203 protein-coding genes, 3 tRNA genes, 1 pseudogene and 1 other annotated feature (2 of these 208 only partly in view) are annotated in these 230686 nt (G+C 56.3%); of the genes and pseudogenes, 133 read left to right on the top strand and 74 right to left on the bottom strand.

Going from position 1 to position 230686, the window contains the following annotated elements; translation table 11 throughout:
• Nucleotides 1-8 carry the 3' end of a 3-hydroxybutyrate dehydrogenase gene (locus tag F8R23_RS14810; protein WP_112349045.1) on the top strand. 763 nt of this gene lie to the left of the window's left edge, so only the last 8 of its 771 coding nucleotides appear in the window; its start codon lies off the left edge, out of view; the stop codon is at nt 6-8.
• Between the two features lie 27 nt (nt 9-35).
• Here the strand turns inward: F8R23_RS14810 and F8R23_RS14805 are convergent, their stop codons facing one another.
• On the bottom strand, nt 36-854 hold the full coding sequence (locus F8R23_RS14805; RefSeq protein WP_176979919.1) for an AraC family transcriptional regulator: 819 nt from the start codon (nt 852-854) through the stop codon (nt 36-38).
• 114 nt (nt 855-968) lie between these two features.
• Between F8R23_RS14805 and F8R23_RS14800 the strand changes: the two genes are divergently transcribed.
• The 8 genes and pseudogenes from F8R23_RS14800 to F8R23_RS14765 all read left to right on the top strand — a co-directional run bounded on the left by F8R23_RS14800 (nt 969) and on the right by F8R23_RS14765 (nt 9393).
• A complete protein-coding gene (locus F8R23_RS14800; protein ID WP_129934139.1) occupies nt 969-1847 on the top strand; it encodes a helix-turn-helix domain-containing protein in 879 nt (292 codons plus the stop codon).
• 289 nt (nt 1848-2136) lie between these two features.
• Entirely contained in the window at nt 2137-3057 is a 921-nt protein-coding gene (locus F8R23_RS14795; protein WP_112349048.1) for a L,D-transpeptidase family protein, read from the top strand.
• Between the two features lie 458 nt (nt 3058-3515).
• Nucleotides 3516-3725 (top strand): annotated as a pseudogene (locus F8R23_RS14790) (Rpn family recombination-promoting nuclease/putative transposase); the annotation flags it as partial.
• Between the two features lie 296 nt (nt 3726-4021).
• Complete coding sequence (locus F8R23_RS14785) at nt 4022-4429, top strand: ExbD/TolR family protein (RefSeq protein ID WP_012005055.1); 408 nt, start codon at nt 4022-4024, stop codon at nt 4427-4429.
• 1 nt (nt 4430) lies between these two features.
• Nucleotides 4431-5171 (top strand): energy transducer TonB family protein, encoded by a 741-nt coding sequence (locus F8R23_RS14780; RefSeq protein ID WP_129937929.1) that lies wholly within the window; start codon nt 4431-4433, stop codon nt 5169-5171.
• A gap of 39 nt (nt 5172-5210) precedes the next feature.
• Nucleotides 5211-7451, top strand: a complete 2241-nt coding sequence (locus F8R23_RS14775; protein WP_129934141.1) for a TonB-dependent receptor family protein — start codon at nt 5211-5213, stop codon at nt 7449-7451.
• A 48-nt stretch (nt 7452-7499) separates the two neighbouring features.
• Entirely contained in the window at nt 7500-8150 is a 651-nt protein-coding gene (locus F8R23_RS14770; RefSeq protein ID WP_112349051.1) for a MotA/TolQ/ExbB proton channel family protein, read from the top strand.
• A complete protein-coding gene (locus tag F8R23_RS14765) occupies nt 8143-9393 on the top strand; it encodes a phospholipase D-like domain-containing protein (protein ID WP_151415753.1) in 1251 nt (416 codons plus the stop codon). Before F8R23_RS14770 ends, F8R23_RS14765 begins: the two co-directional genes overlap by 8 nt.
• Nucleotides 9394-9426: 33 nt before the next feature.
• Here the strand turns inward: F8R23_RS14765 and F8R23_RS14760 are convergent, their stop codons facing one another.
• Genes F8R23_RS14760 through aptA form a run of 4 tightly spaced genes read right to left on the bottom strand, consistent with a single transcriptional unit; the run spans nt 9427 to nt 14770 of the window.
• Nucleotides 9427-10536, bottom strand: a complete 1110-nt coding sequence (locus F8R23_RS14760) for a DmpA family aminopeptidase (protein WP_129934143.1) — start codon at nt 10534-10536, stop codon at nt 9427-9429.
• Between the two features lie 2 nt (nt 10537-10538).
• A complete protein-coding gene (locus tag F8R23_RS14755; protein WP_129934144.1) occupies nt 10539-11903 on the bottom strand; it encodes an APC family permease in 1365 nt (454 codons plus the stop codon).
• Nucleotides 11904-11906: 3 nt separating this feature from the next.
• Nucleotides 11907-13415: a CoA-acylating methylmalonate-semialdehyde dehydrogenase gene (locus F8R23_RS14750; RefSeq protein ID WP_151415752.1), complete on the bottom strand. Its 1509-nt coding sequence runs from the start codon at nt 13413-13415 to the stop codon at nt 11907-11909.
• A gap of 14 nt (nt 13416-13429) precedes the next feature.
• Nucleotides 13430-14770, bottom strand: a complete 1341-nt coding sequence (gene aptA / locus F8R23_RS14745; RefSeq protein ID WP_129934145.1) for an omega-aminotransferase AptA — start codon at nt 14768-14770, stop codon at nt 13430-13432.
• 130 nt (nt 14771-14900) lie between these two features.
• Here aptA and F8R23_RS14740 point away from each other — a divergent pair, with 130 nt between their 5' ends.
• Complete coding sequence (locus F8R23_RS14740; RefSeq protein WP_129934146.1) at nt 14901-15830, top strand: LysR family transcriptional regulator; 930 nt, start codon at nt 14901-14903, stop codon at nt 15828-15830.
• A gap of 134 nt (nt 15831-15964) precedes the next feature.
• Here the strand turns inward: F8R23_RS14740 and F8R23_RS14735 are convergent, their stop codons facing one another.
• Nucleotides 15965-17092: an iron-containing alcohol dehydrogenase gene (locus tag F8R23_RS14735; protein WP_151415751.1), complete on the bottom strand. Its 1128-nt coding sequence runs from the start codon at nt 17090-17092 to the stop codon at nt 15965-15967.
• A gap of 265 nt (nt 17093-17357) precedes the next feature.
• On the opposite strand from F8R23_RS14735, the gene F8R23_RS14730 reads away from it, so the two are divergent.
• The 3 genes from F8R23_RS14730 to F8R23_RS14720 all read left to right on the top strand — a co-directional run bounded on the left by F8R23_RS14730 (nt 17358) and on the right by F8R23_RS14720 (nt 19906).
• The gene (locus F8R23_RS14730; RefSeq protein ID WP_129934148.1) at nt 17358-18116 is read left to right on the top strand and encodes a response regulator transcription factor; all 759 of its coding nucleotides are present in this window, start codon (nt 17358-17360) and stop codon (nt 18114-18116) included.
• A 101-nt stretch (nt 18117-18217) separates the two neighbouring features.
• Nucleotides 18218-19519 (top strand): NAD(P)/FAD-dependent oxidoreductase, encoded by a 1302-nt coding sequence (locus F8R23_RS14725; protein ID WP_129934149.1) that lies wholly within the window; start codon nt 18218-18220, stop codon nt 19517-19519.
• A 21-nt stretch (nt 19520-19540) separates the two neighbouring features.
• Nucleotides 19541-19906: a cupin domain-containing protein gene (locus tag F8R23_RS14720; RefSeq protein WP_112349061.1), complete on the top strand. Its 366-nt coding sequence runs from the start codon at nt 19541-19543 to the stop codon at nt 19904-19906.
• A gap of 41 nt (nt 19907-19947) precedes the next feature.
• Here F8R23_RS14720 and F8R23_RS14715 read toward each other — a convergent pair whose 3' ends face one another.
• The 4 genes from F8R23_RS14715 to F8R23_RS14700 all read right to left on the bottom strand — a co-directional run bounded on the left by F8R23_RS14715 (nt 19948) and on the right by F8R23_RS14700 (nt 23940).
• A complete protein-coding gene (locus tag F8R23_RS14715) occupies nt 19948-20754 on the bottom strand; it encodes an alpha/beta hydrolase (protein WP_129937923.1) in 807 nt (268 codons plus the stop codon).
• A 96-nt stretch (nt 20755-20850) separates the two neighbouring features.
• Nucleotides 20851-21963 carry a class II histone deacetylase gene (locus F8R23_RS14710; protein ID WP_151415750.1) on the bottom strand — a complete coding sequence of 371 codons (1113 nt, stop codon included), beginning with the start codon at nt 21961-21963 and terminating at the stop codon, nt 20851-20853.
• A 13-nt stretch (nt 21964-21976) separates the two neighbouring features.
• Entirely contained in the window at nt 21977-23149 is a 1173-nt protein-coding gene (locus tag F8R23_RS14705; RefSeq protein ID WP_129934152.1) for an MFS transporter, read from the bottom strand.
• Between the two features lie 140 nt (nt 23150-23289).
• Nucleotides 23290-23940, bottom strand: a complete 651-nt coding sequence (locus F8R23_RS14700) for a helix-turn-helix transcriptional regulator (RefSeq protein WP_112349064.1) — start codon at nt 23938-23940, stop codon at nt 23290-23292.
• A 610-nt stretch (nt 23941-24550) separates the two neighbouring features.
• On the opposite strand from F8R23_RS14700, the gene F8R23_RS14695 reads away from it, so the two are divergent.
• From F8R23_RS14695 to F8R23_RS14675, 5 genes are read left to right on the top strand one after another with little or no spacing between them, the layout of a single operon-like run.
• Nucleotides 24551-26044 carry an APC family permease gene (locus F8R23_RS14695; RefSeq protein ID WP_151415749.1) on the top strand — a complete coding sequence of 498 codons (1494 nt, stop codon included), beginning with the start codon at nt 24551-24553 and terminating at the stop codon, nt 26042-26044.
• Nucleotides 26019-26606, top strand: a complete 588-nt coding sequence (locus tag F8R23_RS14690) for a DUF3156 family protein (protein WP_151415748.1) — start codon at nt 26019-26021, stop codon at nt 26604-26606. Before F8R23_RS14695 ends, F8R23_RS14690 begins: the two co-directional genes overlap by 26 nt.
• Nucleotides 26599-27381 carry an SDR family NAD(P)-dependent oxidoreductase gene (locus tag F8R23_RS14685; protein ID WP_151415747.1) on the top strand — a complete coding sequence of 261 codons (783 nt, stop codon included), beginning with the start codon at nt 26599-26601 and terminating at the stop codon, nt 27379-27381. Before F8R23_RS14690 ends, F8R23_RS14685 begins: the two co-directional genes overlap by 8 nt.
• A 10-nt stretch (nt 27382-27391) precedes the next feature.
• Entirely contained in the window at nt 27392-28189 is a 798-nt protein-coding gene (locus F8R23_RS14680) for a MoaF C-terminal domain-containing protein (protein ID WP_151415746.1), read from the top strand.
• A 4-nt stretch (nt 28190-28193) separates the two neighbouring features.
• Nucleotides 28194-28985: an SDR family oxidoreductase gene (locus F8R23_RS14675; protein ID WP_112349069.1), complete on the top strand. Its 792-nt coding sequence runs from the start codon at nt 28194-28196 to the stop codon at nt 28983-28985.
• Nucleotides 28986-29040: 55 nt separating this feature from the next.
• Here F8R23_RS14675 and hpaR read toward each other — a convergent pair whose 3' ends face one another.
• On the bottom strand, nt 29041-29493 hold the full coding sequence (gene hpaR / locus F8R23_RS14670; RefSeq protein WP_129934158.1) for a homoprotocatechuate degradation operon regulator HpaR: 453 nt from the start codon (nt 29491-29493) through the stop codon (nt 29041-29043).
• 324 nt (nt 29494-29817) lie between these two features.
• Between hpaR and F8R23_RS14665 the strand changes: the two genes are divergently transcribed.
• The 11 genes from F8R23_RS14665 to hpaC all read left to right on the top strand — a co-directional run bounded on the left by F8R23_RS14665 (nt 29818) and on the right by hpaC (nt 40273).
• Nucleotides 29818-30450, top strand: coding sequence for a fumarylacetoacetate hydrolase family protein (locus F8R23_RS14665; protein WP_099063182.1), 633 nt, complete (start codon nt 29818-29820; stop codon nt 30448-30450).
• Entirely contained in the window at nt 30447-31211 is a 765-nt protein-coding gene (locus F8R23_RS14660) for a fumarylacetoacetate hydrolase family protein (protein ID WP_112348524.1), read from the top strand. The genes F8R23_RS14665 and F8R23_RS14660 overlap by 4 nt, the downstream gene beginning before the upstream one ends.
• Nucleotides 31208-32662: a 5-carboxymethyl-2-hydroxymuconate semialdehyde dehydrogenase gene (gene hpaE / locus F8R23_RS14655; RefSeq protein ID WP_129934159.1), complete on the top strand. Its 1455-nt coding sequence runs from the start codon at nt 31208-31210 to the stop codon at nt 32660-32662. Before F8R23_RS14660 ends, hpaE begins: the two co-directional genes overlap by 4 nt.
• Before the next feature lie 52 nt (nt 32663-32714).
• Complete coding sequence (hpaD, locus tag F8R23_RS14650; RefSeq protein ID WP_085119592.1) at nt 32715-33572, top strand: 3,4-dihydroxyphenylacetate 2,3-dioxygenase; 858 nt, start codon at nt 32715-32717, stop codon at nt 33570-33572.
• A gap of 9 nt (nt 33573-33581) precedes the next feature.
• Nucleotides 33582-33968, top strand: coding sequence for a 5-carboxymethyl-2-hydroxymuconate Delta-isomerase (locus F8R23_RS14645; RefSeq protein WP_129934160.1), 387 nt, complete (start codon nt 33582-33584; stop codon nt 33966-33968).
• 10 nt (nt 33969-33978) lie between these two features.
• The gene (gene hpaH, locus F8R23_RS14640; RefSeq protein ID WP_085119594.1) at nt 33979-34782 is read left to right on the top strand and encodes a 2-oxo-hept-4-ene-1,7-dioate hydratase; all 804 of its coding nucleotides are present in this window, start codon (nt 33979-33981) and stop codon (nt 34780-34782) included.
• A 64-nt stretch (nt 34783-34846) separates the two neighbouring features.
• A complete protein-coding gene (gene hpaI / locus F8R23_RS14635; RefSeq protein ID WP_129934161.1) occupies nt 34847-35641 on the top strand; it encodes a 4-hydroxy-2-oxoheptanedioate aldolase in 795 nt (264 codons plus the stop codon).
• Between the two features lie 30 nt (nt 35642-35671).
• Nucleotides 35672-37042, top strand: a complete 1371-nt coding sequence (hpaX, locus tag F8R23_RS14630) for a 4-hydroxyphenylacetate permease (RefSeq protein WP_151415745.1) — start codon at nt 35672-35674, stop codon at nt 37040-37042.
• A 59-nt stretch (nt 37043-37101) separates the two neighbouring features.
• Nucleotides 37102-37998, top strand: coding sequence for a 4-hydroxyphenylacetate catabolism regulatory protein HpaA (hpaA, locus tag F8R23_RS14625; RefSeq protein ID WP_151415744.1), 897 nt, complete (start codon nt 37102-37104; stop codon nt 37996-37998).
• Nucleotides 37999-38177: 179 nt separating this feature from the next.
• Nucleotides 38178-39740: a 4-hydroxyphenylacetate 3-monooxygenase, oxygenase component gene (gene hpaB / locus F8R23_RS14620; RefSeq protein ID WP_129934163.1), complete on the top strand. Its 1563-nt coding sequence runs from the start codon at nt 38178-38180 to the stop codon at nt 39738-39740.
• 17 nt (nt 39741-39757) lie between these two features.
• The gene (hpaC, locus tag F8R23_RS14615; RefSeq protein WP_129934164.1) at nt 39758-40273 is read left to right on the top strand and encodes a 4-hydroxyphenylacetate 3-monooxygenase, reductase component; all 516 of its coding nucleotides are present in this window, start codon (nt 39758-39760) and stop codon (nt 40271-40273) included.
• Nucleotides 40274-40310: 37 nt separating this feature from the next.
• On the opposite strand, the gene ampH is transcribed toward hpaC, so the two are convergent.
• Nucleotides 40311-41453 carry a D-alanyl-D-alanine-carboxypeptidase/endopeptidase AmpH gene (gene ampH / locus F8R23_RS14610; RefSeq protein ID WP_129937917.1) on the bottom strand — a complete coding sequence of 381 codons (1143 nt, stop codon included), beginning with the start codon at nt 41451-41453 and terminating at the stop codon, nt 40311-40313.
• A 160-nt stretch (nt 41454-41613) separates the two neighbouring features.
• Nucleotides 41614-42372 (bottom strand): FadR/GntR family transcriptional regulator, encoded by a 759-nt coding sequence (locus F8R23_RS14605; RefSeq protein ID WP_129934166.1) that lies wholly within the window; start codon nt 42370-42372, stop codon nt 41614-41616.
• Between the two features lie 235 nt (nt 42373-42607).
• Between F8R23_RS14605 and F8R23_RS14600 the strand changes: the two genes are divergently transcribed.
• Genes F8R23_RS14600 through fucP form a run of 7 tightly spaced genes read left to right on the top strand, consistent with a single transcriptional unit; the run spans nt 42608 to nt 48791 of the window.
• Nucleotides 42608-43348 carry an SDR family oxidoreductase gene (locus F8R23_RS14600; RefSeq protein WP_151415743.1) on the top strand — a complete coding sequence of 247 codons (741 nt, stop codon included), beginning with the start codon at nt 42608-42610 and terminating at the stop codon, nt 43346-43348.
• Nucleotides 43349-43402: 54 nt separating this feature from the next.
• Nucleotides 43403-44248: a fumarylacetoacetate hydrolase family protein gene (locus F8R23_RS14595; protein WP_129934168.1), complete on the top strand. Its 846-nt coding sequence runs from the start codon at nt 43403-43405 to the stop codon at nt 44246-44248.
• Between the two features lie 14 nt (nt 44249-44262).
• On the top strand, nt 44263-45540 hold the full coding sequence (locus F8R23_RS14590; RefSeq protein ID WP_151415742.1) for an L-fuconate dehydratase: 1278 nt from the start codon (nt 44263-44265) through the stop codon (nt 45538-45540).
• A 14-nt stretch (nt 45541-45554) separates the two neighbouring features.
• Nucleotides 45555-46418 (top strand): amidohydrolase family protein, encoded by an 864-nt coding sequence (locus F8R23_RS14585; protein ID WP_129934318.1) that lies wholly within the window; start codon nt 45555-45557, stop codon nt 46416-46418.
• The gene (locus F8R23_RS14580; protein ID WP_129934170.1) at nt 46396-47172 is read left to right on the top strand and encodes an L-fucose dehydrogenase; all 777 of its coding nucleotides are present in this window, start codon (nt 46396-46398) and stop codon (nt 47170-47172) included. Before F8R23_RS14585 ends, F8R23_RS14580 begins: the two co-directional genes overlap by 23 nt.
• The gene (locus tag F8R23_RS14575; protein WP_112348488.1) at nt 47169-47528 is read left to right on the top strand and encodes an L-rhamnose mutarotase; all 360 of its coding nucleotides are present in this window, start codon (nt 47169-47171) and stop codon (nt 47526-47528) included. Before F8R23_RS14580 ends, F8R23_RS14575 begins: the two co-directional genes overlap by 4 nt.
• A gap of 33 nt (nt 47529-47561) precedes the next feature.
• Nucleotides 47562-48791: an L-fucose:H+ symporter permease gene (gene fucP / locus F8R23_RS14570; protein ID WP_112348489.1), complete on the top strand. Its 1230-nt coding sequence runs from the start codon at nt 47562-47564 to the stop codon at nt 48789-48791.
• 17 nt (nt 48792-48808) lie between these two features.
• Here fucP and F8R23_RS14565 read toward each other — a convergent pair whose 3' ends face one another.
• Nucleotides 48809-49882: a diguanylate cyclase gene (locus tag F8R23_RS14565; RefSeq protein ID WP_129934172.1), complete on the bottom strand. Its 1074-nt coding sequence runs from the start codon at nt 49880-49882 to the stop codon at nt 48809-48811.
• A gap of 263 nt (nt 49883-50145) precedes the next feature.
• On the opposite strand from F8R23_RS14565, the gene F8R23_RS14560 reads away from it, so the two are divergent.
• A complete protein-coding gene (locus F8R23_RS14560; RefSeq protein ID WP_037424165.1) occupies nt 50146-50430 on the top strand; it encodes a DUF1435 domain-containing protein in 285 nt (94 codons plus the stop codon).
• Nucleotides 50431-50513: 83 nt separating this feature from the next.
• Here F8R23_RS14560 and F8R23_RS14555 read toward each other — a convergent pair.
• The 4 genes from F8R23_RS14555 to F8R23_RS14540 all read right to left on the bottom strand — a co-directional run bounded on the left by F8R23_RS14555 (nt 50514) and on the right by F8R23_RS14540 (nt 51869).
• Nucleotides 50514-50600: transfer RNA gene (locus F8R23_RS14555), tRNA-Leu, on the bottom strand.
• Nucleotides 50601-50643: 43 nt separating this feature from the next.
• Nucleotides 50644-50730, bottom strand: a tRNA-Leu gene (locus tag F8R23_RS14550).
• Between the two features lie 34 nt (nt 50731-50764).
• Nucleotides 50765-50851 (bottom strand) — tRNA-Leu (locus F8R23_RS14545).
• A gap of 73 nt (nt 50852-50924) precedes the next feature.
• Nucleotides 50925-51869 (bottom strand): LysR family transcriptional regulator, encoded by a 945-nt coding sequence (locus F8R23_RS14540; RefSeq protein WP_129934174.1) that lies wholly within the window; start codon nt 51867-51869, stop codon nt 50925-50927.
• A 130-nt stretch (nt 51870-51999) separates the two neighbouring features.
• Between F8R23_RS14540 and F8R23_RS14535 the strand changes: the two genes are divergently transcribed.
• A complete protein-coding gene (locus tag F8R23_RS14535; RefSeq protein WP_151415741.1) occupies nt 52000-52992 on the top strand; it encodes an aldo/keto reductase in 993 nt (330 codons plus the stop codon).
• Between the two features lie 61 nt (nt 52993-53053).
• Here F8R23_RS14535 and rsmC read toward each other — a convergent pair whose 3' ends face one another.
• Nucleotides 53054-54097 carry a 16S rRNA (guanine(1207)-N(2))-methyltransferase RsmC gene (rsmC, locus tag F8R23_RS14530; protein ID WP_112348493.1) on the bottom strand — a complete coding sequence of 348 codons (1044 nt, stop codon included), beginning with the start codon at nt 54095-54097 and terminating at the stop codon, nt 53054-53056.
• A gap of 156 nt (nt 54098-54253) precedes the next feature.
• Between rsmC and F8R23_RS14525 the strand changes: the two genes are divergently transcribed.
• The 13 genes from F8R23_RS14525 (at nt 54254) to deoD (ending at nt 66740) form a co-directional block, all read left to right on the top strand.
• The gene (locus F8R23_RS14525) at nt 54254-54691 is read left to right on the top strand and encodes a DNA polymerase III subunit psi (protein WP_085119608.1); all 438 of its coding nucleotides are present in this window, start codon (nt 54254-54256) and stop codon (nt 54689-54691) included.
• Nucleotides 54636-55079 (top strand): ribosomal protein S18-alanine N-acetyltransferase, encoded by a 444-nt coding sequence (rimI, locus tag F8R23_RS14520; RefSeq protein ID WP_129937912.1) that lies wholly within the window; start codon nt 54636-54638, stop codon nt 55077-55079. The genes F8R23_RS14525 and rimI overlap by 56 nt, the downstream gene beginning before the upstream one ends.
• A gap of 168 nt (nt 55080-55247) precedes the next feature.
• Complete coding sequence (prfC, locus tag F8R23_RS14515) at nt 55248-56837, top strand: peptide chain release factor 3 (protein WP_112348496.1); 1590 nt, start codon at nt 55248-55250, stop codon at nt 56835-56837.
• A gap of 529 nt (nt 56838-57366) precedes the next feature.
• Nucleotides 57367-57981, top strand: coding sequence for a molecular chaperone OsmY (gene osmY / locus F8R23_RS14510; RefSeq protein WP_099063158.1), 615 nt, complete (start codon nt 57367-57369; stop codon nt 57979-57981).
• Between the two features lie 156 nt (nt 57982-58137).
• Entirely contained in the window at nt 58138-58299 is a 162-nt protein-coding gene (locus F8R23_RS14505) for a DUF1328 domain-containing protein (protein WP_004955572.1), read from the top strand.
• A 58-nt stretch (nt 58300-58357) separates the two neighbouring features.
• Entirely contained in the window at nt 58358-58543 is a 186-nt protein-coding gene (locus tag F8R23_RS14500) for a CsbD family protein (RefSeq protein WP_099063157.1), read from the top strand.
• 10 nt (nt 58544-58553) lie between these two features.
• Nucleotides 58554-59675, top strand: a complete 1122-nt coding sequence (locus F8R23_RS14495) for a patatin-like phospholipase family protein (RefSeq protein ID WP_151415740.1) — start codon at nt 58554-58556, stop codon at nt 59673-59675.
• Nucleotides 59672-60454, top strand: coding sequence for a TatD family hydrolase (locus tag F8R23_RS14490; protein WP_176979941.1), 783 nt, complete (start codon nt 59672-59674; stop codon nt 60452-60454). The genes F8R23_RS14495 and F8R23_RS14490 overlap by 4 nt, the downstream gene beginning before the upstream one ends.
• 190 nt (nt 60455-60644) lie before the next feature.
• The gene (locus F8R23_RS14485; RefSeq protein WP_099063154.1) at nt 60645-61922 is read left to right on the top strand and encodes a NupC/NupG family nucleoside CNT transporter; all 1278 of its coding nucleotides are present in this window, start codon (nt 60645-60647) and stop codon (nt 61920-61922) included.
• 373 nt (nt 61923-62295) lie between these two features.
• Complete coding sequence (gene deoC / locus F8R23_RS14480) at nt 62296-63075, top strand: deoxyribose-phosphate aldolase (protein ID WP_151415739.1); 780 nt, start codon at nt 62296-62298, stop codon at nt 63073-63075.
• Between the two features lie 69 nt (nt 63076-63144).
• Entirely contained in the window at nt 63145-64467 is a 1323-nt protein-coding gene (deoA, locus tag F8R23_RS14475) for a thymidine phosphorylase (protein ID WP_151415738.1), read from the top strand.
• A gap of 151 nt (nt 64468-64618) precedes the next feature.
• Entirely contained in the window at nt 64619-65842 is a 1224-nt protein-coding gene (gene deoB / locus F8R23_RS14470) for a phosphopentomutase (RefSeq protein ID WP_112348501.1), read from the top strand.
• Nucleotides 65843-66008: 166 nt separating this feature from the next.
• Entirely contained in the window at nt 66009-66740 is a 732-nt protein-coding gene (gene deoD / locus F8R23_RS14465; RefSeq protein ID WP_129934181.1) for a purine-nucleoside phosphorylase, read from the top strand.
• A gap of 151 nt (nt 66741-66891) precedes the next feature.
• Here the strand turns inward: deoD and F8R23_RS14460 are convergent, their stop codons facing one another.
• Nucleotides 66892-67584, bottom strand: coding sequence for a YtjB family periplasmic protein (locus F8R23_RS14460; protein ID WP_112348502.1), 693 nt, complete (start codon nt 67582-67584; stop codon nt 66892-66894).
• A gap of 104 nt (nt 67585-67688) precedes the next feature.
• On the opposite strand from F8R23_RS14460, the gene serB reads away from it, so the two are divergent.
• From serB to nadR, 3 genes are all read left to right on the top strand, one after another.
• Nucleotides 67689-68666: a phosphoserine phosphatase gene (gene serB / locus F8R23_RS14455; RefSeq protein WP_085120140.1), complete on the top strand. Its 978-nt coding sequence runs from the start codon at nt 67689-67691 to the stop codon at nt 68664-68666.
• 63 nt (nt 68667-68729) lie between these two features.
• On the top strand, nt 68730-70115 hold the full coding sequence (radA, locus tag F8R23_RS14450; protein WP_012005120.1) for a DNA repair protein RadA: 1386 nt from the start codon (nt 68730-68732) through the stop codon (nt 70113-70115).
• Between the two features lie 56 nt (nt 70116-70171).
• Nucleotides 70172-71431: a multifunctional transcriptional regulator/nicotinamide-nucleotide adenylyltransferase/ribosylnicotinamide kinase NadR gene (nadR, locus tag F8R23_RS14445; RefSeq protein ID WP_085120142.1), complete on the top strand. Its 1260-nt coding sequence runs from the start codon at nt 70172-70174 to the stop codon at nt 71429-71431.
• A gap of 39 nt (nt 71432-71470) precedes the next feature.
• Here the strand turns inward: nadR and F8R23_RS14440 are convergent, their stop codons facing one another.
• The gene (locus F8R23_RS14440) at nt 71471-72472 is read right to left on the bottom strand and encodes a zinc-binding alcohol dehydrogenase family protein (protein ID WP_151415737.1); all 1002 of its coding nucleotides are present in this window, start codon (nt 72470-72472) and stop codon (nt 71471-71473) included.
• A 98-nt stretch (nt 72473-72570) separates the two neighbouring features.
• On the opposite strand from F8R23_RS14440, the gene F8R23_RS14435 reads away from it, so the two are divergent.
• Nucleotides 72571-73482: a LysR family transcriptional regulator gene (locus tag F8R23_RS14435; RefSeq protein WP_129934183.1), complete on the top strand. Its 912-nt coding sequence runs from the start codon at nt 72571-72573 to the stop codon at nt 73480-73482.
• Nucleotides 73483-73514: 32 nt separating this feature from the next.
• Here the strand turns inward: F8R23_RS14435 and ettA are convergent, their stop codons facing one another.
• The 4 genes from ettA to yfiR all read right to left on the bottom strand — a co-directional run bounded on the left by ettA (nt 73515) and on the right by yfiR (nt 77714).
• Nucleotides 73515-75182, bottom strand: coding sequence for an energy-dependent translational throttle protein EttA (ettA, locus tag F8R23_RS14430; RefSeq protein WP_129934186.1), 1668 nt, complete (start codon nt 75180-75182; stop codon nt 73515-73517).
• Nucleotides 75183-75322: 140 nt separating this feature from the next.
• A complete protein-coding gene (gene yfiB, locus F8R23_RS14425; protein ID WP_099063146.1) occupies nt 75323-75820 on the bottom strand; it encodes an outer membrane lipoprotein YfiB in 498 nt (165 codons plus the stop codon).
• A 35-nt stretch (nt 75821-75855) separates the two neighbouring features.
• Entirely contained in the window at nt 75856-77103 is a 1248-nt protein-coding gene (gene dgcN, locus F8R23_RS14420) for a diguanylate cyclase DgcN/YfiN (protein ID WP_099063145.1), read from the bottom strand.
• Nucleotides 77100-77714 carry a regulatory sequestration protein YfiR gene (gene yfiR, locus F8R23_RS14415; protein WP_112348508.1) on the bottom strand — a complete coding sequence of 205 codons (615 nt, stop codon included), beginning with the start codon at nt 77712-77714 and terminating at the stop codon, nt 77100-77102. The genes dgcN and yfiR overlap by 4 nt, the downstream gene beginning before the upstream one ends.
• Nucleotides 77715-78456: 742 nt before the next feature.
• Between yfiR and sltY the strand changes: the two genes are divergently transcribed.
• Together sltY and trpR are read left to right on the top strand one after the other, a co-directional pair.
• On the top strand, nt 78457-80385 hold the full coding sequence (sltY, locus tag F8R23_RS14410) for a murein transglycosylase (protein ID WP_129934190.1): 1929 nt from the start codon (nt 78457-78459) through the stop codon (nt 80383-80385).
• 55 nt (nt 80386-80440) lie between these two features.
• Entirely contained in the window at nt 80441-80770 is a 330-nt protein-coding gene (gene trpR, locus F8R23_RS14405; protein WP_012005129.1) for a trp operon repressor, read from the top strand.
• An 18-nt stretch (nt 80771-80788) separates the two neighbouring features.
• On the opposite strand, the gene yjjX is transcribed toward trpR, so the two are convergent.
• Complete coding sequence (gene yjjX / locus F8R23_RS14400; protein ID WP_129934191.1) at nt 80789-81328, bottom strand: inosine/xanthosine triphosphatase; 540 nt, start codon at nt 81326-81328, stop codon at nt 80789-80791.
• Nucleotides 81329-81439: 111 nt separating this feature from the next.
• On the opposite strand from yjjX, the gene gpmB reads away from it, so the two are divergent.
• Entirely contained in the window at nt 81440-82087 is a 648-nt protein-coding gene (gene gpmB, locus F8R23_RS14395) for a 2,3-diphosphoglycerate-dependent phosphoglycerate mutase GpmB (protein WP_129934193.1), read from the top strand.
• On the opposite strand, the gene robA is transcribed toward gpmB, so the two are convergent.
• Nucleotides 82084-82953, bottom strand: coding sequence for an MDR efflux pump AcrAB transcriptional activator RobA (gene robA, locus F8R23_RS14390; protein ID WP_112348512.1), 870 nt, complete (start codon nt 82951-82953; stop codon nt 82084-82086). The genes gpmB and robA overlap by 4 nt on opposite strands.
• 342 nt (nt 82954-83295) lie before the next feature.
• Between robA and creA the strand changes: the two genes are divergently transcribed.
• A complete protein-coding gene (gene creA, locus F8R23_RS14385; protein WP_129934195.1) occupies nt 83296-83775 on the top strand; it encodes a protein CreA in 480 nt (159 codons plus the stop codon).
• A 44-nt stretch (nt 83776-83819) separates the two neighbouring features.
• Here creA and arcA read toward each other — a convergent pair whose 3' ends face one another.
• Nucleotides 83820-84536 (bottom strand): two-component system response regulator ArcA, encoded by a 717-nt coding sequence (gene arcA / locus F8R23_RS14380; RefSeq protein WP_004949989.1) that lies wholly within the window; start codon nt 84534-84536, stop codon nt 83820-83822.
• Nucleotides 84537-85169: 633 nt separating this feature from the next.
• On the opposite strand from arcA, the gene F8R23_RS14375 reads away from it, so the two are divergent.
• From F8R23_RS14375 to thrC, 5 genes are all read left to right on the top strand, one after another.
• The gene (locus tag F8R23_RS14375; RefSeq protein WP_129937906.1) at nt 85170-85856 is read left to right on the top strand and encodes a tRNA/rRNA methyltransferase; all 687 of its coding nucleotides are present in this window, start codon (nt 85170-85172) and stop codon (nt 85854-85856) included.
• A 194-nt stretch (nt 85857-86050) separates the two neighbouring features.
• Nucleotides 86051-86137, top strand: coding sequence for a thr operon leader peptide (gene thrL, locus F8R23_RS14370; RefSeq protein ID WP_071592991.1), 87 nt, complete (start codon nt 86051-86053; stop codon nt 86135-86137).
• Nucleotides 86076-86194: a sequence feature (Thr leader region), on the top strand. Its footprint overlaps the gene before it by 62 nt.
• Before the next feature lie 25 nt (nt 86195-86219).
• Nucleotides 86220-88679: a bifunctional aspartate kinase/homoserine dehydrogenase I gene (thrA, locus tag F8R23_RS14365; protein WP_129934199.1), complete on the top strand. Its 2460-nt coding sequence runs from the start codon at nt 86220-86222 to the stop codon at nt 88677-88679.
• A gap of 1 nt (nt 88680) precedes the next feature.
• Complete coding sequence (gene thrB / locus F8R23_RS14360) at nt 88681-89610, top strand: homoserine kinase (RefSeq protein WP_112348515.1); 930 nt, start codon at nt 88681-88683, stop codon at nt 89608-89610.
• Nucleotides 89611-89613: 3 nt separating this feature from the next.
• On the top strand, nt 89614-90903 hold the full coding sequence (thrC, locus tag F8R23_RS14355) for a threonine synthase (RefSeq protein ID WP_129937905.1): 1290 nt from the start codon (nt 89614-89616) through the stop codon (nt 90901-90903).
• Nucleotides 90904-90975: 72 nt separating this feature from the next.
• On the opposite strand, the gene yaaA is transcribed toward thrC, so the two are convergent.
• Nucleotides 90976-91749, bottom strand: a complete 774-nt coding sequence (yaaA, locus tag F8R23_RS14350) for a peroxide stress protein YaaA (RefSeq protein WP_112348517.1) — start codon at nt 91747-91749, stop codon at nt 90976-90978.
• 104 nt (nt 91750-91853) lie between these two features.
• Entirely contained in the window at nt 91854-93278 is a 1425-nt protein-coding gene (locus tag F8R23_RS14345) for an alanine/glycine:cation symporter family protein (RefSeq protein ID WP_129934203.1), read from the bottom strand.
• Nucleotides 93279-93659: 381 nt separating this feature from the next.
• On the opposite strand from F8R23_RS14345, the gene tal reads away from it, so the two are divergent.
• The 3 genes from tal to F8R23_RS14330 all read left to right on the top strand — a co-directional run bounded on the left by tal (nt 93660) and on the right by F8R23_RS14330 (nt 96783).
• Entirely contained in the window at nt 93660-94613 is a 954-nt protein-coding gene (gene tal / locus F8R23_RS14340) for a transaldolase (protein WP_085120165.1), read from the top strand.
• 150 nt (nt 94614-94763) lie between these two features.
• Entirely contained in the window at nt 94764-95351 is a 588-nt protein-coding gene (gene mog, locus F8R23_RS14335; protein ID WP_129934205.1) for a molybdopterin adenylyltransferase, read from the top strand.
• 124 nt (nt 95352-95475) lie between these two features.
• On the top strand, nt 95476-96783 hold the full coding sequence (locus F8R23_RS14330; protein ID WP_129937904.1) for an MFS transporter: 1308 nt from the start codon (nt 95476-95478) through the stop codon (nt 96781-96783).
• 46 nt (nt 96784-96829) lie between these two features.
• On the opposite strand, the gene satP is transcribed toward F8R23_RS14330, so the two are convergent.
• Nucleotides 96830-97429, bottom strand: coding sequence for an acetate uptake transporter (satP, locus tag F8R23_RS14325; RefSeq protein WP_112348063.1), 600 nt, complete (start codon nt 97427-97429; stop codon nt 96830-96832).
• 324 nt (nt 97430-97753) lie between these two features.
• Between satP and dnaK the strand changes: the two genes are divergently transcribed.
• The 4 genes from dnaK (at nt 97754) to nhaR (ending at nt 103401) form a co-directional block, all read left to right on the top strand.
• Nucleotides 97754-99667, top strand: a complete 1914-nt coding sequence (gene dnaK, locus F8R23_RS14320; RefSeq protein ID WP_085120168.1) for a molecular chaperone DnaK — start codon at nt 97754-97756, stop codon at nt 99665-99667.
• Nucleotides 99668-99773: 106 nt separating this feature from the next.
• Nucleotides 99774-100904 carry a molecular chaperone DnaJ gene (gene dnaJ, locus F8R23_RS14315; protein ID WP_099063131.1) on the top strand — a complete coding sequence of 377 codons (1131 nt, stop codon included), beginning with the start codon at nt 99774-99776 and terminating at the stop codon, nt 100902-100904.
• A 237-nt stretch (nt 100905-101141) separates the two neighbouring features.
• A complete protein-coding gene (gene nhaA / locus F8R23_RS14310) occupies nt 101142-102308 on the top strand; it encodes a Na+/H+ antiporter NhaA (RefSeq protein WP_129937903.1) in 1167 nt (388 codons plus the stop codon).
• 193 nt (nt 102309-102501) lie between these two features.
• Nucleotides 102502-103401: a transcriptional activator NhaR gene (gene nhaR / locus F8R23_RS14305; protein WP_004950031.1), complete on the top strand. Its 900-nt coding sequence runs from the start codon at nt 102502-102504 to the stop codon at nt 103399-103401.
• Nucleotides 103402-103468: 67 nt separating this feature from the next.
• Here the strand turns inward: nhaR and rpsT are convergent, their stop codons facing one another.
• Complete coding sequence (rpsT, locus tag F8R23_RS14300; protein ID WP_037420676.1) at nt 103469-103732, bottom strand: 30S ribosomal protein S20; 264 nt, start codon at nt 103730-103732, stop codon at nt 103469-103471.
• A gap of 390 nt (nt 103733-104122) precedes the next feature.
• Here rpsT and ribF point away from each other — a divergent pair, with 390 nt between their 5' ends.
• The 5 genes from ribF to ispH are packed head-to-tail and all read left to right on the top strand — an operon-like array spanning nt 104123 to nt 109825.
• Nucleotides 104123-105061 (top strand): bifunctional riboflavin kinase/FAD synthetase, encoded by a 939-nt coding sequence (gene ribF / locus F8R23_RS14285; protein ID WP_099063128.1) that lies wholly within the window; start codon nt 104123-104125, stop codon nt 105059-105061.
• 32 nt (nt 105062-105093) lie between these two features.
• A complete protein-coding gene (gene ileS, locus F8R23_RS14280) occupies nt 105094-107910 on the top strand; it encodes an isoleucine--tRNA ligase (RefSeq protein WP_151415736.1) in 2817 nt (938 codons plus the stop codon).
• Nucleotides 107910-108419 (top strand): signal peptidase II, encoded by a 510-nt coding sequence (lspA, locus tag F8R23_RS14275; protein WP_099063126.1) that lies wholly within the window; start codon nt 107910-107912, stop codon nt 108417-108419. The genes ileS and lspA overlap by 1 nt, the downstream gene beginning before the upstream one ends.
• A 1-nt stretch (nt 108420) precedes the next feature.
• Nucleotides 108421-108891: an FKBP-type peptidyl-prolyl cis-trans isomerase gene (gene fkpB, locus F8R23_RS14270; RefSeq protein ID WP_085120175.1), complete on the top strand. Its 471-nt coding sequence runs from the start codon at nt 108421-108423 to the stop codon at nt 108889-108891.
• Entirely contained in the window at nt 108872-109825 is a 954-nt protein-coding gene (ispH, locus tag F8R23_RS14265; protein ID WP_099063125.1) for a 4-hydroxy-3-methylbut-2-enyl diphosphate reductase, read from the top strand. The genes fkpB and ispH overlap by 20 nt, the downstream gene beginning before the upstream one ends.
• A 303-nt stretch (nt 109826-110128) precedes the next feature.
• On the opposite strand, the gene F8R23_RS14260 is transcribed toward ispH, so the two are convergent.
• Nucleotides 110129-111031, bottom strand: coding sequence for a LysR family transcriptional regulator (locus F8R23_RS14260; protein WP_261102882.1), 903 nt, complete (start codon nt 111029-111031; stop codon nt 110129-110131).
• A gap of 212 nt (nt 111032-111243) precedes the next feature.
• On the opposite strand from F8R23_RS14260, the gene pvcA reads away from it, so the two are divergent.
• From pvcA to F8R23_RS14245, 3 genes are all read left to right on the top strand, one after another.
• Nucleotides 111244-112209, top strand: a complete 966-nt coding sequence (pvcA, locus tag F8R23_RS14255) for an L-tyrosine isonitrile synthase (RefSeq protein ID WP_099063123.1) — start codon at nt 111244-111246, stop codon at nt 112207-112209.
• A 90-nt stretch (nt 112210-112299) separates the two neighbouring features.
• Complete coding sequence (locus tag F8R23_RS14250; RefSeq protein ID WP_129934211.1) at nt 112300-113163, top strand: TauD/TfdA dioxygenase family protein; 864 nt, start codon at nt 112300-112302, stop codon at nt 113161-113163.
• A 21-nt stretch (nt 113164-113184) separates the two neighbouring features.
• On the top strand, nt 113185-114444 hold the full coding sequence (locus tag F8R23_RS14245) for a glycosyltransferase (protein WP_151415802.1): 1260 nt from the start codon (nt 113185-113187) through the stop codon (nt 114442-114444).
• 84 nt (nt 114445-114528) lie between these two features.
• On the opposite strand, the gene F8R23_RS24170 is transcribed toward F8R23_RS14245, so the two are convergent.
• Nucleotides 114529-114843 carry a dihydroxy-acid dehydratase domain-containing protein gene (locus F8R23_RS24170; protein WP_390900937.1) on the bottom strand — a complete coding sequence of 105 codons (315 nt, stop codon included), beginning with the start codon at nt 114841-114843 and terminating at the stop codon, nt 114529-114531.
• 316 nt (nt 114844-115159) lie between these two features.
• Between F8R23_RS24170 and dapB the strand changes: the two genes are divergently transcribed.
• From dapB to kefC, 5 genes are all read left to right on the top strand, one after another.
• Nucleotides 115160-115981, top strand: coding sequence for a 4-hydroxy-tetrahydrodipicolinate reductase (dapB, locus tag F8R23_RS14235; protein ID WP_151415734.1), 822 nt, complete (start codon nt 115160-115162; stop codon nt 115979-115981).
• A 470-nt stretch (nt 115982-116451) separates the two neighbouring features.
• Nucleotides 116452-117600, top strand: a complete 1149-nt coding sequence (gene carA, locus F8R23_RS14230; RefSeq protein ID WP_099063244.1) for a glutamine-hydrolyzing carbamoyl-phosphate synthase small subunit — start codon at nt 116452-116454, stop codon at nt 117598-117600.
• 16 nt (nt 117601-117616) lie between these two features.
• Nucleotides 117617-120841: a carbamoyl-phosphate synthase large subunit gene (carB, locus tag F8R23_RS14225; RefSeq protein WP_112347990.1), complete on the top strand. Its 3225-nt coding sequence runs from the start codon at nt 117617-117619 to the stop codon at nt 120839-120841.
• Between the two features lie 180 nt (nt 120842-121021).
• Complete coding sequence (gene kefF, locus F8R23_RS14220; RefSeq protein ID WP_112347991.1) at nt 121022-121579, top strand: glutathione-regulated potassium-efflux system oxidoreductase KefF; 558 nt, start codon at nt 121022-121024, stop codon at nt 121577-121579.
• Nucleotides 121572-123425: a glutathione-regulated potassium-efflux system protein KefC gene (kefC, locus tag F8R23_RS14215; protein WP_112347992.1), complete on the top strand. Its 1854-nt coding sequence runs from the start codon at nt 121572-121574 to the stop codon at nt 123423-123425. The genes kefF and kefC overlap by 8 nt, the downstream gene beginning before the upstream one ends.
• A 44-nt stretch (nt 123426-123469) precedes the next feature.
• On the opposite strand, the gene F8R23_RS14210 is transcribed toward kefC, so the two are convergent.
• Nucleotides 123470-124084, bottom strand: coding sequence for a LysE family translocator (locus F8R23_RS14210; RefSeq protein WP_129934213.1), 615 nt, complete (start codon nt 124082-124084; stop codon nt 123470-123472).
• 129 nt (nt 124085-124213) lie between these two features.
• Between F8R23_RS14210 and F8R23_RS14205 the strand changes: the two genes are divergently transcribed.
• The 4 genes from F8R23_RS14205 (at nt 124214) to F8R23_RS14190 (ending at nt 128181) form a co-directional block, all read left to right on the top strand.
• Nucleotides 124214-125014, top strand: coding sequence for a threonine/serine exporter family protein (locus F8R23_RS14205; RefSeq protein ID WP_099063110.1), 801 nt, complete (start codon nt 124214-124216; stop codon nt 125012-125014).
• Nucleotides 125011-125475, top strand: a complete 465-nt coding sequence (locus F8R23_RS14200) for a threonine/serine exporter (protein WP_165366336.1) — start codon at nt 125011-125013, stop codon at nt 125473-125475. Before F8R23_RS14205 ends, F8R23_RS14200 begins: the two co-directional genes overlap by 4 nt.
• A 141-nt stretch (nt 125476-125616) precedes the next feature.
• Nucleotides 125617-126099: a type 3 dihydrofolate reductase gene (gene folA / locus F8R23_RS14195; protein ID WP_099063108.1), complete on the top strand. Its 483-nt coding sequence runs from the start codon at nt 125617-125619 to the stop codon at nt 126097-126099.
• Between the two features lie 192 nt (nt 126100-126291).
• Entirely contained in the window at nt 126292-128181 is a 1890-nt protein-coding gene (locus F8R23_RS14190) for a PhoX family protein (protein ID WP_129934215.1), read from the top strand.
• Between the two features lie 39 nt (nt 128182-128220).
• Here the strand turns inward: F8R23_RS14190 and apaH are convergent, their stop codons facing one another.
• The 6 genes from apaH to lptD form a co-directional block, all read right to left on the bottom strand.
• A complete protein-coding gene (apaH, locus tag F8R23_RS14185) occupies nt 128221-129072 on the bottom strand; it encodes a bis(5'-nucleosyl)-tetraphosphatase (symmetrical) ApaH (protein ID WP_129934217.1) in 852 nt (283 codons plus the stop codon).
• Nucleotides 129073-129074: 2 nt separating this feature from the next.
• The gene (gene apaG / locus F8R23_RS14180) at nt 129075-129452 is read right to left on the bottom strand and encodes a Co2+/Mg2+ efflux protein ApaG (protein WP_012005174.1); all 378 of its coding nucleotides are present in this window, start codon (nt 129450-129452) and stop codon (nt 129075-129077) included.
• A gap of 12 nt (nt 129453-129464) precedes the next feature.
• Complete coding sequence (gene rsmA / locus F8R23_RS14175) at nt 129465-130283, bottom strand: 16S rRNA (adenine(1518)-N(6)/adenine(1519)-N(6))-dimethyltransferase RsmA (protein WP_085120197.1); 819 nt, start codon at nt 130281-130283, stop codon at nt 129465-129467.
• Nucleotides 130276-131268 (bottom strand): 4-hydroxythreonine-4-phosphate dehydrogenase PdxA, encoded by a 993-nt coding sequence (pdxA, locus tag F8R23_RS14170; protein WP_129934219.1) that lies wholly within the window; start codon nt 131266-131268, stop codon nt 130276-130278. Before pdxA ends, rsmA begins: the two co-directional genes overlap by 8 nt.
• Nucleotides 131255-132553 (bottom strand): peptidylprolyl isomerase SurA, encoded by a 1299-nt coding sequence (surA, locus tag F8R23_RS14165; protein WP_112347997.1) that lies wholly within the window; start codon nt 132551-132553, stop codon nt 131255-131257. Before surA ends, pdxA begins: the two co-directional genes overlap by 14 nt.
• Nucleotides 132554-132618: 65 nt before the next feature.
• The gene (gene lptD / locus F8R23_RS14160; protein WP_099063103.1) at nt 132619-134982 is read right to left on the bottom strand and encodes an LPS assembly protein LptD; all 2364 of its coding nucleotides are present in this window, start codon (nt 134980-134982) and stop codon (nt 132619-132621) included.
• 228 nt (nt 134983-135210) lie between these two features.
• Here lptD and djlA point away from each other — a divergent pair, with 228 nt between their 5' ends.
• Nucleotides 135211-136032 (top strand): co-chaperone DjlA, encoded by an 822-nt coding sequence (gene djlA, locus F8R23_RS14155; RefSeq protein WP_085120201.1) that lies wholly within the window; start codon nt 135211-135213, stop codon nt 136030-136032.
• 59 nt (nt 136033-136091) lie between these two features.
• Here djlA and rluA read toward each other — a convergent pair whose 3' ends face one another.
• The 3 genes from rluA to F8R23_RS14140 form a co-directional block, all read right to left on the bottom strand.
• Nucleotides 136092-136742, bottom strand: coding sequence for a bifunctional tRNA pseudouridine(32) synthase/23S rRNA pseudouridine(746) synthase RluA (rluA, locus tag F8R23_RS14150; protein ID WP_099063102.1), 651 nt, complete (start codon nt 136740-136742; stop codon nt 136092-136094).
• A gap of 57 nt (nt 136743-136799) precedes the next feature.
• Nucleotides 136800-139706 carry an RNA polymerase-associated protein RapA gene (gene rapA, locus F8R23_RS14145; RefSeq protein ID WP_151415733.1) on the bottom strand — a complete coding sequence of 969 codons (2907 nt, stop codon included), beginning with the start codon at nt 139704-139706 and terminating at the stop codon, nt 136800-136802.
• 265 nt (nt 139707-139971) lie between these two features.
• Nucleotides 139972-142335 carry a DNA polymerase II gene (locus tag F8R23_RS14140; RefSeq protein WP_165366335.1) on the bottom strand — a complete coding sequence of 788 codons (2364 nt, stop codon included), beginning with the start codon at nt 142333-142335 and terminating at the stop codon, nt 139972-139974.
• 183 nt (nt 142336-142518) lie between these two features.
• Here F8R23_RS14140 and F8R23_RS14135 point away from each other — a divergent pair, with 183 nt between their 5' ends.
• The gene (locus F8R23_RS14135) at nt 142519-143286 is read left to right on the top strand and encodes a DedA family protein (RefSeq protein WP_151415732.1); all 768 of its coding nucleotides are present in this window, start codon (nt 142519-142521) and stop codon (nt 143284-143286) included.
• Between the two features lie 146 nt (nt 143287-143432).
• Here the strand turns inward: F8R23_RS14135 and ilvN (F8R23_RS14130) are convergent, their stop codons facing one another.
• From ilvN (F8R23_RS14130) to sgrR, 7 genes are all read right to left on the bottom strand, one after another.
• Complete coding sequence (ilvN, locus tag F8R23_RS14130) at nt 143433-143726, bottom strand: acetolactate synthase small subunit (RefSeq protein ID WP_099063098.1); 294 nt, start codon at nt 143724-143726, stop codon at nt 143433-143435.
• A 3-nt stretch (nt 143727-143729) separates the two neighbouring features.
• The gene (gene ilvB / locus F8R23_RS14125) at nt 143730-145424 is read right to left on the bottom strand and encodes an acetolactate synthase large subunit (protein ID WP_129934227.1); all 1695 of its coding nucleotides are present in this window, start codon (nt 145422-145424) and stop codon (nt 143730-143732) included.
• A 111-nt stretch (nt 145425-145535) separates the two neighbouring features.
• Nucleotides 145536-145652 (bottom strand): ilvB operon leader peptide IvbL, encoded by a 117-nt coding sequence (gene ivbL, locus F8R23_RS14120; protein ID WP_208295193.1) that lies wholly within the window; start codon nt 145650-145652, stop codon nt 145536-145538.
• Between the two features lie 88 nt (nt 145653-145740).
• Complete coding sequence (thiQ, locus tag F8R23_RS14115; protein ID WP_151415731.1) at nt 145741-146445, bottom strand: thiamine ABC transporter ATP-binding protein ThiQ; 705 nt, start codon at nt 146443-146445, stop codon at nt 145741-145743.
• A complete protein-coding gene (gene thiP, locus F8R23_RS14110; RefSeq protein WP_112348006.1) occupies nt 146432-148039 on the bottom strand; it encodes a thiamine/thiamine pyrophosphate ABC transporter permease ThiP in 1608 nt (535 codons plus the stop codon). Before thiP ends, thiQ begins: the two co-directional genes overlap by 14 nt.
• On the bottom strand, nt 148015-149001 hold the full coding sequence (gene thiB, locus F8R23_RS14105) for a thiamine ABC transporter substrate binding subunit (RefSeq protein WP_151415730.1): 987 nt from the start codon (nt 148999-149001) through the stop codon (nt 148015-148017). The genes thiP and thiB overlap by 25 nt, the downstream gene beginning before the upstream one ends.
• Nucleotides 149002-149321: 320 nt before the next feature.
• A complete protein-coding gene (gene sgrR, locus F8R23_RS14100; RefSeq protein WP_129934231.1) occupies nt 149322-150983 on the bottom strand; it encodes an HTH-type transcriptional regulator SgrR in 1662 nt (553 codons plus the stop codon).
• A gap of 90 nt (nt 150984-151073) precedes the next feature.
• On the opposite strand from sgrR, the gene sgrT reads away from it, so the two are divergent.
• From sgrT to F8R23_RS14085, 3 genes are all read left to right on the top strand, one after another.
• The gene (gene sgrT, locus F8R23_RS14095; RefSeq protein ID WP_112348008.1) at nt 151074-151247 is read left to right on the top strand and encodes a glucose uptake inhibitor SgrT; all 174 of its coding nucleotides are present in this window, start codon (nt 151074-151076) and stop codon (nt 151245-151247) included.
• 156 nt (nt 151248-151403) lie between these two features.
• Nucleotides 151404-152609, top strand: a complete 1206-nt coding sequence (locus tag F8R23_RS14090) for a sugar efflux transporter (RefSeq protein WP_151415729.1) — start codon at nt 151404-151406, stop codon at nt 152607-152609.
• A gap of 141 nt (nt 152610-152750) precedes the next feature.
• A complete protein-coding gene (locus F8R23_RS14085) occupies nt 152751-154223 on the top strand; it encodes a DASS family sodium-coupled anion symporter (RefSeq protein ID WP_129934235.1) in 1473 nt (490 codons plus the stop codon).
• A gap of 48 nt (nt 154224-154271) precedes the next feature.
• Here the strand turns inward: F8R23_RS14085 and leuD are convergent, their stop codons facing one another.
• Genes leuD through leuA form a run of 4 tightly spaced genes read right to left on the bottom strand, consistent with a single transcriptional unit; the run spans nt 154272 to nt 158956 of the window.
• The gene (gene leuD / locus F8R23_RS14080; protein WP_085120215.1) at nt 154272-154874 is read right to left on the bottom strand and encodes a 3-isopropylmalate dehydratase small subunit; all 603 of its coding nucleotides are present in this window, start codon (nt 154872-154874) and stop codon (nt 154272-154274) included.
• 11 nt (nt 154875-154885) lie between these two features.
• Nucleotides 154886-156286 (bottom strand): 3-isopropylmalate dehydratase large subunit, encoded by a 1401-nt coding sequence (gene leuC, locus F8R23_RS14075; protein ID WP_129937893.1) that lies wholly within the window; start codon nt 156284-156286, stop codon nt 154886-154888.
• Nucleotide 156287: 1 nt separating this feature from the next.
• Nucleotides 156288-157379, bottom strand: a complete 1092-nt coding sequence (leuB, locus tag F8R23_RS14070; RefSeq protein WP_129934238.1) for a 3-isopropylmalate dehydrogenase — start codon at nt 157377-157379, stop codon at nt 156288-156290.
• A 2-nt stretch (nt 157380-157381) separates the two neighbouring features.
• The gene (leuA, locus tag F8R23_RS14065) at nt 157382-158956 is read right to left on the bottom strand and encodes a 2-isopropylmalate synthase (protein ID WP_017891594.1); all 1575 of its coding nucleotides are present in this window, start codon (nt 158954-158956) and stop codon (nt 157382-157384) included.
• A gap of 889 nt (nt 158957-159845) precedes the next feature.
• Between leuA and leuO the strand changes: the two genes are divergently transcribed.
• The 5 genes from leuO (at nt 159846) to cra (ending at nt 166815) form a co-directional block, all read left to right on the top strand.
• On the top strand, nt 159846-160793 hold the full coding sequence (gene leuO, locus F8R23_RS14055) for a transcriptional regulator LeuO (protein ID WP_151415728.1): 948 nt from the start codon (nt 159846-159848) through the stop codon (nt 160791-160793).
• A gap of 463 nt (nt 160794-161256) precedes the next feature.
• Complete coding sequence (locus F8R23_RS14050; RefSeq protein ID WP_129934242.1) at nt 161257-163065, top strand: AMP-dependent synthetase/ligase; 1809 nt, start codon at nt 161257-161259, stop codon at nt 163063-163065.
• A gap of 316 nt (nt 163066-163381) precedes the next feature.
• Nucleotides 163382-165100 carry an acetolactate synthase 3 large subunit gene (ilvI, locus tag F8R23_RS14045; RefSeq protein WP_129934244.1) on the top strand — a complete coding sequence of 573 codons (1719 nt, stop codon included), beginning with the start codon at nt 163382-163384 and terminating at the stop codon, nt 165098-165100.
• Between the two features lie 2 nt (nt 165101-165102).
• Entirely contained in the window at nt 165103-165594 is a 492-nt protein-coding gene (gene ilvN / locus F8R23_RS14040) for an acetolactate synthase small subunit (RefSeq protein WP_170287991.1), read from the top strand.
• Between the two features lie 216 nt (nt 165595-165810).
• Complete coding sequence (gene cra / locus F8R23_RS14035) at nt 165811-166815, top strand: catabolite repressor/activator (protein ID WP_085120221.1); 1005 nt, start codon at nt 165811-165813, stop codon at nt 166813-166815.
• Between the two features lie 40 nt (nt 166816-166855).
• On the opposite strand, the gene F8R23_RS14030 is transcribed toward cra, so the two are convergent.
• On the bottom strand, nt 166856-167296 hold the full coding sequence (locus F8R23_RS14030; RefSeq protein WP_085120222.1) for an L-alanine exporter AlaE: 441 nt from the start codon (nt 167294-167296) through the stop codon (nt 166856-166858).
• An 871-nt stretch (nt 167297-168167) separates the two neighbouring features.
• Here F8R23_RS14030 and mraZ point away from each other — a divergent pair.
• The 16 genes from mraZ (at nt 168168) to lpxC (ending at nt 186018) form a co-directional block, all read left to right on the top strand.
• A complete protein-coding gene (gene mraZ / locus F8R23_RS14025) occupies nt 168168-168626 on the top strand; it encodes a division/cell wall cluster transcriptional repressor MraZ (RefSeq protein ID WP_085120223.1) in 459 nt (152 codons plus the stop codon).
• A 2-nt stretch (nt 168627-168628) separates the two neighbouring features.
• Nucleotides 168629-169570, top strand: a complete 942-nt coding sequence (rsmH, locus tag F8R23_RS14020) for a 16S rRNA (cytosine(1402)-N(4))-methyltransferase RsmH (protein ID WP_085120224.1) — start codon at nt 168629-168631, stop codon at nt 169568-169570.
• Nucleotides 169567-169887: a cell division protein FtsL gene (gene ftsL / locus F8R23_RS14015; protein WP_012005204.1), complete on the top strand. Its 321-nt coding sequence runs from the start codon at nt 169567-169569 to the stop codon at nt 169885-169887. The genes rsmH and ftsL overlap by 4 nt, the downstream gene beginning before the upstream one ends.
• Nucleotides 169888-169929: 42 nt before the next feature.
• Nucleotides 169930-171693: a peptidoglycan glycosyltransferase FtsI gene (locus F8R23_RS14010; protein WP_099063083.1), complete on the top strand. Its 1764-nt coding sequence runs from the start codon at nt 169930-169932 to the stop codon at nt 171691-171693.
• On the top strand, nt 171680-173167 hold the full coding sequence (gene murE, locus F8R23_RS14005) for a UDP-N-acetylmuramoyl-L-alanyl-D-glutamate--2,6-diaminopimelate ligase (RefSeq protein WP_129937891.1): 1488 nt from the start codon (nt 171680-171682) through the stop codon (nt 173165-173167). Before F8R23_RS14010 ends, murE begins: the two co-directional genes overlap by 14 nt.
• Nucleotides 173164-174525, top strand: a complete 1362-nt coding sequence (gene murF / locus F8R23_RS14000) for a UDP-N-acetylmuramoyl-tripeptide--D-alanyl-D-alanine ligase (protein WP_112348017.1) — start codon at nt 173164-173166, stop codon at nt 174523-174525. Before murE ends, murF begins: the two co-directional genes overlap by 4 nt.
• A complete protein-coding gene (mraY, locus tag F8R23_RS13995) occupies nt 174519-175601 on the top strand; it encodes a phospho-N-acetylmuramoyl-pentapeptide-transferase (protein WP_012005208.1) in 1083 nt (360 codons plus the stop codon). The genes murF and mraY overlap by 7 nt, the downstream gene beginning before the upstream one ends.
• Nucleotides 175602-175603: 2 nt before the next feature.
• Nucleotides 175604-176923: a UDP-N-acetylmuramoyl-L-alanine--D-glutamate ligase gene (murD, locus tag F8R23_RS13990; protein ID WP_129934248.1), complete on the top strand. Its 1320-nt coding sequence runs from the start codon at nt 175604-175606 to the stop codon at nt 176921-176923.
• Nucleotides 176920-178122, top strand: coding sequence for a cell division protein FtsW (gene ftsW / locus F8R23_RS13985; protein WP_085120229.1), 1203 nt, complete (start codon nt 176920-176922; stop codon nt 178120-178122). Before murD ends, ftsW begins: the two co-directional genes overlap by 4 nt.
• A 3-nt stretch (nt 178123-178125) precedes the next feature.
• Entirely contained in the window at nt 178126-179190 is a 1065-nt protein-coding gene (gene murG / locus F8R23_RS13980; RefSeq protein ID WP_151415727.1) for an undecaprenyldiphospho-muramoylpentapeptide beta-N-acetylglucosaminyltransferase, read from the top strand.
• A gap of 83 nt (nt 179191-179273) precedes the next feature.
• Nucleotides 179274-180752, top strand: coding sequence for a UDP-N-acetylmuramate--L-alanine ligase (murC, locus tag F8R23_RS13975; RefSeq protein ID WP_085120231.1), 1479 nt, complete (start codon nt 179274-179276; stop codon nt 180750-180752).
• Nucleotides 180742-181662: a D-alanine--D-alanine ligase gene (locus F8R23_RS13970; protein ID WP_085120232.1), complete on the top strand. Its 921-nt coding sequence runs from the start codon at nt 180742-180744 to the stop codon at nt 181660-181662. Before murC ends, F8R23_RS13970 begins: the two co-directional genes overlap by 11 nt.
• A 1-nt stretch (nt 181663) precedes the next feature.
• Nucleotides 181664-182515 carry a cell division protein FtsQ gene (gene ftsQ / locus F8R23_RS13965; RefSeq protein ID WP_129937888.1) on the top strand — a complete coding sequence of 284 codons (852 nt, stop codon included), beginning with the start codon at nt 181664-181666 and terminating at the stop codon, nt 182513-182515.
• A complete protein-coding gene (ftsA, locus tag F8R23_RS13960) occupies nt 182512-183768 on the top strand; it encodes a cell division protein FtsA (protein ID WP_004950148.1) in 1257 nt (418 codons plus the stop codon). The genes ftsQ and ftsA overlap by 4 nt, the downstream gene beginning before the upstream one ends.
• 74 nt (nt 183769-183842) lie before the next feature.
• Nucleotides 183843-184997 (top strand): cell division protein FtsZ, encoded by a 1155-nt coding sequence (gene ftsZ, locus F8R23_RS13955; protein ID WP_004950150.1) that lies wholly within the window; start codon nt 183843-183845, stop codon nt 184995-184997.
• A gap of 103 nt (nt 184998-185100) precedes the next feature.
• Nucleotides 185101-186018 (top strand): UDP-3-O-acyl-N-acetylglucosamine deacetylase, encoded by a 918-nt coding sequence (gene lpxC, locus F8R23_RS13950; protein WP_017891607.1) that lies wholly within the window; start codon nt 185101-185103, stop codon nt 186016-186018.
• Nucleotides 186019-186032: 14 nt separating this feature from the next.
• Here the strand turns inward: lpxC and F8R23_RS13945 are convergent, their stop codons facing one another.
• Nucleotides 186033-186557 carry a DUF721 domain-containing protein gene (locus F8R23_RS13945; protein ID WP_129934254.1) on the bottom strand — a complete coding sequence of 175 codons (525 nt, stop codon included), beginning with the start codon at nt 186555-186557 and terminating at the stop codon, nt 186033-186035.
• A 26-nt stretch (nt 186558-186583) separates the two neighbouring features.
• Here F8R23_RS13945 and secM point away from each other — a divergent pair, with 26 nt between their 5' ends.
• The 3 genes from secM (at nt 186584) to mutT (ending at nt 190421) form a co-directional block, all read left to right on the top strand.
• On the top strand, nt 186584-187117 hold the full coding sequence (gene secM, locus F8R23_RS13940; protein ID WP_112348021.1) for a secA translation cis-regulator SecM: 534 nt from the start codon (nt 186584-186586) through the stop codon (nt 187115-187117).
• 88 nt (nt 187118-187205) lie between these two features.
• Nucleotides 187206-189917: a preprotein translocase subunit SecA gene (secA, locus tag F8R23_RS13935; RefSeq protein ID WP_112348022.1), complete on the top strand. Its 2712-nt coding sequence runs from the start codon at nt 187206-187208 to the stop codon at nt 189915-189917.
• A gap of 99 nt (nt 189918-190016) precedes the next feature.
• Entirely contained in the window at nt 190017-190421 is a 405-nt protein-coding gene (gene mutT / locus F8R23_RS13930; protein ID WP_085120238.1) for an 8-oxo-dGTP diphosphatase MutT, read from the top strand.
• A 107-nt stretch (nt 190422-190528) separates the two neighbouring features.
• Here the strand turns inward: mutT and yacG are convergent, their stop codons facing one another.
• Genes yacG through coaE form a run of 3 tightly spaced genes read right to left on the bottom strand, consistent with a single transcriptional unit; the run spans nt 190529 to nt 192155 of the window.
• Complete coding sequence (gene yacG, locus F8R23_RS13925; RefSeq protein ID WP_112348023.1) at nt 190529-190732, bottom strand: DNA gyrase inhibitor YacG; 204 nt, start codon at nt 190730-190732, stop codon at nt 190529-190531.
• 50 nt (nt 190733-190782) lie between these two features.
• Nucleotides 190783-191535, bottom strand: a complete 753-nt coding sequence (gene zapD / locus F8R23_RS13920) for a cell division protein ZapD (RefSeq protein WP_085120239.1) — start codon at nt 191533-191535, stop codon at nt 190783-190785.
• Nucleotides 191536-191540: 5 nt separating this feature from the next.
• Nucleotides 191541-192155 (bottom strand): dephospho-CoA kinase, encoded by a 615-nt coding sequence (gene coaE, locus F8R23_RS13915; protein ID WP_112348024.1) that lies wholly within the window; start codon nt 192153-192155, stop codon nt 191541-191543.
• A 443-nt stretch (nt 192156-192598) separates the two neighbouring features.
• On the opposite strand from coaE, the gene F8R23_RS13910 reads away from it, so the two are divergent.
• Nucleotides 192599-193642 (top strand): GMP reductase, encoded by a 1044-nt coding sequence (locus F8R23_RS13910; RefSeq protein ID WP_012005223.1) that lies wholly within the window; start codon nt 192599-192601, stop codon nt 193640-193642.
• Nucleotides 193643-193699: 57 nt separating this feature from the next.
• On the opposite strand, the gene hofC is transcribed toward F8R23_RS13910, so the two are convergent.
• The 4 genes from hofC to nadC all read right to left on the bottom strand — a co-directional run bounded on the left by hofC (nt 193700) and on the right by nadC (nt 197877).
• Nucleotides 193700-194899: a protein transport protein HofC gene (gene hofC / locus F8R23_RS13905; RefSeq protein WP_129934258.1), complete on the bottom strand. Its 1200-nt coding sequence runs from the start codon at nt 194897-194899 to the stop codon at nt 193700-193702.
• On the bottom strand, nt 194896-196341 hold the full coding sequence (gspE, locus tag F8R23_RS13900; RefSeq protein WP_129934259.1) for a type II secretion system protein GspE: 1446 nt from the start codon (nt 196339-196341) through the stop codon (nt 194896-194898). The genes hofC and gspE overlap by 4 nt, the downstream gene beginning before the upstream one ends.
• Nucleotides 196338-196787, bottom strand: a complete 450-nt coding sequence (gene ppdD, locus F8R23_RS13895; protein WP_112348027.1) for a prepilin peptidase-dependent pilin — start codon at nt 196785-196787, stop codon at nt 196338-196340. Before ppdD ends, gspE begins: the two co-directional genes overlap by 4 nt.
• A gap of 199 nt (nt 196788-196986) precedes the next feature.
• Nucleotides 196987-197877 carry a carboxylating nicotinate-nucleotide diphosphorylase gene (gene nadC, locus F8R23_RS13890; protein ID WP_151415726.1) on the bottom strand — a complete coding sequence of 297 codons (891 nt, stop codon included), beginning with the start codon at nt 197875-197877 and terminating at the stop codon, nt 196987-196989.
• A gap of 215 nt (nt 197878-198092) precedes the next feature.
• On the opposite strand from nadC, the gene ampE reads away from it, so the two are divergent.
• The gene (gene ampE, locus F8R23_RS13880; RefSeq protein ID WP_129934262.1) at nt 198093-198947 is read left to right on the top strand and encodes a beta-lactamase regulator AmpE; all 855 of its coding nucleotides are present in this window, start codon (nt 198093-198095) and stop codon (nt 198945-198947) included.
• A gap of 60 nt (nt 198948-199007) precedes the next feature.
• On the opposite strand, the gene hemL is transcribed toward ampE, so the two are convergent.
• On the bottom strand, nt 199008-200297 hold the full coding sequence (gene hemL, locus F8R23_RS13875) for a glutamate-1-semialdehyde 2,1-aminomutase (RefSeq protein ID WP_112348029.1): 1290 nt from the start codon (nt 200295-200297) through the stop codon (nt 199008-199010).
• A 179-nt stretch (nt 200298-200476) separates the two neighbouring features.
• Between hemL and clcA the strand changes: the two genes are divergently transcribed.
• Together clcA and erpA are read left to right on the top strand one after the other, a co-directional pair.
• Nucleotides 200477-201916, top strand: a complete 1440-nt coding sequence (gene clcA / locus F8R23_RS13870) for a H(+)/Cl(-) exchange transporter ClcA (protein ID WP_151415725.1) — start codon at nt 200477-200479, stop codon at nt 201914-201916.
• A gap of 89 nt (nt 201917-202005) precedes the next feature.
• Nucleotides 202006-202350 (top strand): iron-sulfur cluster insertion protein ErpA, encoded by a 345-nt coding sequence (gene erpA, locus F8R23_RS13865; protein ID WP_062791309.1) that lies wholly within the window; start codon nt 202006-202008, stop codon nt 202348-202350.
• A 98-nt stretch (nt 202351-202448) separates the two neighbouring features.
• Here erpA and F8R23_RS13860 read toward each other — a convergent pair whose 3' ends face one another.
• Genes F8R23_RS13860 through mtnN form a run of 3 tightly spaced genes read right to left on the bottom strand, consistent with a single transcriptional unit; the run spans nt 202449 to nt 204572 of the window.
• On the bottom strand, nt 202449-203063 hold the full coding sequence (locus tag F8R23_RS13860; protein WP_112348031.1) for a TRIC cation channel family protein: 615 nt from the start codon (nt 203061-203063) through the stop codon (nt 202449-202451).
• Nucleotides 203063-203869: a vitamin B12 ABC transporter substrate-binding protein BtuF gene (gene btuF / locus F8R23_RS13855; protein ID WP_129934266.1), complete on the bottom strand. Its 807-nt coding sequence runs from the start codon at nt 203867-203869 to the stop codon at nt 203063-203065. The genes F8R23_RS13860 and btuF overlap by 1 nt, the downstream gene beginning before the upstream one ends.
• Before the next feature lies 1 nt (nt 203870).
• Nucleotides 203871-204572 (bottom strand): 5'-methylthioadenosine/S-adenosylhomocysteine nucleosidase, encoded by a 702-nt coding sequence (gene mtnN / locus F8R23_RS13850; protein WP_112348033.1) that lies wholly within the window; start codon nt 204570-204572, stop codon nt 203871-203873.
• 128 nt (nt 204573-204700) lie between these two features.
• Between mtnN and dgt the strand changes: the two genes are divergently transcribed.
• Together dgt and degP are read left to right on the top strand one after the other, a co-directional pair.
• Nucleotides 204701-206218: a dGTPase gene (gene dgt / locus F8R23_RS13845; protein WP_151415724.1), complete on the top strand. Its 1518-nt coding sequence runs from the start codon at nt 204701-204703 to the stop codon at nt 206216-206218.
• A 191-nt stretch (nt 206219-206409) separates the two neighbouring features.
• A complete protein-coding gene (gene degP / locus F8R23_RS13840) occupies nt 206410-207840 on the top strand; it encodes a serine endoprotease DegP (RefSeq protein ID WP_129934269.1) in 1431 nt (476 codons plus the stop codon).
• A gap of 218 nt (nt 207841-208058) precedes the next feature.
• Here the strand turns inward: degP and barA are convergent, their stop codons facing one another.
• Nucleotides 208059-210779: a two-component sensor histidine kinase BarA gene (barA, locus tag F8R23_RS13835; protein ID WP_129934271.1), complete on the bottom strand. Its 2721-nt coding sequence runs from the start codon at nt 210777-210779 to the stop codon at nt 208059-208061.
• Between the two features lie 116 nt (nt 210780-210895).
• Here barA and F8R23_RS13830 point away from each other — a divergent pair, with 116 nt between their 5' ends.
• The 8 genes from F8R23_RS13830 (at nt 210896) to F8R23_RS13795 (ending at nt 220890) form a co-directional block, all read left to right on the top strand.
• Nucleotides 210896-211243: a class I SAM-dependent RNA methyltransferase family protein gene (locus F8R23_RS13830; protein ID WP_369804755.1), complete on the top strand. Its 348-nt coding sequence runs from the start codon at nt 210896-210898 to the stop codon at nt 211241-211243.
• Nucleotides 211244-211303: 60 nt separating this feature from the next.
• Complete coding sequence (gene relA / locus F8R23_RS13825; protein ID WP_099063059.1) at nt 211304-213535, top strand: GTP diphosphokinase; 2232 nt, start codon at nt 211304-211306, stop codon at nt 213533-213535.
• Between the two features lie 57 nt (nt 213536-213592).
• Nucleotides 213593-214387 (top strand): nucleoside triphosphate pyrophosphohydrolase, encoded by a 795-nt coding sequence (mazG, locus tag F8R23_RS13820; RefSeq protein ID WP_129934273.1) that lies wholly within the window; start codon nt 213593-213595, stop codon nt 214385-214387.
• A 367-nt stretch (nt 214388-214754) separates the two neighbouring features.
• Nucleotides 214755-216392 (top strand): glutamine hydrolyzing CTP synthase, encoded by a 1638-nt coding sequence (gene pyrG / locus F8R23_RS13815; protein ID WP_099063058.1) that lies wholly within the window; start codon nt 214755-214757, stop codon nt 216390-216392.
• Nucleotides 216393-216473: 81 nt separating this feature from the next.
• Entirely contained in the window at nt 216474-217769 is a 1296-nt protein-coding gene (eno, locus tag F8R23_RS13810) for a phosphopyruvate hydratase (RefSeq protein ID WP_099063057.1), read from the top strand.
• A 311-nt stretch (nt 217770-218080) separates the two neighbouring features.
• A complete protein-coding gene (locus tag F8R23_RS13805) occupies nt 218081-219271 on the top strand; it encodes an NAD(P)/FAD-dependent oxidoreductase (RefSeq protein WP_129937885.1) in 1191 nt (396 codons plus the stop codon).
• Between the two features lie 10 nt (nt 219272-219281).
• Nucleotides 219282-219653: a hypothetical protein gene (locus F8R23_RS13800; RefSeq protein WP_085120259.1), complete on the top strand. Its 372-nt coding sequence runs from the start codon at nt 219282-219284 to the stop codon at nt 219651-219653.
• A 46-nt stretch (nt 219654-219699) separates the two neighbouring features.
• Entirely contained in the window at nt 219700-220890 is a 1191-nt protein-coding gene (locus F8R23_RS13795; RefSeq protein WP_129937884.1) for a methionine gamma-lyase, read from the top strand.
• A gap of 129 nt (nt 220891-221019) precedes the next feature.
• Here the strand turns inward: F8R23_RS13795 and F8R23_RS13790 are convergent, their stop codons facing one another.
• From F8R23_RS13790 to F8R23_RS13775, 4 genes are all read right to left on the bottom strand, one after another.
• Nucleotides 221020-222411, bottom strand: coding sequence for an amino acid permease (locus F8R23_RS13790; RefSeq protein ID WP_129937883.1), 1392 nt, complete (start codon nt 222409-222411; stop codon nt 221020-221022).
• A gap of 100 nt (nt 222412-222511) precedes the next feature.
• Entirely contained in the window at nt 222512-224047 is a 1536-nt protein-coding gene (gene hutH, locus F8R23_RS13785) for a histidine ammonia-lyase (RefSeq protein WP_099063053.1), read from the bottom strand.
• Complete coding sequence (gene hutU / locus F8R23_RS13780; RefSeq protein WP_129934279.1) at nt 224044-225735, bottom strand: urocanate hydratase; 1692 nt, start codon at nt 225733-225735, stop codon at nt 224044-224046. Before hutU ends, hutH begins: the two co-directional genes overlap by 4 nt.
• A 375-nt stretch (nt 225736-226110) precedes the next feature.
• The gene (locus tag F8R23_RS13775) at nt 226111-227448 is read right to left on the bottom strand and encodes an MFS transporter (protein WP_151415723.1); all 1338 of its coding nucleotides are present in this window, start codon (nt 227446-227448) and stop codon (nt 226111-226113) included.
• Nucleotides 227449-227771: 323 nt separating this feature from the next.
• On the opposite strand from F8R23_RS13775, the gene queE reads away from it, so the two are divergent.
• The gene (gene queE / locus F8R23_RS13770; RefSeq protein ID WP_129934282.1) at nt 227772-228443 is read left to right on the top strand and encodes a 7-carboxy-7-deazaguanine synthase QueE; all 672 of its coding nucleotides are present in this window, start codon (nt 227772-227774) and stop codon (nt 228441-228443) included.
• A gap of 28 nt (nt 228444-228471) precedes the next feature.
• Here the strand turns inward: queE and queD are convergent, their stop codons facing one another.
• Entirely contained in the window at nt 228472-228831 is a 360-nt protein-coding gene (gene queD, locus F8R23_RS13765) for a 6-carboxytetrahydropterin synthase QueD (RefSeq protein ID WP_012005257.1), read from the bottom strand.
• A 437-nt stretch (nt 228832-229268) separates the two neighbouring features.
• On the opposite strand from queD, the gene cysJ reads away from it, so the two are divergent.
• Nucleotides 229269-230686: the 5' portion of an NADPH-dependent assimilatory sulfite reductase flavoprotein subunit gene (gene cysJ / locus F8R23_RS13760; protein ID WP_151415722.1), read on the top strand. It continues 382 nt past the right edge of the window; the window shows 1418 of its 1800 coding nt (coding positions 1-1418); its start codon is at nt 229269-229271; the stop codon falls past the right edge of the window.

Genomic DNA, 230686 nt, shown 5'->3' with positions numbered 1-230686 from the left:
CGCAGTAACTCTTTTATCTGAGTCAACGGTGAGCATTACATGACGATCCCGGCCCCCTGTGCCCGATCCGCCGCGTTTTTCTCCGCCAGATAACGCGCCGGGGGCTTGCCCACCGCTTTTCTGAACATGGTGACAAAGCCGCTGGCACTCTCGTAACCCAAATCCAACGCCACGCGCTGCACGCTATCGCCCTGGGTCAGCCGTTGCAGCGCCAATACCACGTGTAATTGTCGCCGCCAGTGGCCAAAACTCATGCCCATTTGCTGTTGCAGCGTACGGTTGAGCGAGCGTTCGCTCATGCCGATACGCTGCGCCCATTGGTTGAGCGTCGCCTTGTCTGCCGGGTTGGCCAACAGGCGCTCGGTTAACTGACGAATGCGTGCATCATTGGAGACCGGCAGGTGCAGGTTCTCAACCGGCGCTTTAACCAATTGATCCAGCAGCACGCTGGCCAGGCGTCCTTCGGGCCCCTGTTGATCGTACAGCTGTTCGAACCCGCTGGCCTGGAACAGCAGCTCACGCAGCAGTGGGGATACCGCCAGTGTGCAGCATTGGGTTGGTAACCCGGCGATAGCATCCTGATCGACAAACAGGCAGTAGCATTCGCTGGCGCTGGCCCCTTGTGCGTTATGCAGCACATTGCTGGGCATCCACAGCGCACACTGAGGCGGCACCAGCCACAGACCGTTTTCCACCTCGCAACGGACCATACCGCGCACCGTATAAATCAGCTGTGCCTTGCGGTGTCGGTGATGGGTGATCTCCCAATCTTTATCAATGGTGGAACCCTGCACGGCAAAAATGGCGCGCGGCACCTGATCGATATCGAAACGCGGCTCGGTGATAAAGGTCATGAGAATAATTCTCAGTTTGGCGTAATTGAAAAACATTATGTCCTGATTGTGCAATGTGGTCTAGTGCAGCGACCGATACAGTGAACACTGGTTTTCGCACTCTGAGGAAGCGGTATGTATCAGCAACAGGTGATTACGGCACTGCTGGCCTGGATCGAGCAAAACCTCGACCAGCCGCTGACGCTCGATGATATTGCGGCTAAATCAGGTTATTCCAAATGGCACCTGCAGCGGCTGTTTAAAGAGTTAACCGGTGAGATCCTGGGAACTTACGCCCGGCGCAGAAGGCTGACTGCCGCCGCACGTGAACTGCGGCTCACCAACCACGGCGTGGCTTTTATCGCCGACAAATATCAGTTTGACTCTCAGCAGACGTTCACCCGCTGTTTCAAAAAGCAGTTCGGTATGCCGCCGGCCGGTTATCGCCGCAGTACCGACTGGTCAGGGCAAGGGATGCAGCCTCCGCTGCGGCTGATGGATGCGCCATTACCGCAGGCGGAGATCATTACACTGCCGGCAATGCAATTGATTGGCCACACCCAGCACCGCAGTTGTACGCTGGGGCAGCTGCTGCATTCGAAAAACGAGCTGCGTCAGCATGCCTGGCGGCAGATGATGCCGAAGGAAGCCGAAACCTTGGCGGTGGTCTATGGCCTCACCAGTCTGGAGGCAGACAGCAGGCTACGCGGTAGACAACGGATGGCTTATACCTTGGCGTTGGCGGACGAGCGGGCAGAAGGCGAACGGGTACTGATCGAGCAGGGCGACTACGCCAGCTTTACCTATCAGGGGCAGGTTGAAGAGTTACAAAACTTTATCGCCCGCCTGTATGACACCGCGATACCCATGATGAAAGCAATACGGCGGCCGGGCAAGGATATCGAGCGTTTTTATCCCGCATTGGGTGGCGTTTGCAGTGCAGGCGGTAAGGCGATCCGCTGCGAATATCTGATCCCTATCCGCCTGATGTCACCGCCAATCGCCGCGTTTTAGCGGCGGTTTTCACAGTTACTCCTCTTCGTGCCGCACCAGGTTACAAAAAAGTTCGATATTGCGCCGGTAATGTTTCACACTTAGGTCGATGTGCACATATAATGCGCATCCGGTCATACCCTTCGCCTTTCAAGCTGCTGCGTTGTTGGCTGCGTGCGGTCACCTTGGTCACTTACCTGAGTAAGCTCCCAAGGATTCGCGCACTAGCCGCCTAGCCGCAACCTGAAATTCTTTGGGTAGAGAGGGCCGAAATAACCTATAACTGCCAGTGGCCATAACCTACACGAAGATGAAAATGAGCATTCGCGCGTTAATAACCCTGTTTACGGCACTGGTGGTCTTCAGCCAAGCTGCCTTCGCCGTTGTCTATCCTTTACCTGCCAAAGACAGCCGTCTGGTGGGTGAGAACATCCAAATTACCGTACCGGAAGACAGCAAGCTGCCGCTGGAGAGCTTTGCCGCTCAATACCAGATGGGCCTGAGCAATATGCTGGAAGCCAACCCGGGAGTGGATCCGTTCCTGCCGAAGGCCGGCAGCACCCTGACCATTCCTCAGCAGCTGATCCTGCCTGACGCTCCGCGTGAAGGCATCATCATCAACAGCGCCGAGATGCGTCTGTACTACTACCCGAAAGGCACCAACACGGTGATCGTGCTGCCAATCGGTATCGGCCAGTTGGGCAAAGACACCCCGCTGAACTGGACCACTACCGTGCAACGTAAGAAAGACGGCCCAACCTGGACGCCAACCGCCAAGATGCGCGCAGAATATGCCGCTGACGGTGAGATCCTGCCTGCGGTATTCCCGGCCGGTCCGGACAACCCTATGGGTCTGTATGCACTGTACGTCGGTCGTCTGTACGCGATCCACGGCACCAACGCCAACTTCGGTATCGGTCTGCGCGTAAGCCACGGCTGTGTGCGTCTGCGTGCTGACGACATCAAGTTCCTGTTCGACAACGTGCCGGTCGGTACCCGCGTGCAGTTCATCAACGAGCCGATCAAAGCCAGCGTTGAGCCGGACGGTTCCCGTTACCTGGAGGTGCACAACCCACTTTCCGCTAACGAAGAACAGCTGAAGTCGAAAGATCCGGTACCATTGACCATCTCTGCGCCAGTGGGCAAAGTGATGATGGATGCTGCCGTTAACCAGAGTGAAGTGGACGCGGCAATGAAAGCCCGCTCCGGTATGCCGGTTAAAGTGAACTGATTAAATCAGTGCTGCAAACAAGACGCCTGCGGGCGTCTTTTTTTATGGTGGTTATTTTAAATAAAAATATTTATCTCTCAAGAAAGTGAATTATCGTCCTGTGGATAGGATAGTTATAATTTAAATATTCCGTAGTTATATTTTAAAGGTGTCTTACCGTTATGAGATATATGTAGGTTAATGCTGGGTGGCCATGGTTAACCTGCTCTTAAATAATATAAACGCTCTGAATTAGTTCAGGTTGATATATTTTTTCAGAGTTTTGTTTTAAGTTTTATTTATTATTTCATTTTAATTCATGGTGTTATGGCGAATTTATCTATGTGTTGCGCGTTCATCTTACCACGGTCACTAATATAATCAGCCAGTTGCTTGTGATAGTGTGGAATTAAATAACACGCAAAGGCTATCAGGGAATGAAAAAGAAAAACAAAACGCCAACGCCACACGATGCGGCGGTACCGCAACATGAGGATGAACTAATGACTATTGCACAACAGCTTGAACAGAAGGGCATCGAAAAGGGCATCGAGAAAGGGCGTCAAGAAGGCGTGCTTGAAGGAAAGCTTACCGTTGCCCGCGCCATGCTGGCGAACGGCATCGACCACGACTCGGTAATGAACATGACCGGTTTGACGGCTGAAGACCTGGCGCAAATCCGCCATTAATTGTGTGAACCCCTCCTCCTAAATCCTGATGTAAAAGCAGGGTCTGAAGATCTTGCTATAAAGTGTCAGGATAATCACAAACTCCCTTCCTATGCATTAACCGCTATAAGTTCCCCTTCGTCATTATTCCATTAAAAATCATAACCAATTAATGAGTTATGAAACCCCTCTGACCCGTTACCCGCTGGGAATATTCTCTCAAATAATGTGCGTTGTGAAAATAAGATCACACAAGCGTAACAAAAGGTAAACATAGGCTCTCTATATTGGCTGCTTTGCTTTTGGGAGGGAGTGCCATGCGTAACTGGAACGAGCCGAAAAAGAACAAAGCGCACATCGAACTGATCCCGATGATCGACGTGATGATGTTTTTGCTGGTGTTTTTTGTGTTGATTAGCCTGAACGTGATCCCAGCCCTTGGGCTGAAAACCCAGTTGCCGTCCGCCGGCAGCGCCCAGCAGTTGAAACCGCAGAAGAAGGCGATCATTACGCTGGGTGCCGAGGATCAACTGCAACTCGACGGTCAACCGCTGGCGCTGAGCGCACTGGTCAGCACGCTGAAGCAACAGCAACAGGAAAACCAGACCACCACCATTATCGTCAACAGCGACAAAGGCGTCGCGGTAGAGCGGCTGGTGGCGGTGATGGATAACCTGCGCCAGGGCGGTTTCTACTCCGTCTCTATCGCCACACGGAAGCTGTGACATGTATCTGCTCTATCGTTCACGTCACCTTTTCAGCTGGTTACCGGCGTTGATCGTCGTGGGCTGCGTGCTGTTTGCCAGTCAACAGGCGGCGCTGAAAATTCAGCCACGCTATGACGAAACCACCATGGAGCTGGCGCTGGTCGAACCGGATCCTGAACCTCAGTTGGCACCACCGGTGGAAACCCCGCCACAACCCGAACCCCCGCCGCCGGAGCCGGAAGCTATTCCTGAGCCGGTCGTACCGGCCCCGGAGCCGATTATCGAAGCCAAGCCTGTGCCCAAGCCGAAACCCAAGCCGAAACCGGTGAAAGAAAAAGCCAAGCCGATGGAAAAGGCCAAACCCGTCGCGGCCCCAAGCGCCCCCAGAGCATTGGTCAGCAAGCCGGCGACACAGCCTACTCCGGCAGCCCCGTCGGCGCCGAAAGTGAATACGCAGGCGATCGAAAACGGTTATCTGCAGGCGTTGCGTCGTGAGCTGGAGCAGCGCAAGCGCTACCCCAGCGGTCGGCAGGCATCGCTTGAACGGCCCCAGGGCAACGTCGAAGTCTGGCTGGAGGTCGATCGCAGCGGTCGGGTGCTCTCGTCCGGCATCGCCAATAAGGCCACCAGCATGCTGCTTAACCGCGCGGCGCTGAGCAGTCTGCAAAGTATCAGCCAGGTGAGGCCGTTCCCAAGCGAGGCTTTCAACGGGCAAACAACAAAACGATTTTCAGCCACGTTCAATTATCAGGCTCCTTGATGCCTGGCATAACAGTTTGATTTTTATGGGATGGAAACAATGAAATCTTTCAATCGATCTGGGATTTATCTGGCAGTGATGTCGGCGATATTGCCGGGTACGGCACTGGCGGCGGACTCGACCGACGTCGGTACCATCAATGTCAAAGGGCAGTCGCTGGGTGGTGGCATGATGGTGCAGGACGACAGCGCCAAGTCGCGCTCTACCGTCACCAAAGAGGCGATGGATAAAATGCCGGCGGCGGCCAACGCCATCGACAAACTGAAATACACTCCGGGCCTGAACGTCAACAGTAACGACGCCAGCGGCCTGAGCGGTGTCGATTACACCATGCGCGGCATGAACTCCGACCAAATCGGTCTGTCGATGGACGGTATTCCGATCAATGACTCCGGCAACTATGCGGTGTACCCGAACCTGCTGGGCGATTCGGAGAACCTGGAAGAGATATTCGTTACTCAGGGTTCCTCTGAGGTGGACGGCCCGCATATCGGTTCCAGCGGCGGCAACATTGGGATGGTGACGCGCCGTCCCGCAAAAGATTTCGGCGGCTTCGTCAAACAGACGCTAGGCAGCAACAACCTGAGCAAAACTTTTGCGCGTCTGGAGACCGGTGAGTACAACGGTTTCAGCAACTGGATCTCCTACTCACACACCGAGGCGAAAAAGTGGCGCGGGGAAGGGCGTGAGTACTCCAACAAGTTCGAAATGAACTCGTTGTATGAGGACGGTAACGGCAACAGCAGCAACCTGATCATGAAGTACAACCAGCAGAATAACGTCAACTACAGCACTCTGAGTAAGGCGCAGTTTGAAAATGACGGCCGTGATACCGACTACGCCACCTCGCCGGAATACAACAGCAAGGGCCAGTTGAACAAGTACTACAAACTTAACCGTAATCCGTTTGACACCTTCACCCTGTCGTTCACCCAGAAGCTGCAACTGCGAGACAACCTGGCGTTGACCCTGCAGCCGTATTACTACTGGGGTAACGGTGGTAGCTATACGGGGCAAACGGCTTCGGTGTTGTCCAATACTTCGGATAAGGCCGGTCAGTACGATCTCAGTAATTTGAAGTCCAACACCTATTACCGCCCATCCTGGACCCAGACCTGGCGGCCGGGTATCACCACCAAGCTGAAGTGGGATATCAACGACCAGCACAGCCTGGATATTGGTTATTGGTATGAACGCGCGCGTCAGTCGCAGACCCAGCCGTTTATCGGCATCAAGGACGACGGTAACCCTGAACAACTCTCGGGCAAACCGGGCGGTTCCGATCAGGTGAAGGACGCTAATGGCAACACCGTGCAAGGGCGTAATCAATACACCATCACTCCGGCGCAAAAAGTGTGGCTGCAGGATACCTGGTTTGCCACGCCGGACTGGACTTTCGTCGGCGGACTGGCCTATCAGTACGTTGAACGAAAAGGGGATAACAAGGGCAGCCTGTATAACGTGCCGGAAAAGCGTGATGCCAAATACCATGAATTCCTGCCGAACTTCAGCGCCAGCTACAAGCTGAACCCGGAAAACCAGGTGTTCTACAACCTGACGCGTAACATGCGTACCCCGCCAAATTACGTGCTGTACAACGTGGGTGATTCGATCAGCACCAAACCGGAACTGAGCTGGAACCATGAACTGGGCTGGCGTTTCCAGCAGGAAGACATGCTGATGAGCGCCACGCTGTTCTACATGCGCTACAGCGATCGTCAAATCTCCACCACCAACCCGGCCGGTGACTACGAGATGATGAACATCGGCAACGTCGAGAATAAAGGGCTGGAGCTGGAGTGGAGCGGTCAGTTGCCGCATAACTTCAACTACTACACCTCGTATACCTACACCCAATCCAAGCAGAAGAGCGACATTGTCAGCAATGGTCTGCCGTTACCGACTAGCGGTAAAGAGGTGCCGAACGTCCCGAAAAACCTGCTCAACATGACGCTGGGCTATGACGATAGCCGTTACTACGGCAGCGTCAGCGGTAAATACGTCAGTTCGTTCTACGGTGACCTGACCAACGACGAGAAGATCGGTGGCCGCACGGTGGTCGATCTGGCGGCGGGGGTGTATTTGCCGGTGGACAAGAAGATCGTCAAGAGTGCGGCGCTGCGCTTTGGTATCAGCAATCTGTTCGACAAGGAGTACCTGACCTCGGTACGTACCACCACCTTCAACGCAGTGCCTTATGACGGCGTGAAGGCCAGTACGCCGTACTACAACGTCGGGGAAGAACGTACCTTCAGCGTGTCGCTGGAAGCCACCTTTTAACTATTTATAGCCTGCGGCTTGAAAGCCGCAGGGTTGGAGGATTGAATGATGAATGCCAATCTGTTGCACGACATTATTTTCTACGTGATGTACGCCGCGCTGGCGATAGCGCTGGTGATTATTATCGAACGTGCGCTGTATTTCGCTTATACCCAACGTCAGGCTCGCAAACTGGAGCAGGCGCTGACGCTGGATGTGCGTCGCACCGCCGATCTGCCGGATGAGCTGACCCAGCGCAACAGCCTGCCGCTGGCGGTGATCTCACCGGTGTTGGAGCAAAAACACCGCGCCGGTGATCGCGAAGCGATAGGCGATCTGATCGACGCCCAGTATCTGCTGAGTAAACCTCTGATGGCTCGTGGCCTGTGGCTGCTGGAAACCATCGTTACCGCTGCGCCGCTGTTGGGGCTGTTGGGTACGGTGATGGGGATTATCGAAACCTTTAAGGCGCTGGCCGCTTCCGGGGTCTCCGAGCCGAGCCTGGTCTCTGCCGGCATGGGTACCGCGTTGTACGCTACCGGGCTGGGTATCGCCATTGCGTTGCTGTGCCTGGTGGGCAACAACTATCTGCAAAGCCGCATGGAGCGGATTAACGAATTGCTGAAGGTGCTGCTGATCCGTGCCGGTGCGCCAACCAGCCGTCCGGAAAACGGCAACCGTGAGCAATGGGTTGACAGTGAGGCGCCGCGCTATGCCTAATGGCCGTCAACCACGGCGGTCGTTGGGCCGCCTTTACACTGCTTTATGGGGTAGCTGTCTGTTGATGTTGAGCCAGAGTGCGACGGCACGTTTTGATATTCCCGGCTATGAATTGGTGTATACCGCGCCGGTGGAAACCGCGTTGCAGGCGGATGACCTGCGCAACACCGCCGAAGTGTGGCAGCAAATGTTTGATGCGGCGAAAACCCGCATCGATCTGGGCCAGTTCTACGTGGCGAACCAACAGGGTTCGCTGCTGGACGGCGTGCTGCAACACCTGAAGGCGGCGGGCGAGCGCGGGGTGAAAATCCGTTTTCTGATGGAAGAGAAGGGCATCAGCATCTCTACCCCTGAAACCCTGGAACAGCTAAAAGCGATCCCCAATCTGGAACTGCGCATTATTCCTTACCAGCGGCTGAGCGGCGGGATTTTGCATGCCAAATATCTGCTGGTGGACGGTGAGCAGGCGTTTGTCGGCAGCCAGAACTTTGACTGGCGTGCGCTGGCGCATATCCATGAAACCGGGCTGCGCATCAGCGATGCCGGGGTGGTCGGGCAGATCCAGGCGATTTTCGAGCAGGACTGGCAAGCGCAGGCGTTGCTGGTGGCGGATAAGCCGGTGCCGCAGCTGCCTTACCAGCCAAAGGCCGAAACGCCGCAGGGTAATTATTTGGTCGCCAGTCCACGCGCCTATAATCCGGCGGGGGTGATTGACTCGCAGGTGGAGTTGCCGCGCCTGTTGGCAAGCGCCAAACAACGCGTGCGGGTGCAGGTGATGGACTACGCGCCGTTGTCTTATGGCCCGGAACACAGCCGACCTTACTACGCGACGATCGACAATGCCCTGCGCAGCGCTGCCGCACGCGGCGTGAAGATCGAGCTGATGGTGGCCAACTGGAACACCAAAAAGCCGGATATCGCCTGGCTGAAAAGCCTGGCGGTGGTGCCGAACGTGCAGATAAAGATCGTCACTGTCCCTCCGGCCAGCAGCGGTTTTATCCCGTTTGCCCGGGTGATCCACAGCAAAATGATGATTATCGACGGCGAAACGGCGTGGATTGGCACCAGCAACTGGACCGGCGGTTATCTGGATAACTCGCGCAATCTGGAACTGGTGCTACACAGCCCGGTGATGAGCCAGCGGGTGGATAAGCTCTACAGCCAGCTATGGGACAGCGTTTACGCCGAACCGATCAAGCTCGATTATGACTACCCGGCACCCAAGCCGGGCGGCGAGTCCTGATCAACTTGGGGCGCGAGATGCCGCGCGCCCCCCTTAAGCTCGCCAGCCGGCTTGTTCCAGCGCGGTCAGCAACTGATCCGCGTTTAACCCTTCTGCCCGATGACCGTTGCCGGAAACGGTATTGGCCGCCAGCAGGGCATTGATAATCGCCTCTTCCACCGCCTCGACCGCCGCCGCAAACAGATCGGAGATGTAGTCGTTATTCACCATCTGCAATGGGGTGGTGAAGGCCCCTTTGTTGGCGTAATCGGCAGGCGGCAGCCCGTCGTTGCCGGTGGCGAAAGCGATAAAAATATCGCCGCTCGAGTCTTCGGTGCCGCCGCCGGTGCGGGCGATGCCAATGCTGGCGCGTTGGGCCAGGCGGGTGCATTGGTGCGGCAATAGCGGCGCGTCGGTGGCCAGGGTGACGACAATCGACCCCATACCCGGATGCGGCAGTTGTGGGGTGAATGGCGAATGAATATGCCCCAGATGACGGCCCACCGGGTAGCCACCGATCAGCAGCGAGGCACGTTTGCCGTGGTTGGCCTGTACGATGGCGCCGACCGTCCAACCGCCGCGATCGGCAGGCAGGCGGCGGGAAGCGGTACCGCTGCCCCCCTTGAATTCATGGCAGATCATGCCACTCCCCCCGCCGACCGCGCCCTCCTGTGGCAAGCCGTTATGCGCCGCCTGCAACGCCTGTCGTACATGTTCTGGCTTGACGTGAAAGCCGTTGATGTCGTTGAGCAGGCCATCGAAGGTTTCCATCACCACCGGCATGTTCCAGTACAGCGCCTTATCGTCGGCGGGCAGCGCTTCGCGTTCCAGGGCGATCAAAGCGTCGCGCACCACGCCGACGCTGTGGGTGTTGGTAAAGGCAATGGGACTGGTGAGCAGGCCGGCTTCGCGGATCCACTCCAGTCCGGTGGCGTCGCCGTTGCCGTTGAGCACGTGCACCCCGGCAAAGCAGGGAGACTGCCGGGCCTGACCGGCACGCGGTTCGATCACCGTGACGCCGGTGCGTACGCTGCGGCCATCGGCCAGATCGGCGTGGATGCTGGCATGACCAACCCGGACGCCGGGCACGTCGGTGATGGCGTTCAGCGGACCGGCAACGCCGTGGCCGATTTTAATGCCCAAATCCTGAGCGCGCTGCGACATGGTTATTCTCCTTCAACTGAGGGTTCAACGAGCGGGATGGCCTGCCGGTTGCGCAGGTAGCTCAGCACCAGACCAAAACAGAAGATGCCGGCAATGATAATAAAGTCTTTCAGGCTGCTGGCGATCAAAATTGTCCACAACACGTACAGACAACCGATCAGCGCGATCGCCACCGGCAACGGCCACAAGGGCATCAGATACGGATGGTGAAAGTGCACACGGCGGCGACTGATCAGCGCGGCGATGGCCATGATGATGTACACCAGCAGCAGCAGGATCACGGTAAAGGAGGTCAGGTCGCCAAGGTTGGAACAGAAGGCCAGCAGCGCCGAAGGAATGCCGAACAGCAGGGTGGCGATCCACGGTGTGCCGAAGCGCGGGTGGATTTTTTTCAGCGCTCGGTTCACCTGTGGCAGCCAGAAACCGTCACGTCCACTGGAGAACATCATTCGGCTGAACTGCGCCACGATGGCGATAATGGCGTTGAATACCGACAGGTAAATCGCGCCGCTGACCACCCGTGCCAGCGTCGGCCCGCCCAGTTGGCTGACCACGTAACCGACCGGGTCGGCCTGTTTGGCCATTTCAACCAAAGACGGCGCACCGATCAGCAGCGCGGTGAAGGGCAACAGCTCGACCAGTACCACAATCACCAGCGTCAGCATGATGGCGGTGGCCATGGGTTTACCCTGTTCACGCATATCTTCCGCCATATACACCGCCGCGCCGTAGCCGTTATAGGAAAACAGCGCCACGCCGACCATGGCGACAATCAAAGGGACGGAAACCGGGGCCAACAGCCCTTCGGGGTTGAGCATCACCGGCGAGGTGAGTATCTCCGCGCTCTGGTGCGGGTTGCTGAACCCCAGCCAGGCGATGAGGCCCAACACCGCGACCTCCACCACCAGGAAGGTGCCGGTCAACAGCGCGTTGGCCTTGATGTTGAAGATAGCGCAGGCGCCGCCGATCAAAATGGTGATCATACCGGCGGTGGAGGCGTCGAAGTGAGTGCCCAGCGCAGTATTTAAGTAGGGCACCGCACCGGTGGCTAATACTGCCGGTACAAACAGCGCGGCGCTGAGGATAAACAGGTAGGTCTGCAACCCGCACAGGGTGCCGAACAGCCGTTTGATAATGCTGTATTCGCCGCCGGCGCTGGGGTGCGCGGCCCCCAGTTCGGCGTAGCATAAAGCGATGGTGGCGGCGATAAAGGCGGCGATCAGAAACGAGATAAAGGCGCCACTGCCGGCGCTGGCGATGGCCAGTGGGGCAATGACGAAGATCGAACTGGCCGGCGTGACGCCGGAGGCGGTAATCATCACCACGTCGAGGACGCTGAGATTGCCTTTGAATTTATGTTCTGTCATGGCTTAACCCTGCCCGGATGGGAAACTGAAGCTGGCATATTGGGCATCGCTGGATGAAGGCCAGCGCTGGGTGATGGTTTTGCGTTTGGTGTAAAACCGGACGGCATCCGGGCCGTAGGCGTGCAGGTCGCCAAACAGCGAGCGTTTCCAGCCGCCAAAGGAGTGGTAGGCTACCGGGACCGGCAGGGCGACGTTAATCCCTACCATGCCGACCTGAATATGGCTGGAAAAGTAGCGTGCGGCCTCGCCGTCGCGGGTGAACAGGCAGGTGCCGTTGCCGTATTCATGGGCATCAATCATTGCCATCGCCTCCTTCAGCGAAGCAACCCGTACCACGCCCAGCACCGGGCCGAAGATCTCTTCCTGATAAATCCGCATGCCGGGTTTTACGTGGTCAAACAGCGTCGGGCCGATGAAGTACCCCTGGCTGATTTGTCCGCTGGCATCCCGTACCGCCAACACTCGGCCGTCGACCACCAGGCTGGCACCTTCGTCAACGCCCTGATCGATATAGCCTTTCACCTTCTGATAATGATCGTGAGTGACCAGCGGCCCCATGTCGTTGCGGTTGTCGCTACCGGCACCCACCCGCATATTGGCCATTTGCTGCCGTAGCCCGGCGATCAGCGCGTCGGCGGTGTCATTGCCCACGGCCACCACCAGCGGGATTGCCATACAGCGCTGCCCGCAGGAACCGAAGGCGGCGCCCATCAGCGCGCTGACGCTACCGGCGATGTCGGCGTCCGGCAGCACTACGGCGTGGTTTTTTGCCCCGCCCAGGGCCTGCACCCGTTTGTTCTGACCGCAGCCGGTGTGATAGATATGCTCTGCCACCGGCGTTGAGCCGACAAAGCTCACGGCTTTAACGCGTGGGTCGTGCAACAGGGTTTCCACCGCCTCGCGGTCACCGTTAACCAGGTTCAGCACCCCGGCCGGCAGCCCGGCCTCTGACGCTAACTGGGCAATATACAGGGTTGAGGAGGGGACGCGTTCGGAGGGTTTCAGCACAAAGGTATTGCCGCAAACGACCGCCATCGGCCACATCCACAACGGCACCATCGCCGGGAAGTTAAACGGCGTGATGCCCGCCACCACCCCCAGTGGCTGGAACTCACTCCAGCTGTCGATACCCGGCCCGGCATCCTTGCTGTGCTCGCCTTTCAGCAGCTCCGGCGCATAGCTGGCGTACTCAATATTTTCGATGCCGCGCTGCAATTCGCCCATAGCATCGCTGAGCACCTTGCCGTGTTCGGCGGTAATCAACTGACAGATGTGGTCAGCGTGCTGCTCCAGCAGGGCTTTAAGATGAATCATGATCCTGGCCCGCTTCAGCGGCGGGGTATCGCGCCAGGCCGGATAGGCCCGTTCGGCAGCGTCGATGGCGCTTGCTACCGTGGCAGAGTCGGCCAGCAACACCTCCTGCTGTGACAACCCGGTCGCCGGATCGAATACCGGCTGGCTGCGGCTGCCGCCGGTGGCGGACTGACCGTTGATCCAATGTGCAATGGGCATGGTATTCGCTCCTGTTATTCGGTTGCGTTGATGGCGTCGCCCAGGGCGTTGATTAACGAATCGATCTGCGCCTCGCTGCTGATAAACGGCGGGGCCAGTTGCAGAGTGTCGCCGCCGTAGCGGACATAAAATCCTTTTTCCCAGCAGCGCATCGCCACCTCATATGGCCTGCGCGCCGCTTCCCCCGGTCGCGCCGCCAGCGTGATACCGGCCGCCAGACCAAAGTTACGAATGTCGGTCACGTGACGGCAGCCCTGCAAACCGTGCACAGCCTGCTCGAAATACGGCGCCAGTGCCTGCACCCGTTCGATCATCTGCTCGCGCTCAATGATATCCAGCGTTGCCAGCCCCACCGCACAACTGACCGGGTGGGCGGAATAGGTGTAACCGTGTGGGAATTCGAGCAAATACTCCGGTTCATCGGTGGCCATAAAGGCCTGGTAAATCTCTGGCCGCACCACCACCGCACCCATGGGTTGTGCGCCATTGGTAACCTGTTTGGCGATATTCATGATGTCGGGCGTGACGCCAAAGGCTTCGGCACCGGTCAGGGCACCGCAGCGGCCAAAGGCGGTGATCACTTCATCAAAAATCAGCAGGATATTGTGTTGAGTGCAGATCTCGCGGATGCGTTGCAGATAACCGACCGGCGGTACGATCACCCCGGCGGAACCGGAGAAGGGTTCGATAATCACGGCGGCAATGGTCGAGGCATCACGCAGGGTGATGATCCTGTTCAGCTCCTCCGCCAGTTCCGCACCCTGTTCCGGCATACCGCGTGAAAAGGCGTTACCCGCCAGCAGGGTATGGGGCAGATGGTCGGCTTCGGCACTGGCACCAAAGGCTTTACGGTTGCCGGCGATCCCGCCCACCGCAATGCCGCCGAAGTTAACGCCGTGGTAACCCTTTTCGCGGCCGATAAAGCAGGTTTTGCCCGCCTGGCCTTTGGCTCGCCAGTAGGCACGGGCCATTTTTAACGAGGTGTCTGCCGCTTCGGAGCCGGAGCCGGTGAAAAACACATAGTCCAACCCGGCCGGTGTCATGGCCTTAATTTTATTCGCCAGCTCAAAAGACAATGCATGGCCAAACTGAAACGCCGGGGAATAATCCAATTGAGAAAGTTGCCGATAAGCCGCTTCCGCTATTTCCGTGCGGCCATGGCCCAAGCCGCAGCACCATAACCCAGATAAACCGTCAAAAACTTTGCGTCCATCCTGACTGGTATAATAAACGCCTTCAGCGTGGCTTATCATTCTCGGGTTGGTTTTAAAATTACGGTTACCGGTAAACGGCATCCAATGAGCTTCTAACCATTCACGTTCGGGTTTATTTTCAGAGTGATTTAAATCAGCCATTTTTCCCTCCGGGGGGGAGAATAGGTAGGGTTAATAATCTGACGTGTTAATGAATTGTTTCTTCAAATTGACTATGTTCCGCTTCTTCACTAATGTGAATAATCATATATCGAAACTTACTTAAGGTTTTATGCAAGTAAAAAAGCGCGCAATTTTGGGGCAGCTGTCGGATATGGACCTGCGGTTGCTGCGGGTATTTAAGGCGGTGGTCGACTGCGGTGGCATGAGTGCGGCCGAACTGGAGCTGAATATCAGCCTGTCGACCATCAGCAAACATATCAAGGATCTGGAGCAACGCTTGGGGCTGACGCTTTGCCAGCGCGGGCGTGAGGGGTTTGCGGTCACTGACGAAGGGCTGCTGATTTACCAGGAAACCACCAAGCTGCTGGCGGCCACCGAGGCATTTCGCCGTGGGGTAGATGATGTGCACCAGCGCCTGGGTGGGCAACTGCACGTGGCGATATTTGACCATACCGTCAGCAACCCACAGGCACACATCGGCCGGGCAATTGCCTTATTTAGTGAGCAGGCACCGGAGGTGTCTTTGCAAATGTATGTGGAGCCAATAAATACCATTGAACGTGGCGTTATTGACGGCCAATTTCAGATTGGCATTATTCCCATGCACCGCAGTGCGGAAAGTTTATCTTATAGTTCATTATTTAATGAGAGGATGTTCTTATATTGCGGCGCGCAACATGAATTATTTTTCGCTAATCACGACGCGCTGAATTGGGATCTCCTGCACAATTATGCTTTTGCCGGACTAGGTTATCACTCGCCGAATATGGAGCTGAGTTTACAGCAGCATTTGCAGCGCAAGGCGACGGGTTTTGCTCAGGAGTCTATCGCCACCTTAATCCTTTCCGGCAAGTACGTGGGTTTTCTTCCCGACCACTATGCGGCGTTTTTTGTCGCACAGAATATGATGCGGGCGATCAAGCCGGCGCTGTTCCGCTATCACTGTGAATATTCCAGCGTACTGCGGCGCTCACCCAGCCCACAGCGGGTGGTGAAGCTGTTCCACGAATGCCTGCTGACGACTCATGGAACAGCGTGATGTTTACTGGTCTTTTTTCTTGCCAAAAATCTTGATCAGCACGCCGACCAGGATACCAATGGCGATGCCGGTAAAAATCCAACTGACGATACCCATTTCCAATCTCCCGCTATTACTTTGAGCGAATTATATAATCATTCGACGCGGAAAGCGCCTTCGATCATCAGCTGTCGCTGGGGCGCGCTGTAGTCGATCAATGAGTTCTTGCTGTTGGATTTTGCCAGCGTCACCGCCAATTCGTCGGCAGAAATCGGCAGGTCGTCCTGCCAGAAGGTGGCGATGGCATGGCGGGTAATAAAGTCGATCAGATAGCGCTCCGGGCTGTCCTGTTGCTCGGGGAACAGACGCGCGGCGAGTTCGGCCATCAGCGCCCGTTGCTGCGGTTGTTCGCTTTGTGCCAGCAGTTCGAGGAACGGCAACAGCAGGCGGCCGCAAACCTGGCCGTGGTGATAGTCACGCAATGCGCCAATCTCACCGGCAATGCCGTGGATCACCCCCAGTCCAGCGGCGCTCAGCGTCAGCCCGCCAAGGTACGAGGCCTGCATAATATCCTCGCGGGCCTGGGCGCTGCGGTTGAGTGCCGGCCAGGCGAGCAGGAAGTGGCGAATGCCGGTCAGCGACATCTCGCGGGTCATGGCGTTGGCGGTTTTAGACAAATAGGCTTCGAACAAATGGGTGAAGGCATCGATGGCACAATAGGCCAGCACCTTGTCCGGTGCGCCCTCCAGCAGTTGAGGATCCAGAATGGCGGTATGCGGCACAAAGTTGTTATGGCGCAGCGAGGCTTTCACCTTACTGAAGTGGGTGTCGGTGATCACCGCGTTCTGGGTCACTTCGCTGCCGGTACCGGCGGTGGTCGGAATGGCGATCAGCGGCAGGGTGGCACCGCTGATTTTCGTATCACCGACCTTTTCCATATAGCGCAGGGTTGGCAGCGGATGCTCCACCAGGGCGGCAAACGCTTTGGCGGCATCCAGCACGCTGCCACCGCCGATGGCCACCACTCGCTGGGCTTTACCGCGCCAGCGTGCCACCCAGGCGTCGATCTCCTGCGGCGAAGCCTCGTGGCTGACGATCTCCGTGCCGATCAACAGCGGTGTCAGCGCGTCGGCCAGAGAGGAATATACCGCACCATTGAGGAATGAGCGGCAGCTAAACAACAGCGTCGGCTGTGGTTCGGCGGTCAGTAGCGGGAGCAGTTGGCTGATACTGCCGTGGCCGAACCAGGTATGGCGGTTGGCGATCGTCAGGCTGGGGGTCATGGTCTCTCCTTGGCGCGCGAAAACCACAGCATAAGCCAGCCTCTGCGGCTGAACCACTGCTTTTCGCTGCCTGAAAGGCATCCGTTAATATATTAACCCAGCATCTCTGAGCCTGACGGCGATAATCGGGCGAAGGTGTGATTTGTTTAACATGTAAACAATTGTGCTGTTGCATTTGCTGCTATTGAGTGTTTTCTATAACAAGCAGGCCACGGTACAGCCGGAATAAGGTGATTGTTAATTTGTTAATGATGGCGAGGCGGAGATGAATATTCAGGTCGAAAGATTATCAGCGGTGATCGACACAGTGGCGACCCCGCGTTTCTATCCCAGCCTGCTGGCCTGGCTGGAAGGTTATTTCGCCTTTGATAACGCCATTGTTTATGCCTTCGACCGTGGTCAGCCACCATGCTGCCTGATCAAAACCGAGAAAGAAAACAGTGACGCGGTAAATCAGCTCTACCAGCAGGGCGCTTATCTGCAGGATCCGTTTTATCAGGCGCTGAACGGCGGTGGGGGTAGCGAGGTCTTGACCCTGCGTCAACTGGCCCCCAGCGGCTTTTATCACACTGAGTATTATCGTAATTTTTATCGCATGACCGGCTGGCATGACGAAGCCGGTGTGCTGCTGCCGCTGACGCCGGAACGCGGGTTGGGGGTGTTTTTTGGCTCGGTGCGCCAGTCGGTGGGTGTGCGTTCCCCGCAGCTGGCAGACCTGAGTGACGCGCTGACACTGCTGAAAAGCGTCGCTCGCCTGCATGGCGAAGTGAGGGTTGCGCCCGCCATGCCAGACCGGGTAACGGACAGTGCCGTGCAGGCGCGTTATTTGCTGACTCCGCGGGAGCGAGAGATTGTGGATCTGATCCTCGACGGCTGCGGTTCGCAACAGATCGCCGACCGGCTGTTTATCAGCCTGGGCACGGTGAAAAACCACCGCAAAAACATCTACAGCAAGCTGGATATCGGCTCACAGGCCGAATTGTTCAGCCTGCTGCTGGCCACACCGCTGCGTCGCAGCGCCTGAGTGTTAATTATTTGTTGCGAATGTCCCTAAGGGGACATGGTGGCCGTCGGGCCGCTTGCCGATAATCCGTTGACAGAGCCAGGGTCATCGGGAGTGCGGCAGTGAATAATAATATCGAATCCTTAACCTACTACGCGGCAACCAAAAAGTACGATCTGCGCTTCCCCACGCTGGAAGAGGATCTGGATGTTGACGTGGTGATCATCGGCGGCGGCTTCTCCGGCATCAACACCGCGCTGGAGCTGGCGGAGCAGGGCATCACCAATATCGCCATTCTGGAAGGCCGTCATTTGGGTTACGGCGGTACCGGGCGTAACGGCGGGCAGGTGATGGCCGGTATCGGCCACGATCTGGAAAAGATCAAACGCCACGTTGGCCCGGCCGGGCTGGAAACCATCTTTAAAATCAGTAATCTCGGCGCCGGGATTATTCGCGAGCGCATCAAAAAATACCAAATCGATGCCGATTTCTGCTTTGGCTATGGCTACCTGGGCAGCAACGCGCGGCAGGAGAAAACCCTGCGCAGCTGGCTGAAGGAGTTCAAGGCGGTCTCGCCAGACGAAGAGATCGAACTCTATACCGGATCCGAGGTGAAGCAGGTGGTGGGATCGGACGCCTACACCTGTGCATTGAAACACATGGGCGGCGGCCACGTGCATTCGCTCAACCTGTTGCTGGGCGAGGCACAGGCGTTGAGCGGCTACGGCGTGAAGATCTTCGAAAACAGCAGCGTGCTCGACGTGGAGTATGGCCCGCGCATAAAGGTGCGTACCGCCATGGGGTCGGTACGTGCCAACAAAATGCTGTGGGCGTGCAACGGTTTTCTCAACGGCATGGAGCCGTTCATCTACAACAAAACCATCAATACCTACGCTTTCCAACTGGCGACCGAACCGCTGTCTGACGAACTGATCCGCCAGATCAGCCCGATCCGCGGTGCCTACAGCGATATCCGCCCGGTGATCGACTATTACCGGGTGACCAACGAAAATCGCCTGCTGTTCGGCAGCGCCACCCGCTTGATCGAATACATTCCGGCAGATCTCAAAGCCTGGAACCGTCATTTGATGTTGAAGGTGTTTCCGTACCTGCATAACGTCAAGATCGACCTGGCCTGGGGTGGGCCGCTGTGCTGCAGCGCCAACCTGTTCCCGCAGATTGGCACCTTGCCGCAGCACGATAACGTGTTCTATGTGCAGGGCTATTCCGGTTTTGGCGTAACCCCGAGCCATATCGTTTGCAAGGTGCTGGCGGAGGGCATGGGTGAAGGATCCGATCGTTACGATCTGATGAGTTCGATCCCACACGTCAATATCTTCGGCAAGGACAAACTGCGGCGGGTGATGACCACCGCCGGCAAGGTGTGGCACCAGACATCCGGCTACTGGAAAGGCCGCCGCTAATTCTTATCACAGGAGAGAAAAATGAAACCATTACTGCTTAAACAACCGCTGCCTGAACTGCTGGAGATTGGCAGCGTCAGTAATCTGGGCGCCAAAGTGATCGCCGGTGAACCAACCGTCGGCGTGGCGGGTATTTTCGGTGAGCCGACCGACAACCTGAGCTGCGGAATTTTTAGCTGTACCCGTGGCACCTTTGTGATGGAGTATCCGTTTGCCGAACATGCCACGGTGTGGGAAGGCACGGCAACGCTGACCGATGAGAACACCGGCCAATCCGTGCAGTATCAGGCCGGGGATTCGTGGTTTGTTGAGAAAGGCACGCCGGTGCGCTGGGAGATCACCTCCGATCGCTTTGTGAAACACTATCTGGCGATTGTCGAAGGTTGATCTCGGCGCCAGCCCCTCTCCAGCGGGAGAGGGGCAATCCGCTATCCCAGCACCCGCTTAATAAAGTCGCCGATCCGCCGCAATATCTGATCCTTGTTGGTTTCGTTAAAACTCTCATGCCGTCCGCCGGGGTTAATCATGACCTCAAAATCACTGCCCTTCAGTAGATTGATGGTGGTTTGTGATTGCGCCATCAGCACCAGCCGGTCGTCGTCACCGTGTATCCACAGCGTGGGCAGTGCGCCGAAGCCCGGCCCGTTGTTGATTTTGGCCAGTATCTGCTGCATGGCGTGCAACGTCGGGCGTTTGAAGGGCCCATGCCACACCAGCGGATCGGCCTGATAAGCCACGCCGACTGCCGGATCGCGCGACAGGGTGGCGGTATCGAGAGGTTCATCAGGGATCTTCGACAGGCCAAGCAGATCGGAGATCTGGGTTCTTTCGCCGATCAACGGGCCGGAGAGCACCAGCGCGCGCACGTCATCGCCATAACGCTGAACGTAGCGAGTGGCGATCATGCCGCCCATCGAATGGCCGATGACCACCAGTGGGGCGTCAAGGTGTAATGCCTTAAAATGCTCGACTACGCGGTGAACGTCGTCGACTACGGCATCATAATCCTCAATCAATACGCGTTCACCCTGTGACAACCCATGGCCGAGATGGTCAGGTCCGAACACCCGCGCACCCTGTGCTTCTAACGTTCGCGCCACGTACTGATAGCGACCGAGATGCTCGCCATAACCGTGCACCAGCAGCGCCAGAAAGCGTGGCCGCTCATGGCCCCAATCGTGGACCGCAATGTCGCCCTGACTGCCTTTGATAAAGCTGATTTTCTGTTCAGACATATTATTTTTCTCATCGGTAGGGATTTAGAAAGTCCTATTCAGCGTAGCGGCAAAGCGGGGAATGGGTAGGGGCGCGGAGTGCGCGCCCCGTAGTGATTAGCGAATGAACTGTTGCGCCAGCGTATCGATGGCCTGGCGTTGGAACTGATTGAAGGCCTCGCGCGGCTGCTGCTGTTGGATGAACTCCAGCAGCGGATCCTGGGCTTCGGTGCGGATGCCACTGAGTTGTTCCATCACCGCCAGGCCGCAGAACGGCACGTAGGATTCGGCATAACCGCCCTCATGCACCATCACCAATTTTCCTCCACACAGACGGTCGGCCGCGTCCTGCACCAAAGCCGTCATGTTGCGGAAACTGTCGCTGTGCAACTGCATGCGTGCCAGCGGATCCAGGGCGTTGGCGTCGTAGCCGCAGGCGACTATGATCAACTCCGGCTGGAATTGCTCCAGCGCCGGAATGACAATCTGCTGCATGGCATACAGATAACCGTCGTCACCGGCCCCGGCCAGCAGCGGAATATTGATGTTATAGCCTTCGCCTGGCCCGGCCCCGCAGTCTTGTTCACCGGAGTACCCGGCGGGGAAGCAGCCGTCCTGATGCAGCGACAGCGTCAACACGTCGTCACGCTGCCAGTAGATATGCTGGGTACCATTGCCGTGATGCACGTCCCAGTCGAGTACCGCCACTTTGCCCAAACCGTATTTCTGTTTAGCGCGCTCGATGGCGATCGGGATATTGGCCAAAAAACAAAAGCCCATCGATTGGTCAGGCAGGCAGTGGTGTCCCGGCGGGTGTGACAGCGCATAGGCGTTATCCAGCTCACCCAGCAGCACGGCCTCGACCGCCGCGCAGGCTAACCCGGCGGACAGTTTGGCAATCTCATAGCTGCCCGGTCCCAGCGGGGCTTCTTCCCCCAGCATGCCGCCGCCGTTGTCGCTCAGCTGTTTAAAACGTTGCAAATAATCGGCCGGGTGAATGCGCAGCAGGTCTTCATCCGTCGCCAGTTCGGCGCTCAGCAGTGTGAGCTGACGCGACAGGCCGGACACATCCATCAGGTTCTTCATCCGCCGTTTGGTTTCCGGCGACTCCGCATGGCCGGCCCCCGAAGGCGGTTGCACCCAGCCGCCAACCGGCAGCGTGGTAGTGTGCAGGCCGGTGCTATGCCAGAAACAGCGTTCATCAAACAAAAAACCGGTTTTTCTTTTCACCTTTTTACTCCTGTTAAACGGCGCGGCGAGCGCGCGGTGAAGCCAACACAATCAACAGTAACGACAGCAGTGAGCAGCCCAATGCGCCAACCAGCAGCGCGTCAAAACCGCCTGAAGATTCAATCAGGTAGCCGGCCAGCGTCGGGCCAATCGCCATACCGCCGCCAATCACCAGATTGATGTTGTTCATCAGCTTGCCGTTGTTATCCAGCCCGGCGACGCGGGCCAGAATAAACGGCAGTACAAAGGTCCAGGTAAATTTGAATAACACCGCCGCCATTGCGAAGCGCAGCAACAGGGGCTCGCGGATCAGCAGCGCGATACCGGCGAGCAGCAAACCGTAACCCAGCCAAATCAGCCGGTTGCCGCCACGACCGGCACTGATCAAAGCGGCAGCGCCGGCACCGACGATGCCGAACAGCGTGGCGGTGGCCAGTACCTGACCACTGTGTACCGGTGAAAGACCGGCCGCGGCGGCGATGCTGCCGATAAAGGTCCAGACCGCGCTCAGGCTGATATAAAAGGTCAGTACCGACAGTACGGCGATGATTTTGCGCAGCCGGGGTGCGGCGGCGGAATGAGCGGCGGATTGCACCGGGTGAAACCCGCTGGGGAAGGAGCCGATCAGCGGCAGGCAGCACAGCATGATAGCCGCCAGGATCAGATAGACCGCCATCAACCCAAAATGGGCGAACAGCGGCGGTAGCACCAGCAGCCCGACCGCGCCCAACACCAGTTGGCCGAGAACCCACAGGGCGTAAACCCGGCTGGGGTTGGCGGTGCCCGCCGCGCAGGTGATACACAGGATCATCAAGGTACCGCCCGCCAGCGAGGCGACAAAGCGTAGCCCCAGCAGCAGGCTGAAATCGCTGACCCACACCGAGGCCAGGTTACCGGCGATAAACACGGCCGCTGCCAGTGCTGCCACCCGGCGCCAGTTAACGCGGCTAATCCACCACCAGGCGGGCAGCGTGGCCAGGCTCATTGCCCCCAGTTCGGTAGAAAACAGATGGCCGATTTGCGCCGGCGTCAGCAGCCATTGGCTGGCCAACTGCGCGGCTATGGCCGGTGCGGTCATCAGGATGCCCGGCGCAATGGCGGCAAAGAGGATAATGGCGGTCAACAGCCGTGGCGGGCAGGGAAGCGCCGCCCCGACGGTGGGCACAGAAACAGAATCACTGGACATAATAATGATCTCCACGGGGTAAGCCTGAGTCAGATATACCCGCGATGCCATGTTTTAGGCAGGCGGAAACCGCGCCATTGATGACGAATAATTAACGCGTTTAATTTATCGGTCATAAGCCATTGCTATGGCTTAATTTATCATCCGTGTGCAATAAAACTGTTGGCGACCAATTCGGTGCGGTTTACGACTTCGGTTTTGGCAAATATATTGCGCATATGGGTTTTCACCGTCGAAAGGGAAATACCCAACTTCAGCGCGATGCGTTTATTACTGGCCCCTTCGCGCACCATATTAACGATCTCTTGCTCCTTGGCCGTCAGCAATTGGGCTTCACCGCCGGGCAGCAGATCGCGGGTCGCCAGCTCGATCAGCGGCATCACCGCCCGCAGGCGACCGCGCTCCAGCTCGGTAAACGGCGTATCGCGAATCAATGACACTCCGGCGACAATGCGTTTACGCTGGCGGATAAATATCTCCGTCATATCGCGCATGTGATTGGGCAACATAAAGTCATGATAATAATGGCGGTTATTGGCGATCGCCGCCGGGCTCATGCCGACCATATTAATATCCTGCTGGTGGAAGTTGGCCGGTTTAAGCGGATCAATCTGCTGGAAATGATTCAAATACTGCTGGTGGGTGTTATCGGAAATGCCATGCAAAATATAATGGTCTGGCCGCAGATCCGGATTAACCAAATAAAATACCCCGGCGGACACCGGGATAAGATGAGCGATGGTGTTCAGACAGCTCGTGATAAAGGCATCGGATGGTGCAGTGGTGTGCATGATTCATTTCCTCCCCTTATCATTCTGTCTGGAGAACTATTGCGGTCAATATATGAACGATACAAGCATAGCGGTAGCAATTTTGCAACACAATTAAAACATATTAACAACGTGAGCCGGATTGCAATAAAATACATAAATAACAAGGTGGCGATTGGGAGGTGATGGCTCCTGTGGCCTTTTGGTGTTCTTGTTTCGTTAACATATTAACGAAATAATTGTACCCTTCCCGCTGAATTTACAGTGATTTCCCTTTTACCGTGGTGCCACCTGCCGCGGATCACCCTTTTGTAACCCCGCAGGGCCGTCATCGACAGCTCGTTCTTAAGAACGATAGACAAACACAGCAGCGCTTATTCTTCTCTGGAAATCCTTTCACGCCGGCTAAAACCATAACGGCTGGCCGGACTAAAAAGGTAAGACGAAAAAGCTATGGCTCGGCCCGGGTATCTAAGGCTAAATAGCAGCTTTGCGATCAAATCCTCTCGTTCTTAAGGACGATAGTCAGCATTTTCTTTTCCTCTCTATAGTGATATTGCCGCCACTGGTGACGCCAAACCTGCAAATGCAACATCAGGGCAAAACGATAAAACTATAAGAGGAAATAACCATGAACCTGTCGTCGCGGCTTCACGCCCATCTTGAGCGGGGCAAGGTCGGATTCCCCACCACGCTGGCCAGTTCGGTCGGGGTGATTATGGCCAGCCCGGTGATCCTTACCGTCACCAGCGGTTTTGGCATCGGCGGCGACACCTTCGCACTGGCGATGCTGATCGCCTTTATCATGATGCAGGCGCAGCTCACGACTTTCTCGGAAGCGGCGGCGATCCTGCCGACCTCAGGCTCGGTCTATGACTACATTGCCTGCGGCATGGGGCGCTTTTTTGCCATTACCGGCGCGCTGTCGGCCTACCTGATTGTGCATATCTTTGCCGGTACCGCCGAAACCATACTCTCCGGCATCATGGCGCTGGTGAATTTCGAGCACCTCAACACCCTGATGGAAACCCACAATGCCTCCTGGATGGTCGGGGTTGGGCTGGTGATCGTGTTCGGCATACTCAACGCCTTCGGCATTGAGGCGTTCGGTAAAGCGGAGATTGTGCTGACCTTCGCCATGTGGAGCACGCTGGTGATCTTCGGCATTGCCGGGCTGTTGTCACCGCATGCGGTACCGCTGGAAGGCTGGTTCGGCAGCACGCTGAGCCTGAACGATCCGTTTGCGGTATTCAGCCTGATCGGTATGGCGATGTTTATGTTCGTCGGCTGCGAACTGGTCACGCCAATGGCACCGGAGATCAAACGCTCCGCCAGCGTGATCCCGCGAGCCATGTCGCTGGGGTTATGTGGCGTAGCGGTCTGCATGGCGTTATACGGCGCAGCGCTCAGCCACCAGGTGGAAAACGTGCTGGTGGATGCCGCCAATGGCGTTCATCTGCTGGACACGCCGATGGCCATTCCGGCCTTTGCCGGCCAGGTGATGGGGGAATTCGGCAAATACTGGCTGGGCATCGGGCTGCTGCTGGCCGGGGCCGCGACCATCAATACGCTGATGGCGGCGGTGCCGCGTATTCTCTACGGCATGGCGCTGGATGGCGCGCTGCCGCGCATCTTCGCTTATCTGCATCCGCGTTTTAAAACCCCGGTGGTGGGGATCCTGGTGGCGGTGTTGATCCCCTGTGTGCACGCCTTCGCCATCCAGGGCGATCTCGATCGCATTATCCCGCTGGTGCTGGCGGCGGTGTGCGCCTGGGGCGTGGCCTACCTGCTGGTGACCTGCTCAGTGGTGATCCTGCGGATCCGCCGTCCGGATCTGCCGCGTGCCTACAAATCGCCCTGGTTCCCGCTGCCGCAAATCGTCTCCAGCGTCGGTATCGTGCTGGCGATTATCTATATCACTCCGCCAGGCATGAACCCGCGCGCGGTGTACATCCCTTTTAGCATCATGATTGGCCTGACAGCCGCTTACGCGCTGTTTTGGACCCTGTGCGTACAGAAGGTCAACCCGTTCAAACCGGTGCCGGTTGAGCAGGTGCTGGAAACCGCTTTTGCCAAGGGAGAAAACGAGGAGGCGCAGTTTGATCGGCTTACTTCCCTCACTTAACCGCCTCTGGCAGCGTTCCCCGACAGGCTATCAGCCGGGAGTGACCCTCAGCCGCCTGGCGAACAACCTGCAGCCCTATGCCTGCGAGCGCGTTACGCCGTGCCTGCTGCGGCTGACGTTGCCACAGGGGCCGGTTATTGACATCAGCGAACAGGTTAGCGCGCTGTTTATGGCACATATCGTCACTCAGCGTTTTCAACGGCAGGGGGACTGTCGGCTGACAGAGCCGCTGACGCTGCGTATTACCGCCGGGGGATGGTTACGGCGAAGCGGTGTGGTTTATCGCGCCAGCCGGAATGACGCAACGGCGCAACGGGTGATCGCCGCCCTGCAGCGTTATCCGCAGATCGGCCAAACGCTGGAGCAACTTGATTTTCACCGTATTCAACTGACGGTGGTTGCCGGTCGTTGGCGGTTGGAGATCGAACATTTTGCCGCGTCGGAAGTGGTCAGCCGTTTGCCCGCCGGTCGTCGCTATCTGCGGCTGGAGCCGGAGCAACGGCGGTTGCTGCTCAGCAGCCTGCTGATGATCGGCCAATTGATGGAGAAAATCGATGAGTAGAGTGGTGGTGATTACCGGTGGCGGCACCGGCGTGGGGGCCGCCTGCGCCCGGTTACTGGCAGCCCACGGCGATCGGGTGTTTATCATCGGGCGCCGCCGTGAACCGCTGGCCGCGCTGGCCGATGAGATTGGCGCTCAGGCGTTGGTCGGCGATGCCGCCAGCGGGGAGTGTTGGCGAAACCTGCTGCTGCCGGCCATTTTGCAACAGGCCGGGCGCATCGACTGCCTGATCGGCTGCGCCGGCGGCATGGGGTTGGGGCGTATTACCGAGATTGGTGACGATGACTGGCGTCAGGCGCTGGACAGCAACCTCAACAGCGCCTTTGCCAGCGCCCGTGCCTGCCTGCCGGAGCTGGTGAAAAGCGGTGGCAACCTGCTGTTTGTCGCCTCTATTGCTTCATTGGCAGCCGGGCCGGAAGTCTGCGGCTATGTGACTGCCAAACATGCGCTGATCGGGCTGATGCGATCTATCGCCCGTGACTACGGCCCGCTGGGGGTGCGCGCCAACGCGGTGTGCCCTGGTTGGGTGACGACGCCGATGGCGGATGAAGAGATGCAGCCGTTGATGGCCGCGCACCAACTGACGCTGGAACAAGCCTACCAGCGGGTGTGCCGCGACGTGCCGTTACGCCGCCCGGCCAGTGCCGAAGAAATCGCCGGCATCTGCCGTTTTCTCTGTTCGCCAGAGGCATCAATTATTACCGGCGCGGCGCTGGTGGCCGACGGCGGCTCAACCATCGTCGACGTGCCGACATTGGCTTTCACTTCCCTTTAAGGAGCATCAAATGAGTTCAGAAGCGGTATTTATTCAGGTGGGCGCGCTGGCGGAAGGCTTTGCGCCGCACAGCAATACGCTGGAACAACAACACGGCCTGAGCGGCACCACGCTGGCACTGCGCTTTGCCGACGGGGAAACGCTGTGCTGTCATTTCGTCGATCAGCAGACGCTGAGCTGGGGTGAGTACCGGGGCATCGCTTATCGTGCCACCAGCATTCGCCCCGGGATTCTGTTTATCGATTTTCTCGATCCTGCGCAGGACAACGCCAGTATTACGCTAGTGTGCGATCGTAATCAGGGCAATTTCACTGCAGTCTACGGCCAGTTGCCGGATGAGCAGCAGACACGACTGGATGCCTTCAGCCGGGTTGAGCAGGGACTGCCGCTGACGGCGGTCAATGCGGAGTTCCACTTTGGCACGCTGGATGATGCCACCGTTGCGCCGCCACAGTTCACCGATGAGTTAATCGGCATGCGCAATATGTACACCTACAGCCCGACCGAACGCTATGAACACATTTACCTGAACGACAATTTCTATGCCTGGCAGTGCCTGGACGGGGTAGAGAAAGGGCTGGCGGATGTCGATCGCTGTCATTACGTGAGGGTGGCCGAACAGCTCTACCTGTTCGTGTGGCGCGAGAAGATCGTGCCGACGCTGGGCGTGGTGATGATCGATCTGCAGGGCATGCGTACCGACGGCAAGATCCTCGGTTATCAGGGCAGTGACTTCAGTGCGCTGAGCAATTTTGCCGTCGGTGCCCACGCCCAGGTGCTGAATACCACGCGTCATCCACGGGGATAGGCCGATGAAGACACCATATGCGGCCGATGCCTTTAGCGGCCAGGTGGTGCTGGTGACCGGCGGCGCGCAGGGCATCGGGTTGGCGATTGTCAGCGCCTTTGCCCGGCTGGGGGCCACGGTGGTACTGGCGGATCTGCAACTGCAGAAGGCGCAGGATGAGGCGGAAATTCTGCAACAACAAGGTTGGCGGGTACAGGCAATGGCCTGTGATCTGGCCGATCCGGGGCAGGTTGCCGAACGGGTGGCAGAGGTAGGCCAAGGGTATAAGCGGCTGGACGTGGTCGTCCACAACGCGGCCTACTTCCCGCTGACTCCCTTCGCCGAGATTGACGCGGTGCTGTTGCAACGCACGCTGAGCGTCAATCTGATGGCACCGTTTTTTCTGGCACAGGCGGCGTTGCCGTGGATGCAGCGTCAGGGCGGTGGCAGCATTCTGGTGACCTCGTCGGTCACCGGGCCGCGGGTGGCTTATCCGGGGCTGGCACACTATGCCGCCTCGAAAGCCGGGGTGAACGGTTTTATTCGCGCGGCGGCGCTGGAGTTGGCGGGGGCGGGGATACGGGTCAACGGCGTGGAGCCGGGGATGATCCGCACACCGGCGATGGCTAATCTGGGGGGCGCTGCGGTCAATCAGGCGATTGCCGCAGCGGTACCGCTAGGGCGGCTGGGAGAGCCGGAAGACATTGCGGCGGCGATGGTGTTTCTCGCCTCACCGGCGGCGGCCTATATCACCGGCCAAACGCTGGTGGTGGACGGCGGCGCATTACTCCCCGAGGCGCATCCTCTTCTTTCTTGACATCGCAGCGTTGTTGGCTGCAACGCCAATTAATTAGAGGAGATAGTCGGAAGGATCATTTCTTTGTTGGATGGGCGGTCACGTTGGCGGGCAGTTTGTCGCCAAGCCGGATCAGTTCGTCCAGCAGCGTCATCAGTTGTTCCATCTTCTGCTGCGAAAACGCGGCTTCAATCTCACCGTAGCCCTGCTCCACCTGATGCCGCGCCACCTCATACAGCTCTTGGCCTTGCTGGGTCAGCGAAACGTAAAGCTTGCGCTGATCGTTAACCGGCTTCAGGCGGAAAATCAGCTTGTCGCGTTCCATGCGCGACAAGATGCCGGTCAGGCTGGGGCGCAGAATGCAGGTTTCTGCCGCCAACTCGTGGAACTCAATTGAACGGCTGTTGGCCAACACGCGAATGATGCGCCACTGCTGCTCGGTCAGATTATGGCTTTTCAGGATCGGGCGGAAAAAGCCCATGGCGGTTTCACGCGCCTGCAGCAGGGCAATGGTTAAGGATTCATGCATAGATTTGGCCTTAGCTATCAAGGTGTTCGTTATTCCGGTGCCGAACGCAGGGATGCAATGAACGGCCTGGATTTATTAATAACTTAATAGTAGCCAAGTTTACCCCGACGGATAAAGCGAAAATGTAGATACGGGTGAAAAAATCGCCTTAAATTGATTAATGCGTTGAATAATCACGCTAATGTTCGCAATTTGTGAATATTTTGTTATCACGATCACAAATCAATCCTCCCGCGTTGCGTAAAAGCTGAACAGCGTATAAAAGTAATCATTAACATATTAATGAATGCCGGTTGTCATGTTCTGTCATTGAAAGGAGTTTGCATGAAAGGCACTGTATTTTCCGTCGCGTTGAATCACCGCAGCCAGATGGATGCCTGGGATCAGGCGTTCCATCAGCCACCTTATAAAACCCCACCCAAGACCCCGGTGTGGTTTATCAAACCGCGTAATACCTACCTCGCTAACGGCGGGGCGATCCCGTTTCCTGCCGGTGAGCAAGTGCAGAGCGGCGCGACGCTGGCGGTGGTGATTGGTAATACCGCGCGCAAGGTGCCGGCCGAACGGGTGGCCGACTATCTGGCCGGTTATGCGCTGGCCAATGACATCAGCCTGCCGGAAAGCAGCTTTTACCGCCCGGCGATCAAAGCGAAATGCCGCGACGGTTTCTGTCCGCTGGGGGATCTCGGCCAGTTGGCGACCACCGGTAAGCTGGAAATCATCACCGAAATCAACGGCGTGGAACAAGATCGTTGGTCGACGGCCGATCTGCTGCGTTCGGTGCCGGAACTGATCGCCGCCATCAGCGATTTTATTACCCTGCAGCCGGGTGATGCGGTGCTGATCGGCACGCCGCACCAGCGGGTTGAGATCAAACCCGGGGACGAAGTGACGGTGCGTGCCGCCGGTCTGCCGACCCTGACCAACCGCGTGACGCAGGCAGGAGAAGCATCATGAAACACGCCCGTATTCGCCATCATGGCCAAATTGTTAACGTCAACGTCGACGATCAACTGCGTGTCACTTTGCCGGACGGCAGCGTTGTCGATGAGTTGGACGTCGAGTGGTTGCCACCGGCGCAAGGCACGGTGTTTGCCCTGGGCCTGAATTATGCCGACCACGCCAGCGAGCTGGAATTTAAGGCACCGGAAGAACCGCTGGTGTTCCTGAAGGCACCGAACACCCTAACCGGGCATCGTCAGGTGTCGGTACGTCCGGCCGACGTCGAGTATATGCACTACGAAGCCGAGTTGGTGGCGGTGATCGGCAAGACTGCGCGCAATGTCAGCCGCGAAAACGCCATGGACTATGTGGCGGGTTACACCCTGTGTAACGACTACGCCATCCGCGACTATCTGGAAAATTACTATCGCCCGAATCTGCGGGTGAAAAGCCGCGACACCCTGACGCCAATCGGCCCGTACATTGTCGATCGCGATGATATTGCCGACCCGCACAGCTTGGCACTCAGCACTTACGTCAACGGTGAACTGCGTCAGCGCGGCAGCACCGGCGACATGATTTTTGATATCCCCTATTTGATCAGCTACCTGAGTGAATTTATGACGCTGCAGCCGGGCGACATGATCGCCACCGGCACCCCGAAAGGCTTGGCAGACGTACAGCCGGGTGACGAAGTGGTGGTGGAAATCGAGGGTATCGGCCGTCTGGTTAACCACATCATCAGTGAAAAAGATTACGAGGAAAGCCTGCGATGAAAACCATCAACCATTGGATTAACGGTAAAAACGTAGCCAGCAAAGAGTACTTCACTACCAGCAACCCGGCCAACGGCGAGGTGCTGGCGGAAGTGGCGTCCGGCGGACAGTTGGAGATCGACCAGGCGGTGGCCGCCGCCAAGGCCGCCTTCCCGAAATGGGCCAATACGCCAATGAAAGAGCGTGCGCGTCTGATGCGGCGTCTGGGTGAACTGATCGACGAGAACGTACCGCAGATCGCCGAGATGGAAACTGCCGACACCGGTCTGCCGATCCACCAGACCAAAAACGTGCTGATCCCACGCGCCTCGCACAACTTTGAGTTCTTCGCCGAGATCTGCCAGCAGATGAACGGCCGCACCTACCCGGTGGACGACAAGATGCTCAATTACACGCTGATCCAGCCGGTCGGGGTGTGTGCGCTGGTGTCGCCGTGGAACGTGCCATTCATGACCGCCACCTGGAAAACTGCGCCTTGCCTGGCATTGGGCAACACCGCGGTGCTGAAAATGTCCGAGCTGTCACCGTTGACCGCCGATCGTCTGGGCGAACTGGCGCTGGAAGCCGGTATTCCTGCCGGGGTGCTCAACGTGGTGCAGGGTTACGGCTCTACCGCCGGGGATGCGTTGGTGCGCCATAAAGACGTGCGCGCCGTCTCCTTTACCGGCGGTACCGCCACCGGTCGCCGGATTATTGAAAGCGCCGGGCTGAAGAAGTTTTCCATGGAGCTGGGTGGTAAATCGCCGGTGCTGATTTTTGAGGATGCCGACATTGAACGTGCGCTGGACGCGGCGTTGTTCACCATTTTCTCAATCAACGGCGAACGTTGCACCGCCGGTTCTCGCATCTTTATTCAGGAGAGCATTTACCCGGAATTCGTCAAACGCTTCGCCGAGCGCGCCAACCGCCTGCGAGTGGGAGATCCACAAGATCCCAACACCCAGGTCGGAGCGTTGATCAGCCCGCAGCACTGGGAAAAAGTTTCCGGCTATATCCGCCTTGGCATCGAAGAAGGGGCAACTCTGCTGGCCGGCGGCCCGGATAAACCGGCCGGTCTGAGCCACGGCAACTTCCTGCGCCCAACGGTGCTGGCGGATGTCGACAACCGGATGCGTATCGCGCAGGAGGAAATTTTCGGGCCGGTGGCCTGCCTGCTGCCGTTCAAATCAGAAGAAGACGGCCTGCGCATGGCCAACGACGTGGAATACGGCCTGGCGTCGTATATCTGGACGCAGGATGTGAGCAAGGTGCTGCGTCTGGCCCGCAATATTGAAGCGGGCATGGTTTTCGTTAACACCCAAAACGTACGCGATCTGCGCCAGCCGTTTGGCGGCGTGAAATCCTCCGGCACCGGCCGCGAAGGCGGGGAATACAGCTTCGAAGTGTTTGCCGAGATGAAGAACGTGTGTATTTCCATGGGTGATCACCCGATCCCACGCTGGGGCGTTTAAGTCTGCCTCGGCACTGTTTCACGGAATCATTTTTTGTTTCATGTGAGGTTGTATGGGTAAGTTAGCTTTGGCCGCCAAGATTACGCATGTTCCATCGATGTATCTGTCGGAAATGCCAGGAAAAAACCACGGTTGCCGTCAGTCGGCGATCGACGGTCATAAAGAGATCAGCGCGCGCTGCCGTGAAATGGGCGTCGACACCATTATCGTATTCGACACCCACTGGCTGGTGAACAGTGCCTATCACATCAACTGCAGCCCGCATTTCGAAGGGCTGTATACCAGTAACGAACTACCGCACTTCATCCGCGACATGACCTACGAATACGAAGGTAACCCGGCGCTGGGGCAGTTGATCGCCGCGGAAGCCTGCAAACTCGGGGTGCGTGCCAAGGCGCATGAGATCCCAAGTTTGAAGCTGGAATATGGCACGCTGGTACCGATGCGCTACATGAACAGCGACCAGCATTTCAAGGTGATTTCGATTTCGGCGTTTTGCACCGTACATGACTTTGCCGACAGCCGTCGGCTGGGTGAGGCGATCAAAACCGCGATTGAGAAATACGACGGCACGGTGGCGGTATTGGCCAGCGGTTCGCTTTCACACCGCTTTATCGACGACCAGCGTGCTGAAGAAGGCATGAACAGCTATACCCGCCAATTTGACCAGCAGATGGACGAACGGGTGGTCAAGCTGTGGGAAGAGGGGCGCTTTCGCGAGTTTTGCGAAATGCTGCCGGAGTACGCCGACTACTGCTACGGCGAAGGCAACATGCATGACACCGTGATGCTGCTCGGCCTGCTGGGGTGGGATAAATATGACGGCAAGGTGGAGTTCATTACCCCGCTGTTTGCCAGTTCCGGCACCGGGCAGGTTAACGCCGTGTTCCCGCTGCCGGCCGAAGCCTGAGGAGCCTCCATGCCCCATTTTTACGCTGAATGTACCGACAACATCCGCCGTGAGGCGGATTTACCCGCGCTGTTCGCCAAGGTCAATCAGGCGCTGGCGGATACCGGGATTTTCCCACTGGCCGGGGTGCGCAGCCGTGCTATCTGGCTGGATACCTGGCAGATGGCCGACGGCCGGCGGGATTATGCTTTCGTGCATATGACGCTGAAGATTGGCCACGGCCGCAGCCTGGAAAGCCGTGAACAAGTGGGGGCGATGCTGTTCACGCTGATCACCGAGCACTTCGCCGAGCTGATGGCCAACCGCTTTCTGGCGCTGTCGTTCGCCATGGAAGAGCTGGATCCGGTGCTGAACTACAAGCAAAACAATGTCCACGCGCTATTCCGTAAAGAGTAAGGGGCCGTCAATGTTGGATAAAGAGCTGGTTAGCCGTGCCGTGCAACGTTTGCATCAGGCGGAGCAGAACCGTGAGCAGATCCGCGCGCTGTCGTTGGATCATCCCGAGATCTCCATCGAAGACGCCTATGCCATTCAGCGGCAGTGGGTGGCGCTGAAAATCGCCGAAGGCCGCACCTTGAAGGGCCATAAAATCGGCCTGACGTCGCGCGCTATGCAGGTCAGTTCGCAGATCACTGAACCGGATTTTGGTGCGTTGCTGGATGACATGTTTTTCAACGACGGTAGCGATATTCCGATCGATCGCTTTATCGTGCCGCGCGTGGAGGTCGAGCTGGCGTTTGTGCTGGCCAAGCCATTGCGTGGGCCGAACTGCACGCTGTTTGACGTCTACAACGCCACCGATTACATCATTCCGGCACTGGAAATCATCGATGCACGCAGCCATAACGTCGATCCTGAAACTCAGCGCCCGCGCAAAGTGTTCGACACCATTTCCGATAACGCCGCTAACGCCGGTGTGGTGATGGGCGGTCGGCCGATCAAACCGGACGCGTTGGATCTGCGTTGGATCAGTGCGTTGCTGTACCGCAACGGGGTGATCGAAGAATCCGGTGTCGCAGCGGCGGTGTTGAACCATCCGGCCAACGGCGTGGCCTGGCTGGCCAACAAGCTGTTCCCGTATGACGTGGAACTGGAAGCTGGACAGGTGATCCTTGGCGGCTCCTTTACCCGACCGGTAGCCGCACGACGTGGCGATACCTTCCATGCCGATTACGGCCCGATGGGCTGCATTAGCTGCCGGTTTGTTTGATTTCCCCCCTAACCACCCCCTCTCCCAGAGGGGGTGGTTAGGGGACAACACCATGGAGAACACAATGTTAACCAACGTTTTTAAGCAGGCGCTGCAGGAAAAACGCCCGCAGATTGGCCTGTGGCTGGGGTTGTGCAGCAGCTACAGCGCCGAACTGCTGGCCGGTTCCGGTTTTGACTGGTTGTTGATCGACGGCGAACACGCGCCCAACAACGTGCAAACGGTGCTGGGGCAGTTACAGGCGATTGCGCCTTACCCGAGTCAGTCAGTGGTGCGCCCGGCATGGAATGACGCGGTGATGATCAAGCAACTGCTGGATATCGGCGTGCAGACACTGCTGATCCCGATGATCCAAAATGCCGAGCAGGCGCGTGATGCGGTGCGTGCTACCCGTTATCCGCCGCACGGCATACGCGGTGTTGGCAGCGCGCTGGCGCGTGCCTCACGTTGGAACCGGGTGCCGGATTATTTGCAACAGGCCGACGCGCAGATGTGCGTATTGGTGCAGATCGAAACCCGTGAGGCCGTGAAAAACCTGGATGAGATCCTGCAGGTGGAAGGGGTCGATGGGGTGTTTATCGGTCCGGCAGATCTGAGTGCCGATATGGGGTATGCCGGCAATCCGCAGCAACCGGAGGTGCAACGCACCATCGACGATGCCATTGCGCGCATCAGTGCTGCCGGCAAGGCACCGGGCATTCTGACCGCTAACCCGGAGCTGGCGGAGCATTACCTGGCGTCCGGCGCGCTGTTTGTCGCGGTCGGGGTAGATACCACCCTACTGGCGCGGGCGGCAGAATCCCTGGCCGGTCGCTTTAAGCAGCAACAGCCCCCCGTGCAATCCCCTAGCGTTTATTAGGTTGCAGGACGCAATCTTACTGGAGACACCATGAGCAACGTCGATTCGCTGCCGCCGGTTAACCCGGCGCAGCAACATAAAGCGTTAACCGCCACCGAGCAATCGGTGATTAAAAAGTTATTTCGGCGACTGATTATTTTCCTGTTTGTGCTGTTTGTTTTCTCTTTCCTCGACCGTATCAATATCGGTTTCGCCGGGTTAACGATGGGCAAGGATCTCGGCCTCAGCTCGACCATGTTCGGTCTGGCGGCGACCCTGTTCTACGTCACCTATGTGATCTTCGGTATCCCGAGCAATATCATGCTGGGGATCGTCGGGGCACGACGTTGGATCGCCACCATTATGGTGCTCTGGGGCATCGCCTCGACCTGTACTCTGTTCGCCACCGGGCCGACCAGCCTGTATGTGCTGCGGATGGTCGTCGGTATTACCGAAGCCGGTTTTCTGCCGGGTATTCTGGTGTATCTCACCTACTGGTTCCCGGCGTTTTACCGCGCTCGCGCCAATGCGCTGTTTATGATCGCCATGCCGGTGACCATGGCGATTGGGTCACTGGTGTCCGGCTATATACTGGCGCTGGACGGGCTGATGAACCTCAAGGGCTGGCAATGGCTGTTCCTGGTGGAGGGAATACCTTCGGTGCTGTTGGGCGTGGTGGTGTGGTTCTACCTGGACGATACTCCGGCCAAGGCCAAATGGCTGACCGACGAAGAAAAAACCAGTCTGAAAGCCATGATGGACGCCGACAAGTTGCAACTGGTGCAGCCCAATGGGCCGGGTAGCCATCGGGCTATGCAGCAGCGCAATCTGTGGCGAGAGATCTTCACCCCGATTGTGCTGATGTACACGTTGGCTTATTTCTGCCTGACCAACACCCTGAGCGCCATCAACATCTGGACACCGCAGATCCTGCAGAGCTTCAACCAGGGCAGCAGCAATATTGTGATCGGTATTTTGGCGGCGATCCCGCAGATCTGTACCATTGCCGGGATGATTTGGTGGAGTAAAAGATCGGATCGACTACAGGAGCGCAAGCACCATACCGCGCTGCCGTATCTGTTTGCCGCCGCGGGTTGGTTGCTGGCTTCGGCTACCGATCACAGCCTGATCCAACTGCTGGGGATCGTCATGGCTTCTGTCGGCTCGTTCACCGCCATGGCAATATTCTGGACCACGCCGGATCAGTCGATCAGCCTGGAGGCGCGGGCGATCGGGATCGCGGTGATCAACGCCACCGGCAATATAGGATCGGCGGTCAGCCCGCTATTGATCGGCTGGTTTAAGGATCTGACCGGTAGCTTTAACTCCGGGCTGTACTTTGTTTCGGCGCTGCTGATCATCGGCGCGTTGATCGTCTGGCGTATCCCGATGCAAAGTTCACGTCCACGGGCCACGCCTTAGTGAGGACAGTTTGCGGGCGCGGTATGCGGCGCCCCTTACCGGGGGAATGAGGTCATTACATGCAGAAAAGTACCGGTTTTATCGCCAACATCGATATCTGCAAAGAGTACGATGCGCGTTACGCCACGGATGAAGTGCATTATGAAACCTTTGCCGGGCTGGCGGCCTTTTTTGGCCGCGATATGCAGGTGCACTGGCACGACCGCTTCTTCCAGGTGCATTTTCTGGAGACCGGCAAGATTGAGCTGCAGTTGGACGATCAGCACTATTCGGTGCAGGCACCGCTGTTTATCCTGACACCGCCCTCGGTGCCGCATGCCTTCTTCACCGAGCCGGACAGCGACGGTCACGTGCTGACGGTGCGCCAGGAATTGATCTGGCCCATGCTGGAGCGGCTGTACCCCGGCAGCAATCTGGCAATGGATATGCCGGGTATTTGTCTGTCGATGGCCGACGCGCCGCAGGAACTGACAGCGCTCAGCCATTATTGGGCGTTGATCCGGCGTGAGTTCGGCCAGCGCTTGGCCGGTCGCGAACAGACGCTGGCGTTGCTGGCACAGGCGGTGTTGACCCTGCTGTTGCGCAATGCATCGCTGGAAGATTCTGCCACCTGTGGGGTGCGCGGCGAGCTGAAATTGTTCCAGCGTTTCAACCGGATGGTGGACGAACGCTTCCGCGATCACCTACCGGTACCGGACTATGCCCAGGCGCTGGGCGTCACCGAATCAAGACTCAACGACCTGTGTCGGCGTTTCGCCAATCAGCCGCCCAAACGACTGATATTCGATCGCCTGCTGCGTGAGGCCAAACGCATGCTGCTGTTCAGTGCCTGCACGGTGCATGAAACCGCTTATAGCCTGGGTTTTAAAGATCCGGCCTATTTCGCCCGCTTTTTCAATCGGCTGGAAGGCTGCTCCCCCTCGACCTACCGTGCTGCACAACATTCCCTTTCGTAAGCTGGATCACAGTTTGCCGCTAAAGCGGCAAACCTGCCTGAAAAGTACCGGCGATTGCTGCAAAAGTCTCTTCTCGAAACCGGCGTTGGGGGCTTCAATTAAGCAACCAAAAGAAAACATTATTTTAACAAGTGGCCGAGCCCACGGCCCCTAAAATACCGATTACGAGGAAGACTAAAATGAAACCTGAAGACTTTCGTGCTGACAACAAACGCCCGTTCACCGGTGACGAATACCTGAAGAGCTTGCAGGACGGCCGTGAAATTTATATCTATGGCGAGCGGGTGAAAGACGTGACTACCCATCCGGCATTCCGTAATGCGGCGGCCTCGGTCGGTCAACTGTACGACGCACTGCATGACCCGGTTAGCCAGGACCGCCTGTGCTGGGGGACCGATACCGGCAACGGCGGCTACACCCACAAATTCTTCCGCTATGCCCGCAGCCCGGAGGAGCTGCGTCAACAGCGTGACGCCATCGCCGACTGGTCGCGTCAGAGCTACGGCTGGATGGGGCGCACCCCGGACTACAAAGCGGCCTTCGGCTCCGCGCTGGGCGCTAATCCCGAGTTTTACGGCCAGTTCGCCGACAACGCCCGCCACTGGTACAAACGCATTCAGGAAACCGGGCTGTACTTTAACCACGCTATCGTCAACCCGCCGATTGACCGCCACAAGCCGGTCAACGAAGTAAAAGACGTGTTTATTCAGGTGGAAAAAGAGACCGACGCCGGCATTATCGTCAGTGGTGCCAAGGTGGTAGCGACCAACTCGGCGCTGACCCACTACAACTTTATCGGCTTCGGTTCGGCTCAGGTGATGGGTGATAACCCGGATTTCGCGCTGATGTTTGTCGCACCCATGGATGCCGAAGGGGTGAAACTGATCTCCCGCGCCTCCTATGAACTGGTGGCCGGTGCCACCGGATCGCCGTTCGATTACCCGCTCTCGAGCCGTTTTGATGAGAACGATGCGATCCTGATTATGGATCATGTGTTGATCCCGTGGGAAAACGTGCTGATCTACCGCGATTTCGACCGTTGTCGTCGCTGGAGCACCGAAGGGGGGTTTGCCCGCTTGTTCCCGTTACAGGCCTGTGTTCGCCTGGCGGTGAAGATGGACTTTATCACTGCGCTGCTGCAAAAGAGCCTGTCCTGTACCGGGGTGCTGGAGTTCCGGGGCGTGCAGGCCGATCTGGGCGAAGTGGTAGCCTGGCGCAATCTGTTCTGGTCGCTGACCGATGCGATGTGTGCCGAAGCCACCAAGTGGGAAAATGGCGCTTATCTGCCGGATTCCGCTGCGCTACAGACTTACCGCGTGATGGCACCAATGGCCTACGCCAAGGTGAAGAACATCATCGAAAAGAACGTCACCAGCGGCCTGATTTACCTACCGTCCAGCGTGCGTGACATGAATAACCCGGAGATCGACAAGTACCTGTCCCGCTATGTGCGCGGATCCGACGGTATGGATCACGTCGAGCGCATCAAGATCCTCAAGCTGATGTGGGATGCGATCGGCAGTGAGTTCGGTGGTCGTCACGAACTGTACGAGATCAACTATGCCGGCAGCCAGGATGAGATCCGCCTGCAGTGCCTGCGTCAGGCGCAGGGATCCGGCACCATGGGCAAGATGATGGAGATGGTCGACAAATGCCTGTCCGACTACGACCAGCACGGTTGGAAAGTGCCGCATCTGCATAACAACGACGATATTAATCAGTTGGATAGACTGCTTAAGTGATCCGCAAGGAGGTTTGTATGTCTCAGGAAAATGAACACCGTCTGCTGTTTCGCGACGCCATGGCCAGCCTGTCCGCAGCGGTGAATATCGTCACAACCGACGGCCCGGCAGGGCGCTGTGGTATCACTGCCACCGCGGTGTGCTCGGTGACCGATACACCACCGACGCTGCTGGTGTGCATAAACCGCAACAGCGCGATGAACCCGGTATTTCAGGCCAATCAGCGGCTGTGCGTCAACGTGTTGAACCATGAGCAGGAGCTGATGGCACGCCACTTTGCCGGTATGACCGAGGTCAGCATGGAAGAGCGTTTTCGTCTGGATGACTGGCAGAACGGCACACTGGGGCAGCCGGTGCTGCGTAACACGCTGGCCAGCCTGGAAGGGGAGATCGAGCAGATCCAGAGCATCGGCACCCATCAGGTGTATCTGGTGCAGATCCGCCAGATCGTGGTAAGCGCTGCCGGCAACGGGCTGATCTACTTCAAGCGCAACTTCCATCCGGTGATGCACGAAAGACTGGCTCTGGCCTGACTATAATGGGCGCAGCTCACCGCTGCGCCCCATGGCGTTAACTTTTATTCGCCGCCAAATCACTTACCAGCCGGTTCACCGGATCGCTCATGTTGGTGAATTTGCTTAGTTCCGAGCGGGTCACCACCACAAATACCCCGACGTTTTTTTGCGGGATCATCGCCATATAGGTAATAAAGCCGCCACCCCCGCCGGTTTTCTGAATAATCCCCGGCAACTCACCGTTCGGTGCCATATACACCCAGCCCAGCCCCAGCGCGCTGGCTTCACCCGGGACGTCCATGCCTTTTAGCGACACCAGATCGTTACGCTGGAAATACATGGTCTGTTCGCTGGCGGCGGTCGATTTACGTGAGCCGGAAACATTGGAGGTCAGGAACTGCTGCATCCAGCGCTGCATGTCGCGCGGCGTGGAGTAAACGCCGCCGCTGCCGGCCGCGGCAGTGGTATCACGGCAGGCGCTGGGGCCGGCTGAAGCCACCATCAGGCGTGAGCACTGTTCGGCACTTGGGGTGAGAGTGGTGTCGACCATGCCGAGCGGTGCGGTGATCTTTTCTTTCAGCAGGGCGCTGTAGGGTTTGCCCGCCGCACGCGACAGCGCGTCGGCCAGCAGGTCATACGCCAGGTTGGAATAAGAGGCACGTACGCCCGGTGGCACCGCGACGTTGGCATGTTCCAGCCACTGCCAGCGCTGTGCCTTGGTCGGCCAGGTAAAAACCGGTGTTTTCGGCGGCTTCTTGCCCGGTTGTTCACGCGGCAGTGCGCTGGTGTGGGTTGCCAGGTTCAGTAACGTGATCGGTTGGCGAGTGTTATAAGCCGGGACGTAAGCGCCTTGCGGGGCATATTTGCGCAGCGGATCGCTGAGCTTGACCCGGCCTTCTGCCGCCATCTTGACCATCACTTCGCTGGTCATTAGCTTGGTGATAGAGGCGATGCGGATCAGGGAATCCGGGCGCGGGCGCAGATTATTGCCGGGTTTGGTGTCGCCAAAACTGCGGTTAACCACCTGATTACCGTCGATCACCACCAGTGCCATCCCGGTGGCACCGCTGTTGTAGAAAATATGTTCGGCATACTGGTCGACAATTTGCGAGGCCAGCTGCGGTGCGGCGGCCTGTGCGGCCAGCGGGGCGGCACACAGGCTCAGCGCCAGCAATGAAGCGGAGAAAGAGTTCTTCAACGGTCGTTATCCATTTTAAAAGGCAACAGGGAGAGGCCGTGGCCGCAGTATGACCCGGTCTTATCTGTTGTCAGTGTAATGTGCCTCGGCCCTGGCTGCATGTGGAAAAAAGAGCGGTTTGATAAATAATTTTTCGCCGCCCTGATGATGCCGAATCGACTTACTGTGCGCGGGTGAAAATGGCGATCACCTGATCCAGATGGGCTTTCATCGCCTTGCGCGCACCGCGCACGTCACGCGCTTCGATCGCCGTTAAAATGGCCTGATGTTCCTGCTCAGAACGGTGCGACATATCGTCCGGCGTATAGTTGCGCTGCAGTACGCGGAACATGCTGCCATAGCGGTGGCCGAGCAGGTGGCCGATGATAAAGGCGTAGGCCGGGTTGCCGCTGGCCTGGGCGATGCGGATATGGAACAGCCGGTCGCCGGGGTGGGTGGCCGATCCTTCACGGTTATCACGGCAGTTTTGTTCGTAGGCGGCACGGATGCCTGCCAGCTCCTGGTCAGTAGCATGGCGGGCGGCCAGCGCGGCGGTTTCCGGTTCGATCAACAGGCGGGTTTGCAGCAGTGAGAAGGGCGGCAGCTCGGCATTAAAATCCAGCTCGATATTCAGCTCATCGTCGATTTCCGACCACTGACCGCGCCCGGCCTGTGCCATCACCGGTTCCTGCGAAATCATTACCGGCGTCTGCGCCCGGACGATCACCCCATTGCCGACTTTGACATCCACCAGACCAATCACTTCGAGTGCGATCAGCGCCTCACGCACGGAGGCCCGGCTGACCTGTAACTGCTGGGCCAGATCCCGCTCAGACGGCAGGCGACTGCCTGGTGGAAATTCATTATTATCGATGAGCCGTTTCAGTTGATCAGCTATCTGCCTGTAAATACGAGGGTTTTCCAGTCTGGTGATCGGCATTTTTTACCTTAGGCTGTTCGAAGTTAAGTGATGCTGCGCACAAATATTGCTCAAGCCGCTTGAGTAATCGTTATTCAAGTGTAAAAAATTGGTTAATCAAAATGCTGTTTTAAGTGTGTCTCATAACATTCTCACCAAACCATAACGCGTAAAGCGTATTTTGTCATGTTAAAGGTCCGACCTTTAAACGCCGTTAATGGCCTGACCATTAGGCCTTTAGGCCAAGGGAGCGAAAATGAATTTAACTGGAAAACGCGTGCTGATCACCGCCGCTGGACAGGGGATTGGCTTCAGTACCGCCAGGCTGTTTGCCGATGCGGGCGCCGAGGTGATCGCCACCGATATCAACACCGAACAACTGCAGGGGCTGCCCGGTATTCGACCGATGACGCTGAACGTGACCGATACCGCGGCAATCGCCGCGGCGGCGGAAACCCTGGGGCCGATAGACGTGCTGTTCAACTGCGCCGGTGTGGTACACAGCGGCTCGATCCTCGAGTGTAGCGAAGAGCAGTGGGCGTTTGCCCTCGATCTTAATGTGACGGCGATGTTCCACATGATCCGTGCCTTCTTGCCCGGCATGCTGGCGCGCAAAAACGGTTCGATTATCAACATGTCGTCGGTCGCTTCCAGCGTGAAAGGGGTGCCGAACCGCTTCGCTTACAGCGCCAGCAAGGCGGCGGTGATTGGCCTGACGCGTTCAGTGGCGGCGGATTACGTCACTCAGGGTATCCGGTGTAACGCCATTTGTCCCGGCACGGTGGAATCACCGTCGCTGCGCCAGCGTATTGCCGAACAGGCGCGTGAGCAGGGCTGCAGCGAAGAAGAGGTGTATCAGGCGTTTGTGGCCCGCCAGCCGATTGGCCGCATCGGTACCACCGGTGAGATTGCCCAGTTGGCGCTCTATCTGGCGTCCGACGCCAGTTCCTATACCACAGGTACGGTGCAGATTATTGACGGTGGCTGGAGCAACTGAGGCCCGGAACTCCAGGCAGTGACGCCCGACACATTTTTCTACAGTGAGGACAGGATGAAACTTTTACGCTATGGCGCACCGGGGCAGGAACGTCCGGGAATATTAGACAGTCAGGGGCAGATCCGTGACCTTTCACAGCATATCGCCGATCTGCGCGGTGAGGCACTGTTGCCCGACGCTTTGGACAAGCTGCGCGTGCTGGACATCAACCAACTGCCGACGGTGGCCGGACAGCCGCGTTTGGGGCCATGCGTGGGCCACATCGGCAAATTTATCTGCATTGGTCTGAATTATGCCGATCATGCGGCGGAAACCGGCGCGGCGATCCCTTCTGAGCCGGTGGTGTTCAGCAAGTGGACCAGCGCGGTGGTGGGGCCTAACGATCAGGTGCAAATTCCGCGTGACTCGCTCAAGACCGACTGGGAGGTGGAGCTGGGCGTGATCATTGGTCAGGGCGGACGCTATATCAGCGAGCAGGACGCGATGCAGCACGTCGCCGGCTACTGCGTGATTAACGACGTCTCGGAGCGTGAATTCCAGATCGAACGCGGCGGCACCTGGGACAAGGGCAAGGGGTGCGACACCTTTGGCCCCACCGGCCCCTGGTTGGTGACCGCCGATGAAATTGCCGATCCCCATAGCCTGAATCTGTGGCTGGAGGTGGACGGCAAGCGCTATCAAGACGGCAACACCAGCACCATGATCTTCCGCATTCCCCAAATCATCAGCTATCTGAGCCGCTTTATGAGCCTGCAGCCGGGCGATGTGATCTCTACCGGCACGCCACCGGGTGTCGGCATGGGGCAGAAGCCAACGCCGGTCTACCTGAAGGCCGGGCAGACGATGCGCCTGGGGATTGAAGGTTTGGGTGAACAGCATCAAACAACCGTACAAGCCTGATGGGGAGCACTGCCATGACGAAGATTACCGCACTGCGGGTTGAAGATATCCGCTTCCCCACCTCGCTGGCGCTGGACGGATCCGACGCGATGAATCCGGATCCGGATTACTCCGCTGCCTACGTGATCCTGGAGACCGATCGCGACGATCTGAGTGGACACGGGCTGACCTTTACCATTGGCCGCGGCAATGAGATCTGCTGCGCGGCGATCCGCGCGCTGGAGCATCAGATCGTCGGGGTGTCGCTGGAAGAGATCGCCGCCGATATGGGCGCTTTCTGGCGGTGTTTTACCAGTGACAGCCAGTTGCGCTGGATCGGCCCGGACAAGGGAGCGATCCACCTGGCGACCGGGGCGGTGATCAATGCGGTTTGGGATCTATGGGCCAAAGCCGAGGGCAAGCCGGTGTGGCGGCTGGTGGCCGAGATGACTCCCGAGGAGCTGGTGCGTTGCATTGATTTTCGCTACATCACCGACTGCATTACTCCGCAGGAAGCGCTCACCCTGCTCAGACAACGGGCGCAGGGCAAAGAACAGCGCCTGGAGCGGCTGCTGCAGGAGGGTTACCCCTGCTATACCACTTCCGCCGGCTGGCTGGGCTATCCGGACGACAAGCTGCGCCGGCTGTGTCAGGAAGCGGTCGATGCCGGTTTCTCTTACCTGAAGCTGAAGGTGGGACGCGATCTGGAAGATGATATCCGCCGGGTGCGCATTGCCCGCGAGGTAATCGGCCCCGATCGTCAACTGATGATCGATGCCAATCAGGTGTGGGAAGTCAACGACGCCATTCCCTGGGTGAAGCATCTGGCATTCGCCAAACCCTGGTTTATCGAAGAACCGACCAGCCCGGACGACGTGGAAGGGCATCGCCGTATCCGCGAAGGGGTGCATCCGGTCAAGGTGGCCACCGGTGAGATGTGTCAAAACCGCATCATGTTCAAGCAGTTCATCATGCGCGAGGCGATTGACGTGGTGCAGATAGATGCCTGCCGTCTTGGTGGCGTCAACGAAGTACTGGCGGTGATGCTGATGGCGGCCAAATACCAGCTGCCGGTGTGCCCGCATGCCGGGGGAGTGGGATTGTGCGAATACGTTCAGCATCTGTCGATGATCGACTATCTGTGCATTGCCGGTACCCACGACGGCCGGGTGATCGAATACGTCGATCATCTGCATGAACATTTTGTCCACCCTTGTGAGGTCAAGGGAGCGGCCTACATGCCGCCGCTCAATCCCGGTTATTCGATTGAGATGCATGCGGCGTCGCTCGAACAATACCGGTTCCGCGGTTGAACGGGCAACAGGCCATGCTGCGCATCGATGCCCATCAACATTACTGGCATTTCCATCCGCAACGTTATCCGTGGATCAACGAGCAGATGGCGGTGTTGCGACAGGATTTTGGCCCGAAACAGCTTGAACCCCTGCTGCAACAGCACGGTTTTGACGGTGCGCTGGTGGTGCAGGCCCGCCAGTGTGAGCAGGAAACCCAGACGTTGCTGGCGCAGGTGCAGCAAAGCCAAGGCGTATGCGGTGTCGTGGGCTGGCTGGACATCACCGCTCCCCGGTTGTCGCAAAAGCTGGAGGAACTGCAGCAACAGCCTTTGCTGCGCGGCTTGCGTCATCTGGTGCAGGACGAACCGCAGCCGGACGCCTGGCTGACACGGCCGGAAGTGCGGCGTGGTATGCAGGCGGTGCAGCGACAGGGGTATGTTTACGACATTTTGGTCACTCACCGGCATTTGTCGGCGGCGATGCAGTTTGCCGCCGAACATGACGATTACTGGCTGGTGCTGGACCATTTCGGCAAACCGGATATCGCCCGGGGTGCAGAACACTGGGCGCGGCAAATCAAACCCTTAGCGGCGTTGCCGCACGTGGTCTGCAAGCTGTCCGGGTTAATCACCGAAGCCCCCAACGGGCATTGGCAAGCCTCGCAGTTACTGCCGTTTTTTGAGGCGGCGCTGGAGGCGTTCGGTCCGCAGCGACTGATGTTCGGATCCGACTGGCCGGTGTGCCTGCTGGCCGGTGATTACGGCCAGGTTTATCAACTGAGTGAGCAGGCCATCGCCATGCTGAGTCCTTCGCAACAGGCGGAGATTTGGGGGGGGACGGCCTGCCGAATTTATGGGTTAACGGAGTCTGGTTATGGATCTGTATCTGAAAGATAAGGTGGTGATGGTGACCGGTGGCGGCTCCGGCATCGGTGCGGCTGTCTCCCAACTGCTGGCGGAAGAGGGGGCGATCCCGGTGATTGTCACTAATGCCGTGCCGGAGGCAGAGTTTTTGGCGCAGCTGCGTCGGTTGCAGCCGCAGAGCACGGTGATCATCACCGATTTGTGTGAAGAACATGACTGCCGGCGGGCGGTGGCACAAACACAAGAAACCTTCGGCCGTATCGATGCCTTGGTGAACAACGCCGGGGTTAACGACGGCGTGGGGCTGGAAGCCGGGCGGGAAGCCTTTGTCGGATCGCTGGAGAAAAACCTGATTCATTACTACCTGATGGCGCACCTGTGCCAGTCGGCGTTGCAAAGCAGTAAGGGAGCCATCGTCAATATTGCCTCCAAGACCGCACTCAGCGGGCAGGGCGGCACCAGTGGCTATACCGCCGCCAAGGGCGCGGTGCTGGCTTTGACGCGTGAGTGGGCGGTATCGCTCCGCCATCAAGGGGTCCGGGTGAATGCGGTGGTGCCGGCAGAAGTGATCACGCCGCAGTACCAGCGCTGGATCAATACCTTCGAGCAGCCGGAGCAGCAGCTTGAGAAAATTACCGCGCGCATTCCTTTCGAACAGCGGATGACCACGCCGCAGGAAATCGCCAACACCGTGGTGTTTCTGATCTCATCGCGTTCGTCACACACCACCGGGCAATGGGTGTCGGTGGACGGTGGCTATCTGCATCTCGACCGGGCGATCACATGAGTGGCGCGGCGGGAACGGGGCAGCGCTTTTGTCAAGCGCTCGATCTGGTCGATTCACCGGCTTTGATCGAGGAGTACCTGGTTCACCATCAGCGTATCTGGCCGGAGATTGCCGCCCACCTGCGTGAGCACGGTATTCAGGATATGGAGATTTACCGGCTGGGTACCCGGCTGTTCATGATCGTTGAAGTCAGTAGCGGGTTCGATGCCGAGCGGTTTAACGCCGCCGGTTTGAGCAATCCCCACGTGCAGCGCTGGGAAGCCCTGATGTGGCACTACCAGGTGGCCACCCCCTGGACGCCGCAAGGCGAAAAATGGGTGGAGATGGAGCGGATATTCTCTTTGCAAAAACAATAACACTGACATCGTTACCCTACCGAGGATATATCAATGCTTGCTGAAAAAACTGCTGCCCCCCCTCAGGTGGGCGCCAAGGCGACGGCCAATCTGCGCTGGGCTTTTATTTTGGTTACCAGCCTGTTCTTTATGTGGGGGCTGTCGTATGGCCTGTTGGACGTATTAAATAAACACTTTCAGGAAACCCTGCACGTTACCAAAGCGCAATCGGGATTATTACAGGCGGCGTATTTTGGTGCCTACTTCCTGGTGGCGCTGCCCGCCGGCTATTTTATGGACAAGAAAGGCTACAAGGCCGGCATTCTGATCGGGCTGTGCCTGTATGCGTTGGGGGCATTGCTGTTTGTACCGGCGGCCTCCGCCAACAGTTTTGGCATGTTCCTGTTCGCGCTGTTTGTGATTGCCTGCGGGCTGGGTTGCCTGGAAACTGCAGCCAACCCTTATGCCACGGTATTGGGGGACGCACAGGGGGCCGAACGGCGGCTGAACCTGTCCCAGTCGTTTAACGGATTAGGGCAGTTTATCGGCCCGATGATCGGCGGTACGCTGTTTTTCTCTGCCACCCAGGGGCCGAGCAGCGGTGACCAAAGTGCGGTGAAGATGACCTATGTGGCGATCGCCGTGCTGGTACTGCTGATTGCCTTTTTATTCAGCCGCACCCGCTTGCCGGACATTCGCGAGGAAGAGCAACCGGAGCACGGTGAAATTGCCCAGGGGCTTTGGCAGCACAAGCACTTTGTTGGCGGCGTGATTACCCAGTTCTTCTACGTGGCGGCACAGGTCGGGGTCGGTGCGTTCTTTATTAACTACGCCACCGAACACTGGAGCGATGTTTCCAACCAAAGCGCGTCCTATTTGCTCTCCATCGCCATGATTTGCTTTATGGTGGGGCGCTTCTTCAGCACCTGGCTGATGGGCAGGGTCAAGCCGGCCACGCTGCTGATGATTTACTCGCTGGTTAACATTGTGCTGTGCGGTGTGGTCATGCTCAGTATGGATGGGATCTCGGTAGTGGCGCTGATCGCCGTATTCTTCTTTATGTCGATCATGTTCCCGACCATTTTCGCCCTCGGGGTGAAAAACATGGGTAAACACACCAAGCGCGCCAGTTCCTTTATGATCATGGCGATCGTTGGCGGTGCCATCATGCCTTACTTTATGGGGGCACTGGCGGATCGCTACAGCACCGCGTTGTCGTATTTCCTGCCGCTACTGTGCTTCGCCGTGGTATTTGTTTACGGTCTGCAGCAGCGCCGTCGCTAAGCTCACTGCCCGCCGGCTCACACAGCGGCGGGCTGAATGCTGGGTGCCAGCTGAATATTATTGCGCCCGTTGTTTTTCGCCTGATATAACGCGGCGTCGGCCGCCCGGATCGCCGAGGCGACATCCAGCTTGTTCAGCGCGGAAATCCCTGCACTGAGCGTGACTGTGGTGGTTTCAAATTGGTTAAAGCGATGGGGAATTTTTAGTTCCTGCACCCGCTGCCGCACCCTTTCAGCCACCTGGGTGGCGTAATCCTCACTCACATTGGTCAGCAGCACCAGGAACTCTTCCCCGCCGTAGCGCACCACGATATCGCGCGAACGCACCGAATCGCGGATAGCGATGGCCACCTGCACCAGCGCCTGGTCACCCATGGTGTGACCATAGCTATCGTTATAAGCCTTGAAGTGATCGATATCGAGCAACACCACGAAATGACAGTCCGACGGAGGCGTCGGCAACATAGTGATTTTATTCTCCAGACCACGGCGGTTATAAAGCCCGGTTAAGGGGTCGATCATGCTTAAATTGCTGAATCTGTCCCGTTCGTTATACAGATTCGCCACCAGCGTTTGAGTAAAGAGTTCGCTGCGTTTGAGCATCAGGTGATGGATGGAGAATGCGATAATTGGCAAGAGCGTAGTGAATACAATCCGCATGGTATTGTGCATGCCGTCGAGTAATAGAATGACTAATGCTGATGGAACGGCATGCAGGCAAAAGGCGATAAAGTTATCGGTCAAGGCAATGGCACTGATAAAGAACATACTGAACAGACTAATTAATAGAAAACTTTGATTGTTCGGCGCACAGTGCTGACTTTTAAGGTAAATATGCGCCGCCCACAGCAGGCCGAGCACGCAGGAAAATAGATTCAGTTTTTTGACGTATAACCGCGGAGACTGCAGGGTAAATAACAGTGCTGCCAGACAAAATAGCGGTATACCTATTAAAGGTAGGGTAAAAGCGGGTTTGTTTTGAAATGGGACTAATAAAGTAAATACGGAAGAGGCAGCGTTCATCAATAAAAATAAAAATAATGATAAGCGGTGTTTGCTGTTCAGCAGTTCCTGATAAGAACGCGCGTTCATACGGGGTTCACTCTTTACAATATCGATCTGTCGAAAAATTAAGGTTGCGAAAAATTCTGTTGGTGTGAATTAAACACCCGCATTGTATGGTTGTAGATTGTGATTATTAACATGCGAATAAGACTAAGAATTTTCTTATGGCAAACTATCATTTTTCAACCGCTGTGTCATCCGGGTTTGGTTGTTGCGGCGAAAATGATGCGCAGTGAAAAAAAGTGGTATATGATATTGGTTCTCATTATCACTTGAAGGGTAGGGTTATCATGATTGCAGCCATGATTACCGCGTGTGGATTGTGGGGCGTCAGTTGGTGCCTCGGCAACCGTTTGGCCAGCGCCTGGGGCGTTTTACTGCCATGCGCCTTGATGCCGTTACTGGCATTGATCAACCTGGATATGATGCAACTGCGCACGCTGATTGTGATCGCTATGCTGGCCACATTGGTGATGCTGTTCAACAGTCGCTGGCGACACTACCTGTTGTTGCCTTCCTGCATGGCACTGGCCGGCGGATTGGCCGCGATCGGTCTGAACTTCAATCTGGGCTGAAAACGCAAAACCACGCTTTCGCGTGTTCTTCATCGTTTCGATTGGGGATTTCTTTGGGGATATTACCGGAGAGAGTTATCGATTGGTGCGAAGAGAGGGACTTGAACCCTCACGTCCGTAAGAACACTAACACCTGAAGCTAGCGCGTCTACCAATTCCGCCACCTTCGCACAGCCGATATCTTTACTTTGCTTTCGATTTATATCACCAGCTTGGTGCGAAGAGAGGGACTTGAACCCTCACGTCCGTAAGAACACTAACACCTGAAGCTAGCGCGTCTACCAATTCCGCCACCTTCGCATTGATGCTGTGCAATATAAATCATGTGGTTATTTGGTGCGAAGAGAGGGACTTGAACCCTCACGTCCGTAAGGACACTAACACCTGAAGCTAGCGCGTCTACCAATTCCGCCACCTTCGCATTCCAAGAAACATTACCGGAGTAACGTTACCACGGAGGCGAATTCTAGAGATTTTGGCGGGGACGTCAATAGTTATTTCCCCTGTTTGCGGGCGTTTGCTGGAAAAACGTCCGTTTTAGGTGATTGGTACTGCTCAAACAGCCAAATCAGCCAGTCAATCAATACCCTGACCCGGGGCGCAAGGAACCGACCGGGGGGATACATGATGTAAATTGGCATTGGCGGCGGCGGGGTGTCTGCCAGCACTTCGACTAATTCCCCTTTCTGCAGCCAGGGTGCCAGCGAGTAGTGCGCCGCCTGTATCAGCCCCATGCCGGCACGACAGCCACTGGTGTAAGCGTCGGCCCCGCTGACGCTTAACCTGGCGGGCAAATCGCGTAACTCCACTTTGCCGTTGCGGCAAAACTCCAGCGGGTAATTGCGGTTACTGGTGAGGGAAAAATAACCCACCGCCTGATGCTGCTGCAATTGGTCAATCGACTGGGGTACGCCGAACGCAGCCAGATAGCCGGGAGAGGCGCAGGTCAGCTGTGGCAGCATGGCGATGCGCCGCGCCACCAGGCTGTCATCTTCGGTTTCCCAGGCGCGCAGCACGCAATCCACTCCCTCACGCAGCAAATCCACATGAGTGTCGTTGGCGCCCAATGCCAGAGTCAGATCCGGATAGCGCTGGTAAAAGTCATCCAGGGCGGGGATCACGATTTCACGCGCCAGCGAATGGGGCATATCAATGCGCACCTTGCCGGAGGGCTGCAGTTTATGGTGGCTGAACAGCGTGTCCGCCTCTTCCAGCGCACCCAGCAACTGCACGCAGCGCTGATAATAAAGCGTACCTTCGCTGGTCACCTGGACCTGGCGGGTGGTGCGGATCAACAGGCGGACGCCGAGGCGCTGCTCGAGCCGCTTGAGCGCATTGCTGACCGTGGCACGTGGCAGTTGCAAGCGTTCGGCCGCCCGGCTGAAGCTGCCCAGTTCGACAATGCGGGTGAAAATGCGCATGGCCTGGATCTGATCCATCTTGCCGCTCCCTATTGTTAGCGATATATGAACAGTGATGAGCAATCTGCATTATTTATCTTTTCAGGGTAAACAACCAGACTCTGTTGCACCAGCACTCCGCTGAGACCAACCGCATGAGGGCAACACAATGCAACAACGCCAATTAGGTCCCAATGGCCCGATCGTTTCCGCCCTGGGTCTGGGCTGCATGGGGATGAGTGATTTTTATTCGACGGCGCAGGATGAACAAGAAGCCATTGCTACCCTGCATCGGGCGCTGGAGCTGGGGGTGACCCTGCTGGACACCGCCGACATGTACGGGCCGCACACCAATGAACAGTTGATTGGCAAAGCGATCAAGGGCAAACGGCAGCAGGTCTTCCTGGCCACCAAATTTGGCATCCTGCGCGATCCGGCCGATCCCAGCGCCCGGGGCGTCAGCAGTCGGCCGGAGTATATCCGTCGTTCGGTGGAGGGCAGCCTGCAACGGCTTGGGGTCGAGGTGATCGATCTTTATTACCAGCATCGGGTGGATCCTGAGGTGCCGATCGAGGAGGTGGTTGGCACCATGGCGGATCTAATAAGCGAAGGTAAAATCCGCTACATCGGGTTGAGTGAGGCTTCGGTCGCTACGCTGGAGCGTGCACATAAGGTACATCCGATAACCGCTTTGCAGACCGAGTATTCATTGTGGACGCGTGATGCCGAGCAAGGGGTATTGGCGGCCTGTGAGCGGCTGGGCATTGGTTTTGTTCCTTACAGTCCACTGGGCAGAGGTTTCCTGACCGGGGCGATCCAGCGGCCGGAAGATTTGGACGCCGACGACTTCCGCCGCAGCAATCCGCGCTTCCAGGGGGAAAACTTTGCCCGCAATCTGGCGCTGGTGGAGAAAGTGACCGCACTGGCCAAACAGAAAGGCGTGGCGCCGTCACAGCTGGCGTTGGCCTGGGTATTGGCGCAGGGCCAACATATCGTGCCGATCCCGGGTACCAAGCGCCGTCGTTATCTGGAAGAGAACATTGCGGCGGCCGAATTGACGCTGAACAAGGCGGAGCTGGCGGCGATTGAGGCGGTGTTCCCATTGCAGGCGGCGGCAGGCGCACGCTACGGCGCAGAGTCGATGACCTATATCAACGGTTAAAAAAAGGGCGCGGCGTGTGAACGCTGCGCCCTGATAGCCGATATTCGTGAGTCGGGGGGACTTACTTTTTCTTCTTGCCATCGCGTGGCGCACGGGCAACGGTTGCCTGGTACACCTTGAAGCGGCCGTTTTGTGCCAGCACTTCATGGCTGCCGAAGGTGGCATCCAGAATGTCCGGGTACGGCAGGAAGGCGTTAGCCACGATGCGCAGACGACCGCCGATAGGCAGGTGCTTTAACGCACCGCGGATCAGGGTTTCCGCGGCGGTCAGGCTGGTTTGCAACCCATCATGGAACGGCGGGTTGGAGATGATCAGATCGAAACGGCCGGTAATGTCGGAATAGACGTTACTGACGATCACTTCACCTTCAATGCCGTTGGCGGCCAGCGTCGCGCGGCTGGATTCAATGGCTGCGGCGTTGACGTCGCTGAGGGTCAGCTTCATTTTTGGCGACAGTTTGGACAGCACCGAGGCCATTACGCCGGCACCACAACCCACGTCCAGCACTTTGCCTTTCATGTGTTTATCCAGGGTCGACAGCAGCAGTGAGCTGCCAACATCCAGCCCGTCGCGGCTGAACACGCCCGGCAGGGTTTTCACTTCCAGATCGTGCAACTGATAGCTTTCCCACCAGTCTTCCAGGTTGAATTCGGTCTGGGTATCCAGACGACCGTGATACAGGCCACAGCGGCGGGCGCTGTCGATTTTAACCAGTGTGGCGTAGTCTTCCACCATCTGATCTGCGCTGCGCACGCCGCTGCGGTTCTCACCCACCACGAACACGTCAGTGCCTACCGGCAGCAATGCCAGAATGTTGCACAGCTGGAATTGCGCTTCCTGTTTGCTCTTCGGCCAGTAGTAGATCAGCGTATCGCACTCGGCGACGAACGCGGCATCTACGGTCAGGCCGTACTGCACGTTGTCACCCATCGCCCGGTTCAGTAACTGCCAGTGATGGTATTGCTGGGTATGGACACGCACATCCGCGGCCTCAAATTGGGCCGGCAGGGCGTCCTGCAGGTCACCGGCGAACAGAACGCGGCGTTCGATAAACTCATCACTGTGGCGCAGCATGACTTCACTGGCGGGGGTTAATGCAGACATCAGGTTTTGGCTCCTAGAAATTAGACCGGGGATTATAGAGCTTTGTGGCGATATGTTCGACGGGTTTGTTGGCGCAGGCCGCGCGGGTTTGTTAGCATAGCGCGGCGCATGGCAGGCATGGCGCACCACAACGGGTAGATCCTGACAGGAATCGGCATGGCATCAAAACGCGACTGGCTGTTACAACAACTGGGTATTACGCAGTGGACATTGCGCCGCCCGGGCGTGTTGCAGGGCGAAGTGGCGGTCAGTCTGCCACCCGAGGTGCGTTTGCTGATCGTGGCGCAGGCGTTGCCTGAACCTAACGATCCACTGTTTTGCGACGTGCTGCGCAGCCTGGGGCTGACCCCGGCACAAACTTATGCCCTGACGCCGGACCAGGTGGCGATGTTACCTGAGGATACCGAATGCAACAGTTGGCGGTTGGGCGTTGCGGAGCCGCTTGCGGTGGCCGGCGCGCAACTACACAGCCCGGCACTGGCCGAGCTTTCTCTCGATGCGAGTGCCAAACGCGCACTCTGGCAGCAGATTTGTCATCATGAACACTATTTCTACCCTGACCGCGGCCGACCTGGCCACAGCCTTCAAGATTGAGCAAGCCAGCCACAACTTTCCCTGGACGCAGGCCACCCTTACCAGTAATCAGGGCGATCGCTACCTTAACCTGAAATTGGAAGCCGACGGGCAGATGGCGGGTTTTGCCATCACCCAAATCGTGCTGGATGAAGCCACGCTGTTCAACATCGCCATTCATCCCGACTGGCAACGGCGAGGGTTCGGCCGTCAATTGCTGGAAGCGCTGATTGCAGAACTGGAACCCCGTGGCGTGTTTACGCTGTGGCTGGAAGTGCGTGCCTCCAACCGTGCCGCCATCGCGCTGTACGAAGATCTCGGCTTTAATGAAGTGACCATCCGTCGTAACTACTACCCTGTTGCCCATGGGCGTGAAGACGCGATAGTCATGGCGCTGCCGTTGGCATAGCGAATATCTCGATCCTAACTTTCCCGCCGGGAAAAGCATTGATTGTCACCGGTGGGTAAATCAGCGAAAATGCCCGGCTATTATCTTTTATTTACCGCTTTGCCTGGCGCCGTGCGCGGCGCGTTCTGATACTTTCGCAGGGCGGACTAACTGTAGAATCTGAAAAACATGTCTCCTAGTGAATTTGCCCGCGAAGTCTCGAAAAGAAGAACTTTCGCCATCATCTCGCACCCCGATGCCGGTAAAACGACCATTACCGAAAAGGTGCTGTTATTCGGACAGGCTATCCAGACCGCCGGTACGGTAAAGGGCCGTGGCTCAAACCAGCATGCCAAATCCGACTGGATGGAGATGGAAAAGCAGCGTGGGATCTCGATCACCACCTCGGTGATGCAGTTCCCGTATCGCGAATGTCTGGTTAACCTGCTGGACACCCCAGGGCACGAAGACTTCTCCGAAGATACTTACCGTACCCTGACTGCGGTTGACTGCTGTTTGATGGTGATCGACGCCGCGAAAGGGGTTGAGGATCGTACCCGCAAGCTGATGGAAGTAACCCGTCTGCGCGATACGCCGATCCTGACCTTTATGAACAAACTGGACCGCGATATTCGCGATCCGATGGAAGTGATGGATGAAGTTGAGCGTGAGTTGAAAATCGCTTGCTCACCGATCACCTGGCCTATCGGCTGCGGCAAGCTGTTTAAAGGGGTTTATCATCTGTACAAGGATGAAACCTACCTCTATCAGACCGGTAAAGGCCATACCATTCAGGAAGTGCGTATTGTCAAAGGGTTGGACAACCCGGAGCTGGACGCCGCCGTGGGTGAAGATCTGGCCGCGCAGCTGCGTGAAGAGCTGGAACTGGTGCAGGGCGCCTCTCATGAGTTCGATCATGAAGCTTTCCTGAGCGGTGATTTGACGCCGGTATTCTTCGGTACCGCTTTGGGTAACTTCGGCGTGGACCACATGCTCGACGGTCTGGTGTCTTGGGCACCGGCGCCGATGCCGCGTAAAAGCAGCACCCGCGAAGTGGTGGCGGCGGAAGAGAAGTTCACCGGCTTTGTGTTCAAGATCCAGGCCAACATGGATCCTAAACACCGTGACCGCGTGGCCTTTATGCGTGTGGTCTCCGGCCGCTATGAGAAAGGCATGAAGCTGCGCCAGGTGCGCACCGGCAAAGACGTGGTGATCTCCGACGCCCTGACCTTTATGGCGGGTGACCGTTCGCACGTGGAAGAAGCTTACCCGGGCGATATTATTGGTCTGCACAACCACGGCACCATTCAGATCGGCGATACCTTCACCCAGGGTGAAGACATGAAGTTCACCGGTATTCCGAACTTCGCGCCGGAGCTGTTCCGTCGTATTCGTCTGCGCGATCCGCTGAAGCAAAAACAGCTGTTGAAAGGCCTGGTGCAACTGTCCGAAGAAGGGGCGGTGCAGGTATTCCGCCCAATCGCCAGCAACGATTTGATCGTCGGCGCGGTCGGTGTGCTGCAGTTCGAAGTGGTGGTTGCGCGTCTGAAAAGCGAATACAACGTGGAAGCCTTGTACGAGTCGGTCAACGTTTCGACTGCCCGTTGGGTTGAATGCAGCGACGTGAAGAAGTTTGAAGAGTTCAAGCGCAAGTGTGAGCTTAACCTGGCGTTGGACGGCGGTGACAACCTGTCTTACATTGCGCCAACCATGGTTAACTTGAATATCACCCAGGAACGCTACCCTGAAGTGGTATTCCGCAAAACACGCGAGCACTAACAGAACAGCAGGGCGCCTTAGGGTGCCCTGCTGTCATATTGTTTCCCCCATTCTGCTAATTAATAAGTCTCCTTCATCTTTTCAGCCCCTCTGCATCCGCCAGGATTTGCTCAGCTATACCTGCGTTTTCTGCCACATGGTCTATATTTAACAGGGCATAACCGATCCGGTAAGCGTAATTCACTGCATTTTGTCATAACGGTAGCGAGTTGTTCGGCACTGTTGCCAATCAGAGACAGTGTGATTCCATGTAAATCAATAACATAGCGATAACATTGATTTTACTGATTGGTGTTGTCGCCAATAGGCGACAGTTTTTAGCCTGAAAAGTAAACTGTTTTTGTTTTGTTGTTGATTTTAAAGGGTGTTTTAAAATTGGCACAGCCGTTGCAATACTCCTGCTGTGACAACAATCGTTTAACGTGACTGTTTTAACGTATAGAAATCGTGAAGTATTACTGAGTGGGCCGCGTTATGGCGGCTGAAGGATCCGCAGTCATTTTGGATCCACAACCAAAGGAAGAGATCGATGAAAAATACTAAATTTGCACAATCACTGATGGCTGTTGTTTTGGGTTCCGTTCTGGTTAGTGGCAGCGCGCTGGCTGAAGAGACTATGCTCAATAAAGCGTCAAGTGCCGCTGATAGCGCGGGTGCCAAAATCGATAGCTCCATGAAAAAAGTTGACGGCTACATGGATGACAGCGCAACAACGGCTAAAGTTAAAAGTGCGCTGGTCGATGACAAAACCATCTCCAGCACCGATATCTCGGTGAAAACCGAAAAAGGCACCGTCACCCTGAGTGGTTTTGTCGGTAGCCAGGCGCAGGCCGAGCACGCTGTTGAAGTGGCCGGCAAAGTAGAAGGCGTCAAATCCGTCAGCGACAAGCTGCATGTGAAAGACGAAAGCAAACAGTCAGTGAAGGCTTATGCCGGTGATACCGCAACCACCAGCGAGCTGAAAGCCAAGCTGTTGGCCGATGACATCGTGCCTTCACGCAACGTGAAAGTAGAAACCACCGACGGTGTGGTACAGCTTTCCGGTGAAGTGAAAACTCAGGCGCAGGCAGAGCGTGCAGAAAGCATCGCCAAGGCTATTGATGGCGTGAAAAGCGTCAAGAACGACCTGGTCGTTAAGCCATAAATTTTTAGTACGCGTGACAACAAGCACCAAATCCTGGGTTAGCCGAAAGGTTAACCCAGGATGCACCATCAAAAAAAGAAACTGACCTGCAATCTTGCAGCGCCCGTGAAGGGCACGGATTGCGATGCGTTTTTTCACTATGGTAAGGAGAAGCTTATGTTTCGTTGGGGCATTATCTTTTTAGTCATCGCATTGATTGCTGCGGCGTTAGGTTTTGGGACGCTGGCGGGTACAGCCGCCTGGGCAGCAAAAATCGTCTTCGTCGTGGGTATCATTCTGTTCCTGGTTAGCCTGTTTACCGGCCGCCGACGCCCTTAGCTTTTCTCTCAAAGTGTAACAAAGCTTAATTCCTTTTCTCTTAGCAGGGAGGTCAATCATGAATAGCGACATCATCTTCGGACGCTGGAAACAGCTGAAGGGCCGGGTGTGTCAGGCATTGGCGGAGTGGTCCGACAGCGACTGCATCTGGCTGATGGGAAGTAATGACTGCCTCTCTGGTGTACTGCAAGAGGATTACGGAAGAGAGCAAGACAAGGTATCCTCGGGTAAAACGTCTCACTGAGGATGCAGGGTTGGGATACAGAATACCCATCACGCTCGGCAATATCGAACCGCTGGCGTATAAACCTTATCGGCCCGGTAAAATGGCGCTGGTATGTGAAGGGGGCGGGCAGCGCGGCATTTTTACCGCCGGCGTGCTGGATGAGTTTCAGCGTGCCCGCTTTAATCCTTTTGATCTGATGATCGGCACTTCTGCCGGCGCACAGAACCTCTCGGCTTTTATTTGTGGCCAGATGGGCTACGCGCGGCGGGTGATCACCCGTTACACCACCTCCGCTGAATTCTTTAACCCGTTGCGCTTTGTGCGCGGTGGGCATCTGATTGATCTCGACTGGCTGCTCGATACCACTTCGCAACAGGTTCCGTTGGCGATGGATGTGGCGGAAAAACAGCTGATTGATGGGCGTGAATTCCTGATGTGTGCCTGCCGCAGTGATGACTTCGAACCGGCCTACCTGCCGGCGCAACGTGAAAGCTGGTTGCCGGCCCTCAAGGCTTCCAGTGCCATCCCCGGTTTTTACCGTATGGGCGTAGAACTGGACGGTGTCAGTTATCAGGATGGCGGCATCAGCGATGCGATCCCGGTTGAAGAGGCCTATCGCCGTGGCGCGGACACCATAGTGGTGATCCGTACCGTGCCGTCGCAGATGTATTACACACCGCAGTGGATGAAGCGTATGGAGCACTGGCTGAGTGAAAGCAGCCTGCAGCAGATGGTACGCATCCTGCAACACCATGAACAAAGTTATCACCGTATTCAGCAGTTTATTGAGAAACCGCCCGGCAAGCTGCGCATCTTCGAGATTTTCCCACCGAAGCCGTTAGCCAGTAATGCTCTGGGGAGTCGCGTCACGTCGCTCAATCAGGACTATCACCTGGGCCGTAAGTGTGGGCGTTACTTCCTGGCGACCGTCGGCCACTGGCTGGTAGAGCAGGACAAACGGGACGGCATGAAGGTGAAGAAGGCGCTGTCACGCCGTTTGATCCAGCCGGAAAACGTCATCATGCCTTCACCGATCATTACCGATATCAGTCACCCGCGCGATCTTGCTACCCAGACGGAAGCCAAACTGGCTGCGATGGAGATTATCTTGCCGGGCGATATTCCGCCGGGTGAGGGTGGCCTGCTGTGATGCACGACTTCACCGACACCCACTGCCATTTTGATTTCCCACCGTTTAGCGGACATGAGAGCGAAAGTCTGGCGTTGGCCGAACAGGCGGGTGTGCGACGGATTATCGTGCCGACGGTGACCGCCGATCGCTTTGTGCGGGTGTTGAAGCTGGCGCGCGAATATCCGCCACTGTTTGCCGCTCTGGGGCTGCACCCGTTGTATATTGCCGGGCACCATGAACCCGAACTGGAGCAGTTGGCGGCGTTTCTTGCCAGCCGACCGCCGAAGCTGGTGGCGGTCGGGGAGATCGGCCTCGATCTGTATATGGAAAACCCGCAGTTTGAGCAGCAGCAGCGGGTGTTAAACGCCCAGTTGAAGCTGGCCAAGCAATACGACCTGCCGGTGATTTTGCATTCCCGCCGCAGCCACGATCAGTTGGCGGCGATGCTGCGCCGTGCCGAGGTGCCGCGGCGTGGCGTGGTGCACGGCTTTGCCGGTAGCCTGTCGCAGGCACAGGCGTTTATTCGCCTGGGGTATTACATCGGTGTCGGGGGCACCATCAGCTATGAGCGGGCGCAGAAAACTCGTAATGTGATGGCCCAGTTACCACTGACTTCGTTGCTGCTGGAAACCGATGCGCCTGACATGCCGCTGGCCGGTTATCAGGGGCAAGCCAACCGCCCCGAGCGTGCCGTTGAAGTGTTCCATACGCTGTGCCAACTGCGCGCTGAATCCCCGGATGATATCGCCGCCCATCTGCAACACAACACTCACTCCTTGTTTACCCTCGTGGGTTAAATGTCGCAATAAGCGTGACGTGTGTCACGTTATAAGATTTTCATTTGCTTCCTGTTGTATATATTTGTGACATAAATCGGTGCGGGTGCTGCCCCGCTCCGTATAATCGCACTCCGAAATCACTCATAAGCAACCCTCGCGGTACAACCGGATAGGGCTGCATTTCTTTTTCGCAACAGGGATACTTTGCATGCAACTCATCATGAGCCTGGTCGGCATGGCGGCGCTGATCGCCATTGCCGTGCTGCTTTCCAGCAACCGCCGTGCGATCAGGTTTCGCACCGTTGGCTGGGCATTCGTTCTTCAGGTAGCCATCGGCGCGCTGGTGCTGTATGTCCCGGTTGGCCGCAGCATTCTCGGTGGCATGTCGGCCGGTGTGGCGAATGTGATCGCCTACGGTAATCAGGGGATTTCATTTATCTTCGGCGGTCTGGTATCCGACAAGATGTTTGAAGTTTTCGGCGGCGGCGGCTTCGTTTTTGCGCTGCGTGTTCTGCCGGTGATCGTGTTCTTCTCCTCATTGATTGCCGTGCTTTATTACCTCGGCATCATGCAACTGGTGATCCGCGTGCTGGGCGGGGGTGTGCAAAAGCTGTTAGGCACCTCGCGTACTGAATCCCTGTCGGCTACCGCCAATATCTTCGTGGGCCAGACCGAAGCCCCACTGGTGGTGCGTCCGTATATCGCTACCATGACCCAGTCTGAACTGTTCACCGTTATGTGTGGCGGCCTGGCCTCGGTGGCCGGTTCGGTGCTGGCGGGCTATGCCCAGATGGGCGTACCGCTGGAATACCTGATTGCCGCTTCATTCATGGCTGCGCCGGGTGGCTTGCTGTTTGCCAAGCTGATGGTGCCGGAAACTGAAAAAACCCACGATAAAGACGATGCGACGAAGCTGATCGCGGAAGAAGATCGCCCGGCTAACGTGATCGATGCGGCGGCTTCAGGCGCGGCTTCCGGTATGCAGTTGGCGTTGAACGTGGGGGCGATGTTGCTGGCGTTTATCGCATTGATCGCCCTGTTGAACGGTATCCTCGGGGGGATCGGCGGCTGGTTCGACTTCCCGCAACTGTCACTGGAATTGATACTCGGCTGGGTATTCTCACCGATTGCCTTCCTGATCGGGGTGCCTTGGCATGAAGCGATGACCGCCGGTTCGTTTATCGGCCAGAAAATTATCGTGAATGAATTTGTTGCCTACATGAACTTCGGTGCCTATCTGCGTCCGGATGACGTGGTTGCGGCAGACGGGTTGCAGGTGTTGTCGGCGCATACCAAGGCGATTATCTCCTTTGCCCTGTGCGGCTTTGCCAACCTGTCATCGGTGGCGATCCTGCTCGGCGGCCTGGGCAGCATGGCGCCGAACCGTCGTCACGACATCGCACGTTTCGGTTTGAAAGCCGTAGCGGCGGGCACGCTCTCCAACCTGATGAGCGCGACCATCGCCGGGTTCTTCCTGGCGCTGTAAGCCTGAGGCTGTCCTGCAGAGGGCAACAGGCTCTATTGCAGGACACCGCCTATACTTCTAACACGGGCACAGAATGCTGTGCCCGCTGTCTTTGCCCGTTTCTTTAGCGAATTTGTGAACGATATCGCGTTATTTTGTGATGCTCTTCACATATAATTCCGGTCTGTTACAGTGTTATTTCATATAGTGTGACTGCGAGCGCGAATTGCCTCAGGCGATCGTGTTCAAATAGCTATTACTGACCCTGCGCGAGGCGCAGCGTCATGTGCGGTGAGAAGGATCTCAGTTGCCGATGAGGGAACCCGTTCCCCAGCGCTATCTTCAAGGAACCAAGTCCGCTCGCCAACACCCAGGTACTCAGTTGGAGAGTTTTATGACCGAATTAACCGCAGCAGCGCAACGTGCGCTGACCCTAATGGATTTAACCACGCTGAACGATGATGACACCGATGAGAAAGTGATCGCGCTGTGTCGTCAGGCGAACAGCCCGGCCGGACAGACCGCGGCCATCTGCATTTATCCGCGCTTTATCCCGGTGGCGCGCAAGGCCCTGCGTGAGCAGGGGACGCCAGACATCCGCATTGCGACCGTCACCAACTTCCCGCATGGCAACGATGATATCGAGATTGCGCTGGCAGAAACGCGTGCGGCCATCGCTTACGGTGCCGATGAAGTGGACGTGGTATTCCCTTACCGCGCGCTGATCGCCGGTAATGAGCAGGTCGGTTTTGAACTGGTAAAACAGTGCAAGCAGGCCTGTCTGGCCGCCAACGTGCTGCTGAAAGTGATCATCGAAAGCGGTGAGCTGAAGCAGGCCAGTCTAATCCGCAAGGCGTCGGAAATTGCCATCAATGCTGGCGCGGACTTTATCAAGACCTCAACCGGTAAAGTGCCGGTCAACGCGACGCTGGAAAGCGCCGAGCTGATGATGTCGGTGATCCGCGATCTGGGCGTCGCCAAAACGGTGGGCTTTAAGCCGGCCGGCGGTGTGCGTACGGCAGAAGATGCACTGCATTACCTGCAACTTGCCGATCGTATTCTGGGTGAGGGCTGGGCCGATGCACGCCATTTCCGCTTCGGGGCTTCCAGTCTGTTAGCCAGCCTGTTGGCGACGCTGGGCCACAGTGCCGAGACGTCTGGCAACGGTTACTGAACGATTCCGTCGGTAAGGCGCGAAATGGTGCCTGCCCGTACTCTACATTAGCTAAAACAGGGGGATGCCTTGTTCCTGGCACAAGAAATTATTCGTAAAAAACGTGACGGTCAGCCGTTGAGCGAAGCGGAAATCCGCTTTTTCATCAATGGTATCCGTGACAATGTGGTTTCCGAAGGTCAGATCGCTGCATTGGCGATGACCATTTATTTCCACGATATGACCATGCCGGAGCGCGTGGCGCTCACCATGGCGATGCGTGATTCCGGTACCGTTCTGGACTGGAAAAGCCTGTCACTGAACGGACCGCTGGTCGACAAACATTCTACCGGCGGCGTGGGCGATGTGACTTCGCTGATGCTTGGCCCGATGGTGGCGGCTTGTGGTGGCTATGTGCCGATGATTTCCGGCCGTGGCCTGGGGCATACCGGCGGTACGCTGGACAAGCTGGAGGCGATCCCGGGCTTTAATATTTTCCCGGACGACAATGCCTTCCGTAAGATTATTCAGGACGTGGGCGTGGCGATTATCGGCCAGACCAGTTCACTGGCCCCGGCTGACAAGCGTTTCTACGCTACCCGCGATATCACCGCCACCGTGGATTCTATCCCGCTGATCACCGCCTCTATTCTGGCGAAGAAGCTGGCAGAAGGGCTGGATGCCTTGGTGATGGACGTTAAAGTCGGTTCCGGTGCCTTTATGCCAACCTACGCGTTGTCGGCCGATCTGGCGCAGGCGATTGTGGGTGTGGCGAACGGTGCAAGCTGCAAAACCACCGCGCTGCTGACTGACATGAACCAGGTGCTGGCTTCCAGCGCCGGTAACGCGGTCGAAGTTCGCGAAGCGGTGCGTTTCCTGACCGGTGAATACCGTAACCCGCGCCTGCTGGAAGTAACGATGGCACTGTGCGTGGAAATGCTGCTTTCCGGCGGCCTGGCGAAAGATGACGCCGATGCGCGTGCCAAACTGCAGGCGGTGCTGGACAATGGTAAAGCGGCGGAAGTGTTTGGTCGCATGGTGGCGGCGCAACAGGGCCCGACCGATTTCGTCGAGCGCTACGACAGCTACCTGCCTGCCGCAACCCTGAGCAAACCGGTTTACGCCGAAAAACAGGGTATCATCAGCGCCATGGATACCCGTGCGCTGGGCATGGCGGTGGTATCGTTGGGCGGCGGTCGTCGTCGCGCGACCGACAGCATCGACTACAGCGTCGGCCTGACCGGCATGGCGCGTCTGGGTGACAGGGTGGATACCCAACAACCGCTGGCGGTGATCCACGCCAACGACGAAGAAAGCTGGCAGCAGGCGGCCGAAGCGGTACGCAGTGCAATGGTGCTGAGTGACAAAGCGCCGGAAGTGACGCCAGTGGTCTATAAGCGCATCACAGAATAGGCTGTGTCCTTACAACATTGATATACCCTATGAATTTCAAGTTGCAGCTAGGCGGCTAGCGTGTAAATCCCAGGAGCTTACTTAAGTGGGGTTTACACGTGAAGCTAACAACGCTGTGGCTTGAAAGGCGACGGGTATACAGGAGATAAGCATGAAACGTACATTCATTATGGTATTAGACTCATTCGGTATTGGCGCAAGCGAAGATGCCGAAAAATTTGGCGATCAGGGTTCCGATACTCTTGGGCACATTGCCGAGGTTTGCGCGCGCGGTGAGGCTAACGTTGGCCGCCAGGGCCCCTTGACCCTGCCTAACCTGAGCCGACTGGGCCTGGGCAAAGCGGCAGAAGAGTCCACCGGTACCTTCCCGCAAGGGCTGGATCGCAATGCGGACATCATTGGTGCCTATGCTCACGCCAGCGAACTTTCTTCAGGTAAAGATACGCCGTCAGGCCACTGGGAAATTGCCGGCGTGCCGGTCCTGTTCGACTGGGGCTATTTCAGCGACGAACACAACAGCTTCCCGCAGGAGCTGCTGGACAAGCTGGTTGAGCGCGCCAATCTGCCGGGTTACCTCGGCAACTGCCACTCATCCGGCACGGTGATCCTCGACCAGTTGGGCGAAGAGCACATGAAAACCGGCAAACCGATTTTCTACACCTCTGCCGACTCGGTATTCCAGATCGCCTGTCACGAAGAGACCTTCGGTCTGGACCGTCTGTATGAGCTGTGTGAAATCGCCCGTGAAGAGTTGACCGAGGGCGGTTATAACATTGGCCGCGTGATCGCGCGTCCATTCCTGGGCGACAAGCCGGGCAACTTCCAGCGTACCGGCAACCGTCACGATCTGGCTGTAGAGCCACCAGCACCCACCGTGCTGAAAAAGCTGGTGGACGAGAAGGGCGGTGAAGTGGTGTCGATCGGTAAAATCGCCGACATCTACGCCAACGTGGGCATCACCAAAAAGGTCAAGGCTACCGGTATCGACGCGCTGTTCGACGCCACTCTGATCGAAATGGAAAAAGCCGGCGATAACACTATCGTGTTCACCAACTTCGTTGATTTTGACTCCTCTTACGGCCACCGCCGTGACGTGGCAGGCTATGCTGCCGCACTGGAGCTGTTCGACCGGCGCCTGCCGGAACTGCTGAAACTGGTTAAAGATGAAGACATCATTATCTTCACCGCTGACCACGGCTGTGACCCAACCTGGCCGGGTACCGACCACACCCGCGAACACATCCCGGTATTGGTTTACGGCCCGAAAGTGAAGCCGGGCTCGCTGGGCCACCGTGAAACTTTCGCCGACATCGGCCAGACCGTTGCCAGCTACTTTGGCGTGTCGCCGATGGATTACGGCAAATCCATGTTCTAAGCCCCGTATTTCAAGCCGCAGCGTTGTTAGCTTCACGAGTGAACCCCAGTCACTTACTCAAGTAAGCTCCTGGGGATTCCCCCGCTAGCTGCCTAGCTGCAACTTGAAATTCAAGGCTTAGATGTTTGACGTTTTTATTAAATATGATTTCTGAAGGAAGATAATTATGGCTACGCCGCATATTAATGCTGAAATGGGTGATTTCGCTGACGTAGTACTGATGCCGGGCGATCCGCTGCGTGCAAAATACATCGCGGAAACTTTCCTGGAAGGCGCGGTGGAAGTGAACAACGTGCGTGGCATGCTGGGCTTCACCGGGACTTACAAAGGCCGCAAAATCTCCGTAATGGGCCACGGTATGGGTATCCCGTCCTGCTCCATTTATGCGCGTGAACTGATTGCCGAATTCGGCGTGAAGAAAATCATCCGTGTGGGTTCCTGCGGCGCGGTGCGTGACGATGTCAAACTGCGTGACGTGGTGATCGGCATGGGTGCCTGCACCGATTCCAAAGTGAACCGCATGCGTTTCAAGGACCATGACTATGCGGCTATCGCCGACTTTGACATGGTGCGTAACGCGGTAGACGCAGCGGCAGCGCAGGGTATCCCGGCGCGCGTAGGCAACATCTTCTCCGCTGATCTGTTCTACACGCCAGATCCAGACATGTTCCAGGTAATGAAGAAGTACGGCATTCTGGGTGTGGAAATGGAAGCGGCCGGCATCTACGGCGTGGCGGCAGAGTTGTACGAAGAGTTCGGCTGTAAGGCACTGACCATTTGTACCGTTTCTGACCACATTCTACGTCACGAAGCGACCACCGCAGCAGAGCGTCAAACCACCTTTAACGAAATGATCGTTATTGCGCTGGAATCTGTACTGCTGGGCGACAAAGCGTAATACCCTTCGGGCGCAGCAGCTTGCTGCGCCCCTATACCAATCTATTCATAAATCTATTAATTTAAGCAAAGGAAAAGCTGGTTTTTCTTTTTGATTCAGTTAATTGATTGATATTCAATCGCTTCATTATCCATTCACCAGCATGCGGTTATCAGATTTTCTTCTCTTCTTCTTTATTCGCATCCGGCCGCACGTCATCATCGTCATTTTCTACCGTGTTACCTTCTTCCAATGGCGTATTGGCGGTCAGCAGATACGGTGATTGTTGCCAGCGGCTGCGGCGGTGTTGCAGCAACGTGCGCGCCAGAATAATGCCTATGGCCAGAGCCAGCAGGATCATCAAGCGCAGCAGGTTAGTGGTGTTGTCCACCTGTTTGGATTCGGTCGCCAGCACGTGGGTGTCCAGCGTGATGCGGATAAAGCCGATTGGGCCGTCTTTGCCCTGAATGGACTCGACCAACTGATGATTGAAGTAGCTGCCTGCGCGTTTACCGTCGAGCGACAAACGATCGCGTATACTTATCTGTTCACCGGCGTGGGAAACTAACGTGCCGTCAAGCTGATAGACGCTGGCGTCCAGAATGCGACTGCCCCCGGTGAGCTGTTTGAGGATGGCGTCGATGCGCTGGTTATCGACGTCGCTGTCGTCGTCCATCAGCGGTGCCAGGCTGGAGGCCACCTGTTTGGTCAGCGTTTGCGCCAGTTCTTCCACCTGTTCGGATCGCGCCAGTTGGTGACTCAGGCTAAAATAGGACGCACCCTGCATCAGCAGCACCAGCAAAGCCAGGCAAATCAGGATAATAGCGGTGCGGTGCAGGCGAAATTTCAGTTTAGCGCGAGCCATGCAGGTTCCTTGGGCATCTTCGAGACTTTATGTTGCCAGAAGCAATGGCGATAGGATAGCTTGATGCGTCGTTTTATCATGCAGTGTTTTTTCAGGAGTTAAGGATGTCGAATAGTCTGACCTATTGCGATCTCCCGGCAGAGATCTCTCAATGGCCGGGTCTTCCCCTTTCGCTGAGCGGTGACGAAGTGATGCCGCTGGATTATCGGGCGGGTCATACCGGTTGGCTATTATATGGCAGAGAACTGAACAAAACGCGCATTACCGATTTCCAGCGCAAGTTGGGTGCGGCGATGGTGATTGTTACTGCCTGGTGCGTCGAAGATTATCAGGTGGTGCGTCTGGCAGGCACTCTGACGGCGCGTGCCAAGCTGTTGGCGGCAGAGGGCGGGCTGGATGTAGCACCGCTCGGCAAGATCCCCCATCTGCGCACCCCCGGGCTGCTGGTGATGGATATGGACTCTACCGCGATTGAAATTGAATGCATCGACGAGATCGCCAAACTGGCGGGCGTCGGTGAACAGGTGTCTGAAGTCACTGAACGTGCGATGCGCGGCGAACTGGATTTTACCGCCAGCCTGCGCCAGCGCGTCGGCACGTTGAAAGGTGCCGATGCCAATATCCTCAAGCAGGTGCGCGATGAGTTGCCGCTGATGCCTGGGCTGATCAACCTGGTGCGCAAGCTGCAGGCGATGGACTGGCACGTGGCGATCGCTTCCGGCGGTTTCACCTATTATGCCGAGTACCTGCGTGACAAACTGAAGCTGGTGGCGGTGGCGGCCAACGAACTGGAAATCCGCGACGGCAAACTGACCGGTGAAGTGCTGGGGTCAATAGTCGACGCACAGTTCAAGGCTGATACGCTGGTTGCTCTGGCGGAAAAGCTGGGTATTCCGCCGCAGCAAACCGTGGCCATCGGCGACGGTGCCAACGATTTGAAAATGATGCAGGTTGCCGGGTTGGGCATTGCCTATCACGCCAAACCGAAAGTCTATGAGAAGGCGCAGGTGTCGATTCGTCATGCTGACTTGATTGGCGTGCTGTGTGTATTGACCGGCAGCCTGAAACACGAAGTTCGCTAACGTTGGCCTGATCTGGCGATACTGCCAGTCAGCGACAATGGGGTAAAAAAACAGAGGTAATACGTGGCAAAAGCAGCAAAACGGGCGTTTGTATGTAATGAGTGTGGGGCCGATTATCCGCGCTGGCAGGGGCAGTGCAGCGCTTGCCACGCCTGGAACAGCATTACAGAAGTGCGCCTGGCTGCGGTGTCTTCCTCCTCTCGCAATGAGCGTCTTAGCGGCTACGCCGGTGATGCCGGTATCAGCAAGGTGCAAAAGCTGTCGGACATCAGTCTGGACGAGCTGCCGCGTTTCTCCACCGGTTTCCTTGAGTTTGACCGGGTGCTGGGCGGTGGGGTGGTGCCGGGCAGTGCGATACTGATCGGTGGTAACCCTGGCGCCGGCAAGAGTACGCTGTTGCTGCAGGTGCTGTGCAAGCTGTCCGAGCAGATGAAAACCCTGTACGTCACCGGCGAGGAGTCACTACAACAGGTGGCGATGCGCGCCCACCGTCTCGGTTTGCCAACCGGTGGCCTGAATATGCTGTCGGAAACCAGTATCGAGCAGATCTGCCTGATTGCCGAGCAGGAGCAGCCGAAACTGATGGTGATCGACTCCATCCAGGTGATGCACATGGCGGATATTCAGTCTTCGCCGGGCAGCGTGGCGCAGGTGCGTGAAACTGCTGCCTATCTGACACGCTTCGCCAAGACGCGCGGCGTAGCGATTGTGATGGTGGGACACGTCACCAAAGACGGCTCGCTGGCCGGGCCGAAAGTTTTGGAACACTGTATCGACTGCTCGGTGCTGCTGGACGGCGACGCCGATTCGCGTTTTCGTACCCTGCGTAGCCACAAAAACCGCTTTGGCGCGGTGAATGAATTGGGCGTTTTCGCCATGACTGAGCAGGGCCTGCGCGAGGTCAGCAACCCGTCGGCCATCTTCCTCAGCCGTGGCGATGAAGTGACCTCCGGCAGTTCGGTGATGGTGGTCTGGGAAGGCACGAGGCCGTTGCTGGTGGAGATCCAGGCACTGGTGGATCATTCGATGATGTCCAACCCGCGCCGGGTGGCCGTAGGCCTGGAACAAAACCGGTTGGCGATCCTGCTGGCGGTGCTGCATCGTCACGGCGGGCTGCAGATGTCCGATCAGGACGTGTTCGTCAACGTGGTTGGTGGGGTAAAAGTCAGTGAAACCAGCGCCGATCTGGCATTATTGATGTCACTGGTGTCCAGTCTGCGCGATCGCCCGCTGCCAAACGATTTGGTGGTGTTTGGCGAAGTGGGGCTGGCAGGAGAGATCCGTCCGGTCCCCAGCGGTCAGGAGCGTATTTCCGAAGCGGCGAAACACGGTTTCAAGCGAGCCATCGTGCCGCATGCCAATGTACCGAAAAAACCACCGGCCAATATGCAGGTGTTCGGTGTTAAGAAATTGGCAGACGCGCTGGATGTCCTGGAGCAGTTTTATTAATTGCCACGCGGTGTGCAGATTATGCTATTTTGTTTAGCATACTAAACGGAGGGGCTATGCGGCAATTTGATTACCTGAAGGCGTCGATTAAGCAGAAGAGCTGCACTCTGCAGCAGGTGGCGGATGCCAGTGGCATGACTAAAGGTTACCTCAGCCAGTTGCTAAACGACAAAATCAAGAGTCCGAGCGCCCAGAAACTGGAGGCGCTGCACCGCTATCTTGGCCTGGAATTTCCACGGCGTGAGAAAAAGGTCGGCGTGGTGTTTGGTAAATTTTACCCCCTGCACACCGGCCACATCTATCTGATCCAGCGCGCCTGTAGCCAGGTGGATGAGCTGCACGTGATCCTGTGTTACGACGAACCGCGTGACAGAGAGCTGTTCGAGAACAGTTCGATGTCGCAACAGCCGACGGTCAGCGATCGTCTGCGCTGGCTGCTGCAAACCTTCAAATACCAGAAAAACATCCATATTCATTCGTTCGACGAGCAGGGCATTGAACCCTATCCGCACGGTTGGAACGTCTGGAGCGATGGGGTGAAGGCCTTCCTGGAACAGAAAGCCATAGTGCCGAGTTTCATCTATTCCAGCGAAGCGCAGGACGCTCCGCGTTACCGTGAACATCTGGCGATTGAAACCGTCCTGATCGATCCCGAACGTTCATTTATGAATATCAGTGGCCGCCAGATCCGTCAGGATCCGTTCCGCTATTGGGATTATATTCCGACCGAAGTAAAGCCGTTCTTTGTGCGTACCGTGGCGATCCTCGGCGGGGAGTCGAGCGGTAAATCGACCCTGGTGAACAAGCTGGCAAACATCTTTAACACTACCAGTGCCTGGGAGTATGGTCGCGACTATGTGTTCTCGCACCTCGGCGGGGATGAGATGGCGCTCCAGTATTCCGACTACGACAAGATCGCCCTCGGGCAGGCGCAGTACGTCGACTTTGCGGTGAAGTACGCCAACAAAGTGGCATTTATCGACACCGACTTTGTCACCACTCAGGCATTTTGCAAAAAGTACGAAGGGCGCGAACACCCCTTTGTGCAGGCGCTGATCGACGAGTATCGGTTTGATCTGGTGATCCTGCTGGAAAATAACACCCCCTGGGTGGCGGATGGCCTGCGCAGTCTGGGTAACCCCAAGGATCGCAAAGTGTTCCAGCATTTGTTGGAAGAGATGCTGCGTGCCAATAACATCGAGTATGTACACGTGGAGTCCAGCGACTACGACGAACGCTTCCTGCGCTGCGTCGAGCTGGTCAAGCAGTTGCTGGCAGCTGATGCCAGTCGGCTGGTCGGTGTTGCAGCGGTATAAGCCATTGGGGCGCAGTTCAGTGCTGCGCCCCAACTGTCATCAGTAAACAATCACCAGTTTGCCCTGCATATGCCCGTCGCGCAGCTTTTTATGCGCGGCGGTCAGGGTCTCTACCGTCAGCCCTTGCAAGGTTTCGCTCAGGGTGGTGCTCAGTTTTCCTTCATCCAGCAGTTGCGCCACTTGCTTGAGGATCTCACCCTGTTGGGCGATGTCCGGCGTGGTGAACATGCTGCGAGTAAACATCAATTCCCAGTGCAGCGCGGCACTTTTCAACTTCAATGCATTTTGGTCCAACGGTTGGGCGTTTTCTACGATGGTGCAGATATGGCCCATTGGCGCGATCAGATCGGAAATGGCTTGCCAGTGACCGTCGGTATCGTTCAGGCAAAGAATATAATCCACGCTCTCAATACCCTGCTGCGCCAGATTTGCTTTCAAATCGTGGTAGTCGACCACCAGATCGGCACCGCGCTCCAGACACCAGGCCGCTGATTCGGGGCGTGATGCAGTCGCAATCACCTTTACCTGGCTGCGCTGTGCAGCAAATGAGATTGCCAACGAACCAACGCCACCTGCACCGCCGATAATCAACAGGGTTTTGCCAGGCGCGGCGTCCTGAATTTTCAAGTGTTCGAACAGCGCTTCCCAGGCGGTCAGGGCGGTCAATGGCATCGCCGCGGACTCGGCCCAGTTCAGGCTACGTGGCTTATGAGCGGTAATACGCGAATCAATCAACTGATGGGTGGTGTTGCTGCCTGGGCGGGTAATGTCACCGGCATACCAGACTTCATCGCCGGGCTTGAAACCGCTGACGCTGCTGCCCACTTCTACCACTACGCCGCTGGCATCCCAACCGAGAATGCGTGGCTGCTGCAGGCCGCTTTTTTGCAGACCGGCGTGAACCTTGGTGTCCACCGGGTTGACCGACACCGCTTTGACTTCCACCAGTAAATCGTACTGGCCTGGGGTGGTTTTTTCCGGGCTGATTTCAATGAAACCGGCGGGGTTTTTCGGGTCTACGGCAATGGCTTTAATCGGCATGACTTTGCTCCTTTCGAATGTATAGCCCCAGTGTAGACCTGTTGGAGGGGAGTGATAAGATGGACAATAACTAACTAAGTGTTCGTTTGAGGTGAACAATGAGGTTTAAGCAGCTACAGGATATGGCGTTGTTTGCGCTGGTGGCCGAGTGTGGCAGTTTTACCGCCGCAGCCAAGCGTGCCGCTTTGCCGAAGTCCAGCGTTAGCCAACGCATCAGCCAGTTGGAACAGACGCTGGGCCTGCGGCTGCTGAACCGTACCACCCGTCAGCTCAATCTGACCTTTGCCGGCGAGCGTTATCTGGAACACTGCCAAGAGATGCTGTCCGCCGCCGAACGGGCCGATCTGGCGCTGCAACGGCTGCGTGATAACCCCAGCGGGCGGTTGCGCATCTCGACGCCTGCCGGGCTGGGAGCGACGTTGCTGGCGCGGCTGGCGGCGGATTTCCAGCGCCAATATCCGGACGTTTCGCTGGAGGTGTCGGTGTCTGATGCGATGGTGGACATGGTGCAGGAAGGGTTCGATGCGGCGTTGCGCACCGGCAAGCCACAGGACTCTTCACTGATTGGCCGTCGCTTGGGGCATGCGCCGCGTTATTTGCTGGCTTCACCGGCATATTTGGCAGAGTCCCCACCGATTGTCGATCCGCAGCAGTTGCAGCAGCACCGTTGTATTGCACACCGCTCCTGGCCGGTCTGGAGCCTGCGCAGGGGTGACGACTATTTTCGTTGGCAACTGCCGATGCGGCATATCACCGATAATCTGTTGTACGCGCGTGAATGTGCGATTGCCGGTGCGGGCATTACCTTGCTGCCGGCTTTTCTCAGCCGTGAGGTGGTGGTACAGAGGCAATTGGTTGAGGTGTTGCCGGACTGGCAGGCGGAAGGCAATGAACTGTATTTGGTCTATCCGAGCCGCAAGTTGAATTCACCGGCGCTGGCCTGTTTTATCGACGTGGTATTGCAACACCCGGTGTTTGACGACTATGCCCGCGAGCTGGCGTGGGAATAAAAAAAACGCCGCATGCGCGGCGCTTTCCGGGATTACTTGGCGATTCGCTTGTACTTGATACGGTGTGGTTCAAGCGCTTCGGCACCCAGCGTCCGTTTCTTGTACTCTTCGTATTCGGTAAAGTTACCTTCGAAGAATTCCACTTTGCCTTCATCCTGGTAATCCAGAATGTGGGTGGCGATGCGGTCAAGGAACCAACGGTCGTGCGAGATAACCATCGCGCAGCCAGGGAACTCCAGCAGGGCGTTTTCTAACGCGCGCAGGGTTTCAATATCCAGGTCGTTGGTCGGTTCATCGAGCAGCAGTACGTTGCCGCCAACCTGCAGCAGCTTGGCCAGATGCAGACGACCACGCTCACCCCCGGACAGCTCGCCGACGCGTTTGCCCTGATCGACGCCCTTGAAGTTAAAGCGGCCGACGTAGGCGCGGCTTGGCATTTCGGTGTTGCCGACACGCATGATGTCCTGACCGCCAGAGACTTCTTCCCACACGGTTTTGGAGTTATCCATGCTGTCGCGGAACTGATCGACCGAGGCCAGCTTGACGGTGTCACCCAGCACGATGCTGCCGGAATCAGGCTGTTCCTGACCGGACATCATGCGGAACAGCGTGGATTTACCCGCGCCGTTCGGGCCGATAATGCCGACAATCGCGCCTTTCGGTACCGCAAAGGTGAGATCGTCAATCAGTAAACGGTCGCCGTAGGACTTGCGCAGGTTACTGATTTCGAGAACCTTATCACCCAGGCGTGCGCCAGGTGGGATAAACAGTTCGTTGGTCTCGTTACGCTTCTGGTAATCAGTGCTGTTCAGCTCTTCAAAGCGGGCCAAACGGGCCTTGCCTTTAGACTGACGGCCTTTAGCGCCCTGGCGAACCCACTCCAGCTCTTTCTCGATGGATTTGCGACGTGCGGCTTCGGAAGAGGCTTCCTGCGCCAGACGAGCGTCTTTCTGCTCCAGCCAGGAAGAGTAGTTACCTTCCCATGGAATGCCTTCGCCACGGTCCAGTTCGAGGATCCAGCCGGCCACGTTGTCGAGGAAGTAACGGTCGTGGGTAATGGCCACTACGGTACCTTCGAAGTCGTGCAGGAAGCGCTCCAGCCAGGCCACGGATTCAGCATCCAGGTGGTTGGTCGGTTCGTCGAGCAGCAGCATGTCCGGTTTTTCCAGCAGCAGGCGGCACAGCGCTACGCGGCGACGCTCACCACCGGAGAGGTTGGCGATTTTCGCGTCCCATTCCGGCAGGCGCAACGCATCGGCGGCACGCTCAAGCTGGGTGTTCAGATTGTGGCCATCGTGAGCCTGAATGATCTCTTCCAGGCGACCCTGTTCAGCGGCCAGCTTGTCGAAGTCGGCGCCTTCTTCAGCGTACAACGCGTACACCTCATCAAGACGTTTCAGCGCGCCGACCACTTCCGCCAGCGCTTCTTCGACTGACTCACGAACGGTGTGTTCCAGGTTCAACTGCGGTTCCTGTGGCAGGTAACCGATTTTAATCCCTTGCTGCGGGCGGGCTTCACCTTCGATATCGGTGTCGATGCCGGCCATGATGCGCAACAGAGTGGATTTACCCGAACCGTTCAGACCCAGCACGCCAATTTTGGCGCCCGGGAAGAAGCTCAGCGAGATGTTTTTCAGGATGTGACGCTTCGGCGGAACCACTTTGCCGACGCGATGCATGGTATAGACGTATTGAGCCACGGTGCCTCTGCCTCTCTATATCAGTTTTTATAGGATGTCTGGCTGCGGAGTGTAGCCCGTTTCGAAAGCGGATCCCAGACATCACACAGCGATCGCTAAGTATAACCCTTTATGCGCCCGTGAAGGCGCATATTGGTCGCTTAAGGGGTGACAACAATAGCGACGCGGCGGTTTTCCGCACGGCCGCTGGAGGTGCGGTTGTCGGCCACCGGATCGCGTTTACCCATGCCGCGGGTTTCGATGTTGGAACGAGGAATGCCTACGCTGGCCAGTAGATCGGCCACCGCATTGGCGCGGCGCAGCGAAAGCTGATCGTTATAGCTGTCTTCACCGTAATTATCCGTATGACCGTCCAGACGGAATTGGGTGATGCCGACGCTCATCAGCGCGCGACCCATTTTTTGTACCGTATCGGTGCTTTCCGGGTTCAGTTTGCCGACGTTATTGCCAAACAGCACCTTGTCGGACAGGCCAAATTCCCAGCCGTTGTCTGTCAGCTTGAACCCTTGCGACTGCAACAGGGCAATCTGCTCAGGCGTAAGGCCCTGCGGTTTGCTCTGGCAGCCGGCGAGCGCCAGCAGGGCGATAAACATCATTGCCAGCAGTGAGAAACGGTTTTTTAGTGTTTGCTGTATCATAATCAAATCCCTAGTTTTATTTTTTAGCCGGGGCTTTATTTCTGTATTGCCAGCCGCCAGCCTCCGTTATAACGATGCTTTGCCTGGTACATTGCATCGTCAGCTTCGTGCAAGAGCCCTTGAGGCGTTACCGCATGCTCAGGGTAAAGGGCAATACCGATACTCAGAGAGGAAATCACCGCCTCGTCGTTCGGCAAAATTACCGGTTGGGTCATGCAGTCGATAATGTTATCGGCAATCTGCAGGACATCTTCCGTAGTGTGGACCGGTGCCAATAATACGGCGAACTCATCACCTCCTAAACGTGCCACTAGGTCGCTTTCACGTAGCTGTGCGCGAATGCGCCCGGCAATGGTGGTCAGCACCATGTCGCCTGCGGCGTGACCGTAGCTGTCATTGACCTCCTTGAAGCGGTCACCGTCGATAAACAGCACCGCCAGTTTTTCGGTCGGTTTAATGTCCCCCAACGCACGGCTCAGTCGTCCTTCAAAGAAGGCACGGTTCGGCAAGCCGGTCAGGCTGTCGTGCGTTGCCCGGTGAGTCAGTGAATCATTTTCCTGTTTCAGGTGTGCCTGCCAGGCTTCCAGCTCATCGAGCAGGCCATTAAAGTCGACGCTCAGTTCATGCAGTTCGGCAATCGGCGCTGATGGCACCCGCAGGCCAAAGGCGCGATCGCGGCGTACCGCATGTGCGACATTGGCGATGTCATCCAGCGAACGGACAATGCCCAGCAGCATGCGGCGGGAAAGTACCAGCGCACACAGGGTACTGAGCACCAGACAGGCGATCATGCCGACCATACCGCGCAACAGAAAACGCAGCAGGCTGCCGCCGTGGCCGAGTAGCCACACTTTGCCGACCTCTTTGCCTTCGTGAGTAATCGGCAGGATCACCGGCTCGGGCAGCGCCCAGTGGGCCACGATTTCTTCCATACCGTGCAGCGGGCCATCTTTGGGATGACGCCAACTGGCGAGCACTTTGCCGCTGTTGTTCAAAATTCTTGCCTCTGATACCTCTTCTTTGGAGGCGATCAATACCAGTGCTTCACGTGCGGCAGTGCGGTCTTCAAATACCACGGCAGCTTCGACGGTATAGCTGATGGAGCGCGCAATCAGATGCAGGTTATGGTCGGCATAGGCGCGCAGCGCAAACAGCGCGACCAGCGTCAGGAAAATTCCGGCGGTGCCGACGGCAATCAGCGCCAGTCCAAGGTGCACCCGTTGCAGCACCCGCCCCAGCGTAGGTCGCGACTGACCCGATCGGTTCTTGCGCAACCACTTCATAGTGGGGGGGCCTGTTTGCGTGCCAGTTGCAGCACGTTGGGGTGAACGCGCACGCCGCTGCGTGCCAGTGCGTCAAGGTTCACTTTAAAGCTGGCCGTGTCACCTTCGAACTGCAGGCAAAACGCGTTGCCGGCGGAGCATTCATCATCATTCTCGCTGATGCTGAGAATGGAGTGGCCGTTAATGCGTTGCATAAAATTCTGTTTCTGACCGGCATTGATATTGCCCAAATAAATCACGTCACAGCCGGTGCTCAGCAACGGGCTGTCGAAAGCAATACGCTCGGCTTTTATTGGCCTGGGGGCGCTCAGCAAGATGGGATCGAACAGGCCTTCGGCATATTGTGTCGGCGCCGTCACGCACAGTCGGATGGGGTTGGGTTCACTGGGCCAGCGGGCATAGCTGATAATGCCGACTACCACGGTAGTGACGGCGTGGGTGCGACTTTTATGTGGGTCGCCAGTCTCGGGACGTGCCAAACCGGGAAATGCCAACAGGACGAGCAGAACCAGCGACAACAGACGGCTGCAGTCCAGACGTGCGCAAATGAAGCTCCTGAGGGAGCTTTTTGCGCAGGTCGCTAACAACGCGGCATACTTTGCCATCTTCATCTGCCATTCCTGCCCACGTCCGCAGTGCTGTTGCGGCAACATAACAATGAGAAGCCTGACCCGGTTGAAGGGATAATTGTCTTACTGAAAACTGTCAATCGCACTGCCTGGTGAACACTATCTAACCCATAATTGGCGCGGATTGTATTATAAGATATCCCTGTTGCGCGCTTTATGTGCCGTTTTCTCGGAATTATCCTAGCTTTTTTTAATAGTATAAAAACGTCCCTCAGAGTTTGCCAGGCGTTTTCTGCAAAGTTAGTGCGGCAGGCCTGGATTCCGGCGGTTTGCGCAACGTTTCTGCTTATCGTTTTGAGGGTGAAATCCTGCGACGGCTAATAATTTCAAATGGCTTCATTTTATATTGGCAGCGGGGATTAATAATTGAGGATCCGGCCGGTTAGTGTTAACGCCGGAGTGAAATGATTAATACGGCAAAATTGTCGCCCGCTTTAATTAATTTGTCAGTGAGGGTAAACCTTTTTTACCTGAGGCCCATCGTGACGATAAACTTCTTCTACAGTAGTGAATGGATAAGCGATCCCGCTGTCTATGGTAGATGGCTGAGCGGGTTGCTCAGCGCCCCTCTTTTGTTCTGGCGTGCCGGATAGTCGCTATCCCACGACAGGGCGTGAAATACTCGGAGAGCCGGGTTTACCGATCCGTTGGCTGCTGGCGTAGCGCGGCAACGGGGTGAGCCGGCTCTGGCAACACCATCAGCATTAGCGAGGAAAGAGTCAGTATGGTCAAGGTAGACAAGTGGCGGTTTTTAGCTGTGGGCCTGTGCCTGACGGCATTTTCAAGCGCCGCATTGGCGGACTCGCTGGACGCTCAGCGTCAGCGTTACCTGCAGATTAAGCAGGCGTGGGACAGTAAACAGATGGACGTGGTGGCGCAACTGATGCCGACGCTGCGTGATTACCCGCTTTACCCTTATCTGGAATACCGTGAGCTGACGCAAGATCTCAGCCAGGCCGGATTCTCTGAGGTAAATGACTTTATCAAGCAGCATCCGACGCTGCCGCCGGCCAAGTCACTGGCTCCGCGTTTTGTGAATGAACTGGCGCGACGTGAAGACTGGCGTACCCTGTTGACCTTCAGCCCGCAGCCGCCGAAACCTATCGCGGCACGCTGTAATTATTACTATGCCAAATGGGCCACCGGCGATAAGTCTGCGGCCTGGAGCGGCGTCGACGACATCTGGATGAGCGGTAAATCGTTGCCGGGGGCCTGTGACAAGTTGTTCAACGTGTGGCAGGGCGCCGGTAAACAAACGCCATCGGCTATTTTGGAACGCATGAAACTGGCGTTGAAAGAGGGCAACAGTGGCCTGGTGAACAGCCTCTACCGTCAGTTGCCGTCAGATTATCAGACCATGGGCGATGCCCTGGTGAGCCTGCAAAACGATCCTGCGACGGTCGAGTCCTTTGCCCGCAGCGTGGGCCCGACTGACTTTACCCGTGCGGCAACCGGCATCGCTTTCGAGCGTCTGGCGCGTCAGGATGCGGAAAATGCCCGCGCGATGATCCCAACCCTTGCCCGCCTGCAGAAAATGAGCGACAGCGAACGGCTGGGGCTGGAAGAGGCAGTGGCATGGCGTCTGATGGGCAGCGACGCGACCTTTGAACAGACCCAGTGGCGCGACAAGGTGATCTTGCGTAGTCAGTCACCGGCACTGCTGGAGCGTCGCGTGCGTATGGCGCTGGGCGCCGGCGATCGTCAGGGGGTGGCAACCTGGCTGGCGCGTCTGCCGACGGAATCACGTAATAAAGATGAATGGCGCTACTGGCGTGCGAGCATTTTACTGGACGAAGGCAAACGTAGCGAAGGGGAAGAGATCCTGCGTCGGCTGATGAGCGAACGTGGCTTCTACCCGATGGTAGCGGCGCAGAAACTGAATACGCCTTATCCGGTGATGGTGGCAGTGGCGGCAAAGCCCCGCGCTTCACTGGTGGACGGACCGGAAATCGCCAGGGTGCGCGAACTGATGTACTGGAACATGGATAATCTGGCGCGCAGTGAATGGACTTCGTTCGTGGCCAGCCGCAGCCGTCCGGAACAGGAAGCGCTGGCGCGTTACGCTTTTGAGCAAAAATGGGCCGATCTCAGCGTGCAGGCGACCATCGTCGGCAAAATGTGGGATCACCTTGAAGAACGCTTCCCGGTGGCCTGGCCGCAAGAATTCCGTGCCGCGACCGATGATAAGGGGATAACGCCGAGCTATGCCATGGCCATTGCCCGTCAGGAGAGCGCCTGGAACCCGAAAGCGCAGTCACCGGTCGGGGCCAGCGGTCTGATGCAGGTGATGCCACGTACTGCGCAGCATACCGTGCAGATGTATAATATTCCCGGTTACTCAAGCCCAAGCCAACTGCTTGATCCGCGCGTCAATATTACCATCGGTACCAGCTATCTGGAGTACGTATACCAGCAGTTCGGTCGCAACCGCATCCTGTCATCGGCGGCTTACAATGCCGGCCCATCGCGGGTGAATACCTGGCTGGGTAACAGTGAAGGGCGGGTTGACGCGGTGGCGTTTGTCGAAAGCATTCCGTTCTCGGAAACCCGTTCCTACGTGAAGAACGTGTTGGCTTACGACGCATTTTATCGCTATCTCATGCACCGGCCGGCAAAAGTGCTGACCGATGCCGAGTGGCAGAGGCGTTATTGATTTTGACGTCGCTATGGTATGCTGCTGTACTAGTTAAATAGTATGGTGGCTTGCCATGACGCAATTATCGCTTAACGACCCGGCTCTTTCAGAACAAGGTAATGAGGATTGGCTGCGCTTTGTTGCGCTGCTGCAGAATTCGTTTGCCCAGGATTTGCACCAACCACTGATGCAACTGCTGTTGACGCCGGACGAACGCACGGCTTTAGGTACGCGGGTACGGATTATTCAGGAGCTGATGCGCGGTGAAATGAGCCAGCGTGAGCTGAAAAACGAACTGGGGGCAGGAATTGCCACCATCACTCGCGGTTCGAATAGCCTGAAGGCTGCAACGCCGGCGCTGAAACAGTGGCTGGAACAACAGTTACTGGGCGATGCACAGTAGCGCCGCGCCCGGCAAAGGCTATTTCTGTGCTGTGTTGTTATGGCTCTGGTAGATCGGGTTGTGGAAAGGCACCAGCGCCAACAGCAGAGCCTGATGGTAAACGCTGGTGCGGCTCAATCGCCCATCGGTAAAGATACCGATAGCGCCACCCTGGCGTTTCACTTCGGCATTGCCGGTGATGATCGCCATCTCACTCCCCAATTCGCGGCCGGCGCGAATTCCCTGTAAAATTGTCTCCGGTAGCATCAGACTGGCTGAGCGCGATTCGCCACGGGTATGCGGGTTTTCCACCGTCATCCAGGCGAAAGTCATATTCTCTTCGATTCCTGCTTCTACGCCGACCCAAAAGTCGGCCTCCGGGCGTACCTGCCGGGCTTCCATTACGCGCTGACGTGCGCCGGTGCGGGTTTCGTGATTACCTATGGGTTGCAGTGAGACGCCGCTGGCGACGTCGACCGATTCAATGCGGCATTGGCCCGTGCCAAAGGTGTCATCAAAGGCCAGTTGAATAGCCTTGATCTTTGCCGGGTTGGTAGTTGCAGCGACAACATGATACATAACGGGTTTGGCATCCTTAAGCTAAGAGCCTATTCACTACGTCAGACGCTTGCGCAAGCGGCATCTGACGACGATAAACTCAGGTTTCACGCAGTATAACGGAAAAGCAAAATGTTACAGGTATACCTCGTTCGCCACGGCGAAACGGAATGGAATGCGGCTCGCCGTATCCAGGGACAGTCCGACAGCCCGTTGACCGCTAACGGTGAACATCAGGCTCGTCTGGTTGCCCAGCGCGTCAGCAAACAAGGCATCACGCACGTGATTACCAGCGATCTGGGGCGTACCCGACGCACCGCGCAAATCATCGCAGAGGCTTGCGGCTGCGAGGTGATAACCGATCCACGTTTGCGAGAGTTGCATATGGGGGTGCTGGAAGAACGCCTGATCGACAGCCTGACGCCACAGGAAGAACAGTGGCGTAAGCAGATGGTCGATGGTACTGCCGACGGCCGGATCCCTCAAGGTGAATCCATGAGTGAGCTGGGTAACCGAATGGGCGAGGCGTTGGAAAGCTGCCTGATGTTGCCTGAGGGCAGCAAACCGTTGATTGTCAGCCACGGTATCGCTTTGGGCTGTTTAATCAGCACCGTACTCGGATTACCGGCTTACGCTGAACGCCGCCTGCGTTTACGCAACTGTTCACTGTCGCGAGTCGATCATCAGCAGAGTCCATGGTTGGCCTCTGGCTGGATCGTCGAAACGGCGGGCGATGTCACGCATCTGGACACGCCCGCGCTGGACGAACTGCAGCGTTAACGGCGGATCGGGATCAAATAATCGCAGTTGATCTCGGTCGGCGGTTGGGGTGGCCGACGGTCACCCTTGGGATAAAAGCGCTCAATATCGTGCCCTTTACGGCGCGTGAGTTTGAGCGCCGGCAGGCAGGTGCCATACACGGTCAGAATGAAGTCTTGCAGGCCAGAGGCCGGGCCTTCATAGCTGAACATTGCGTACTCGCCACCTTGCAGCACCAGTGGCTGTCCGGCCACGATCTTTGCCGGCACGTGATGTGGCTCCAGCGCTGTGGTGTATAGCACTTCCTGCTCGTCGTCTTTTTCCTGACTCGGGCGTGAATGGTGCAGCCCGTACAGTACCGGCGGTAGCGTTTCAGCTTCGCCCAAATACTGGCGCCAGAATTGTGAACGCAATTCGGTACGGAAGTTGGAGATTTGCTCCAGCGTACAGGAATAGCTTTGCGTCAGGCCAATCAACTGCTGTTCCGGCAAGGTAACAAATTCTGGCTGCGGCAGAGTAAAGGCACCCAGGCGGATCGGCGGACAGATGCCGAATGCGCTCCAGTCTTCGGCTCGGCGGTACAGCGCTGGCGTTTGGGCAAACTGTTTCTTAAATGCGCGTGTAAATGTCTGCTGCGAGTCGAAGCGATACTGTAAGGCGATATCCAAAATAGGTCGGCTGGTTAAACGCAGCGCCACCGCAGCCTTGGATAATCTCCTTGCCCGGATATAAGCGCCGATGGCGTTACCGGTAATATCTTTAAACATCCGTTGTAAATGCCATTTAGAGTAACCCGCTTTGGCCGCCACGTTGTCCAATGATAGGGGCTGGTCCAAATGGCTTTCCAGCCAGATAAGCAGATCACGAATAATACCGGCTTGATCCATAGATCTTCCTCGTAGAGCTTTAGGGTAGGGACCCGAACTGTTTATTCATTACGCTGGTGCTTGCGCTATCAGACCAATCCATGAGCCATTTTGCGTAGCACTCTTTGCCTCTTGCAGCGGGTTGCGCAAGGGTTGGACAGGGGCACACCTAAACGGGCGCAAAGATATAACGACGCCGCATAATAGCAATTTTTTTCCTCCGAGACTCTCAAAGATTTTTTTCACGCTCTGTGCTAAAAAGATCGGTGCGGACTGGAAAGATCCCTATTCTGTGACCTAAAACATAAACAATATTGATTGCCTGCGTCTATTTTCAGGATTCAGGCTATTGGAGTTAAGTGAATGAAAAAAGGATGGATATTTTTGTTTGGTTTAGTTTGCGCTACGGTAAATAGTGCGCAGGCAGAACAGGTTGGATCGGTCGATACGGTATTCAAACTCTTTGGTCCGGACCATAAAATTGTGGTGGAAGCCTTCGATGATCCTGATGTTAAAAATGTAACTTGTTATATCAGCCGGGCAAAAACCGGTGGCATCAAAGGTGGGCTGGGATTAGCGGAAGATACCGCGGATGCCGCCATTTCTTGCCAGCAGGTCGGGCCGATTGCGCTGAACGATAAAATCAAAAATGGTAAGGCGGAAGGGACCGTGGTGTTCCAGAAACGAACGTCGCTGGTGTTCAAGAAACTGCAGGTGGTGCGTTTCTACGATGAAACTCGCAATGCGTTGATTTATCTGAGCTATTCAGATCGTGTGGTGGATGGTTCACCGAAGAATGCGCTGAGCGCCGTGCCGATCATCCCTTGGGGTGAGGCAAAATAAGATTTGGGGTTCGGCGGAACCCCAAATATTTTAACGCGGGAAACTTACTCTTCCAGATCACCGCAGAAACGGTAACCTTCACCGTGAATGGTAGCGATGATTTCTGGCGTGTCCGGTGTCGATTCGAAGTGCTTGCGGATGCGACGGATGGTCACGTCCACGGTGCGGTCATGTGGCTTCAACTCGCGGCCAGTCATCTTCTTCAGCAGTTCGCCACGGGATTGGATCTTGCCCGGATTTTCGCAGAAGTGCAGCATGGCGCGGAATTCACTGCGTGGCAGTTTATACTGCTCACCCGCTGGGCTGATCAGTGAGCGGCTGTTGATGTCCAGCTCCCAACCATTGAATTTGTAGCTTTCAACCAGACGACGTTCTTCGCCGACGCTGCCCAGGTTCATAGTGCGTGACAGCAGATTGCGTGCGCGAATGGTCAGTTCACGCGGATTGAACGGCTTGGTGATGTAATCATCAGCGCCGATTTCCAATCCGAGGATCTTATCAACTTCGTTATCACGGCCGGTCAGGAACATCAGCGCAACGCTGGCCTGTTCGCGCAATTCACGCGCCAACAGCAGGCCATTTTTGCCTGGCAGATTGATGTCCATGATAACCAGATTGATATCATTTTCAGACAGGATGTTGTGCATTTCTGCACCATCATTGGCTTCATGAACAACGTAGCCTTCCGCCTCGAAAATGCTCTTCAGGGTGTTACGAGTGACTAACTCGTCTTCGACAATCAGAATGTGCGGGGTCTGCATATATGCTACCTAAAATTGCCAACAAAATAGAAAATAGGAAGTACAGAAGTCTTTGTTTTCATAGCGGAGGGCAGAGATTAGCGCTCACGTTCCCTTCTACCCAATGACTAAAGTACGTAAACTCGTTCTTGATGCACTTTCCATCCCATGTCAACAAGATCGCTAGCTTGGTTGGGGCGCTATTCCTTACATCCCCAAAGGTGCCAAAACGGTGCATATCCTAACCGTATTAACAGCAATATAACAGTGCACACCGAATTCATCACCCAACAAAACTAAGGTTTGTTGACATATATCAAATTCAATTGTAGCACGTTAACAGTTTTGTGAAAAACACTTACAGAAATGCCAGCTTAAGTCACAGAACCCTAAATTCTGTGTTCGATTCAGCATTGTGGCACCTAATGAGGTAGAATTATTGGTTTGTTGATAAATGGCTTATTTTAACGCTTTGATTAATAAGCGTAGTAAAACATAAGTAGCAATAATATGTATTACGCGCAATTTATCAGGTCAATAACCCATTTAACTCCGTCTATCGTGTGCTCCGGAGTTATTGTTGCACAGATGTAAATATAATCAGACTATCCCAAACAGTCAAAAATACGCGATCCCTCATTCAGTGGAGTATTGATGCAGCTTCATATTGTTTTAGTGGCTCCGGCGCGGCCGGAAAACGTCGGCGCTGCGGCGCGGGCAATGAAAACCATGGGTTTGACTTCGTTGCGCATTGTCGACAGCAAAGCGCACCTGCAACCGGCGGCTCGCTGGGTTGCTCATGGGGCGGGGGATATCCTCGACGGCGTGCAAACTTTTGCCACTCTTGAGCAGGCGCTGGCGGACGTGGATTTCACCGTTGCCACCACGGCCCGCAGCCGCGCACGTTTCCATTATTACTGTACGCCGCAGCAACTGCTGGGTCAGTTGAATGAGCGCAGCCAATGGGTAGGTCAGGCGGCGTTGGTGTTTGGCCGTGAAGATTCAGGCCTGACCAATGAAGAGCTGGAACTGGCGGATCTGTTGACCGGCGTGCCGATGCAGGCGGATTACCCTTCGCTGAATCTCGGCCAGGCAGTGATGGTGTATTGCTATCAATTGTCGGAGCTGATGAATGTTAGCGCGCCGCAGGAGCCGGTGGCCAATGAGGGCCAGCTCAAGGCGTTGCGTCAGCGAGCCGAGGGATTATTGACGACACTGGAGGTCAGTGACGATCAAAAATTGCGCGATTGGTTGCATCAGCGGCTTGGCGCGTTACAGCAGCGCGATACCGCAATGTTGCATACTTTGCTGCATGACATCGAAAAAAAACTGACAAAGTGATACCCGCAAACATGGCTAATTAGGCAGTGTTATCCACTATAAAACTGCTACCTGTCTGTCTTTTTATTCTGTAATTTGGCTTTTTGACTATCGCATTGCCCAGTTGCGCTGCTGGGTGATAAACAAGCAAAAACAAGAAATAATTTGACTTGGGATAGTGATTGCTTTAACCAATAGAGGGGACAGAGTAATTAATGAGACAGACAGACAAAATGCGAAATATCAGCCTGAACACAACAATTATTACCACCACCGATACCACAGGTAACGGGGCGGGCTGACGCGTACAGGAAACAAAAGAAAAAAGCCCGCACCTAACCAGTGCGGGCTTTTTTTTCGGCTTAAATTCGGGAGAGATAAGAAATGCGAGTGCTGAAATTTGGCGGAACCTCGGTAGCGAATGCAGAACGTTTTCTGCGCGTTGCCGACATCATGGAAAGTAACGCACGTCAGGGACAGGTGGCCACGGTCTTGTCCGCTCCGGCTAAAATCACCAACCATTTGGTGGCGATGATTGAAAAAACGGTAGCGGGGCAGGACATTCTGCCAAATATGAGCGATGCAGAACGCATCTTTGCCGACCTGCTGAGCGGCCTGACGCAGGCGCTGCCAGGCTTTGAGTACGATCGTCTCAAAACCCTGGTCGACCAAGAGTTTTCACAACTCAAGCAGGTGTTGCACGGGGTTGCGCTGCTGGGTCAATGCCCGGACAGTGTGAATGCGGCCATCATCTGCCGCGGTGAGAAGCTCTCCATTGCCATCATGGAAGGGGTGTTTCGTGCCAAGGGTTTCCCGGTTACGGTGATCAACCCGGTGGAGAAGCTGCTGGCACAGGGGCACTATCTGGAGTCCACGGTAGATATCGCCGAATCCACACTGCGTATCGCCGCTGCGGCAATCCCGGCGGATAACATCGTGCTGATGGCCGGTTTCACCGCCGGTAACGACAAAGGGGAATTGGTGGTGCTGGGCCGTAACGGCTCCGATTACTCTGCTGCGGTACTGGCAGCCTGCTTGCGCGCCGACTGTTGTGAAATCTGGACCGACGTTGACGGCGTTTATACCTGTGATCCACGCACTGTCCCGGACGCCAGGTTGCTGAAATCGATGTCGTACCAGGAAGCTATGGAGCTTTCCTATTTCGGCGCCAGCGTGCTTCACCCCCGCACTATCGCTCCCATCGCCCAGTTCCAAATCCCTTGCCTGATCAAAAATACCTCCAATCCGCAGGCTCCGGGCACGCTGATCGGCGGCGAAAATTTGGATACCGAAACTCCGGTGAAGGGCATCACCAACCTGAATAACATGGCGATGATCAACGTATCCGGGCCGGGAATGAAGGGCATGGTCGGCATGGCTGCGCGAGTGTTCGCCGTGATGTCGCGTGCCGGTATCTCGGTGGTACTGATCACCCAGTCCTCCTCTGAATACAGCATCAGCTTCTGCGTACCGCAGAGTGAGCTGCAACGTGCGCGTAAAGCGCTGGAAGACGAGTTCTATCTTGAATTGAAAGACGGCCTGCTGGAGCCGCTGGACGTGATGGAACAGTTGGCGATCATCTCGGTCGTTGGCGATGGCATGCGCACCCTGCGCGGCATCTCGGCCAGCTTCTTCTCCGCACTGGCGCGCGCCAATATCAACATTGTCGCTATTGCCCAGGGGTCTTCCGAGCGTTCCATCTCTGTAGTGGTCAGCAATGATTCCGCCACTACCGGCGTTCGCGTCTGCCATCAGATGCTGTTTAACACCGATCAGGTGATTGAGGTGTTTGTCATCGGCGTCGGCGGCGTGGGGGGCGCGTTGATCGAACAGATCTACCGTCAGCAGCCGTGGCTGAAACAAAAACATATCGATCTGCGGGTGTGCGGTATCGCCAATTCACGCGCCATGCTGACCAACGTACACGGCATCGCACTGGAAAGCTGGCGGGATGAGCTGGCCGGTGCGCAGGAGCCGTTCAACCTCGGTCGCCTGATCCGCCTGGTGAAGGAGTACCACCTGCTGAATCCGGTGATTGTCGACTGTACCTCCAGCCAGGCGGTGGCCGATCAATACGCCGATTTCCTGGCCGATGGTTTCCACGTGGTGACACCGAACAAAAAAGCCAATACCTCGTCGATGAACTATTACCAACAGCTGCGCACCGCCGCTGCCGGTTCACGTCGCAAGTTCCTGTACGACACCAACGTTGGTGCGGGCTTGCCGGTGATCGAGAACCTGCAAAACCTGCTGAATGCCGGTGATGAACTGACACGTTTCTCCGGTATCCTGTCCGGTTCGCTGTCATTTATTTTCGGCAAGCTGGACGAAGGTATGTCGTTGTCGGCCGCGACCCTGGAGGCCAAAGCCAAGGGGTATACCGAGCCGGATCCACGTGACGATCTTTCCGGTATGGACGTTGCCCGCAAGCTGTTGATCCTCGCCCGTGAGGCGGGTTACAAACTGGAACTGGCGGACATTGAGGTTGAGTCGGTGCTGCCGCCTTCCTTTGATGCCACCGGTGATGTGGAAACCTTTATGGCGCGCCTGCCGGAGCTCGACAAAGAGTATGCCCGCAACGTGGCTAACGCCGCCGAGCAAGGCAAGGTATTGCGCTATGTCGGGGTGATCGAAAATGGCCGCTGCCAGGTACGTATAGATGCGGTAGACGGTAACGATCCGTTGTATAAAGTGAAGAACGGCGAGAACGCTTTGGCTTTTTACAGCCGCTACTATCAGCCATTGCCGCTGGTGTTGCGCGGCTACGGCGCCGGTAACGATGTGACCGCAGCGGGGGTGTTTGCCGACCTGTTGCGCACACTGTCATGGAAGTTGGGAGTTTAATATGGTTAAGGTTTATGCGCCGGCCTCAATTGGTAACGTCAGCGTCGGTTTCGACGTTCTGGGTGCAGCAGTGTCGCCGATCGACGGGACCTTACTGGGCGACTGCGTCAGTGTAGAGGCCGCCGAAACGTTCAGTCTGCAGAATGCCGGGCGCTTCGTCAGCAAACTGCCGGATGACCCGAAAGAGAATATCGTCTACCAGTGCTGGGAGCGTTTCTGTCAGGAAATCGGTCAGCAGATCCCGGTGGCGATGCGGCTCGAGAAAAACATGCCAATCGGTTCAGGGCTGGGTTCCAGTGCCTGTTCGGTGGTCGCCGGGTTGATGGCGATGAATGAGTTCTGCAACCGCCCGCTGGACAAAATGACGCTGTTGGGCCTGATGGGTGAGTTGGAAGGCCGCATTTCCGGCAGCGTGCATTACGATAACGTGGCGCCTTGCTATCTCGGCGGCCTGCAACTGATGCTGGAAGAAGAAGGCTTCATCAGCCAGGAAGTGCCATGCTTTAAAGACTGGCTGTGGGTGATGGCTTACCCGGGCATCAAGGTATCCACTGCCGAAGCGCGTGCGATCCTGCCCGCGCAGTATCGTCGTCAGGACTGTATCAGCCACGGTCGCTATCTGGCGGGCTTTATCCACGCCTGCCATACCCAACAGCCGCATCTGGCCGCCAAACTGATGCAGGACGTGATTGCCGAGCCCTACCGCACCCGCCTGTTGCCGGGCTTTGCCGACGCGCGCAAGGCTGCTCAGGATATCGGTGCGCTGGCTTGTGGTATTTCCGGTTCCGGCCCGACACTGTTCGCCGTCTGTGATGACGGCGCGACCGCACAACGTATGGCCGACTGGCTGACTAATCACTATCTGCAAAACGACGAAGGTTTTGTTCATATTTGCCGCCTGGATACCGCAGGCGCACGACTACTGGGATAACACATGAAACTGTACAACCTTAAGGATCATAACGAGCAGGTCAGCTTTACACAGGCGATCAAACAGGGCCTGGGCAAACAGCAAGGGCTGTTTTTCCCGCTGGATTTGCCTGAGTTTGAGCTGACTGAAATCGACCATCTGCTGGAACAGGATTTTGTCACTCGCAGTAGCCGCATCCTGTCGGCTTTTATTGGTGATGAAGTCTCTGAGGAGGCATTGCATAAGCGTGTTGCGGCAGCCTTTGAGTTCCCGGCACCGGTGGCGCAAGTGGAAGACGACATTGCCTGCCTGGAACTGTTCCACGGTCCAACGCTGGCGTTCAAAGACTTCGGTGGCCGCTTTATGGCGCAAATGCTGGCAGAAGTGGCGGGCGAAGAGCCGGTGACTATCCTGACCGCGACCTCCGGGGATACCGGTGCGGCAGTGGCCCATGCTTTCTACGGCCTGAAGAATGTGCGTGTGGTGATCCTGTATCCGCAGGGCAAAATCAGCCCGCTGCAGGAAAAACTGTTCTGCACCCTGGGTGGCAATATCCACACCGTGGCGATCGACGGTGACTTCGACGCCTGCCAGGCATTGGTGAAACAGGCATTTGACGATCAGGAGCTGAAAGAAGCGCTGCACCTGAACTCGGCCAACTCGATCAACATCAGCCGTCTGCTGGCGCAGATTTGCTACTACTTTGAAGCGGTGGCGCAACTGCCGCAGGAAGCCCGTAATCAACTGGTGATCTCGGTACCCAGCGGCAACTTCGGCGATCTGACCGCCGGCCTGCTGGCCAAATCATTGGGCCTGCCGGTGAAGCGTTTTATCGCCGCGACCAATGCCAACGACACCGTACCGCGCTTCCTGACTAACGGTCAGTGGCAGCCGCATGCCACGGTAGCTACGTTGTCCAATGCCATGGATGTTAGCCAGCCGAACAACTGGCCGCGGGTAGAGGAACTGTTCCGCCGTAAGATCTGGCAGTTGAAAGAGCTGGGTCATGCCACGGTCAGTGACGAAACCACCAAGGACAGCATGCGTGAGCTGGCGAAGCTGGGTTACCTCTCCGAACCGCACGCGGCAATCGCTTATCGCGCGCTGCGTGACCAGTTGCAGGAAGGGGAATTTGGTTTGTTCCTCGGCACGGCACATCCGGCCAAGTTCAAAGAGAGCGTTGAGGAAATCCTCGGTCAGGAACTGCCGCTGCCGAAGGCATTGGCGCTGCGTGCCGATTTACCGCTGCTGTCCCACAGCCTGCCGACCGGTTTTGGCGAACTGCGTAAGTTCCTGATGGCTCTGCCTGCCTGACTTGCGTGGGGCTCTGCCCTGATATAAAAGCGAAAAGCCGTCATTGCGACGGCTTTTTTATGGACGGGTGTTTCACTGCTCGGGGCGTTTGAACACCAATTCGTTGCCTTTGGAATTAGCCGGGTCGAAAGCGTAGCCTTCCAGGTTAAAATCAAGCAGTTGTTCGCGCTGGGTTAGGCGATTTTTGATGATAAAACGGCTCATCAGTCCGCGTGCTTTCTTGGCGTAGAAGCTGATCACTTTGTATTTGCCGTTCTTCTCGTCGAGGAACACCGGTTTAATCAGCGTGCCATGCAGTTTGGCCGGCTTCACCGATTTGAAGTATTCGTCGGAAGCCAGGTTGACCACCACATCGTCCCCCTGTTTTTCCAGTGCTTCGTTGAGCTTCTTGGTGATCTGCTCGTCCCAGAAACTGTACAAATCCTTGCCCTTGGCATTCTCCAGCTTGATACCCATCTCCAGGCGGTAAGGCATCATCAGATCAAGCGGGCGCAGCACGCCGTACAGTCCGGACAGCATGCGCAGATGTTGTTGGGCGAAATCAAAGTCATCTTCGCTGAAATCCTGCGCGTGCAGGCCGGTATAAACATCACCTTTAAACGCCAACAGCGCCTGGCGGGCATTGTCCGGGGTAAATTTCGGTTTCCAGTCGCCAAAGCGCGCGGCGTTCAGACCGGCCAGTTTATCGCTGATGCCCATCAGGCTGGAGATTTGTACCGGCGTCAGGTCGCGGCAGATTTTGATCAACTGCTTCGATTTGTCCAGTAGCTCCGGCTGGGTGAAGCGTTCGGTCGCCAGCGGGCTTTCGTAATCAAGAGTTTTTGCAGGTGAAATAATAACGAGCATGGCCAGATCCTGTTTATCCAAGAGCGGATACTGTAGCAAAAAGCGCGGGAAAAAGGGTCAATGGGTCTGATAGGCAGGGCGCGTGCCAGCCGCGCCCGCAAAAGTTAATTTTTGTCCCACACGCCCGGTTCAAGTTGGGATTTCAACTCGGGGAAGCGGTTGGCGTCGAAAGTGGGCAGTCTTCCCAGCGTTCTCTGGCGATGATAATCGTTAGCCAACTTCAGCGCCACGCGTGACAACAGCAGGATCGCCGTCAGGTTGGTGATGGCCATCAAAGCCATTGAGGTATCGGCCATTTTCCACACCACCGGCAGTTCGGCCAGTGCACCAAACATCACCATACCCAGTGCGGCGCAACGGAAAATCAGCAGACCGGCCGGGTGGTTGCGCTCCAGGAACAGCAGATTGCTCTCGGCATAGGCATAGTTGGCGATAATCGAGGTAAAGGCGAAGAAGAAAATGGCGATAGCGACAAACGGCGAACCCCAACTGCCGACGGCGGTGGACAGTGCACGCTGGGTCATATCGATACCGCTGATGTTGGCCACCGGCTGATCCAATACGCCGGAAGAAAGAATGATCGCAGCGGTTGCACTGCAAATCACGATGGTATCGATAAACACCCCGAGCATCTGCACATAGCCCTGCGAGGCCGGATGCGGTGGGTAAGGTGAGGCGGAAGCCGCCGCATTAGGTGCCGAGCCCATACCGGCCTCGTTGGAAAACAGGCCACGCTGTACACCCTGGGTCATCGCCTGTGAAATGCCGTAACCGACGGCACCGGCTGCCGCTTCCTGCAGCCCGAAGGCGCTTTTAACCACCAGCGAGAGGATCGCCGGCATATGCTCAATGTTATGGCCAATCACCCAGAGGGCCAGCAGTAAATAAACTGCTGCCATCACGGGCACCACCAATTCTGCCACGCGGGCCACGGAGCGAATGCCGCCGAAGATCACGATACCGCTCAGCACTACCAGGCCGAGACCGACATACAGTGGTTTCGCGTGGAAGGCGACGGCGGAGGCCTGGGCGATGGAGTTGGCCTGGACGGCGTTGAACACCAGGCCGAAGGCGATGATCAGGAAGATTGAGAACATCACGCCCATCCAGCGCATGCCCAACCCTTTCTCCATATAGTAAGCCGGGCCGCCACGGTAGTTACCTTGTTGGTCTTTGGTTTTATAGAGCTGCGCCAGGGTGCTTTCAACAAAGGAGGTGGCCATGCCGATAAACGCCACTACCCACATCCAGAAGATGGCACCCGGGCCACCGGCGGTAAGGGCAATTGCCACGCCGGTCAGGTTGCCGGTGCCAACCCGTGCAGCCAGCGTGGTGCACAAGGCTTGAAAGGAGGAGATCCCCGCGCTGTCGCTTTTGTTACTGTGCTTAAGCACCGAGAACATATGGCTGAAATGGCGGACCTGGATAAAACGGGTGCGCAGGGTGAAATAAATGCCGGTACCGAGCAGCAAATAAATCAGTACTGAACCCCACAAAATATTATTAATAAAATTCATCAGGTCCGTCACGGATCCCTCCTTGTTGAAATTTGTTGCGCACCGCGCCGCATCCACCGCGGGTGAAAATAGATTGATTGAATTTTTACAAGAGCTTAGCTGAAATCAGCCCGGTTCAAAGCAATTGAGATTTTTCTCAGATTCCGGGACTGGTTGCATTAATTTTCGCGAATTTAACATAATTTATTCAATCGATAGCACGTTATTGCCTTTTCATCAGCTCGAGAATGACGAAAGATACCAGCGTAAACGGTTGCTCGCTCAAGGATAAAACCAGCGCCGCCGGGCCGCGATTTTCCAGCCTTGCACCGGGCCTTGCGCATGTTATTATCAGGGCAGGGCATGGTTGAACGATGCCAAAAGTTCATGCACAAACGATGAGATAATGCCAACATGACCGATAAATTAACTTCCCTGCGCCAACTGACCACCGTGGTTGCAGATACGGGCGATATCGCGGCTATGAAGCTGTATCAACCGCAAGATGCTACGACCAACCCTTCGCTGATCCTCAATGCAGCCCAAATTCCTGAATACCGCAAACTGATTGACGAAGCCATTGCCTGGGCGCGCGAGCAGAGCAGCGATCGCGAACAGCAGATCGCCGATGCCGCCGACAAGCTGGCCGTTAACATCGGTCTGGAAATCCTGAAGCTGGTTCCGGGCCGTATCTCCACCGAAGTGGACGCACGCCTGTCCTACGACACCGTGGCCAGCGTTGCCAAGGCCAAGCGCCTGATCAAACTGTACAACGATGCTGGCATCAGCAACGATCGCATTCTGATCAAACTGGCTTCTACCTGGCAGGGTATCCGCGCTGCTGAGCAGCTGGAAAAAGAAGGTATCAACTGTAACCTGACGCTGCTGTTCTCCTTCGCTCAGGCTCGTGCCTGTGCCGAAGCCGGCGTATTCCTGATTTCTCCGTTTGTTGGCCGTATCCTCGACTGGTACAAAGCCAATGGCGATAAGAAAGAGTTCGCGCCAAACGAAGACCCGGGTGTGGTTTCCGTTACCGAAATCTATCAGTATTACAAACAGCACGGTTTCAAAACCGTGGTGATGGGTGCCAGCTTCCGTAACGTCGGCGAAATCATCGAGCTGGCCGGTTGTGACCGTCTGACCATCGCCCCTGCGCTGCTGAAAGAGCTGGCAGAGAGCGAAGGGACCCTGGAGCGCAAACTGGCCTACACCGGCGAAGTGCAAGCGCGTCCTGCAGCCTTGACTGAACCTGAGTTCTACTGGCAGCACAACCAGGATCCAATGGCCGTTGAGAAACTGACCGACGGTATCCGCAAGTTTGCCGTAGACCAGGGCAAGCTGGAAAAAATGATCGCCGATCTGCTGTAATTGCGGCAATCAGTGCAGAAAAAGGTGGCTTAGGCCGCCTTTTTTTATGCCCGCAGATCCCGGCGGCAGGCAGACACTTTATACTCTCAAGATTCAAAATAGGGCGGGAAGCGAACCCGTCCGAACCCCATCAGGCTGTAGAGGTTACGCATGGACATATTACGTATTGGTTTGGTTTCTGTTTCTGACCGCGCTTCCGGCGGCGTTTATCAGGACAAAGGTATCCCGGCGCTGGAAGAGTGGCTGAGCGGCGCGCTGACCACCCCGTTCAAACTGGAAACCCGCTTGATCCCCGATGAGCAGACGTTGATCGAACAAACCCTGTGTGAGCTGGTGGATGAAATGGGCTGCCATTTGGTGCTGACCACTGGGGGGACCGGCCCGGCGCGCCGCGACGTGACCCCTGACGCCACGCTGGCGATCGCCGATCGCGTGATGCCTGGCTTTGGCGAGCAAATGCGTCAGATCAGCCTACACTATGTGCCAACGGCAATTCTTTCACGTCAGGTAGGGGCAGTCCGCAAGCAGGCGTTGATCATCAACCTGCCGGGGCAGCCCAAGTCGATCAAGGAGACGCTGGAAGGGGTTAAGGACGAGCAGGGCAAGGTGATGGTGCATGGCATCTTTGCCAGCGTGCCGTACTGCATTCAGTTGCTTGACGGACCCTATGTGGAAACCGAGGCGGCAGTGGTAGCAGCATTTCGCCCGAAGAATGCGCGTCGCGAGATAAACCTCTAAATTTCAGCCTTTTGTGAGATAAGTGCTAGCCGATCTGGTGTGAAAATAATTTGCCGTTATAGTAAGGATTCGTTTACAGAAAGCCGATGGCTTTTATTTTTACAGTTTCCTCCGACGGTACCCTATGCCTCACGATAATAATCGCCGGTTAAACCGGCAAGACTACAAAACTCTGACGTTAGCTGCCCTGGGCGGTGCGCTGGAGTTCTATGATTTCATCATTTTTGTCTTCTTTGCGGCGGTGATGGGCGAGCTGTTCTTCCCGGCGGATATGCCTGAATGGTTACGTCAGGTGCAAACCTTTGGCATTTTTGCCGCCGGTTACCTGGCCCGACCGTTGGGCGGCATCGTGATGGCGCACTTCGGCGATCTGGTCGGTCGCAAAAAAATGTTCAGCCTGAGTATCTTACTGATGGCGCTGCCGACGCTGGCGATGGGTCTGTTACCGACCTATGCCAGCATCGGCATTGCTGCACCGCTGTTGCTGTTGCTGATGCGGGTGCTGCAAGGGGCGGCGATCGGCGGTGAAGTGCCAGGGGCCTGGGTGTTTGTTGCTGAACACGTGCCGCGTCGCCGCATCGGTTTTGCCTGCGGCACGCTCACTGCCGGCCTGACCGTCGGCATCCTGTTGGGCTCGCTGGTGGCGACCGTGATCAACACCACGCTCAGCCAACAGACCATTATTGACGGGGGCTGGCGTATTCCGTTCCTGCTTGGCGGCATTTTCGGTCTGGTTGCGATGTACCTGCGTCGCTGGCTACAGGAAACGCCGATCTTCATCGAAATGCAGGCGCGTAAAGCCCTGGCTGAGGAGTTGCCGCTGAAATCGGTGGTGCTCAATCATCGCAAGGAAGTGGTGGTGTCGATGCTGCTCACCTGGTTATTGTCTGCCGGTATTGTGGTGGTGATCCTGATGACCCCGACCTATCTGCAAAAACAGTTTGGTATCGCCCCGGCGCTGTCGCTGCAGGCCAATAGCATTGCCACCATTATGCTGATTGCCGGCTGTATCATTGCGGGCCTGTCGGCGGATCGCTTTGGTGCCAGTAAAACCTTTATCATCGGTAGCCTGCTGCTGGCCGGTTGCAGTTGGTTATTTTATCGGACAGTGGGTGAACACCCGGAAATGTTGTTCGCCTGCTATGCGCTGGTGGGCTTCAGCGTAGGCATAGTGGGTGCGGTACCCTACGTTATGGTCAGGGCTTTTCCAGCGGAAGTTCGGTTTACCGGGATTTCGTTCTCATATAATGTTGCATACGCTATTTTTGGTGGTTTAACCCCAATATTTGTGACGTTGATCATGAAGTTAACCCCGTTAGCACCCGCTTACTATGTGTTGGCGCTGTCAGGTATCGGGCTGCTGCTGGGAATTTACCTGCATCGCGATCTGAACAGCGAAACCAAGGCGCAGCAAGCCGGTACCTACAGCTAAAAAAAGCCCTGCAATCGCAGGGCTTCTTGTTTCCGGCTAACGGCAATTATGCCACGGCCCGAATAGGTTCAACATTGTTGACCTTTGGCTCGCCAATTGGCAGCACCGTGCGGCCAAACTGCTCGTTGAGCACTTCCGCCATGGCTAAATAAATGGCGCTGGCTCCGCAGATAATGCCTTCGTAACCGGCAAAGTTCAGCAGCGCATGGTTGCCGGTGATGTTGCCGATGGCCAGCAGGGCGAACAGCAGCGTCAGGCTGCCGAACACAAACTGCAGCACGCGGTTGGCGCGCAAGGTGCCGAAGAACATAAATAGCGTGAAGACACCCCACAGTGCCAGGTAGATGCCCAGTACGCCGGCATCGGTCGGTTCAGCCAACCCCAAGCGTGGCAGCAGCAGCAGCCCGACCAGGCTCAGCCAGAAGCTGCCGTAAGAGATAAAGGCCGTCATGCCGAAGGTGTTGCCTTTCTTGTATTCCAGCAGGCCAGCCATAATCTGGGCCAGTCCACCGAAGAAAATCCCCATGCTGATGATGGCGGAGTTCAATGGGAAAAAGCCCGCGTTGTGCAGGTTCAGCAAGACGGTGGTCATCCCGAAGCCCATCAGGCCGAGAGGGCCGGGATTTGCCAACTTGTTGGTGTGCATATGTCCTCTGCGATAACAGAATTTTAACGAAAATGGATAGGTAAATTCATAAATGGTCTGAATGGCCGAAAAAACCCTAACTTCCATCAGAGCGCGCGGCATCATAATGATCCCCAGAACAGGAAACAATGATCTGAGTGACGATAAAAACGAATTTTTTTTTGCCCTGCCCCTTGATGCTGGATGGTATGGCCCCATCTTATTTGCAACCGCAGTTGCTGACCGCGGCTAAGACTGAAATGTCGGGCAGTTGAAAAACAAAAAATTGCCCACATATAGGTTAGCAACCTGACCGAATATGAATTTATTAGTGGAGACGTTTAGATGGGCAAAATTATTGGTATCGACCTGGGTACTACCAACTCTTGTGTAGCAATTATGGATGGTGGTAAAGCGCGCGTGCTGGAAAACAGCGAAGGCGACCGTACTACACCTTCGATCATCGCATATACCCAGGATGGTGAAATTCTGGTTGGCCAGCCTGCTAAGCGTCAGGCTGTGACTAACCCACAAAACACCCTGTTTGCGATCAAGCGCCTGATTGGCCGTCGCTTCCAGGATGAAGAAGCACAGCGTGATAAAGACATCATGCCGTACAAAATTGTGGCTGCTGATAACGGCGACGCATGGGTCGAAGTGAAAGGCCAGCGTGTAGCACCTCCGCAGATCTCTGCTGAAGTGTTGAAGAAAATGAAGAAAACGGCTGAAGATTACCTGGGCGAACCGGTAACTGAAGCGGTTATCACCGTACCTGCTTACTTCAACGATGCCCAGCGTCAGGCGACCAAAGACGCCGGCCGTATCGCAGGTCTGGAAGTAAAACGTATCATCAACGAACCGACCGCTGCAGCCCTGGCTTACGGCCTGGACAAAGAAGTCGGTAACCGTACCATCGCCGTTTATGACCTGGGTGGCGGTACTTTCGATATCTCTATTATCGAAATCGACGAAGTTGACGGCGAAAAAACCTTCGAAGTTCTGGCAACCAACGGTGATACCCACCTGGGTGGTGAAGACTTCGACAGCCGCCTGATCAACTACCTGGTGGACGAATTCAAGAAAGAACAAGGTTTCGATCTGCGCAAAGATCCGTTGGCGATGCAGCGTCTGAAAGAAGCCGCTGAGAAAGCGAAGATTGAACTGTCTTCCGCTCAGCAGACCGACGTTAACCTGCCGTACATCACTGCAGATGCGAGCGGTCCAAAACACATGAACATCAAAGTGACCCGTGCAAAACTCGAGTCGCTGGTAGAAGATCTGGTTGCGCGTTCTATCGAGCCGCTGAAAGTGGCTCTGACAGACGCAGGCCTGTCGGTTTCCGACATTCAGGACGTGATCCTGGTGGGCGGCCAGACCCGTATGCCAATGGTTCAGAAGAAAGTTGCTGACTTCTTCGGTAAAGAACCGCGTAAAGACGTTAACCCGGACGAAGCCGTTGCGGTGGGTGCTGCGGTACAGGGCGGCGTGTTGGCCGGTGATGTGAAGGACGTTCTGCTGCTGGACGTTACCCCGCTGTCGCTGGGTATCGAAACCATGGGCAGCGTGATGACTCCGCTGATCACCAAAAACACCACTATCCCGACCAAGCACAGCCAGGTGTTCTCTACCGCTGAAGACAACCAGTCTGCGGTAACCATCCACGTGCTGCAGGGTGAGCGTAAACGCGCTAACGATAACAAGTCACTGGGCCAGTTCAACCTGGACGGCATCCAGGCTGCTGCACGCGGTATGGCGCAAATCGAAGTGACCTTCGACATCGACGCCGACGGTATTCTGCACGTGTCTGCCAAAGACAAGAATACTGGCCGTGAGCAGAAAATCACCATCAAGGCTTCTTCTGGTCTGAACGAAGAAGAAATCCAGAAAATGGTGCGTGATGCTGAACTGAACGCCGAAGCGGACCGTAAGTTCGAAGAGCTCGTGCAGACCCGTAACCAGGCTGACCACCTGATCCACGGCACCCGTAAGCAGTTGGAAGAAGCGGGCGACAAACTGCCGGCAGAAGACAAAACGGCTATCGAAGCGGCGCTGAAAGATCTGGAAGTGGCGGTTAAAGGCGAAGATAAAGCCGAGATCGAAGCGAAGACCCAGGCTCTGGTGCAGGTTTCCGGCAAGCTGCTGGAAATGGCTCAGGCGCAGCAGGCTCAGCAAGGTGCTGATGCCGGTGCTGACAACGCGGCGCAGAAAGACGACGACGTGGTTGATGCTGAGTTCGAAGAAGTTAAAGACAAAAAATAATCGCCCTTAAGCGGGCACGGAACGGCCGAGAGGCCGTTACCGCAAACCAGCACGGGCGTCGAGGCAACTCTACGCCCGTGCACGCATGTTAAGGGTTACAGAAATAATGGCGAAGAAAGACTATTACGAGATTCTCGGCGTCTCCAAGACGGCGGAAGAACGTGAGATCAAAAAGGCGTATAAACGCCTGGCGATGAAATACCATCCTGACCGCAATCAGGAGCAAGACGCCGAAGCCAAGTTTAAAGAGATCAAGGAAGCGTACGAAATCCTGACCGACAGTCAAAAGCGTGCGGCCTACGATCAATACGGCCATGCAGCCTTTGAACAGGGCGGTATGGGCGGCGGCGGCGGGTTTGGTGGTGGCGGTGCTGAGTTCAGCGATATCTTTGGCGACGTATTTGGCGACATCTTCGGTGGTGGCCGCCGTCAGCGCGCCAGCCGCGGTTCCGATCTGCGCTACAACATGGAGCTGTCCCTCGAGGAAGCTGTTCGTGGCGTGACCAAAGAGATCCGCATCCCGACGCTGGAAGAGTGTGACGTTTGCCACGGCAGCGGCGCGAAGCCAGGCAGCTCGCCGGTGACCTGTCCAACCTGTCACGGGCAGGGCCAGGTGCAGATGCGCCAGGGCTTCTTTACCGTGCAGCAGGCTTGTCCGCACTGTCATGGTCGCGGTCAGATTATCAAAGACCCTTGCAATAGCTGCCACGGCCACGGCCGGGTAGAGAAAGCCAAAACGCTGTCGGTGAAAATCCCGGCCGGCGTTGATACCGGTGACCGCATCCGCCTGGCGGGTGAGGGTGAAGCGGGTGAGCACGGCGCGCCGGCAGGCGATCTGTATGTTCAGGTTCAGGTGAAAGCGCACCCGATCTTCGAGCGTGAAGGCAATAACCTGTACTGTGAAGTGCCGATTAACTTCGCGATGGCGGCATTGGGCGGCGAGATTGAAGTTCCGACGCTGGATGGCCGTGTGAAGCTGAAAGTACCGGCAGAGACGCAGACGGGTAAACTGTTCCGCATGCGCGGCAAGGGTGTTAAATCGGTACGTGGTGGCAGCCAGGGTGACCTGCTGTGCCGTGTGGTGGTCGAAACCCCGGTTAACCTGAACGACAAGCAGAAGCAATTGCTGAAGGAATTGGAAGAGAGCCTGGGTGGCCCTTCTGGTGACAAAAACAGCCCGCGTTCGAAGAGCTTCTTCGACGGGGTGAAAAAGTTTTTTGATGACCTGACGCGTTAAACTGCTGTTTCCGTTAGCGTACTGCATAACCCCGGCGTCAAAACCGGGGTTTTTTATTGGTTCTGACTCGTCTAATAACCCTAATAAAAGCGTGACATACATCCCTTATTGCTCGGTTTTTACGATGTTTTAAGCATTTATAAACGTATTTTATCGAAGTGATTCGCCGTCTATACTCATTCCATTACTTTGTCTGCAGGGCCGTCTATGCCTTGCGCTGCTCTGGAGAGACGTATTGTGACCAACATCATTCGTCAATTTTTACGTCAGGAAGCCGCGGGCGGCATTATCCTGATCGTAGCCGCGATTATCGCGTTGATCATGGCCAATACCCCAGCCCAGGGGATTTATCACACCTTCCTCAATTTACCGGTAATGGTAAAAGTGTCCTCACTGGAGATTGCCAAGCCGTTGCTGTTGTGGATTAACGATGGCCTGATGGCGATCTTTTTCCTGGTGGTCGGGCTGGAGGTCAAGCGTGAGCTGATGCAGGGGTCATTGGCCGGGCGTGACAAGGCGGTGTTCCCGGCGATTGCCGCATTGGGCGGCATGCTGGCACCGGCTTTGATTTATCTGATGTTCAACGGGGCGGATGAGGTAACCCGTCAGGGATGGGCGATCCCGGCTGCGACCGATATTGCCTTTGCCCTCGGGGTGATGGCGCTGCTGGGTAACCGCGTGCCAACCAGCCTGAAGGTGTTCCTGTTGGCGCTGGCGATCATCGACGACCTGGGTGTGATCGTGATTATCGCGCTGTTCTATACCCACGAAGTCTCGATGGCGGCGTTGGGCGTGGCGGCGGCATCTATCGCCGTGCTGGCATTTATGAACTGGCGCGGCGTGGGCAAGACCTCGTTGTATATGATAGTCGGTCTGGTCCTGTGGGTCGCTATCCTCAAGTCCGGGGTACATGCGACGCTGGCCGGGGTCATCATCGGCTTTATGATCCCGCTGAACGTGAAGAAGGGGCCGTCACCGTCAGAAACACTGGAGCATGAGCTGCATCCGTGGGTGGCGTTCCTGATACTGCCGTTGTTTGCTTTTGCCAACGCCGGGGTTTCATTGCAGGGCGTGTCACTGAGCGGGCTGACCTCACTGTTGCCGGTGGGCATCGCAGCGGGCCTGTTTATCGGTAAGCCGTTGGGTATCTTCACTTTCAGCCTGTTGGCGGTGAAACTGGGTATTGCCAAGCTGCCTGAAGGAATTGGTTTCAAACAGGTGTTTGCCGTTTCCGTGCTCTGTGGTATTGGTTTTACCATGTCGATCTTTATCGCTTCGCTGGCGTTTGGCGATGCGGATGTTGTACTAAGCACCTATTCGCGGCTGGGCATTCTGATTGGATCAACCACGGCGGCGGTGGTCGGGTACGGTCTGTTGCGTATGTCGTTACCGCGAGTCAGATAACCCTTTTAGGGGATCCCCTGTTCGTGGGGACACTCTACAATAGCTGGTCGGAGCTGTGCAGGATAAAATATGCACAGCTTCGGCCGTTCTGTTTGGGACGAATGCAGCAACAGATTGTCTGAAACAGGGAAAGGACATTAGTCGCTCGTCACGGCCGATCGCCGCCATGACGAAATGTTAAGGAGAGCACCTCGTGAGGATGTCGCATATCAACTTTAATCACCTTTACTACTTCTGGCAGGTCTGCAAGGAAGGTTCGGTGGTCGGCGCCGCCGAAGCCTTATTTCTGACACCGCAGACCATCACCGGCCAGATCAAAGCGCTGGAAGAACGTTTGGACGGCAAGCTGTTCAAGCGTCAGGGGCGTGGGCTGGTGCCATCCGAATTGGGGCAACTGGTTTTCCGCTATGCCGACAAGATGTTTATGCTCAGCCAGGAAATGCTGGATATCGTTAATTACCGCAAGGAATCTAACCTGTTGTTCGACGTCGGGGTTGCGGATGCGCTGTCCAAACGTTTGGTGAGCCAGGTGCTGGAGACGGCGGTAGTGGTGGATAATGAGCAAATTCACCTGCGTTGTTTCGAGTCGACGCACGAGATGCTGCTGGAACAGCTCAGTCAGCATAAGCTTGACATGATCCTGTCAGACTGCCCGGTGGACTCCAGCCAGCAGGAAGGGTTGTTCTCGCTCAAGCTGGGTGAATGCGGCATCAGCTTCTTTTGCCGCCAGCCGGCGCCAGATCTGCCGTTCCCCGCTTGCCTGGAACAGCGAAAATTGCTGATCCCCGGTCGGCGTTCGATGCTGGGCCGTAAATTACTGAACTGGTTTAACACCCAGGGCATTCAGGTCGAGATCCTGGGCGAATTTGATGATGCGGCCCTGATGAAGACCTTCGGCATGTACCACAACGCGATCTTCGTTGCACCGACGCTGTATGCGCAGGATACCTATAACGATGATGACGTGGTGGAGATTGGGCGTATTGATAGCGTGCAGGAAGAGTACTACATCATCTTTGCCGAGCGCATGATCCAGCATCCGGCGGTACAGCGGGTGTGTAACAAGGACTTCTCTGCGTTGTTTGCTTACTAGAGCGGGTATTGCAGACGTAAAAAAACCGGCCTAAGCCGGTTTTTTTATCAAGCTGACAACGTAATGCTTATTGCATTGCGTTGATACGCGCAGTCAGATTTGACTTATGGCGTGCAGCTTTATTTTTGTGGATCAGGCCTTTAGCTGCCTTGCGGTCCACGATTGGTTGCATCACGAGGAATGCATTTTTTGCAGCTTCTTTGTCGCCAGTTGCGATAGCAACTTCTACTTTCTTGATGTAGGTACGCATCATTGAGCGGCCGCTAGCGTTGTGCTTACGACGTTTCTCAGACTGTACGGCGCGTTTCTTAGCTGATTTGATATTAGCCAAGGTCCAACTCCCAAATATATTCTATTGAGGACAATTCGAAGGCCGAGGAATATCCCCTTTTAGTCTTCGTTTGTCAACGGATTTGTGCAAATAAGCGCCGTTTGTACTGGCGGCACTTGCTACGTTGTGATGGGGCAGGATTTTACCAGCTTCGGTCATGGGAATACAGTGTTTCGCGAGAAAATTCGCCAATGAGTTGCCGTATTGGCCGCAAGCTGTTGGTCGCGGTCGATAATCAGCTTTGTGTCGCCGGATAAACTGCGGTTAGGGCGTTTCACCTGCAGATTATCTCCGGTATGGTATGTCTATTACATAAAGGCACCAATCGCGGGTTAACCTTAACCGCTGTACAAGGTATAATCCGGCGATTTCCACTGTTTTGAGCCAGCTATGGAGCTAATTCGCGGCATTCACAATATCCGGGCACGCCACCATGGTTGCGTGCTCACCATCGGCAACTTTGACGGCGTACACCGCGGTCACCAAGCGTTGCTGGAGCAGCTGAAACAAGAGGGGCACCGCCTCGGGCTGCCAGTGATGGTCATGATCTTTGAGCCGCAGCCGCTGGAAATGTTTGCAGCGGACAAGGCACCGGCCCGTCTCACGCGTTTGCGTGACAAGGCCAAATACCTGGCGCAGGCGGGTGTTGACTACCTGTTGTGCGTCAAGTTCGACCCGCGTTTCGCTGCCAACACGGCGCAGGCTTTCGTTGCCGAACTGTTGGTGGAGAAACTGGGGGTGAAATTCCTGATGGTCGGGGATGATTTTCGCTTTGGCGCTACCCGCCAGGGCGATTTTCCGCTATTGCAAAAAGCCGGTAAAGAATATGGTTTTGAAGTGATCAGCACGCCGACCTTCCGCGAGGGCGATCAACGTATCAGCAGCACGGCGATTCGCAATGCGCTGCGCGATGACGACCTGGCATTGGCCGAAACGCTGCTGGGCCACCCGTACAGTATTTCTGGTCGGGTGGTGCACGGCGATGAACTGGGCCGTACCATCGGTTTTCCCACCGCCAACCTGCCGCTGAAACGCCTGGTTGCCCCGGTGAAAGGGGTCTATGCGGTAGAAGTTTATGGCCTGGGGCCTGAACCGCTCCCCGGCGTGGCCAATATTGGTACACGCCCAACCGTTGCCGGCGTGCGACAGCAGCTGGAAGTCCATCTGCTGGATGTCACAATGGATCTTTACGGGCGCCATATTGACGTGGTGCTCCGCGCGAAATTGCGCAATGAACAGCGTTTTGCTTCGCTCGATGCGCTGAAGCAGCAAATCGCCAATGATGTGGTGACGGCCCGGAAGTTCTTCGGGCTACAGACACCGGTTTAATCTCTATAGCCGAAAACGGAACCGAGAATCTAATGAGTGACTACAAGAATACCCTGAACTTGCCGGAAACAGGGTTCCCGATGCGTGGCGATCTGGCCAAGCGTGAACCTGGCATGCTGCAACGTTGGTATGAACAGGATCTGTACGGGATTATTCGTACTGCCAAAAAGGGCAAAAAATCCTTCATTCTGCATGACGGCCCTCCGTATGCGAATGGCAGCATTCACATTGGTCACTCGGTTAACAAGATTCTCAAAGACATTATTATCAAGTCGAAAGGGATGTCCGGTTTCGACTCGCCTTACATTCCGGGTTGGGACTGCCACGGCTTGCCGATCGAACTGAAGGTCGAGCAACTGTACGGCAAGCCGGGTGAAAAACTCACCGCGGCAGAATTCCGTATCAAGTGCCGTGAGTACGCCGCAGAACAGGTTGAAGGTCAGAAGAAAGACTTCATCCGTCTGGGCGTGCTGGGGGACTGGGATCACCCGTACCTGACCATGGACTTCAAAACCGAAGCCAATATTATCCGCGCGCTGGGTAAAATCATCAGCAATGGCCACCTGTTGAAAGGTGCCAAGCCGGTGCACTGGTGTACCGATTGCCGTTCTTCACTGGCGGAAGCGGAAGTTGAGTATTACGACAAAACTTCGCCGTCTATTGATGTGGCTTTCCACGCGGTTGACGCGGCTGCCGTGGCGGCCAAGTTTGCCGTGGCCAACTTTAACGGTCCGGTTTCTTTGGTTATCTGGACCACCACCCCGTGGACGCTGCCGGCTAACCGCGCCATCTCGCTGCACCCTGAATTTGCGTATCAGTTGGTTCAGGTTGAAGGCCAATGCCTGATCCTGGCGGCCGAACTGGTGGAAAGCGTGATGAAGCGCGCCGGCATTACCCATTGGGAAGTGTTGGGCGGCTGCAAAGGTGCCGATCTGGAACTGATGCGTTTCGAACACCCGTTCATGGGCTTCGATGTGCCGGCGATCATGGGTGAGCACGTGACGCTGGATGCCGGTACCGGTGCGGTACACACCGCAGGCGGTCACGGTCCGGATGACTTTGTCATCAGCCAGAAATACGGTTTGGAAATCGCCAACCCGGTGGGGCCGAACGGCTGCTACCTGACCGGCACCCATCCGCTGCTGGATGGCAAGTTTGTTTTCAAGGCCAACGATCTGATCGTTGAGCTGCTGCGTGAGAAAGGCGCACTGCTGCACGTGGAAAAACTGGTTCACAGCTACCCATGCTGCTGGCGCCACAAAACGCCGATCATCTTCCGTGCTACGCCTCAGTGGTTCATTAGCATGGATCAGAAAGGCCTGCGCAAGCAGTCACTGGAAGAGATCAAAGGCGTGCAGTGGATCCCTGAGTGGGGTCAGGCACGTATCGAAACCATGGTCGCCAACCGTCCGGACTGGTGTATTTCGCGTCAGCGTACCTGGGGCGTACCGATGTCACTGTTCGTGCACAAAGACACTGAGCAACTGCACCCACGTAGCGTCGAGCTGATGGAAGAAGTGGCCAAGCGCGTTGAGCAGGACGGTATTCAGGCCTGGTGGGATCTGGACGCGGCCGATATTCTCGGTGCGGATGCTGCCGACTACGTGAAAGTGCCTGATACCCTGGACGTATGGTTCGACTCCGGTTCGACCCACTCTTCCGTGGTCGACGTGCGCCCTGAGTTCAATGGTCATGGTGCCGACATGTATCTGGAAGGTTCTGACCAACACCGCGGCTGGTTTATGTCATCACTGATGATCTCCACCGCGATGAAAGGCAAGGCGCCGTATAAAGAAGTTCTGACCCATGGTTTCACCGTGGACGGTCAGGGCCGCAAGATGTCCAAGTCGATCGGCAACACCATCAGTCCACAAGACGTGATGAACAAGCTGGGCGGCGACATCCTGCGTCTGTGGGTAGCCTCTACCGACTACACCGGCGAGATCGCGGTGTCAGATGAGATCCTGAAACGCTCTGCCGATTCTTATCGTCGTATCCGTAACACCGCGCGCTTCCTGCTGGCCAACCTGAACGGGTTTGAGCCGAGCACCGACTGCGTGGCACCGGAAGAGATGGTAGTACTGGATCGCTGGGCTGTGGGCCGCGCACTGGCGGCGCAGCAGGATATCGAACAGGCTTACGCCAACTATGATTTCCATGAAGTGGTACAGCGCCTGATGCAGTTCTGTTCGGTCGAGATGGGCTCCTTCTATCTGGATATCATCAAGGACCGCCAGTACACCGCGAAGAGCGACAGCGTCGCCCGCCGCAGCTGCCAGACTGCCTTGTTCCATATCGCAGAAGCGCTGGTGCGCTGGATGGCACCGATCATGTCGTTCACAGCCGATGAAATCTGGGCTTTCCTGCCGGGCAAACGCGCGCAGTACGTGTTCACTGAAGAGTGGTACGACGGCCTGTTCGGTCTGGCTGAAGGCGAAGGCATGAACGATAGCTTCTGGGCCGAGCTGCTGAAAGTGCGCGGCGAAGTGAACAAGGTACTGGAGCAGGCGCGTGCCGATAAACGCCTTGGTGGCTCGCTGGAGGCCGCGGTAACGCTGTATGCCGATAGCGAACTGGCTGAGCGTCTCAACAGCCTGCAGGATGAGCTGCGCTTTGTGCTGCTGACTTCGGCGGCGCGCGTTGCACCTCTGGCCGATGCGCCGGCGGATGCCCAAGCGTCAGAACAGGTGAAAGGTCTGAAAATCGCCTTCAGCACCGCAGAAGGTGAGAAGTGCCCGCGCTGCTGGCATTACACCACCGATATCGGCCTGGTGGCGGAACATGCAGATCTCTGCGGCCGCTGTGTGATCAACGTAGCCGGTGACGGTGAAAAGCGTAAATTTGCCTAATGAGTAAACCTATTTGTTCGACCGGCTTACGCTGGCTGTGGTTGGTAGTGGTGGTGCTGGTGCTGGATTTTGCCAGCAAACAGTGGATCCTCGGTAACTTCGTGCTGGGCCAGTCCCAGCCGCTGATCCCGTCGTTCAATCTGTTCTATGCGCGCAACTACGGTGCCGCGTTCAGTTTCCTGGCCGATCACGGCGGGTGGCAGCGCTGGTTCTTCGCCGGTATCGCCGTCGCTATCGTGGCGGTGCTGCTGGTGATGATGTACCGCAGTTCGGCGCAGCAAAAGCTGAACAACATCGCCTATGCCTTTATTATTGGCGGTGCGCTCGGCAACCTGTTCGATCGCTTGTGGCACGGCTTCGTGGTCGATTTTATCGACTTCTACGTGGGCGGCTGGCACTACCCGACCTTCAACCTGGCGGATAGCTTTATCTGCGTGGGGGCGGCGATGATCGTACTGGAAGGCTTTTTATCGCCGGCGAACAAAAGTGCAAAGAGCAAAGGTGAGTAATATGACGGCTCAGATTAAGGGCGATAGCGAAGTGCTGGTTCACTTCACGTTGAAACTGGAAGACGGTTCAACCGCAGAATCCACCCGCAGCAACGGTAAACCGGCGCTGTTCCGACTGGGTGACGGCAGCCTGTCCGAGCCGCTGGAAGCACAGTTGCTTGGTCTGAGTGCGGGCGACAAGTGCGCCTTTACCCTGCAACCGGAAGCGGCGTTCGGCGAAGAAAACCCGGACCTGGTCCAGTTCTTCTCACGCCGTGACTTCGCGGAAACCGGGGTACCGGACGCGGGCACCATCATGCTGTTTACCGCCGTCAACGGCAGCGAAATGCCGGGTGTGGTGCGCGAGGTGGCGGAAGATTCGATTACCGTTGATTTCAACCATCCGCTGGCGGGCCATCCGGTGACCTTCGATATTGAAGTGCTGGAGATTGACCCGCAGCAGGAGGAGACGCATGCAAATATTGCTGGCTAACCCACGTGGTTTTTGCGCCGGGGTTGATCGTGCGATCAGTATCGTTGAACGCGCGCTGGAAATTTACGGCGCGCCTATCTACGTGCGTCACGAAGTGGTGCATAACCGCTACGTGGTGGACAGCCTGCGTGAGCGTGGGGCGGTATTTATCGAGGAAATTACCGAAGTGCCGGACGGGTCGATTCTGATCTTCTCGGCGCACGGGGTTTCCCAGGCCGTTCGGGCCGAAGCCAAAGCGCGCGATTTGACCATGCTGTTTGACGCCACCTGCCCGCTGGTAACCAAGGTGCATATGGAGGTGGCGCGAGCCAGCCGCCGTGGCACCGAAGCGATCCTGATCGGCCATGCGGGCCACCCGGAAGTGGAAGGCACCATGGGCCAGTACAGCAACCCGAAGGGCGGCATGTATCTGGTGGAGTCACCGGACGACGTGGGGAAGCTACAGGTGAAAGATGAAAGTAACCTGTGCTTTATGACACAAACCACGCTGTCGGTGGACGACACTTCTGACGTGATTGATGCCCTGCGCAAGCGCTTCCCGAGCATTATCGGGCCGCGTAAGGACGACATCTGCTACGCCACCACCAACCGTCAGGAAGCGGTGCGCAACCTGGCCGGGGATGCGGATGTGGTTCTGGTAGTGGGGTCGAAGAACTCTTCTAACTCTAACCGTCTGGCGGAGCTGGCTCAACGCGTGGGTAAGCCGGCGTACCTGATCGACTCTGCGGCAGACATTCAGGAAGCCTGGCTGAAGGATGCTAGTAATATCGGGGTTACCGCCGGGGCATCGGCACCAGACGTATTGGTGCAGGACGTGATCAGTCGCCTGAAAGCGCTGGGCGGTGTCAACGTGCAGGAAGTCAGTGGCCGTGAAGAGAACATCGTGTTCGAAGTGCCGAAAGAGCTGCGGGTTGATATCAAACAGGTCGATTAAGCATCGGACATAAATAAAATAGCGGGGAGCTTTGGCTTCCCGTTTTTTTTGGGATCGGTATCAGGCAGTGAAAGTATTAAAAAGGTGTGGGAGAGAGAACTGATTCAAATTTTCTGTTACTTAAAGTCAAATTCGTTCTGACAATTTGAATTAATGACGGAGTAAATGCTTATATAGGCAACGAGGAAGTTATTAAGGTTAATATCATTAGGCTGCGATCTAAATAAACTCTGGTGCTGGTCAGCAATCGGCTGAAAAGTTAAATAACTAAATAAATCGTCGTTACAGATGTTTCTTATTTTATTAAGTTCGTAACTGGCCTACGGAATTCTTCTCTTTTTTCTGTAAATGGATTTTCATATGCTCGAGTAAACGGCGAACCTTTAATGGCTGGCTGTCCCGACGCGGCATAATCGCGTAGCAATTAATATCCGGTAATCGCCAATCCGGTAACACCTCGACCAGGTCGCCCCGGCACAATTCATTTTCAACGTTAACGAAGAAATTACGGATGATCCCCTTGCCAGCCAGCGCCAATTCTTTCATCGCCATACCGTTATTGGTAAATAAACGTCCGGTCATGCGCAACCGATGCTCGTCGCCGTTAGGGTGGAGCAGGCGAACAAACTGCGGGTTCCCCAACGGGGTAAAAGTGACCCATTGATGGTGTGTTAATGCCTGTGGGGTATCCGGTATGCCATGGCCGGCAAGGTAGGCCGGTGAGGCGCACAACACTTCACGAAAGCGCGCCAGGCGGGTAGAGACGTAGCTGGAATCTGCCATTACGCCACCGCGGATCGCCAGATCGATACGCTGGCCTATCAGGTCGATCTTTTCATCATGAATTTCCAGCCTCAGCGTGATGCGTGGGTGTTCATCAAGGAAGCTTTGTAGCGCCGGCACCAGATAATGGGTGGCGAATTCCGTCGAGGTGGCGACGCGCAACTCACCGGCCAGTTCACCGCGTAGCGCGGCAATACGCTGTTGACCCCGCTCGGCAGCATGGATCATCAGAACACAGTCCTCATAAAAACACAGCCCGGCTTCGGTCAGGCTCAGTGAGCGAGTAGAACGCAGAAGTAATTGAATGCCCAGCTCGTTTTCCAGCTGGCGGATATGCTGGCTGACGGCGGAGGTCGTAATGCCTAATTCTTTGGCTGCCATGCTGAATGCGCCGCAATCGACAACTTTAGAAAAAATGGCCATGCGTTTTAGAATATTACTCATAGTTTGTTAAGTTCAACTTAACCAAGATTGTTAATTATACGGGCTAATAATATAGCATTAACTCTTCTATATTGCCTGAAGCAGATAAATCGCGAGGCGAGGCTTATTTCCCACGCGACACCTCTCTTTTTGATAAGTCTTATTGCGTTTGCGAATAAGTTGCCTGCGCCACATCTGAACAGGAGTTAATTGTGGATAGTGCCCGTACTGAACAAATATCGTTAAAAATACTTCATGAGCTATTGCAATATCGGCGTCGATTCCCGGGATTGGAAGCCTCAAATGCTGAAGAAGAACAGGCCGTTTCACAGGTGCAATTACCGCGTATCCGGGCATTCATTGAAAATGAGCAGCGCATTGAATTTGTCCTGCCCGCCTTCCCGACAAAATCACCCAATACGAATAAGGTGATTGGTTCGGTACCCGATATGGCTGAGCGACTGTCGTTGATATTTCTTAATTCCCTCTGCCAACGTATTCAGCTTTATTACCCGCCGGGCGCACATATCGTCATCTGCTCGGATGGCCATGTCTTCGGTGATTTGATCCGTGTCAGCGACGAGGCTATCAACCACTATCAGCACGAAATCGAAAACCTGCTGCATGAGGTCGGGGCGACGCACCTGAGCGTGTTCAACCTGGGGGACGTGGAAGGGCTGGCCGAGCATACCGGCGACTATGACTTGCTACGTCAGTTGTTGGTCGACGGTTATGCCGAGCCGGAGGCGACAATCAAACAGCAACTGATGCAGGACGAGCAGGGGCTACAGTTGTATCGCGCCATCACCCGGTTCCTGTATGAAGACAGCCAACTGCCGGGCTACAGCGGCTCCAACGCCGCATTGCAAAAAGACGCCAAACAGCGCGCCTGTGGTGTGATCCAGCGCAGCTGGGCCTGGGGCAACCTGCTGGCCCAGCATTTCCCGCTGGCGATACGTCTGTCGATCCACCCGCAGCCCGCCGACAGCCTGAAAATGGGTATTCATATGATGCCAACCAAAGATGACTGGCTGACGCCGTGGCATGGCGTAGCGGCCAACGTTAACGGACAGTTTGTGCTGATGAAACGCAAAGACGCTCAGCAGTTGGCGGGCGAACTGGTGGCGATCCGCGGTACACCCAGCCATTACCTGATCGAACAGCCACAAATGGCCTAATGCATCACCTTACGCCTGTCACTTTGGCGGGCGTCTTTTAACGGCCCGGTTGCCGTGTGAGCAGAAAATTCGATTCAAGGAGAGTGACCTATGGACCACCAAACACTGAACTGCCGTATTGAACTGAATACTCCTTTTGGCGCGGTGCTAACCCCGCAATATCCTGGGCAACCGATCAGCGAACTGCCGGTAGCGGCGCTGCGGGCGTTGGCTCAACAGCATCACCTGCTGGTGCTGCGTGGCTTCGACTCTGGCTTTACCGAGCCCCAGGTGCTGACAGGCTATGCCGAAGGCTGGGGCGAGATCATGATGTGGCCATTCGGTGCAGTATTGGATGTGAAAGAACATCCGGATGCCAAGGACCATATTTTCGACAGCAGCTATGTGCCGTTGCACTGGGACGGCATGTACAAACCGACCATCCCGGAATTCCAGCTATTCCACTGTGTGGCCGCGCCTTCGCAGGATGAGGGCGGGCGCACCACCTTTGTCGATACCACGCGCCTGCTGGCCAATGCCGATGAGGCGCTGTTGGCCCAATGGCTGAAGGTGTCGATCTCTTATCGCATTAAGCAGGTCGTGCACTACGGCGGTGAGGTTTGTTCACCGTTGGTGGTGATGCATCCGAGCGGCCGTGGGCAGATCATGCGCTACAACGAACCGCCGACCGAAGGCAAAAAGTTTCTTAACCAGCACGCGCTGGAATATCACGGTGTGCCGCAAGACAAGCAAGAGGCATTCCACCAGACCCTGCAACAGTATCTCTACGATCCGCGCCATTACTACGCCCACCAGTGGCAGCAGGGCGACGTAGTGGTAGCGGACAACTTCTCGCTGTTGCACGGGCGTGAGGGCTTCACTGCACGCTCTGCTCGCCATTTGCAGCGGGTCCATATTCAGAGCAACCCAGTGTGCGCCAATCTGGCGTTGAAGCCGGCAAACACAGAGGCTTAACCCGTTATGGCACGTATTCTGATGACCGCGGTGGCCACGCCAGGTCACGTTTATCCGATGCTGAGCATTGCCCGGCACCTGATCGCGCAAGGGCACCAGGTTCAGGTGATGACCGGTGCGCTGTTTCGCCAACGTGCTGAGGCCGTCGGCGCGCAATTTATTGCCTTTGATCAGCGGGTCGATTTCGATTACCGCTATCTTGAGCAGCGCTTTCCCGAACGGGCTGCACTGCCGCCGGGCAATGCTCAGATGGCACTGGCGTTGAAAGACTTCTTCGCTGCCCCGATCCCGTTGCTGGATCAGCAGTTGCGAAGCGTGATGGTCGCCGAGAGCACCGACCTGCTGATCGTGGAAAACTGTTTCTACGGGGTGTTACCGCTATTGCAGACTCGGGATCGCCCGCCGGTGATCGGTATTGGAGTGACACCCTTGTCGTTCTCCTCTACGGATTCGATCTTCTATGGGCCACGGATCCCTCCGGCATTATTGCCCTCTGAGCTGCGGCGCGAGCAGTTGGTGGATGAAGGCACCCGCGCGTTAATCGAAGAGGTACAACAGAGTTTTGATGCTGCGATGGCACAATCCGGCGGTCAGCCACTGCAACAGCCGTTTACCGATGCGTTAATTGGCGGTTGCGATCGCTTTTTGCAACTGGCAACCCCGGCACTGGAGTATCCGCGTGAAGATTTGCCGGCCAGCGTGCGCTTTATTGGTCCGCTGCGCAGCACGGCAGCGGCGGTTGAAACTTCCGATGAGTGGGATGAAGCCGACCGGCGGCCGCTGGTGATTGTCTCGCAGGGTACGCTGGCGAATGTCGATCTACATCAGCTGATTGTCCCGACGCTGAAGGCGCTGGCTGAGTTGCCGGTTCGGATGTTAGCGACCACGGGGGGCCGCCCGATTGACGAGTTGTTGGCGCTGTTGCCCGCTAATGCCAGGGTGCAGGAGTTTATCTCTTTCGAGCACTGGCTGCCGCAGGCTGCACTGTTGATCACCAACGGCGGTTACGGTTCAATCAACTACGCTCTGGGTCAGGGGGTGCCATTGATTGTTGCCGGTACCGGTGAAGATAAACTCGAGGCCGCCACGCGGGTGGTGGCTGCGGGATGCGGAATTAACCTGCATACCAGCAACCCGGATCAGGCGCAGTTGCGGCAAGCCGTGCAGCAAATTTTGACGCAGCCGATGTATCGGCTGCGTGCTGCGCTGGTCCAGGCCGATTACGCTCGCCATGATGCACTGACGGCAATCGCCGACGAGGTGGCAGTGTTAACCCGTTGAAGGTATGGGAAATGGCCGCCGTGAGGCGGCCGCTTTCGCTACAAAGAGAATTGAATCAAAAACTGGTCAATCAGGGCACGATCGTCATTGGTCAGTTGCCAACCGGGGTGACGGCAGCAATCGGTGGCAATGATATTGCGGCGCCAGTTGCAGAAATTCTTTGGTGTAATCCAGCGGCTGCCAGGTTTTACGTCGCTGGATCAGTTCGGTCTCGCTGACGTGTAGCGTCAGGGTACGCGCCGGGATATCTATCGAAATTTCATCGCCATTCTGCACCAATGCCAGTTCGCCGCCTTCTACTGCCTCAGGCGATATATGGCCGACAAACAGCCCGCGGTTGGAACCGGAGAAACGGCCGTCGGTGATCAGGCTGAGTCGCCTGATGCGGTTTTCATCCATGGCTCTCAGGCAATAAAGCGGCAGTTACTGCATATACTAAGCTAGGCGACAGGTTGGTGGTACCTTGCCGATTTTAGTGAAGCGAATAAGCGGTTTTTCATGCAGATTATGCCGGTTAAAACTGCATGATTATGTAAATCAAACCATCGACGCTTTTTAGGTTAAATGTTAACCCATTGACAGCATTGCTGATGAAATGCGTGGGATATCATAATTTTCTAATTATGAAATGAATCCTCTGGCGGTGATAAGGTAGGGCAGTTACCCTGAACCGATAGCCTAATGGGATAGGCGTCAAATCAACAAGAGAGCAAGCATGACTGATTCACAAATCCGCATTGCGGTTGCGGGTTCCGGCGGCCGTATGGGCCGTCAATTGATCCAGGCGGTACAGCAGGCACCGGGTGTGGTGCTGGGAGCCGCGATTTCACGGCCAGGCTCAAGCCTGATTGGCACCGATGCCGGTGAACTGGCGGGCGTTGGTACGCTGGGTGTGACCGTTAGCGACAGCCTGGAAAAGGTGGTCGGCGATTTCGATATTCTGATCGACTTCACCCGCCCGGAAAATACCCTGGGCTACCTGGCTTTCTGCATCGAACATAAAAAAGCCATGGTGATTGGCACCACCGGCTTTGACGATGCCGGCAAAGAGGCCATCCGCGCTGCCGGGCAGCAGATTGGTATCGTCTTCGCCGCCAACTTCAGCGTCGGCGTTAATCTGGTGCTGAAACTGCTGGAAAAGGCCGCTCAGGTGATGGGCGACTATACCGATATCGAAATTATTGAAGCGCATCACCGCCATAAAGTGGATGCCCCTTCGGGCACGGCGTTGGCGATGGGCGAGGCGATTGCCGGTGCACTGGGACGTGATCTTAAAGAGTGTGCGGTGTATGCGCGCGAAGGTTATACCGGTGAGCGCGATCCGAAGAGCATTGGCTTTGCCACTATTCGTGCTGGCGATATCGTCGGGGAGCACACCGCCATGTTTGCCGACATCGGCGAGCGGGTAGAGATTACCCATAAAGCCTCCAGCCGCATGACTTTCGCCAGTGGAGCGGTGCGCGCGGCATCATGGCTGTATAAGCGTGATAAAGGGCTATTTGATATGCGTGATGTGCTCAATCTTGACCAGTTATAATTGATTTATATACCATCGTGATGTGGTTGTATTGATCATAATGCTATGATTAACGGACAATAATTTTATTGTCCTTTTTTTTAACGCTTAAAATGATGCTGATGCATTTATTTCATGGTGTGATGCTTGTTTTTATGTGTTTAATTTGATTTTTTTGCCATTAATCTCAAGCAATGATGTTTTTAGCCCGGGATTTTGCCTTTATCATTGCGCTTTTTTGTCATTCCTCCCCGCAACCGTTTACCAACCCGAGTTTAGCGGTGTTTTTGTGGCTGCTAACCCTATTAAACGTTGAGAAGTGCAAAAATAAGAGAAAAAATGGCGCTTTGGGTAGACAAGCGGAGCTCTCATCATTAAAATGCGCCCAATTTGCCAAAAATTGACCTTGAAGGCGGTTTTTGCATTGATTTAGATCGCGATATCTGAATTAATATGCAAATATTGTGATTGATTATTCCTTGGAGGGTGTTTTGATTAAGTCAGCGCTATTGGTTCTCGAAGACGGAACCCAATTCCACGGTCGGGCCATCGGGGCAGAGGGTACGGCAGTGGGGGAAGTGGTCTTCAATACGTCGATGACCGGTTATCAAGAAATCCTCACTGATCCTTCCTACTCCCGCCAGATCGTTACTCTTACTTATCCTCATATCGGCAATGTCGGCACCAATGCTGCTGACGAAGAATCCTCCGCTGTACATGCCCAAGGCCTCGTCATTCGCGACCTCCCACTGATTGCCAGCAACTACCGCAACGAAGAAGGCCTGTCTGACTACCTGAAGCGTCACAACATCGTGGCGATTGCCGATATTGATACCCGCAAGCTGACCCGTCTGCTGCGTGAAAAGGGTGCACAGAACGGCTGCATCATCGCCGCTGACACACCGGATGCTGCCCTGGCATTGGCGAAGGCCAAAGGTTTCCCTGGCCTGAAAGGCATGGACCTGGCGAAAGAAGTGACCACTCAGGAAGCTTACAGCTGGCAGCAAGGTAGCTGGACGCTTGAAGGCGAACTGCCGGAAGCCAAAGCGGCCTCCGAGCTGCCGTTCCACGTGGTGGCCTACGACTTTGGCGCCAAACGCAACATCCTGCGCATGCTGGTGGATCGCGGTTGCCGCCTGACGGTAGTGCCGGCGCAGACCCCGGCAGATGAAGTATTGAAGATGAGTCCGGACGGCATTTTCCTGTCCAACGGCCCGGGTGACCCGGAGCCTTGTGATTACGCCATTACCGCCATCAAACAGTTCCTGGAAACCGACATTCCGGTATTTGGCATCTGCCTCGGCCATCAGTTGCTGGCACTGGCCAGCGGCGCGAAAACCGTGAAGATGAAGCTCGGCCACCACGGCGGTAACCACCCGGTAAAAGACCTGGATAAAGACTGCGTCATGATCACCGCGCAGAACCACGGTTTTGCCGTGGATGAAAACAACCTGCCGGCAGAACTGCGCGTAACGCACAAATCCTTGTTTGACCACACGGTGCAGGGCATTCACCGCACCGACAAGGCTGCGTTCAGCTTCCAGGGGCACCCTGAAGCCAGCCCGGGCCCACACGATGCCGCGCCGCTGTTCGATCACTTTATCGAACTGATCGAGACTTACCGTTCTAACGCCAAATAATCAGGAGCAGTAAAAAATGCCAAAACGTACAGACATAAAAAGCATCCTGATCCTCGGCGCTGGCCCGATTGTTATCGGCCAGGCGTGTGAGTTCGACTACTCGGGTGCTCAGGCGTGTAAAGCGCTGCGCGAAGAGGGTTACCGCGTTATTTTGGTGAACTCCAACCCGGCCACCATCATGACTGACCCGGAAATGGCGGATGCGACCTACATCGAGCCGATTCACTGGAAAGTGGTGCGCAAAATCATCGAAAAAGAGCGTCCGGATGCCGTGCTGCCGACTATGGGCGGCCAGACCGCACTGAACTGTGCGCTGGAGCTGGAACGTCAGGGCGTACTGGCCGAGTTTGGCGTGACCATGATTGGCGCTACCGCTGACGCGATCGATAAAGCTGAAGACCGTCGCCGTTTCGACGTGGCGATGAAGAAAATCGGTCTGGACACCGCGCGCTCCGGCATTGCGCACAATATGGAAGAAGCGCTGGCGGTTGCCGCTGACGTCGGTTTCCCGTGTATCATCCGTCCTTCCTTTACCATGGGCGGCAGCGGCGGCGGTATCGCCTATAACCGCGAAGAGTTCGAAGAGATCTGCGAACGCGGCCTGGATTTGTCACCGACCAAAGAGCTGTTGATTGACGAGTCGCTGATTGGCTGGAAAGAGTACGAGATGGAGGTGGTGCGCGATAAGAATGATAACTGCATCATCGTCTGCTCGATCGAAAACTTTGACGCTATGGGCATCCATACCGGTGACTCGATTACCGTAGCGCCGGCGCAGACGCTGACCGACAAAGAATACCAAATCATGCGTAACGCCTCGATGGCTGTGCTGCGTGAAATCGGCGTGGAAACCGGTGGCTCCAACGTGCAGTTCTCGGTTAACCCGAAAACCGGCCGTCTGATCGTCATCGAAATGAACCCGCGTGTATCCCGCTCTTCGGCGCTGGCGTCGAAAGCCACAGGCTTCCCGATTGCCAAAATCGCTGCCAAGCTGGCGGTGGGCTATACCCTCGACGAACTGATGAACGACATCACCGGTGGCCGCACGCCAGCCTCGTTCGAACCGTCCATCGACTACGTCGTAACCAAAATTCCTCGTTTCAACTTCGAGAAATTTGCCGGTGCCAACGACCGTCTGACCACCCAAATGAAATCCGTCGGCGAAGTGATGGCGATTGGCCGTACTCAGCAAGAGTCACTGCAGAAAGCGCTGCGTGGCCTGGAAGTGGGTGCTACCGGCTTTGACCCAAAAGTGAACCTGGACGATCCGGAAGCGCTGACCAAAATCCGTCGTGAGCTGAAAGATGCCGGTTCTGACCGCATCTGGTACATCGCTGACGCCTTCCGTGCCGGCTTGTCGGTGGACGGTGTCTTCAACCTGACCAACGTGGACCGCTGGTTCCTGGTGCAAATTGAAGAGCTGGTACGCCTGGAAGAGCAGGTGGCCGAAACCGGCATCAACGGTTTAACGCAAGAGTTCCTGCGCACCTTGAAGCGTAAAGGCTTTGCCGATGCGCGTCTGGCCACCCTGGCCGGCGTTGCCGAAAGCGAAATCCGCAAACTGCGCCACGGCTATGGGCTGCACCCGGTTTACAAGCGTGTGGATACCTGCGCGGCAGAATTCGCCACCGACACCGCTTATATGTACTCCACCTATGAAGAAGAGTGCGAATCCAATCCGACCAATGACCGTCCGAAAATCATGGTGCTGGGCGGCGGTCCAAACCGTATCGGCCAGGGCATTGAGTTCGACTACTGCTGCGTACACGCCTCGCTGGCGCTGCGCGAAGACGGTTACGAAACCATTATGGTCAACTGTAACCCGGAAACCGTGTCTACCGACTACGACACTTCCGACCGTCTGTACTTCGAGCCGGTCACGTTGGAAGACGTGCTGGAAATCGTGCGTATCGAGAAGCCGAAAGGCGTGATCGTACAGTACGGTGGTCAGACTCCGCTGAAGTTGGCGCGTGAGCTGGAAGCCGCAGGCGTGCCGATCATCGGGACCAGCCCGGATGCGATTGACCGCGCCGAAGACCGTGAGCGTTTCCAACAGGCGGTGCACCGTCTGGGCCTGAAACAGCCGGCCAACGCCACCGTTTCCACCATCGAACAGGCGGTAGAGAAAGCGGCTGGCCTCGGCTACCCACTGGTGGTACGTCCTTCCTACGTGCTGGGCGGCCGCGCGATGGAAATCGTTTATGACGATATCGACCTGCGCCGTTACTTCCAGAATGCAGTCAGTGTTTCCAACGACGCGCCAGTGCTGCTGGATCGCTTCCTGGATGATGCGGTAGAAGTCGACGTCGATGCCATTTGCGACGGCGAGCGGGTGCTGATTGGCGGCATCATGGAACACATCGAACAGGCGGGCGTTCACTCCGGTGACTCCGCTTGCTCACTACCGGCCTACACCCTGAGCAAAGAAATTCAGGACGTGATGCGCCAGCAGGTTGAGAAACTGGCGTTCGAGCTGCAGGTTCGCGGCCTGATGAACGTGCAGTTTGCGGTGAAGAACAACGAAGTCTACCTGATTGAAGTCAACCCACGTGCTGCACGTACCGTACCTTTCGTCTCCAAGGCGACCGGCGTCCAGTTGGCCAAGGTGGCGGCACGCGTGATGGCGGGCAAAACGCTGGCCGAGCAGGGTGTAACGGAAGAAGTTATTCCGCCTTACTACTCGGTGAAAGAAGTGGTGCTGCCGTTCAACAAGTTCCCGGGCGTCGACCCGATTTTAGGGCCGGAAATGCGCTCTACCGGGGAAGTGATGGGCGTAGGCCGCACCTTCGCGGAAGCCTTCTCCAAGGCGATGCTCGGCAGCCAGTCAGGCATGAAGAAACAGGGGCGTGCACTGCTGTCGGTGCGTGAAGGCGATAAAGCCCGGGTGGTGGATCTGGCGGCAAGCCTGCTGAAACAGGGCTTTGAGCTGGATGCCACCCACGGTACCGCCGTGGTGCTGGGCGAGGCGGGGATTAACCCACGCCTGGTCAACAAGGTGCATGAAGGTCGTCCGCACATTCAGGACCGTATCAAGAATGGCGAGTACACCTATATCGTTAACACCACGGCCGGCCGCCAGGCGATTGAGGATTCCAAGCTGATTCGCCGCAGCGCGCTACAGTACAAGGTGCATTACGACACCACCCTGAACGGCGGCTTTGCCACCGCGATGGCGCTGAAGGCCGATCCGACCGAACAGGTGACCTCGGTGCAGGAGATGCACGCACGCATCGGTAAGTAATCTCTCTATGTCGTAACATCAGGGCGCTGCAGTTGAATGCAGTGCCCTTTTTTTATCTCCTTCAGCCAATTTGTTGCCTCACGTTAAAAATTTCCGCTATCAATCATTCAGCAAACTGTCACTCTGTGTGATTGGTATATGCTTGATATATTGGCAAGGAACGAAGGAACGACGACAACCATGATCCTGATAATTTACGCCCATCCTTATCCCCGGCATTCTCATGCCAACCATCGGCTGTTACAGGCAGTGAAGGACCTTCCCGAGGTGGAAGTCCGTTCGCTGTACGAGCTGTATCCCGATTTCAATATTGATATCAACGCCGAGCAGCAAGCGCTGGAGCGTGCCGATCTGGTGGTGTTGCAGCATCCGATGCAGTGGTACAGCCAACCGCCGTTGCTGAAACTGTGGATCGACAAAGTGCTGGAGCATGGTTGGGCCTATGGCCATGAAGGCGATGCGTTGGTAGGTAAAGATGTCCTGTGGGCGGTGACCAGTGGGGGGGATGAGCACCATTTCGAACTGGGCGATTATCCCAATTTTGCCGCACTGGGGCAGCCGCTGCAGGCCACGGCGCTGTATTGCGGTATGAACTGGCAGCCCTACTTTGCTGTGCACAATACCTTTACCTGCAATGAACCGGCGCTGATTGCCGCCGGAGAGGCCTACCGCCAGCGGCTGGTGGCGTATCTGATGGAACACAGTGAACCAGCGGATCAGGGAGTCGAGCATGGATAATCACCATATGATGATTGAGGGGCTGATCTATCTGGGATCGGCCGCGTTGTTCGTGCCGATAGCGGTGCGATTGGGGCTGGGCTCGGTACTGGGCTACCTGATCGCCGGTTGTATTATTGGCCCCTGGGGGCTGAAACTGGTCTCTGACGCGGAGTCGATCCTCACCTTTGCCGAGATCGGCGTGGTGCTGATGCTGTTTATCATCGGGTTGGAGCTGGATCCGAAACGACTCTGGACGTTGCGCGCCTCGGTATTTGGCGGCGGTATTATCCAGATGGCGGCTTGCGGGCTGGCGCTGAGTGCCTTTTGTTATTTCCTCGGGCTGGACTGGAAGGTGGCGCTGCTGATCGGCCTGACGCTGGCTCTGTCCTCCACCGCCATTGCCATGCAGGCGATGAGTGAACGTAACCTGACGCCGTCGCCGATTGGCCGTAGCGCATTTGCTGCATTGCTGTTCCAGGATATCGCGGCGATCCCGCTGGTGGCGATGATCCCCTTGCTGGCCAGCAGCGGTGCCGTCACTACCCTGGCGACCTTTGCCCTGTCGGCGGCCAAGGTGGTGGGTGCGCTGGTGGTGGTGGTACTGCTCGGTCGTTATGTGACCCGGCCGTTGCTGCACTTTGTCGCCCGCTCCGGCATGCGCGAAGTCTTTAGTGCTGTGGCGCTGTTTCTGGTATTTGGTTTTGGCATTCTGCTGGAAATGGCCGGGCTGTCGATGGCGATGGGGGCTTTCCTTGCCGGTGTGATGCTGGCGAGTTCCGAATACCGTCATGCGTTGGAAAGCGATATTCAGCCGTTCAAGGGCCTGCTACTCGGGCTGTTCTTTATCGGCGTTGGCATGTCGATCGACTTCGGCACCCTGTTCCACCATCCGTTGTTGATTGCCTCGCTGCTGTTGGGCTTTATGTTGATCAAGGCGGCGCTGCTGTGGGTGATTGGACCTTGGCTTGGCGTACCGAAACGTCAGCGCGGCATGTTTGCCATTTTGTTAGGTCAGGGCAGTGAGTTTGCTTTCGTGATTTTCGGGGCCGCACAGTTGGCCGGGGTGTTGCCGCCGGAATGGGCTAAATCGCTGACGCTGGCGGTAGCCTTATCAATGGCGGTGACGCCGTTGCTGTTGGTGGTAGCGGCTCGCATTGAGAAAAACGCGCCGAAGGATGAGCGTCCGGCGGATGAAATTGATGATGAAAACGCCAGCGTAATTATTGCCGGGTTTGGCCGCTTTGGTCAGATTGCCGGCCGTTTGCTGCTGGCCAACGGTGTGCATACCGTGGTGTTGGATCACGACCCGGATCATATTGAAACGCTGCGTAAGTTCGACACCAAGGTGTTCTATGGTGATGCCACGCGTGCCGATCTGCTGGAGGCGGCAGGTGCCGAGCACGCCAAGGTACTGATTAACGCCATCGATGACGTGGAGGCCAATTTACAATTGACCGAGTTGGCTAAACGGCACTTCCCGCATCTGAAGGTAGTGGCGCGCGCGCGCGATGTTGACCACTGGTATCAGTTGCGCCAGTTAGGGGTGGAAAGCCCGGAGCGTGAAACCTTTGAAAGCTCGTTGCGCATTGGCCGCGAAACACTGGAACTGTTGGGGCTGGATGCTTACGAGGCACGTGAAAAAGCGGATACCTTCCGGCGCTACAATCTGAAAATGCTGGAGGAAACGCTGGAGAATTATCAGGATACCGAATTCCGTCTTGCCGGTCTGCAACGGGCCAAAGAGATGCTCAGTGCGGCTATCGAGCAGGATCAGAATCGGTTGGCACGGGTCCAGCAGAGTGGCTGGCGCGGCAGTATCGATGGCAAAGCACCGGAGGATGAGGTGGTAGAAGCCAAGGGCTAAACCCGGTGGGGCGCTGCGTCAGACTGCGCCCCACACGAGATGGGTTAGCTCAGCGCCACCTTGATACCCAGGGCAATCAGCATGCCGCCCAGCAATTTATCCACCACCTTCTGGGTCTTCTCCAGCCCGCGACGCACCGGTCCGCTTTGGATCAGGAACACCAGCACCGGCCACCACAGGGCGGACAGTCCAAGGATAATCCCCGCATACCACAGTTTTTCACCCAGCCCGGAGTTGATCTGCAAGACCTGAGTAAACACCGCCAGGAAGAACAGTGTGGCTTTCGGGTTGAGCAGATTACACAGATAGCCCTGCACAAAGGCACTCTTCAGACTCACCTGTTGCTGTGGCAGGTTGCTGATGTTCATCTTGCTGCCACTGCGTGACAGCAGCGCCTGAATACCTACCCAGATCAGATAGACCGCCCCGGCGTACTTCAGCACGTTGAAAAGCCATGGTGTGGTGGTGATCACCACTGCCAGTCCGGCGACGCAGTAAGACATATGGGTCGCGACGCCGCAGATCACACCGAAGGCGGTCATCATGGCGGCCAGGCGCGGGTAGCGGGCGGCATTCTTGATCACCAGAAAAAAATCCGGGCCGGGCGACAGCATTCCCAGGGCGGCAATACCAGCAACGAACAGCGAAGTTTCAAGCATGATTTGACTCTCTGCACAAAAGGCCTAATTGCGCTGATAATAACGCCGCTTCCCCTGATGCGCATCAACCAAATGAGGTAATGTTTAACCCTATGATAGATCCTCAGTCTGAACAAACCCCGGGGCCCTATGCAGCAACTGACAACCACCGACCTACCGCCACCGCAGCGGCAACAGCGTGAAATCACCCGCCTGTGCATTCAATGCGCTTTGCTGTTGTTACAGCACGGTGCCGAAAGCATGGTGGTGGAGCAATTATCCACCCGGTTGGGGCTGGCGTTGGGCATGGACAGCGTGGAAAGTTCGATCTCGGCCAATGCGGTGGTGCTGACCACACTCAGTAACGGTGAATGCCTGACCACCACGCGCAAAAACGTCGATCGCGGCATCAATATGCAGATGGTGACCGAGGTGCAGCACATCGTTATTTTGGCGGAGCACCGGCTGGCGGATGCGCATGATGTGGCCCGGCGCTTCGAGAAAATTCGTCCGCTGCGCTATCCGCGTTGGTTGGTGGTGCTGATGGTAGCGCTGTCCTGCGGTTGCTTCAGCATGCTGAACGGCGGCGATCAGAAAGCCTTTGCCGTGACCTTTATCGCCAGCGGCCTGGCCATGTCGGTGCGCCAAATGCTGACCGCCCGCCACATGAATCCACTGATCAACTTTTGCCTGACGGCGTTTGTCGCCACCTCAGTTTCCGGCCTGTTGCTGCGGCTGCCGGTATTCAGCCAAACCTCTACGGTGGCGATGGCCGCCAGCGTGCTGTTGCTGGTGCCGGGGTTTCCACTGATTAACGCGGTGGCGGACATGTTCAAAGGCCATATCAATACCGGGCTGGCGCGCTGGGCGATGGCCAGTTTGCTGACGCTGGCCACCTGCATTGGCGTGGTGATGGCGATGTCGTTGTGGGATCTGCGGGGGTGGTCATGAACCTGCTTTGGGCTTTGCTGCAGGACATGCTGCTGGCGGCGGTACCGGCGCTGGGTTTTGCCATGGTCTTCAACGTACCGGTGCGTGCACTGCGTTATTGTGCACTGTTGGGGGCGGTGGGCCATGGTTCACGGATGCTGATGATGCACGCAGGCATGAACATCGAATGGGCCACGTTTTTGGCGGCGATTTTGATCGGCATGATCGGTATTTACTGGTCGCGCTGGCTGCTGGCGCACCCGAAGGTGTTTACCGTGGCGGCGGTGATCCCGATGTTTCCGGGTATCTCGGCCTATACCGCAATGATCTCGGTGGTGGAAATCTCGCATTTGGGGTACAGCGAGGCGCTGATGGCCACCCTGATGAGCAATTTCCTCAAGGCCTGTTTTATCGTTGGTGCGTTATCGATTGGGCTGTCACTGCCCGGGCTGTGGCTGTACCGTAAACGCCCCGGAGTCTGAGAATCAAGGGGCGGAAAAACGAATATTAGATATTCTAATAAGAGCTATCTTATATATTCATATTGCTTGATTAGCCTATCGACGGCAGTTGGGGCTTTACGTATAGTGTGAGCAATTTTGCTGCCTACACAGGGTTTAACAATGATTATCAGCCTGATCGCTGCCTTGGCGGCGGATCGCGTTATTGGCATGGAAAACGCCATGCCGTGGCACCTGCCGGCGGACTTAGCGTGGTTTAAACGTAACACGCTGAATAAACCGGTTATTATGGGCCGTAAAACTTTCGAATCCATTGGTCGCCCATTGCCGGGCCGTCATAACATCGTTTTAAGCAGCCGTCCCGGCACGGATACCGGGGTGACCTGGGCCACGTCGATTGACGAAGCGCTGGCCGCTGCCGGTGATGTGGAAGAAGTGATGGTGATAGGTGGCGGGCGTATTTACAGCCAGTTCCTGGCTCGCGCTAACCGCATGTACCTGACGCATATCGATGCCGAAGTCGGTGGCGATGCTCACTTCCCGGACTATGAGCCGGACGAATGGGAAACCTCGTTCAGTGAGTTCCACGATGCTGACGAACTGAATTCTCACAGCTATTGCTTCGAGATTTTAGAACACCGCTGATTGCCGGGTGTGAGTCAGACTTCCTGAGGGCGCAAGAGATTGCGTCCTTTGTCGTTTCTGCGGCAAAATTTCCGCTGACTTTTGATTGTAACATTTTCGTCACACTTCCTGATTAGTATGAAGCCCAACTCTGAGCGCCCGGCAACTCTGGTGAATCTCGATCGCGGCGCCATTTAAAAAGGAAGCAAAGCAATGACGAGCAAAATTGAGCAATTAGACGCCGACCGCCTGACCGATCCCACCCGTCGTAAACTGCTGCTGGGCAGCGCCGGTGCCGTTGGCCTGGCCGGCTTCCTCGGCGGTGGCATCTGGACCGTTTCTGCCCAGGCGCTGGCCGAAGACTTACCGCCGAACAAGCTGCTGGGTTTCAAAGGCATCGCGGCCTCAACCGCCGATGAAGTGGCCATTGCACCGGGGTACCGCGCCGAGGTGTTGATTTCCTGGGGGGATCCGCTGGTGGAGGGGGCTGCCGCTTTCGACCCACAGGGTAACAATAGCGCCGCCGATCAGGAAAAGCAGTTCGGTGATAACAACGATGGCATGAGCTTCTTCCCGATTGATGACAATCACGGCGTGATGGCCATCAACAATGAATATGTAAACGAGCAGTATCTGTTCGCCCACGGTGGCAGCAAAGCCACCAGTCTGGAAGACGTGCGTAAATCTCAGGCCGCGCACGGGGTTTCCATCGTGGCGGTACGCCGCACCGGTGACAGCCAGCGTTGGGAAGTGGAGCGCCCGTCGCGCTATAACCGCCGCATTACGGCCAACACCGAGATGCAGTTCAGCGGCCCGGCTGCCGGTCATGCATTGCTGCAAACTGCGGCCGATCCTACCGGCCGCAAGGTTTTGGGGACCTTCGGCAACTGCGCCAACGGTAAAACTCCCTGGGGCACTTACCTGACCTGCGAAGAGAATTATGATACCTATTTCGGCACTCATCAGGCTGACTATAAGACCACGGCGGACCAAAAACGCTACACGCTGAAAGTCAGCGAACCGGAACGCAACTGGCCGGATTACGATGAACGTTTTGACGTGGCGAAGAATCCGAATGAGTTCAACCGTCATGGCTGGATCGTCGAAATCGACCCGATGAATCCTACCTCGACGCCAATTAAACATACGGCACTGGGCCGCTTCAAACATGAAAATGCCGCCGTGACCGTTGCCAAGGACGGTCGCCTGGTGGTTTACATGGGTGACGATGAGCGCGGTGAGCACATCTACAAGTACGTTTCCAAAGGCGTGGTGGACGTGGCTAATCCGGCCAACAATCGCAGCCTGTTGGACGAAGGCACGCTGTATGTGGCGCAGTTTGACGGTGATGCCAGTGGTACACCGCTGAAAGGCACCGGGCGTTGGATTGCGCTGGAGTTCGGCAAAAATGGCCTGACGCCGGAGAACGGTTTCCGTGACGAGGCGGAAGTGCTGATCTTCGCTCGTAAGGCCGCGGCGCAGGTGGGTGCCACCAAGATGGACCGTCCGGAATGGATCGCGGTCAACCCGCATGATGGTCGCGCCTACTGCACATTGACCAATAACAGCAAACGTGGCGAAGAAGGCATGCCATTGAACGCGGCGAACCCACGCCCGAACAATGTCTATGGCCAGATTATTCGTTGGGATGAGGGGGGCGATGCGACGGCAGCGTCATTCTCCTGGGATATTTATGCCCTGTGCGGCAACCCGATTGCGCACCCGGAAGGGGTCAATCGCGGTACGCCAAATATCACGGCCGACAATACTTTTAACAGCCCGGACGGCTTGGGCTTTGATAAGGCCGGTCGCCTGTGGATCCTCACCGACGGTAAATACAGCAACAAGGGCGACTATGCAGGGCAGGGGAACAACCAGATGCTGGTGGGCGATCCGCAGAGCGGGGAGATCCGCCGCTTTATGGTCGGGCCAAAATCCTGTGAACTGACCGGTATTACTTTCACCCCGGATTACAAGACGATGTTCGTCAACGTCCAGCACCCGGGCGAAGAGGGCGATTCTCATTTTCCGAACAATAGTCCGCGTCCACGCTCGTCAGTATTGATGATTACGCGTGAAGACGGTGGGGTGATTGGCGCTTAAGACGAAAACAGTGGGGCGGCGTGGACCGCCCCGACTTGATTATGACGCGACCTGTTGGTGCACGCCATCCAGCAGATCGCGGCGGTGGGCCGGTTGGGTAAAGTACTGCCGGTCTTCCCAGCGCAACATGGTCAGATCGCCTCCCCAGCAACAGCCGGTATCGAGGCCAATAATGCCTGCCGGTGTGCCTTTGCCTTCCAGTGATGCCCAATGGCCAAAGATAATGGTGTAATCGGCATCGACCAATCGTGGCAATTCAAACCAGGGTTTCAGCGGCGCAGGCGCGGTGCCTGGCGCATCTTTGCAGATCATGTCGAGCTGGCCGTTCGGGAAGCAGTAACGCATGCGCGTCAGGGCATTGGTGCTGAAACGCAGGCGTGCCAGGCCACTCAGTTCCGGACTCCAGTTGTTCGGCATATCGCCGTACATGGCGTCGAGGAACAGCGGGTAGCTGTCGCTGCTCAGTACCGCTTCCACTTCGCGGGCGCAGAGCTGTGCGGTTTCAATATCCCACTGCGGCGTAATGCCGGCATGTGCCATCACCAGTTTAAGTTGTTCATCTACCTGCAGTACCGGTTGGCGGCGCAGCCAGTTGATCAATTCATCGGCGTCCGGGGCCTCCAGCAGCGGGGTGATGCGGTCTTTGGGCTTGTTGCGGCTGATACCGGCGTAGACCGCCAGCAGATGCAGGTCGTGGTTGCCCAGCACCATACGTACCGCCGGGCCCAGTGAACGTACGTAGCGCAAGACGTCCAGCGAGCCGGGGCCGCGGGCGACCAGATCGCCGGTCAGCCACAGTTGGTCATACTGAGGATCGAAAGCCACCTGGGCCAATAGCGATTTCAGTTCATCGAAACAGCCATGAACGTCGCCGATAAGGTATGTCGACATAATTAGTGGATCAGCGTTGGAATAGCTAAGCGGAACACCGGAATAGCGGTCTGGAATGGCTGACCCTGATGATCAACCATTTCGTAATGGCCTTCCATGGTACCCAGCGGCGTTTCAAGGATCGCGCCGCTGGTATATTGGAATTCGCCTCCTGGCGGGATGAGCGGCTGTTCGCCGACGACACCTTCGCCCTGAACTTCGGTCTGACGGCCATTACTGTTGGTGATCAGCCAGTAACGGCCCAACAGTTGCACATTGAAACGCCCCAGGTTGCGGATGGTGATGGTATAAGCGAAGACGTAACGTTCTTCCTCAGGTATCGACTGTGATTCCACATAGACACTTTGTACCTGAATACATACGCGGGGCGAATCAATCATGACCACTACTCCTTATTGCTGCGGCGTGGGATTGGCTGAAAGCCAGTTAGCCAGCTTACAGTATTGCGCCACAGAAATATTCTCTGCTCTCAGTATCGGATCGATACCCAACTCCGTCAGTTGCTCCGGGGTGAACAGGTCGCCCAGGCTGTTACGGACGGTCTTCCGGCGTTGGTTGAACGCCTGGGTGGTAATACGGCTCAGCATGCGCACGTCGCCCACCGGGTTCGGGTTCACCAGGTGTGGCACCAGACGCACCACAGCGGAATCCACTTTCGGCGCCGGGGTGAAGGAGGTCGGTGGCACTTCCAACACCGGGATAACGTTGCAGTAGTACTGCGCCATCACGGTCAAACGCCCGTAGGCCTTGCTGTTCGGGCCGGCAACCAGGCGGTTAACCACTTCTTTCTGCAACATAAAGTGCATGTCGCGAATGGCCTGAGTATAGCTGAAAAGGTGGAACATCAGCGGCGTCGAAATGTTATACGGCAGGTTACCAAACACGCGCAGCGGTTGGCCTGCCTGCTCGGCCATTTCGGCAAAGTTCACCGTCATGGCATCTTGCTGGTGAATGGTCAGTTTGTCTTTCAGCTGCGGGTGGTTCGCCAGGCGGGCCGCCAAATCGCGGTCCAGCTCAATCACCGTCATGCGATCCATACGTGCGCCGACCGGCTCGGTCAGTGCGCCCAGGCCGGGGCCTATTTCAACTACCGCTTCACCCGGCATCGGGTGAATGGCGGAGACAATGCTATCGATGACAAACTGATCGGTTAAAAAGTTCTGTCCAAAGCGTTTGCGGGCAAAGTGCCCTTGGTGGACTTTATTATTCATTACAATTAATTATCATTTTAATGGCGAGATTCAAGGCCGTTTTAAAACTGCCTGCATCGGCGGTGCCGGTGCCGGCCAGTTCCAAAGCGGTACCGTGGTCGACCGAGGTACGGATAAAAGGCAAACCGAGGGTAATATTTACCGCCCGGCCGAACCCTTGGTATTTTAGCACCGGTAGACCCTGATCGTGATACATCGCCAGCACCGCATCGGCATGTTGCAGATACTTGGGCTGGAACAGGGTGTCCGCCGGCAGTGGGCCGATCAGATGAATACCTTCAGCACGCAGCGCGTCGAGCGCCGGGATGATGGTATCTATCTCTTCATGCCCCATATGGCCGCCTTCCCCGGCGTGCGGGTTCAGGCCACAGACATAGATCTGCGGTTGAGCGAGGCCAAATTTGGTTTTCAGGTCATGGTCGAGAATGCGGATGACTTCATGCAGGCTTTGCTGGGTGATAGCGCCAGGCACCGCCAGTAAAGGCAGGTGGGTGGTCGCCAGCGCCACGCGCAGCTCTTCAGTCGCCAACATCATCACCACGCGATCGCAACCGCTGCGATCGGCAAAGAATTCGGTATGGCCAATGAATGGCACGCCGGCGTCGTTGATCACGGCCTTGTTCACCGGGCCGGTTATCAGCGCGGCGAACTCACCGTTCAGACAGCCGTCACAGGCGCGCGCCAGAGTTTCCACCACGTAGGCGCTGTTGCCCACGTTCAAATCGCCTGGTACCACCGGATGAGCGGTAGCGACCGGCAACACCGTCAGCGTACCGGCGCGCTGCGGCTGAGCAGGCTGCTGTGGCTGATAGGTGCGCAGTTGCAACGGCAGGTTTAACTGTCCGGCGCGTTCAAGCAACAAGGCCGGATCCGCGCACACCACCAGTTCAACAGGCCAATCTTGTTGCGCCAGCGTTGCCACTAAATCCGGCCCAACCCCGGCAGGCTCGCCGGGGGTGATTACGATGCGATTATTGTTGTGCATTACCGTCAAGGATCTTCACGTAAGCCTGAGCACGTTGTTCCTGCATCCAGGTTTGCGCTTCTTCAGCAAACTTGCGGTTGAACAGCATGCGGTAAGCGCGATCTTTCTGCGCTGCATCGGTTTTGTCGACCTGACGCGTATCCAGCAACTGAATCAGGTGCCAGCCGAAGGAAGAATGCACCGGTTGGCTGACTTCGCCTTTGCTCAGCTTCATCAACGCGTCGCGGAAAGCCGGATCGTAGATGTCTGGAGAAGCCCAGCCCAGATCGCCGCCCTGCAGTGCAGAACCCGGATCCTGAGAAAGCTGTTTGGCTTCGTCAGCAAACTTGGCGCGGCCGCTTTTGATTTCTTCGGCTACCGCTTGCAGCTTGGCGCGTGCTTGATCGTCGGTCAGCACCACAGAAGGTTTCAGCAGAATGTGACGTGCATGAACCTCGGTAACGGACACCGACTGGCTGGAGCCACGGATGTCATTCACTTTCAGGATGTGGAAGCCTACGCCGGAACGGATCGGCCCAACCACGTCGCCTTTTTTGGCGTTAACCAGTCTTTCGGCGAACAGGGTAGGGATTTCCTGCAGCTTGCCCCAGCCCATGTTGCCGCCTTTCAGCGCCTGGGAGTCGGCAGAGTAGGAGATCGCCAGCTTACCGAAGTCGGCACCGCCGTTGATTTCGCCCATCAGTTTTTTAGCCAGGGCTTCCGCGTCGTCCACCTGTGCCTGCGACGGATTTTCCGGCAGCGGGATCAGGATGTGGCTGATGTTCATTTCGGTATCGCTACCGTTCTGAGCGCCAACCTGAGTGGCCAGAGAGTCAACTTCCTGAGGCAGGATAGTGACGCGGCGGCGCACTTCATTGTTACGCACCTCCGTAATCAGCATTTCCTTGCGGATCTGCGAACGGTAGGTGTTGTAGTTCAGGCCTTCATACGCCAGACGGCTGCGCATCTGATCGATGCTCATTTTGTTCTGTGCGGCGATGTTGCCGATGGCTTTGTCCAAATCGGCATCAGAAACGTTGATGCCCATTTTCTTGGCCATCTGCAGCTGGATGTTATCCATAATCAGACGCTCAAGGATCTGGTGACGAAGCGTTTTGTCATCCGGCAATTGTTGGCCGGCCTGCTGCGCATTGAGCTTCACCGACTGCAACAGGGTGCTTACGTCGCTCTCAAGGACCACGCCGTTATCCACGACGGCGGCGACTTTATCCACTTCTTGGGGTGCTGCGAACGCGGTATTGGCACAAACCACCAATCCGAGAATAAGCGTTCTCCAGTTCTTCATACATTTCCCATTATGTAATCCGCAAATGCGGGTTAAAGTTCTCGTTTTCAAAGTGTTACAAAGCATCAAAATGCACGCTGGTAAGGCAGAATGCCGGAACGCAGCATTTCCGCGGAGCCCAGACTGTGATCGCTGCTCAGGCCACGCAGTTCGACGTTGAACGAAACTTTGTTGTCATAAACACTGGTATTGTTGCTGCCATTCCAGTCGGTGATCTTACGCTCATAGCCCAAGGTCACTGCCCAGCAGCAGGTGTTGTACTTCACACCGAGCAACTGATCGGCGGACTGCTTGGCACGGGTGTCGTAATAGTAAGCACCTACGACGGCCCAACGATCGGCGATTGGCCAACTGCCGGTGACGCCCACCTGCGAAATACCGTCCTGATAGGCCGGAACCTGCGTGGTGTTCAGCGCCGTCTCAATATACTCCGGCGTGGCGTAACGGTAGTTCAACTGCAATACACGTTCAGAATCCTGACGGTATTCCAGTACGCCGTTGCCCAGCGAAACGCTATTCAGGCGCGTATCATACTGCAGGCCGCCGCGCAGGCCCCAACGATCGTCGATCTTCCAATAGGTGTCGCCGGCCCAGGCCAGGCTGCCGGTGTCATCATTGTTATCGTAACCCGTGGTTTGGTCACCGGTACGTGAACGGCTGAAGTAGTAGATTTGACCCACGGAAGCATTAAAACGTTCAACCAGAGCGTCATCATAAATTCGCGTGGTCAAACCGGTAGACACGCGGTTCTGTGAAGCGATGCGATCCAGGCCGCTGTAGGTACGGTCACGGAACAGGCCGGAGTAGTCGGTTTGCAGCAGCGTGGTGTCGTAGGTGTAGATATTGCTCTGATCGCGATACGGCACATACAGGTACTGCATGCGCGGCTCCAGGGTCTGGGTATAGCCTTCCGACCAATCCATTGGGCGATCGAACACCATTTTGCCGTCGACCTTGAACTGCGGCAAGACGCGGTTAACCGAGTCTTCAAGACCTGGCGCGTTGTTGCCGGTACGGGTCTTGTAGTTGGCGGCGAAACCGTCAGGAATATCCTGTTGATAGTGGGTCGCCAGCAGTTTGGCTTCGGTGTTCAGACTGCCCCAGCCGTTGGTCAGTGGCAGGCTCAGCGTCGGTTCCATATGCAGACGAGTGGCGTCCGGACTGTAAGGGTTGACGCTGATAAACTTGGCCGCCTGGCCGTAGATGCGGAAATCAAACGGGCCGAGATCGTCTTTATAGTAGTTCAGGTCCAGCTGTGGCTGAACTTTGTACGAGTCTGACCGGCTGCGATCGGTATCGTCATAGATCTGGAACTGTTTGGAACTTAAGGTGGCGTCCCAGTTATCAATGGCGTAGCCGAGGCTGAATTTCTGGGTGGCATAACCGTCGGTGGTGGAACCGTAGGTTGAGTCCAGATCGGTAAAGTATTTGGAATCACTGACCTTGGTGTAGTCGACGTTGAAGCGCCACACCTGGTCCATCACGCCATTGTGGTTCCAGTAGAATAACCAGCGTTTACTGTCGTCAGGGTTGTTCTTGCTGTATTCCTTGTCGTCCGGCAACCAGTCGAATTCCATCAGGCCCAGGCCCGGCTGCACCAGATAGCGAAATTCGTTCTGCAACTGCAGGCCGCGTCGGGACATGTAGTGCGGCGTGATGGTGGCGTCGAAGTTCGGCGCAATGTTCCAGTAATACGGCAGCATAAACTCAAAGCCATTGCTGCTGCCATATTTTGCATTCGGGATCAGGAAACCGGAGCGACGTTTATCACCGACCGGCAATTGCAGGTACGGGCTGTAAAACACCGGCACACCGCCAATCTTAAAGCGGGCATTCCAGATTTCCGCTACCTGTTCTTCACGGTCGTGGATCACTTCGGAACCGACCACGCTCCAGCTGTCGTCACCCGGCAAACAGGAGGTAAAGGTGCCGTTTTCCAGAATGGTGTAACGGTTGGCGCCGCGCATCTTCATCTTGTCGGCGTCGCCACGCCCCTGACGGCCTACCATTTGGTAGTCACCCTCATAGACGTCGGTATCTTTGTTGTTCAGGTTTGACCAGGCCTTCGGGCCTTTCAGCTTGATCTGATTGTCGCTGTAGTGCACATCACCGGTAGCGGTCACGGTGCGCACCGGATCGGTCTGCCCCGGATTTTGCGTCTGGGTCAGTTCCACCTGCTTGGCGGTCAGAGTGCTGTTGCCTTGTTCAATATTTACGTTACCGGTGAACAGCGCACTTTTCGGATAATCCGTGCGAGAGTCATCAGCGTTGATAGTGACAGGCAGGCTGTTGGGGTCGCCGCTGACCAGCGGTTTGTCATAAACAGGAACGCCAAGCATACATTGCTCGGCCAGGTCAGCCAGGGCATGCTGGCTGTAGAGTGCCGTCCAAATCAGTGTGGCCAGCAGTGTTGGGAAACTTTTTTTCATACGCGGTTTTGGTGTTCCGTCATCAGAGGCGTCATGTCCGGCAAACGGTCAGAGACTATATTACTCATCTGCGTTGCGCTAGTGTTAAATCCGGCCGTTTACTTGCGTCGTCGATAGGCGCAAAGATAAATGACAGGTATGATAATCCAAATCCTGAGAAAAATCGCCTTAACCCTCACCTAAGACGGGAGGGAGCAGTCGGCTTTCGGCATGATAATTGAGGAGTATATGCAGTATTGGGGAAAACTGCTCGGGGTCATCGTGGCCATTTGGGCTGGCGCGGGATTCTGGGGTGTAGTTTTGGGGCTGATTGTCGGTCATATGATCGACACTGCGCGCAGCAATAAGCGCAGCCGGGGCTTTTTCGCCGGCCAGCAAACGCGGCAAACGCTGTTTTTCCGCACCACTTTTCAGGTGATGGGTCACCTGACCAAATCAAAAGGACGTGTTACCGAGGCGGATATTCAGATCGCCAGCCTGTTTATGGATCGTTTGCAACTGCACGGTGAAGCCCGTACGGCAGCGCAGCAGGCTTTTCGTGAAGGTAAACAGAGCCAGTTTCCGCTGAGAGAAACGCTGCAGCAGTTCCGCAGCATTTGTTTCGGCCGTTTTGACCTGATTCGGATGTTTCTGGAAATTCAAATCCAGGCGGCATTTGCCGATGGCTCGCTGCACCCGAACGAGCGTCAGGTGCTGTATGTGATTGCTGAAGAGCTTGGCATTTCACGTGCGCAGTTCGATCAGTTCCTCAGCATGATGGAAGGCGGGCGTCAGTTTGGCGGTGGTCAGCAGGGCGGTTATTCGCACGGCGGCTACCAGCAGGCGCAACGTGGGCCTACGCTGGAGGATGCCTGCAAAGTGCTGGGTGTTAGCAGCAGCGACGATGCCACCACCATCAAGCGTGCTTATCGCAAGCTGATGAGCGAGCACCATCCTGATAAGCTGGTGGCGAAAGGTTTGCCGCCGCAAATGATGGAAATGGCCAAGCAGAAAGCGCAGGAAATTCAGGCAGCGTACGACCTGATCAAGCGTGAGAAAGGTTTCAAGTAATAGCGGGCTCTGAATGCCTGACCGGGGCCCAGCATGCTGGGCCCGTCTTTTAATGTCACTCAGAAATCCGGTTCGACGCGAAAGTGCATTGGCGTCTGGAATGCCGGGTGGGTAATTCGCAGTTCCTGTGCATGCAGCTGTAATCTGGGTGCCATGGCTTTGGCTTCTGGAGGGGCGTAGAAACCGTCACCGAGGATCGGGTGGCCCAGCGCCAGCATATGCACGCGTAACTGATGTGAGCGGCCGGTAATCGGCATGAGTTTTACCCGCGTGCTGCCATCGGCATCGCGTGACAGCACCAGATACTCGGTTTGCGCCGCTTTGCCGGTTTCGAAACACACCTTCTGCAACGGCCGGTTCGGCCAGTCACAAATCAGTGGCAAATCTACCAAACCTTCGTCCTGCTCCAGATGGCCCCACACTCGGGCGATATAAGACTTCTTCGGCTCACGCTCGCGGAACTGGCGCTTAAGCTCGCGCTCGGCAGGCTTGTTCAGCGCCACTACAATCACGCCGCTGGTTGCCATATCCAGGCGATGTACCGATTCTGCCGCCGGAAAGTCCGCCTGAATGCGTGTCATCAGGCTGTCTTTGTTTTCCGGCGCACGGCCAGGAACCGACAGCAGGCCGCTCGGTTTGTTGACCACGATAATGTGCTCATCCTGATACAGAATATGCATCGGGCCCTGCGGGGGATTGTAAGGTTCCATCTTGTTGACTCCGCTGAAAGTGACGGTACGGGGAACCACAGTTCCCCGTCGCACAGATTACTGGTGAGTCACGACCACCAGACGGATCGCATCCAGACGCCATCCCGCTTCATTCAGGTTAACCAGTACCTGCTTGCGGTTGAACTCCAGCGTTTCGACTTCGTCATCACGGATGTTCGGGTTGACCGCCTTCAGGGCTTCCAGACGCGCCAATTCGGTGCTCAGCTTGTCATCCGCTTCCTGTTTCGCCAGTTCAATCAGCGCACGGGCCTGCTCTTCAACCAGGCTTTCCGCCTGTTGCAGCATGGCATGCACATCCTGCTGCACCGCGTTGACCAGCTTGCTGGAGGTGTGGCGATTAACCGCGTTCAACTGGCGGTTGAAGCTTTCGAATTCAACCTGTGCCGCCAGATTGGTGCCTTTGCGGTCCATCAGCATGCGGATTGGCGTCGGGGGCAGGAAACGGGTCAGTTGCAGGTGCTTCGGTGCCTGTGCCTCAACCACGTACACCAATTCGACCAGCAGGGTACCGACCGGCAGCGCCTTGTTTTTCAACAGGGAGACCGCACAGCTGCCGGTATCGCCGGACAGGATCAGATCCAGACCGTTGCGGATAATCGGGTGTTCCCAACTGACGAATTGCGCATCTTCACGCGACAAGGCCTGTTCGCGATCGAAGGTGACGGTGCAGCCGTCCTGCGGCAGGCCCGGGAAGTCCGGTACCAGCATGTGGTCGGACGGCGTCAGGACAATCAGGTTGTCGCTGCGATCGTCCTGGTTGATACCGACGATATCGAACAGGTTAAGCGCAAAGCCCACCAAGTTGACGTCGTTATCCTGATTGGCGATGGCTTCTGCCAGTGCTTGCGCTTTCTCACCGCCGTTGGAGTGCATTTCCAGCAGGCGGTCACGGCCCTGCTCAAGTTGCACTTTCAGGTGGTCGTGTTGCTGACGGCAGGCGTGAATGAATTCATTCAGCCCTTCCTGCTCGGTCGGCGATGCCAGGAAACCGATCAGTTGCTCGTAGCCGCTGTCATAAATGGTGCGGCCGGTCGGGCAGGTATGCTCGAAGGCATCCAGCCCTTCATGGAACCAACGGCCCAGTACCGCCTGAGCGGTGTTTTCCAGGTAAGGCACCATGATTTGAATATCATGCATCTGGCCAATACGGTCCAGACGGCCGATACGCTGTTCCAGCAGATCCGGGTTGAACGGCAGATCGAACATCACCAGGTGGCTGGCGAACTGGAAGTTACGGCCTTCAGAACCGATTTCCGAGCACAGCAGCACCTGAGCGCCGTCTTCTTCTGAAGCGAAGTAAGCGGCGGCACGGTCGCGTTCGATAATCGACAAGCCTTCGTGGAATACGGCAGCGCGGATCGCTTCACGTTCACGCAGCACCTGCTCCAGTTGCAGTGCGGTGGCGGCGTGGGCGCAGATCACCAGTACTTTCTCGTGGCGGTTGGCCACCAGGTAATTCAGCAGCCACTCAACGCGTGGATCGAAGTTCCACCAGGTGGCGTTTTCGCCCTCGAACTCCTGATAGATTTGCTCCGGGTACAGCATGTCGCGCGCGCGCGCCTCGACGGTTTTCTTCGCGCCCATGATGCCGGACACTTTAATCGCGGTCTGATACTGGGTCGGCAGCGGCAGCTTGATCTGGTGCAGGTTACGGTGTGGGAAGCCTTTAACGCCGTTACGGGTGTTACGGAACAGCACGCGGCTGGTGCCGTGGCGGTCCATCAGCATGGTGACCAGTTCCTGACGCGCCTGCTCACTGTTGTCACTGTCGCTGTTGGCCGCTTTCAGCAGTGGTTCGATGTCCTGCTCGTCAATCAGTTCACCCAACAGGTTCAGCTTGTCATCGGTCAGACGTTCACCGCTCAGCAGCAGGGTGACGGCGTCGGCCACCGGGCGATATTTCTGCTGTTCGGCGACAAAGTCGTGGTAGTCGTGGAAACGGTTCGGATCCAGCAGACGCAGACGGGCGAAGTGGCTCTGCTGGCCAAGCTGTTCCGGGGTTGCGGTCAGCAGCAACACGCCGGGAATGTGCTCAGCCAGTTGCTCAATCACCTGATACTCGCGGCTTGGCGCGTCTTCGCTCCAGGCCAGGTGGTGGGCTTCATCGACCACCAGCAGGTCCCACTGGGCATCGGCCAGCTCTTCCAGACGCTGCTTGTTGCGGCGCACGAAGTCCAGCGAGCAGATCACCAGTTGTTCGGTTTCAAACGGGTTGCTGCTGTCGAGTTTGGCCTCTGAGTAACGGCTGTCGTCAAACAGTGAGAAATACAGGTTGAAGCGGCGCATCATTTCGACCAGCCACTGGTGCTGCAGGGTTTCCGGCACCACGATCAGTACGCGCTCGGCGCGGCCTGCCAGCAATTGCTGGTGAATGATCATCCCGGCTTCGATGGTTTTACCCAGGCCGACTTCATCCGCCAACAGCACGCGCGGTGCGTGACGCTGACCGACTTCATAGGCGATGTGCAACTGGTGCGGGATCAGGCTGGCACGCATGCCGCGCAGGCCGGCAAACGGCAGACGATACTGCTCGCTCTGGTATTTACGCGCACGGAAGCGCAGGGCGAAACGGTCCATACGGTCGATCTGGCCGGCAAACAGACGGTCCTGCGGCTTGCTGAAGGTCAGCTTGCTGTCCAGCAGCACTTCGCGCATTGCCACACCGCTCTCCTGGGTATCCAGGCGGGTGCCGATATAGGTCAGCAGGCCGTTATCCTCTTTGACCTCTTCCACCTGCAGCTCCCAGCCTTCGTGGTTGCTAATGGTGTCGCCCGGGTTGAACATCACGCGGGTGATTGGCGAGTCATTTCTGGCATAGAGGCGGTTTTCGCCGGTTGCGGGGAAAAGCAGGGTAATCATGCGCGTATCCAGCGCCACGACGGTACCCAGTCCTAATTCGCTTTCCGTGTCGCTGATCCAGCGTTGACCAAGTGTAAAAGGCATATATTGTCGGCTCGATTCTTTAAGTAAGTCTTGTTACCGGGCGAGAAGGCCGCGGCACCCGTATCAAACGTCTGCTAATCCCGATTTATTTTAATATGGCGGGCAATAGCTATTCATCCCATGCATACATCATCGATGGCATGGGTGGAGTGTGGTCCAGAATTTGGGAAGGGCGCTATGGTAATGGAAGGCGGCGCGTTCGTCACCTGCAAAACCCGATGATTTTTCTTAACCCTTCGCCAACGCCCGCATGGCGGGCGGAATGTTAAAACAGGCCCATCTGTCCGGTCACCAGAGTGGTAAAATCGTCATGTAAAAATGGCAGTATGGCGTCAGCCACCGGTTCCAACTGGCGCTCCAGATAATGGGGGTAATCAATTGCCGACTGCTGGGTTTCCAGCGGCTCCGGCCCGGCCACGGTCATCACATAGCTGATCCAGCCGCCGTTCTGGTATTGCAGCGGTCGCCCCTGCTGACGATTATAGTCGTCGGCGATGCGGGCTGCGCGAACATGTGGCGGGACGTTACGTTGATATTCGTCCAGCTTTCTGCGCAGGCGCTTGCGATAGACCAGCCGATCGTCGAAGTCGCCGTTAAGCGTTTGGCTAACGTATTCACGCACAAAATCCTGATACGGCTGCCGTTTGAAAATACGTTGGTAAAGCAGCTGTTGGAACTGCTGTGCCAGTGGTGTCCAGTCGGTACGCACCGTTTCCAGCCCTTTGTACACCATCTCTTCGCTGCCGTCCGGCTTGGCGATCAGCCCGGCATAGCGTTTTTTACTGCCCTGTTCGGCACCGCGAATGGTGGGCATCAGGAAACGCGAGTAATGGGTTTCGAACTCCAGCTCCAGCGCATTTTCCAGCCCGTACTGTTGCTGTAAATGCTGTTGCCACCATTGGTTCACCAGTTGCACCAGGGTCCGGCCTATTTGCGCCGCCTGCTGCTCGTCATGCGGCTGCTTGAGCCAGACGAAGGTGGAATCGGTATCCCCGTAGATCACCTGATAACCCTGAGCCTCGATCAGCTCGCGCGTCTGGCGCATTATCTCATGGCCACGCAGGGTGATCGACGAGGCCAACCGCGGATCAAAAAAGCGGCAACCGCTCGATCCCAGTACGCCGTACAGCGCGTTCATGATGATCTTTAATGCCTGGGACAAGGCTTTGTTCTGTTGACGTTTGGCTGCCTCACGCCCCTGCCAGATCTGTTCGACGATCGCCGGCAGACAGTGTTTGCTGCGCGAGAAGCGTGCATGGCGGAAACCGGGCACCGAATCGGCATCGCCGGGGTGCTGCATGCCTTCCACCAACCCGACGGGATCGATCAGGAAAGTGCGGATGATCGACGGGTACAGGCTCTTGTAATCCAGCACCAGCACCGAGTCATACAAACCGGGCTGTGAATCCATCACAAAGCCACCAGGGCTGTGTTCTTCCGGTTGCTCGCCGAGGTTGGGGGCAACAAAACCCAGCCGGTGCATGCGCGGCATATACAGATTGCTGAACGCGGCCACCGAACCGCCGCTGCGGTCGGCGGCCAGTCCGGTCACCGTGGCGCGCTCCAGCAGGAAGGTCAGCAGATCGGTCTTGGCGAAGACGCGTGTCACCAGTTCGCAGTCCTTCAGGTTGTAGCGTGCCAGCGCCGGTTTGTCTTCGGCAAAGCGCCGGTCGATTTCCGCCATTCGCTGGTAAGGATTGTCGATCGACTTGCCTTCTCCCAGCAGTGTCTGCGACACATGCTCGAGGCTGAAGGAAGGGAAGTTCCAGGTGGCGGACTTCAGTGCCTCGATGCCATCAATAATCAACCGTCCGGCGGCGGAGGCAAAAAAATGGTTCTGCTTGAAACCGTGTTCACGCCACTCCAGCAGATTGCCGCCACGACCAAATCGTAACGGGATTTGGTAACGCTCCGCGTGCTTTTGCAGGACCCGTAAATCGAACTGCACCAGATTCCAGCCAATGATGGCGTCGGGATCGTGTTGTTCCAGCCACTGATTCAGCCGTTCCAACATTTGTGGGCGGCTGACACAGTACTCCAGGTCAAAATCCAGCGCCTCATTGCCACCGTTAGCCGGCCCGAGCATGTACACCTGACGCTGGCCGCAGCCTTCCAGCGCGATCGAGTAGAGTTCGCCATGGGCGGTGGTTTCAATGTCCAGCGAGACCAGTTTCAACGTGGGGCGATATTCCGGTGCCGGCTTCATCTGGCCGTTGATCAGCGGGCCATTGCCGTTGGCCTGGCCGCTGAACCACACCGGTGCGGTGATAAAGCGTTCCATCAGGTAGCGTTCCGGCGGACGGATATCAGCCTCGTAGAGATTGACGCCGCCGTCTTTCAGCAGCCTTTCCAGCTTGATCAACTGACGGTGCTGACGGCAATAGAGCCCCAATACCGGGCGATGATGAAAATCGGTCAGTGGCAGCGGTTTTAGCTCCCATTGGCGTTCTTCACGCAGCAATTGCTCAGCGCGTTGGCGCTGTTCGGCTGGGATAAAGGCGACGGAGGTCTGCGGCGACAGGCGAAGTTGCTGCGGGCCGTGATCGGTCGCCAGCCAAAACTCCACCTCGGTGCCGGCGGGCGTATCACGCCAGTGGCGGGTGAGCAAGAAACCCTGTTGGAGTGACATCACGCTGTTCCTGACAAGCTAAGCTAAAAGGGGGATAGATAAATTATAGTATGGGTTTTTATACAGTGATTGTCCATTGCCGCACAGTTCTGCCAAAAACGCATACAATTCACCGGTTGACTCGTTTCCGGCGGCACCTGACAATCCCATGCCCACGCGCTTTGGATAACCAACAGAGGTTTAATGGAAGCCTATTTACAGCATTTGATCACCCAGTCTTTGGCTTTCACTCTGATGGTCGTCATGTTTGTCGCGTTTTTGGAGTCGCTGGCGCTGGTTGGCCTGTTGTTGCCCGGTACGGTGATGATGGCCAGCATCGGTGCGCTGATCGGCAGTGGTCAGGTGGACTTCTATTATGCCTGGGTTGCGGGGATCGTCGGTTGTCTGCTGGGGGATTGGATCTCTTATTTTATCGGCCGCGCTTTCAAGGGGCCGTTGCACCGCTGGTCATTCCTGAAAAAGAACAAGGCGATGCTCGACAAGACCGAACATGCGCTGCATCAACACAGTATGGCGACCGTTCTGATTGGCCGCTTTGTCGGCCCGACCCGCCCGCTGGTACCGATGGTGGCGGGGATGCTGGACTTACCGCCGTACAAATTCGCACTGCCGAACATTATCGGCTGTATCACCTGGCCGCCGGTCTACTTCTTCCCGGGGATTCTGGCCGGGGTGGCGATCGACATTCCCGCCAGCGCCAACAGCGCTTTATTCAAATGGCTGCTGTTTGCGGTCGTGGTGTTGATCTGGCTGGCCGCCTGGTTGAGCTGGCGCTGGTGGCGTGAAGGCAAGCGCAGCGCCGATCGGCTAAGCAACTGGCTGTCACCGGTACGGCTGCGGATGGCCTGCGTACTGAGCTGGATCCTTGCGCTCATCACCTTTTATTATCTGCACCAGCAGCCGTTGATGCCGGTTTACCGTCACCTGTTGTGGAAAGTGTTGGCCGGCTGATGTCGGACAGCAAATTTTATCCCCTATGGATTTCATGCGACAGCTAGGCGGCAAGAACCTAAACTCCCGGAGCTTACTTAGGTAAGTGACGGGGGTTTAGGGACGCAGCCAACAACGCTGCCGCTTGAAATACGACGGGGATATCATTACTGGAAGAACGCTTCCAACTGTTCGAACACCCGTACGTCTTCGCTGTGGCGTTTTACCTGCAGCACATCTTCGAGTTTTTCCACCTGGCTGATCATCTGCATCAGCCGTTGATCGTCCGCCACCAATAGCCAGATACGGCTCTGTTTGCCGTCTTTCAGCGGCAGACACAGAATGCCCTCTACGTTGAAGGCTCGGCGGGCAAACAGGCCGCACACGTGCGACATCACGCCGGGATGGTTACGTACCGTCAGCTCCAGGATCACCTGTGGGTTATTGTGTTGTTCTGACATGGCTTATTCTCCAATCATGTCGATGTTGGCGGCACCCGGCGGCACCATCGGGAAGACTTTTTCATTGATATCAATCAGTGCGTGGATCAGGCAAGGGCCGGGCCGTTGGATCGCTTCGGCCAGCGCGGCCTGCGGATCTTCTGCGGCGTTCAAATCGCAGGTATCCAGCCCGAAACCGGCGGCAATCTTGATAAAGTCGGTACGCTTGGGATAGGCGGCGGCAAAGATGCGCTGCTGGTAGAACAACGTTTGCTGCTGATGCACCAGCCCCAGCGCCTGGTTGTTCATCAGGATAATTTTCACGTCCAGAGCCTGCTCGACGGCGGTGGCCATTTCCTGAATGTTCATCATCAGGCTGCCGTCACCGGAGAAGCACAATACCTTGCGCTGCGGCTCGGCCAGGGCTGCACCGATCGCCGCCGGCAGGCCGAAGCCCATAGTACCCAGGCCGCCGGAGGTCAGCCATTGGCGTGGACGGCTCAGCGGATAGGCCTGCGCCACCCACATCTGATGCTGGCCTACATCGGTGGTGATGATGGCGCTTTCGTCCACGCATCGCGCAGCGGCCAGCACCAGCCCGTAGTGACTCAGCGGATCTTCGGCGTTCGGCATACTGAACGGGAACTCGCGCTTCAGGCCGTTGACGGTCTCCAGCCATTCGCTGCGCGGCTGTGCCTCAATCTGTGGTAACAGCTGTTGCAATACCTGGCCAACGTCGGCGTGAATGGCAATGTTGGCCTGCTTCACCTTGCCCAGTTCGGCACGGTCGATATCCACGTGAATGATGGCAGCGTTCGGGCAGAACTGTTCGGTTTTGCCAATCGCCCGATCGTCAAAGCGGGCGCCCAGTACGATCAGCAGATCGGCCTCTTGCAGAATAAAGTTGGTGCTGCGTGCGGCATGCATCCCCAGCATACCCAGCGACAACGGGTGCTGTACCGGCATGGCACCCAACGCCATCAGCGTCATGGTGGTCGGCAGGTTGGCGCGTTCCGCTAACTCAATCGCCTGTTGGTGAGCATTGGCGCAGATGATGCCCCCGCCCAGGTACAGCACCGGGCGCTTGGCCTGGTTGATCATCGCTGCGGCCTGCGCTACGGCAATGGCCTCGAAGGTGGGGGGGGCGTCGGGAACGGCGATCGGCGGCAGTTCATCCCAATCGATCACCGCGGTTTGTACGTCCTTCGGTACGTCGATCCACACTGGGCCAGGACGGCCGGATTCGGCGATACGGAATGCGTCGCAGATCACCTGTGGCAGTTCACGGATATCGCGCACTAAATGGTTGTGCTTGGTGATAGGGATCGAGATGCCGTAGGTGTCTACTTCCTGGAAGGCATCGGTGCCGATCATCGAAGAGGGCACCTGGCCGGTGATACACACCAGCGGGATGGAATCGAGCTTGGCGTCGGCAATGGCGGTGACCAGGTTGGTGGCACCCGGCCCGCTGGAGGCGATGCACACCGCCGCCTTGCCATTGGCGCGTGCCATGCCCTGCGCCATAAAGCCCGCGCCCTGTTCGTGGCGGGCCAGTACGTGATGAATGCGGGTGCTTTGGCTCAGTGCGTCATACAGCGGCAGTGCAGCGCCGCCGGGAATGCCGGCAACGGTGGTGATGCCCTGACGTTCCAACAGGTGGACGATCAACTGTGCGCCGGTGAAGCGGTTGCCTTGTTGTGGCGTGCCCGAAATTGCCATGTTCCTATCCTTTCTCAAGGCCGGTTTGCTTTTCTGGGCAGGGGGCTGAAACTAAAAACCCCGCCCGGTTTGCGCCGGCGGGGTTTGGGAATCGATGCGTTGATTCGGACCCTACGGCGCATTGCCGACGACCACCACCACACGCACGACGACCATCACCGCGGCTGGTAGCGCGGTAACTAGTAGGGTCGAAGTCAGCGAGGATGCGATCACAGGGAACCTTATCATCAGTAAAAAAAGTCAGGTTTTCATAAAACCACAGGCGCAAAATTCACACAACAGGTTTATTTGCACAGCATAAAAAACGCGCTGCAGATCACGGTTTGTGTGAAATGCCCAACACCCGGGCTTCCGCCGCACTGCCGTCCAGCAATGCCTGGGTTGGACCGTCGTAATAAATGCGGCCATCGACCACCAGCAGGGTACGCGGGGCGATACGCGCGGCGTCATCCAGATTGTGCGATACCATCAGCAGCGTCAGGTTGCGCTGGTCACACACCTCCCGCAGCAGGTGCAGCATCTCATTGCGTAACGCCGGATCGAGCGCCGAAAAGGGTTCGTCGAGCAGCAAGATGGGGCGCTGGCGGATCAGACAGCGCGCCAGGGCGGCACGCTGACGTTGGCCGCCGGAAAGCTGGGACGGCAGACGTGGCAGATGCTCTTCCAGCCCCACTTGCCGGGCAATCTGCGCCAACTGCTGTTTTTGCTGTTCATTCAGCCGCAGCCCCGGATCCAGACCCAATCCGATGTTCTGCGCCACCGTCAGGTGGGCGAACAGGTTATTTTCCTGAAACAGCATCGAGACCGGGCGTTTGGCCGGTGGCGTGGCGGTGTGATCGCTGCCGTTAAGCAGCAGCTTGCCGCTGGCGGCCGGCAGGAACCCGGCGATCAGGCTGAGCAGGGTGCTTTTACCTGCCCCACTGGGGCCAAGCACCGCGACACGTTCGTCTGGCTCAATGCGCAGGTCAAAGCGCATCGGCAGGTGCTCATACAGGTAGGTCAGTTTTTCAAGCTCTATCATGGCGGCCCGGTAAGCGTTCGATCAGGGTAAACAGCAGGAAACACAACAGTAGCAACAACAGTGCGGTGACCGCGCCGTCATTACTGCGATAGGCGCCAATCTGCTGATACAGGTAGTAAGGCAGAGTGCGGAAGTGCTCGTTGCCAAACAGGGCCACCACGCCGAAATCGCCGATCGACAGCACGCAGGCAAAGGCCAGCGCCTGGGCCAGAGGGCGGCGTAACGCTTTCAGCTCGATAAGCCGCAGCCGCTGCCAGCCGTGGATATCCAGCGACAGACACAGTGGGTTGTAGCGTTCGGCCAGGTCGCGCATCGGGTTTTCCAGCACTTTCAGCGCGTAGGGCACCGCCATCAGTGCATTGGTGAGGATCACCAGTGCGTACGGCGACTGTGGTAGCCCGACGGTATCGCTCAGCAGCAGGAAGAAGCCGGTCGCCAACACGATGCCCGGCATCGCCAGGATCACCATGCCGCTCAGTTCCAGTGCATGGCCCCAGCGCAGGCTCTGTTGCAGCTTCAGCTCACGGCTGCTCCACAGCAGCATCATGGTCAGCACCACGCACAGTGCGCCGGCACCGAGAGCAATACGCAACGAGGTAAACAACGCCTGCCACAGCACTTGCTGTTGCAGCACGCTGACCAGAGTTTGGTTGGCACCGTCGGCAATCACCGCCAACAGCGGGGGTAACAGCAGTAGCAGGGCGGCGACGATCAGCAAAAAGTCGCTGGTGCGGCGCCACAGGCTGTCTTCCGGGTTACGCCAGACGTGGGCCTGGGTGTTGCCGACCGGCAAGGCCTGGCTCAAGCGTTGGCTGAGTACCACCAGCCCCAGGCAGCAGGCTAGTTGGATCAGCGCCAGCAGAGCGGCGCGGCTGAGATCGTAGTCATAGCTGAGCGCCTGGTAGATCGCCAGTTCGATGGTGGTGGCCTGCGGCCCGCCACCCAGCGACAACACGGTGGCGAAGCTGGCAAAGCACAGCATAAAGATTAGCGCACCGCTCGGCAGGATCTGGCGGCGTAGTGCCGGCCACTCGACAAAACGAAACTGCTGCCAGCCGCTCATGCCGAGCTGTGCTGCCAGTTGGCGCTGTTCGACCGGAATATTTTCCAGCGCCTGCAACAGCAGGCGGGTCGCCAGCGGCAGATTGAAGAACATGTGGGCCAACAGGATGCCCTGCAGGCCATAAGGCGAGAAGCTGTAATCAATGCCCAACCAACCGCATAGCGCGGCCAGCCAGCCCTGTCGACCATAAACGCTGAGCAGCCCGAACACCGCCACCAGCACCGGCAACACCAGCGTCATGGCGCACAGCCGCAGCAGTAATTGGCGTCCGGGGAAACGGCGGCGGTACAGTGCGCGCGCCAACAAAATGGCGGGCAGCACCGAGATCAGCGCAGACAGTAACGCCTGCCAGAAGGTGAAGCGCACCACATGCCACAGGTAGCTGTCCTGCCATAGACCTTGCCAGTCGCTTTCCGGCGCGTGCCGCCACAGCGACCCCATCGCCAGTGCGGCGATGGACAGGATCAGACTGGCAGCCAGCAGCCCCGGCCATAGCCAGCGTGGGATCAGTGGCTGACGGCGGTTTGCCATGCCCGGATCCAGTTGCCGCGTTGTTTGGCCACTTCTTCAGCGCTGTATTGCAGCGCAGTCTGCGGTACGGTCATTTGCTCAAACCCGGCCAGCAACTGGGTTTTGATCACCGGGTACATCCAGTTGCCGGTAGGAATGCTGTTCTGGAACGCCGGGGTCACCATAAATTGCATAAAGCGCTCTGCCAGCTCGGGTTGTTTGCTGGCCTTGAGTTTGCCCGCCACTTCGACCTGCAGATAATGGCCTTCGCTGAAGTTAGCGGCGGCGTAGCTGTCTTTCTTTTCTTCAATCAGATGGTAGGCCGGAGAGGTGGTGTAGCTGAGTACCAGGTCGCCTTCGCCTTTCAGGAACAGGCCGTAAGCCTCACTCCAGCCCTTGGTCACGGTGACGGTTTTCTTCGCCAGTTTTTGCCAGGCTGCGGGGGCCTTGTCGCCATAGACTTTCTGCATCCACAGCAGCAGGCCGAGGCCTGGCGTGCTGGTGCGCGGATCTTCGTAAATCACCTTCCAGTTCTGGTCGCTGTCGACCAGTTCCTGCAGGCTTTTGGGCGGGTTCTTCAGCTTTTCTTTGTTGTAAACAAAGGCAAAGTAGCCGTAGTCATAAGGCACAAAGGTTTTATCCTGCCAGCCGCCGGGGACGCTCAACTTAGCGCTGTCGACGTCGCTTGGCGCGAATAAACCGGTTTGTTGCGCAGCCTGCAACAGGTTGTTGTCCAGCCCCAGCACGACGTCGGCAGCGCTGTTTTTTCCTTCCATGCGCAGGCGGTTAAGCAGCGAAACGCCGTCTTCCAGCGCGACGAATTTCAGCTCACAGTCACACTGGGCCTCAAAGGCTTTTTTGACCGCCGGCCCCGGGCCCCAGTCGGCAGCGAACGAATCATAGGTGTAGACCGTCAGCGTGGGTTTGGCGAACACCGGTGCGGCGCACAACAACAGTAATAAGGGCAGGCTTTTCTTGACCACTTTGCACTCCTGAAAATTTAGGGGGGCAAGGGTATCTGAGGGGGCGTTCGGCTGCTGCCGGTTCGCTGGGCTCAAATCCCTCCGCCGGTATTGACCGGATCAGGTTCGACGGGTTTATCCCCTTCATACTTGAAGTTGCAGCGGTGTTGGCTTCTCTCTCTCACCCCAGTCACATAGGAATTCTATGTTCTTGGGGATTCGTTCGGTTGCCGCCTACCTGCAACTCCAATTATTTTGGGTATATCTCAGCAATGAATCGTTTTTTGCACCCCGTTGAGACGGCGCCATTGTAAAGACTAACGGGCGCCGGTGAAAGGCACTTATGCTTCCGGCGGCGCAAACCAGGCGGATTTAAAATCAAACCAGCCGAGGGTGTTCATCCGCACACCGCGCATGCTGCGTTGGCCGTGCAGTTGCAACCAGTGGTGGAACAATGGGTGTAACTGATGATTGCTGACCAGGCGTTGGCAAAAATCGGCCAGCGGCAAGGCATTGGCACGCCACTGTGCGGCATCCGTAGCGAGGTCTTCATTCATGCAGTGCTGCATCAGCGGCAGTTCATACAGGGTAGCGAACAGCGAGAACTCCAGCGGCAGATAGAAGTTGGCGCTGCCGAGCCATAAATCGCTACTGGCTTCGCCTTTATGCCAAGTGTCGTAATCCACAACCTGGATGTTCAGCTTGATGCCCTGCTGCGCCAACAGGGGTTCGATCGCCAACTGAATGGCGTGGAATTCCGAATGCTCGCTGTAGTAGGTCAGGGTCAGTTCGGTCAGCCCGGCCGGTTTGGGCTGCTGCGCCAGCGTGCGGTTATGGTGCCAGCGCGGCAAAAGGCCGTAGGCCGGTGACCAATAGCGCTGATAGATCGGGCCGGCATTGCTCAGCAGAGAAATGGGGTTAATCAACTCGCACAACCAGCTGCGAATAGCCGGATCGGCCGCCAGCGGCGAACGCTGATCGAACAGCAGGAAATAGCAGCCTTCTTCCAGCCGGCTTTCCAGCTCATTTTTGCCGGTATCGTCCGCCTGCAGTTGGACGCCGGAATGCACCAGTTCCTCGGTCACTTCCGGCAGTACCCAGATATTCACCTCATCGATCAGCGCGCGGTAGCCAAAGTAATCGTCAAAGGCATGGATTTTCATCTGGCTGCGGTGGTTGCGCACCACGCTATACGGCCCGGTCCCCACCGGGTGGCGTGAGAATTCCGGCAGGCTCTGCCATTCACGCGGCAGGATCATCGCGGGCACGCTGCCCAGCAGCCACGGCAGCCAGTAATCGGGACTGTGCAGATGGACGTCGATCACGTAAGGCGTCGGTGACGTCACGCGTTCAATATGGGAAAACAACGGCTGTGGCATCAAGCGGGTCAGCGAACTGATGACATCCTCCATTTCCAGCTCGCGGCCATGATGAAAATGAATCGCCGGGCGCAGATAAAAACGCCAGTGCTGTGGAGTTAATGGCTGCCAGTGATGCGAAAGGTCAGACTCCAGTTCCCCGTTTTCCTCATTTATCCGCGTCAGGCCGCTGAAAATTTGCCGTGCCAGATGGGTTTCCGAGCGCCGCAGCGCCGAACCGGGCAACAGGTTGTACAACTGGCGATAGTAGAGCACCCGCAGAATGTGTTTCCCCTGACGAAAGCTGCGCCCCAGTTGGGACAGCAGCATCTGCCGCACCACGTTTTTATCGCCGACCAACTGCACCAGTTGATCGATGCGGTCCTGCTCCAGCAATTCCTCCGCTCGCTGCTGTTGCAACGCCAGACCGGTGTAATGGAAGGTGAGCCGTGAACGCTTGCCGCGCCCCGACTCTGCCTGCCAGGTTAGCCAGCCCTGCTGTTGCATGGCGCCCAGTAACGAACGTACGTGGCGGCGCGAGCAGCTGAGCACTTCGGCCAGCTCTTGCAGGGTCGTTTCTGTCGGCTCGCCGTGGCAACGCTGCCACAGGCGAATGAATTGCTGTTGCAATCTGGAGGTGGACATAAAAGAGGAACGCTCCGGCATCAACCCATCAATTTATCTTTCCCTATATTACGCCGATAATTTTCCTCAATGAAAGGGGGAGGGCGACGGATGAAAGTTTTCTTGTCAAAACAGTTCTATCAGCGGTATTTCACAGCGGTACGCCGCCAGCGGGCCGACTGGTTGGGGCTGGTGCCTGAACAGGCGCGGCTGGAGATACTGGCGCATGTAACCCAATGGGATATCCCTGGCATGACAGATAAGCAATATCGCGAGCACCTGTGAAAATCGGGTAGGAAAGGTTTCTGAGTAATGGTGTTGTTCACCAGCCAGTGGGGTCAAACCCACTGGTTTTTTTATTATGGGTCGCGGTGATGTTCTTGCAATTTTGCCACCGTAGCCTAAGGTTCTGTCTTCCGCTTTAGGGTCAGGAACAAAGATATGAAACGCCAGCGCTGGCTGCCACGCCGCTTTAATCCGATCTTTGCCGCATTCCTGCTGATTGCTTTTCTTTCCGGCATTGCCGGCGCGCTCTTGGCGCCGACGCTGAGCCTGTTCCTGACCACCGAGGTCAAGGTGCGGCCGCTGTGGGTCGGCCTGTTTTATACCGTTAACGCCATTGTCGGCATTGCGGTCAGTTTCCTGTTGGCCAAGCGTTCGGATTCACGCGGCGATCGTCGCAAGTTGATCCTGGTGTGTTGCCTGATGGCGGTTGGCAACTGTCTGCTGTTTGCCTTTAACCGTGACTACCTGACATTGATCACCGCCGGGGTATTACTGTCGGCGATTGCCAATACCGCGATGCCGCAGATTTTCGCGCTGGCGCGGGAATATGCCGACAGTTCGGCGCGTGAAGTGGTGATGTTCAGCTCGGTGATGCGTGCGCAACTGTCGCTGGCCTGGGTGATTGGTCCGCCGCTGTCGTTCACGCTGGCGCTGAACTATGGATTTACCTGGATGTTCATGATTGCCGCGGCGACCTTCGCGATCTGTGCATTGCTGGTGTGGTTTACCCTGCCTTCGGTGCCCCGTGCGGCTCCGGTCGAGCCGGCGAATGTACTGGCGGTGACCTCATCGGCTCCCATCGCCCCTGTCAGCGTCTGGCGCAACCGCGATGTACGACGCTTGTTTATTGCCTCGATGCTGATGTGGACCTGCAACACCCTGTATATTATCGACATGCCGCTGTATATCACCGCCGATCTGGGCCTGCCGGAGGATCTGGCGGGGCTGCTGATGGGGACCGCCGCCGGGCTGGAGATCCCGGCAATGTTGCTGGCCGGTTATTACGTCAAACGGTTCGGTAAGCGCAACATGATGCTGTTCGCCGTGGCGGCCGGCATTCTGTTTTATGCCGGGTTGGTAGTGTTTAAATTTAAGCTGGCGCTGATGGTGCTACAGCTGTTCAACGCCATATTTATCGGCATCATCGCCGGTATCGGTATGCTCTATTTCCAGGACCTGATGCCAGGCCGACCGGGCGCGGCAACCACGCTGTTTACCAACAGTATTTCCACCGGGGTGATCCTGGCCGGGGTACTGCAGGGGGCGCTGGTGGAAAACCTGGGACACTATGCGGTTTACTGGTTGGCGACCCTTCTGGCGGTGGCGGCGTTGTGGATGAGTGCCCGCGTGCGGGAAGTGTGAGCTTAAACGTCACCAATCTTGACGCATGTCATTGAGAACATGACGCCAGCCCCCCAAGCTGAACGGACCCGGAACGCGATAAGCGCGTTCCCGCCCATCTTGCTGCTGAGATGCCGATCCGTTTAGAAAAGTGGGTATGTTATGGATAAACTAACGCCGCTCAAGCCCGTCCCTTCTCTGTGTGCCGTCGTTGCCGCCTTGCTTATCTGGTTTGTGATCCCTGTGCCTGAAGGGGTGGAACCCAATGCCTGGCATTTGCTCGCGCTGTTTATCGGCACCATCATCGCCATCATTGGCAAAGCTATGCCTATTGGTGCCGTTTCGGTGGTGGCGATTGCGCTGGTGGCCGTCACGGGCGTCACCAATCCCGGTAAACCCGGTGCTGCGCTGAATGATGCGCTCAGCGGATTTTCCAACCAGTTGATCTGGCTGATCGGCTTTTCGATCATGATCTCCCTTAGCCTGAACAAAACCGGGCTGGGGGCGCGTATCGGCTATTACTTTATCTCGCTGTTCGGTAAGAAGACACTGGGCATCGCCTATGCGCTAACGCTGGCGGAAACCACCCTGGCACCGGTGACCCCTAGCAACACCGCCCGTGGTGGTGGGATTATCCATCCGATCATGAAGTCGATCGCCGACAGTTTCGGCTCCAAACCCGAGTTGAACACCTCCGGCAAGATTGGTCGTTATCTGTCACTGGTAAATTACAATATCAATCCGATCACTTCGGCGATGTTTATCACCGCGACCGCACCTAACCCGTTGATCGTCAGCCTGATCGCCAAGGGCACGCATGGTAACTTCGAGCTGTCCTGGTCTATGTGGGCGGTGGCCGCGCTGGTGCCGGGGTTGTGCTCGCTGATCGTCATGCCGTTGGTGATTTATCTGCTCTATCCGCCGGAGGTGAAAAGCACCCCGGATGCCCCGTGTTTCGCACGCGACAAGCTGCAAGCGCTGGGACCGGTGACGCTGCCGGAGAAAATCACGCTGGCGGTGTTTGCCTTGCTGCTGGTGCTGTGGGCCGGTATTCCGGCGATGATCTTCGGCCCGGCGCTGGCGGTCAACCCAACCACCGCCGCGATGATTGGCCTGGCGGTGCTGCTGGCGACCGGCGTGTTGAGTTGGGAAGATGTGCTCAGGCACAAGGGGGCCTGGGACACGGTGGTGTGGTTCTCCGCACTGGTGATGATGGCCAGCTTCCTTGGCAAGTTGGGGTTAATCAGTTGGCTGTCGCAAACCGTGGGTAACGGTATTGATCATATGGGGATGAGTTGGGTTGGCGGCACAGTACTGCTGACCATCATCTATCTGTATTCGCATTACTTCTTCGCCAGCACCACCGCGCACGTTACCGCCATGTTTGCCGCCTTCTTTGCCGCCGGTATTGCGCTCGGCGCACCGCCCGCGCTGCTGGGTTTAATTCTGGCATTTTCTTCTTCACTGATGATGTCGCTGACACACTATGGTACCGGCACGGCACCGATTGTCTTCGGCTCCGGCTATGCGACGCTGGGTGAGTGGTGGAAAACAGGTTTGGTGATGAGCATAGTTAATTTGCTGATTTGGATGTTGATTGGTGGGGCGTGGTGGAAGTGGCTGGGCTACTGGTAAGCGGTTATTGATAATAAAAAACACCCGCCTGGCGGCGGGTGATTAGTATCAGTTCAGGAAAGCCGGTTGCTGCGCCTCGTAGCGGGAAATATCCGCTTCGTGTTGCAGCGTCAGACCGATGCTGTCCAACCCGTTAATCATGCAGTGGCGGCGGAAGCTGTCTATCTCGAAAGGATAGCTTTTGTCACCGGCTTTCACCGTTTGGTTTTCCAGGTCAACTTCAAATTCAATGCCTTCGTTGGCCGCGACCAGTTGGAACAGCGTTTCCACGTCCTGCTCGCTCAGCTTAACCGGCAGCAGCTGGTTGTTGAGCGAGTTGCCGTAGAAGATATCGGCGAAGCTGGGGGCAATCACCACTCTAAAGCCGTAGTCGGTCAGCGCCCAGGGGGCATGCTCACGCGATGAGCCGCAACCGAAATTTTCACGCGCCAGCAAAATGCTGGCACCTTTGTAACGCGGTTGATTCAGTACAAACTCCGGATTTGGCTGCTGACCGGCATCGTCCAGAAAACGCCAGTCGTTAAACAGGTGCTGGCCAAAGCCGGTGCGCGTTACCTTCTGTAAAAACTGTTTTGGAATAATGGCATCGGTATCGACGTTAGCCGCATCCAAAGGCACCACTAAACCGGTATGTTGAGTAAATTTAGCCACGGTTGCGTCCCTTAGTGAATATCACGGATATCGGCGAAATGGCCGGCAATAGCGGCCGCAGCGGCCATTGCCGGGCTGACCAGGTGAGTACGCCCACCGCGGCCCTGACGCCCTTCGAAGTTACGGTTGCTGGTAGATGCGCAGCGTTCGCCCGGGTTCAGGCGGTCGTTGTTCATCGCCAGGCACATCGAGCAGCCTGGCAGGCGCCATTCAAAACCGGCATCGATAAAGATTTTATCCAGGCCTTCGGCTTCCGCCTGTGCTTTCACCGGGCCAGAGCCGGGTACCACGATGGCTTGAACACCGCTGGCTACCTTGCGGCCTTTGGCGATGGCTGCCGCTGCGCGCAGGTCTTCTATACGTGAGTTGGTGCAGGAACCGATAAATACCTTGTCGATCGGCACCTCTGTCAGCTTGATACCCGGTTTCAGATCCATATAAGCCAGGGCTTTTTCGGCCGAGGCACGCTCACCCGGATCGCTGAACGACTCAGGGGCCGGGATGGTCTGGTTGACGGCGATAACCTGCCCAGGGTTGGTTCCCCAGGTCACCTGTGGCGCGATGTCTTCAGCACGCAGGGTGACAACGGTATCGAACTTGGCATCGTCGTCGGATTTCAGCGTGCGCCAGTAGGCAACGGCCTGTTCCCAGTTGCTGCCGGTTGGTGCAAACTGACGGCCCTTCAGGTAATCAAAGGTGGTGTCGTCCGGCGCAACCAGCCCGGCTTTGGCACCCATTTCGATCGCCATGTTGCACAGCGTCATGCGGCCTTCCATGCTCAACGCCTGAATGGCCTTGCCGCAGAACTCTACTACGTGGCCGGTGCCGCCGGCGCTGCCGGTTTTGCCAATCACCGCCAGTACAATGTCTTTGGCGGTGATGCCATCGGCCGCATCGCCGGTCACTTCAATTTTCATGGTCTTGGCACGGCCCTGCTTCAGGGTTTGGGTCGCCAGCACGTGCTCCACTTCGGAGGTGCCGATACCAAACGCCAGTGAACCGAAAGCGCCGTGAGTCGCGGTGTGTGAGTCACCACAGACGATGGTCATGCCCGGCAGCGTCATGCCCTGCTCTGGGCCGATCACGTGCACGATGCCCTGATACGGGTGGTTCAGGTCATACAGCAACACGCCAAACTCTTCGCAGTTCTTGATCAGCTCTTGCATCTGAATGCGCGCCATCTCGCCGCTGGCGTTGATGTCTTTGGTTTGGGTGGACACGTTGTGGTCCATGGTGGCAAAAGTCTTGCCCGGCTGGCGTACTTTACGGCCCATGGCGCGCAGGCCGTCGAACGCCTGCGGGGAAGTCACTTCGTGCACCAGATGGCGATCGATATACAACAGCGGGGTTTCTTCCGGCGCTGAGTAGACCACGTGGGCATCGTATAATTTCTGATATAACGTTTTAGACATGTTATGCCCCCTGAGCGACAAAGCGGGCGATGATGTCACCCATTTCATCGGTGCTGATGGCTGGGCCAACACCGGCCAGATCGGCGGTGCGGTAACCCTGTTCCAGCGCCTGATTGATGGCGCGTTCAACGGCATCGGCCGCTTCGCTGGCACCCAGGCTGTAACGCAGCAGCAGGGTGGCAGACAGGATCTGGGCGATCGGATTGGCAATGCCTTTACCCGCGATATCCGGCGCTGACCCACCGGCCGGCTCATACAGGCCAAAGCCCTGTTCGTTCAGGCTGGCGGAAGGCAGCATGCCCATCGAACCGGTGATCATCGCACATTCGTCGGACAGAATGTCGCCGAACAGGTTGGAGCACAGCAGCACGTCGAACTGTGACGGGTCTTTGATCAACTGCATGGTGGCGTTGTCGATGTACATATGCGACAGCGACACATCCGGGTAATCCTTGGCGACCTGAGTGACCACTTCGCGCCACAGAATGGAGCTTTGCAACACGTTGGCCTTATCAATCGAGGTCACTTTGTTGCGACGCTTGCGGGCGGACTCGAAGGCGATGCGGGCAATGCGTTCGATCTCGAAGCGGTGATAAACCTCGGTATCGAAGGCGCGTTCTTGCATGCCCTGGCCTTCGCGGCCTTTTGGTTGGCCAAAGTAGATGCCGCCGGTCAGTTCACGCACGCACAGAATATCGAAACCGCGGGCGGCGATGTCGGCACGCAGTGGACAGAACTCTTCCAGCCCCTGATACAAACGAGCAGGGCGCAGGTTGCTGAACAGTTTGAAGTGTTTACGCAACGGCAGCAAAGCGCCACGTTCAGGCTGCTCTGCCGGCGGCAGGTGTTCCCACTTCGGGCCACCTACCGAGCCGAACAGGATGGCGTCGGCTTGCTCACAACCGGCGAGGGTGGCCTGTGGCAGCGGGCTGCCATGGCGATCGATGGCGATGCCACCGACGTCGTATTCGGCTTCGGTGATACGGATATCAAAGCGCTGACGCACTGCGTTCAACACTTTACGCGCTTGGGCCATTACTTCCGGGCCGATTCCGTCTCCGGGCAAGACGGCAATGTGGTAAGTCTTCGTCATGTTCACACCGTTTCCTGATTATTTTGATGTTTGCTTTGCTGCAGACGCTGTTTTTCTTTTTCTACCTGCTGGGAGCGCCAAATATTATTTAATACGTGAACCATCGCCTTGGCGGAGGATTCCACAATGTCGGTCGCCAGACCCACGCCGTGGAAGCGGCGGCCGTTGTAGGACACCACGATATCAACCTGGCCCAGTGCGTCACGGCCCTGGCCTTTGGCGGTTAATTGGTATTTCACCAGTTCGATGGGATAACCGGTAATGCGATTGATGGCCTGATAGACCGCGTCAACCGGCCCGTTACCGGTGGCCGCTTCGGCTTTCTCTTCTTCGCCGCAGATCAATTTCACCGATGCGGTGGCCATGATGCTGCTGCCTGACTGCACGCTGAAGTAGTCCAGGCTGAAATGCTCGGGCTCTTCCTGCTGCTTATTAATGAAGGCCAGGGCTTCCAGATCGTAATCGAACACCTGACCTTTCTTATCGGCCAGCTTCAGGAAGGCGGCGTACAGATTGTCCAGGTTGTAGTCCTGTTCTTTGTAGCCCATCTCTTCCATACGGTGTTTCACCGCGGCGCGGCCGGAACGGGAGGTCAGGTTCAACTGCACATCTTTCAGACCTATGGTTTGCGGGGACATGATTTCGTAGTTTTCACGATTTTTCAGCACGCCGTCCTGATGAATGCCCGAGGAGTGGGCGAAGGCATTGGAACCGACGATCGCCTTGTTGGCAGGGATCGGCATATTACACAGCTGGCTGACAATTTGGCTGGTGCGGAAAATTTCCTGATGGTTGATGTTGGTATGCACGTTCATGATGTCCTGGCGCACTTTGATCGCCATGATCACTTCTTCCAGCGAGGTGTTGCCTGCGCGTTCACCAATGCCGTTCAAGGTGCCTTCTACCTGCCGTGCCCCCGCCTGCACCGCGGCGATGGAGTTGCCGACCGCCATTCCCAGATCGTCGTGGCAGTGCACAGAGATAATGGCCTTGTCGATATTCGGTACGCGGTCATACAGGGTGGTGATAATGCCACCAAACTGGTTCGGCGTGGTGTAGCCAACGGTGTCTGGAATATTGATGGTGGTAGCACCGGCGTTGATGGCGGCTTCTACCACACGACACAGGTTATCGATCGGCGTACGGCCTGCATCTTCACAGGAGAATTCTACGTCATCAGTGTAGTTACGGGCGCGCTTCACTGAGCGGATTGCCATCTCCAACACTTCGTCGAACGAGCGCTTCAGCTTGGATTCAATATGCAGGGTGGAGGTGGCCAGGAACACGTGAATACGGAAGGCTTCGGCCACCCGCAACGCTTCGGCTGCGACGTCGATGTCTTTATCCACGCAACGGGCCAGGCCACATACACGACTGTTTTTAATCTGGCGGGCAATGGTTTGTACGGATTCGAAATCGCCCGGTGAGGATACCGGGAAGCCGACTTCCATGACGTCGACACCCATTCTCTCCAGCGCCATCGCTATCTGAATCTTCTCTTTCACGCTCAGGCTGGCTTGCAGCGCTTGTTCGCCATCACGCAGCGTTGTATCGAAAATAATGACTTGTTGGCTCATCAGGGTGTTCCTTATCGTGTTTATTTCACGCTAAGCGGGTAAAAAAAAACCCGCGCAGTAGCGCGGGTTTGTTATGAGGGTGGGCTAAATCAGCTCTGAACTGCGTCCACCGGCATACCGCGCAAACAAGATGCGTTAAGTAGTAGGCCTAGTAGACGGTAAGTACGGTTCATGGCGGTTCAGCTTCTCTAAAATAGTTTCGTTGCCTAATTTGATACGTTATTGGCTTGGTCATGTCAACACCTGATTGAAAATGAGGGTACTCACTGACCTCCTGATTTACGTTCCGCGGTGCACAGAAGATAGTTCGGTAAAAAATGACATTGTCAGATAAAAGGCAGTGAAGGATTTGCGGGCCTGTTAGCATAAATGAAATGAATATATATCGCCGCAATTGCTTCTGATGTTCATTAGGTTAAAATTAAAGATGCAAAACGACAGAAGGCATGCTAGCCAAAAGAAAAATAGTGGTGGTTATATTTTTTACATCAATATATTTTTGGTTTGTTATGTTTTTTATGAATTATTCATAGAGTTAATGGTTGCCAGTAATTAATGAGGTTGTTTTATTAAAGGAAGTGGTTATTAACCGTGTTTTCATCGGAGTAAGTAAGGGTAAGGAACAGAAGTTAAATGAAGGTGCAAAGAGAGGTTTGTGAAGTTAATCGATTTAAATAGTGTGTGATCTCTTTCGGTGAGAAGAATGGATGTGATGTGCGGTAGGTATTAAATTTTAACCATGTTTGTATATAGGACGTTGCTTGAGCTCGGTTTAAATGAACTGAGCACGAGATAACTAATTCTGCTTTGTGCGATTAGAACAGCGATGAATTATCACTCGTTAATTGTACTTTGGGGATTATCTACACAGGACTTAGTGGAGTGGGATATGTCGGAATATAATTCAGAAGTTATCACTGAGAAAGAAACCAGCGATTTGCATTTACGCAGCGTCGATCTGAATTTGCTAACGGTGTTTGATGCCGTTATGCAGATGCAGAATATTACCCGGGCCGCGAGCTTTTTGGGGATGTCGCAACCGGCAGTGAGCAACGCCGTTGCGCGCTTGAAACTGATGTTCAATGACGAGTTGTTTGTGCGCTGTGGGCGCGGGATCCAGCCTACTGTAAGGGCCAGGCAGCTTTTTGGGCCGGTGAGGCAAGCATTGCAGTTGGTGCAAAATGAGTTACCTGGCGCGGAGTTTGAACCCTTTACCAGTGAGCGAGTCTTCTCCATCGCCATTTGCAGCCCACTTGATTTGCGCTTGGGATCCGCGCTAATCAACCATCTGAAGGAAATAGCGCCTCAGACCCATTTAAAAATAAAATCATATATAACGAGTAGTATTGATAGCCAATTGCGCTACCAGGAGGTTGAGTTCGTTATTGGCTATGCCTGTTTTGAATCGGCAGAGTTTAAAAGTGTGAGGCTTTTTGAGGATGAACTGGTGCTGGTTCTTGCCAAGAAACATCCGAGAATTGAAAAGGCCATTACGCCGGAACAAATTCTTGGGGAGCAGCATGCGGTGGTTTCGCTGGATATTTTTAACTCCTTCAGTAAGCCTTACTATATAGAGGAGGCGATGCAGCGCGTCGTGGCTCAGCAATGTACCGATTTATACAGTGTGCTGAATATGGTATCCAATACTGACATGATTGCGATAGTTCCGGCCTGGCTGGCTCAGCAGCAGGTTGAAGCATTACAGTTGCGTTTTATTCCTTTCCCCTGCAGTGAAAATAAGGTGACCTGTTATCTGTCCTGGCATGAGTCGGCAGAAAGAGATAAGGGACATCTATGGATGAAAGGTATGCTTGGCCAGTCTGATATGTCTGAGTAAATCAGCCGATTATTACCCCCGAGGTGGTAGTTTCCCGTTGGGGGAATAATTTTTCCCATTCGTTGGTTAGGAATTACCTTGGGTTTATGTAAGATATATCTTGGCTTAAGTGTTCTGAATTAACCGCTTCCGAATGACTTAGGTAGTTTCATTGAAAATTATTATAATGAAATTATATTCTGAAATATTAATTACAGTTGGTGTTTTTATCTGTTTTCTTCGGTGCCTGTCGAACCCGCGTTTTGTGACCTGGATAAAACCTTTTCATCACCCTTCTGTCCAATGAGAGGTTGCGGTGAAATTAACCTGGGTTTTAGCTCACACTTCTACGCTGAAATCTCTTTTCCCGTTGCCAGAGAGTAGGTAGACTGCGCGAAAAAAAGTAAACACGTGTAAGCTGAGATGCAGAGGAAGATGGCCTGCTCAACGCTAACTGTTTGATTCATTTCAGGCTCAGGGCGCTATGATCAATAATCTGCTGCAATACCATTTGACTCACCGTATACAGCACCAAATTTCCCAGCGTGCCGATCGCACAGCTTTTCGCCAATGGTCTCCTGCTGGAGAGACCCAATTGACCTGGCTGCAGGTCGATACACATATCAACCACATTGCCAGTGCGCTGTTGGCGTTGGGCACCGAGGTGCAGGAGCGTATCGCGATCTTTGCCAATAACAGTATGGCCTGGTCGCTGGCGGATTTGGCGATCCTGCGGTTACGTGGGGTCAGCGTGCCGCTGTATGCCACCAATACACCGGCCCAGGCGGCTTTTATCATTAATGACGCCGATATCCGCATTCTGTTCGTTGGCGAACAGGCTCAACTGGATGCTGCCATCGCATTACGCGGCGTCTGTCCGCAATTGAACCACATTATTGTGTTTGATGACGGCGTTGATCTGCGTGGTTGTGAGATTGCTCGGCACCTGAGCGCCTTTGAGCGTGAAGCCGATCCGGCGGCGTTTGAATCGCAGCTGCAGCAACGCATTGCCGATTGCGATCTGCGGGATCTGTTCACACTGATCTACACCTCCGGTACCACCGGTGAACCTAAAGGGGTGATGCTGGATTACCGTAACCTGGCGGCACAGCTTTATCTGCACGATGAGCGACTGACGGTAACGGAAGAAGATGTCTCTCTCAGTTTCCTGCCAATGTCGCATGTGTTTGAACGCGCCTGGAGTTTCTTCATCATGCACTCCGGTGCGCAAAACGTGTTTTTGCCCAATACCGACTGGGTGCGTGAGGCCATGACGGCGGTACGCCCGACGCTGATGTGTGCGGTGCCGCGGTTCTACGAAAAAATCTTCAGTGCAGTGCACGAGAAAGTTGCCCGTGCCCCCTGGCTGCGCCGTGCACTGTTCCACTGGGCAATTGTCTGCGGTGAGCGTAAGTTCCTGCAAGAACGCGCCGGTAAACCTCTGGGCAAGTTGTTTGATCTTTCCCACCGTTGGGCCGATAAGCTGGTGTTGAGTAAACTGCGCGGCATTCTCGGCGGGCGGGTGCGGTTCTTGCCGGCTGCCGGTGCCAAACTGGACGACAATGTCATCCTGTTTTTCCAGGCTATGGGCATCAACATCAAATATGGTTATGGCATGACCGAGACCTGCGCCACCGTTTCCTGCTGGGAAGAGGGCAATTTCCGCTTTGGCTCGATTGGCAAACCCCTGCCGGGGGTTGAGGTGCGTATTGGTGAGGAGAATGAAATCCAGGTGCGTGGCCCGGTGGTGATGCGCGGTTATTTCAATAAGCCGCTGGAAACCGCCGCCTCATTTACCGAAGATGGTTGGTTGAAGACCGGCGATGCCGGTGCCATTGACGAAGGCGGCAACCTGTTTATCACCGAGCGTCTTAAGGATTTGATGAAAACCTCCGGTGGTAAGTACATTGCCCCGCAGATGCTAGAAGGTACGCTGGCGCAGGATCGCTTTATCGAACAGGTGGCGATCATTGCCGACGCACGTAAATTTGTCTCCGCTTTGATTGTGCCCAGCTTTGAGTCGCTGGAAGAGTATGCCAAGTCCATCAACCTGAAATACCAGGATCGGCTTGAACTGCTGCGCAACAGCCATATTCTGGAAATGTTCGACAGCCGCCTGCGTGAGATGCAAAAAGAGTTGGCGCGTTTCGAACAGGTGAAAAAGTTTACCCTGTTGCCGGCGGCCTTTTCGATGGAGTTGGGGGAACTGACACCGACGTTGAAGCTGCGTCGTAAAGTGATTTTGCAGCGCTATCAGAGTGAAATTGATTCGATGTACCAGGAGAAGGCTTAACCAAGACTTAGTGCAGGTTGCCCGGTTAAAAAAACGGCATCTTTCTTGCCTGATATAGTTCTGTAATTCCTCGCCTGACTGAAACAATGCCTAGCCCGATTTGCCAGCGGCTAGTGCATTGTTTCTGTAAATCCCCGATCCCCAGCTCGTTGCCAGTAACCCTTTTGTTGTTGTGCCATTTTGCCGTTTGCCTGCCTTATATTCTGACGTTATGTTAATGGGTTATAGTCAATCCATAAAAAGTTTGGGGTATTGCCCCACAACAGGCGCCACGTTCCGGCGCCAGATAAGAATAAGTTAGCCTGGAGGCAAACCCATGGAGATGTTGTCAGGAGCCGAGATGGTCGTCCGATCGTTGATCGATCAGGGCGTTAAGCATGTATTCGGTTATCCGGGCGGGGCGGTACTCGATATCTACGATGCCCTGCATACGGTCGGAGGAATCGATCACATATTGGTACGCCATGAGCAAGGTGCCGTGCATATGGCCGATGGCTATGCGCGTGCGACTGGCGAAGTGGGGGTGGTGCTGGTGACCTCAGGCCCCGGAGCGACCAATGCGATCACCGGTATTGCGACCGCCTATATGGATTCCATCCCAATGGTAGTGCTGTCCGGTCAGGTTCCCAGCTCGCTGATTGGCTATGATGCCTTCCAGGAGTGCGACATGGTGGGGATTTCTCGCCCGGTAGTGAAGCACAGCTTCCTGGTCAAACGCACCGAAGATATTCCCGGCATCCTGAAGAAGGCTTTTTACCTGGCCTCCACCGGTCGCCCTGGTCCGGTGGTGATCGACCTGCCGAAAGACATCGTGGGTCCGGCGGTGAGAATGCCTTACGCCTATCCGCAGGAAGTGAGCATGCGTTCCTATAACCCGACGGTGCAAGGGCATCGCGGGCAGATTAAGCGTGCGTTACACACCGTGCTGTCGGCTAAAAAACCCGTTATGTACGTTGGTGGCGGGGCGATCAACTCGGCCTGTGAGGCAGAGCTGCTGGAATTGGCGGAGAAGCTGAATCTGCCGGTGACCTGCACCCTGATGGGGTTGGGTGCCTTTCCCGGTACTCATCGCCAGAGCGTCGGCATGCTTGGCATGCACGGCACTTATGAAGCCAACAAAACCATGCACAACTCTGACGTGATTTTTGCCGTCGGCGTGCGTTTTGACGATCGTACCACCAACAACCTGGCCAAATACTGCCCGGACGCTACCGTACTGCATATCGACATTGACCCTACCTCAATTTCCAAGACGGTAGACGCCGATATTCCAATCGTTGGCGATGCCAAACAGGTGCTTACGCAGATGCTGGAGCTTCTGGCACAGGAAGACAAGGCGCAGGACCACGATGCGTTGCGTGACTGGTGGCAGTCCATTGAGCAGTGGCGCGCGCGTAATTGCCTGAGCTACGACAAAAACAGCGGCACCATTAAGCCGCAGGCAGTGATCGAAACCCTGCACCGGCTGACCAAAGGCGACGCTTATGTCACCTCCGATGTCGGCCAGCACCAGATGTTCGCCGCACTCTACTACCCATTCGACAAACCACGCCGTTGGATTAACTCCGGCGGGCTGGGCACCATGGGCTTTGGTCTGCCGGCGGCGCTGGGCGTGAAGTTGGCACTGCCTGATGAAACCGTGGTGTGTGTCACCGGGGACGGCAGTATCCAGATGAACATTCAGGAGCTGTCCACCGCGCTGCAGTACAACCTGCCGGTGATCGTAGTGAACCTGAACAACCGCTATCTGGGGATGGTGAAGCAGTGGCAGGACATGATTTATTCCGGCCGCCACTCCCAGTCTTATATGGATTCCCTACCGGACTTCGTCAAACTGGCGGAGGCTTATGGCCACGTAGGCATCGCCATTCGCACCCCGGATGAGCTGGAAAGCAAACTGGCACAGGCGCTGGCCGAGAAGGAGCGTCTGGTATTTGTCGACGTCACCGTCGATGAGACCGAACATGTTTACCCGATGCAGATCCGGGGTGGAAGCATGGACGAAATGTGGTTAAGCAAAACGGAGAGGACCTGATCATGCGCCGTATTTTATCTGTATTGCTGGAAAATGAATCCGGTGCGTTATCGCGTGTGGTGGGCTTGTTCTCTCAGCGCGGTTACAACATTGAAAGCCTGACGGTAGCACCGACCGACGATCCCACTCTGTCACGTATGACGATTCAAACCGTTGGCGATGAGAAAGTGCTGGAGCAGATCGAAAAGCAGCTGCATAAGTTGGTGGACGTGCTGCGCGTCAGCGAACTGGTGCAGGGCGCGCACGTTGAGCGTGAAATCATGCTGGTGAAGCTGCAGGCCAGCGGTTATGGCCGCGAAGAGGTGAAACGCTGCGCCGACATTTTCCGTGGTCAGATTGTCGACGTTACGGCTACGCTGTACACCGTTCAACTGGCGGGTGCCAGCGACAAACTGGATGCGTTCCTGAGTGCGGTGCGTGAAGTGGCCGAAATTGTCGAGGTGGCGCGTTCCGGTGTGGTCGGCGTGTCGCGCGGCGATAAAATCATGCGCTGAGGCGTGATACCGGCATAATCTAGGGGCGTAGCCAGGCTGCGCCCTTTGTTTTTCGGTGTTTTTTGCCTGTTTGCTGGCACCTTTCGGCAAAAGCGGTTGCTAGGCAGTGTTTTCTGCTGTTAGATCGCAGAGGCTGGATTGAATAACCGCACAGGATGCGATGGTTAATCCGAGCATGGTTTTCACTTCTATTTTCAGCGTCATTAAGGGGTTAACGTGAAACTGGATGAAATCGCGCGTCTCGCAGGCGTTTCGCGCACTACGGCCAGTTATGTCATCAACGGCAAGGCGAAGCAGTATCGTGTCAGCGATAAAACCGTCGAAAAAGTGATGGCCGTGGTCAGGGAGCACAACTATCATCCGAATGCCGTCGCGGCAGGGCTGCGCGCCGGGCGGACTCGTTCAATCGGTCTGGTGATACCGGATCTGGAAAACACCAGCTACACCCGCATTGCCAACTATCTGGAACGTCAGGCTCGCCAACGCGGCTACCAGTTGTTGATTGCCTGTTCGGAAGATCAACCGGATAACGAGATGCGCTGCATTGAGCACCTGTTGCAACGCCAGGTTGACGCGTTGATCGTTTCCACCGCCTTACCGCCAGAGCACCCGTTCTATCAGCGTTGGGCCAACGATCCACTGCCGATTATCGCTCTGGACCGGGCACTGGATCGCGAGCATTTCATCAGCGTGGTGGGGGCCGATCAAGAGGACTCATTCGCGCTGGCGCAGGAGCTTCGTACCTTCCCGGCTGAATCGGTGCTGTATCTGGGGGCCTTGCCGGAACTTTCAGTCAGCTTCCTGCGTGAGCAGGGGTTCCGTGAGGCATGGCAGGATGACGAGCGGCATGTCGATTATCTGTATGCCAACAGTTATGAGCGTGAGGCTGCCGGCGTGTTGTTTGCCGAATGGTTGAAAACCCACCCGATGCCGCAGGCGCTGTTCACCACCTCATTCTCTTTGCTGCAAGGGGTGATGGACGTGACGCTGAAGCAACGTGGTCGTTTGCCGACCGATCTGGCGATCGCCACCTTTGGCGATCACGAGCTGTTGGACTTCCTCGAGTGTCCGGTCTTGGCGGTTGCCCAGCGTCACCGTGACGTGGCCGAGCGCGTGCTGGAACTGGTGCTGGCCAGCCTGGATGAACCACGTAAACCCAAACCGGGTCTGACGCGCATCCGGCGCAATCTGTTCCGTCGCGGCAGTCTTAGCAGGAAATAATCCTCAACAGGAGCGCCCTGTTGCGCTCCTGCTTCACACCTCACACGTAGCCTGCCACTCTGAACAATCTTCTGCAGTATTCGAGAAAGTAGCCATACACCACGCCCATTGCCATTGACACTACCGCGTTGCTGGTTACCGCCGTCATGATTTGTTGCCCATCGGCACCGACGCTCCACAGGATGGCGGCATAGACGGGGGACTGGAAACTGACATAGGCCAACAGGTCGGCCAGGTTGCGCAGTAAAAAGGGTTGGCGGTGAAAGCGCCTGGCGACACGGATAAACAGATCGCGATAGCGGCCATAGGGCCAGGCGATCAGGATGTTCACCGGGATCGACAGCAAACGGGACGAGAGTGATTGTTGAAAGCTCATGCCGGACACCAGGATTTCTATCGCCATACCGGCGATGAAGCAGTACACCACCAGTGCAAAGGTATCGGCAGCGGCGCTGCGCCAATGAGGGACAGGCGAAAGCATGATGCAATCTCCGTGGTTATTGGTTAATGCTCTGTTAAATCATTAATTGTTGGTTGTTAAATCTGGTTTTTTATTCTTTTTGTAGTTTACACTTCCGTCATGAATTCACTAAGTAGCTAAATATTTTTATTTTAAGGTATTGCGTGGTTTTTGTGCTGAGCTCAGGCAGAGGAATATGGCGCGAAGGGATTAAAAATGGATGAATTGCAACTATTCAATAAAAAACAATGAGTTGCATTATTTGTTGCGGCGAGGTGCTTTTTCACAGTAAAAATTGTGGGAATAAATGATGTAAGGAAATGAAACCATAATTGTAAACAGGTATTTTGAGAATAATCTTACTAAATTGATTTAAATCGAAATTAGCTTCCCTCGTAATATCCGAGCCATTTATTTTTTCAGCGAACTTATCACTGAGGCTTTAATTGAAGTAAAATAGCGGCCGGTGTGGGGCGTAATAACCGTTGAGCGTTATTAACTCAATGGCTTAAGCCCTATTTCGGCGGTAAGGCAAGTTTACGCCGGGCCTTGTCCGGTGCGGGTCCCAACGGGTTACAGGGATGTGATTGCCGAGCTAAAAAATGAGACATCGATTGCAGAAGGAAGTATTGAGTTAATTAATCGCCAATTTGTCAGGTTTTTAATCACGTTCTTTCCGCTTAGAAATTTCTCCCCGTTTATCATGATGTTAATTTTTAATCATCTAATAAATAGCGTTCCTTTCGCGAGCCGGCTCCCAAAATGACCGAAGAAATATTGCCAAAGCGCTGGCGCTCTGGCTTGACAAGGTTTTCATACCCTCCGTAAACTCCATTATGTGGGAATTTGTGGGGTAAAGTGGTGAAAATGGTCGTGGAGGGGTAGCTCAGGCATGTTCCGTGGAGCAACGATGGTTAATCTCGACAGCAAAGGGCGGCTTGCCGTACCCACCCGTTACCGGGATTTGCTGAACGAGCAATCGCTAGGCCAAATGGTTTGCACCATTGACCTCCATCAGCCCTGCCTACTGCTTTACCCACTGCCCGAATGGGAAATTATCGAGCAAAAGTTATCCCGTCTGTCGAGTATGAATCCCGCCGAGCGCCGCGTTCAGCGCTTGCTGTTGGGACATGCCAGTGAGTGTCAGATGGATAGCGCCGGTCGGTTGCTGTTAGCGACAACGCTACGCCAACACGCCGGGCTTACCAAAGAAGTGATGCTGGTCGGGCAGTTCAACAAGTTTGAACTGTGGGATGAACAGACCTGGTATCAACAAGTCAAGGATGATATTGACGCAGAACAGTCGACTCAGGAACCGTTGTCTGAGCGGCTACAGGACTTGTCGCTATAAGCATGTTGGAAAATTATAAACACACCACCGTACTGTTGGATGAGGCGGTAAAAGGTCTCAATATTCGCAGTAACGGCATATATATCGACGGTACTTTTGGCCGCGGTGGCCATTCGCGTCTGATTCTGTCCCAGTTGGGGCCGGAAGGGCGTTTGCTGGCAATTGACCGCGACCCACAGGCGATTGCAGCCGCCAAGTCTATTGAAGATCCTCGTTTTAGCATCGTACACGGCCCATTTTCAGATTTGTCACACTATGTGCGGGAACGCGAATTAGTGGGGCAGATAGATGGCATTTTACTCGATCTGGGCGTTTCTTCGCCGCAGTTGGATGACGCAGAACGCGGCTTCTCCTTCATGCGTGACGGACCGCTGGATATGCGTATGGACTCCTCAAGCGGTCAGTCAGCCTCCGAGTGGCTGATGAAAGCGGAAGCCGACGACATTGCCTGGGTGTTGAAAACCTTTGGCGAGGAGCGTTTCGCCAAGCGTATCGCTCGCGCCATCGTGGAAAGAAATCTGGTCGACCCGATGACTCGCACCAAACAGCTGGCCGATTTGATCGCCAACGCCAGCCCGTTCCGGGATAAACACAAACACCCGGCAACCCGCAGTTTCCAGGCGATCCGTATCTACATCAACAGTGAGTTGGAAGAGATCGAACGTGCGCTGGACGGCGCGCTGGAAGTGCTGGCCCCGCAGGGCCGCCTGTCGGTGATCAGCTTCCACTCGCTGGAAGACCGTATCGTTAAACGCTTTATGCGCCACCACAGCCGCGGTGCGCAGGTACCGGCCGGTATTCCATTGACCGAAGCGCAATTGCGCAGCATGGGCGGACGCACGTTGAAAGCGCTGGGTAAGATGATGCCTGGAGATGCCGAGGTGGCGGAAAACCCACGTGCGCGTAGCTCGGTGTTGCGTATTGCCGAGAGGATGCCCGCGTGATTGGTAATGAGCGTCATGGCTTAGTCGGGGTGATTGGCGGCGATCTGCTACGTAACGCCAAGATCCCGTTGATTTTGCTGATTGCCTCGCTGGTGTCTGCGGTTTTTGTGGTGACTACCGCGCACCGTACCCGTTTGCTGACCGCCGAGCGCGAGCAGCTTGTTTTAGAGCGAGATGCTCTGGACATTGAGTGGCGCAACCTGATTCTGGAAGAGAATGCTCTTGGGGATCACAGTCGGGTAGAGCGCATCGCTACTGAAAAACTGCAGATGCAACATGTTGATCCATCGCAGGAAAATATCATCGTTAAACAATGAATGGTTTAACTGAAATCACTACACGGAGTAGAAAGGGAACGCATGAAAGCAGCACGCCCCGGTAAGTTGAAACGCCAGGAAGATCAGGCCAGCTTTGTAAGCTGGCGTTTTGCGTTGCTGTGCGGCTGTATTTTGCTGGCGTTGGTGGGGTTGATGCTGCGGGTGGCTTATCTGCAGGTAATTAACCCAGACCGTCTGGTGAAAGAAGGCGACATGCGTTCACTGCGCGTGCAGGAAGTGCCAACCTCTCGCGGCATGATCAGCGATCGCTCAGGGCGCCCGTTGGCGGTGAGCGTGCCGGTCAACGCCATTTGGGCTGACCCGAAAGAGCTGAATGAGCGTGGTGGCATAACGCTGGATAGCCGCTGGAAGGCACTGTCCGATGCGTTGAATATCCCGCTGGATCAGCTTTCTACCCGCATTAACGCCAACCCGAAAGGGCGCTTCGTCTACCTGGCACGCCAGGTGAACCCGGCGATTGGCGATTACATCCACAAGCTGAAACTGCCGGGGATTTACCTGCGTCAGGAGTCTCGCCGTTACTATCCTTCCGGCCAGGTGACCTCGCATATCATCGGCGTGACCAACATTGATGGCCAGGGGATTGAAGGCGTTGAGAAGAGCTTCGATCGCTGGCTGACCGGGCAACCGGGCGAAAGAACCGTGCGTAAAGACCGCTATGGCCGGGTAATTGAGGATATCTCCTCGGTCGACAGCCAGGCGGCGCATAACCTGGTGCTGAGCGTCGACGAACGTCTGCAGGCGCTGGTTTATCGCGAACTGAACAATGCCGTGGCGTTCAACAAGGCCGAATCCGGTACGGCAGTACTGGTGGACGTGAACACTGGCGAAGTGTTGGCCATGGCCAACAGCCCGTCTTACAACCCGAACAATATGGCCGGTACGCCGAAAGAAACCATGCGTAACCGTGCTATCACCGATATTTTTGAACCCGGCTCCACCGTGAAACCTATGGTGGTCATGACGGCATTGCAGCACGGCATTGTGAAAGAAAACAGCGTGCTGAATACCGTTCCTTACCGTATCAACGGCAAGGAAATCAGGGACGTTGCGCGTTATGCGGAACTCTCCCTGACCGGGATCTTGCAGAAGTCGAGTAACGTCGGTGTTTCACGACTGGCGTTATCGATGCCGTCCTCAGCGTTAGTAGATACTTACTCTCGTTTTGGATTGGGAAAAGCGACCAATTTGGGGCTGGTCGGAGAAAGCAGTGGCATATACCCAAAAAAACAACGGTGGTCTGACATAGAGAGGGCCACCTTCTCTTTCGGCTATGGGCTAATGGTAACCCCGTTACAGTTAGCGCGAGTCTACGCAACGATCGGCAGTTTGGGCGTTTATCGTCCGCTGTCGATTACCAAGGTTGACCCACCGGTTGCCGGTGAGCGCGTGTTCCCTGAACCTCTGGTGCGCACTGTGGTGCACATGATGGAAAGCGTTGCCCTGCCGGGCGGCGGTGGGGTGAAAGCCGCGATCAAAGGCTACCGTATTGCCATCAAAACCGGTACCGCCAAAAAAGTGGGCCCGGACGGCAAATACGTCAACCGATACATCGCTTATACCGCCGGCGTTGCGCCGGCGAGTAATCCCCGTTTTGCTCTGGTGGTGGTCATCAATGACCCGCAGGGTGGGAAATACTACGGTGGTGCGATCTCCGCACCGGTGTTTGGCGCCATCATGGGCGGCGTATTGCGCACCATGAACGTCGAGCCGGATGCGTTGCCTACCGGTGAGAAAAGCGATTTTGTAATTAACAGAAAAGAGGGTTCAGGTGGCCGATCGTAATTTGCGCGATTTACTCGCTCCGTGGGTGCCAACGGCGCCCGGGCGCGCGCTGCGGGAAATGACATTAGACAGCCGTATTGCGGCTGCCGGGGATCTGTTTGTCGCCGTTGTCGGCCATCAAACGGATGGACGCCGCTATATTCCGCAGGCCATCGCGCAGGGCGTTGCCGCTGTGATTGCCGAAGCTGAAGGTCAGGCTGAAGACGGCGCTATTACTGAAATGCACGGCGTGCCGGTGATTTATCTGAGCCAGCTCAATCAGCGTCTTTCCGCGTTGGCCGGTCGTTTTTACCATCAGCCGGCGGAGCGCCTGCGTCTGGTTGGCGTCACCGGGACTAACGGCAAAACCACGACCACTCAACTGCTGGCGCAGTGGGGCCAACTGCTGGGCGAAACCAGCGCCGTGATGGGCACCGTGGGCAACGGTCTGTTGGGTCAGGTATGCCCAACGGAGAATACCACCGGTTCTGCGGTGGATATTCAGCACGTGTTGAACGAATTGGTCGACAGCGGTGCGACCTTTGCCGCGATGGAAGTCTCTTCCCATGGGCTGGTGCAGCACCGGGTGGCGGCGTTACCTTTTGCCGCTGCCGTATTCACCAACCTGAGCCGCGATCACCTGGATTACCACGGTGATATGGCCAATTACGAAGCGGCCAAGTGGTCGCTGTTCGCCGGTCACGAAGTGGGCCAGGCGATTATCAATGCTGATGATGAAGTCGGTCAGCGTTGGTTGAGCAAATTGCCGGATGCCGTGGCCGTTACCATGCAGGATAACCTGCAGCCGGGCTGCCATGGCCGCTGGCTGAAAACCACTGCGGTCAACTATCACGATAACGGAGCCACCATCCACTTCAGTTCAAGCTGGGGTGACGGTGAGATTGAAAGCCGCCTGATGGGGGCCTTCAACGTCAGCAATCTGCTGCTGGCACTGGCGACGCTGCTGTCGCTGGGGTATCCGCTGGACAAATTGGTCGCCACCGGCAACCGACTGCAGCCGGTCTGCGGCCGAATGGAAGTGTTCAACGCGCCGGGTAAACCGACGGTAGTGGTCGATTACGCCCACACCCCGGACGCGCTGGAAAAAGCCTTGGAAGCCGCTCGCTTGCACTGTCTGGGACAGTTGTGGTGCGTGTTTGGCTGTGGCGGCGATCGTGACAAAGGCAAGCGTCCGTTGATGGGCGGTATCGCCGAACAGTTCGCCGATCGCGTAGTCGTGACCGACGATAACCCTCGTACCGAAGAGCCACAGGCGATCATCGCCGATATCCTGACCGGCCTGCTGGACGCCGGACGTGCTCTGGTGATCCACGGTCGTGCGGAAGCGGTAACCAGCGCCATCATGCAAGCTAAAGAACAAGATGTGGTACTGGTGGCAGGTAAAGGCCACGAGGACTACCAACTGGTGGGGAATCGCCGCCTGGATTACTCCGATCGCACCACCGTAGCGCGTCTGCTGGGGGTAGTAGCATGATCCCTGTCTCCCTTCGGACACTGGCCGATGTATTGAGCGCAGAGTTGATCGGCGCCGATTGCCAAATCGTTGAGGTGACGACAGATACCCGTCAGGTAACCGCGGGTTGCCTGTTTGTGGCATTGAAAGGCGAGCGTTTCGACGCTCACGATTTTGCTATTGACGCGGTAGCCGCTGGCGCTGGGGCGCTGCTGGTAAGTAAGCGCTTATTGGTGGAGGTTCCGCAACTGGTGGTGAAAGATACCCGCCTGGCTCTGGGACAGCTTGCTGCCTGGGTTCGTCAGCAGGTGCCGACTCGCGTAGTGGCGTTAACCGGTTCATCGGGCAAGACCTCGGTGAAAGAAATGACCGCGGCCATTCTGCGTGAATGCGGTGAAGTGCTGTATACCGCCGGTAACTTCAACAACGATATCGGCGTGCCGCTGACGTTGTTGCGTTTGCAGCCGCAGCACGACTTTGCCGTGATTGAGCTGGGCGCCAACCATATTGGCGAAATTGCTTACACCACGGCTTTAACCTGTCCGCAGACCGCACTGGTGAATAACCTGGCGGCTGCCCACCTGGAAGGCTTTGGTTCTTTGGCTGGTGTCGCTCAGGCGAAAGGCGAAATTTTTGCCGGTTTGCCGACTGACGGCGTGGCAATCCTCAACGCCGACAATAACGACTGGCCGCACTGGCAGAGCATGCTGGACGGCAAAACCGTCTGGCGTTTCTCGCCGCAGGCGGCGGAAAACATCGATTTCTTCGCCAGCGATGTGCGGGTGAATGGCAAGGGCACGCAGTTTATGCTGCACAGCCCGTTCGGTACCGCGCCGATCGCACTGCCGCTGCCGGGCCGTCATAACGTGGCTAATGCGTTGGCCGCTGCGGCGCTGGCAATGTCGGCCGGTGCCTCGCTCGAAGCCGTGCGTCAGGGATTGAAACAGTTACAGGCGGTACCGGGGCGTTTGTTCCCGATTGCGCTTTCTGACCACCAGTTGCTGCTGGATGACAGCTATAACGCCAACGTCGGTTCAATGACGGCTGCCGCACAGGTGTTGGCGGAAATGCCGGGCTACCGCGTGATGGTGGTGGGTGACATGGCAGAGTTAGGGGCAGAAGCCGAAGAATGTCACCGTCAGGTGGGCGAAGCCGCCCGGCTGGCTGGGGTGGATAAAGTGTTGGGCGTCGGCGCGTTAAGCCAGGTGCTGGTTGAAGCCTCGGGTCATGGCGAACATTTTCAGGATAAGGCAGCAGTGATCGCGCGCGTGGTGGAATTACTGTCAGAACATGCGGTAATTACCGTGTTAATCAAGGGTTCACGTAGTGCCGCAATGGAGCAGGTAGTACGCGCGTTACAGGAGAAAGCACCATGTTAGTTTGGCTGGCCGAACATTTGGTCAAATATTATTCCGGCTTCAACGTCTTTTCCTACCTGACGTTCCGAGCCATTGTCAGCCTGCTGACCGCGCTGTTCCTTTCCTTGTGGATGGGGCCGCGGGTGATTAAACGCTTGCAGGAGATGTCCTTCGGCCAGGTGGTGCGTAACGACGGTCCGGAGTCGCATTTCAGCAAGCGCGGCACGCCGACCATGGGCGGCATCATGATCCTGACCTCCATCACCGTTTCAGTATTGATGTGGGCCTATCCGTCGAATCCTTACGTGTGGTGCGTACTGTTCGTGCTGGTGGGTTACGGGATTGTTGGCTTCGTTGATGACTACCGCAAGGTGGTGCGTAAAGACACCAAAGGGCTGATTGCCCGCTGGAAATACTTCTGGCAGTCGGTGATTGCGTTGGTGGTTGCCTTCGCCATGTATGCCGTAGGGAAAGACACGCCAGCCACCGAGCTGGTTGTGCCGTTCTTTAAGGACATCATGCCGCAGCTCGGCCTGTTATACGTGCTGCTGGCATACTTTGTGATTGTGGGCACCAGCAACGCGGTCAACCTGACCGACGGGCTGGATGGCCTGGCGATTATGCCAACGGTGTTTGTGGCCGCGGGCTTTGCGCTGGTGGCCTGGGCGACCGGTAACATGAACTTCGCCAACTACCTGCACATTCCTTATCTACGCCATGCTGGTGAGCTGGTGATCGTCTGTACCGCCATCGTCGGTGCCGGTCTGGGCTTCCTGTGGTTCAACACCTATCCGGCTCAGGTCTTCATGGGCGATGTTGGCTCCCTGGCACTGGGCGGCGCGTTGGGCACCATTGCGGTGCTGCTGCGCCAAGAGTTTTTACTGTTGATTATGGGCGGCGTGTTCGTGGTTGAAACGCTGTCGGTGATTTTGCAGGTGGGGTCGTTCAAGCTGCGCGGGCAACGTATCTTCCGCATGGCACCGATTCACCACCACTATGAATTGAAGGGCTGGCCAGAGCCGCGCGTGATCGTGCGCTTCTGGATTATTTCGCTGATGCTGGTGCTGATTGGCCTGGCGACGCTGAAGGTGCGGTAATTATGACGGATTATCAGGGTAAAAAAGTGGTCATCATCGGGCTGGGCCTCACCGGCCAGTCCTGTGTTGATTTCTTTATGGCGCGCGGCGTGACGCCACGCGTTATGGATACCCGCATCTCACCGCCAGGCCTGGACAAGCTGCCTGAAAGCGTTGAGCGTCATTTGGGCGATTTGAATCTGGACTGGCTGTTGGCGGCAGATTTGATCGTCGCCAGCCCAGGCATGGCGTTGGCGACCCCGGCATTAAGCGCTGCTGCAGAGGCTGGCGTGGAGATCGTCGGCGACGTCGAGCTGTTCTGTCGCGAAGCCCAGGCACCGATCGTAGCCATCACTGGCTCTAACGGCAAAAGTACCGTCACCACCTTGGTGGGTGAGATGGCGAAAGCGGCCGGTTGGGCGGTGGGGGTTGGCGGCAATATCGGCCTGCCTGCGCTGAGCCTGTTGCGCCAGGAATGCCAGCTGTACGTGCTGGAGCTGTCAAGTTTCCAACTGGAAACCACCTTCAGCCTACATGCGGCTGCGGCGACCATTTTGAACGTCACCGAAGATCACATGGACCGCTATCCGTTTGGCCTGCAGCAGTACCGTGCGGCCAAACTGCGCGTTTATGAAAATGCCAACCTGTGCGTGGTGAATGCGGATGATGCGCTGACCATGCCAGTACGCGGTGCAGACCAGCGCTGCATCAGCTTCGGTGCCGATGTGGGCGACTACCATCTGAACCGTCAACTGGGTGAAACCTGGCTGCGCGTGCGCGGCGAGAAAATCCTCAATACCCGTGAGATGAAACTGACCGGCCGCCACAACTATACCAATGCGCTGGCGGCGTTGGCACTGGCCGATGCGGTGAATATCCCGCGTGCTTCCAGCCTGAAAGCGTTAACCACCTTTACCGGGTTGGCACACCGCTTCCAACTGGCCTGGGAACATAACGGCGTACGCTGGATTAACGATTCCAAAGCCACCAACGTCGGCAGCACCGAAGCGGCGTTGAATGGGCTGCAGGTTGACGGCACTCTGCACCTGCTGCTGGGCGGCGACGGTAAATCTGCCGACTTCTCCCCGCTGGCGCAGTATCTGCAAGGCGACAATGTCCGCCTTTACTGCTTCGGCCGTGATGGCGAACAGCTGGCGCAGCTGCGACCGGAGGTGGCTATGCTGACCGAGACCATGGAACAGGCGATGCGGGCGATAGCCGGCCGGGTGCGGTCCGGCGATATGGTGTTGCTGTCACCGGCATGTGCCAGCCTGGATCAGTTCCGTAATTTTGAAGTGCGCGGCGATGAGTTCGCCCGCTTGGCACAGGAGCTCGGCGGATGAGACTACGCTTGCCGAACTTCGGGCTGACCGAACTGTTTAAAAACTGGGTGGCGGGATCGCGGGATAACGATTCGGTCAATATGGTGCTGTACGACCGTACCCTGCTATGGCTGACCTTTGGGTTGGCCATTGTCGGCTTTGTGATGGTGACTTCGGCGTCGATGCCGATCGGCCAGCGTTTGGCAGACGATCCTTTCCTGTTCGCCAAGCGTGACGCGCTGTACCTCGGGTTGGCATTTGGCCTGTCGATGGTGACGCTGCGCATTCCGATGGAAGTCTGGCAGCGTTACAGCAATGTCATGCTACTGATGTCGATTGTGATGCTACTGATCGTGCTGGTGGTCGGTAGCTCGGTAAACGGGGCATCGCGCTGGATCGCATTGGGGCCACTGCGTATTCAGCCGGCGGAGCTGTCCAAGCTGTCGCTGTTCTGTTACCTGGCGAGCTATTTGGTGCGCAAGGTAGAAGAAGTGCGTACCAACTTCTGGGGCTTCTGTAAGCCGATGGGTGTGATGGTGGTGCTGGCGGTATTGCTGTTGGCACAGCCGGATCTCGGTACCGTGGTGGTGCTGTTTATCACTACGCTGGCGATGCTGTTCTTGGCTGGCGCCAAAATGTGGCAGTTCCTGGCGATTATCGGCTCTGGTGGCTTCGCCGTGGTGCTGTTGATCATTGCCGAACCTTACCGTATGCGCCGTGTGACTTCGTTCTGGAATCCGTGGGCCGATCCGTTCGGCAGCGGCTACCAGTTGACCCAGTCGCTGATGGCCTTTGGGCGCGGTGAGTTCTGGGGACAGGGGTTAGGCAACTCGGTGCAGAAACTCGAGTATTTGCCGGAGGCACACACCGACTTTATCTTCTCGATTTTAGGTGAAGAGCTGGGCTATATCGGTGTGGTTTTCGCATTGTTAATGGTATTCTGCGTCGCTTTTCGTGCTATGTCGATTGGCCGCCGCGCGCTGGAGCTCGATCAACGCTTTTCCGGCTTTTTGGCCTGCTCAATTGGTGTCTGGTTTAGCTTCCAGGCGCTGGTTAACGTTGGTGCCGCCGCCGGTATGTTGCCGACCAAGGGCCTGACGCTGCCGCTGATAAGTTACGGCGGCTCGAGCCTGTTGATTATGTCGACGGCGATCGTGCTGTTACTGCGTATTGATTATGAAACGCGTCTGGCTAAAGCCCAGGCGTTTGTGAAGAGGTAAGGGATGAGCGGGAAACCTAAGCGTTTAATGGTGATGGCAGGCGGTACCGGCGGACATGTGTTCCCGGGACTGGCGGTCGCACATCATCTGATGGCGCAGGGCTGGCAGGTGCGCTGGCTTGGAACCGCAGACCGAATGGAAGCCGATCTGGTGCCAAAACACGGGATCGAGATTGATTTCATACGTATTTCCGGCCTGCGCGGCAAAGGGTTGAAGGCCCAGTTGAGCGCACCGCTGCGTATCTGGCACGCCGTTCGTCAGGCGAAGGCGATTATGCGTAGCTACCAGCCGGACGTGGTGTTGGGCATGGGCGGTTATGTTTCCGGCCCTGGCGGTTTGGCGGCATGGCTGTGCGGTATTCCGGTGGTATTGCACGAGCAAAACGGCATTGCCGGGTTGACCAACCGCTGGCTGGCGCGCCTTGCCAAAACCGTGCTGCAAGCTTTCCCCGGCGCGTTCCCGAACGCGGAAGTGGTGGGCAACCCGGTGCGAACCGACGTACTGGCGCTACCCTTGCCGGCAGAGCGATTGATTGGCCGTGAAGGGCCGACCCGCGTGCTGGTTATTGGCGGAAGTCAGGGGGCCCGGGTGCTGAATCAGACAGTTCCTGAAGTCGCGGCGAAATTGGGCGATAAAATGACGCTCTGGCATCAGGTAGGCAAAGGCGCACTGGAAAACGTGTTACGCGACTACGAGAGGGTAGGGCAGCCACAGCACAAGGTGACTGAGTTTATTGATGACATGGCTGCCGCCTACGCCTGGGCTGATGTGGTGGTGTGCCGCTCCGGCGCGCTAACCGTCAGCGAGATTGCTGCTGCGGGCCTGCCGGCGATATTTGTGCCGTTCCAGCACAAAGACCGTCAGCAGTATTGGAATGCTCGTCCGCTGGAAGAAGCCGGCGCGGCGAAGATTATCGAACAACCGCAGTTTAACGCCGATGTCGTGGCAGAACTGCTGGCCAGCTGGGATCGCTCAACGCTGTTGGCGATGGCTGAAAAGGCACGTGCAGTCGCTATCCCGGATGCCACCGAACGCGTGGCGGCGGAGCTGGTGCGGGTCGCCAAATAATTTGCAGGGGTTCGGTACGCCGGACCTGAATTAAAGAATGTCATACAGGGGCTCGGCAAGCCGGACCCGGATTAGAGAGAGTGATGAATACACAACAACTGGCGAAACTACGTACTATCGTGCCCGAGATGCGACGTGTCCGGCACATTCACTTTGTCGGCATCGGTGGCGCCGGCATGGGTGGTATCGCCGAAGTGTTGGCTAATGAAGGTTATCAAATCAGCGGTTCCGATCTGGCACCGAACCCGGTAACCCAACAGTTGAGCGCGCTCGGGGCGACGATTTACTTCCATCACCGCCCGGAAAACGTGCTGGATGCCAGCGTAGTGGTGGTTTCTACCGCCATTTCCGCCGACAACCCGGAAATTGTCGCCGCCCGTGAGGCGCGTATCCCGGTGATCCGTCGCGCAGAGATGCTGGCTGAACTGATGCGCTTCCGCCACGGTATCGCCGTTGCCGGTACGCACGGCAAGACTACGACCACGGCGATGGTATCGAACATTTATGCCGAAGCCGGTCTGGATCCGACCTTTGTGAACGGCGGACTGGTGAAAGCGGCGGGCACTCATGCACGTTTGGGATCCAGCCGTTACCTGATTGCGGAAGCGGATGAGAGCGATGCGTCGTTCCTGCATTTGCAGCCGATGGTGGCGATTGTCACCAATATCGAAGCCGACCATATGGAGACTTACCAGGGCGACTTCGAGATTCTGAAGCAGACGTTTATTAACTTTTTGCACAACCTGCCGTTCTACGGCCGTGCGGTGATGTGTGTTGATGACCCGGTGGTGCGCGAATTGCTGCCACGTGTGGGCCGCCATATTACCACTTACGGTTTTAGCGATGATGCCGATGTTCGCATCGAGAACTACCGTCAGGTTGGGCCACAGGGCCACTTTACCCTGAGCCGTCAGGATAAGCCGTTGATGACGGTGACCCTGAACGCACCGGGCCGCCATAACGCGTTGAACGCCGCGGCGGCAGTGGCGGTAGCAACAGAAGAGGGCATTGACGACGCAGATATTCTGCGTGCGCTGGCGAATTTCCAGGGTACCGGTCGCCGCTTTGATTTCCTCGGCGAATTCCCGCTGGAGCCGGTAAACGGCAAAAGTGGCAGTGCGATGCTGGTAGATGATTATGGTCACCATCCGACCGAAGTTGACGCAACGCTGAAAGCCGCACGTGCCGGTTGGCCGGACAAACGTCTGGTGATGATTTTCCAGCCGCACCGTTACACACGTACTCGCGATCTGTACGACGACTTCGCCAACGTGCTGTCGCAGGTCGATGTGCTGCTGATGCTGGATGTGTATTCCGCGGGTGAGACGGCAATCCCGGGGGCGGACAGCCGCTCGCTGTGCCGAACCATTCGCAGCCGCGGCAAGCTGGATCCGATTTTGGTTTCCGATGCGGACACCGTGCCGGAAACCCTGGCGCAGTTGCTGCAAGCCGACGATTTGGTACTGGTGCAGGGCGCCGGTAACGTGGGCAAAGTTGCCCGCAAACTGGCTGAGCTGAAACTGCAGCCACAGAAAAAAGAGGAGGAACATCATGGCCGATAAAGTTGCCGTACTGCTGGGTGGCACCTCCGCTGAACGTGAAGTTTCATTGCAATCCGGCGCAGCCGTACTGGCCGGGCTGCGTGAAGCCGGTATCGATGCCCACGGCATTGATATCCGTGACTTCCCGGTAACTCAGTTGAAAGAGCACGGGTTTACCAAGGTATTTATCGCGCTGCACGGTCGCGGCGGTGAAGACGGTACCTTGCAAGGGATGCTGGAGTTCCTCGAACTGCCTTATACCGGCAGCGGTGTGATGGCTTCGGCTCTGACCATGGACAAATGGCGTACCAAGATGGTGTGGCAGTCGATGGGTTTGCCGGTTGCGCCGTATGTAGCACTGAACCGTAAGCAGTATGCCGGTGCAGAGAAAGCGACGCTGATTGCTCGCGTGGAGGCCCTGGGCCTGCCGCTGATCGTCAAGCCAAGCCGTGAAGGTTCCAGCGTCGGGATGAGCAAGGTCACAGAGCGTGACGCGCTTGAAGCAGCATTGGAAGAAGGTTTCCGCCATGACGACGACGTCCTGGTCGAGAAATGGCTGAGTGGCCCGGAGTACACGGTGGCGATGCTGGGTGACCAGGTTCTGCCTTCGATCCGCATTCAGCCGGCCGGCGTGTTTTACGACTATCAGGCCAAGTACATTTCGGACGATACCCAATATTTCTGTCCGAGTGGCCTGGGTGCGGAACAGGAAGCCGAGATGGCTGCCCTGGCGTTACGCGCCTACCGTGGGCTGGACTGCAGCGGCTGGGGCCGTGTTGATGTGATGCAGGATAGCGATGGCAGCTTCTATCTGCTCGAGGTGAATACCTCGCCAGGCATGACCAGTCATAGCCTGGTGCCGATGGCAGCGCGCCAGTCTGGTTTAAGCTTCTCGCAGCTGGTAGCGAGAATTTTGGAGTTGGCCGACTGATATGTCGCAAGCTGCCCTGAATGCACGTGAACGCGAGGTGGATAACAACCCGCGCCGCAGCAATGGAACCCAGTTGGCGGGAATGGTTTTCCTGCTGATGGTGTTGGGAACGGTCCTGTGGAGTGGCTGGGCGGTAATTGGCTGGATGAAAGACGCCAGCCGCCTGCCGCTGTCACGACTGGTGGTGACCGGGGAACGTCACTACACCACCAACGACGATATTCGCCAGGCGATCCTGGCGTTGGGATCGCCGGGGACTTTCATGACGCAGGATGTGGACATCATCCAGCAACAGATTGAACGCCTGCCGTGGATCAAGCAGGCCAGCGTACGCAAGCAGTGGCCGGATGAGCTGAAAATCCACCTGGTGGAATATGTCCCGGTAGCGCGCTGGAATGATTTGCACATGGTGGACGCCGAAGGCAAATCCTTCAGCGTGCCGGCAGAACGAATTGGCAAACAGAAATTGCCGTTGCTTTATGGCCCGGAAGGGAGCGAACAGGATGTTCTGGATGGATATCGGACCATGAGCAGCATGTTAGCGGCCAGCAAATATACGCTGAAAATGGCGGCCATGAGTGCCCGCCACTCCTGGCAGCTGGCTTTGGATAATGATGTTCGGCTGGAGCTGGGACGCGACGATCGCACCGGACGCCTGCAGCGCTTTATCGATCTTTATCCGGTATTGCAGCAGCAGGGGCAGGCAGAAAGCAAGCGAGTCAGCTATGTCGACTTACGCTATGAGGCCGGTGCATCGGTAGGTTGGGCCCCAGTGTTAATCGACCCGCAGGCAGCAGGCGATCAGCAAAACAGTAATCAGCAACAGAATCAGGCACAGGCAAAACAACAATGATCAAGTCGACGGACAGAAAACTGGTAGTTGGACTGGAGATCGGTACTGCAAAAGTCTCCGCATTGGTAGGGGAAGTTCTGCCCGATGGCATGGTCAACATTATCGGGGTGGGCAGTTGCCCGTCTCGCGGCATGGATAAGGGTGGCGTTAACGACCTGGAGTCGGTAGTGAAGTGCGTACAGCGCGCTATCGATCAGGCCGAACTGATGGCTGATTGCCAGATTTCTTCGGTTTACCTCGCATTATCGGGGAAACACATCAGTTGCCAGAACGAAATAGGGATGGTTCCTATTTCCGAAGAGGAAGTGACACAGGAAGATGTGGAGAACGTGGTGCATACCGCTAAATCGGTACGCGTACGCGATGAACACCGCATCCTGCACGTCATCCCTCAGGAATACGCCATCGACTATCAGGAAGGCATCAAAAACCCGGTTGGGTTGTCCGGCGTGCGTATGCAAGCCAAGGTGCACCTGATCACCTGTCATAACGATATGGCGAAGAACATCGTTAAGGCAGTAGAACGTTGCGGTCTGAAAGTAGACCAACTTATTTTCGCCGGTCTGGCCGCCAGCTATGCGGTACTGACCGAAGATGAGCGCGAACTCGGCGTTTGTGTGGTGGATATCGGCGGGGGCACCATGGATATGGCGGTGTACACCGGCGGTGCGTTGCGCCACACCAAAGTGATCCCTTACGCCGGGAACGTGGTCACCAGCGATATCGCCTACGCCTTCGGCACACCGCCGACAGATGCGGAAGCGATCAAAGTTCGACACGGCTGTGCGCTTGGGTCGATTGTTAGCAAGGATGAAAGTGTAGAGGTGCCAAGCGTTGGGGGGCGTCCTCCTCGTAGTCTGCAAAGACAGACACTGGCTGAAGTTATTGAGCCACGCTACACCGAACTGTTGAATCTGGTTAACGATGAGATTTTGCAATTGCAGGAGCAACTGCGTCAGCAAGGGGTTAAGCATCATCTGGCAGCGGGTATTGTGCTGACCGGTGGTGCCGCCCAGATTGATGGCCTGGCAGCTTGTGCGCAACGGGTGTTCCATACCCAGGTACGCATCGGCCAACCCTTGAACATCACGGGTCTGACGGATTATGCGCAGGAGCCTTACTACTCTACGGCGGTAGGTCTGCTGCACTATGGAAAAGAGTCTCACCTGAGTGGTGAGGCAGAAGTAGAAAAACGCGCCTCGGTGGGCAATTGGTTTAAACGTATCAATAGCTGGCTGAGAAAAGAGTTTTAATGTTTCAACAAAGAGATCATGCTGAGTAATCTTTTTATGATCTCGCAGCGACAGGCACAAAACGGAGAGAAACTATGTTTGAACCAATGGAACTAACCAATGACGCGGTGATTAAAGTCATCGGCGTCGGCGGTGGCGGTGGCAACGCCGTTGAACACATGGTGCGCGAGCGCATCGAAGGTGTTGAATTCTTCGCCGTTAATACAGACGCTCAGGCGCTTCGTAAAACGGCAGTTGGCCAAACCATCCAGATCGGTAGCGGTATTACCAAAGGTCTGGGTGCAGGCGCGAACCCTGAAGTGGGTCGCAATTCAGCGGAAGAAGACCGTGAAGCCCTGCGCGCCGCACTGGATGGTGCAGACATGGTCTTCATTGCAGCCGGCATGGGCGGCGGTACCGGTACCGGTGCAGCGCCAGTCGTCGCAGAAGTTGCTAAAGATCTGGGTATTCTGACAGTGGCCGTGGTTACCAAGCCTTTCAATTTTGAAGGCAAGAAACGCATGGCGTTCGCTGAGCAGGGTATTGCAGAATTGTCCAAACATGTGGACTCACTGATCACTATCCCGAACGACAAGTTGTTGAAAGTTCTGGGTCGCGGTATTTCTTTGCTGGACGCGTTCGGCGCGGCTAACGACGTGCTGAAAGGCGCGGTGCAGGGTATTGCCGAACTGATCACCCGTCCGGGCCTGATGAACGTCGACTTCGCCGACGTGCGCACCGTAATGTCCGAAATGGGCTACGCGATGATGGGTTCCGGCGTTGCCTGTGGTGAAGACCGTGCTGAAGAAGCAGCGGAAATGGCGATCTCTAGCCCACTGCTGGAAGACATCGACCTGTCCGGCGCTCGTGGCGTTCTGGTTAACATCACCGCCGGCTTCGACCTGCGTTTGGATGAGTTCGAAACCGTAGGTAACACCATTCGTGCTTTCGCTTCCGACAATGCGACCGTAGTTATCGGTACCTCGCTGGATCCGGAAATGAACGACGAACTGCGCGTGACCGTGGTTGCGACCGGTATCGGCATGGACAAACGTCCGGAAATCACTCTGGTGACCAACAAACAGGCCAGCCAGCCAGTGATGGATCATCGCTACCAGCAGCACGGCATGTCGCCGTTGCCGCAGGAAGTGAAACCTGCCGCCAAGGTAGTTAACGATCCGACTGCGCAGCCTAATAAAGAGCCCGACTATCTTGATATTCCTGCCTTCCTGCGCAAGCAGGCAGACTAAGAATATCCTGAGAATTTGGAATCTCCGCTCTTTGTGCTAAACTGTCCCGCCGACCATGCTGTATGCTTGGTCGGTAGGATTGATAACATTGCGAGATAAAACGATGATCAAACAAAGGACATTAAAACGTATTGTTCAGGCGACTGGTGTCGGTTTGCATACCGGCAAGAAGGTCACGCTGACAATGCGCCCCGCGGCGGCTAATACCGGGGTCATCTATCGTCGCACTGACTTGAATCCCCCGGTTGATTTCCCGGCTGATGCAAAATCCGTGCGTGATACCATGCTCTGTACTTGCCTGGTGAATGAGCATGACGTGCGTATTTCTACCGTTGAGCATCTTAATGCCGCACTGGCTGGATTGGGCATCGACAACATCGTTATCGAAGTTGACGCCGCCGAAATCCCTATCATGGACGGCAGTGCCAGTCCGTTCGTCTTCCTGTTGCTGGATGCCGGCATCGAAGAACTGAACTCTGCGAAGAAATTCCTGCGTCTGAAAGACACCGTGCGTGTTGAAGATGGCGACAAGTGGGCCGAGCTGTCCCCGCATAACGGGTTCCGCCTGGACTTTACCATCGACTTCAACCACCCGGCAATCGATGCCAGTACGCAACGCTACCGCCTTGATTTCTCTGCCGACTCGTTCGTGCGTCAAATCAGCCGTGCGCGTACCTTCGGTTTTATGCGTGACATCGAGTATTTACAGTCACGTGGCCTGGCCTTGGGCGGCAGTTTTGACTGCGCCATCGTGGTAGATGATTACCGCGTGCTGAACGAAGACGGTCTGCGCTTTGAAGACGAATTCGTACGCCACAAAATGCTGGACGCCATCGGCGACCTGTTCATGTGCGGCCATAACATTATTGGCGCGTTTACCGCGTACAAATCTGGTCATGCGCTGAACAACAAACTGCTGCAAGCGGTTCTGGCGAAACAGGAAGCGTGGGAATTTGTCACCTTCCAGGACGAAGCCGAAATGCCACTGGCATTCAAAGCCCCGTCCACCGTATTGGCATAAGCTGATACTGCTGATTACTTATCGCGACTGGTAGCGTTGGCACCTTCTCCGGCCAACGATGCCAGTCGTTCCAATATCTTGCGCAGTTTTTCTGGGCTACGGCTCGCCAATCCCCTTAATTCCTCAGCACTTTCCTGACTCAGATGACGCATTGGCACCTTCGCCTGCGGATTTCCTGTGGTTTTTGCGGCGTTCTGCATAAGGTTGTTTCCTTTTGCCATCAAGGCAGGATTAATCCTGATGTCGATCGACGACAATGATGGTAGAATTTGCGCTCGTAGTGCAGATAATAAAGCCGGTTGTTCGTAGCGTAGACGCATCATCCAGCTGGCATTTGCCGTTTCTAGCACTAAAATACCCTGTCGGAAATTAGCGACGCGGCACCAGGGATGCAGTTGAACCGGCAATACGCCTTTCACTGCACGGTTCAGCTTAAGCAGCGCAACTGCGCGTTGCTGGACGTTATACAGCGGGCCTTTGTCTTCTGTGTGAGCGTCGTCAAACAGGGAATCTAATAATTGTGGACGGCTATCGCGCATAATGGGCTCCGGCGGATAATAAACTCGTGATCGGTATTCTAAATCGTTGGCGACAATTTGGCAGACGTTATTTCTGGCCCCATCTCCTGTTAGGGATGGTCGCGGCCACGCTTGGCGTACCTACAAATCTGTCCGGCGCACCCGATCAAGCCGCTCTGCCGAGCACCTCGTCCAGCCTGAACCGGCAAAATTCCGCCAGCGGTGCCTTTAACAGTCTGGCATTGCTGCAGGAAGCGCATCGTCGCCCGAATTTCAGTGTCGATTATTGGCACCAGCATGCGCTTCGCACCGTCATTCGTCACCTTTCTTTTGCTCTCGCTCCGCAGGCAGTTTACGCGCGGATGCAGGAACGCGAAGCGGAAGCGACCGAACCCCCATCACAGGTAGCGCAACTGGCGCTGCTTTCTACTCTCAACGCGCTGCTGACGCATGAGCCGAAGCCGCCGACCATCATTCGTGATACCCACCATGCCGTGCTGCCTGCCATTGCGCAGCATCAGACAGGGTTGTGGCTCGCACAGGTGCAGGGCATCCGTGCTGGACCCACAGTCTTAAGCTGATTTTTTGCCCGTCGGGCGACAAAAAACCTAAAAAATAACAGCAAATTGACGGCCTGTGTTGGCTGTCATGACAGAGATATCAAACATTATGTTAGTGAAATTATTGACCAAAGTTTTTGGTAGTCGTAACGATCGTACACTTCGCCGCATGCGTAAATCGGTTGAGCAGATTGGTCTGATGGAACCGGACATGGAAAAGCTGTCCGATGACGAGCTGAAAGCCAAGACCAACGAGTTCCGCGCACGCCTGGAAAAGGGTGAAGTGCTGGAAAACCTGCTGCCGGAAGCCTTCGCCGTAGTGCGTGAGGCGAGCAAGCGCGTATTCGGCATGCGTCACTTCGACGTGCAGTTGTTGGGCGGCATGGTACTGAACGATCGCTGTATCGCAGAGATGCGTACCGGTGAAGGTAAAACCCTGACCGCAACCCTGCCTGCCTACCTGAACGCCCTGAGCGGTCGTGGCGTACACGTGGTTACAGTGAACGACTATTTGGCACAGCGTGACGCCGAAAACAACCGTCCACTGTTCGAGTTCCTCGGTCTGAGCATCGGTATTAACCTGCCGGGTATGCCTGCACCTGCCAAGCGTGAAGCCTATGCCGCCGACATTACCTACGGTACCAACAACGAATACGGTTTCGACTACCTGCGCGACAACATGGCGTTCAGCCCGGAAGAGCGCGTTCAGCGTAAGCTGCACTATGCGTTGGTGGATGAGGTTGACTCCATCCTGATCGATGAAGCACGTACTCCGTTGATCATCTCCGGCCCGGCCGAAGACAGCTCCGAGATGTACATCAGGGTCAACAAGCTGATCCCTAAGCTGATCCGTCAGGAAAAAGAAGATTCCGATTCCTTCCAGGGCGAAGGCCATTTCTCGGTTGACGAGAAAGCCCGCCAGGTGCACCTGACCGAACGCGGTCTGATCCTGATCGAAGAAATGTTGATGGAAGCCGGCATCATGGATGAAGGCGAGTCATTGTACTCACCGACTAACATTATGTTGATGCACCATGTGACCGCCGCACTGCGTGCCCATGTGCTGTTTACCCGTGACGTTGATTACATCGTAAAAGACGGTGAAGTCATTATCGTTGACGAACACACCGGTCGTACCATGCAGGGGCGTCGCTGGTCTGATGGTCTGCACCAGGCAGTAGAAGCCAAAGAAGGCGTGGAGATCCAGAACGAGAACCAGACGCTGGCCTCCATCACCTTCCAGAACTACTTCCGTCTGTACGAGAAGCTGGCCGGGATGACCGGTACCGCCGACACCGAAGCCTTTGAATTCAGCTCTATCTACAAGCTGGATACCATCGTGGTGCCGACAAACCGTCCGATGATCCGTAAGGACATGCCGGATCTGGTCTACATGACCGAGCTGGAGAAGATTGGTGCAATCATTGAAGACATCCGTGAGCGTACCGTCAATGGGCAACCGGTGTTGGTGGGGACTATCTCGATTGAAAAATCCGAAGTGGTTTCTCGCGAGCTGACCAAAGCCGGTATCGAGCACAAGGTACTGAACGCCAAATTCCACGCCATGGAAGCGGACATCGTAGCTCAGGCCGGCCAAAGCCGTGCGGTCACTATCGCCACCAACATGGCGGGCCGTGGTACCGATATTGTGTTGGGCGGCAGCTGGCAGGCCGAAATTGAACAGTTGGAAGATCCGACCGAACAGCAAATTGCTGAAATTAAAGAAGCCTGGAAAATCCGCCATGATGCGGTATTGGCTGCGGGTGGCCTGCACATTATTGGTACCGAGCGCCATGAATCACGCCGTATCGATAACCAGTTGCGCGGCCGTTCAGGTCGTCAGGGTGACGCCGGTTCATCCCGCTTCTACCTGTCGATGGAAGATGCCCTGATGCGTATTTTCGCCTCGGATCGCGTTTCCAGCATGATGCGTAAACTGGGTATGAAAGAGGGTGAGGCTATTGAGCATCCATGGGTCACCAAGGCGATTGCCAACGCACAGCGTAAAGTGGAAAGCCGCAACTTCGACATTCGTAAGCAATTGCTGGAGTACGATGACGTGGCCAACGATCAGCGCCGCGCTATCTACAGCCAGCGTAACGAACTGCTGGACGTGTCTGACGTTAGCGAAACCATTACCAGCATTCGTGAAGACGTGTTCAAGACCACTATCGACGGCTACATTCAGCCGCAGTCGCTGGAAGAAGAGTGGGACATTCAGGGGTTGACAGAACGCCTGAAAAACGACTTCGATCTGGATATGCCAATCGCCGAATGGCTGGATAAAGAGCCTGAGCTGCACGAAGAAACGCTGCGTGAGCGTATTCTCGAAAAAGCGAAGGAAGAATACCTGCGCAAAGAAGAAGTGGTTGGCACCGAGATGATGCGCAACTTCGAGAAAGGCGTGATGCTGCAGACGCTGGATTCCCTGTGGAAAGAGCATTTGGCGGCGATGGACTACCTGCGCCAGGGCATCCATCTGCGTGGTTATGCGCAGAAGGATCCTAAGCAGGAGTACAAGCGCGAGTCCTTCAACATGTTCGCTACCATGCTGGAATCGTTGAAGCATGAAGTGATCAGCGTACTGAGCAAGGTTCAGGTGCGGATGCCGGAAGAGGTTGAAGCGCTGGAGCAGCAGCGTCGTGAAGAAGCTGAGCGCCTGGCCAAACAGCAACAGCTGAGCCACTATGAAGAAAACGCGCTGGTCACCGAAGATCCGAATGCGCCGGCAACGGCGGAACGTAAAGTAGGGCGTAACGATCCATGCCCATGCGGTTCCGGTAAAAAGTACAAACAGTGCCACGGTCGTCTGCAGAACTAAGACCGGCAGTGTTTAACCAATAAAACCCAGGGGTTCAGCATGCTGAGCCCCTGTTTTTTGGGCGTTTTCCGCGCCCGGCAAATCTATCAGGAGGATGTGATGAAGCATCTGAACATCGCCGTTGGCATCATTCGTAATGCCCAGCAGGAAATCTTTATTACCCGACGCGCCGCCGATTCGCATATGGCTGGCTTCTGGGAGTTTCCAGGCGGTAAGATTGAGCAGGGGGAGACGCCGGAGCAGGCACTCAACCGTGAACTGCAGGAAGAAACCGGCATTGAAACCGAGCGCGCAGAGCTACTGGAAGTGCTTGAACACCGGTTTAGCGACCGTATTGTGACGCTGAATTTTTATCTGGTGGAAGGTTGGGCAGGCGAACCCTTTGGCCGTGAAGGCCAGCCTATGCGCTGGGTGAAGCAGGCTGATTTACGGGAGGAGGAGTTCCCGGAGGCCAATGTCAGTATTATCAAACTGTTGGTGGCACAGGCGAACGCTGCACAGTAAAACGAGCGGCCTGGCAGATACCCGGCCGACAAAAGACGATCGATTAACGATCGTCTTATTCGACTCGTCCATGAGTCTCACCCTTACAGGGCCGCTGCAAGCAGCGTTCAAATCGGTTCCGGACCGATTTGTCTTTCACTCCATTCTTCGCTTTCCGACAGATCGCTGTTGCTGGGAATGCGCTTCTCTTCGTCGGCCCATTCGCCCAAATCAATTAACTGACAGCGCTTGCTGCAAAACGGGCGGAACGGGCTGACTTCACCCCAAACCACGCCTTTGCCACAGGTTGGGCATTTCACTACGGTCGTCATATCTGTTCCTTACTCCCTTCCAACGCGTGAAAGGTTTTTATGTCATTGGGTTAGCAACAGGCCAACTCAAAGGTTAATCGTTCCGGGACCACGCCAAGCTCACTGTCCAGCGGCAGGAAGCGGATCGCATAGCGTGTTTTATGGCCGGAAATCTGTGGGTAAAGCTGATGGGCCAGATTGATGCGCAAGCGCAACAGATCGGCGCCTTCCGCGTTATCCTGGAAGAAACCGTTCAAACTGATCTGATTGCGAAACGGGCCGGACTGACGGATCAGATCCAGCACCATGATCAGCGCCTGGTTCAGGGGCTCCAGCGTTTGCTGCCATTTGCTGACGTCATCATCCCGTTCTTGCTGTGGGGCATGCATCCACATGTGCAGCGTCGGTAAATCAAAGCTGCAACATCCGCCGGGAATGCTCAGGCGTTGACGCACCAGGCTAATCAGCCGATCTTCACGCAGCGATTGGCCGAGGCGGGGAGCAGACATCAGTGCCGCCGCGCGCTGTTTCAACTGGTTGCGTAACTGATCCACCAGCGACATATCGACGCCCGGTACATCGGCCCATGCCAGCAGCTTTTGCTGCTGACGTTCCAGCTCTTTCAGTAACTCGGTACGCACTTCACCGCGTTCCAGTACGTCGAGCAGATCGGCGACGGTGCGGAAGAAGGTCAGGGCGATAGCTGTTTCGCTCAATGCCCGCTGGCCATGCAACTGCTGCAGTAAAAACTCCATACGCAACCAGGTGCGCATTTTTTCATTCAACGGGTGTTCAAAAAGAACGCTTGGGGAAACATCACTCATTCAGTTTAATCCTGTCGGGTCGCTGATGCCGCTAGCTCAAGGTAACGGCGATGCAGTGCGGCAACCAATGGCTCTATCCCCTGAGCGGTGCCGCTATTATCAATTATGTCATCTGCAGCGGCCAGGCGCTGCTCGCGCGTGACCTGCGCGGACAGTATGTTCTGTGCCTGCTGACGACTGATACCGTCGCGGGCGATGGTTCTGGCCAACTGAGTCTCGCTGTCAACGTCGACCACCAGCACGCGATCGGCGCGTGCCTGTAGGTTGTTTTCCACCAGCAGGGGAACCACCCAAAGTGCATAGGGGCTGGTGACTTGCGCCAGTTGGCGTTGGGTTTCCTGATGAATCAGCGGGTGCAGCAGTTGGTTCAGCCAGCTCTTTTCGTCAGGGTTACTGAAGATACGCTGGCGCAGTGCGGCACGGTTAAGTGTGCCGTCTGACTGCAACATTTCATTACCAAATCGTTCGACGATGGTAGCCAGCGCTGGAGTTCCAGGCTCGACAACCTGCCGGGCGATGACGTCCGCGTCGACCACCATCACGCCGTGGCGGGCAAAGGCGTCTGCCACGGTTGACTTACCGCTGCCGATACCCCCTGTCAACGCAACAATGTAGGCCATGGTAGAGAATGCACCTGATGCTGATAAAAAATAATAGACGAATCATAAAGCGATCGCGCAGAAGTGCAAGTAAGCAGGCGGCGCCTGTCTGGCAGCTTGCCCCGTACGGTGATAAAAAACGCAGCCGGAAAGGGAAAATGAGCGGGAGGTCACACTGCGTATTCGCAGGTAAATTTGTCGGATTGTAGCGTAAATAAAGGAGAATTCGCAGTCTTGTCCGGCGATTATTAGCGAGTATGATAACGACACTGGAACTGGCATTAATCTACCCGTCGCCTTTCAAGCCGCAGCGTTGTTGACTGCACTTGCTCACCCCAGTTACTTACTTAAGTAAGCTCCTGGGGATGAACAAGCTGGCTGCCTAGCTGCAACTTGAAATTCATAGGGTATAGGTTCGAATACTATCCTGCGATCCGTCGCCATAAACCAGGAAATCATAAGTCATGCGTATTGAAGAAGATTTGAAGTTAGGCTTTAAAGATGTGCTTATTCGCCCTAAGCGCTCCACGCTGAAAAGCCGTTCAGAAGTTGAACTGGAGCGTCAGTTTACCTTCAAACATTCTGGCTTGAGCTGGTCCGGCGTGCCGATTATCGCCGCCAACATGGACTCAGTCGGCACCTTCAGCATGGCAGAGGCCCTGGCCTCCTTCGACGTACTCACCGCCGTACACAAACACTACACCCTTGAACAATGGGCCGCATTTGTGCAGCGCGTACCGGCATCGGTGCTGCGCCACGTTATGGTTTCAACCGGCACTTCAGAAGCTGATTTTGTGAAGATGCAGCAAATTCTGGCCTTGTCGCCGGGGCTGAAGTTTATCTGTATTGACGTCGCTAACGGCTACTCCGAGCATTTTGTTGCCTTCTTGCAGAAAGCGCGCGAGGCCTGCCCGAACCATGTGATTTGTGCCGGCAACGTGGTCACCGGCGAAATGGTGGAAGAACTTATCCTGTCCGGTGCCGATATCGTCAAGGTGGGTATTGGCCCTGGATCAGTCTGTACCACCCGGGTGAAAACCGGTGTTGGCTACCCGCAGCTGTCTGCGGTGATCGAGTGCGCCGATGCGGCACATGGCCTGGGCGGCCAGATCGTCAGTGACGGTGGCTGCTCGGTACCGGGCGACGTAGCGAAAGCCTTCGGTGGCGGCGCGGACTTCGTCATGTTGGGCGGCATGCTGGCGGGTCATGACGAGTGCGAAGGTACCGTAGTGGAAGAGAACGGCGAGAAATTCATGCTGTTTTACGGCATGAGCTCCGAGTCAGCGATGAAACGCCACGTCGGCGGTGTTGCTCAGTACCGTGCGGCCGAAGGTAAAACCGTCAAGCTGCCATTGCGTGGTGAGGTTGAGTTTACCGTCCGTGACATTCTCGGCGGCCTTCGCTCCGCTTGCACTTATGTCGGTGCAGAGCGTCTGAAAGAGCTGACTAAACGTACCACCTTCATCCGCGTTGCGGAGCAGGAAAACCGCGTGTTCGGCAGTAACTGATTCAGCCTGACCAAACCTTGGGTGCTGTTCGGTGCTGCACTCAAGGTTCTCCGGGCATTATCCCAACACGTTCCCCAATTGAAATATCGGCAGGTACATGGCGATCACCAGCGTGCCGACGATCCCACCCACCACCAGCATCAATATCGGTTCCAGCGTTTGCGCCAGCGTGTCGGCTAACTCAAAAGTTTGCTGCTCATGCCACAGCGCCAGTTTGCCTAACAGCGTATCTAACGAACCGGACTCTTCGCCCACCCGCACCAACTGCTGACACAAGGTGGGGAAAAGCGCCTGCTGCCCCAATGCGCTGTGGAAAGTCTGGCCTTGTGCAATCTGTTGCCGCACCGTCTCAATCGCCTGACGGTAAAATAAATTATCCACCGACAGCGCTGCGGCGTTCAGCCCTTCAATCAGCGTGAGCCCGGCCTGCTGAGTCATGGCCAAAATACGAAATATTTGGCTCAGGCAACCGCCTTTGATCAATTGTGCAACCAGCGGCAGGCGCAGCAATACGGCCTGTTCGCGTCTGCGCCAGTGTGGTTGCGGGTGCAGTTGGCGAAAATAGGCAAATAGCGAGCAGCCCAGTATCGCCGCCAGCCAGGGGCCGCCGTGGATCAACAGGGTGGAAAGGTTCAGCAGTCCCTGGGTAAACCACGGCAGTGGGGCATCGAAAGACTGGTAGACGCCGGCAAATTCCGGCAGCACCATGACCAACATCAGAATGCTCACCAACAGCGCCACTGCGCAGATAAACAAGGGATAACGCAGTGCTTTAACCATTTTCTTCTGCAATTTTTGCTGTGCTTCCTGTTGCTGGGCCAGTTGCAGGCAGCACTCATCCAGGTGGCCCGTCAGTTCCCCGATGGCGATTAACTGGCGGTAGATCAAAGGGAATATGGCGTGTTGCCCGGCGATAACCTCGGAAAACGGCTGGCCTTGCCGTACCTGTTCGCCCACCTCGCGCAGCAGGCAACGCCAGGCTGCGGACGGGTGTTCTGTCGCCAGCAGCTGCAACCCGCTGACCAGCGGCAACCCGGCCTGTAGCAGGGTGGCCAGTTGGCGGGTGAACTGGATCAAGGGCTCTCCGCGCCACTGGCTGGGGGCAATGCGTTTCCCGCTGTTAATTTGGCAGGGTTGCAGTCCTTGTTCGATCAGCCACTGATTAACCCTGTTTTTTTCGCTGCTCATCAGTTCGCCCTGACGCAGTTGGCCCTGCGGGTCAATTGCCTGCCAGAGGAAAAGGCGCAGCGCTTTCACACGGCCTCCTCACCGGCAATGTTGCCGACAATGCGGTACACCTCCTCCAGCGAGGTGACGCCTTGCGAAACCAGCGCTAACCCAGCCTGCAGCAGCGTGGTCTGCCCTTGCTGCCGGGCGATCTCGGCCAGTTGACCAGGAGCCGCCCCCTGCAACAGACCGGCCTGCACCTCCGGGGTTATGGTTAGCAATTCATACACCCCGGTGCGGCCGTAATAGCCGCTAAAACAGTGCTCGCAGCCGTCAGCTTGCCAGGGCTGCAGGGGCGTGGCCCAAATCGCCGCGGGGAAGCGTACCGGTTGGCTGTGCTGATAGCGACAGTGGCTGCAAAGTTTACGCACCAGCCGTTGGGCGATCACCAGCTTCAGGCAAGCGGCAATCAGATAGCCGGGAATGCCCATATGGGTCAGGCGTGTCAGAGTTTCGCTGGTGGAGTTGGTGTGCAAGGTGGATAACACCAGATGACCGGTTTGCGCAGCTTTCACTGCGATCTCCGCGGTTTCCCGATCGCGGATCTCACCGATCATGATCACGTCCGGATCCTGTCGCAGTAAGGCGCGTAAAACGCGGGAAAAATCCAGATCGGTTTTGGCATTAATTTGCGTCTGGTTAACGCCGAACAGGGGGATCTCGATCGGGTCTTCGACGCTGCATAAATTACTTTGCGCGTCATTCAACTGGCGTAACCCGCTGTACAGCGTGACAGTTTTACCGCTACCGGTCGGGCCGGTGACCAGCATCATACCCTGCGGGCAGGACAACGCGGCGGCGAACTGCGCCAGCGCTGTCGGATCCATTCCCAACCGATCCAGCGGCAGATCCTGGCGCTCGGTTTGCAGGATCCGTAGCACCACTTTTTCGCCGTGCAACGTGGGCAGGGTGGCGATGCGCATCGAGTAACTGGCGTTATCCAATTGCACACTGAGCTGGCCATCTTGCGGCAGGCGACGCTCGGCGATATCCAACTGCCCCATGATCTTCAGCCGGGCAGTGAGGCGGGCGGCGAGCGCAAAAGGCGGTGAGGTTATCGTCTGCAGTACCCCATCAATACGCAGCCGGATACGCAGAGCCTGTTGGTAGGGCTCGAAATGAATATCCGAGGCTCGCCGTTGAATGGCGATGCGCAGCGCCTGATTGATAAACTGGACTACGGGTGCGTCACTGTCATCGTTTAAGGAGGGCATGTCAGGCCCAACTTCTGGAACGTCTTGCGCAGGGCGATCGTCCTGTATTTGACGGTGGTTCAGTTCCAGCTCCAGTCGGGCTGCCGGCCACTGTTCCAAATGAATGCGCTTGCCGGTGGCGAAACGCAGTGCCGACAGCAGCGCCTGTGGCGCCTCCTCCGTCAGGGCTACGTTCAGGCTGTGCTGGTCCTCGCTGAGAGCCAGCGCTTGATAGCGCCGGCACAGTGCATGGATTTCGTCGCTGATTGTCGTACTCATGGCGTTGGTGCCGTTGCGGTAGTGTCAAAACGGAAAACTTCCTGACAGGTTTCCTGCAGATTGGCGTTGGCGCTGGTGCATTGGCGTGTCCAACGCGTCAGCCCGCTGGTGTTTTGGGTGGGGGTCAGTACGACCGTTAGCCCCTGCAGCGTTTGAGTACCGGTCAGCGAGATCACTCCCTGGTTGACCTGGACTGCACTGACATAGCGTGAGGCGTCACCGGTTGGGATACCCTGGCTGCCGGCGTTACAACCGGTTGGGGCGCCGCTGTCGAGCACGCACAGCTCAACGGCCAGCTTATACGGCGTCATGGTTTGCAGCATGTCGGTCATCGCTGCTTTTTGGATATAGCGCTGGTAGGCGGGAATGCCTATGGCGCTCAGGATCGCGATAATGGCGATCACCACCATCAGTTCGATCAGGGTAAAACCGCGCTGTGTTTCCATCTGTTGTTGCCTCCATGTGAATGTGGAAGCAAAGGTAAGCGCACAGGGCGTGGGCTTCGAGCGGGTTATGGTGGTTTTGAGGCGCAGTCCCACAGCAATTTATTAGCATTGCAGAGGAGGGGAAAAAGATGCGGCAAACTTCGCACTTCCGACTAGAAAGTACCTCCCCGGCTGGCCAGGGAGGCCTGGATAGCGGAGCTTATTTAAAGCGCATTGACAGATCGAGCGCGGTTACGTGCTTGGTCAGGGCGCCCACCGAGATGTAGTCCACGCCGGTTTCGGCGAAGGTACGCAGTGTTTCACTGGTCACGTTACCTGACACTTCCAGTTGAGCACGGCCCTGAGTCTGCGCCACGGCGGCACGCATCATCTCGACGCTGAAGTTATCCAGCATGACGATGTCGGCACCGGCGTCCAGCGCCTGCTGCAATTCATCCAGCGACTCGACTTCTACCTCGACCGGTACGTCGGCATGCAGCCAGAAAGCCTTCTCGACCGCCTTTTTAATCGAACCGGAGGCAATGATGTGGTTTTCCTTGATCAGGAAGGCATCGGAAAGCCCCAGCCGGTGGTTACTGCCGCCGCCGCAGAGTACGGCATATTTCAGCGCGGTACGCAGCCCCGGCAGGGTCTTGCGGGTATCCAGCAGGCGAGTTTGCGTGCCCTGTAATAGCGCCACATAGCGGCTGACTTCGGTCGCGACGCCGGAAAGCGTCTGTACAAAATTCAGCGCCGTGCGCTCACCGGTCAACAACACCCGCGCCGGGCCGGTCAGTTTGCAGAGCGGTTGGTCGGGGACCAGGCTATCGCCGTCTGCCACCAGCCATTCGACCTTCACCTGGTTACCCAGTTGAATGAAGACTTCGTTCAGCCAGCGTTGGCCGCAAAATATGCCGGGCTCGCGGGTAATAATAGTGGCTTCGGTCTGGGTGTCGGCCGGTAATAATTGCGCGGTAATATCGCGTTCGGCATCGACTTCGCCCCCCAGGTCTTCACGCAGCGCCTGGGCAACGGCATAGGGGATATCGCTTTCAATTCGTTCAAGAAGCTCGGTGCGGCGACTGTCGGCACTGTAGCGGCGTGTCGGCATAGAAAACTCCGAAATGGACGGTAATATCGTAGGGGGAACATGCTACTCTGTTGCCATGATAAGTACCACCGCAGCGCAGTGGCCGCGTAACTAATCTGGCATAAAACCGATCCAGGCCCGATATTTGATCGGGATTTAAATCTGGCATCTCTGGAACAACCCGGCAAGCCCGATGACGCTATGCTTGGAATAATGGAAAGGGAGAGGAGTCGCTAATGACGCTGTTTACGCTGTTACTGGTTCTGGCGTGGGAACGTTTGTTCAAGCTGGGTGAGCATTGGCAGTTGGACCATCGCCTGGAGGTAGTGTTTCATCGGTTGCACCGCTTTTCGCTGGCGCAGACGTTGCTGATGACTCTGGCCTGGATGGTGGTGGTCGGCGGGATCCTGTGGCTGGCTCAAGGGCTGTTTTTCGGCGTAGTGACGCTGTTGCTGTGGATCGTTATTGATTTGTTGTGTGTGGGTGCCGGCATCAAGCGCAAACACTATCGCGCCTACCTGAAAGCGGCGCGCCAGGGGGATGTTCATGCCAGCGACCAAATGGCGGAGGAGCTGGCATTGATCCACGGTTTGCCGGTGGATTGCAGTGAAGAGCTGCGCCTGCGCGAACTGCAAAATGCGTTGCTGTGGATTAACTTCCGTTATTATCTGGCACCGCTGTTCTGGTTTGTGGTTTGTGGGCCTTACGGGCCGATCGCGCTGGCGGGCTACTCTTTCCTGCGTGCTTACCAGACCTGGCTGGCGCGACACAATACCCCGCTGGAGCGTTCGCAGTCGGGTATCGATCATCTGTTGAACTGGTTGGACTGGATCCCGGTGCGGCTGGCAGGCGTGGCTTACGCTCTGTTTGGGCATGGTGAGAGAGCCCTGCCGGCGTGGTTTGCTTCGCTGGGCGATCTCCATTCTTCTCCGTATCAGGTGCTGACACGGCTGGCGCAGTTCTCACTGGCACGCGATCCGCATATGGATCCGGTGCAGACGCCGCGGGCTGCGGTAACCCTGGCACGTAAGGTGACCATGATTATCGTGGTGGTGGTGGCGCTGCTGACGATTTACGGCACTTTGCTCTGACGGCAAAATTTGAAAATAAAAACGGGCGCTCAGCGCCCGTTTTTATTGGATGGTCGAAACTTACAGCTTGGCGAAGCAGCGGCGTGCGGCATCGACAGTGCGCTGAATGTCTTCCTTGCTGTGGGCAATGGACATAAAGCCGGCCTCGAAGGCCGAAGGCGCCAGATAAACCCCTTCCTCCAGCATCAGATGGAAGAAGCGCTTAAAGCGTTCGACATCGCATTGCATCACGTCCTGGTAGCTGTTGACAGCAGGCGCATCGGTAAAGAACAGGCCGAACATGCCGCCAACGTGGTTCACCACCAGTGCGACATTTTCTTCTTTCGCCGCGTGCAGCAGGCCGGTTGCCAGCATATCGGTCAGTTCGGTCAGCGTCTGGTGGACACCGACCTGCGAAACCTCGGTCAGACAGGCAAAGCCGGCCGCCATGGCAATCGGGTTACCGGACAGCGTGCCCGCCTGATAGACCGGGCCAGTGGGGGCCAACGCCGCCATCACTTCACGACGGCCACCGAACGCGCCGACAGGCATACCACCACCGATGATTTTACCCAGACAGGTGAGGTCAGGTTCCACATCGTAATAGGCCTGTGCCCCGGCCAGTGCCACACGGAAGCCGGTCATGACTTCGTCAATAATTAGCAGCGCGCCATACTTGTCGCACAGTGCGCGCAGGCCAGGCAGGAATTCTGGCAGAGGTGGCACGCAGTTCATGTTGCCCGCGACCGGTTCGACGATGATGCAGGCAATCTCGGAAGGGTACTGTTCAAATGCGGTGCGTACCGAATCGAGATCGTTAAAGGTGCAGGTCAGGGTGTGTTTGGCGAAGTCGGCCGGCACGCCCGGTGAGTTTGGCTGGCCCAGGGTCAGCGCGCCGGAGCCGGCTTTTACCAGCAGACAGTCGGCATGACCATGGTAGCAGCCTTCAAACTTGATGATTTTATCGCGGTTGGTATAGCCACGCGCCAGACGAATGGCGCTCATGGTGGCTTCGGTACCCGAGTTTACCATCCGCACCATGTCCATGGTCGGCACCAGTTCGGTGACCAGCTCCGCCATTTTGACTTCCATCTCGGTGGGGGCGCCAAAGCTCAGACCGCGCTGCGCCGCTTCGATGACCGCGTTGCGGATCGCCGGGTGGTTGTGTCCCAGTACCATTGGACCCCAGGAACCGACGTAGTCGATATAGGCTTTGCCGTCGACGTCGAACAGGTAAGCCCCGTCCGCCCGTTCGATAAACAGCGGCACACCGCCAACGCCGTTGAATGCACGCACCGGAGAGTTAACCCCGCCTGGGATTACCTGTTTTGCCTGGGCATACAGACTTTCGGACTTGCTGTGTAAGCTCATAAATCGGCTCCTGGATTCTGTTTTGAATGATTTGACCGCGCTATTCTAGTGAAGTGTTCGCCGATATGAAACGATCACAGTCAGATACCTATTTAGAGGGGCAGTGAGTCAGCAGGTAGGCTAGAATAATCAGCTGGTCTATTTGTATTACATTTGATTCCATTAATGAATAACCCATTATGACTGAATTACAGCAACAACCGCCGCTAGCGCGTGCTCCGCGCCTGAAACGTAGCGACGCGGTGCGCCAGCTTATACGCCGTGATAAAACACCGGTGGCGATCCTGTTGATGGCGGCATTGGTGGGAACCTTGGCGGGTTTGCTCGGCGTGGCCTTTGATAAAGCGGTGGATTGGGTGCAGCAACAGCGTTTGTCCGGGCTGGCCCAGGTCGCCGATTATTGGATCCTGGTTTGGCCGTTGGCCTTTATTCTTTCCGCCGCGTTGGCGGTGTTGGGGTACTACCTGGTGCACCGTTTTGCCCCGGAGGCGGGCGGTTCGGGTATCCCGGAGATCGAAGGGGCGTTGGAAGAGTTGCGCCCGGTGCGCTGGTGGCGAGTGATCCCGGTGAAGTTTATCGGTGGCATGGGAACGCTGGGGGCAGGCATGGTGCTGGGGCGTGAAGGGCCTACGGTGCAAATGGGCGGCAATGTCGGGCGTATGGTGCTGGATATCTTCCGCATGCGCGGTGCCGAAGCACGTCATTCGCTATTGGCCACCGGTGCGGCTGCCGGCCTTTCCGCCGCCTTCAACGCGCCGCTGGCGGGTATTCTGTTTATCATTGAAGAGATGCGCCCGCAGTTCCGCTATAACCTGATCTCGATTAAAGCGGTGTTTATCGGCGTTATCATGTCGAGCGTGGTATTCCAGCTGTTCAACGGTGAAGGTTCGGTGATTGCAGTGGGTAAGCTTTCCTCGGCACCGATTAACACCCTTTGGCTGTATCTGGTGCTCGGGGCGATCTTTGGTGCGGTGGGCGTGATGTTCAATGCGCTGATTTTCCGCACTCAGGACATGTTCGCTCGTCTGCACGGCGGCAAAATGCGCAAGGTTTTGCTGATGGGCGGCTTGCTTGGCGGTATCTGCGGCATTCTGGGGCTGATCCAGCCAGAAGCGGCAGGCGGGGGCTTCGGGCTGATCCCGATCGCAGCGGCAGGTAATTATAGCGTCGGCATGCTGATGTTTATTTTTATCACTCGGGTGATCACCACGCTGTTATGCTTCGGCTCCGGCGCACCGGGCGGGATTTTTGCCCCAATGCTGGCATTAGGCACGTTGTTTGGTACTGCCTTTGGTCTGGCCGGTGCCCACCTGTTCCCGGCGTACGGCATTGAGGCCGGTACCTTTGCCATTGCCGGGATGGGCGCCCTGTTTGCCGCCACGGTACGTGCGCCCCTGACCGGGATCGTGCTGGTACTGGAAATGACCGATAACTACCAGCTCATACTGCCAATGATCATTACCTGCCTTGGTGCTACGCTGGTAGCGCAGTTCCTCGGGGGTAAGCCGTTGTATTCCTCAATATTGGCCCGTACCTTACAGCGTCAGGACGCGTTGCAGATGCGCGAAGCGGCAGATAAAACAGGTAAAGAAAATACAACAAATGCGGTGAATACTTGAACGGAACACTCAGGTATTGGATAATCATTAACATTAATCCGGCCGCCATTGTAGCGACCTGATGCAGAACAATGTTGGGAGTAAAGAGTATGAGTGATGAAACAGCACTGCCCCTGCAATTTACCGAGGCAGCAGCAAGCAAGGTTAAAGTCCTGATTTCTGATGAAGAAAATCCGAATCTGAAGTTGCGGGTTTACATTACCGGTGGTGGTTGCAGCGGATTCCAGTACGGCTTCACTTTTGACGACAAGGTCAACGATGGCGACATGACCATCGAGAAGCAGGGCGTTGCGCTGGTGGTTGACCCAATGAGCCTGCAATATCTGGTCGGCGGTTCGGTCGATTATACCGAAGGGCTGGAAGGCTCACGCTTCGTGGTGACCAACCCGAACGCCAAAACTACCTGCGGCTGCGGATCTTCGTTCAGCGTCTGATCTTGCCTGCAACAGTATAAAACCCGCCAACCTCACCGGTTTGCGGGTTTTTTTATTGCTACCATTCCCATCCTGCTGTCTGACTGCGGGTGGAGGGATTAGCGTTCGAGGATAAAGGCGGGAAGTTTCAGGTGCCAGCGAATAGCCGCCAGGCGGATCGCCAGCGTGATGCCCATGCCGAGCATCATCGCCTGCTCCAGCGACATACCGAAGGTGGCATAGGCCGTAGCATGCACAATGCCGCCGATGATGCAGGCGGTGGCGTAAATTTCAGTTCGCAGGATCATCGGAATTTCCCGCGCCAGCACATCACGGATAATGCCGCCACCGACCCCGGTGATCACGCCCATACAGATTGCCACCAGCGGACTGGCGTCGGCGGCAAAGGCTTTATTGACCCCGATACCGACGAACACGGCCAGGCCGACGGCATCGAGCACCGGCAGGATCCACTTGGGCAGACGGCGCGGCTGGCGTACCAGCAGCAGCGTCAGCACGCAGGTGATCATGGCGACCACCAGGTCGGTCGGATCTTTCACCCAGAATACCGGCCCATTGGCTAATGCCATATCGCGGATGGTGCCGCCACCGACCGCCGTGACTACACCGAGCACCAGTACGCCGAACGGATCCATCCGCAGCTTGCCTGCCAACAACACGCCGGAAATGGCGAAAACCGCAGTGCCGAGAATATCCAGCCAAAACACCAGCATTAACGGATCTCCGCCAGTTGGCTGCACAGTTGTTGCGCCGCCAGCATGATGCGAGGGCCGGCGCGGTTGAACCAGTCGCCATTCACCGCAAGCACCGGTACCTGCAATTGCGGCGCCCAGAAGGCTTTCACGCTGGCGATTTCTTTTTGGTCGCCGGTAATAACGATGGCCTGCGGTTGGCGAGCCAGTACCTGTTCGCGGCTGATTTGCGGCCACGGCATACGGCTGTCGGCAAAGATATTCTCTGCACCACACAACGACAACACCTGGCTTTGCAAGGTGGCACCGGAGCTGGTGAACAGCGGCTGGGTACCGAATTGCAGCAGCACCCGTCGTGGCTGACTGTGTGGATATTTTGCTTTCAGCGCAGCAATTTGCTGACGGATCGCGTCTGCCGCCTGATGCGCTTGCTCAGGATGCGGGCTGTATTGGGCCAGGTCATCCAGCCGCTGGGCGATGTCATCAATGGTGGTGGCATCGGCATAAAAGATCGGGATACCAAAAGCGGCTAGCTGATCCAGCACTCGCTGTGGGTTGCCGCCGCGCCAGGCCAGGATCAGATCCGGCTTCAATGCCAGCACTCGCTCCAGATTGATCCCTTGCCAGGAGGCGACTTGTTCCAGTTTCCTGGCCTCTGGTGGATAGTCGGAATAAGCACTGACTGCCAGCAGGGTCTCGCCCATGCCGGCAGCATAGGCAAGTTCAGTGGTGTTGGGAGCCAGGCTGATCACCCGTTGGGTGGCGCTGGCAGGCAGCGCCACCCATAAGGCCAGCAGCCACAGCAGGGCTGAAAAGCGTCGTGTCACATCAACCGCGCTTAGCCAGGGTTTGCAGCATGGCGTTGACCATCAGCGTAGATTGCTTGGCAGCCACGGTAAGGAACTCGTCAAAACTCATGTGCGATTCACTGTCGGCCACGTCAGAGATAGCGCGTACGACGACAAACGGCGTAGCGAACAGGTGGCAAATGTGCCCGACCGCCGCAGCTTCCATTTCTACCGCGGCCACGGTCGGGAAGGTGGCACGGATGCGGGCCAGCGGCTCGGCGCCGTTAATGAAAGCATCGCCGCTGCAGATCAGGCCGCGTACGGCGTTCAGGTTCAGCTGTTTGATGCAGTCTTCCGCCAGCGCAATCAGCGCGTCGTCCGCCACAAACGCCGCCGGGCAGCCGGCCATCTGACCTGGCTCGTACCCAAAGGCGGTCACGTCGGCATCGTGGTAGCGCACTTCTTCGGACACCACGATATCGCCGACCTTCAGCGTGCTGGCCAGGCCACCTGCGGAACCGGTATTGATCACCAGGTCCGGCTTGCAGTGTTCCAGCAGCAGGGTGGTGCCCATGGCCGCAGAAACCTTGCCGATGCCAGACTTTAACAGCGCCACGTCAACGCCGCCGATCTGGCCGGTATAGATTTCACAGCCCGCGCGTTGAAGGGTCTGACGGTTTTCGATTTGATCGCGCAGCAGGGTGACTTCCTGCTCCATTGCGCCGATGATGCCTACTTTCATAAATAACACTCACTGATTGGGTGTGGGAATTTCGCCATAGTCTATCATGGCTCTCATAGAGAGATAATCCGTTGCATATGCCGTCGGGAATTGTTATCACGGGGCAGGATACAACGGCGGAGAAACAGATGTCCGGGATCGACTTTAAGCAGAAAATCAGCTTCCAACGGCCATTCAGCAAGCCAATTGAAGCCGAGGAAGAATACGATATTGTCCGGCAGTTTGAGAGCGATCGCGGGCGCATAGTCAATTCCGCCGCCATTCGCCGTCTGCAGCAAAAAACCCAGGTGTTTCCTCTCGAGCGTAACGCCGCGGTTCGCAGTCGCCTGACACACTCGATGGAGGTACAGCAGGTCGGGCGGCATATCGCCAAAGAGATCCTCAATCGCTTTAAACAGGACGGGCGAATCGATGAGCTCGGCCTGACAAAACTACTGGATCCCTTTGAAAGCATTGTTGAAATGGCCTGTCTGATGCATGACATCGGCAACCCGCCCTTTGGTCACTTTGGTGAGTCGGCGATTAACAACTGGTTTTCCCAGCGGCTCGATCCCGCCAGCTGTGGCAGCGAGCCGGCCAGTAACGATCGTTGTCAGGTCAGCGCATTGCGCCTACACGAAGGCGAGAGCGATCTTAACCGCCTGCGCAGCCGCATCCGTCAGGACCTCAGCCATTTCGAAGGCAATGCTCAGGCGATCCGGCTGGTGTACAGCCTGCTGAAACTTAACCTGACCTATGCGCAGGTGGGCTGTATCCTGAAATATACCCGCCCGGCCTATTGGGCCAGTGACATTCCCGCCAGCCATAACTACCTGATGAAAAAACCGGGCTTTTATCTGGCGGAAGAAGCGTTTGTCGATCGGCTGCGGCGCGAGCTGAATATGGGTGAGTTCGACCGCTTCCCATTGACCTATATAATGGAAGCCGCTGACGATATTTCCTACTGCGTGGCCGATCTGGAAGATGCGGTGGAAAAAAACATTTTCACCGTCGAGCAGCTTTACCAGCATTTAACCCAGGAATGGGGGGCGGTGTCGCCGGGCGATTTGTTTGATAAAACCGTGGCCAGCGCATTTCGCAAGATCGCGCACGGTGGCGCGCGACGCAGCAGCGAAGACCAGTTCTTCATGTATTTACGGGTTTTCACCGTGGCGCGGTTGGTCCCACATGCGGCGCAGCGGTTTATTGATAATCTGGAGGCGGTTTATCAGGGGAACTTTAATCAAGCGCTGCTGGAGGATTCCAGCCCGGCTTACCAATTGCTGAAAATATTCAAGAATGTCGCGTTCAAACACGTGTTTAATCACCCGGAAGTCGAACAGCTTGAACTGCAAGGGTACCGGGTGATCAGCGGCCTGCTGGATATTTACAGCCCGCTGTTGGCAATGCCGCTGGCGGATTTTACCCTGTTAGTGCAGGAAGACAGCCATCGTGCTTATCCAATCGAAACGCGTCTGTTTCATAAGCTGTCGACCAAACATCGGCTGGCTTACATAGAAGCGATTGAAGGCCTGCAACACCTGTCGCCCGAGCAGTTGGCGATCCGCGAGTATTATTTTCGTGCGCGTTTGCTGCAAGATTATATCAGCGGTATGACCGATCTTTATGCTTATGACGAATACCGGCGATTAATGGCTGCTGAATAATTCATTCAGCTAATAAATATTATTTTAAGCACTTTACTGGACGGCGCGTTATCTATTTCGAGTTTTGTAAAGACGGACAATATTTGTTTACTATTACCAATAACCTGCGCCGGAACTTAGGGGTATTAATACGTTCTGACTATGCACAAAGACCGTAATACTTTCTGAACGACTTTATAAGAGACACACAGATGAAAAAAACCGCATTAGTTCTGAGCGCATTGGCTTTCAGTATTGGTATGGCGATGGGGCCGATGACGGCCAGCGCCGCAGAAACCGCTTCTTCCAGCACTCAGCAATTGCCAAGCCTGGCACCGATGCTGGAAAAAGTGATGCCTTCCGTGGTGAGCATCAATGTTGAAGGCAGCACGACCGTCAACACGGCGAAGATGCCACCGCAATTCCAACAGTTCTTCGGTGACGATTCACCGTTCTGCCAGGACGGCTCGCCGTTCCAGGCTTCGCCGATGTGTCAGGGTGGTGGGCAGGGTGCACCTGGCCAGGGGACTCAGCAGAAATTCCAGGCGCTGGGTGCCGGGGTGGTGATTGATGCCGCCAAAGGCTATGTGGTAACCAATAACCACGTGGTGGATAATGCCAACAAAATACAGGTCCAACTGAGCGATGGCCGCAAATTTGACGCCAAGGTGATCGGTAAGGACCCGCGTTCCGATATCGCATTGATTCAACTGAAAGACTTTAAAAATCTGACGGCGATCAAAATGGCAGACTCTGAACAACTGCGCGTAGGTGATTACACCGTCGCGATCGGCAACCCGTATGGGCTGGGTGAAACCGCCACTTCCGGCATCGTATCTGCGCTGGGCCGCAGCGGGCTGAATATCGAAAACTACGAGAACTTCATCCAGACCGATGCGGCGATTAACCGCGGTAACTCCGGCGGTGCGTTGGTTAACCTGAATGGCGAACTGATTGGCATTAACACCGCCATTTTGGCACCGGACGGCGGCAACATCGGTATTGGCTTTGCCATCCCGAGCAACATGGTGAAAAACCTGACGGCGCAAATGGTCGAATTCGGTCAGGTGAAACGCGGTGAATTGGGCATTATGGGCGCTGAGCTGAACTCTGAGCTGGCGAAAGCGATGAAAGTGGACGCGCAGCGCGGGGCATTTGTCAGCCAGGTAATGCCGAAATCCTCTGCTGCCAAGGCGGGCATCAAGGCCGGTGACGTGATTGTCACCATGAACGGTAAAGCCATCTCCAGTTTCGCGTCGTTCCGTGCGGAAATCGGTACTTTGCCGGTCGGCAGCAAAATGTCGCTGGGTATTATCCGCGACGGCAAACCGATTACCGTGGACGTCACGCTGGAGCAAAGCTCACAGACTCAGGTTGAATCCGGCAATATCTACACCGGTATCGAAGGCGCCGAACTGAGCAATGGTCAGACGGGCAGCCAGAAAGGCGTGAAGGTGGATAACGTCAAGGCCGGCAGCGCGGCTGCACGTATCGGCCTGAAAAAAGGCGACTTTATCCTGGGGGTTAACCAGCAGCCGATACAGAATCTGGGCGAACTGCGTAAAATCCTCGACAGCAAACCCTCGGTACTGGCGCTGAATATCCTGCGCGGTGACACTTCGCTGTATCTGCTGATGCAGTAAGGTTAATCAGCCAACCCTTGCGAACAAGGCACTCCACGACGGAGTGCCTCAGACTACTGACAGCCCGTTATTAGGGAGAGCGTGCCGAAGGGGTCGTAGCGGCTTGCCCGCCGGAGCGCCCCTCGGTGCGCTAGGCCCGGGTATCTCGGATTCAAAGACAACTTTGTTATCAAACTCAGGCACTCCACGACGGAGTGCCTTTTTTGTTGCCTGTCGCATCAGGCCAGATGGGCGCGAGCCGCCTGGCTGACCAGCTCAATTTCATCCAACAGTTCCAGCCACTCCGGCTCCAGCTCATCATTACTGATGCCCTGACGCAGTTGCTGTTCAAGGTAGAAACACAGCTGTTTCAGGCGGGGTACGCCGCTGTAGCTGCAACTGCCGTGCAGTTTGTGGATTAAATCGAGAATGCCATCATCCGGCGTGCCGTCCAACATCGCTTGTACCCGTCCGCTGACCTGCGGCAGGAAATCGAGCAGCATCTGTAGCAGGTCATGCGCCAGATCGGGCTTGTTCGCGGCCTGACGCAGCGCCAGCGGCCAGTCGAGCGACAGCAGCGGTTGATTAAGCTGCGCTATCGGCTCCGGTTCGCCACTGTAATAACGCGCCAGTACCCGGGTCAGCATCGCTTCGTCAATCGGCTTGGCCAGATAGTCATCCATACCGGCCTGCAACAAATGTTCGCGCTCGCCACTAACCGCATGGGCGGTGACGGCGACGATCGGCGTCGAATTGTGATGCGGCAGTTGGCGGATCAGCTCGCTGGTACGAATGCCGTCAATATTGGGCATCTGGATATCCATCAGGATCAGGTCCAGCACGTTGTCGCGCGCCAGTAGCAGCGCTTCTTCCCCACTTTCACACAGCAGGGTCTTCTCCACCTGTTCGGCCAGCAGAGTGCCAATCAGCTTCAGGTTGGCCGGGTTATCGTCGACCGCCATCACCGTCAACGGCAGGCGTTTATGTTCCGGCAGGGCGGTGAGGCGCGGCGGTGTTTCCATGCGCAGCAGCGGGAACAGACGGTTGCTGGTGATCGGCTTGATCAGGCAGCCGGCCGCACCTTGCTGTTTAAGCTGTTCGGCATTGATCTGTGACTGAGAGGGCAGCGCCAGAATCACCCGGTCTGCGATCTTCAATGCCGCCAACAGTTTGCTTTCGTGCTGCGCCATATTTTCGCGGAACGGGATCGGCACTCCCACCAGCAGGAAGTCGTAATTTTTCTTCGGTAACTGGGCCAGCGTTGGCGAATGGGTGATCACCAAATGGGTGACGCTCAGCATATTCAGCGTCGCCTGTGCCGCCATCGGGTTGGCTTCGATATAGCCCAGGGTCTTACCTTGCAGATCCGGCAGGTTTGACGGCAGCGACAGCATGCCTTCATGCAGATCAAGAGTGATATGGAACCAGAAGGTCGAACCGCGGTTCAATTGGCTGTGGAAGCAGATATCGCCCCCCATTTCCTTCACCAGCTTCTGGGTGATCACCAGCCCCAGGCCGGTACCGCCGTGGCGGCGTGAAATACTGGCATCCGCCTGACGAAACGCCTGGAACAGCTGCGACTGCTGCCGTTCGGAGATGCCAATGCCAGTGTCATGGATCTGCACTTCCAGCTCCATCTGGCGATCCTGCTGGCCACGTAGCTCGACGCGGATATCGATGTTGCCGGTCTCGGTAAATTTGATCGCGTTGCCCAACAGGTTGGTAATGATCTGTTGCAGTCGCAGTGAATCGCCAATCACCTGCTCCGGTACGTCGTTGTGCACATCCAGCGTCAGTTCCAGCCCTTTCTCATGGGCGCTGGGGGCCAGCAGCACTATCACTTCGTCCAGCGTCTCACGCAGCGAGAACGGGATATGCTCCAGCACCAGCTTGCCGGCCTCCAGCTTGGAGAAGTCCAGCACGTCGTTGATGATGGTCAGCAGGTTGTTGGCCGAGCGCTCGATGGTTTGCAGATAGTCGGTCTGGGTGACGCTCATCTCGGTTTTCAGCATCTGGCGGGTAAAGCCGATCACGCCGTTGAGCGGGGTCCGCAGCTCGTGCGACATGTTCGCCAGGAATTCGGATTTGATACGCGCCGCTTCCTGTGCGCGTTTTTTTGCCAGGTCCAGCTCAACGTTCTGGATCTCCATCTGCTCCAGCGTTTCGCGCAGGTCGGAGGTGGCCTGATCGATATTTTGCTGCATCTCTTCATGGTAAGCGGTTAGCGACATCGCCATCGAGTTGATGCCGTTTTTCAGCATGTGCAGTTCGCCGAGCATAAAGCCTTCGACCCGACTGTCGAGCTGGCCACGGCGGATGCGGTCAACGGTGTTCACCATATTGCGGATCGGGCCGGTGACGTCACGCATCAGGCGGTAAGCAAACAGAATGGCGATACACATGCACAACAGCAGCAGCAGGGTGGAGACAAACACCTCTTTGTATTGCTGCAACCGGACCGACTGCAGATCCAGCTCGATCGCCACATAGCCCAGGCGGTTATCCTGCTGGGGATCGCTGCTGACGGCTTGGTCCGGATATTGGCTCTCCGACAGGATCGGGGTGCGCAGGATCAGTGAGTCGCCACGCCGTGTCAGCATCAGATCGGTGGGGATAGGCACCCCTTTCGGCAACTGCAATTGGGTAAAGTTGTGATGATAATTGGAGGTGACAAACAGATTGTTCTGCGCGTCGAACACCGTAATGGATCGCACGATATCCGAATGGCGACGGTGCAACAGGCTGACCAATTGCCTGACCGACTCACGGCTGCGGAACGTCATGCCGTACTCGCTGGCCACCGCCAGCGGTTCGATAATACTGGCACCGGCATCAACCAACTGTTCCTGTAATTCATTGTAGCGGTGCACCACGAAGAAAGTGCTGAGCAACAGACCAATCAACAGCGTTGGGGCCAGAATCAGGATCATCATGCGCGCCCGCAGGCTGTATTTGGTCATGGGATTCCAATGTGGGAAAATTGCCGGACAGGCTCTACTTTAAATGAACCGGCACTCGTTCGACAAACTATGGCGTACTTCTTTATTCGGCACCGGGCAGTGAGAGTCTCGAAAAACTGTGCGCCGAAACGCCGTATTATCAGAGCGACGGGCTACGCTTAGACTTTGGCTGGTGTGACTTTATTCAGATAAATAGCTTATTAAATCAGTTAATGGTGGGGCTTGCCCTTGAATGGCAGGCTATTCAACCCAATGTTCGGGTATTGGATCTGTTCTGTGGCCTGGGGCTTTTTACCCTGCCGTTGGCGCGACGCGCCGCTGCGGTGGCAGGCATAGAAGGTGTTGCCACACCGGGAGCTAATGGGCAATATAATGCACATAAGAATAGGCTGAGTCACGCCAGCTTCTTATCGTCTTGCGCGTGTGTGAATGTTGGAACGGTTTTCGCATACGGGGCATATTGAGTCAATGGCGCTGTTGATTAACGGTTTGCGCCAGAGGTCGCTGCAAAGTAGGGAGAGGTTATGGTTGCGGTAAGAAGTGCACATCTGAACACGGCTGGCGAATTTGCTCTCGACGAGTGGATTGCCAGCTTGGGGCTACCTAACCCGCAGTCATGTGAGCGATTAGCCGCAACCTGGCGCTACTGTGAGCAACAGACTCAGAATCACCCTAACGCGTCGCTATTGCTGTGGCGCGGGCTGGAAATGGTTGAAATCCTCTCGACCCTGAGCATGGACAACGACAGCATGCGCGCCGCGCTGCTGTTCCCGCTGGTGGATGCCGGTATTGTGGAGGAAGAAACCCTGACCGAAGCCTTCGGCAAGGGCATCACCTACCTGGTACACGGTGTCCGCGACATGGATGCCATCCGCCAACTGAAAGCCACCCAAAACGATTCGATGGCCTCCGAACAGGTCGACAATGTGCGCCGCATGCTGTTGGCGATGGTGGAAGATTTCCGCTGCGTGGTGATCAAGCTGGCGGAGCGTATCGCTCACCTGCGTGAAGTGAAAGATGCGCCGGAAGACGAACGCGTACTGGCGGCCAAAGAGTGTTCGAATATCTATGCACCGCTGGCCAACCGCCTCGGTATCGGGCAACTGAAATGGGAGCTGGAAGATTTCTGCTTCCGCTACCTGCACCCGGACGAATACAAGCGCATCGCCAAACTGCTGCATGAACGCCGCATCGATCGCGAGCAATTTATTGATGATTTCGTCGCTACACTGCGTGGTGCTATGGGCGACGAGGGCATCAAGGCGGATATTTACGGCCGCCCGAAACATATCTACAGCATCTGGCGCAAGATGCAGAAGAAAGCCCTGGCGTTTGACGAGCTGTTTGACGTGCGCGCGGTGCGCGTGGTGGTCGAGCGCTTGCAGGACTGCTATGCGGCGCTGGGGATTGTGCATACCCACTTCCGCCATCTGCCGGATGAGTTCGACGACTATGTCGCCAACCCGAAACCTAACGGTTATCAGTCGATCCACACCGTGGTGCTGGGGCCGCGCGGTAAAACGCTGGAGATCCAGATCCGTACCCGCCAGATGCATGAAGACGCCGAACTGGGCGTGGCTGCGCACTGGAAATACAAAGAGGGCGCGGTTGCGACAGTGCGTTCCGGCTATGAAGAACGCATCGCCTGGCTACGCAAACTGATCGCCTGGCAGGAAGAGATGGCGGATTCCGGCGAGATGCTCGACGAGGTTCGCAGCCAGGTATTCGACGATCGGGTTTATGTGTTTACCCCGAAAGGCGACGTGGTGGATCTGCCGGCCGGCTCTACGCCGCTCGACTTTGCCTACCATATTCACAGCGACGTCGGCCACCGCTGCATCGGCGCCAAAATTGGCGGCCGCATCGTGCCCTTTACCTACCAGCTGCGGATGGGCGATCAGATTGAAATCATCACCCAGAAGCAGCCGAACCCGAGCCGTGACTGGCTGAACCCGAACCTGGGCTACGTCACCACCAGCCGGGGGCGCTCCAAGATCCACAATTGGTTCCGCAAGCAGGATCGTGACAAGAACATCCTGGCCGGTCGCCAAATGCTGGACAGCGAGCTGGAACACCTCGGCATCAGCCTGAAAGAGGCCGAGAAGCTGTTGATCCCGCGTTACAACATGAATTCGCTGGATGAAATCCTGGCGGCGATTGGTGGCGGGGATATTCGCCTGAATCAGATGGTGAACTTCCTGCAGGGCAAGTTCAACAAACCGAGCGCCGAAGAGCAGGATCGCGAAGCACTGCGCCAACTGGTTCAGCACAAGGCGCCAGCGGCAACTCGCAGCAAGGACAACGGCCGGGTGGTGGTGGAAGGGGTAGGTAACCTGATGCACCACATTGCCCGCTGCTGCCAGCCGATCCCGGGTGACGACATTGTCGGCTTTATCACCCAGGGACGCGGTATTTCGATCCACCGGGCAGACTGTGACCAACTGGTGGATCTGCAGTCGCATGCGCCGGAACGTATCGTTGACGCGGTGTGGGGCGAAAGCTACTCCAGCGGTTATTCGCTGGTGGTGCGTGTGATGGCCAACGATCGCAGCGGTCTGCTGCGCGACATCACCACCATTTTGGCCAACGAAAAGGTCAACGTGCTGGGCGTGGCCAGCCGGAGCGACACCAAAAAGCAGTTGGCGACCATCGATATGGACATTGAAATCTATAACCAGCAGGTGCTGGGCCGGGTATTGGCCAAGCTCAACCAACTGCCGGATGTGATAGATGCCAAACGACTGCACGGCAGCTAACCTTACATTTTTATCGGGGCCCATATATTGGGCCCCGCACCTTTCAGAGACTCTGTCATGACCCAATCTTCTCCGCTGCAACGCTTGCTGAACATCATGAAAACGCTGCGCGATCCGCAGGCCGGTTGCCCGTGGGACCGCAAGCAAACCTTCGCCACTATCGCGCCTTACACGCTGGAAGAAACCTACGAAGTGCTGGATGCCATTGAGCGCCAGGACTATGGCGATCTGCGTGATGAACTGGGCGATCTGCTGTTCCAGGTGGTGTTTTATGCCCAAATGGGCCAGGAGCAGGGGCTGTTTGACTTCGATGAGGTGTGCAATGCCATCAGCGACAAGCTGGAGCGCCGTCACCCGCATATCTTTGGCGAAGCCGATGCTGCGGACAGTGAAGTCGTTGCGGCGCGCTGGGAGCAGTTGAAGGCCGGTGAACGCGCCGAGAAAGAGCTGCATTCGGCGTTGGATGACATTCCTCAGGCGTTGCCGGCATTGATGAAGGCGCACAAAATTCAGAAACGCTGCGCCTCGGTCGGTTTTGACTGGCACACTCTGGGGCCAGTGCTGGACAAGGTGTACGAAGAGATCGACGAAGTGATGCATGAAGCGCGGCAGGCGGTGGTCGACGAGCAGAAGCTGGAAGAGGAAATCGGCGATCTGCTGTTCGCCACGGTGAATTTATCCCGTCATCTTGGCCACAAGGCAGAAAACGCGCTGCAGGCAGCCAATCGCAAGTTTGAGCGCCGTTTCCGTCAGGTGGAAGAGATCGTCAAACAGCGTGGGCTGCAAATGGGTGAAGCCACGCTGGAGCAGATGGAAGAGGCGTGGCAGCAGGTTAAATGTCAGGAAAACTAATCTGCTGCGGTGCTGTCCTATGAATGTCGCAATGTTGATCGGAGACAAGATCTACCTAAGCTGAAACGGTTAAGCTTTGGGTCATGGTTTGCTGAACCGCGACGTCCCGACAGTAAAACGCCAACAAACTGAAATCTAAGGTGTTTTATGGTTGCCAAAGGGCGGTAAATTGAGATTTTCCGTGCTAACTCATTGTTTTAAAAAGACCACCGAGGGTGTGCCGATAAGGTAAACCCGGATGAACTCCTGAGGGTGACAGAGATGATGGACAGTAAAACGATCGTTTGTAGGTCTGAAGAGGTTCGGGTATACTACTTTCCCGTCTTGGTTCTTCCATCGTCTTTAAACCTAAACTCTCAGGTTCAGCATGACAACTAATTATATTTTTGTGACCGGCGGGGTCGTATCCTCTCTGGGTAAAGGCATTGCCGCAGCCTCTCTGGCGGCTATTCTTGAAGCCCGTGGCCTCAACGTTACCATCATGAAACTGGACCCGTACATCAACGTGGATCCGGGCACCATGAGCCCGATTCAGCATGGGGAAGTTTTCGTCACCGAAGACGGCGCAGAAACCGATCTGGATTTGGGTCACTACGAGCGCTACATCCGTACCAAAATGTCGCGCCGCAATAACTTCACCACCGGCCGTATCTACTCCGACGTTCTGCGTAAAGAACGCCGTGGCGACTATCTGGGCGCAACCGTACAGGTTATCCCGCACATCACCAACGCGATCAAAGAGCGTATCCTCGAAGGTGGCGAAGGTCACGACGTGGTATTGGTTGAGATCGGCGGTACCGTGGGCGATATCGAATCGCTGCCGTTCCTGGAAGCCATTCGTCAGATGGCTGTGGAAGTGGGCCGTGAGCACACCCTGTACATGCATCTGACGCTGGTGCCGTACCTGGCCGCTGCCGGTGAAGTGAAAACCAAACCTACTCAGCATTCCGTAAAAGAGCTGCTTTCTATCGGTATTCAGCCTGATGTGCTGATTTGCCGTTCCGATCGCGCCGTTCCTGCTAACGAACGTGCGAAAATCGCACTTTTCTGTAACGTGCCGGAAAAAGCGGTTATCTCCCTAAAAGACGTTGATTCTATTTATAAAATCCCAGGCCTCTTGAAATCTCAGGGCCTTGATGATTATATTTGTAAACGATTCAGCCTCAACGCGCCGGAAGCCAACCTGGCCGAATGGGAGCAGGTAATTTACGAAGAAGCTAATCCGGGCGGCGAAGTGACTATTGGCATGGTCGGCAAATATGTCGAGTTGCCGGATGCCTATAAGTCAGTGATTGAAGCCTTGAAACACGGCGGCCTGAAAAATCGTCTGACCGTGAACATCAAGCTTATCGACTCGCAGGATGTGGAAACCCGCGGCGTAGAAGTGCTGAAAGGTCTGGACGCGATCCTGATCCCAGGCGGCTTCGGCTACCGTGGTGTGGAAGGCAAGGTGATGACCGCGCGTTTTGCGCGTGAAAATAACATCCCTTATCTGGGCATCTGTCTGGGTATGCAGGTGGCACTGATGGAGTTCGCCCGCAACGTGGTGGGTATGGAGAACGCCAACTCTACCGAGTTTGTGCCAGACTGTAAGTACCCGGTGGTGGCGTTGATCACCGAGTGGCGTGACGAAGACGGCAACGTCGAAGTGCGTACTGAAGAAAGCGATTTGGGTGGCACGATGCGTGTCGGTGGCCAGCAATGCCACCTGACCGACAATAGCCTGGTACGTCAGATGTACGGCGAACCGACCATTGTTGAACGTCATCGTCACCGCTATGAAGTTAACAACATGCTGTTGAAGCAGATCGAAGCCGCCGGGCTGCGTGTTGCCGGCCGTTCTGCAGACAACAAGCTGGTTGAGATTATCGAACTGCCGAATCATCCGTGGTTTGTAGCTTGTCAGTTCCACCCGGAATTTACTTCGACGCCGCGTGATGGTCATCCGTTGTTCGCCGGCTTTGTGAAGGCCGCTGGTGAGTATCAGAAGCGCCAGGTGAAATAAAATATTTGGTAGGCGGCGCGCGGTGAGAACCGCGCGCTGTTTGTCTGGAGTTTTAGTTTAACTTGTACTGAGGAAAACCTAATGTCCAAAATCGTTAAAGTCATCGGTCGTGAAATCATCGACTCCCGCGGTAACCCGACTGTTGAAGCCGAAGTGCATCTGGAAGGCGGTTTCGTAGGTCTGGCTGCTGCGCCGTCAGGTGCTTCTACCGGTTCCCGTGAAGCACTGGAACTGCGTGACGGTGACAAGTCTCGTTTCCTGGGTAAAGGCGTACTGAAAGCCGTTGCTGCAGTAAACGGCCCGATTGCTCAGGCAGTACTGGGTAAAGATGCCAAAGACCAGGCTAACATCGACAAGATTATGATCGACCTGGACGGCACCGAAAACAAATCCCAATTCGGCGCTAACGCCATTCTGGCGGTTTCCCTGGCTGCTGCCAAAGCGGCTGCGGCTTCCAAAGGTATGCCGCTGTATGAGCACATCGCTGAGCTGAACGGCACCCCAGGAAAATTCTCTATGCCACTGCCTATGATGAACATCATCAACGGCGGCGAGCACGCTGACAACAACGTCGATATTCAGGAATTTATGATTCAGCCGGTTGGCGCGAAATCCCTGAAAGAAGCCGTTCGCATCGGTTCTGAAGTATTCCATCACCTGGCGAAAGTGCTGAAGGCTAAAGGTCTGAACACGGCTGTCGGTGACGAAGGCGGCTACGCACCAAACCTGGGTTCCAACGCTGAAGCGCTGGCTGTTATCGCTGAAGCGGTAAAAGCAGCAGGCTACGAGCTGGGCAAAGATGTGACTCTGGCCATGGACTGTGCGGCTTCCGAGTTCTACAAAGACGGTAAATATGTACTGGCCGGCGAAGGCAACAAAGCCTTCACTTCCGAAGAGTTCACTCACTTCCTGGAAGACCTGACCAAACAGTACCCAATCGTGTCTATCGAAGACGGTCTGGACGAATCTGACTGGGATGGTTTCGCATACCAGACCAAAGTGCTGGGCGACAAAATCCAGCTGGTGGGCGACGACCTGTTCGTAACCAACACCAAGATCCTGAAAGAAGGCATCGATAAAGGCATCGCTAACTCCATCCTGATCAAATTCAACCAGATCGGTTCTCTGACCGAAACCCTGGCTGCTATCAAGATGGCGAAAGACGCAGGCTACACCGCGGTGATCTCTCACCGTTCAGGTGAAACCGAAGACGCAACTATCGCCGATCTCGCGGTAGGTACTGCGGCTGGCCAGATCAAAACCGGTTCCATGAGCCGTTCTGACCGCGTTGCTAAATACAACCAACTGATCCGTATCGAAGAAGCGCTGGGTTCACGCGCACCGTTCAACGGCCTGAAAGAAGTTAAAGGTCAGTAATAACGGCTTGGTTCGTTGCTAAATAAAAACCCGCTGCGGCGGGTTTTTTTATAGGTGTTATCCAGCGAGTTATGATTCCAGTAAGTTATAGTGTGTTATTTATTAGTATATTATTAATTATTGATTCGGTGTTTTATAACTCTATAATTTAATTATAATAATAAAATTCCTATTTATAAATTCCCTTTTTAATTGCTTTATAATTTTTAGTTACTAGACTGCCAGTAAGGCAGAGTTCGGATAGCAGTAACCTGCCTCAATTCGTTCCCCTATCAATTTGCCGACCCGCAGGCCGGCTGGGCGAGGGTTTGATGCGAAACAGGATTGTGATAGTCGGTGGTGGCACTGGCGGGACTATATTGGCTAATTTACTGGCCGCGAAATTACATCGGGAGATAGTGAATAATAAAGTTGAGTTATTAATGATATCGGACTCCCCGTTTCACTATTATAAACCGGCATTTATGTATGTGGCTTTTAACGCCTTCTTCAAGCAGGAATTAACCCGTTCTCAACAAAGCCTGTTACGCCCGGAAATAAAGTTTATTGTCGACAAGGCAGAGCGATTCGATTTATCTCAACGGGTGATCCATTGCCACAGCGGTAAACAGTACCCCTATGATTTTTTGGTGTTTGCCACTGGCTGTGTGCCCTGGCCGGATCGTATCGACGGGCTGGCGCAGGCGGGCGATCACTTCTACCAATATCAGGCAGCCCGACAGCTGGCGCAAAAGCTGGCGACGATTGAAAAAGGCCGAATTTTTATTACCGTCTCCTTCCCCGAAACGCCTAACGTGCCGCATCAGTGCGGTATTGCACCGATAGAAACCACGCTGATGCTCGATGATTACCTGCGTCGACGCGGGGTGCGTAAGGCGGTCGAAATTGTTTATACCTATCCCAGTGTCTCGCAGTTGCTGCGTAACTGTTTGTTTTTGCAACGTCCAACCGCCGAGGCCTTGCCCGGCATCTTCGCGGCGCGTGATATCCGTCATCAGCGTGGGTTTACTCTCAGCCGGGTGGACGCACAGCAGAAAATTGCTTACTCCGCCGAGGGTGAGGAACAGCCGTTCGATATTCTTATGGCCACGCCACCGATCCGCGCGGTGGAGGCGGTGTGCAATACCGGTCTGAGTGAGGGCAACACTGGCGAAGGCTGGCTGCCGACCGACCACCAGACGTTACAGGTTTATGGTCAGCAGGGGGTTTATGTTATCGGCGATACGGTGGATCTGCCGGTCAGCAAGGCCGGTGGCTCTTGCCACAATCAGGCACCGGTGATCGCTGACAATATCGTGGCTGAACTGCGACTGGGCCAAACCGTCAGCCACTACGACGGCAAAGTACAGGCGATCGCCCAAATGGGGCTGCAAGCCGGTATGCCGCTGGTCTATGACTATCGCCACGATGTGCTGCCGACACCGTCAACCAAAGTGGGCGGCATGCTGCGCAACGGCTTTAATCGCGGGCTCTATTGGGCAACGGTACGCGGGCTGATCTAACGGAGGGCCTATGAACGCATCTGAACAACAATCCCTGGCACCCTTGCTGGACAAGTTACAGCCACTGCTGGCCGGTGGGCGACTCGATAACGTGGTCGATCTGCTGTCGCTGCTGTCGGATCTGGTGGATATCGCCGATAACGCGCTGGTGGAGAAATTGTCCGGCGTGTTTGAAGGCCTGGTGGCTGCGGGGTGGGAAGGGGGAATGGCATTAAAGATGGCGCATACCGAGCTGCAGTCGGATCCCTCACCCGCTAATTTTCGCTCGCTGTATGCCTTGTTGCGTCAGCCAGATACCTTGCTGGGCCTGATGCTGGTGCTACGTACCCTGCAAATCATCGGCCAGCGGGTGCGCAGCGGAGCACTGCCCCCAGAGGTTTAATCGGAATCATTGGAATTGCTTTCACTCATTCAGGAAAGGAGTTGTTATGTCTGCCATCCTCAGGCACGGCTTTGCCACGCGAGCGATCCACCACGGCTACGATCCCCAGCAATATCTGGGGGCGCTCTGCCCACCGGTGTTTATGAGTTCGACCTTTACCTTCCCGACGGCGGAATACGGCGGTGCCTGTTTTGCTGGCACTGAGCCAGGCTATTTTTATTCACGTATTGCCAACCCAACGGTTAACCTGCTGGAACAGCGAATTGCCGATCTGGAAGGTGGGGAGGCAGCGGTGGCTTTTGCCTCCGGCATGGGCGCGATTACCGCCTGCTGCTGGACGCTGCTCAGCCCGGGGGATGAGCTGATCGTCGATGAAACCATTTATGGCTGCACTTTCAGCTACTTCCATCATGGACTGGCACGTTACGGTGTGAAAGTCACCCACGTTGACCTGACCCGGCCAGAGCGGTTGGCGGCGGCGATAGGGCCGCGTACCCGGCTGGTGTATTGCGAAACGCCAGCTAACCCAAATATGCGGCTGGTCGATATTGCTGCGGTCGCCGAGATTGCTCACCGTCAGGGGGCGCTGTTGCTGGTGGATAACACCTATTGCACGCCGTATCTGCAACGGCCGCTGGAGTTGGGGGCGGACATTGTGGTGCATTCCGCCACCAAATACATCGGGGGGCACGGTGACTTATTGGCCGGTCTGGCGGTGACGCGTCAGGATCTGGCGCAGGACATCCGTTTGGTCGGTCTGAAAGACATGAACGGCGCGGTACTGTCGGCACAGGATGCCGCGTTGCTGCTGCGTGGGCTGAAAACCTTGCCGCTGCGTATGGAGCGCCACTGCGATAACGCTCAGCACCTGGCGGAAATGCTGGCGCAGCATTCGGCGGTGGAACGGGTTTATTATCCCGGTCTGGAGGACTTCCCGCAGTATGCATTGGCGCAGCGGCAAATGGCGCGGCCAGGCGGCATGCTGGCATTTGAACTGAAAGGCGGTATGGCCGCGGGGATCCGCTTCCTCAATGGGCTAGGCCTCATCTTGCGCGCGGTCAGCCTGGGGGATTGTGAATCTCTGGCCCAACACCCGGCGAGCATGACGCACTCGGCCTACAGCGCCGAGGAGCGGCAGCGTCACCATATCAGCGACGGTTTGGTGCGACTGTCTGCCGGGCTGGAAGATCTGAGCGATCTGCAGGCAGATATCCGTGAGGCTCTGGCTCAGCGCTAACCTTGGTGCCCCCGCCCGGCGGGCAGGGACGGGGGTTACAGTAAGGCCGGGGCAATCTCCGCCAGCGCCAGCTCATTCTGCAACAGCGCGGCGCTGCTGGCGATGTCCGGTGCCAGCAGGCTCGTGAGGTTAATGCTGTGGTGAGGACGTGACGGGTGAACCCCTGCCTTTTTTACGCACCCACAACCAGTAAGCCAGGGTAAGGAAGGCCACCCACACCAGCCCAACGTACAGGGCGATGCGGCTGTCTTCGAAGTAACCGAGCAGGCCGATAACGAACAGCATAAATATCGTTGCCAGTGCCGGTGCGACCGGCCACCATGGCACCGGGAAACTCAGTTTGCTGACCTCTTGCGGCGTCAGCGTGCGGCGCATGGCGATCTGCGACAGCAAGATCATCAGCCACACCCAGACGGTGGCGAAGGTGGCAATGGAGGCGATGATCATAAACACCTGTTTAGGCATCAGGTAGTTGAGCACCACGCCCAGCAGCAGGGCCACCGACATCACCAGCACCGTCATCCAGGGCACGCCGTTATTGGTCAACCGGGTAAAGCTTTTCGGCGCCTGGCCATCTTGCGCCATGCCGTACATCATGCGGCCCGCACCGAAAATATCGCTGTTGATGGCGGAAATCGCGGCGGTGATCACCACCACGTTCAACACGTTGGCGGCGGAGCTGATCCCCAGATTGCTGAAGATCTCAACAAATGGGCTGCCGTTCTGACCGATGCTGTTCCACGGATAGATAGCCATCAGTACCAGCAGTGTCAGCACATAGAACAGCAGGATACGAATCGGAACCGCATTGATCGCCTTCGGCAGGACCTTCGCGGGGTCTTTCGCCTCGCTGGCGGTGATGCCGATGATCTCAATGCCGCCAAAGGCGAACATCACGACCGCCAATGAAGCGACCACGCCGCTGAAGCCGTTAGGCATAAAGCCGCCGTGTTCCCACAGATTGCTGATGCCGGTGGCGTGCTGAGTCTGGCCGAAACCAAACAGCATCACCGCCGCACCGCCGACTATCATTGCCACAATGGCTGCAACCTTGATCAGCGACAGCCAGAACTCCATTTCACCGAACACTTTCACGCTGCACAGATTGAGCGCGCCGATAAACATAATGATGCTAAGCACCCACACCCATTGGGCGACGTCCGGGAACCACAGCCCCATATAGATGCCGAAGGCGGTCACGTCCGCCAAGGCGACAATCACCATTTCGAAGGTATAGGTCCAGCCGGTGAGGAAACCGGCCAGCGGGCCGAGATAGTGGCTGGCGTAGTGGCCGAACGAACCGGAAACCGGCTGATGTACCGCCATTTCACCCAGTGCGCGCATCACCATAAACACCGCCGCGCCGCCCACCAGATAGGCCAGCAGCACCGCAGGACCGGCCAGTTGTATCGCCCCGGCGGAGCCATAAAACAGGCCGGTACCGATGGCGGAACCGAGTGCCATAAAGCGGATATGTCGCGCGTTTAATCCGCGTCTGAGTTGTGTTGTTTCGTTATGCATGTTGCTTCCCGTCGAGTTTTTACGGCAGAACAGGCACGCGCTATCCGCACCGGGCGGAACGCGCCCGGTGGGACAGAACAAACTGCGTGGTAGGTTTTATTTATGCCTGGCTAGGCAGCAGCGCTGCAGGCATCAAAGAGGTCAGATGACCAGCCGCCAACAGCAGGCTGGCAGCTTCAATGTCGGGGGCGAAGAAACGATCCTTGTCGTAGTAACTGACTTGCTCGCGTAGCACCCGACGAGCCTGCTCCAGACTTTCGGTGGTTTTCAGCCCTTTACGCAGATCCAGTCCCTGACAGGCAGCCAGCCATTCAACGGCCAGAATGCCGCGTACGTTATCCGCCATTTCCCACAGGCGACGACCGGCGGCCGGTGCCATGGAAACATGGTCTTCCTGGTTGGCGGAGGTTGGGATGCTGTCGACGCTGGCCGGGTGCGCCAGTGCCTTGTTTTCGCTGGTCAGCGCCGCGGCGGTAACCTGAGCAATCATAAAGCCGGAGTTCACCCCGCCGTTGTCCACCAGGAAAGGTGGCAGTTGCGACATGTGCTTATCCATCATCAGCGAGATGCGACGTTCGGACAACGAGCCAATTTCGGCAAACGCCAGCGCCAGATTGTCGGCAGCCATCGCGACCGGCTCGGCGTGGAAGTTACCGCCGGACAGCACGTCACCCTGTTCTGCGAACACCAGTGGGTTGTCGGAGACGGCGTTGGCTTCGATTTCCAGTACTTCGGCGGCCTGGCGGATTTGGGTCAGGCAGGCGCCCATCACCTGCGGCTGGCAGCGCAGGGAGTACGGATCCTGCACCTTGTCGCAGTTGCGGTGTGAATCGGAGACTTCGCTGCGTTCACCCAGCAGGTGGCGGTAAGCGGCGGCGGCGTCAATCTGGCCGCGCTGGCCACGCACGGCATGAATACGCTCGTCGAACGGGCTGCGTGAGCCCAGAGCGGCTTCCACTGTCATGCTACCGGTGACCGTTGCTGCGGCGTACAGATCTTCTACATCAAACAGGCCACGCAGGGCGAAGGCGGCGGAAACCTGGGTGCCGTTCAGCAGCGCCAGGCCTTCTTTGGCCGCCAGCGTCAGCGGTTTCAGGCCCGCTTTGGCCAGTGCTTCGGTGGCGGGCAGCCATTCGCCCTGATAACGGGCCTTGCCTTCACCCAGCAGCACCAGACTCATGTGTGCCAACGGTGCCAGGTCGCCGGAAGCGCCAACGGAGCCTTTCAGCGGGATATGCGGGTAAACTTCGGCGTTGACCAGCGCCATCAGCGCCTGGATCACTTCCAGACGGATGCCGGAAAAACCGCGCGACAGGCTGTTGATCTTCAACACCATAATCAGACGCACCAGGCTATCGTCGGTTGGCGCTCCGACACCGGCAGCGTGTGACAGCACGATCGAACGCTGCAGATTTTCCAGATCTTCGCGGGCGATGCGGGTGGATGCCAACAAGCCGAAACCGGTGTTGATACCGTAAGTGGTGCGGTCTTCCTCAACGATACGCTCAACCAGGGCGACACTCTGCTGGATGTCGGCGTAGGCATTGTCGTCCAGTGTCAGGGTGACCGGGTGTAGGTAAACTTCACGCAGTTGCGCCAGTGTCAGGTGACCTGGGCGGATAGTCAGCGCTTTCATGCTTTGTCTCCTTGAGTCGCAGCCACCATCGGCAGGTTCAACCCTTGCTCTCGGGCGCATTCAATGGCGATGTCGTAACCGGCATCGGCATGACGCATCACGCCGGTGGCTGGGTCATTATGTAATACGCGGGCGATGCGTTCTGCGGCTTCATCGGTGCCGTCACAAACGATAACCATACCGGAATGCTGGGAGAAGCCCATGCCGACGCCACCACCGTGGTGCAGAGAAACCCAGGTCGCGCCACTGGCGGTATTGAGCAGGGCATTAAGCAGTGGCCAGTCAGAGACGGCGTCTGAACCGTCTTTCATCGATTCGGTTTCACGGTTCGGGCTGGCAACCGAGCCGGAGTCCAGATGGTCACGGCCGATCACGATTGGTGCGGACAGCTCACCGCTGCGGACCATTTCGTTGAACGCCAGACCCAGCTTGGCGCGCTGGCCCAGACCGACCCAGCAGATACGTGCCGGCAGGCCCTGGAAGCTGATGCGCTCGCGCGCCATATCCAGCCAGCGGTGCAGATGCTCGTCATCCGGGATCAGCTCTTTAACCATGGCGTCGGTTTTGTAGATGTCTTGCGGATCGCCGGACAGTGCAGCCCAGCGGAATGGGCCAACACCGCGACAGAACAGCGGGCGGATGTAAGCAGGTACGAAGCCCGGGAAATCAAAGGCGTTGCTGACGCCCATTTCTTTCGCCATCTGACGAATGTTGTTGCCATAGTCGAAGGTTGGCACGCCCATTTTCTGGAACGCCAGCATGGCTTCGACGTGTTCGGCCATTGACTGCTTGGCGGCGATAACCACCTGAGCGGGTTCGGTCAGCGCACGCTGACGGTATTCTTCCCAGCTCCAGCCCTTAGGCAGGTAGCCGTTCAGCGGATCGTGGGCGCTGGTCTGGTCGGTGACCATGTCCGGACGCACGCCGCGGCGTACCAGTTCCGGCAGAACGTCCGCCGCGTTACCGCACAGGGCGATGGAGATGGCTTTGCCTTCAGCGGTGTATTTCTTGATGCGAGCCAGTGCGTCGTCCAGATCCACCGCTTGTTCATCGACGTAGCGGGTTTTCAGACGGAAATCGATGCGGCTCTGCTGGCATTCGATGTTCAGCGAGCAAGCGCCTGCCAATGTCGCGGCCAGCGGCTGTGCGCCACCCATGCCACCCAGACCGGCGGTCAGCACCCAGCGGCCCTGCAGGCTGCCGTCATAATGCTGGCGACCCGCTTCCACGAAGGTCTCGTAGGTACCCTGGACGATGCCCTGGCTGCCGATGTAGATCCAGCTGCCGGCGGTCATCTGGCCGTACATGGCCAGGCCTTTGGCGTCCAGTTCGTTAAAGTGTTCCCAGGTTGCCCAGTGAGGCACCAGGTTGGAGTTGGCGATCAGCACGCGTGGTGCGTTGCTGTGGGTTTTGAATACCCCAACCGGTTTGCCGGACTGCACCAGCAGCGTTTCGTCGTCTTCCAGGGTTTTCAGGGTGGCGACAATCTTGTCATAGCAATCCCAGTCACGCGCAGCGCGGCCAATACCGCCATATACCACCAGCTCGTGCGGGTTCTCCGCCACTTCAGGATCGAGGTTGTTCATCAGCATGCGCAACGGCGCTTCGGTCAGCCAGCTTTTTGCATTTAATTTTGTGCCGCGTGGTGCGCGTACTTCGACATTGCGAACTTTGTTATTTGCAGTCACAGCATTTTCCTCAAACAGTATTGGTACAGAATCCCATAACGCGGTGGGGTGAATCACCACGCCATAACAATGCGTAGGGTTTATTAACATATACTTGTATGTACAAGCATATGCAACACCGACCAGTGAATGCCAAAAATGGCATAAGAGAAAGTTATTTTCTTTATTAATCAGTATGATGCCGTTTAATCAGACGTTGTGTCCATTAGCTGGGCAGGGGAGAACAGTGAGCTATTCAACAAAAATGAATTAAAAATGGGTCAATTTTGCGCGTCCAATCACAATAAATTTACATACCTATTACAAGTTAGGCCCTGTGATAAAAAAGTCCTATCGCTGCAAGCAAAACGCCCGCGAGAGGGCGGGCATTTTTCTTTATGCAGCAGGCTGTAATACCGCTCTGCGGGTCATTTTGAATACCGTGGCAATAGCGGCGATCAACGCCGGTACGCACAGGAACATCAAAATACTCTGTACTTCCCACTGCATGGCCAGCAGTTGCGCCCCCATCATGGTTCCTGCCACGCCACCAAAGCGGCCGATGCCCTGCATCCAGGCAATGCCGGTTGCGCGACTGTGGGTGGGGTAGAAGGTCGCCGCCAGCGTTTGCAGGCCGGACTGCGCGCCGTTCATGGTAATCCCCATCAGGAAGATAAAGGTGCCCAGCAGCACGATATGGCTGTCCTCGGTGGCCATCGCCACGATCAGCAGCGCGGTAATGACAAAGCCGCTCGACACCACCTTATGGGCATTCCAGCGATCCATCAGCCAGCCGGCCACCAGAATGCCAAGGGTGCCGCCGAAGGTGAACAGCGAGGTCAGGATCGCCGACTGCTCCAACTGATAGCCCAGCCCCTGCATCAGGATCGGCATCCAGCTCAGCAACACGTAATAAATTACCAGCCCCATAAAGTAGGTCAGCCACAGCATCAGCGTGCCGGTCAGATAAGGCCGGGTGAACAACAGGCCGACGCTGGTTTTCGACTGTGCCAGTTTCTCTTCATACAGATAGAAGCGGGTTACCTTGTCGAGATCCTGGCTGACAAAGCGCTGGGCAATGCGTTTGATTTTGATCGCGTCTTTACCGCGGTTAACCATGTACTTGACCGATTCCGGCAGGAACAGGATCAACAATACCGTCAGCACCAGCGGAGCGATCGCTCCCAGCAACAGCACGCTGTGCCAGCCATAGGCCGGGATAAGCCATGACGAAATCGCTCCGCCGCCTGCGGCACCCAGAGGGAAACCACAGTACATGGTGTTAATCGCCAATGAACGGCAGCGCTGCGGTGCATATTCGGAAATCAGCGTGATGGCGTTCGGCATTGCCGCTCCCAGCCCCAGACCGGTGAGAAAACGCCACAGCGTCAGGCTATTGAGTGACCCGGCATAGGCGGTGGCCAGGCTTGAAAGACCGAAGAACAGGCATGAAAACACCAATACCCGTTTGCGACCGATACGGTCGGAGATCGGTCCGGCAACCAGTGCACCGAGTGACAGGCCCAACAGGGCGGCGCTCAGTACCGGGCCGAGATCCTGTTTTACAATGCCCCAGTCTTTGGCGACCGAAGGGGCGATATACCCCATAGCCGCAGTGTCAAAGCCATCAATGGCCAGGATCAGGAATCCCAATATGATCAAGGCCCAGTGAAACAGCGAGAATTTGCTGTCGTCGATGGCCTGCTGAATATTCAACTCGGTGGAATGAGCCATGGCACCCTCTAAACGCAGATGTGATTGTGGTGGATGAACCGCCGAAACTGGCGTCCGGCTTGTGCTTGCCTGTATATACATCTGCGCGCAGGCGGTTTATGTCAAATATTTTCATCTTATACGTTAAATAAATGTTGTTTTTGCGAAGCAGATTACATCGTCAGCGGCAGGGTATGGCCCAGTAAGTGAATTAAATGAAGCCGATAGCCGGTGAGATCGGCTGCCCGCCGAGCGGTGGATAAAATTTAATACAATTTCGCCCGTTTGGTCGCCGGGCTGGAATCTGCGATAATCCCTTTTTACCTTTCCAGATTGAGATACCGATGCAGTACCCGATTAATGAAATGTTCCAAACCTTGCAGGGCGAAGGCTTTTTTACCGGCGTTCCGGCCATTTTTATCCGCCTGCAGGGCTGCCCGGTAGGATGCAGCTGGTGCGATACCAAACATACCTGGGAAAAGGAAGCCAATCGGGAAGTTGATATGCAACGGATTTTGGTGAAAACCGAAGAGAGCGACGCCTGGGGCAGCGCCAGCGCCGAGCAGTTACTGGCGGTCATTCGCCAACAAGGCTACACCGCTCGCCACGTGGTGATCACCGGCGGTGAACCCTGCATTTACGATCTGACTCCGCTGACTGAATTACTCGAAGAGCACGGCTACGGTTGCCAGATTGAAACCAGCGGCACCCACGAGATCCAATGCTCGGCGAAAACCTGGGTAACGGTTTCACCCAAGGTGAATATGCGCGGTGGCATGAAGGTGCTGAGCCAGGCTTTGCAACGCGCCGATGAAGTAAAGCATCCGGTCGGACGTGAGCGTGATATTGAAGCGCTGGATGCGCTGCTGGCGACGCTGCATGATGAGAAACCGCGGATTATCGCGTTGCAGCCGATCAGTCAGAAGGATGAGGCGACCCGCCTGTGTATTGAAACCTGCATTGCGCGCAACTGGCGCCTGTCGATGCAGACCCATAAATATCTGAACATCGCTTAAAACTCAGGGCGCCATCGGCGCCCTTTCTTTAACCTTTATACACACATCCCGCGGTACAGGTTTCTTTCACCATCACCGCAGTCAGTTCCGGCAACTGGGGTTTGAGCTGCTGCCAAATCCAGGCGGCGAGAACTTCGCTGGTGGGATTTTCCAATCCTGGAATATCGTTTAGATAATTGTGATCCAGGCGCTCCCAGATAGGGGAGAACACGGCTTTAAGCTCGGCGAAATCCATCACCCAACCGGTGTGTGCATCGACTTCACCGGTCACTTCCAGACGCACCATAAACGAATGCCCGTGTAGACGACCACATTTATGGCCCTCCGCGACGTTCGGCAAGCGGTGTGCGGCTTCAAACTGAAAATCTTTAAACAGCGTGGTTGCCATTATTACGGCCTCATTGACTCAAAAACCGCCGAAGTTTACCGGAAATGGAGCCTGCTTGCCATTTATACTGCTTTGGTCTACTGCCAGCCGCGGCAAAGCGGTCTTAACACTTTTTTTGTTTGGTCGCGGATAGACCTATCGGTTGGGGTAATGAGTGGTAAATACGAGTCATTCAATAAGCTTCAAAAAAACATCTTTATTTTCATATGGATAAAAAATATACCTTAACGCTTTAACTGCTAACCCTTACCAGAAAAACCGCTTAGTCATTTTAGTTATTATTTATGGCTATCCCTTATTTAATCGTTGCTAATCTGCTCGGTAACCTTACAAACTATCCTGATCTTTTCAGCACCACGGACTGAACGAAAAGACAGCGACTGACATTGGCGAGCACCTGGCTGGATAGGTGCCAAGTATAGGAAATAAGTACTGCAATGACGACTCAGGCACCTCCAACATCTTTGCTCCCGCTGACGCCCGAACAGCTGGCGCGCCTGCAGGCGGCGATTGGTGAATATTCACCAACGCAGCTGGCGTGGCTGTCAGGTTATTTCTGGGGAATGGTCAATCAACAGCCTGGCACCGTAGCCATTGCGCCGGTGGCCTCGGCTGCCGCCAGCATCACGCTGATCTCCGCGTCGCAAACCGGTAATGCACGCCGTCTGGCAGAACAGCTGCGTGACGATCTGTTGGCCGCCAAATTGAGCGTCACTCTGGTGAACGCCGGTGACTACAAGTTCAAGCAAATTGCCCAGGAACGTTTGCTGGTGATCGTCGCCTCCACGCAGGGAGAAGGTGATCCGGCGGAAGAGGCGGTTGCGCTGCATAAATTCCTGTTCTCAAAGAAAGCACCCAAACTCAACGAGACCGCTTTTGCGGTATTCGGGTTGGGGGATACTTCCTACGAAAACTTCTGTCAGTCGGGGAAAGACTTCGACGGCAAACTGGCCGAACTGGGTGCCGAGCGCCTGGTCGAGCGGGTTGACGCCGACGTGGAATATCAGGAACTGGCCACGGCCTGGCGTAAACAGGTAGTGGAAGTGCTGAAAGCACGTGCCCCGGCTGAAAACGCTGCACCGGGCCAGCTTGCCAGCGGCGCGGTTGATCTGCTCGACAGCAGCCCATACAGCAAAGAACAGCCGCTGACCGCGCAACTGGCAGTGAAGCAAAAAATTACCGGCCGTGCGTCAGACAAAGACGTGCGCCATATCGAGATCGACCTGGGCGATTCTGGCTTGCGTTACCGACCGGGTGACGCGCTGGGCGTCTGGTTCGATAACGATCCTGCGCTGGTGGATGAGCTGGTGCAGCTGCTGTGGCTGAAAGGCGACGAGTCGGTGGAAGTGGAAGGCAAAACCTTGCCGCTGGCGCAAGCGTTGCGCAGCCATTTTGAGCTGACGCAGAACACCACGCTGATTGTCGACAAATACGCGGCCCTGTCGCGTGATGAGAAGTTGATCGGCCTGCTGGCGGATAAAGCGGCGCTGCAGCATTACGCGCACAACACGCCGATTGTCGACATGGTGCGTCAGGCCCCGGCCGATCTTAACGCCGAACAGTTGATTGCTTTACTGCGTCCGCTGACTCCGCGTCTGTATTCCATCGCTTCCTCGCAGGCTGAGAACGAAAACGAAGTGCACGTTACCGTCGGTGTGGTGCGCTACGATATCGACGGCCGCGAACGTGCCGGTGGCGCCTCCAGTTTCCTGGCCGATCGTCTGGAAGAGGATGGCGACCTGCGGGTCTTCATCGAACATAACGACAACTTCCGTTTGCCGGTCAACCCGGAAACGCCGGTGATCATGATTGGTCCGGGTACCGGCATTGCGCCGTTCCGTGCCTTTATGCAGCA

The sequence above is a fragment of the Serratia proteamaculans genome (genome assembly GCF_008830365.1).
Lineage (GTDB): Bacteria > Pseudomonadota > Gammaproteobacteria > Enterobacterales > Enterobacteriaceae > Serratia > Serratia proteamaculans.
The sequence above is the reverse complement of the archived record's forward strand: the minus strand, read 5'-3'. Positions and strand labels throughout refer to the sequence as shown.

What these genes read in the sequence shown, in the direction of transcription:
- F8R23_RS14805 (WP_176979919.1), bottom strand. Translation starts at nt 854, where the DNA reads ATGACCTTTATCACCGAGCCGCGTTTCGATATCGATCAGGTGCCGCGC.
- F8R23_RS14800 (WP_129934139.1), top strand. Translation starts at nt 969, where the DNA reads ATGTATCAGCAACAGGTGATTACGGCACTGCTGGCCTGGATCGAGCAA.
- F8R23_RS14795 (WP_112349048.1), top strand. Translation starts at nt 2,137, where the DNA reads ATGAAAATGAGCATTCGCGCGTTAATAACCCTGTTTACGGCACTGGTG.
- F8R23_RS14785 (WP_012005055.1), top strand. Translation starts at nt 4,022, where the DNA reads ATGCGTAACTGGAACGAGCCGAAAAAGAACAAAGCGCACATCGAACTG.
- F8R23_RS14780 (WP_129937929.1), top strand. Translation starts at nt 4,431, where the DNA reads ATGTATCTGCTCTATCGTTCACGTCACCTTTTCAGCTGGTTACCGGCG.
- F8R23_RS14775 (WP_129934141.1), top strand. Translation starts at nt 5,211, where the DNA reads ATGAAATCTTTCAATCGATCTGGGATTTATCTGGCAGTGATGTCGGCG.
- F8R23_RS14770 (WP_112349051.1), top strand. Translation starts at nt 7,500, where the DNA reads ATGAATGCCAATCTGTTGCACGACATTATTTTCTACGTGATGTACGCC.
- F8R23_RS14765 (WP_151415753.1), top strand. Translation starts at nt 8,143, where the DNA reads ATGCCTAATGGCCGTCAACCACGGCGGTCGTTGGGCCGCCTTTACACT.
- F8R23_RS14760 (WP_129934143.1), bottom strand. Translation starts at nt 10,536, where the DNA reads ATGTCGCAGCGCGCTCAGGATTTGGGCATTAAAATCGGCCACGGCGTT.
- F8R23_RS14755 (WP_129934144.1), bottom strand. Translation starts at nt 11,903, where the DNA reads ATGACAGAACATAAATTCAAAGGCAATCTCAGCGTCCTCGACGTGGTG.
- F8R23_RS14750 (WP_151415752.1), bottom strand. Translation starts at nt 13,415, where the DNA reads ATGCCCATTGCACATTGGATCAACGGTCAGTCCGCCACCGGCGGCAGC.
- aptA (WP_129934145.1), bottom strand. Translation starts at nt 14,770, where the DNA reads ATGGCTGATTTAAATCACTCTGAAAATAAACCCGAACGTGAATGGTTA.
- F8R23_RS14740 (WP_129934146.1), top strand. Translation starts at nt 14,901, where the DNA reads ATGCAAGTAAAAAAGCGCGCAATTTTGGGGCAGCTGTCGGATATGGAC.
- F8R23_RS14735 (WP_151415751.1), bottom strand. Translation starts at nt 17,092, where the DNA reads ATGACCCCCAGCCTGACGATCGCCAACCGCCATACCTGGTTCGGCCAC.
- F8R23_RS14730 (WP_129934148.1), top strand. Translation starts at nt 17,358, where the DNA reads ATGAATATTCAGGTCGAAAGATTATCAGCGGTGATCGACACAGTGGCG.
- F8R23_RS14720 (WP_112349061.1), top strand. Translation starts at nt 19,541, where the DNA reads ATGAAACCATTACTGCTTAAACAACCGCTGCCTGAACTGCTGGAGATT.
- F8R23_RS14715 (WP_129937923.1), bottom strand. Translation starts at nt 20,754, where the DNA reads ATGTCTGAACAGAAAATCAGCTTTATCAAAGGCAGTCAGGGCGACATT.
- F8R23_RS14705 (WP_129934152.1), bottom strand. Translation starts at nt 23,149, where the DNA reads ATGTCCAGTGATTCTGTTTCTGTGCCCACCGTCGGGGCGGCGCTTCCC.
- F8R23_RS14700 (WP_112349064.1), bottom strand. Translation starts at nt 23,940, where the DNA reads ATGCACACCACTGCACCATCCGATGCCTTTATCACGAGCTGTCTGAAC.
- F8R23_RS14695 (WP_151415749.1), top strand. Translation starts at nt 24,551, where the DNA reads ATGAACCTGTCGTCGCGGCTTCACGCCCATCTTGAGCGGGGCAAGGTC.
- F8R23_RS14685 (WP_151415747.1), top strand. Translation starts at nt 26,599, where the DNA reads ATGAGTAGAGTGGTGGTGATTACCGGTGGCGGCACCGGCGTGGGGGCC.
- F8R23_RS14680 (WP_151415746.1), top strand. Translation starts at nt 27,392, where the DNA reads ATGAGTTCAGAAGCGGTATTTATTCAGGTGGGCGCGCTGGCGGAAGGC.
- F8R23_RS14675 (WP_112349069.1), top strand. Translation starts at nt 28,194, where the DNA reads ATGAAGACACCATATGCGGCCGATGCCTTTAGCGGCCAGGTGGTGCTG.
- hpaR (WP_129934158.1), bottom strand. Translation starts at nt 29,493, where the DNA reads ATGCATGAATCCTTAACCATTGCCCTGCTGCAGGCGCGTGAAACCGCC.
- F8R23_RS14665 (WP_099063182.1), top strand. Translation starts at nt 29,818, where the DNA reads ATGAAAGGCACTGTATTTTCCGTCGCGTTGAATCACCGCAGCCAGATG.
- F8R23_RS14660 (WP_112348524.1), top strand. Translation starts at nt 30,447, where the DNA reads ATGAAACACGCCCGTATTCGCCATCATGGCCAAATTGTTAACGTCAAC.
- hpaE (WP_129934159.1), top strand. Translation starts at nt 31,208, where the DNA reads ATGAAAACCATCAACCATTGGATTAACGGTAAAAACGTAGCCAGCAAA.
- hpaD (WP_085119592.1), top strand. Translation starts at nt 32,715, where the DNA reads ATGGGTAAGTTAGCTTTGGCCGCCAAGATTACGCATGTTCCATCGATG.
- F8R23_RS14645 (WP_129934160.1), top strand. Translation starts at nt 33,582, where the DNA reads ATGCCCCATTTTTACGCTGAATGTACCGACAACATCCGCCGTGAGGCG.
- hpaH (WP_085119594.1), top strand. Translation starts at nt 33,979, where the DNA reads ATGTTGGATAAAGAGCTGGTTAGCCGTGCCGTGCAACGTTTGCATCAG.
- hpaI (WP_129934161.1), top strand. Translation starts at nt 34,847, where the DNA reads ATGTTAACCAACGTTTTTAAGCAGGCGCTGCAGGAAAAACGCCCGCAG.
- hpaX (WP_151415745.1), top strand. Translation starts at nt 35,672, where the DNA reads ATGAGCAACGTCGATTCGCTGCCGCCGGTTAACCCGGCGCAGCAACAT.
- hpaA (WP_151415744.1), top strand. Translation starts at nt 37,102, where the DNA reads ATGCAGAAAAGTACCGGTTTTATCGCCAACATCGATATCTGCAAAGAG.
- hpaB (WP_129934163.1), top strand. Translation starts at nt 38,178, where the DNA reads ATGAAACCTGAAGACTTTCGTGCTGACAACAAACGCCCGTTCACCGGT.
- hpaC (WP_129934164.1), top strand. Translation starts at nt 39,758, where the DNA reads ATGTCTCAGGAAAATGAACACCGTCTGCTGTTTCGCGACGCCATGGCC.
- F8R23_RS14605 (WP_129934166.1), bottom strand. Translation starts at nt 42,372, where the DNA reads ATGCCGATCACCAGACTGGAAAACCCTCGTATTTACAGGCAGATAGCT.
- F8R23_RS14600 (WP_151415743.1), top strand. Translation starts at nt 42,608, where the DNA reads ATGAATTTAACTGGAAAACGCGTGCTGATCACCGCCGCTGGACAGGGG.
- F8R23_RS14595 (WP_129934168.1), top strand. Translation starts at nt 43,403, where the DNA reads ATGAAACTTTTACGCTATGGCGCACCGGGGCAGGAACGTCCGGGAATA.
- F8R23_RS14590 (WP_151415742.1), top strand. Translation starts at nt 44,263, where the DNA reads ATGACGAAGATTACCGCACTGCGGGTTGAAGATATCCGCTTCCCCACC.
- F8R23_RS14585 (WP_129934318.1), top strand. Translation starts at nt 45,555, where the DNA reads ATGCTGCGCATCGATGCCCATCAACATTACTGGCATTTCCATCCGCAA.
- F8R23_RS14580 (WP_129934170.1), top strand. Translation starts at nt 46,396, where the DNA reads ATGGATCTGTATCTGAAAGATAAGGTGGTGATGGTGACCGGTGGCGGC.
- F8R23_RS14575 (WP_112348488.1), top strand. Translation starts at nt 47,169, where the DNA reads ATGAGTGGCGCGGCGGGAACGGGGCAGCGCTTTTGTCAAGCGCTCGAT.
- fucP (WP_112348489.1), top strand. Translation starts at nt 47,562, where the DNA reads ATGCTTGCTGAAAAAACTGCTGCCCCCCCTCAGGTGGGCGCCAAGGCG.
- F8R23_RS14565 (WP_129934172.1), bottom strand. Translation starts at nt 49,882, where the DNA reads ATGAACGCGCGTTCTTATCAGGAACTGCTGAACAGCAAACACCGCTTA.
- F8R23_RS14560 (WP_037424165.1), top strand. Translation starts at nt 50,146, where the DNA reads ATGATTGCAGCCATGATTACCGCGTGTGGATTGTGGGGCGTCAGTTGG.
- F8R23_RS14540 (WP_129934174.1), bottom strand. Translation starts at nt 51,869, where the DNA reads ATGGATCAGATCCAGGCCATGCGCATTTTCACCCGCATTGTCGAACTG.
- F8R23_RS14535 (WP_151415741.1), top strand. Translation starts at nt 52,000, where the DNA reads ATGCAACAACGCCAATTAGGTCCCAATGGCCCGATCGTTTCCGCCCTG.
- rsmC (WP_112348493.1), bottom strand. Translation starts at nt 54,097, where the DNA reads ATGTCTGCATTAACCCCCGCCAGTGAAGTCATGCTGCGCCACAGTGAT.
- F8R23_RS14525 (WP_085119608.1), top strand. Translation starts at nt 54,254, where the DNA reads ATGGCATCAAAACGCGACTGGCTGTTACAACAACTGGGTATTACGCAG.
- rimI (WP_129937912.1), top strand. Translation starts at nt 54,636, where the DNA reads ATGAACACTATTTCTACCCTGACCGCGGCCGACCTGGCCACAGCCTTC.
- prfC (WP_112348496.1), top strand. Translation starts at nt 55,248, where the DNA reads ATGTCTCCTAGTGAATTTGCCCGCGAAGTCTCGAAAAGAAGAACTTTC.
- osmY (WP_099063158.1), top strand. Translation starts at nt 57,367, where the DNA reads ATGAAAAATACTAAATTTGCACAATCACTGATGGCTGTTGTTTTGGGT.
- F8R23_RS14505 (WP_004955572.1), top strand. Translation starts at nt 58,138, where the DNA reads ATGTTTCGTTGGGGCATTATCTTTTTAGTCATCGCATTGATTGCTGCG.
- F8R23_RS14500 (WP_099063157.1), top strand. Translation starts at nt 58,358, where the DNA reads ATGAATAGCGACATCATCTTCGGACGCTGGAAACAGCTGAAGGGCCGG.
- F8R23_RS14485 (WP_099063154.1), top strand. Translation starts at nt 60,645, where the DNA reads ATGCAACTCATCATGAGCCTGGTCGGCATGGCGGCGCTGATCGCCATT.
- deoC (WP_151415739.1), top strand. Translation starts at nt 62,296, where the DNA reads ATGACCGAATTAACCGCAGCAGCGCAACGTGCGCTGACCCTAATGGAT.
- deoB (WP_112348501.1), top strand. Translation starts at nt 64,619, where the DNA reads ATGAAACGTACATTCATTATGGTATTAGACTCATTCGGTATTGGCGCA.
- deoD (WP_129934181.1), top strand. Translation starts at nt 66,009, where the DNA reads ATGGCTACGCCGCATATTAATGCTGAAATGGGTGATTTCGCTGACGTA.
- F8R23_RS14460 (WP_112348502.1), bottom strand. Translation starts at nt 67,584, where the DNA reads ATGGCTCGCGCTAAACTGAAATTTCGCCTGCACCGCACCGCTATTATC.
- serB (WP_085120140.1), top strand. Translation starts at nt 67,689, where the DNA reads ATGTCGAATAGTCTGACCTATTGCGATCTCCCGGCAGAGATCTCTCAA.
- nadR (WP_085120142.1), top strand. Translation starts at nt 70,172, where the DNA reads ATGCGGCAATTTGATTACCTGAAGGCGTCGATTAAGCAGAAGAGCTGC.
- F8R23_RS14440 (WP_151415737.1), bottom strand. Translation starts at nt 72,472, where the DNA reads ATGCCGATTAAAGCCATTGCCGTAGACCCGAAAAACCCCGCCGGTTTC.
- F8R23_RS14435 (WP_129934183.1), top strand. Translation starts at nt 72,571, where the DNA reads ATGAGGTTTAAGCAGCTACAGGATATGGCGTTGTTTGCGCTGGTGGCC.
- yfiB (WP_099063146.1), bottom strand. Translation starts at nt 75,820, where the DNA reads ATGATACAGCAAACACTAAAAAACCGTTTCTCACTGCTGGCAATGATG.
- dgcN (WP_099063145.1), bottom strand. Translation starts at nt 77,103, where the DNA reads ATGAAGTGGTTGCGCAAGAACCGATCGGGTCAGTCGCGACCTACGCTG.
- yfiR (WP_112348508.1), bottom strand. Translation starts at nt 77,714, where the DNA reads ATGAAGATGGCAAAGTATGCCGCGTTGTTAGCGACCTGCGCAAAAAGC.
- sltY (WP_129934190.1), top strand. Translation starts at nt 78,457, where the DNA reads ATGGTCAAGGTAGACAAGTGGCGGTTTTTAGCTGTGGGCCTGTGCCTG.
- trpR (WP_012005129.1), top strand. Translation starts at nt 80,441, where the DNA reads ATGACGCAATTATCGCTTAACGACCCGGCTCTTTCAGAACAAGGTAAT.
- yjjX (WP_129934191.1), bottom strand. Translation starts at nt 81,328, where the DNA reads ATGTATCATGTTGTCGCTGCAACTACCAACCCGGCAAAGATCAAGGCT.
- gpmB (WP_129934193.1), top strand. Translation starts at nt 81,440, where the DNA reads ATGTTACAGGTATACCTCGTTCGCCACGGCGAAACGGAATGGAATGCG.
- robA (WP_112348512.1), bottom strand. Translation starts at nt 82,953, where the DNA reads ATGGATCAAGCCGGTATTATTCGTGATCTGCTTATCTGGCTGGAAAGC.
- creA (WP_129934195.1), top strand. Translation starts at nt 83,296, where the DNA reads ATGAAAAAAGGATGGATATTTTTGTTTGGTTTAGTTTGCGCTACGGTA.
- arcA (WP_004949989.1), bottom strand. Translation starts at nt 84,536, where the DNA reads ATGCAGACCCCGCACATTCTGATTGTCGAAGACGAGTTAGTCACTCGT.
- F8R23_RS14375 (WP_129937906.1), top strand. Translation starts at nt 85,170, where the DNA reads ATGCAGCTTCATATTGTTTTAGTGGCTCCGGCGCGGCCGGAAAACGTC.
- thrL (WP_071592991.1), top strand. Translation starts at nt 86,051, where the DNA reads ATGAGACAGACAGACAAAATGCGAAATATCAGCCTGAACACAACAATT.
- thrA (WP_129934199.1), top strand. Translation starts at nt 86,220, where the DNA reads ATGCGAGTGCTGAAATTTGGCGGAACCTCGGTAGCGAATGCAGAACGT.
- thrB (WP_112348515.1), top strand. Translation starts at nt 88,681, where the DNA reads ATGGTTAAGGTTTATGCGCCGGCCTCAATTGGTAACGTCAGCGTCGGT.
- thrC (WP_129937905.1), top strand. Translation starts at nt 89,614, where the DNA reads ATGAAACTGTACAACCTTAAGGATCATAACGAGCAGGTCAGCTTTACA.
- yaaA (WP_112348517.1), bottom strand. Translation starts at nt 91,749, where the DNA reads ATGCTCGTTATTATTTCACCTGCAAAAACTCTTGATTACGAAAGCCCG.
- tal (WP_085120165.1), top strand. Translation starts at nt 93,660, where the DNA reads ATGACCGATAAATTAACTTCCCTGCGCCAACTGACCACCGTGGTTGCA.
- mog (WP_129934205.1), top strand. Translation starts at nt 94,764, where the DNA reads ATGGACATATTACGTATTGGTTTGGTTTCTGTTTCTGACCGCGCTTCC.
- F8R23_RS14330 (WP_129937904.1), top strand. Translation starts at nt 95,476, where the DNA reads ATGCCTCACGATAATAATCGCCGGTTAAACCGGCAAGACTACAAAACT.
- satP (WP_112348063.1), bottom strand. Translation starts at nt 97,429, where the DNA reads ATGCACACCAACAAGTTGGCAAATCCCGGCCCTCTCGGCCTGATGGGC.
- dnaK (WP_085120168.1), top strand. Translation starts at nt 97,754, where the DNA reads ATGGGCAAAATTATTGGTATCGACCTGGGTACTACCAACTCTTGTGTA.
- dnaJ (WP_099063131.1), top strand. Translation starts at nt 99,774, where the DNA reads ATGGCGAAGAAAGACTATTACGAGATTCTCGGCGTCTCCAAGACGGCG.
- ribF (WP_099063128.1), top strand. Translation starts at nt 104,123, where the DNA reads ATGGAGCTAATTCGCGGCATTCACAATATCCGGGCACGCCACCATGGT.
- ileS (WP_151415736.1), top strand. Translation starts at nt 105,094, where the DNA reads ATGAGTGACTACAAGAATACCCTGAACTTGCCGGAAACAGGGTTCCCG.
- lspA (WP_099063126.1), top strand. Translation starts at nt 107,910, where the DNA reads ATGAGTAAACCTATTTGTTCGACCGGCTTACGCTGGCTGTGGTTGGTA.
- fkpB (WP_085120175.1), top strand. Translation starts at nt 108,421, where the DNA reads ATGACGGCTCAGATTAAGGGCGATAGCGAAGTGCTGGTTCACTTCACG.
- ispH (WP_099063125.1), top strand. Translation starts at nt 108,872, where the DNA reads ATGCAAATATTGCTGGCTAACCCACGTGGTTTTTGCGCCGGGGTTGAT.
- F8R23_RS14260 (WP_261102882.1), bottom strand. Translation starts at nt 111,031, where the DNA reads ATGGCCATTTTTTCTAAAGTTGTCGATTGCGGCGCATTCAGCATGGCA.
- F8R23_RS14250 (WP_129934211.1), top strand. Translation starts at nt 112,300, where the DNA reads ATGGACCACCAAACACTGAACTGCCGTATTGAACTGAATACTCCTTTT.
- F8R23_RS14245 (WP_151415802.1), top strand. Translation starts at nt 113,185, where the DNA reads ATGACCGCGGTGGCCACGCCAGGTCACGTTTATCCGATGCTGAGCATT.
- F8R23_RS24170 (WP_390900937.1), bottom strand. Translation starts at nt 114,843, where the DNA reads ATGGATGAAAACCGCATCAGGCGACTCAGCCTGATCACCGACGGCCGT.
- dapB (WP_151415734.1), top strand. Translation starts at nt 115,160, where the DNA reads ATGACTGATTCACAAATCCGCATTGCGGTTGCGGGTTCCGGCGGCCGT.
- carB (WP_112347990.1), top strand. Translation starts at nt 117,617, where the DNA reads ATGCCAAAACGTACAGACATAAAAAGCATCCTGATCCTCGGCGCTGGC.
- kefF (WP_112347991.1), top strand. Translation starts at nt 121,022, where the DNA reads ATGATCCTGATAATTTACGCCCATCCTTATCCCCGGCATTCTCATGCC.
- kefC (WP_112347992.1), top strand. Translation starts at nt 121,572, where the DNA reads ATGGATAATCACCATATGATGATTGAGGGGCTGATCTATCTGGGATCG.
- F8R23_RS14210 (WP_129934213.1), bottom strand. Translation starts at nt 124,084, where the DNA reads ATGCTTGAAACTTCGCTGTTCGTTGCTGGTATTGCCGCCCTGGGAATG.
- F8R23_RS14205 (WP_099063110.1), top strand. Translation starts at nt 124,214, where the DNA reads ATGCAGCAACTGACAACCACCGACCTACCGCCACCGCAGCGGCAACAG.
- F8R23_RS14200 (WP_165366336.1), top strand. Translation starts at nt 125,011, where the DNA reads ATGAACCTGCTTTGGGCTTTGCTGCAGGACATGCTGCTGGCGGCGGTA.
- folA (WP_099063108.1), top strand. Translation starts at nt 125,617, where the DNA reads ATGATTATCAGCCTGATCGCTGCCTTGGCGGCGGATCGCGTTATTGGC.
- F8R23_RS14190 (WP_129934215.1), top strand. Translation starts at nt 126,292, where the DNA reads ATGACGAGCAAAATTGAGCAATTAGACGCCGACCGCCTGACCGATCCC.
- apaH (WP_129934217.1), bottom strand. Translation starts at nt 129,072, where the DNA reads ATGTCGACATACCTTATCGGCGACGTTCATGGCTGTTTCGATGAACTG.
- apaG (WP_012005174.1), bottom strand. Translation starts at nt 129,452, where the DNA reads ATGATTGATTCGCCCCGCGTATGTATTCAGGTACAAAGTGTCTATGTG.
- rsmA (WP_085120197.1), bottom strand. Translation starts at nt 130,283, where the DNA reads ATGAATAATAAAGTCCACCAAGGGCACTTTGCCCGCAAACGCTTTGGA.
- pdxA (WP_129934219.1), bottom strand. Translation starts at nt 131,268, where the DNA reads ATGCACAACAATAATCGCATCGTAATCACCCCCGGCGAGCCTGCCGGG.
- surA (WP_112347997.1), bottom strand. Translation starts at nt 132,553, where the DNA reads ATGAAGAACTGGAGAACGCTTATTCTCGGATTGGTGGTTTGTGCCAAT.
- lptD (WP_099063103.1), bottom strand. Translation starts at nt 134,982, where the DNA reads ATGAAAAAAAGTTTCCCAACACTGCTGGCCACACTGATTTGGACGGCA.
- djlA (WP_085120201.1), top strand. Translation starts at nt 135,211, where the DNA reads ATGCAGTATTGGGGAAAACTGCTCGGGGTCATCGTGGCCATTTGGGCT.
- rluA (WP_099063102.1), bottom strand. Translation starts at nt 136,742, where the DNA reads ATGGAACCTTACAATCCCCCGCAGGGCCCGATGCATATTCTGTATCAG.
- rapA (WP_151415733.1), bottom strand. Translation starts at nt 139,706, where the DNA reads ATGCCTTTTACACTTGGTCAACGCTGGATCAGCGACACGGAAAGCGAA.
- F8R23_RS14140 (WP_165366335.1), bottom strand. Translation starts at nt 142,335, where the DNA reads ATGTCACTCCAACAGGGTTTCTTGCTCACCCGCCACTGGCGTGATACG.
- F8R23_RS14135 (WP_151415732.1), top strand. Translation starts at nt 142,519, where the DNA reads ATGGAAGCCTATTTACAGCATTTGATCACCCAGTCTTTGGCTTTCACT.
- ilvN (WP_099063098.1), bottom strand. Translation starts at nt 143,726, where the DNA reads ATGTCAGAACAACACAATAACCCACAGGTGATCCTGGAGCTGACGGTA.
- ilvB (WP_129934227.1), bottom strand. Translation starts at nt 145,424, where the DNA reads ATGGCAATTTCGGGCACGCCACAACAAGGCAACCGCTTCACCGGCGCA.
- ivbL (WP_208295193.1), bottom strand. Translation starts at nt 145,652, where the DNA reads ATGATAAGGTTCCCTGTGATCGCATCCTCGCTGACTTCGACCCTACTA.
- thiQ (WP_151415731.1), bottom strand. Translation starts at nt 146,445, where the DNA reads ATGATAGAGCTTGAAAAACTGACCTACCTGTATGAGCACCTGCCGATG.
- thiP (WP_112348006.1), bottom strand. Translation starts at nt 148,039, where the DNA reads ATGGCAAACCGCCGTCAGCCACTGATCCCACGCTGGCTATGGCCGGGG.
- sgrR (WP_129934231.1), bottom strand. Translation starts at nt 150,983, where the DNA reads ATGTCCACCTCCAGATTGCAACAGCAATTCATTCGCCTGTGGCAGCGT.
- sgrT (WP_112348008.1), top strand. Translation starts at nt 151,074, where the DNA reads ATGAAAGTTTTCTTGTCAAAACAGTTCTATCAGCGGTATTTCACAGCG.
- F8R23_RS14090 (WP_151415729.1), top strand. Translation starts at nt 151,404, where the DNA reads ATGAAACGCCAGCGCTGGCTGCCACGCCGCTTTAATCCGATCTTTGCC.
- F8R23_RS14085 (WP_129934235.1), top strand. Translation starts at nt 152,751, where the DNA reads ATGGATAAACTAACGCCGCTCAAGCCCGTCCCTTCTCTGTGTGCCGTC.
- leuC (WP_129937893.1), bottom strand. Translation starts at nt 156,286, where the DNA reads ATGTCTAAAACGTTATATCAGAAATTATACGATGCCCACGTGGTCTAC.
- leuB (WP_129934238.1), bottom strand. Translation starts at nt 157,379, where the DNA reads ATGACGAAGACTTACCACATTGCCGTCTTGCCCGGAGACGGAATCGGC.
- leuA (WP_017891594.1), bottom strand. Translation starts at nt 158,956, where the DNA reads ATGAGCCAACAAGTCATTATTTTCGATACAACGCTGCGTGATGGCGAA.
- leuO (WP_151415728.1), top strand. Translation starts at nt 159,846, where the DNA reads ATGTCGGAATATAATTCAGAAGTTATCACTGAGAAAGAAACCAGCGAT.
- F8R23_RS14050 (WP_129934242.1), top strand. Translation starts at nt 161,257, where the DNA reads ATGATCAATAATCTGCTGCAATACCATTTGACTCACCGTATACAGCAC.
- ilvI (WP_129934244.1), top strand. Translation starts at nt 163,382, where the DNA reads ATGGAGATGTTGTCAGGAGCCGAGATGGTCGTCCGATCGTTGATCGAT.
- ilvN (WP_170287991.1), top strand. Translation starts at nt 165,103, where the DNA reads ATGCGCCGTATTTTATCTGTATTGCTGGAAAATGAATCCGGTGCGTTA.
- F8R23_RS14030 (WP_085120222.1), bottom strand. Translation starts at nt 167,296, where the DNA reads ATGCTTTCGCCTGTCCCTCATTGGCGCAGCGCCGCTGCCGATACCTTT.
- mraZ (WP_085120223.1), top strand. Translation starts at nt 168,168, where the DNA reads ATGTTCCGTGGAGCAACGATGGTTAATCTCGACAGCAAAGGGCGGCTT.
- rsmH (WP_085120224.1), top strand. Translation starts at nt 168,629, where the DNA reads ATGTTGGAAAATTATAAACACACCACCGTACTGTTGGATGAGGCGGTA.
- F8R23_RS14010 (WP_099063083.1), top strand. Translation starts at nt 169,930, where the DNA reads ATGAAAGCAGCACGCCCCGGTAAGTTGAAACGCCAGGAAGATCAGGCC.
- murF (WP_112348017.1), top strand. Translation starts at nt 173,164, where the DNA reads ATGATCCCTGTCTCCCTTCGGACACTGGCCGATGTATTGAGCGCAGAG.
- mraY (WP_012005208.1), top strand. Translation starts at nt 174,519, where the DNA reads ATGTTAGTTTGGCTGGCCGAACATTTGGTCAAATATTATTCCGGCTTC.
- murD (WP_129934248.1), top strand. Translation starts at nt 175,604, where the DNA reads ATGACGGATTATCAGGGTAAAAAAGTGGTCATCATCGGGCTGGGCCTC.
- ftsW (WP_085120229.1), top strand. Translation starts at nt 176,920, where the DNA reads ATGAGACTACGCTTGCCGAACTTCGGGCTGACCGAACTGTTTAAAAAC.
- murG (WP_151415727.1), top strand. Translation starts at nt 178,126, where the DNA reads ATGAGCGGGAAACCTAAGCGTTTAATGGTGATGGCAGGCGGTACCGGC.
- murC (WP_085120231.1), top strand. Translation starts at nt 179,274, where the DNA reads ATGAATACACAACAACTGGCGAAACTACGTACTATCGTGCCCGAGATG.
- F8R23_RS13970 (WP_085120232.1), top strand. Translation starts at nt 180,742, where the DNA reads ATGGCCGATAAAGTTGCCGTACTGCTGGGTGGCACCTCCGCTGAACGT.
- ftsQ (WP_129937888.1), top strand. Translation starts at nt 181,664, where the DNA reads ATGTCGCAAGCTGCCCTGAATGCACGTGAACGCGAGGTGGATAACAAC.
- ftsA (WP_004950148.1), top strand. Translation starts at nt 182,512, where the DNA reads ATGATCAAGTCGACGGACAGAAAACTGGTAGTTGGACTGGAGATCGGT.
- ftsZ (WP_004950150.1), top strand. Translation starts at nt 183,843, where the DNA reads ATGTTTGAACCAATGGAACTAACCAATGACGCGGTGATTAAAGTCATC.
- lpxC (WP_017891607.1), top strand. Translation starts at nt 185,101, where the DNA reads ATGATCAAACAAAGGACATTAAAACGTATTGTTCAGGCGACTGGTGTC.
- F8R23_RS13945 (WP_129934254.1), bottom strand. Translation starts at nt 186,557, where the DNA reads ATGCGCGATAGCCGTCCACAATTATTAGATTCCCTGTTTGACGACGCT.
- secA (WP_112348022.1), top strand. Translation starts at nt 187,206, where the DNA reads ATGTTAGTGAAATTATTGACCAAAGTTTTTGGTAGTCGTAACGATCGT.
- mutT (WP_085120238.1), top strand. Translation starts at nt 190,017, where the DNA reads ATGAAGCATCTGAACATCGCCGTTGGCATCATTCGTAATGCCCAGCAG.
- yacG (WP_112348023.1), bottom strand. Translation starts at nt 190,732, where the DNA reads ATGACGACCGTAGTGAAATGCCCAACCTGTGGCAAAGGCGTGGTTTGG.
- zapD (WP_085120239.1), bottom strand. Translation starts at nt 191,535, where the DNA reads ATGAGTGATGTTTCCCCAAGCGTTCTTTTTGAACACCCGTTGAATGAA.
- coaE (WP_112348024.1), bottom strand. Translation starts at nt 192,155, where the DNA reads ATGGCCTACATTGTTGCGTTGACAGGGGGTATCGGCAGCGGTAAGTCA.
- F8R23_RS13910 (WP_012005223.1), top strand. Translation starts at nt 192,599, where the DNA reads ATGCGTATTGAAGAAGATTTGAAGTTAGGCTTTAAAGATGTGCTTATT.
- gspE (WP_129934259.1), bottom strand. Translation starts at nt 196,341, where the DNA reads ATGAGTACGACAATCAGCGACGAAATCCATGCACTGTGCCGGCGCTAT.
- ppdD (WP_112348027.1), bottom strand. Translation starts at nt 196,787, where the DNA reads ATGGAAACACAGCGCGGTTTTACCCTGATCGAACTGATGGTGGTGATC.
- nadC (WP_151415726.1), bottom strand. Translation starts at nt 197,877, where the DNA reads ATGCCGACACGCCGCTACAGTGCCGACAGTCGCCGCACCGAGCTTCTT.
- ampE (WP_129934262.1), top strand. Translation starts at nt 198,093, where the DNA reads ATGACGCTGTTTACGCTGTTACTGGTTCTGGCGTGGGAACGTTTGTTC.
- hemL (WP_112348029.1), bottom strand. Translation starts at nt 200,297, where the DNA reads ATGAGCTTACACAGCAAGTCCGAAAGTCTGTATGCCCAGGCAAAACAG.
- clcA (WP_151415725.1), top strand. Translation starts at nt 200,477, where the DNA reads ATGACTGAATTACAGCAACAACCGCCGCTAGCGCGTGCTCCGCGCCTG.
- erpA (WP_062791309.1), top strand. Translation starts at nt 202,006, where the DNA reads ATGAGTGATGAAACAGCACTGCCCCTGCAATTTACCGAGGCAGCAGCA.
- F8R23_RS13860 (WP_112348031.1), bottom strand. Translation starts at nt 203,063, where the DNA reads ATGCTGGTGTTTTGGCTGGATATTCTCGGCACTGCGGTTTTCGCCATT.
- mtnN (WP_112348033.1), bottom strand. Translation starts at nt 204,572, where the DNA reads ATGAAAGTAGGCATCATCGGCGCAATGGAGCAGGAAGTCACCCTGCTG.
- dgt (WP_151415724.1), top strand. Translation starts at nt 204,701, where the DNA reads ATGTCCGGGATCGACTTTAAGCAGAAAATCAGCTTCCAACGGCCATTC.
- degP (WP_129934269.1), top strand. Translation starts at nt 206,410, where the DNA reads ATGAAAAAAACCGCATTAGTTCTGAGCGCATTGGCTTTCAGTATTGGT.
- barA (WP_129934271.1), bottom strand. Translation starts at nt 210,779, where the DNA reads ATGACCAAATACAGCCTGCGGGCGCGCATGATGATCCTGATTCTGGCC.
- relA (WP_099063059.1), top strand. Translation starts at nt 211,304, where the DNA reads ATGGTTGCGGTAAGAAGTGCACATCTGAACACGGCTGGCGAATTTGCT.
- mazG (WP_129934273.1), top strand. Translation starts at nt 213,593, where the DNA reads ATGACCCAATCTTCTCCGCTGCAACGCTTGCTGAACATCATGAAAACG.
- pyrG (WP_099063058.1), top strand. Translation starts at nt 214,755, where the DNA reads ATGACAACTAATTATATTTTTGTGACCGGCGGGGTCGTATCCTCTCTG.
- eno (WP_099063057.1), top strand. Translation starts at nt 216,474, where the DNA reads ATGTCCAAAATCGTTAAAGTCATCGGTCGTGAAATCATCGACTCCCGC.
- F8R23_RS13805 (WP_129937885.1), top strand. Translation starts at nt 218,081, where the DNA reads ATGCGAAACAGGATTGTGATAGTCGGTGGTGGCACTGGCGGGACTATA.
- F8R23_RS13800 (WP_085120259.1), top strand. Translation starts at nt 219,282, where the DNA reads ATGAACGCATCTGAACAACAATCCCTGGCACCCTTGCTGGACAAGTTA.
- F8R23_RS13795 (WP_129937884.1), top strand. Translation starts at nt 219,700, where the DNA reads ATGTCTGCCATCCTCAGGCACGGCTTTGCCACGCGAGCGATCCACCAC.
- F8R23_RS13790 (WP_129937883.1), bottom strand. Translation starts at nt 222,411, where the DNA reads ATGCATAACGAAACAACACAACTCAGACGCGGATTAAACGCGCGACAT.
- hutH (WP_099063053.1), bottom strand. Translation starts at nt 224,047, where the DNA reads ATGAAAGCGCTGACTATCCGCCCAGGTCACCTGACACTGGCGCAACTG.
- F8R23_RS13775 (WP_151415723.1), bottom strand. Translation starts at nt 227,448, where the DNA reads ATGGCTCATTCCACCGAGTTGAATATTCAGCAGGCCATCGACGACAGC.
- queE (WP_129934282.1), top strand. Translation starts at nt 227,772, where the DNA reads ATGCAGTACCCGATTAATGAAATGTTCCAAACCTTGCAGGGCGAAGGC.
- queD (WP_012005257.1), bottom strand. Translation starts at nt 228,831, where the DNA reads ATGGCAACCACGCTGTTTAAAGATTTTCAGTTTGAAGCCGCACACCGC.